At 64.6% G+C, this 227,473-nt stretch carries 209 protein-coding genes, 6 tRNA genes and 2 pseudogenes (2 of these 217 running past the window's edge); 100 read left to right on the top strand and 117 right to left on the bottom strand.

What is annotated here, in order from left to right:
- The 3 genes from IB273_RS22215 to IB273_RS22205 all read left to right on the top strand — a co-directional run.
- Positions 1-1,479, top strand: partial view of a DUF4041 domain-containing protein gene (locus IB273_RS22215; RefSeq protein ID WP_225610226.1) — the 3' portion only. Its footprint begins 234 nt before the window's first position; 1,479 of the gene's 1,713 nt are visible here — the last part of the coding sequence; its start codon lies beyond the left edge, outside the window; the stop codon is at positions 1,477-1,479.
- Between the two features lie 58 nt (positions 1,480-1,537).
- The gene (locus tag IB273_RS22210) at positions 1,538-2,065 is read left to right on the top strand and encodes a hypothetical protein (RefSeq protein WP_192225039.1); all 528 of its coding nucleotides are present in this window, start codon (positions 1,538-1,540) and stop codon (positions 2,063-2,065) included.
- A gap of 1,195 nt (positions 2,066-3,260) precedes the next feature.
- Positions 3,261-4,418 (top strand): hypothetical protein, encoded by a 1,158-nt coding sequence (locus IB273_RS22205; RefSeq protein ID WP_192225038.1) that lies wholly within the window; start codon positions 3,261-3,263, stop codon positions 4,416-4,418.
- A gap of 926 nt (positions 4,419-5,344) precedes the next feature.
- Here IB273_RS22205 and IB273_RS31505 read toward each other — a convergent pair.
- Positions 5,345-5,611 carry a DNA-binding protein gene (locus IB273_RS31505; protein ID WP_225610225.1) on the bottom strand — a complete coding sequence of 89 codons (267 nt, stop codon included), beginning with the start codon at positions 5,609-5,611 and terminating at the stop codon, positions 5,345-5,347.
- Between the two features lie 109 nt (positions 5,612-5,720).
- Between IB273_RS31505 and IB273_RS22200 the strand changes: the two genes are divergently transcribed.
- The 14 genes from IB273_RS22200 to IB273_RS22135 all read left to right on the top strand — a co-directional run bounded on the left by IB273_RS22200 (position 5,721) and on the right by IB273_RS22135 (position 14,247).
- The gene (locus tag IB273_RS22200; RefSeq protein WP_045217776.1) at positions 5,721-5,993 is read left to right on the top strand and encodes a hypothetical protein; all 273 of its coding nucleotides are present in this window, start codon (positions 5,721-5,723) and stop codon (positions 5,991-5,993) included.
- A 214-nt stretch (positions 5,994-6,207) separates the two neighbouring features.
- The gene (pflM, locus tag IB273_RS22195) at positions 6,208-6,543 is read left to right on the top strand and encodes a lysogeny maintenance protein PflM (RefSeq protein WP_192225037.1); all 336 of its coding nucleotides are present in this window, start codon (positions 6,208-6,210) and stop codon (positions 6,541-6,543) included.
- Positions 6,544-6,977: 434 nt separating this feature from the next.
- Positions 6,978-7,394 carry a DNA-binding protein gene (locus tag IB273_RS22190; protein ID WP_192225036.1) on the top strand — a complete coding sequence of 139 codons (417 nt, stop codon included), beginning with the start codon at positions 6,978-6,980 and terminating at the stop codon, positions 7,392-7,394.
- Between the two features lie 16 nt (positions 7,395-7,410).
- Positions 7,411-7,632, top strand: coding sequence for a hypothetical protein (locus tag IB273_RS22185; protein WP_151188330.1), 222 nt, complete (start codon positions 7,411-7,413; stop codon positions 7,630-7,632).
- A 1-nt stretch (position 7,633) separates the two neighbouring features.
- Positions 7,634-7,885 carry a hypothetical protein gene (locus IB273_RS22180; RefSeq protein ID WP_151188024.1) on the top strand — a complete coding sequence of 84 codons (252 nt, stop codon included), beginning with the start codon at positions 7,634-7,636 and terminating at the stop codon, positions 7,883-7,885.
- 12 nt (positions 7,886-7,897) lie between these two features.
- Positions 7,898-8,149 carry a major capsid protein gene (locus IB273_RS22175; RefSeq protein ID WP_192209854.1) on the top strand — a complete coding sequence of 84 codons (252 nt, stop codon included), beginning with the start codon at positions 7,898-7,900 and terminating at the stop codon, positions 8,147-8,149.
- A 145-nt stretch (positions 8,150-8,294) separates the two neighbouring features.
- Positions 8,295-8,951 carry a hypothetical protein gene (locus tag IB273_RS22170; protein ID WP_192225035.1) on the top strand — a complete coding sequence of 219 codons (657 nt, stop codon included), beginning with the start codon at positions 8,295-8,297 and terminating at the stop codon, positions 8,949-8,951.
- Positions 8,917-9,486: a permease gene (locus IB273_RS22165; RefSeq protein ID WP_192225034.1), complete on the top strand. Its 570-nt coding sequence runs from the start codon at positions 8,917-8,919 to the stop codon at positions 9,484-9,486. Before IB273_RS22170 ends, IB273_RS22165 begins: the two co-directional genes overlap by 35 nt.
- Before the next feature lie 4 nt (positions 9,487-9,490).
- Entirely contained in the window at positions 9,491-9,847 is a 357-nt protein-coding gene (locus IB273_RS22160) for a DUF2523 family protein (RefSeq protein WP_151188328.1), read from the top strand.
- A 7-nt stretch (positions 9,848-9,854) separates the two neighbouring features.
- The gene (locus tag IB273_RS22155; protein WP_192225033.1) at positions 9,855-11,138 is read left to right on the top strand and encodes a zonular occludens toxin domain-containing protein; all 1,284 of its coding nucleotides are present in this window, start codon (positions 9,855-9,857) and stop codon (positions 11,136-11,138) included.
- A 239-nt stretch (positions 11,139-11,377) separates the two neighbouring features.
- Entirely contained in the window at positions 11,378-12,670 is a 1,293-nt protein-coding gene (locus tag IB273_RS22150; RefSeq protein WP_192225032.1) for a hypothetical protein, read from the top strand.
- Positions 12,671-12,710: 40 nt separating this feature from the next.
- Positions 12,711-12,932 carry an AlpA family transcriptional regulator gene (locus tag IB273_RS22145; protein ID WP_192225031.1) on the top strand — a complete coding sequence of 74 codons (222 nt, stop codon included), beginning with the start codon at positions 12,711-12,713 and terminating at the stop codon, positions 12,930-12,932.
- Complete coding sequence (locus IB273_RS22140) at positions 12,929-13,141, top strand: hypothetical protein (protein ID WP_192225030.1); 213 nt, start codon at positions 12,929-12,931, stop codon at positions 13,139-13,141. Before IB273_RS22145 ends, IB273_RS22140 begins: the two co-directional genes overlap by 4 nt.
- A complete protein-coding gene (locus IB273_RS22135; protein WP_192225029.1) occupies positions 13,141-14,247 on the top strand; it encodes a tyrosine-type recombinase/integrase in 1,107 nt (368 codons plus the stop codon). Before IB273_RS22140 ends, IB273_RS22135 begins: the two co-directional genes overlap by 1 nt.
- 3 nt (positions 14,248-14,250) lie before the next feature.
- Here the strand turns inward: IB273_RS22135 and IB273_RS22130 are convergent, their stop codons facing one another.
- The 11 genes from IB273_RS22130 to IB273_RS22080 all read right to left on the bottom strand — a co-directional run bounded on the left by IB273_RS22130 (position 14,251) and on the right by IB273_RS22080 (position 23,357).
- Positions 14,251-14,739 (bottom strand): hypothetical protein, encoded by a 489-nt coding sequence (locus IB273_RS22130; protein ID WP_192225028.1) that lies wholly within the window; start codon positions 14,737-14,739, stop codon positions 14,251-14,253.
- Positions 14,740-14,843: 104 nt separating this feature from the next.
- Positions 14,844-14,920, bottom strand: a tRNA-Pro gene (locus tag IB273_RS22125).
- 85 nt (positions 14,921-15,005) lie between these two features.
- Positions 15,006-15,362 carry a MerR family transcriptional regulator gene (locus tag IB273_RS22120; protein WP_045217778.1) on the bottom strand — a complete coding sequence of 119 codons (357 nt, stop codon included), beginning with the start codon at positions 15,360-15,362 and terminating at the stop codon, positions 15,006-15,008.
- Positions 15,343-15,645: an integration host factor subunit alpha gene (gene ihfA / locus IB273_RS22115; protein ID WP_003090661.1), complete on the bottom strand. Its 303-nt coding sequence runs from the start codon at positions 15,643-15,645 to the stop codon at positions 15,343-15,345. The genes IB273_RS22120 and ihfA overlap by 20 nt, the downstream gene beginning before the upstream one ends.
- A 3-nt stretch (positions 15,646-15,648) precedes the next feature.
- The gene (gene pheT / locus IB273_RS22110; RefSeq protein ID WP_192225027.1) at positions 15,649-18,027 is read right to left on the bottom strand and encodes a phenylalanine--tRNA ligase subunit beta; all 2,379 of its coding nucleotides are present in this window, start codon (positions 18,025-18,027) and stop codon (positions 15,649-15,651) included.
- Positions 18,028-18,061: 34 nt separating this feature from the next.
- Positions 18,062-19,078: a phenylalanine--tRNA ligase subunit alpha gene (pheS, locus tag IB273_RS22105; protein WP_024763164.1), complete on the bottom strand. Its 1,017-nt coding sequence runs from the start codon at positions 19,076-19,078 to the stop codon at positions 18,062-18,064.
- A 97-nt stretch (positions 19,079-19,175) separates the two neighbouring features.
- Positions 19,176-19,532 (bottom strand): 50S ribosomal protein L20, encoded by a 357-nt coding sequence (gene rplT / locus IB273_RS22100; RefSeq protein WP_003099086.1) that lies wholly within the window; start codon positions 19,530-19,532, stop codon positions 19,176-19,178.
- A gap of 21 nt (positions 19,533-19,553) precedes the next feature.
- Positions 19,554-19,748, bottom strand: a complete 195-nt coding sequence (gene rpmI, locus IB273_RS22095; protein ID WP_017516491.1) for a 50S ribosomal protein L35 — start codon at positions 19,746-19,748, stop codon at positions 19,554-19,556.
- Between the two features lie 60 nt (positions 19,749-19,808).
- A complete protein-coding gene (gene infC, locus IB273_RS22090) occupies positions 19,809-20,360 on the bottom strand; it encodes a translation initiation factor IF-3 (protein WP_174824622.1) in 552 nt (183 codons plus the stop codon).
- The gene (gene thrS / locus IB273_RS22085; protein WP_192225026.1) at positions 20,360-22,282 is read right to left on the bottom strand and encodes a threonine--tRNA ligase; all 1,923 of its coding nucleotides are present in this window, start codon (positions 22,280-22,282) and stop codon (positions 20,360-20,362) included. Before thrS ends, infC begins: the two co-directional genes overlap by 1 nt.
- 241 nt (positions 22,283-22,523) lie before the next feature.
- Entirely contained in the window at positions 22,524-23,357 is an 834-nt protein-coding gene (locus tag IB273_RS22080) for an alpha/beta fold hydrolase (RefSeq protein WP_192225025.1), read from the bottom strand.
- Between the two features lie 254 nt (positions 23,358-23,611).
- Here IB273_RS22080 and IB273_RS22075 point away from each other — a divergent pair, with 254 nt between their 5' ends.
- Both IB273_RS22075 and IB273_RS22070 read left to right on the top strand, forming a co-directional pair.
- A complete protein-coding gene (locus IB273_RS22075; RefSeq protein WP_081518110.1) occupies positions 23,612-23,965 on the top strand; it encodes a histone-like nucleoid-structuring protein, MvaT/MvaU family in 354 nt (117 codons plus the stop codon).
- Positions 23,966-24,408: 443 nt separating this feature from the next.
- Entirely contained in the window at positions 24,409-24,633 is a 225-nt protein-coding gene (locus tag IB273_RS22070) for a hypothetical protein (RefSeq protein ID WP_045217792.1), read from the top strand.
- Positions 24,634-24,703: 70 nt separating this feature from the next.
- Here the strand turns inward: IB273_RS22070 and IB273_RS22065 are convergent, their stop codons facing one another.
- Complete coding sequence (locus tag IB273_RS22065) at positions 24,704-25,225, bottom strand: DUF4946 domain-containing protein (protein WP_192225024.1); 522 nt, start codon at positions 25,223-25,225, stop codon at positions 24,704-24,706.
- A gap of 741 nt (positions 25,226-25,966) precedes the next feature.
- Here IB273_RS22065 and IB273_RS22060 point away from each other — a divergent pair.
- Positions 25,967-26,281 carry a hypothetical protein gene (locus IB273_RS22060; RefSeq protein ID WP_081518109.1) on the top strand — a complete coding sequence of 105 codons (315 nt, stop codon included), beginning with the start codon at positions 25,967-25,969 and terminating at the stop codon, positions 26,279-26,281.
- Between the two features lie 286 nt (positions 26,282-26,567).
- Here IB273_RS22060 and IB273_RS22055 read toward each other — a convergent pair.
- A tRNA-Val gene (locus IB273_RS22055) sits at positions 26,568-26,644 on the bottom strand.
- A gap of 185 nt (positions 26,645-26,829) precedes the next feature.
- Between IB273_RS22055 and IB273_RS22050 the strand changes: the two genes are divergently transcribed.
- Positions 26,830-28,113, top strand: a complete 1,284-nt coding sequence (locus tag IB273_RS22050) for an NAD(P)/FAD-dependent oxidoreductase (RefSeq protein WP_192225023.1) — start codon at positions 26,830-26,832, stop codon at positions 28,111-28,113.
- A gap of 34 nt (positions 28,114-28,147) precedes the next feature.
- Here the strand turns inward: IB273_RS22050 and IB273_RS22045 are convergent, their stop codons facing one another.
- The 7 genes from IB273_RS22045 to moaA all read right to left on the bottom strand — a co-directional run bounded on the left by IB273_RS22045 (position 28,148) and on the right by moaA (position 33,432).
- The gene (locus tag IB273_RS22045; protein ID WP_081518108.1) at positions 28,148-29,107 is read right to left on the bottom strand and encodes a formate/nitrite transporter family protein; all 960 of its coding nucleotides are present in this window, start codon (positions 29,105-29,107) and stop codon (positions 28,148-28,150) included.
- Positions 29,108-29,180: 73 nt separating this feature from the next.
- Positions 29,181-30,125: a PA2778 family cysteine peptidase gene (locus IB273_RS22040; RefSeq protein WP_192225022.1), complete on the bottom strand. Its 945-nt coding sequence runs from the start codon at positions 30,123-30,125 to the stop codon at positions 29,181-29,183.
- A gap of 11 nt (positions 30,126-30,136) precedes the next feature.
- Positions 30,137-30,532, bottom strand: coding sequence for a PA2779 family protein (locus IB273_RS22035; RefSeq protein WP_192225021.1), 396 nt, complete (start codon positions 30,530-30,532; stop codon positions 30,137-30,139).
- A 131-nt stretch (positions 30,533-30,663) separates the two neighbouring features.
- Positions 30,664-31,149: a hypothetical protein gene (locus IB273_RS22030; protein WP_192225020.1), complete on the bottom strand. Its 486-nt coding sequence runs from the start codon at positions 31,147-31,149 to the stop codon at positions 30,664-30,666.
- Positions 31,146-31,481, bottom strand: a complete 336-nt coding sequence (locus IB273_RS22025) for a low molecular weight protein tyrosine phosphatase family protein (RefSeq protein ID WP_081518104.1) — start codon at positions 31,479-31,481, stop codon at positions 31,146-31,148. The genes IB273_RS22030 and IB273_RS22025 overlap by 4 nt, the downstream gene beginning before the upstream one ends.
- Positions 31,482-31,540: 59 nt before the next feature.
- On the bottom strand, positions 31,541-32,305 hold the full coding sequence (locus IB273_RS22020; protein ID WP_192225019.1) for a substrate-binding periplasmic protein: 765 nt from the start codon (positions 32,303-32,305) through the stop codon (positions 31,541-31,543).
- A gap of 131 nt (positions 32,306-32,436) precedes the next feature.
- Complete coding sequence (moaA, locus tag IB273_RS22015) at positions 32,437-33,432, bottom strand: GTP 3',8-cyclase MoaA (RefSeq protein ID WP_192225018.1); 996 nt, start codon at positions 33,430-33,432, stop codon at positions 32,437-32,439.
- Positions 33,433-33,642: 210 nt separating this feature from the next.
- Here moaA and IB273_RS22010 point away from each other — a divergent pair, with 210 nt between their 5' ends.
- The gene (locus IB273_RS22010) at positions 33,643-34,296 is read left to right on the top strand and encodes a TetR/AcrR family transcriptional regulator (protein ID WP_081518102.1); all 654 of its coding nucleotides are present in this window, start codon (positions 33,643-33,645) and stop codon (positions 34,294-34,296) included.
- 113 nt (positions 34,297-34,409) lie between these two features.
- Here IB273_RS22010 and IB273_RS22005 read toward each other — a convergent pair whose 3' ends face one another.
- On the bottom strand, positions 34,410-34,841 hold the full coding sequence (locus IB273_RS22005) for a GlcG/HbpS family heme-binding protein (protein WP_081518101.1): 432 nt from the start codon (positions 34,839-34,841) through the stop codon (positions 34,410-34,412).
- Positions 34,842-35,197: 356 nt separating this feature from the next.
- Here IB273_RS22005 and gcl point away from each other — a divergent pair, with 356 nt between their 5' ends.
- From gcl to IB273_RS21950, 11 genes are all read left to right on the top strand, one after another.
- Positions 35,198-36,973, top strand: a complete 1,776-nt coding sequence (gcl, locus tag IB273_RS22000; RefSeq protein WP_192225017.1) for a glyoxylate carboligase — start codon at positions 35,198-35,200, stop codon at positions 36,971-36,973.
- A gap of 132 nt (positions 36,974-37,105) precedes the next feature.
- Entirely contained in the window at positions 37,106-37,888 is a 783-nt protein-coding gene (gene hyi / locus IB273_RS21995; protein WP_081518099.1) for a hydroxypyruvate isomerase, read from the top strand.
- Between the two features lie 69 nt (positions 37,889-37,957).
- On the top strand, positions 37,958-38,848 hold the full coding sequence (locus IB273_RS21990) for a 2-hydroxy-3-oxopropionate reductase (RefSeq protein ID WP_024763150.1): 891 nt from the start codon (positions 37,958-37,960) through the stop codon (positions 38,846-38,848).
- A gap of 307 nt (positions 38,849-39,155) precedes the next feature.
- Positions 39,156-40,427, top strand: a complete 1,272-nt coding sequence (locus IB273_RS21985) for a glycerate kinase (RefSeq protein WP_151186445.1) — start codon at positions 39,156-39,158, stop codon at positions 40,425-40,427.
- Complete coding sequence (gene pyk, locus IB273_RS21980; RefSeq protein WP_151186444.1) at positions 40,424-41,854, top strand: pyruvate kinase; 1,431 nt, start codon at positions 40,424-40,426, stop codon at positions 41,852-41,854. Before IB273_RS21985 ends, pyk begins: the two co-directional genes overlap by 4 nt.
- A gap of 576 nt (positions 41,855-42,430) precedes the next feature.
- Positions 42,431-43,348: an urea transporter gene (locus IB273_RS21975; protein WP_192225016.1), complete on the top strand. Its 918-nt coding sequence runs from the start codon at positions 42,431-42,433 to the stop codon at positions 43,346-43,348.
- 33 nt (positions 43,349-43,381) lie between these two features.
- A complete protein-coding gene (gene dapF / locus IB273_RS21970) occupies positions 43,382-44,218 on the top strand; it encodes a diaminopimelate epimerase (RefSeq protein WP_192225015.1) in 837 nt (278 codons plus the stop codon).
- A 217-nt stretch (positions 44,219-44,435) separates the two neighbouring features.
- Positions 44,436-45,680, top strand: coding sequence for a serine/threonine transporter SstT (gene sstT / locus IB273_RS21965; protein WP_081518093.1), 1,245 nt, complete (start codon positions 44,436-44,438; stop codon positions 45,678-45,680).
- Positions 45,681-45,769: 89 nt separating this feature from the next.
- Entirely contained in the window at positions 45,770-46,621 is an 852-nt protein-coding gene (locus tag IB273_RS21960; protein WP_192225014.1) for an ion transporter, read from the top strand.
- A gap of 141 nt (positions 46,622-46,762) precedes the next feature.
- Complete coding sequence (locus tag IB273_RS21955) at positions 46,763-48,418, top strand: mucoidy inhibitor MuiA family protein (protein WP_225605996.1); 1,656 nt, start codon at positions 46,763-46,765, stop codon at positions 48,416-48,418.
- Positions 48,419-48,606: 188 nt separating this feature from the next.
- Positions 48,607-49,605 (top strand): sulfate ABC transporter substrate-binding protein, encoded by a 999-nt coding sequence (locus IB273_RS21950; protein ID WP_151186440.1) that lies wholly within the window; start codon positions 48,607-48,609, stop codon positions 49,603-49,605.
- A 164-nt stretch (positions 49,606-49,769) separates the two neighbouring features.
- On the opposite strand, the gene IB273_RS21945 is transcribed toward IB273_RS21950, so the two are convergent.
- On the bottom strand, positions 49,770-50,126 hold the full coding sequence (locus IB273_RS21945; RefSeq protein ID WP_081518089.1) for a DUF1937 family protein: 357 nt from the start codon (positions 50,124-50,126) through the stop codon (positions 49,770-49,772).
- Positions 50,127-50,193: 67 nt separating this feature from the next.
- Positions 50,194-51,426 (bottom strand): ethanolamine utilization protein EutH, encoded by a 1,233-nt coding sequence (gene eutH, locus IB273_RS21940; protein WP_192225013.1) that lies wholly within the window; start codon positions 51,424-51,426, stop codon positions 50,194-50,196.
- A 376-nt stretch (positions 51,427-51,802) separates the two neighbouring features.
- Here eutH and IB273_RS21935 point away from each other — a divergent pair, with 376 nt between their 5' ends.
- From IB273_RS21935 to IB273_RS21920, 4 genes are all read left to right on the top strand, one after another.
- Complete coding sequence (locus IB273_RS21935; protein WP_081518087.1) at positions 51,803-52,579, top strand: DeoR/GlpR family DNA-binding transcription regulator; 777 nt, start codon at positions 51,803-51,805, stop codon at positions 52,577-52,579.
- A 148-nt stretch (positions 52,580-52,727) separates the two neighbouring features.
- Positions 52,728-54,137 (top strand): NAD(P)/FAD-dependent oxidoreductase, encoded by a 1,410-nt coding sequence (locus tag IB273_RS21930; RefSeq protein ID WP_192225012.1) that lies wholly within the window; start codon positions 52,728-52,730, stop codon positions 54,135-54,137.
- Positions 54,124-55,356 carry an NAD(P)/FAD-dependent oxidoreductase gene (locus IB273_RS21925; protein WP_192225011.1) on the top strand — a complete coding sequence of 411 codons (1,233 nt, stop codon included), beginning with the start codon at positions 54,124-54,126 and terminating at the stop codon, positions 55,354-55,356. Before IB273_RS21930 ends, IB273_RS21925 begins: the two co-directional genes overlap by 14 nt.
- Before the next feature lie 22 nt (positions 55,357-55,378).
- The gene (locus IB273_RS21920) at positions 55,379-56,794 is read left to right on the top strand and encodes an FGGY-family carbohydrate kinase (RefSeq protein WP_151186438.1); all 1,416 of its coding nucleotides are present in this window, start codon (positions 55,379-55,381) and stop codon (positions 56,792-56,794) included.
- A gap of 253 nt (positions 56,795-57,047) precedes the next feature.
- Here IB273_RS21920 and IB273_RS21915 read toward each other — a convergent pair whose 3' ends face one another.
- Positions 57,048-58,145, bottom strand: a complete 1,098-nt coding sequence (locus IB273_RS21915; protein WP_151186437.1) for a P1 family peptidase — start codon at positions 58,143-58,145, stop codon at positions 57,048-57,050.
- Positions 58,146-58,165: 20 nt separating this feature from the next.
- Complete coding sequence (locus IB273_RS21910) at positions 58,166-59,530, bottom strand: APC family permease (protein WP_192225010.1); 1,365 nt, start codon at positions 59,528-59,530, stop codon at positions 58,166-58,168.
- A gap of 212 nt (positions 59,531-59,742) precedes the next feature.
- Between IB273_RS21910 and IB273_RS21905 the strand changes: the two genes are divergently transcribed.
- The 3 genes from IB273_RS21905 to IB273_RS21895 all read left to right on the top strand — a co-directional run bounded on the left by IB273_RS21905 (position 59,743) and on the right by IB273_RS21895 (position 62,835).
- On the top strand, positions 59,743-60,546 hold the full coding sequence (locus tag IB273_RS21905) for a helix-turn-helix transcriptional regulator (protein ID WP_192210361.1): 804 nt from the start codon (positions 59,743-59,745) through the stop codon (positions 60,544-60,546).
- 171 nt (positions 60,547-60,717) lie between these two features.
- On the top strand, positions 60,718-61,302 hold the full coding sequence (locus IB273_RS21900; RefSeq protein ID WP_081518080.1) for an HD domain-containing protein: 585 nt from the start codon (positions 60,718-60,720) through the stop codon (positions 61,300-61,302).
- Between the two features lie 141 nt (positions 61,303-61,443).
- The gene (locus IB273_RS21895) at positions 61,444-62,835 is read left to right on the top strand and encodes an adenylate/guanylate cyclase domain-containing protein (RefSeq protein WP_081518079.1); all 1,392 of its coding nucleotides are present in this window, start codon (positions 61,444-61,446) and stop codon (positions 62,833-62,835) included.
- A 463-nt stretch (positions 62,836-63,298) separates the two neighbouring features.
- Here the strand turns inward: IB273_RS21895 and IB273_RS21890 are convergent, their stop codons facing one another.
- A complete protein-coding gene (locus IB273_RS21890; RefSeq protein WP_081518078.1) occupies positions 63,299-64,600 on the bottom strand; it encodes a dicarboxylate/amino acid:cation symporter in 1,302 nt (433 codons plus the stop codon).
- Between the two features lie 365 nt (positions 64,601-64,965).
- Between IB273_RS21890 and IB273_RS21885 the strand changes: the two genes are divergently transcribed.
- Entirely contained in the window at positions 64,966-65,967 is a 1,002-nt protein-coding gene (locus IB273_RS21885; RefSeq protein ID WP_151186434.1) for an AraC family transcriptional regulator, read from the top strand.
- Between the two features lie 147 nt (positions 65,968-66,114).
- Here the strand turns inward: IB273_RS21885 and IB273_RS21880 are convergent, their stop codons facing one another.
- The 5 genes from IB273_RS21880 to IB273_RS21860 form a co-directional block, all read right to left on the bottom strand.
- On the bottom strand, positions 66,115-67,458 hold the full coding sequence (locus IB273_RS21880; protein ID WP_192225009.1) for an ATP-binding protein: 1,344 nt from the start codon (positions 67,456-67,458) through the stop codon (positions 66,115-66,117).
- Positions 67,455-68,132, bottom strand: a complete 678-nt coding sequence (locus tag IB273_RS21875; protein WP_151186432.1) for a response regulator — start codon at positions 68,130-68,132, stop codon at positions 67,455-67,457. The genes IB273_RS21880 and IB273_RS21875 overlap by 4 nt, the downstream gene beginning before the upstream one ends.
- A gap of 56 nt (positions 68,133-68,188) precedes the next feature.
- Positions 68,189-68,800 carry an outer membrane beta-barrel protein gene (locus IB273_RS21870; RefSeq protein ID WP_192225008.1) on the bottom strand — a complete coding sequence of 204 codons (612 nt, stop codon included), beginning with the start codon at positions 68,798-68,800 and terminating at the stop codon, positions 68,189-68,191.
- A gap of 183 nt (positions 68,801-68,983) precedes the next feature.
- Positions 68,984-70,192 carry a lytic murein transglycosylase gene (locus IB273_RS21865; RefSeq protein WP_192225007.1) on the bottom strand — a complete coding sequence of 403 codons (1,209 nt, stop codon included), beginning with the start codon at positions 70,190-70,192 and terminating at the stop codon, positions 68,984-68,986.
- A complete protein-coding gene (locus IB273_RS21860; RefSeq protein ID WP_081518072.1) occupies positions 70,189-70,860 on the bottom strand; it encodes a polysaccharide lyase family 7 protein in 672 nt (223 codons plus the stop codon). Before IB273_RS21860 ends, IB273_RS21865 begins: the two co-directional genes overlap by 4 nt.
- Before the next feature lie 195 nt (positions 70,861-71,055).
- Here IB273_RS21860 and IB273_RS21855 point away from each other — a divergent pair, with 195 nt between their 5' ends.
- The 3 genes from IB273_RS21855 to IB273_RS21845 all read left to right on the top strand — a co-directional run bounded on the left by IB273_RS21855 (position 71,056) and on the right by IB273_RS21845 (position 74,410).
- Complete coding sequence (locus IB273_RS21855) at positions 71,056-71,856, top strand: dienelactone hydrolase family protein (RefSeq protein WP_081518071.1); 801 nt, start codon at positions 71,056-71,058, stop codon at positions 71,854-71,856.
- 237 nt (positions 71,857-72,093) lie between these two features.
- Positions 72,094-72,816 (top strand): 4'-phosphopantetheinyl transferase family protein, encoded by a 723-nt coding sequence (locus IB273_RS21850; RefSeq protein WP_192225006.1) that lies wholly within the window; start codon positions 72,094-72,096, stop codon positions 72,814-72,816.
- A 220-nt stretch (positions 72,817-73,036) separates the two neighbouring features.
- Positions 73,037-74,410 (top strand): OprD family porin, encoded by a 1,374-nt coding sequence (locus IB273_RS21845; RefSeq protein ID WP_192210216.1) that lies wholly within the window; start codon positions 73,037-73,039, stop codon positions 74,408-74,410.
- 139 nt (positions 74,411-74,549) lie between these two features.
- On the opposite strand, the gene modC is transcribed toward IB273_RS21845, so the two are convergent.
- Genes modC through modA form a run of 3 tightly spaced genes read right to left on the bottom strand, consistent with a single transcriptional unit; the run spans position 74,550 to position 77,114 of the window.
- On the bottom strand, positions 74,550-75,653 hold the full coding sequence (gene modC / locus IB273_RS21840) for a molybdenum ABC transporter ATP-binding protein (RefSeq protein WP_151186428.1): 1,104 nt from the start codon (positions 75,651-75,653) through the stop codon (positions 74,550-74,552).
- Between the two features lie 7 nt (positions 75,654-75,660).
- Positions 75,661-76,347, bottom strand: a complete 687-nt coding sequence (gene modB / locus IB273_RS21835; protein WP_138212850.1) for a molybdate ABC transporter permease subunit — start codon at positions 76,345-76,347, stop codon at positions 75,661-75,663.
- An 11-nt stretch (positions 76,348-76,358) separates the two neighbouring features.
- A complete protein-coding gene (modA, locus tag IB273_RS21830; protein WP_192210214.1) occupies positions 76,359-77,114 on the bottom strand; it encodes a molybdate ABC transporter substrate-binding protein in 756 nt (251 codons plus the stop codon).
- A gap of 126 nt (positions 77,115-77,240) precedes the next feature.
- On the opposite strand from modA, the gene IB273_RS21825 reads away from it, so the two are divergent.
- Positions 77,241-77,669, top strand: coding sequence for a TOBE domain-containing protein (locus IB273_RS21825; RefSeq protein WP_081518066.1), 429 nt, complete (start codon positions 77,241-77,243; stop codon positions 77,667-77,669).
- Between the two features lie 218 nt (positions 77,670-77,887).
- Here the strand turns inward: IB273_RS21825 and IB273_RS21820 are convergent, their stop codons facing one another.
- The 3 genes from IB273_RS21820 to IB273_RS21810 are packed head-to-tail and all read right to left on the bottom strand — an operon-like array spanning position 77,888 to position 80,778.
- Positions 77,888-79,513, bottom strand: a complete 1,626-nt coding sequence (locus tag IB273_RS21820) for an ATP-binding protein (RefSeq protein ID WP_225610224.1) — start codon at positions 79,511-79,513, stop codon at positions 77,888-77,890.
- Positions 79,510-80,070, bottom strand: a complete 561-nt coding sequence (locus tag IB273_RS21815) for a GNAT family N-acetyltransferase (RefSeq protein ID WP_192225005.1) — start codon at positions 80,068-80,070, stop codon at positions 79,510-79,512. The genes IB273_RS21820 and IB273_RS21815 overlap by 4 nt, the downstream gene beginning before the upstream one ends.
- 3 nt (positions 80,071-80,073) lie before the next feature.
- Positions 80,074-80,778 (bottom strand): response regulator, encoded by a 705-nt coding sequence (locus IB273_RS21810; RefSeq protein WP_081518063.1) that lies wholly within the window; start codon positions 80,776-80,778, stop codon positions 80,074-80,076.
- 770 nt (positions 80,779-81,548) lie between these two features.
- Between IB273_RS21810 and IB273_RS21805 the strand changes: the two genes are divergently transcribed.
- From IB273_RS21805 to IB273_RS21790, 4 genes are all read left to right on the top strand, one after another.
- On the top strand, positions 81,549-84,437 hold the full coding sequence (locus tag IB273_RS21805) for a ribonucleoside-diphosphate reductase subunit alpha (RefSeq protein ID WP_081518062.1): 2,889 nt from the start codon (positions 81,549-81,551) through the stop codon (positions 84,435-84,437).
- 238 nt (positions 84,438-84,675) lie between these two features.
- Positions 84,676-85,923, top strand: a complete 1,248-nt coding sequence (locus IB273_RS21800; RefSeq protein WP_081518061.1) for a ribonucleotide-diphosphate reductase subunit beta — start codon at positions 84,676-84,678, stop codon at positions 85,921-85,923.
- A gap of 125 nt (positions 85,924-86,048) precedes the next feature.
- Positions 86,049-87,215 carry a hypothetical protein gene (locus tag IB273_RS21795; protein WP_192225004.1) on the top strand — a complete coding sequence of 389 codons (1,167 nt, stop codon included), beginning with the start codon at positions 86,049-86,051 and terminating at the stop codon, positions 87,213-87,215.
- Between the two features lie 435 nt (positions 87,216-87,650).
- Complete coding sequence (locus IB273_RS21790) at positions 87,651-88,118, top strand: Bro-N domain-containing protein (RefSeq protein ID WP_192225003.1); 468 nt, start codon at positions 87,651-87,653, stop codon at positions 88,116-88,118.
- A gap of 602 nt (positions 88,119-88,720) precedes the next feature.
- On the opposite strand, the gene IB273_RS21785 is transcribed toward IB273_RS21790, so the two are convergent.
- Positions 88,721-89,032 carry a hypothetical protein gene (locus IB273_RS21785; protein ID WP_192225002.1) on the bottom strand — a complete coding sequence of 104 codons (312 nt, stop codon included), beginning with the start codon at positions 89,030-89,032 and terminating at the stop codon, positions 88,721-88,723.
- A gap of 88 nt (positions 89,033-89,120) precedes the next feature.
- Complete coding sequence (gene ycaC / locus IB273_RS21780; RefSeq protein WP_192225001.1) at positions 89,121-89,750, bottom strand: isochorismate family cysteine hydrolase YcaC; 630 nt, start codon at positions 89,748-89,750, stop codon at positions 89,121-89,123.
- A 354-nt stretch (positions 89,751-90,104) separates the two neighbouring features.
- Here ycaC and IB273_RS21775 point away from each other — a divergent pair, with 354 nt between their 5' ends.
- Positions 90,105-90,326, top strand: coding sequence for a DUF1654 domain-containing protein (locus IB273_RS21775; RefSeq protein WP_024763117.1), 222 nt, complete (start codon positions 90,105-90,107; stop codon positions 90,324-90,326).
- Positions 90,327-90,381: 55 nt separating this feature from the next.
- On the opposite strand, the gene IB273_RS21770 is transcribed toward IB273_RS21775, so the two are convergent.
- The gene (locus IB273_RS21770; protein ID WP_081518058.1) at positions 90,382-90,705 is read right to left on the bottom strand and encodes a hypothetical protein; all 324 of its coding nucleotides are present in this window, start codon (positions 90,703-90,705) and stop codon (positions 90,382-90,384) included.
- Between the two features lie 157 nt (positions 90,706-90,862).
- Between IB273_RS21770 and IB273_RS21765 the strand changes: the two genes are divergently transcribed.
- The 4 genes from IB273_RS21765 (at position 90,863) to IB273_RS21750 (ending at position 93,831) form a co-directional block, all read left to right on the top strand.
- Positions 90,863-91,135 (top strand): hypothetical protein, encoded by a 273-nt coding sequence (locus tag IB273_RS21765; protein ID WP_192225000.1) that lies wholly within the window; start codon positions 90,863-90,865, stop codon positions 91,133-91,135.
- A gap of 82 nt (positions 91,136-91,217) precedes the next feature.
- Entirely contained in the window at positions 91,218-92,102 is an 885-nt protein-coding gene (locus tag IB273_RS21760; RefSeq protein WP_192224999.1) for a LysR family transcriptional regulator, read from the top strand.
- A gap of 187 nt (positions 92,103-92,289) precedes the next feature.
- The gene (locus tag IB273_RS21755; protein WP_151186420.1) at positions 92,290-93,126 is read left to right on the top strand and encodes a bifunctional allantoicase/(S)-ureidoglycine aminohydrolase; all 837 of its coding nucleotides are present in this window, start codon (positions 92,290-92,292) and stop codon (positions 93,124-93,126) included.
- A gap of 183 nt (positions 93,127-93,309) precedes the next feature.
- Complete coding sequence (locus IB273_RS21750) at positions 93,310-93,831, top strand: hypothetical protein (RefSeq protein ID WP_192224998.1); 522 nt, start codon at positions 93,310-93,312, stop codon at positions 93,829-93,831.
- Between the two features lie 4 nt (positions 93,832-93,835).
- On the opposite strand, the gene IB273_RS21745 is transcribed toward IB273_RS21750, so the two are convergent.
- Positions 93,836-94,684, bottom strand: coding sequence for a CAP domain-containing protein (locus IB273_RS21745; RefSeq protein ID WP_081518053.1), 849 nt, complete (start codon positions 94,682-94,684; stop codon positions 93,836-93,838).
- A 244-nt stretch (positions 94,685-94,928) separates the two neighbouring features.
- Between IB273_RS21745 and IB273_RS21740 the strand changes: the two genes are divergently transcribed.
- Positions 94,929-96,368, top strand: a complete 1,440-nt coding sequence (locus tag IB273_RS21740) for a diguanylate cyclase (protein WP_318652494.1) — start codon at positions 94,929-94,931, stop codon at positions 96,366-96,368.
- Positions 96,369-96,375: 7 nt separating this feature from the next.
- Here the strand turns inward: IB273_RS21740 and IB273_RS21735 are convergent.
- Positions 96,376-96,668, bottom strand: a pseudogene (locus tag IB273_RS21735) (putative quinol monooxygenase).
- Positions 96,669-96,832: 164 nt separating this feature from the next.
- On the opposite strand from IB273_RS21735, the gene IB273_RS21730 reads away from it, so the two are divergent.
- Together IB273_RS21730 and IB273_RS21725 are read left to right on the top strand one after the other, a co-directional pair.
- Positions 96,833-97,423 (top strand): NAD(P)H-dependent oxidoreductase, encoded by a 591-nt coding sequence (locus IB273_RS21730; RefSeq protein ID WP_192210195.1) that lies wholly within the window; start codon positions 96,833-96,835, stop codon positions 97,421-97,423.
- Positions 97,424-97,595: 172 nt separating this feature from the next.
- Positions 97,596-97,877, top strand: coding sequence for a peptidylprolyl isomerase (locus tag IB273_RS21725; protein WP_017516439.1), 282 nt, complete (start codon positions 97,596-97,598; stop codon positions 97,875-97,877).
- A gap of 70 nt (positions 97,878-97,947) precedes the next feature.
- Here the strand turns inward: IB273_RS21725 and IB273_RS21720 are convergent, their stop codons facing one another.
- Positions 97,948-98,580, bottom strand: coding sequence for a LysE family translocator (locus tag IB273_RS21720; RefSeq protein WP_192224997.1), 633 nt, complete (start codon positions 98,578-98,580; stop codon positions 97,948-97,950).
- 205 nt (positions 98,581-98,785) lie between these two features.
- The gene (locus IB273_RS21715; protein WP_218035506.1) at positions 98,786-99,445 is read right to left on the bottom strand and encodes a response regulator; all 660 of its coding nucleotides are present in this window, start codon (positions 99,443-99,445) and stop codon (positions 98,786-98,788) included.
- A 27-nt stretch (positions 99,446-99,472) separates the two neighbouring features.
- On the opposite strand from IB273_RS21715, the gene IB273_RS21710 reads away from it, so the two are divergent.
- The 4 genes and pseudogenes from IB273_RS21710 (at position 99,473) to IB273_RS21700 (ending at position 103,925) form a co-directional block, all read left to right on the top strand.
- Entirely contained in the window at positions 99,473-101,242 is a 1,770-nt protein-coding gene (locus IB273_RS21710; protein WP_081518049.1) for a hybrid sensor histidine kinase/response regulator, read from the top strand.
- 79 nt (positions 101,243-101,321) lie between these two features.
- A pseudogene (locus tag IB273_RS31990) lies at positions 101,322-102,155 on the top strand (PAS domain-containing protein); the annotation flags it as partial.
- Complete coding sequence (locus IB273_RS31985) at positions 102,135-102,695, top strand: methyl-accepting chemotaxis protein (RefSeq protein WP_412548093.1); 561 nt, start codon at positions 102,135-102,137, stop codon at positions 102,693-102,695. The pseudogene IB273_RS31990 and the gene IB273_RS31985, both read left to right, overlap by 21 nt.
- Positions 102,696-102,809: 114 nt before the next feature.
- Positions 102,810-103,925 carry a PilT/PilU family type 4a pilus ATPase gene (locus tag IB273_RS21700; RefSeq protein WP_081518047.1) on the top strand — a complete coding sequence of 372 codons (1,116 nt, stop codon included), beginning with the start codon at positions 102,810-102,812 and terminating at the stop codon, positions 103,923-103,925.
- A gap of 84 nt (positions 103,926-104,009) precedes the next feature.
- Here the strand turns inward: IB273_RS21700 and IB273_RS21695 are convergent, their stop codons facing one another.
- Positions 104,010-105,242, bottom strand: coding sequence for an SGNH/GDSL hydrolase family protein (locus IB273_RS21695; protein WP_192224996.1), 1,233 nt, complete (start codon positions 105,240-105,242; stop codon positions 104,010-104,012).
- Positions 105,243-105,347: 105 nt separating this feature from the next.
- On the opposite strand from IB273_RS21695, the gene IB273_RS21690 reads away from it, so the two are divergent.
- A complete protein-coding gene (locus IB273_RS21690) occupies positions 105,348-106,256 on the top strand; it encodes a LysR family transcriptional regulator (protein WP_192224995.1) in 909 nt (302 codons plus the stop codon).
- A gap of 88 nt (positions 106,257-106,344) precedes the next feature.
- Positions 106,345-106,896: a hypothetical protein gene (locus tag IB273_RS21685; RefSeq protein WP_192224994.1), complete on the top strand. Its 552-nt coding sequence runs from the start codon at positions 106,345-106,347 to the stop codon at positions 106,894-106,896.
- Here IB273_RS21685 and IB273_RS21680 read toward each other — a convergent pair.
- Positions 106,893-107,798: a YihY/virulence factor BrkB family protein gene (locus IB273_RS21680; RefSeq protein WP_192224993.1), complete on the bottom strand. Its 906-nt coding sequence runs from the start codon at positions 107,796-107,798 to the stop codon at positions 106,893-106,895. The two genes, IB273_RS21685 and IB273_RS21680, sit on opposite strands and share 4 nt — an antisense overlap.
- A gap of 156 nt (positions 107,799-107,954) precedes the next feature.
- Positions 107,955-108,389 carry a PGDYG domain-containing protein gene (locus IB273_RS21675; protein WP_192224992.1) on the bottom strand — a complete coding sequence of 145 codons (435 nt, stop codon included), beginning with the start codon at positions 108,387-108,389 and terminating at the stop codon, positions 107,955-107,957.
- 207 nt (positions 108,390-108,596) lie between these two features.
- Here IB273_RS21675 and IB273_RS21670 point away from each other — a divergent pair, with 207 nt between their 5' ends.
- The 3 genes from IB273_RS21670 (at position 108,597) to IB273_RS31655 (ending at position 109,447) form a co-directional block, all read left to right on the top strand.
- Positions 108,597-109,034: a hypothetical protein gene (locus tag IB273_RS21670; protein WP_081518042.1), complete on the top strand. Its 438-nt coding sequence runs from the start codon at positions 108,597-108,599 to the stop codon at positions 109,032-109,034.
- 21 nt (positions 109,035-109,055) lie between these two features.
- A complete protein-coding gene (locus IB273_RS21665; protein WP_081518041.1) occupies positions 109,056-109,244 on the top strand; it encodes a hypothetical protein in 189 nt (62 codons plus the stop codon).
- 74 nt (positions 109,245-109,318) lie between these two features.
- On the top strand, positions 109,319-109,447 hold the full coding sequence (locus IB273_RS31655; RefSeq protein WP_017516671.1) for a hypothetical protein: 129 nt from the start codon (positions 109,319-109,321) through the stop codon (positions 109,445-109,447).
- Positions 109,448-109,611: 164 nt separating this feature from the next.
- Here IB273_RS31655 and IB273_RS21660 read toward each other — a convergent pair whose 3' ends face one another.
- From IB273_RS21660 to edd, 10 genes are all read right to left on the bottom strand, one after another.
- Positions 109,612-110,448, bottom strand: coding sequence for a D-hexose-6-phosphate mutarotase (locus IB273_RS21660; protein ID WP_081518040.1), 837 nt, complete (start codon positions 110,446-110,448; stop codon positions 109,612-109,614).
- A 424-nt stretch (positions 110,449-110,872) separates the two neighbouring features.
- Positions 110,873-112,231, bottom strand: a complete 1,359-nt coding sequence (locus tag IB273_RS21655; protein ID WP_081518039.1) for a carbohydrate porin — start codon at positions 112,229-112,231, stop codon at positions 110,873-110,875.
- 52 nt (positions 112,232-112,283) lie between these two features.
- Complete coding sequence (locus IB273_RS21650) at positions 112,284-113,444, bottom strand: ABC transporter ATP-binding protein (RefSeq protein ID WP_192224991.1); 1,161 nt, start codon at positions 113,442-113,444, stop codon at positions 112,284-112,286.
- An 11-nt stretch (positions 113,445-113,455) separates the two neighbouring features.
- Positions 113,456-114,301: a carbohydrate ABC transporter permease gene (locus IB273_RS21645; protein WP_192224990.1), complete on the bottom strand. Its 846-nt coding sequence runs from the start codon at positions 114,299-114,301 to the stop codon at positions 113,456-113,458.
- Positions 114,294-115,220, bottom strand: a complete 927-nt coding sequence (locus IB273_RS21640) for a carbohydrate ABC transporter permease (protein WP_192224989.1) — start codon at positions 115,218-115,220, stop codon at positions 114,294-114,296. The genes IB273_RS21645 and IB273_RS21640 overlap by 8 nt, the downstream gene beginning before the upstream one ends.
- 102 nt (positions 115,221-115,322) lie before the next feature.
- Positions 115,323-116,585: an ABC transporter substrate-binding protein gene (locus IB273_RS21635; protein ID WP_192224988.1), complete on the bottom strand. Its 1,263-nt coding sequence runs from the start codon at positions 116,583-116,585 to the stop codon at positions 115,323-115,325.
- 164 nt (positions 116,586-116,749) lie between these two features.
- Positions 116,750-118,171 carry an ATP-binding protein gene (locus IB273_RS21630; protein WP_139791564.1) on the bottom strand — a complete coding sequence of 474 codons (1,422 nt, stop codon included), beginning with the start codon at positions 118,169-118,171 and terminating at the stop codon, positions 116,750-116,752.
- Between the two features lie 19 nt (positions 118,172-118,190).
- Entirely contained in the window at positions 118,191-118,925 is a 735-nt protein-coding gene (locus IB273_RS21625; RefSeq protein ID WP_081518033.1) for a response regulator, read from the bottom strand.
- Positions 118,926-118,972: 47 nt separating this feature from the next.
- The gene (locus IB273_RS21620) at positions 118,973-119,971 is read right to left on the bottom strand and encodes a glucokinase (protein WP_225610223.1); all 999 of its coding nucleotides are present in this window, start codon (positions 119,969-119,971) and stop codon (positions 118,973-118,975) included.
- Between the two features lie 116 nt (positions 119,972-120,087).
- Positions 120,088-121,914 carry a phosphogluconate dehydratase gene (gene edd, locus IB273_RS21615; RefSeq protein WP_081518031.1) on the bottom strand — a complete coding sequence of 609 codons (1,827 nt, stop codon included), beginning with the start codon at positions 121,912-121,914 and terminating at the stop codon, positions 120,088-120,090.
- A 128-nt stretch (positions 121,915-122,042) separates the two neighbouring features.
- On the opposite strand from edd, the gene gap reads away from it, so the two are divergent.
- The gene (gap, locus tag IB273_RS21610) at positions 122,043-123,047 is read left to right on the top strand and encodes a type I glyceraldehyde-3-phosphate dehydrogenase (protein WP_192224987.1); all 1,005 of its coding nucleotides are present in this window, start codon (positions 122,043-122,045) and stop codon (positions 123,045-123,047) included.
- 94 nt (positions 123,048-123,141) lie between these two features.
- On the opposite strand, the gene IB273_RS21605 is transcribed toward gap, so the two are convergent.
- The gene (locus IB273_RS21605) at positions 123,142-123,324 is read right to left on the bottom strand and encodes a DUF1289 domain-containing protein (RefSeq protein WP_081518029.1); all 183 of its coding nucleotides are present in this window, start codon (positions 123,322-123,324) and stop codon (positions 123,142-123,144) included.
- A gap of 176 nt (positions 123,325-123,500) precedes the next feature.
- Between IB273_RS21605 and IB273_RS21600 the strand changes: the two genes are divergently transcribed.
- On the top strand, positions 123,501-124,280 hold the full coding sequence (locus IB273_RS21600; protein ID WP_192224986.1) for a hypothetical protein: 780 nt from the start codon (positions 123,501-123,503) through the stop codon (positions 124,278-124,280).
- Positions 124,281-124,339: 59 nt separating this feature from the next.
- On the opposite strand, the gene bglX is transcribed toward IB273_RS21600, so the two are convergent.
- The 6 genes from bglX to IB273_RS21570 form a co-directional block, all read right to left on the bottom strand.
- Positions 124,340-126,637, bottom strand: coding sequence for a beta-glucosidase BglX (bglX, locus tag IB273_RS21595; protein WP_318652499.1), 2,298 nt, complete (start codon positions 126,635-126,637; stop codon positions 124,340-124,342).
- A 217-nt stretch (positions 126,638-126,854) separates the two neighbouring features.
- Positions 126,855-127,913, bottom strand: coding sequence for an SMC-Scp complex subunit ScpB (scpB, locus tag IB273_RS21590; protein WP_192224984.1), 1,059 nt, complete (start codon positions 127,911-127,913; stop codon positions 126,855-126,857).
- 83 nt (positions 127,914-127,996) lie between these two features.
- Complete coding sequence (locus IB273_RS21585; RefSeq protein ID WP_412548092.1) at positions 127,997-128,884, bottom strand: segregation and condensation protein A; 888 nt, start codon at positions 128,882-128,884, stop codon at positions 127,997-127,999.
- 498 nt (positions 128,885-129,382) lie between these two features.
- Positions 129,383-130,597: a tryptophan--tRNA ligase gene (locus tag IB273_RS21580; RefSeq protein ID WP_192224982.1), complete on the bottom strand. Its 1,215-nt coding sequence runs from the start codon at positions 130,595-130,597 to the stop codon at positions 129,383-129,385.
- 61 nt (positions 130,598-130,658) lie between these two features.
- Positions 130,659-131,288: an L-threonylcarbamoyladenylate synthase gene (locus IB273_RS21575; protein WP_081518024.1), complete on the bottom strand. Its 630-nt coding sequence runs from the start codon at positions 131,286-131,288 to the stop codon at positions 130,659-130,661.
- On the bottom strand, positions 131,285-132,160 hold the full coding sequence (locus IB273_RS21570) for a PHP domain-containing protein (RefSeq protein ID WP_192224981.1): 876 nt from the start codon (positions 132,158-132,160) through the stop codon (positions 131,285-131,287). The genes IB273_RS21575 and IB273_RS21570 overlap by 4 nt, the downstream gene beginning before the upstream one ends.
- 198 nt (positions 132,161-132,358) lie before the next feature.
- Between IB273_RS21570 and IB273_RS21565 the strand changes: the two genes are divergently transcribed.
- From IB273_RS21565 to IB273_RS21535, 7 genes are all read left to right on the top strand, one after another.
- Positions 132,359-132,952: a septation protein A gene (locus IB273_RS21565; RefSeq protein WP_192224980.1), complete on the top strand. Its 594-nt coding sequence runs from the start codon at positions 132,359-132,361 to the stop codon at positions 132,950-132,952.
- Position 132,953: 1 nt separating this feature from the next.
- Complete coding sequence (locus IB273_RS21560) at positions 132,954-133,253, top strand: YciI family protein (RefSeq protein WP_081518021.1); 300 nt, start codon at positions 132,954-132,956, stop codon at positions 133,251-133,253.
- A 107-nt stretch (positions 133,254-133,360) separates the two neighbouring features.
- The gene (locus tag IB273_RS21555; RefSeq protein WP_192224979.1) at positions 133,361-133,783 is read left to right on the top strand and encodes a translation initiation factor 2 (IF-2, GTPase); all 423 of its coding nucleotides are present in this window, start codon (positions 133,361-133,363) and stop codon (positions 133,781-133,783) included.
- Positions 133,784-133,796: 13 nt separating this feature from the next.
- Positions 133,797-134,474, top strand: a complete 678-nt coding sequence (locus tag IB273_RS21550) for a response regulator transcription factor (protein ID WP_045210141.1) — start codon at positions 133,797-133,799, stop codon at positions 134,472-134,474.
- 170 nt (positions 134,475-134,644) lie between these two features.
- Positions 134,645-135,100 (top strand): Spy/CpxP family protein refolding chaperone, encoded by a 456-nt coding sequence (locus tag IB273_RS21545; protein ID WP_192224978.1) that lies wholly within the window; start codon positions 134,645-134,647, stop codon positions 135,098-135,100.
- Between the two features lie 93 nt (positions 135,101-135,193).
- Complete coding sequence (locus IB273_RS21540; protein ID WP_192224977.1) at positions 135,194-136,531, top strand: sensor histidine kinase; 1,338 nt, start codon at positions 135,194-135,196, stop codon at positions 136,529-136,531.
- Positions 136,532-136,557: 26 nt separating this feature from the next.
- On the top strand, positions 136,558-137,037 hold the full coding sequence (locus IB273_RS21535) for a hypothetical protein (protein ID WP_192224976.1): 480 nt from the start codon (positions 136,558-136,560) through the stop codon (positions 137,035-137,037).
- On the opposite strand, the gene IB273_RS21530 is transcribed toward IB273_RS21535, so the two are convergent.
- Positions 137,018-137,578, bottom strand: coding sequence for a nitroreductase family protein (locus IB273_RS21530; protein ID WP_081518017.1), 561 nt, complete (start codon positions 137,576-137,578; stop codon positions 137,018-137,020). The two genes, IB273_RS21535 and IB273_RS21530, sit on opposite strands and share 20 nt — an antisense overlap.
- A gap of 179 nt (positions 137,579-137,757) precedes the next feature.
- Here IB273_RS21530 and IB273_RS21525 point away from each other — a divergent pair, with 179 nt between their 5' ends.
- Positions 137,758-139,212, top strand: coding sequence for a TrkH family potassium uptake protein (locus IB273_RS21525; RefSeq protein WP_081518016.1), 1,455 nt, complete (start codon positions 137,758-137,760; stop codon positions 139,210-139,212).
- Positions 139,213-139,380: 168 nt separating this feature from the next.
- Here IB273_RS21525 and IB273_RS21520 read toward each other — a convergent pair whose 3' ends face one another.
- Positions 139,381-140,379, bottom strand: coding sequence for an AraC family transcriptional regulator (locus IB273_RS21520; RefSeq protein WP_192210160.1), 999 nt, complete (start codon positions 140,377-140,379; stop codon positions 139,381-139,383).
- Positions 140,380-140,527: 148 nt separating this feature from the next.
- On the opposite strand from IB273_RS21520, the gene IB273_RS21515 reads away from it, so the two are divergent.
- Positions 140,528-140,845, top strand: a complete 318-nt coding sequence (locus IB273_RS21515) for an Mpo1-like protein (protein WP_081518014.1) — start codon at positions 140,528-140,530, stop codon at positions 140,843-140,845.
- A 12-nt stretch (positions 140,846-140,857) separates the two neighbouring features.
- Here IB273_RS21515 and IB273_RS31650 read toward each other — a convergent pair whose 3' ends face one another.
- Both IB273_RS31650 and IB273_RS21505 read right to left on the bottom strand, forming a co-directional pair.
- Complete coding sequence (locus IB273_RS31650) at positions 140,858-142,378, bottom strand: glycosyltransferase family 39 protein (protein ID WP_192224975.1); 1,521 nt, start codon at positions 142,376-142,378, stop codon at positions 140,858-140,860.
- 57 nt (positions 142,379-142,435) lie between these two features.
- On the bottom strand, positions 142,436-146,752 hold the full coding sequence (locus IB273_RS21505) for a DEAD/DEAH box helicase (protein WP_192224974.1): 4,317 nt from the start codon (positions 146,750-146,752) through the stop codon (positions 142,436-142,438).
- A 111-nt stretch (positions 146,753-146,863) separates the two neighbouring features.
- Between IB273_RS21505 and IB273_RS21500 the strand changes: the two genes are divergently transcribed.
- On the top strand, positions 146,864-147,232 hold the full coding sequence (locus IB273_RS21500) for a hypothetical protein (protein WP_192224973.1): 369 nt from the start codon (positions 146,864-146,866) through the stop codon (positions 147,230-147,232).
- Between the two features lie 238 nt (positions 147,233-147,470).
- Here IB273_RS21500 and IB273_RS21495 read toward each other — a convergent pair whose 3' ends face one another.
- On the bottom strand, positions 147,471-149,033 hold the full coding sequence (locus IB273_RS21495; RefSeq protein WP_081518010.1) for a sigma-54-dependent transcriptional regulator: 1,563 nt from the start codon (positions 149,031-149,033) through the stop codon (positions 147,471-147,473).
- A gap of 260 nt (positions 149,034-149,293) precedes the next feature.
- Between IB273_RS21495 and phhA the strand changes: the two genes are divergently transcribed.
- The 3 genes from phhA (at position 149,294) to IB273_RS21480 (ending at position 151,737) form a co-directional block, all read left to right on the top strand.
- Positions 149,294-150,082: a phenylalanine 4-monooxygenase gene (phhA, locus tag IB273_RS21490; protein ID WP_081518009.1), complete on the top strand. Its 789-nt coding sequence runs from the start codon at positions 149,294-149,296 to the stop codon at positions 150,080-150,082.
- Between the two features lie 105 nt (positions 150,083-150,187).
- Positions 150,188-150,544: a 4a-hydroxytetrahydrobiopterin dehydratase gene (locus IB273_RS21485; protein ID WP_081518008.1), complete on the top strand. Its 357-nt coding sequence runs from the start codon at positions 150,188-150,190 to the stop codon at positions 150,542-150,544.
- Positions 150,541-151,737, top strand: coding sequence for an amino acid aminotransferase (locus IB273_RS21480; protein ID WP_192224972.1), 1,197 nt, complete (start codon positions 150,541-150,543; stop codon positions 151,735-151,737). The genes IB273_RS21485 and IB273_RS21480 overlap by 4 nt, the downstream gene beginning before the upstream one ends.
- Positions 151,738-151,844: 107 nt before the next feature.
- On the opposite strand, the gene IB273_RS21475 is transcribed toward IB273_RS21480, so the two are convergent.
- The 6 genes from IB273_RS21475 to IB273_RS21450 all read right to left on the bottom strand — a co-directional run bounded on the left by IB273_RS21475 (position 151,845) and on the right by IB273_RS21450 (position 159,595).
- Complete coding sequence (locus tag IB273_RS21475; protein ID WP_081518006.1) at positions 151,845-152,867, bottom strand: transporter; 1,023 nt, start codon at positions 152,865-152,867, stop codon at positions 151,845-151,847.
- A 158-nt stretch (positions 152,868-153,025) separates the two neighbouring features.
- On the bottom strand, positions 153,026-154,156 hold the full coding sequence (locus IB273_RS21470) for a TIGR03364 family FAD-dependent oxidoreductase (RefSeq protein ID WP_192224971.1): 1,131 nt from the start codon (positions 154,154-154,156) through the stop codon (positions 153,026-153,028).
- A gap of 302 nt (positions 154,157-154,458) precedes the next feature.
- Positions 154,459-155,484, bottom strand: coding sequence for a putative 2-aminoethylphosphonate ABC transporter substrate-binding protein (locus IB273_RS21465; RefSeq protein ID WP_037012373.1), 1,026 nt, complete (start codon positions 155,482-155,484; stop codon positions 154,459-154,461).
- Between the two features lie 95 nt (positions 155,485-155,579).
- On the bottom strand, positions 155,580-157,295 hold the full coding sequence (locus IB273_RS21460) for a putative 2-aminoethylphosphonate ABC transporter permease subunit (protein WP_151186391.1): 1,716 nt from the start codon (positions 157,293-157,295) through the stop codon (positions 155,580-155,582).
- Position 157,296: 1 nt separating this feature from the next.
- A complete protein-coding gene (locus IB273_RS21455) occupies positions 157,297-158,352 on the bottom strand; it encodes a putative 2-aminoethylphosphonate ABC transporter ATP-binding protein (protein WP_192224970.1) in 1,056 nt (351 codons plus the stop codon).
- Between the two features lie 391 nt (positions 158,353-158,743).
- Positions 158,744-159,595 carry a LysR family transcriptional regulator gene (locus IB273_RS21450; protein ID WP_192224969.1) on the bottom strand — a complete coding sequence of 284 codons (852 nt, stop codon included), beginning with the start codon at positions 159,593-159,595 and terminating at the stop codon, positions 158,744-158,746.
- A 255-nt stretch (positions 159,596-159,850) separates the two neighbouring features.
- Between IB273_RS21450 and wecB the strand changes: the two genes are divergently transcribed.
- From wecB to IB273_RS21425, 5 genes are all read left to right on the top strand, one after another.
- Positions 159,851-161,005 (top strand): non-hydrolyzing UDP-N-acetylglucosamine 2-epimerase, encoded by a 1,155-nt coding sequence (wecB, locus tag IB273_RS21445; RefSeq protein WP_081518000.1) that lies wholly within the window; start codon positions 159,851-159,853, stop codon positions 161,003-161,005.
- Complete coding sequence (gene nrfB / locus IB273_RS21440) at positions 161,002-163,176, top strand: cyclic di-3',5'-guanylate-activated glycosyltransferase NrfB (RefSeq protein ID WP_192224968.1); 2,175 nt, start codon at positions 161,002-161,004, stop codon at positions 163,174-163,176. Before wecB ends, nrfB begins: the two co-directional genes overlap by 4 nt.
- Positions 163,173-166,358 carry an NfrA family protein gene (locus tag IB273_RS21435; RefSeq protein WP_192224967.1) on the top strand — a complete coding sequence of 1,062 codons (3,186 nt, stop codon included), beginning with the start codon at positions 163,173-163,175 and terminating at the stop codon, positions 166,356-166,358. The genes nrfB and IB273_RS21435 overlap by 4 nt, the downstream gene beginning before the upstream one ends.
- Entirely contained in the window at positions 166,358-167,233 is an 876-nt protein-coding gene (locus IB273_RS21430; RefSeq protein WP_192224966.1) for a DUF4434 family protein, read from the top strand. Before IB273_RS21435 ends, IB273_RS21430 begins: the two co-directional genes overlap by 1 nt.
- Before the next feature lie 96 nt (positions 167,234-167,329).
- On the top strand, positions 167,330-168,397 hold the full coding sequence (locus tag IB273_RS21425) for a sensor domain-containing diguanylate cyclase (RefSeq protein WP_192224965.1): 1,068 nt from the start codon (positions 167,330-167,332) through the stop codon (positions 168,395-168,397).
- Positions 168,398-168,450: 53 nt separating this feature from the next.
- Here IB273_RS21425 and IB273_RS21420 read toward each other — a convergent pair.
- Positions 168,451-168,527: transfer RNA gene (locus tag IB273_RS21420), tRNA-Arg, on the bottom strand.
- A 92-nt stretch (positions 168,528-168,619) separates the two neighbouring features.
- Between IB273_RS21420 and IB273_RS21415 the strand changes: the two genes are divergently transcribed.
- Positions 168,620-169,096: a GNAT family N-acetyltransferase gene (locus IB273_RS21415; protein ID WP_192210147.1), complete on the top strand. Its 477-nt coding sequence runs from the start codon at positions 168,620-168,622 to the stop codon at positions 169,094-169,096.
- A 2-nt stretch (positions 169,097-169,098) separates the two neighbouring features.
- Here IB273_RS21415 and phnN read toward each other — a convergent pair whose 3' ends face one another.
- A complete protein-coding gene (gene phnN / locus IB273_RS21410; RefSeq protein WP_192224964.1) occupies positions 169,099-169,662 on the bottom strand; it encodes a phosphonate metabolism protein/1,5-bisphosphokinase (PRPP-forming) PhnN in 564 nt (187 codons plus the stop codon).
- Between the two features lie 487 nt (positions 169,663-170,149).
- Here phnN and amrZ point away from each other — a divergent pair, with 487 nt between their 5' ends.
- A complete protein-coding gene (gene amrZ, locus IB273_RS21405) occupies positions 170,150-170,482 on the top strand; it encodes a transcriptional regulator AmrZ (protein ID WP_017517196.1) in 333 nt (110 codons plus the stop codon).
- 125 nt (positions 170,483-170,607) lie between these two features.
- On the opposite strand, the gene mgtE is transcribed toward amrZ, so the two are convergent.
- A complete protein-coding gene (gene mgtE, locus IB273_RS21400) occupies positions 170,608-172,050 on the bottom strand; it encodes a magnesium transporter (RefSeq protein ID WP_081517981.1) in 1,443 nt (480 codons plus the stop codon).
- Between the two features lie 322 nt (positions 172,051-172,372).
- Between mgtE and IB273_RS21395 the strand changes: the two genes are divergently transcribed.
- Positions 172,373-172,897 carry a DUF4124 domain-containing protein gene (locus tag IB273_RS21395; protein WP_192224963.1) on the top strand — a complete coding sequence of 175 codons (525 nt, stop codon included), beginning with the start codon at positions 172,373-172,375 and terminating at the stop codon, positions 172,895-172,897.
- 82 nt (positions 172,898-172,979) lie between these two features.
- On the opposite strand, the gene IB273_RS21390 is transcribed toward IB273_RS21395, so the two are convergent.
- The 14 genes from IB273_RS21390 to IB273_RS21325 all read right to left on the bottom strand — a co-directional run bounded on the left by IB273_RS21390 (position 172,980) and on the right by IB273_RS21325 (position 186,648).
- Positions 172,980-173,056 (bottom strand) — tRNA-Arg (locus IB273_RS21390).
- Between the two features lie 97 nt (positions 173,057-173,153).
- A tRNA-Arg gene (locus IB273_RS21385) sits at positions 173,154-173,230 on the bottom strand.
- 109 nt (positions 173,231-173,339) lie between these two features.
- Positions 173,340-173,430, bottom strand: a tRNA-Ser gene (locus IB273_RS21380).
- A 60-nt stretch (positions 173,431-173,490) separates the two neighbouring features.
- Positions 173,491-173,676 (bottom strand): carbon storage regulator CsrA, encoded by a 186-nt coding sequence (csrA, locus tag IB273_RS21375; protein WP_003085981.1) that lies wholly within the window; start codon positions 173,674-173,676, stop codon positions 173,491-173,493.
- A gap of 186 nt (positions 173,677-173,862) precedes the next feature.
- The gene (locus IB273_RS21370; RefSeq protein WP_081517979.1) at positions 173,863-175,098 is read right to left on the bottom strand and encodes an aspartate kinase; all 1,236 of its coding nucleotides are present in this window, start codon (positions 175,096-175,098) and stop codon (positions 173,863-173,865) included.
- A 101-nt stretch (positions 175,099-175,199) separates the two neighbouring features.
- Positions 175,200-177,824, bottom strand: a complete 2,625-nt coding sequence (alaS, locus tag IB273_RS21365; protein ID WP_192210141.1) for an alanine--tRNA ligase — start codon at positions 177,822-177,824, stop codon at positions 175,200-175,202.
- A gap of 121 nt (positions 177,825-177,945) precedes the next feature.
- Positions 177,946-178,950: a low-specificity L-threonine aldolase gene (gene ltaE, locus IB273_RS21360; protein ID WP_081517977.1), complete on the bottom strand. Its 1,005-nt coding sequence runs from the start codon at positions 178,948-178,950 to the stop codon at positions 177,946-177,948.
- Between the two features lie 92 nt (positions 178,951-179,042).
- Positions 179,043-180,035, bottom strand: a complete 993-nt coding sequence (gene astE / locus IB273_RS21355) for a succinylglutamate desuccinylase (protein WP_192224962.1) — start codon at positions 180,033-180,035, stop codon at positions 179,043-179,045.
- 50 nt (positions 180,036-180,085) lie between these two features.
- Positions 180,086-180,367 carry a GTPase gene (locus tag IB273_RS21350; protein ID WP_026078911.1) on the bottom strand — a complete coding sequence of 94 codons (282 nt, stop codon included), beginning with the start codon at positions 180,365-180,367 and terminating at the stop codon, positions 180,086-180,088.
- A 9-nt stretch (positions 180,368-180,376) separates the two neighbouring features.
- Entirely contained in the window at positions 180,377-181,723 is a 1,347-nt protein-coding gene (gene astB / locus IB273_RS21345; RefSeq protein ID WP_151186379.1) for an N-succinylarginine dihydrolase, read from the bottom strand.
- A complete protein-coding gene (gene astD, locus IB273_RS21340) occupies positions 181,723-183,189 on the bottom strand; it encodes a succinylglutamate-semialdehyde dehydrogenase (RefSeq protein ID WP_192224961.1) in 1,467 nt (488 codons plus the stop codon). The genes astB and astD overlap by 1 nt, the downstream gene beginning before the upstream one ends.
- Before the next feature lie 25 nt (positions 183,190-183,214).
- Positions 183,215-184,234: an arginine N-succinyltransferase gene (gene astA, locus IB273_RS21335; RefSeq protein ID WP_192224960.1), complete on the bottom strand. Its 1,020-nt coding sequence runs from the start codon at positions 184,232-184,234 to the stop codon at positions 183,215-183,217.
- A gap of 11 nt (positions 184,235-184,245) precedes the next feature.
- The gene (gene aruF, locus IB273_RS21330; RefSeq protein WP_081517972.1) at positions 184,246-185,262 is read right to left on the bottom strand and encodes an arginine/ornithine succinyltransferase subunit alpha; all 1,017 of its coding nucleotides are present in this window, start codon (positions 185,260-185,262) and stop codon (positions 184,246-184,248) included.
- 165 nt (positions 185,263-185,427) lie between these two features.
- A complete protein-coding gene (locus tag IB273_RS21325; protein ID WP_081517971.1) occupies positions 185,428-186,648 on the bottom strand; it encodes an aspartate aminotransferase family protein in 1,221 nt (406 codons plus the stop codon).
- A 388-nt stretch (positions 186,649-187,036) separates the two neighbouring features.
- Between IB273_RS21325 and IB273_RS21320 the strand changes: the two genes are divergently transcribed.
- Positions 187,037-187,264 carry a hypothetical protein gene (locus IB273_RS21320; RefSeq protein ID WP_151186377.1) on the top strand — a complete coding sequence of 76 codons (228 nt, stop codon included), beginning with the start codon at positions 187,037-187,039 and terminating at the stop codon, positions 187,262-187,264.
- 6 nt (positions 187,265-187,270) lie between these two features.
- Here the strand turns inward: IB273_RS21320 and argR are convergent, their stop codons facing one another.
- The 11 genes from argR to IB273_RS21265 all read right to left on the bottom strand — a co-directional run bounded on the left by argR (position 187,271) and on the right by IB273_RS21265 (position 199,490).
- Positions 187,271-188,254 carry a transcriptional regulator ArgR gene (gene argR, locus IB273_RS21315; RefSeq protein WP_081517970.1) on the bottom strand — a complete coding sequence of 328 codons (984 nt, stop codon included), beginning with the start codon at positions 188,252-188,254 and terminating at the stop codon, positions 187,271-187,273.
- A 34-nt stretch (positions 188,255-188,288) separates the two neighbouring features.
- Positions 188,289-189,053: an arginine/ornithine transport ATP-binding protein AotP gene (gene aotP, locus IB273_RS21310; protein ID WP_015476463.1), complete on the bottom strand. Its 765-nt coding sequence runs from the start codon at positions 189,051-189,053 to the stop codon at positions 188,289-188,291.
- A 17-nt stretch (positions 189,054-189,070) separates the two neighbouring features.
- Positions 189,071-190,183 (bottom strand): succinylglutamate desuccinylase/aspartoacylase family protein, encoded by a 1,113-nt coding sequence (locus IB273_RS21305; RefSeq protein ID WP_192224959.1) that lies wholly within the window; start codon positions 190,181-190,183, stop codon positions 189,071-189,073.
- A gap of 10 nt (positions 190,184-190,193) precedes the next feature.
- Entirely contained in the window at positions 190,194-190,892 is a 699-nt protein-coding gene (locus IB273_RS21300; RefSeq protein WP_081517968.1) for an ABC transporter permease, read from the bottom strand.
- A gap of 16 nt (positions 190,893-190,908) precedes the next feature.
- A complete protein-coding gene (locus tag IB273_RS21295; protein ID WP_081517967.1) occupies positions 190,909-191,598 on the bottom strand; it encodes an ABC transporter permease in 690 nt (229 codons plus the stop codon).
- Positions 191,599-191,738: 140 nt separating this feature from the next.
- Entirely contained in the window at positions 191,739-192,518 is a 780-nt protein-coding gene (locus tag IB273_RS21290) for an ABC transporter substrate-binding protein (protein ID WP_192224958.1), read from the bottom strand.
- 708 nt (positions 192,519-193,226) lie between these two features.
- Positions 193,227-195,182: an acetate--CoA ligase gene (gene acs, locus IB273_RS21285; protein WP_138215132.1), complete on the bottom strand. Its 1,956-nt coding sequence runs from the start codon at positions 195,180-195,182 to the stop codon at positions 193,227-193,229.
- Positions 195,183-195,344: 162 nt separating this feature from the next.
- Positions 195,345-196,625, bottom strand: a complete 1,281-nt coding sequence (gene dctM / locus IB273_RS21280) for a C4-dicarboxylate TRAP transporter large permease protein DctM (RefSeq protein WP_192224957.1) — start codon at positions 196,623-196,625, stop codon at positions 195,345-195,347.
- On the bottom strand, positions 196,622-197,260 hold the full coding sequence (locus IB273_RS21275) for a TRAP transporter small permease (protein WP_192224956.1): 639 nt from the start codon (positions 197,258-197,260) through the stop codon (positions 196,622-196,624). Before IB273_RS21275 ends, dctM begins: the two co-directional genes overlap by 4 nt.
- Positions 197,261-197,321: 61 nt before the next feature.
- Complete coding sequence (locus IB273_RS21270) at positions 197,322-198,338, bottom strand: TRAP transporter substrate-binding protein (RefSeq protein ID WP_151186373.1); 1,017 nt, start codon at positions 198,336-198,338, stop codon at positions 197,322-197,324.
- 204 nt (positions 198,339-198,542) lie between these two features.
- Positions 198,543-199,490 carry a LysR family transcriptional regulator gene (locus IB273_RS21265; RefSeq protein ID WP_192224955.1) on the bottom strand — a complete coding sequence of 316 codons (948 nt, stop codon included), beginning with the start codon at positions 199,488-199,490 and terminating at the stop codon, positions 198,543-198,545.
- Between the two features lie 363 nt (positions 199,491-199,853).
- On the opposite strand from IB273_RS21265, the gene IB273_RS21260 reads away from it, so the two are divergent.
- A complete protein-coding gene (locus tag IB273_RS21260) occupies positions 199,854-202,001 on the top strand; it encodes an FUSC family protein (RefSeq protein ID WP_192224954.1) in 2,148 nt (715 codons plus the stop codon).
- 475 nt (positions 202,002-202,476) lie between these two features.
- Complete coding sequence (locus IB273_RS21255) at positions 202,477-202,740, top strand: DUF2790 domain-containing protein (RefSeq protein WP_081517959.1); 264 nt, start codon at positions 202,477-202,479, stop codon at positions 202,738-202,740.
- Positions 202,741-202,798: 58 nt separating this feature from the next.
- Here IB273_RS21255 and IB273_RS21250 read toward each other — a convergent pair whose 3' ends face one another.
- Positions 202,799-204,121, bottom strand: a complete 1,323-nt coding sequence (locus IB273_RS21250) for a phospholipase (protein WP_192224953.1) — start codon at positions 204,119-204,121, stop codon at positions 202,799-202,801.
- A 237-nt stretch (positions 204,122-204,358) separates the two neighbouring features.
- Here IB273_RS21250 and IB273_RS21245 point away from each other — a divergent pair, with 237 nt between their 5' ends.
- Complete coding sequence (locus tag IB273_RS21245; RefSeq protein WP_081517957.1) at positions 204,359-206,023, top strand: MFS transporter; 1,665 nt, start codon at positions 204,359-204,361, stop codon at positions 206,021-206,023.
- A 59-nt stretch (positions 206,024-206,082) separates the two neighbouring features.
- On the opposite strand, the gene IB273_RS21240 is transcribed toward IB273_RS21245, so the two are convergent.
- The gene (locus IB273_RS21240) at positions 206,083-207,420 is read right to left on the bottom strand and encodes a DEAD/DEAH box helicase (RefSeq protein WP_192225058.1); all 1,338 of its coding nucleotides are present in this window, start codon (positions 207,418-207,420) and stop codon (positions 206,083-206,085) included.
- A gap of 171 nt (positions 207,421-207,591) precedes the next feature.
- On the opposite strand from IB273_RS21240, the gene IB273_RS21235 reads away from it, so the two are divergent.
- The 3 genes from IB273_RS21235 (at position 207,592) to IB273_RS21225 (ending at position 209,481) form a co-directional block, all read left to right on the top strand.
- Entirely contained in the window at positions 207,592-208,137 is a 546-nt protein-coding gene (locus IB273_RS21235; protein WP_192224952.1) for a dihydrofolate reductase family protein, read from the top strand.
- Positions 208,134-208,532, top strand: a complete 399-nt coding sequence (locus IB273_RS21230) for an NUDIX hydrolase (protein ID WP_081517954.1) — start codon at positions 208,134-208,136, stop codon at positions 208,530-208,532. Before IB273_RS21235 ends, IB273_RS21230 begins: the two co-directional genes overlap by 4 nt.
- A 343-nt stretch (positions 208,533-208,875) precedes the next feature.
- Positions 208,876-209,481 (top strand): C40 family peptidase, encoded by a 606-nt coding sequence (locus tag IB273_RS21225; RefSeq protein WP_081517953.1) that lies wholly within the window; start codon positions 208,876-208,878, stop codon positions 209,479-209,481.
- 56 nt (positions 209,482-209,537) lie between these two features.
- Here the strand turns inward: IB273_RS21225 and rarD are convergent, their stop codons facing one another.
- From rarD to mtnA, 11 genes are all read right to left on the bottom strand, one after another.
- A complete protein-coding gene (rarD, locus tag IB273_RS21220) occupies positions 209,538-210,434 on the bottom strand; it encodes an EamA family transporter RarD (RefSeq protein WP_192224951.1) in 897 nt (298 codons plus the stop codon).
- Positions 210,431-211,300 (bottom strand): carboxylate/amino acid/amine transporter, encoded by an 870-nt coding sequence (locus IB273_RS21215; protein WP_192224950.1) that lies wholly within the window; start codon positions 211,298-211,300, stop codon positions 210,431-210,433. The genes rarD and IB273_RS21215 overlap by 4 nt, the downstream gene beginning before the upstream one ends.
- A 140-nt stretch (positions 211,301-211,440) precedes the next feature.
- The gene (gene rpsA, locus IB273_RS21210; RefSeq protein WP_017517968.1) at positions 211,441-213,123 is read right to left on the bottom strand and encodes a 30S ribosomal protein S1; all 1,683 of its coding nucleotides are present in this window, start codon (positions 213,121-213,123) and stop codon (positions 211,441-211,443) included.
- Positions 213,124-213,519: 396 nt separating this feature from the next.
- A complete protein-coding gene (gene cmk / locus IB273_RS21205; RefSeq protein ID WP_192224949.1) occupies positions 213,520-214,209 on the bottom strand; it encodes a (d)CMP kinase in 690 nt (229 codons plus the stop codon).
- The gene (locus tag IB273_RS21200; RefSeq protein WP_192224948.1) at positions 214,209-216,434 is read right to left on the bottom strand and encodes a bifunctional prephenate dehydrogenase/3-phosphoshikimate 1-carboxyvinyltransferase; all 2,226 of its coding nucleotides are present in this window, start codon (positions 216,432-216,434) and stop codon (positions 214,209-214,211) included. The genes cmk and IB273_RS21200 overlap by 1 nt, the downstream gene beginning before the upstream one ends.
- Complete coding sequence (hisC, locus tag IB273_RS21195) at positions 216,427-217,539, bottom strand: histidinol-phosphate transaminase (RefSeq protein WP_081517948.1); 1,113 nt, start codon at positions 217,537-217,539, stop codon at positions 216,427-216,429. The genes IB273_RS21200 and hisC overlap by 8 nt, the downstream gene beginning before the upstream one ends.
- Positions 217,540-217,570: 31 nt before the next feature.
- Complete coding sequence (gene cysC / locus IB273_RS21190; RefSeq protein WP_353620472.1) at positions 217,571-218,086, bottom strand: adenylyl-sulfate kinase; 516 nt, start codon at positions 218,084-218,086, stop codon at positions 217,571-217,573.
- 79 nt (positions 218,087-218,165) lie between these two features.
- Positions 218,166-219,263 carry a prephenate dehydratase gene (pheA, locus tag IB273_RS21185; RefSeq protein WP_015478144.1) on the bottom strand — a complete coding sequence of 366 codons (1,098 nt, stop codon included), beginning with the start codon at positions 219,261-219,263 and terminating at the stop codon, positions 218,166-218,168.
- The gene (gene serC / locus IB273_RS21180; RefSeq protein ID WP_151186365.1) at positions 219,263-220,348 is read right to left on the bottom strand and encodes a 3-phosphoserine/phosphohydroxythreonine transaminase; all 1,086 of its coding nucleotides are present in this window, start codon (positions 220,346-220,348) and stop codon (positions 219,263-219,265) included. The genes pheA and serC overlap by 1 nt, the downstream gene beginning before the upstream one ends.
- A 14-nt stretch (positions 220,349-220,362) precedes the next feature.
- On the bottom strand, positions 220,363-223,143 hold the full coding sequence (gyrA, locus tag IB273_RS21175) for a DNA gyrase subunit A (protein WP_192224947.1): 2,781 nt from the start codon (positions 223,141-223,143) through the stop codon (positions 220,363-220,365).
- A gap of 233 nt (positions 223,144-223,376) precedes the next feature.
- Positions 223,377-224,453, bottom strand: a complete 1,077-nt coding sequence (gene mtnA, locus IB273_RS21170; protein ID WP_081517944.1) for an S-methyl-5-thioribose-1-phosphate isomerase — start codon at positions 224,451-224,453, stop codon at positions 223,377-223,379.
- Positions 224,454-224,604: 151 nt separating this feature from the next.
- On the opposite strand from mtnA, the gene IB273_RS21165 reads away from it, so the two are divergent.
- From IB273_RS21165 to IB273_RS21150, 4 genes are all read left to right on the top strand, one after another.
- The gene (locus tag IB273_RS21165; protein ID WP_192224946.1) at positions 224,605-225,930 is read left to right on the top strand and encodes a TRZ/ATZ family hydrolase; all 1,326 of its coding nucleotides are present in this window, start codon (positions 224,605-224,607) and stop codon (positions 225,928-225,930) included.
- A gap of 111 nt (positions 225,931-226,041) precedes the next feature.
- The gene (ubiG, locus tag IB273_RS21160; protein ID WP_081517942.1) at positions 226,042-226,740 is read left to right on the top strand and encodes a bifunctional 2-polyprenyl-6-hydroxyphenol methylase/3-demethylubiquinol 3-O-methyltransferase UbiG; all 699 of its coding nucleotides are present in this window, start codon (positions 226,042-226,044) and stop codon (positions 226,738-226,740) included.
- Positions 226,737-227,414, top strand: a complete 678-nt coding sequence (gene mupP / locus IB273_RS21155) for an N-acetylmuramic acid 6-phosphate phosphatase MupP (RefSeq protein ID WP_192224945.1) — start codon at positions 226,737-226,739, stop codon at positions 227,412-227,414. Before ubiG ends, mupP begins: the two co-directional genes overlap by 4 nt.
- Before the next feature lie 58 nt (positions 227,415-227,472).
- On the top strand, position 227,473 holds a 1-nt sliver of the coding sequence (locus tag IB273_RS21150) for a YciK family oxidoreductase (protein ID WP_138215154.1). 743 nt of this gene lie beyond the right edge of the window; only 1 of the gene's 744 nt is visible here; the start codon is cut by the window's right edge — 1 of its three bases falls inside, at position 227,473; its stop codon lies off the right edge, out of view.

Raw genomic sequence — 227,473 nt, 5'->3', positions numbered from 1 at the left:
CTATCCAAATACACGCATATCGTCGATACCGAAGCGGCGGCGAAAGCTATTCGGAACGAGGCAGAGGATGTCCTTCAGCGGGCCAAGGCGCATAGTGATGTGCTCCGTCAACGAGCAGAGGACTCCGCTAAGGCTACAGTCGAAGCCGCAAACCAATCAGCCAAACTAGCCCTAGATAGAGCCAATGAACGATCACGCAATGTGCTCGAGGAAAGTGAGCGCCGCATCATTGCTGCAGGGAAGGAAGCAGAGAAGATCATTGTTGCTGCTCAGCAGAAAGCTGACGAAATTGCTGGTGATGCCTACACCGCAATGAATCGCGCCAAGGAATTCGCAGTCACCGCGCAGGCAATGAAGAACATCATCGAGGGTTACGGCGACGCCTACATCGTTCCTACCTACAACCTATTAGACGATTTGGCAGAAGAGTTCAGCTTCACCGAAGCCGGGCAAAAATTAAAGGACGCCCGCGATACGAGCCGCATGATGGTCAAAGCAGGCCAGGCAGCAGCTTGCGATTACGTTGAGGCCAACCGCAAAGATACTGCAATTCGTTTCGTAATCGACGCATTCAATGGGAAAGTCGATTCGATTCTGTCCCGTAGTAAGTCCGATAATCATGGAAAGCTGGAACAGGAAATCCGGGATGCCTTCTCGTTGGTGAACCACAATGGTGGGGCCTTTCGGAACGCTCGAATCACCGATAGCTATCTAGCCGTTCGACTCGATGAGCTGAAGTGGGCGGCCATCGTTAAAGCACTTAAGGACGAAGAAAAAGAAGAACAGCGTCGCCTGCGAGAGCAGATCCGCGAAGAAGAAAAGGCTCGCCGCGAGTACGAGCGCGCAATCAAAGACGCGGCGAAGGAGGAGGACGCTCTTCGCAAAGCTATGGAGAAAGTCCAAAAGCAGGTTGAGGCTGCTAACGAAGCACAGCGAGCGGAATTCGAGGCCCGCCTTCAGGAGCTCGAGACCAAGCTGCGCGAGGCCGAAGAGAAGAACCAGCGCGCACTCTCCATGGCACAACAGACGCGGTCAGGGCACGTCTATGTGATCTCGAACATCGGCTCATTCGGACAGGAAGTCTTCAAGATTGGAATGACTCGTCGACTGGAGCCTCAGGACCGAATTCGGGAGCTGGGTGACGCAAGTGTACCGTTTGAATTCGATGTTCACGCCATGATCTTCAGCGAAGATGCCCCTGGCTTAGAGAAGAGCCTGCACCGCCATTTCCTTCGCCAGCAAATTAACAAGGTCAACCCGCGCAAGGAGTTCTTCCGCCTGGGCCTAGAGGAAATCCGAGGCGAGCTTGAAACTCTAGGAGTTGAGACACACTGGACCATGACAGCAAGGGCTCATGAGTATCGTGAGAGTCTCCGGATCGAGCAACAAATCCAAGAGAACCCTGAAGTCGAGCGTGAGTGGACGCGACACCAACTTGAGGTAGAAGCGGAGATTGAGGATGTAGAGGAGACTGCTTAGACAACTATCCTTAGCTTCTAGCCGTCATACCCACTTCCCGATGATATGAGGAAACTCAGTGGAACAGACCCTGCCTTCCCTCTGGCATATGCTGAGCTGGACACTAGAAAACACTGCTACTGCGGTCTACGGAGCATTCATACTCTGGGCACTGACAAAGCTCAGACGTCTTGTCGGATGGTTGATCAATCATGGACCGACTGAGTTCAAACGATGGCGGCGGCGAAAGATGAGGGCGTTTCTTCTCAAGTTTAGAGAGTACGAGTACGCCCCTGCCCTCCTCCACTTTGAGATCAATCGATCTGGCGTCTACATGAGCCTTTTCTGGGTTGCTGCACTTCTATGGCTACCCCTCAGCGTTATTATTCTTACATTGGTACCGGAGACCAGAGCTTGGCCAAACTTAACACTCCTGGCGTGTACACCACCGATTTACTTCTTTGAGGTGTTGTGGCTTCTGAAATCCATCGATGTGAATGAGGTACTCAAACGCAAGCGTCGTTTGGCAGAGCGCCAGATTAAAAAGAGCAAGGGGAAGGCAATTGCAAAATCCGCCCTATTGACCGTACTCCTACCTCAAGGTTAATAGCCCAGTACAGTGCCCTCCTCGTCACGGCTGATCTGACAAGGTCTACACCTACACAGCTTTATGAATCACATGATCCCCCTCGTGATACCGCAGAGCTTTGTAAACGGACCTTTGGGATGCGGCAAAACCTCATTTCAACCGGCTATTTCTGACAATTAGCCTTATGTAGTCCCCCTAGAGTCTTTACGGGTACTAACGTCTCGCGTTAACTTTGACATGGCCACATGCCATACAGATTCACGCAGGGAAGAACCATGGGACTGGATGATCGCGAATGGATGCGTCGCGAGAGTAGTGAGCGACAGCGCGAGGGGAGAGCCCGGAAACGACGCAGGGCCTTCCGCTGGAACGCTCTACACGTGTTTGGCGGCATGATACTGCTCACGGTGCTAGCGCTGGCTTGGCCCTCGCTCCGTTCTCTCGTAGATCGTCCATCTGCGTCCGTCCCTGGCGAAGGCAGTATTCCGATTGCCGAAAGCCCTCAGAATGTTCCTGCATCTCCTCCTGAAGTCGCCCACCGCCCAACCGCGCCAGAAGCCTCAAGTCGTCGCTCGCTACGCGATTGCCTGAACGGCGGTAATGCCATCGATGAAAACGTGATCCGTTGCCAGAACGGCGGCGAGCTGCCACGTGTCCCTACTCCGCAGGTAGCGTCGGAGCGCCAAGGCATGGTCTCTCAGGAATACCTAGCGCAGTTTCAGGCTGAGCGAGACCAGCGAATAGTTCGACAGAACAGTGCCCAAAATTACGCTCAGGAGCGTGATTCTCAGTGGATAAAGAGCTGGGGTGGTGGCAGCGGCTATTTGGCTGAGTGGGTTGTTGTTAACAACGTGATTGACGGCGGATCTGTCTGCCGGAACCAAGGTTGGGGCTCCGTTGAGTATCGGGAGTGCAGAAAAGGCGCAAAGGTGCATTTTCGAGAGCAGTGCCGTGCTTGGGCTGCACGTGCTGGTAGAGATCGTTCGGATTGGAGCAATCAGATGAAGGAACGGTACTGCACGGCCGAAAGCTCATTTAACTCGATGGGATAACTCTCGGTATGAATTGGCTGTTGGCATATCTTCAGATACACAAATTGAGCCTGCCCTTAGCCTAAAACTTCTGAGGAATTACCCCCATTCATATTGAAGCTGTAGGATTAGGTGCCGATAGACGTTCTATAATCCACGTTTGATTTAATTAGAGGCTAATTATGGCTAAAAGCATCAAAGCACACGGTCATGGACTGTTAAATTTTTTCGACATTACAGAAGATGGCCTTTACTCAGTGCAAAGCAAGTTATCGGGCGATGAAATTTTGTCAAAGAGCTCTGGCCTGGAGGTGGGGCATGTTCTTCCCCTTATTAAGGGCTGGGTTAATAGCAGATCCTTTAAAGCAACATGCCCCTGGCCGGAGGAGTCAGATGGCCCACATTCGCCTGAAATGTGCTACTGCAAAGAGATTTTTGAATGTCCAAATGGGGATTACATATTGGTTCTCTGGAAGAACGACCCATCTGACAGTGAAGGGTATCGAGGACTGATCCTCGATGATTCTGGGGCCCCGTCTACTTATCTTAATAACTCATCTACCAGTACAGGCGACAATGTCGTCTGGGGACATCCATGCTATTATTGGGTGATACCTGATAGAAAACTTGTTATTTCCATTAAGTTTTCTGATTCAAAATGTGATAATGGGCTATTTAAAAAGTGGGTGAAAAGCGTGGTACGGACCAGGCTGATGGTTCCAGGGTATAACTCTCGATCTGTGACAGACAATGCTGTGCGGATTAGGTTTAGCACACCATCCGCCCCGGAAGATTATAGCCTGCTGTATAGATTCGAAACATCTATTCGCGAGTTCGATACCAGCGTCGAATATTTAGAAAGGATCGCGGAGAGTACAAAAGAAATCACCGTAAGGGACTACGTAACAACATTCTCTCCTGATGGAGCTTCAGATGGAGGTTCTGGCCTGTTTGAAGCCGCCAATCTTGGAGTGCTAGAAACCATTACTAAAATTATTGAAATGTTTAGAAAGTCCGGTGGCTCTGATGACTCTCTTGGCAAGAGAAAAGTAGAACTTATGATTGAGGGAAAACCTTCGATTGAGATTGTGCAAGAGCTGCTTAAGCATAACGAAGCAGCTGATGAGGACGACGACTGGAGCGATGTCATCTTTAAAACTGAGGATGATAACAATGTGAGCTTTAAGAGTCATCGACTGGTGGAGCGCTTGGTTATGAGTCGCTCTGGCGATCCTTACACGGGCGAGGAGCTATATAGTGCATTGGAAGACCAACGAGCCAAGTACCTTGAACGCTTCAATTCGGCAGATGAAACGGGCGACTCGTTAAAAGCTTCTTAAACTTGAGGTGGGCGATGGCTCTCTATTTTGTATCATTATTACTCTCAATAATACCCGGGGCACTAGGGATCACGGTAGAGTTCAAATATTACGAACCTCTACTATCAGTGATGGTAGGGGTTTCTGGAGCAATATTTACAATCATGGGTATTTGGATTGCACACCTATACCCTGGATTGGTTGTTGCCTTGAAGGACCCTCAAGTTATTAATGCCGACTTTTCAGACGAGAAAAAAGATACGAAAAATCTAGGCGTTATAGTGGGAGTGATAATAATATCCGCATTCAATATGGCCACATCCGTCGCGCTACTGATTTTGGTTTCTATATATACGGGGCTTTCTTTTTCAGTGCAGAAAATTTTATTGTGGATATTTCAGACATCCATGCTGACGATATCTTTAACTCAGTTATTTGCAATTTTTAGTGTTATTTATGTATGCTCAAAATTTGTGTCCGAGGTTCGAAAGGCAAGTCAAGGCAGAGGACATGGAGCGGACAACTAAAGCTGCGCATAGCAAACCTATATAACTTGCCTACGTGATGTTTGGCTTTCACCAACTGCGGGCCTTTATCTTAAGGACTCTGCATCTGCTATTTGTACTACCTGTCAGAGCTACGCACTCTTTCATGGGCTTTCGCACGCCTTTATTTGTTTTCCCTTCGCGTTTGTCCTGCATCTTGGGATTGTCTCTTACGGCGCCCCTATCATCCCATTCGTACCTGCCATGAACTTGTTCTCAATGCGACTGGGTCTTCAGCCGATAGCTTCTGCTTTGGGTGACGTCTCAGTCGCTGAACTCTAGGCGCTTTCTGCGTAGGCAAACCCGCACAGCGTTAAAGGTACAATGGTGGATGCAACTGCTCTCATCCCTTTACGCCAATCCTTGAGATGAACCAGCGCTCTGCTACTTTCCTGGTGACAGCTATCCCGCGTTGGGATTGCTTAAGTTTTTATTTGCCTCGTCATAGGCGGGACTGGTCTGCCCACTCTCGGGAGCGATATTACCGGTCACTAGCCAAAGAGCATACTGGGGGAAAATCTGTATCACTGCCTCGATCTCTGCGTCAGTGATTCTGGCCTTCCCGTTTCTGACATTACCCCACCGATAGCGATCAATTCCGGTCTCCTTCTCGAACCAGACGCTTGTGCGCTCCTTATCGAACAAAGTTATAAGGCGGTCTTTTATCATGCAAAAATAATCTACTTAGTAGATTGTACTTAGTAACAATCTAGATGTATGGTTTCCCTACTTAGTATTTATTACTCAGTAAGCGTGATTTTTATTATAGGGCAAAACCATGGAAGAGTCTGGAATAGTGGGGTTCACCGTCACGGGTGCGATGGAAAAGGTCACGGACTTCCGTACCGCGCCGTTCTGCTCCCAGGCGGTATTCGCTCAGATGCTCGGCCTGGAGGACATCACCGAAGACGTGGTGCGCGGCTGGGTCGAAACCAAGACCGTGCCGACCGCCAAGATTGGCCGCCGTCGCGTCATCAACCTCCACAAAATCCGCCGTGACCTCGACCGGGGTAAGTCGATCTTCTGCCAAGGAGACTACGACGATGAGTAACCGCTATCTGGTTGAGATGTGCACCTTCCACGGTCCGACCCGCCAGCGCCGTTGGCACCGTGTTCATCAAGGCGCTTCCCGCGTGGACTGCCAGCAGTGGATTGATGAAGCCGTCTCCGGGTTCCCCTCCGATGCCGAAGCTCCTCGCTCCTGGAGCCTGACCCGTGAACGCGCCTTACAGGGCTACCGAGTGCGCGGGGTGAGGGCATGAGCCATGAACCTAATCCGTGCGTACTTGGGAAGACCGCATGCTTCGGACTGCGACTGCTCTGTCTGCTGGTCCAGTCGCGAACTGGCGAAGCCCGCTCACTCCCAATCCACACTCTGCACCGAGTGCCGCCCTACGCGGGTCTTCACGGTCGTTACTACGATGGCGCAGGTCGGGGGAGTGTGGCGCTCGATCCACTCGACGTACCGGGTGGAACCGGGCTCTATCTGCGCGAAACACATGCCCGCGCTCCGTCCGCCGAAGTACTGGCACGTTATCTACGACAGTGGCAGGCCGACGCCCTTCGTCCCCGTGCGCGAGCCATTCGAGCTGGAGGGCTGAGTCATGATCTCTAACCCGATCCCGCACCTGATCTTCTGGCTCGTCCTGCTGGCAGTTGGCGCTGTGGTTGGCCGCCACCACGCTCGCCACACCATCCCCGCATGGGCCAGTCAGGTCCAGGGCCGCCGCACCGGCTTGTCCGAACACGCTTTCCCGTTCGGACAAACGGAGCGCCGGGCGAAGCGCACCCTTGACCGTCCCCCACCCTGAATAGCCTCCGCTCGGGAGTGAGGGGCAGCACCACCGCCCCGCGCTCCTGAGCCCTCGGCGGCGAGAGCGGGATGACAAGGGCAGAGCCCTTTGTGTTGACCCCACTCACCGCCAGCACCACCGCAAAACCCAGGCACCACCACACCCGCTGAAAGACGGCCACCAACGCGCCCAATTTGCAGCAGCGGGCCAACTCATGCCCGAAAAAGGCAAAGGAGCTTCGGATGAACATGTTTGCAACCACCGGCGGCGTAGTCGAACTCTGGGTCACCAAGACCGACACCTACACCTCCACCAAGTCCGGCGAGATCTTCGCCAGCGTCCAGGCCATTTCCCCGATCCCGGAAACCGCTCGCGGCAACGCCAAGGGCTTCGAGATCAGCGAATACAACGTTGAACCGACCCTGCTGGACTCCATCGTCTTCGAAGGCGCCCCGGTGCTCTGCAAGTTCGCCAGCGTCGTCCGCCCGACCCAGGACCGTTTCGGCCGCACCACGAATACACAAGTGCTGACCGAACTGTTGGCTGTAGGCAAAGAGTCCAGTGCGCCGGCTCCGGCCGCACGCCCCGCTGCTCAGCCGCAAGCCCAGCGCCCGACTCAGCCCGCCGCTGAGAAGCCCTCCGACAACAGCAAGTCCTGACGGCGAGTGTAGGTAGATGAAAGCGCCGCTCCGTTTCGCCTTCGGCTGGGTTCTGTACGTGGCAATTCTCTGCGCCGTATCGCCTGCCGTGCGTGCGGTGCGCGAATTCCTCGAACCCTACCCGCTGGATTCCGTGATCGCTGTGGTCGCGGCTGCGTTCGCCTTCTTCGCCCTGTGGTGGTTCGTCCTGCGCTCCTTCTGGAGCTGGTGCGACCGCCCGCGCAAGGAGGCTCGCTGACATGTCAGGCGTGGTTGCCATTCAGGTCTGCACCAGCTGGGCGTCCACGGCGGACGGCCTCATGCGCTGCCAGCAGATCGAGTGGCAACAGGCCTATCTGATTCCGCCCGAGGCCGCTGGAGCAATTGAAATCCTGGTCAACGGCGGGTTCTCCCTGGAGGCCTTCAGCATCGGTGCTGCGGGCGTTCTCGGGGCATTCGTGACGGGGCTTTTAACTGGCTGGGTCGCGTCACTTCTTCGTAAAGCCAAGTAGAGAGGAAACACCATGAACGCCATGAAACAACAGATCGCCAAGTTCAACCCGGTCCGCTCGTTCCGCAACCTGTGCATCGCCGGCACCGTCACCGCCGTGACTTCGGTCCCGGCCTTCGCCGCCAGCGTGATCGACACCAGCGCGGTGGAACAGGCCATCACCGACGGCAAGTCCGACATGTCCAACATCGGCGGCTACATCGTCGGTGCCCTGGTCATCTTGGCCGTGGCCGGCCTGATCTACAGCATGCTGCGCAAGGCGTAAGTGCTCTGGTCGGTGTGGTTGGGGGCGTTCTTCGCCGGCGCCTTCATCACCGGGTACCGCTGCGGCGAATTCTTCTAACGCGCTGATCCAAAGCGGAAGCCCCTCCGGTTCGTCCGCAGGGGCTTTTTTGTTGCTTGGAGTTCACATGAGGCAGGCACTTCTACTGCTCGCGCTATTGGCCGGCTTCTCGTCGTCCGCCTTCGCCGAAGAGTACTACTGGTACATGGTGAACGGGGATCGATATCCCTCTCCGCAGGCGGCGTGTGATGGGTATGTCGCCAAGGGCTATCCCACTACCGGACTTCGTAACGCGGTGGCCGAAGCCTACGTGCTGCCGATGGATACCAAGATCTCCTTCCGCTGCCACTTCTACAACCAGCTTGGCGAAAACTATGGTCGCCTGCCGCTATCTCGGGGTGGTGATACCTGCTCCGGCAGCTACGACACCAACACCGGCATCTGCACGCGCCCCTCGGATGCCGAGTGCAAGACTCGCGGCAACTACACCAAGACGATTCAGTTCTCGTACACCGATGGCGGCGCAGTGCTTGAGCTCGATCCCGAAATCAAAGACGGATGTGTGTACGAGCCAGGAACACCCGATAGCTGTGACGACAATGTCTGCACCGTAGACATGATCCCGGTCGGCAACGACGACATGTCGGATAACCCGGACAACCCCGATCAGCAGCTGCAGGACTACCTCGACGAGCTGGCGAAGAAGTTCGAATGCAGCAAGACCGCCAACGGCACGGTCGGTTGTACCGGTGCCCAGACTACGCCCCCCCGATATCGATCCTGACGACAAGTGCCCGGACGGCTATTCGTGGTCGGGCAGCGCCTGCTTCCCCACGACCGGTGGCGGTAACGAAAACCCCGACAACCCTGGCGGCAATACCGGTGGCGGCGATGGCGGAAACAATGGTGGCGACGGCGGCAGCAACCCCGGCACGGGTAACGGTGACGGCGGCGGCTCCACGGGTGGTGGCACGGGCGGCGGTGATGGCGGCACCAACGGCGGCGACGGCCCCAAAGAGTCCCTGGCGCAGCCCAAGCAAGGTAACTGGGATGACGCCCTCAGCACCTGGGAAGCCAAGGTTGCGGAAGCCAAGAAAGAGTTCTCCGAGAAGATCAAAGAGAACGCCGATCAGCTGAAAGGGGTGTTCGATCTCAACCTCGGCGAGGGCGGCGGCAAGCTCCCCTGCGACACCTTCGTGGTCTGGAAAAAGACCGTCAGCCTCTGCTTCACCCCCTACGAAGAAAAACTCTCCTACCTGCGCTACGCGCTGATGTTCATGGCATCGGTGTTGGCGGCGTTCGTCATTCTGAAGGAGTGACCTCATGGAATGGCTATCCAGCTTTTTCGACCAGATCGTCCTGTTCCTCCAATGGATCTGGGAGTTCTTCACCCAAGGGATCTACGACTTCATCAAGGACGGATTCGTGGTCGCCACCCAGTGGGCGATGTACAGCGCGCTCCAGGGCTTCTTGTTCCTGCTCGATGTCAGCTACACCGTCGCCCGCGAGCTGATCGACAGCCTCGGCGTCTCCAACATGGTTCGTTCCATGTACGCCACGCTCCCTGGCCCGCTGGCGGCAGCGCTGCAATTTCTCGGCGTGCCGCAGGCCCTCAACATCATGTTCTCCGCCCTGGCTACGCGCTTCTGCATGCGCTTCGTGCCGTTCATAGGGAGGTGAGTGAATCATGTCGATCAAGATTCACCACGGCCCCAACGGTTCGTACAAAACCTCCGGCGCGATTCAAGACGATGCCGTCCCCGCGCTGAAGGAAGGCCGCGTCATCATCACCAACGTGCGCGGCTTCACCCTGGATCGGGCCTACACCGTGTTCCCCGATCTGCCCAACACCGCGCAGATCATCAACCTCGATCTTGAGTCCCTGGCCGACCTCGAAAAGATGCGCACGTGGTTTCAGTGGGCACCGCGGGGCGCCTTCCTGATCTTCGACGAAACCCAGCTGCTGTTCCCCAAATCCTGGCGCGAACGTGATCTGGAGAAGTTCGACTTCCCCGGCGGTCCCGAGGCGGCGCACGAAGCCGACCGGCCCATGGGATGGCTGGATGCCTGGACCCGGCACCGCCACTTCAACTGGGACATTGTCCTCACCACGCCCAACATCAGCTACATCCGCGACGACATCCGCATGACCTGCGAGATGGCCTACAAGCATTCCAACCTCGCGGTCATCGGCATCCCTGGCCGGTACAAGGAGGCCCAGCATGACGCCCAGCTCAACCGACCACCCGCTGACGGCACCATCGTCGAATACAAGCGAATCAAGCAGCAGACCTTCCGCCTCTACCAGTCCACCGCGACCGGAAAGACCCAGGACACCAAGGCAGGGAAAAGCCTGCTCCGGTCGCCTAAGTTGGTTCTTCTACTGGCACTGCTGGCCGGCACTATTGGCTTTGTCAGCTATATGGGACCTCTCAAGGTCGTCGGTGGCGGCGCTCAGCCGAAGCCTGATCCTGCCCATCCTGAGCAAAGCACTTCACCTCGTCCTCAAGGGAGCGCTGTACCTGCTCAAACGCCTGCTGCTGCGCATAGCGCTCTTCCTGCTGGTGCTGTTTTTGGCCAATCAGGTGTTCCGACTCTTCCACTAGCCGAGCATCCCTTCGCGGGCCGGCAGATCGCCGTGGCGGCCCGCGTGAAAGGACTGGTGAAGGGCATGCAGCGCGAGATGTACATGTTCGTCATCACCGACTCCGAAGGACGCCGGCTGATGCTCAATTCCTGGCAGATGGGCGAATCCGGCTACGGCGTGAAGGCCCGCTCGGAATGCGTGGCCGAGCTGTCCTACGGCGAGTACCACGAAACCATCGTGTGCGCCGGAGCCTTCCCCAGGCAAGCACAACCACCCGCAGCAACGCCCGTAGAACTCGTAGCCGCCCCAGCAGCGCCCCCAGGGCCAACGCTGACCATCGTCCCCGATTCCGAATACCCCGCACGCCCCTGGAGGACCCAATGACCCTGCACGGCCTAATCAACGCCCTTGGGCTGCTCGCACTCGCGTATGCGCTCGGCTTTCTCACCGCCTTGCAGGTGATGCAGCCGGTGGCGGCGTTTCCGTTTTGAGTCGGCGAGCCGCGCCGCCGGCCGGGAGCGCCAGGCACGAGCGGTAGGCCGAAGGCGCGGCCGACGACCCTGTAACACGTCGGATAGCTAACGAGTAAGCACCTCAATAAACCTCATTGAAGGTACGAAAGAATGAAAAAGGCAGTTCACCCCCTTCGCCTGATCCTCAAGGAGACCGGGGATTTTTATGAGTCGTCCGAAGGACGGATTTTCATGGACCCGAGCAACGGCAGATTTGCCGACCTGTCGGGTGTGCGCCTGCTGCGCTGTGGTGTCGATACCGTGCGGCAGTTGTACAACGGCATGATCCGCCCGGAAGTGATGGCGCTGTTCGATGAGCCGGAGGATCTCGTCAACTTCGCCGGCTACAAGTGGGCCAAGGGGCGCATCGGTCGCGACTCGGGCTACCAGTACCGTCTGCAGAACGCCGACATGGGCCTGATCCTGCTGATCAAGAACCACAACGTGAAGCTCGAAAACATCGGCCCGCACCTCAAGGTTGAAGTGTCGCCGCACGCCCTGGATGGTGCTGATCCGAAGATCCTGCAGGGCGTAATGGATGACCTGGCCGCTGGCGTCCTCTCGGCCTGCGAGGTGAACCAGTGCGCCGTCCATATTGCCCTCGACGTGCAGGGCTGGACCCCGCCCGTGGACTTCGTGGATCGCATGCACTGCCGGTCCCGGCGTGTACGCCAGATCAGCGGCATCGACCGCATTGAATACGACGGCAATGCCTCGGTCTATGGGCGTGGTGAGACCTTCATGTTCGGCTCGGCCAACGGCCTGCAGATGTGCCTCTACAACAAGACGCTGCAGGCGAGAGCGACCGACAAGCTCGACTATTGGGAATCGGTGTGGGCGTCCCTGAATGGAGATCCCTTCGGCGATGGCGAACCCGCCTTCAACCCGCTGGAAACCGTGTGGCGCATTGAGTTCCGCTACCACCACTCCATCGTCCAGCAGTTCTCCGAAGGCTCCACCATGTCCTCTGGCGAGGTGATCGGCTGCCGGACCTATGAGGGCCTGTGTCCGCACCTGCAAGGCCTCTGGCAGTACGCTTGCGACAACTACAAGCTGATTTCCCGGGAAGGGATCTTCGACGCCTTCTGGTCGCTGATCAGCCTAGATACCAAGGTCCAGGTGGAAGCCGATCCGCTCATCGAACGCACCGAGTACCGCCGCTACTACAAGACCGCTCAGGGCTTCTCCGGCAAGAACTGCGAGATGTTCCTGGGCCAGTTCGCCAGCCTCATCGCTCGGGAGCGCATCCCGCCAAAAAAAGCCTTAGAGGTCGGGCGTACTTTGCCCTTTTGGCACGTGATCGAGGATCACTACACCGCCAAGGGCTACAGCACTCGCGACCTCGAAAAGCACGTCATTGGACTCATAAATGATCGCTACATCAGACGCGGCTACGCCATTTGATGACATCAGCGGATCAAGTAGTAGCGATGGAGAAATAGAAATGGAATCGAACGCACGCCCTCGCAGAATTCTGCGCTTACCCGAAGTGATTCATCTTTGCGGCATCAAGCGCTCGACCATCTATCTCTGGATGAGCACGGGAGCGTTTCCCAAGGCCAAACAGATCGGCCCATCGATAGTGGGGTGGGACTCCCTGGAAATCGATCAGTGGATCTCCGCTCGACTCAATGGAGAGGACTGGAAGCCTGAGGGGGAAGCATGAGCAAAGAACTGATCAAGATTGCCGAGTTCCAGCGCCGCTATTGGGGAGCAAACGGCACACCACTCTGCAGTCAGACAATACGTAACCAGATCCGCAATGGTGATATTCCGGGCGTCAGGATCGGCAAGCTTTGGTATGTGGATTGGCGAGCTTTCAATAAGGGGACAAGCAACGAACTGGTCGCCATGGTGCTCAAGGACCACTGCTGATGTCACCGCGTCCTCGCAATAAGGCAAATAGATCCCTTCCGCAGAATCTCTACCTCGATAGTCGGCGTGGGACTTTCAGGTACAGGCGCCCTACTGATGGCGTCTGGTTTCAATTCGGAAAGGATCGGCTCAAGGCAATTGATGCTGCCAAACAACTGAATCTCACCTTCATGGAAGGTGCCGACCTGGTTGCGAAGGTTAAAGGCCTGGCTACAACCTTGTTCGTCGACTTTCTGGATTACTACCAGCGCGAAGTACTGCCGCCTCGCGAGTTGGCAAAAGCCACCCTGGAACTCTACGCAGTGAGATTCAGGCAGTTCCGAACAGCCTGGCCGTTTCAGGCCGTGGATGAAATAACGCTTCGAATGGCCGCTGAGCTACTCGATAGTTTGACGCCGAGGGCTGCCAACCAAGCGCGGGCACTCCTTATCGATATCTTCAACCATGCCGCCGCGAAAGGGTTGTGCCCGGATAATCCGGCAGCTGGGACTATTCCCAGGATTGAAAAGAAGCAGCGGAAGCGTCACACCGGAGATGGACTCAAGACGATCAGAGAACAGTCTCCGACCTGGCTGCAGAACGCGATTGATCTTGCGCTAATCACTGGTCAACGGCGATCAGATATCTTGTCGATGAAATTCGACGATATCCGGGACGGGTTTCTGTACGTCATCCAGCAGAAGACAGCGAAAGTATCGGATGCTGCCTGGATCCGTTTCCAAGTTACCCCCGAGCTGCAGGAGGTATTGGATCGTTGTAACGATGGCATCCCCTCCCCCTTCCTGATCCATCGGCGACCGGACCGGAAGCTGGGGCTTGCTGACCGAAAGGAGCATTGGACGAAGATCGATGAGCGTTATCTGTCCAGGGCATTCAAGGAAGCGCGGGACGCTGCAGCCTGCTATTCAGGATGGAAAGACGAAGAGATGCCGGGCTTCCATGAGATCAGGGCCCTGTCGCTGCACTTGTATAAGAAAGCCGGGAAAGACGGCCAGAAGATCGCTGGGCATGCCAGCGCGGAGATGACGAAGAACTATCAGCGGGACCATGCCGAAGTGGTCTGGTCAGATGCGACTCCTGATCTTGATATCAGTGAATTCCTCTAGTCACTATGCCGCTACGCTTGCACGAATCAGTGCGAAAACAGTCCAGATGCTAAGCAAGATCGGTATCCCACAGTCTGTGGCGATCCGAGCCCATACGACCCTCAAAGCCCGCTGGTAATACCAAGAAATTCTTGGCAACCCATCTCGGTCTGCATCCTCATCCTCTTGATCCTCAGGGTTCCAACGTCTCATCAGCCGATTGACTCCTACGTGATAGGCATCAATCTTTTTTCTGAGAACGAAATAGTCTGGGATGACGTAGGTAGCAAAAGCAAAGAAGAAATAGGCTACCAGCGCAATCAGGATGTATAGGAAAGCATCTTGCGCAGGAGCATCGAACTCAATCCCAAGAGCAGAAATCTTGGTAGGGACGATTTTCATATAGACCACGGACAGAGATACGACACAAGCAATGAGCAGATTTCGCCGCTCCTTCCTTGTTGGCTCATTCAGCCAGTCCGTCAAAAATGACTGGGGATCGACCTCATCCATGTGGCGTAGCTCCGTGCTTTTTGCGCACATATTGCGCCAGTTTTGCGCATATCAAAAATGAAAACGGCCCAAGCACTGTAAGTACTTGAGCCGCTTATCAAATTTGGTCGGGACGGAGTGATTCGAACACTCGACCCCTTGCACCCCATGCAAGTGCGCTACCAGGCTGCGCTACGCCCCGACGTTGCTTCCAAGTTCCCTCAGAAGCGGATCGCACTATACCCCAAGCATTTGCTTTGGAGAAGTGCTTTTTTCATTTTTTTCAGTTACTTGCGCAGCACATGCAGGACATCTTCCAATTCGGCGATCATCTGCCGGATCAGTTGTTTGTACTGGGTGGCGTCATCGCGGGCTTCGTCGCCGGTGAGGCGCTGACGGGCGCCACCGATGGTGAAGCCCTGATCGTAGAGCAGCGCACGGATCTGGCGAATCATGAGCACGTCCTGGCGCTGGTAGTAGCGCCGGTTGCCCCTTCGCTTGACCGGGTTGAGTTGCGGGAACTCCTGTTCCCAGTACCGCAGCACGTGCGGCTTCACCGCGCAAAGGTCGCTCACTTCACCGATGGTGAAATAGCGCTTGCCCGGGATGGGGGGCAACTCGTCGTTATGACTTGGTTCCAGCATAAGCTTCAACCCTGGCCTTCAGTTTCTGCCCTGGACGAAAGGTGACGACGCGCCGGGCTGTGATCGGGATTTCCTCTCCCGTCTTCGGGTTGCGTCCGGGACGCTGGCGCTTGTCGCGCAGATCGAAGTTGCCGAAACCCGACAACTTCACCTGTTCGTTATGCTCCAGCGCCTGGCGGATCTCTTCAAAGAAGAGCTCCACCAGTTCCTTGGCTTCCCGCTTATTCAGGCCCAGCTCTTCGTACAGACGTTCAGCAATTTCAGCTTTCGTCAGAGCCCCCATACGCTACTTCCTTAACGTGGCGTTGAACCTTTGTTCCAGCGAGGCGACGATATTCTGCGTAGTCGCGTTCACCTCGTCATCATTAAGAGTGCGTGATGGATGCTGCCAGGTCAAGCCAACGGCCAAGCTTTTTCTAAGCGGATCAATGCCTTTACCGTGGTAGACGTCAAAGAGCCTGAGGTCCGTCAGCCATTCGCCCGCCGTTTCACGGATATTTGCCAGGACGAATTCGGCCGGGGTATCCAGATCGACGATCAGCGCGAGGTCACGGCGCACTTCGGGGAAGCGCGACAGTTCGCTGAATTTCGGCAGGCGGCCCTTGGCGACTTCGGCCAGTACCAGCTCGAAGACGTAGACCGGGCGATCCAGGTCCAGCGCCTTGGCCAGTTCCGGGTGCAGGGCGCCCAGGTAGCCGACCAGCACGCCGTCGCGCTCGATCTTGGCGGTCTGGCCCGGGTGCAGCGCCGGGTGTTCCGCCGGGGAGAAGGTGAAGGCATCGATGGCGCCGGCATTACCCAGCAGCGCTTCGACGTCGGCTTTCACGTCGAAGAAGTCGACGTTCTCGCGGCCGTTGGCCCAGCCTTCCGGCTGACGGGCACCGCAGACGACACCGGCGAGCATGTTTTCCTGCACCAGCCCTTCCAGTTGGCCGACGAAGCGCAGGCCGCTTTCGAACAGGCGCACGCGGGTCTGCTGGCGGTTGAGGTTGTGCTGCAGGGACTTCACCAGCCCCGGCCAGAGCGAGGCGCGCATGGCGGCCATGTCGGCGGAGATCGGGTTGGCCAGCATCAGCGGCTCGACGCCAGGGTGGAACAGCTGGAACAGCTTGGGATCGATGAAGCTGTAGGTGATGGCTTCCTGGTAGTCGCGGGCGACCAGCAGGCGGCGCAGCGCCGGCAGTTCGGCCTGGGACTCGGACTTGGTGTTCGGCGCCAGGCGCGCTTGCGGGTAGCGAACCGGCAGACGGTTGTAGCCGTACAGGCGGCCCAGCTCTTCGATCAGGTCAACTTCGATGGAGACGTCGAAGCGATGGCTCGGCACACCCACGGTCCAGGCATCGGCACCGGCCTTCTGGACGTCGAACTCCAGGGCAGTGAGCAGACGCTCGATCTCGGCGTTTTCCAGGGTCATGCCCAGCATCTGGGTGACGCGCTCGGCACGCAGGGTGACCGGTGCGACCTTCGGCAGATCGGCTTCGCTGGCTTGCTCGACGATCGGGCCAGCTTCGCCGCCAACGATCTGCAGCAGCAGTTCTGTGGCGCGCTCCATGGCACGACGGGCCAACTGCGAATCCACGCCACGCTCGAAGCGGTGCGAGGCATCAGTGTGCAGGCCATAGGAACGGGCCTTGCCGGCCACGGCGATGTTGTCGAAGAAGGCGCTTTCGAGGAACAGGTCGCGGGTCTTGGCGCTGACGCCGCTGTGCTCGCCGCCCATCACGCCGGCAATGGCCAGGGCGCGTTCGTGGTCGGCGATCACCAGGGTATCGGCACGCAGGGTGACTTCCTGGCCATCGAGCAGAACGAGCTTTTCGCCCTCCTCCGCCATGCGCACGCGAATGCCGCCCTTGATCTCGTCGAGGTCGAAGGCGTGCATTGGCTGGCCCAGTTCGATCATCACGTAGTTGGTGATGTCGACGGCGGCATCGATGCTGCGGATGTCAGAACGGCGCAGGCGCTCGACCATCCAAAGGGGGGACGGCTTGCTCAGGTCGACGTTGCGGATAACGCGGCCGAGGTAGCGCGGGCAAGCCTTGGGCGCCAGCAGCTCGATGCTGCGAACCTCGTCGATGCGCGGGGCAACGGCATTGACCACCACCGACTTGACCTCGGCGCTGTACAGCGCGCCGACTTCGCGAGCGAGGCCGGTCAGGGACAGGCAGTCGCCGCGGTTCGGGGTCAGGCCGATCTCGATGGAGGCGTCGTCCAGTTCGAGGTAGTCGCGGATATTGGCGCCCACCGGCGCATCCACGGCGAGCTCCATCAGGCCGGAGTTTTCTTCGCTGATTTCCAGCTCTTTGGCCGAGCAGAGCATGCCGTTGGATTCAACGCCGCGCAGCTTGGCTTTCTTGATCTTGAAGTCGCCCGGCAGTTCGGCGCCGATCATGGCGAAGGGGATTTTCAGGCCTGGGCGCACGTTGGGCGCGCCGCAGACGACCTGGAAGGTCTCCGAACCGTTGCTGACCTGGCAGACGCGCAGCTTGTCGGCGTCCGGGTGCTGTTCGGTCGAAAGGACTTCGCCCACGACCACGCCGCTGAACTGGCCGGCGACCGGGATCACGGCGTCGACCTCGAGGCCCGCCATGGACAGACGAGCCACCAGCTCGTCACGGGATACCTGCGGATTTACCCAGCTCCGCAGCCACTGTTCACTGAATTTCATCCTGCTCTCCTGAATGCGTTGACGGTCGTGCGGGCTAGCGGAACTGGCCGAGGAACCGCAGATCGTTGTCGAAGAACAGGCGCAAGTCGTTCACGCCATAGCGCAGCATGGCCAGGCGCTCGATCCCCATGCCGAAGGCGAAGCCCTGGTATTTCTCGGGGTCGATGCCGGACATGCGCAGCACGTCGGGGTGGACCATGCCGCAACCCATGACTTCCAGCCAGCCGGTCTGCTTGCAGACGCGGCAACCCTTGCCGCTGCAGAGCACGCACTGGATGTCGACTTCCGCCGAAGGCTCGGTGAAGGGGAAGAAGGACGGACGGAAGCGGACTGAGAATTCCTTCTCGAAGAAGGCGCGGAGGAATTCCTCGATGGTGCCCTTGAGGTCGGCGAAGCTGACGTCTTCATCGACCAGCAGACCTTCGACCTGGTGGAACATGGGCGAGTGGGTCAGGTCGGAGTCGCAGCGGTAGACGCGGCCCGGGCAGACAATGCGAATCGGCGGCTTCTGGTTTTCCATGGTGCGGACCTGTACCGGCGAGGTATGGGTGCGCAGCAGCATGTTCGCATTGAAGTAGAAGGTGTCGTGCATGGCACGAGCCGGGTGGTGGCCCGGAATGTTGAGCGCTTCGAAGTTGTGGTAATCGTCTTCGACTTCCGGACCTTCGGCCACTTCATAGCCGATGCGGGTGAAGCACTGCTCGATGCGCTCTTTGGTGCGGGTGACCGGGTGCAGGCCGCCGGAGGACTGGCCACGGCCCGGCAGAGTCACGTCGATGCGCTCGGCAGCCAGCTTGGCGGCGAGGGCGGCGCCCTCAAGCTCAGCCTTGCGGGCGTTCAGCACATCCTGAACCTTTTCCTTGGCGACGTTGATCAGCGCACCGACCTTGGGGCGCTCTTCGGCCGGCAGGTCGCCCAGGGTCTTCATGACCTGGGTCAGCTCGCCTTTCTTGCCGAGGTAGTGAACCCGGATCTGCTCCAGGGCGTTGACGTCTTCGGTGTTCCGCACGGCGTCCAGGGCCTGCGAGACCAGCGCGTCCAGGTTTTCCATGTACCAACTCCAGATACAAAATAGGGGAAGAGCGGTAAGGCTCTTCCCCTATCGGTGACGTTACGTCCGGACCGAGATCCGGTAACTGTCGTGGGGCTTAAGCCAGGCTGGCCTTCGCTTTCTCGACAATCGCGGTAAACGCCGCTTTTTCGTTCACAGCCAGATCGGCCAGGACTTTACGGTCGATCTCGATGGCCGCCTTTTTCAGGCCAGCGATCAGACGGCTGTAGGACAGACCGTTCTGACGAGCACCAGCGTTGATACGGGCGATCCACAGGGCGCGGAACTGACGCTTGCGCTGACGACGGTCACGGTAGGCGTATTGGCCGGCCTTGATTACCGCCTGTTTGGCAACACGGAACACGCGCGAACGCGCGCCGTAGTAGCCTTTTGCGAGCTTCAGAATCTTTTTGTGACGACGACGGGCAATCACGCCACGCTTAACACGAGCCATTTATTTATCCTCTACCAGAAATCAACGCAGACGCAGGGAGCGCGCTACACGGCGAACGTCGGAAGCAGCGAGCATCGAAGTGCCGCGCAGCTGACGCTTACGCTTGGTGGTCATTTTGGTCAGGATGTGGCTCTTGAAAGCGTGCTTGTGCTTGATACCACCAGCAGTCACTTTGAAGCGCTTTTTGGCGCCACTCTTGGTTTTCATCTTTGGCATGTTTGGTACTCCGCATTCGTTAACAACTGATAACCATCAGGCCTGCCAGTGCCCGGGAGGTTATTTACGCTTCTTGGGAGCGATGACCATCATCAGCTGGCGTCCTTCCAGCTTAGGATGCTGTTCCACGGTGCCGACTTCGGCGAGGTCGGTTTCGACTCGCTTCAGCAGCTCCATGCCCAGCTCCTGGTGGGCCATCTCACGACCACGGAATCGAAGCGATACCTTGGCCTTGTCCCCTTCATTAAGGAAACGTACCAGGTTGCGTAGTTTTACCTGGTAATCCCCCTCTTCCGTCCCTGGACGAAACTTGATTTCTTTGATCTGTTGCTGGTGCTGGTTCTTCTTCGCAGCAGCGGCTTGCTTCTTCTTCTCGAAGAGGTGCTTGCCGTAGTCCATGATGCGGCAGACAGGGGGCACCGCATCAGCAGAAATTTCCACCAGGTCCAGCTTGGCTTCGTCAGCCAGACGGAGAGCCTCATCGAGGGAGACCACACCAATCTGCTGACCGTCAGCACCAATCAGGCGAACCTCACGGGCGGTGATGTTCTCGTTGATCGGCGGTTTCGGGACAGCCCGCTTATCCTGTCTCATTTCACGCTTAATAATGATTACTCCGAGTCTTGGCGACCACGCCGGGAAACCGCCTGAGCGAGCAGCTCAGCGAACTGGGCGACCGGCATCGAGCCGAGGTCTGCCCCTTCGCGCGTACGTACGGCGACGGCCTGCGATTCAACTTCTCTATCGCCGATAACCAGCAGATAGGGAACCTTGAGCAAAGTATGCTCGCGGATTTTAAAGCCAATTTTCTCGTTTCTCAAGTCAGACTTGGCACGGAATCCGCTTTGCTCGAGCTGACGCACCACTTCTTCAGCCCATTCGCCCTGCTTGTCAGTGATATTCATCACCACTGCCTGGGTCGGTGCGAGCCACGCCGGGAACAGGCCGGCATAGTGCTCGATGAGCATGCCGATGAAGCGCTCGAAGGAGCCGAGGATCGCGCGGTGCAGCATGACCGGGCGGGTACGGCTGTTATCTTCGGCGATATAGCTGGCATCCAGACGCTCCGGCAGGTTCGGGTCGTACTGCAGGGTGCCGCACTGCCAGTTACGGCCGAGGCAGTCCTTCAGGGTGAACTCGATCTTCGGACCGTAGAAAGCCCCCTCTCCCGGCTGGTATTCCCACTCCAGGCCGGATTCGTTCAGAGCGTCGGCCAGCGCACTTTCGGCGCGGTCCCACAATTCTTCGGAACCGACTCGCTTGGCCGGACGAGTGGACAGCTTCATGGAAACATCGGTGAAGCCGAAGTCCGAGTAGACCTGCAGGGTCAGCTTGATGAAGTCGGCCGCTTCCTTCTTCACCTGTTCTTCGGTGCAGAAGATGTGGGCGTCGTCCTGGGTGAAGCCACGCACGCGCATGATGCCGTGCAGCGCGCCGGACGGCTCGTTGCGGTGGCAGGCACCGAACTCGGCGAGACGCAGCGGCAGGTCGCGGTAGGATTTCAGGCCCTGATTGAATATCTGCACGTGACATGGGCAGTTCATCGGCTTGACCGCGAAGTCACGGCTTTCCGACGAAGTGGTGAACATGTTCTCGGCGTAGTTGGTCCAGTGGCCGGAGCGCTCCCAGAGGATGCGGTCAACAACCTGCGGGGTGCGGACTTCCACATAACCGTGGTCGCGCTGCACCTTGCGCATGTACTGCTCGAGCACCTGGTAAACGGTCCAGCCGTTCGGGTGCCAGAAGACCATGCCAGGAGCTTCTTCCTGGAGGTGGAAGAGGTCGAGCTGCTTGCCGATGCGACGGTGATCGCGCTTCTCGGCTTCCTCGATGCGCTGGATGTAGGCAGCCAGTTGCTTCTTGTCCGCCCAGGCGGTGCCGTAGACGCGCTGCAGTTGCTCGTTCTTCGAGTCGCCACGCCAGTAGGCACCGGAAATCTTGGTCAGCTTGAAGGCCTTCAGGAACCGGGTGTTCGGCACGTGCGGGCCGCGGCACATGTCCACGTACTCCTCGTGGAAGTACAGGCCCATGGCCTTCTCGCCCGGCATGTCGTCGATGAGGCGCAGCTTGTATTCCTCACCACGAGCCTTGAAGGTCTCGATGACTTCGGCACGCGGCGTCATCTTCTTGATGACGTCGTAGTCCTTCTCGATCAGCTCGGCCATGCGCTTTTCGATCGCAGCCATGTCTTCCGGCGTGAAGGGGCGCTCGAAGGCGATGTCGTAATAGAAGCCTTCGTCGATCACCGGGCCGATAACCATCTTGGCGGTCGGGTACAGCTGCTTGACCGCATGGCCCACCAGGTGAGCGCAGGAGTGGCGGATGATTTCCAGCCCGTCCTCGTCCTTCGGGGTAATGATCTGCAGGGTCGCGTCGCTGTCGATGATGTCGCAGGCATCGACCAGTCGGCCGTTGACCTTGCCGGCCAGGGTGGCTTTCGCCAGTCCCGCGCCAATGGATTGCGCCACCTCGGTCACGCTGACCGGATGATCGAAGGAACGCTGACTACCGTCGGGAAGAGTAATGATGGGCATGGCGCCTCCTCTCCTAGTGGTGACCCCTACGAAAGGCCACATGGGTTGGGATGTGCCAGTAAGCGTCGCCCGCCGGGTAAGCCTGCCTCACAGTGGCAGGCGCCTTGTCGGCACCCTGCGCATTCGCGCGCGGACGTAGATCACTGGAAGAAATCGAAAACCTGCCCGCAAACGATAGCGGGCAAGGCGTGGGATGTTACTGCAAGTTAAGGAAGCTGACGAGCGGCAAGCCTGACTTCGCTCAGTACTGCTCGACAAATTCCAGCACGCTGCGATTGAACGACGCAGGGCGGATCACATTCATGCCGTGGGACGCACCAGGAATCGTCACCGAGCGCGCATCCACCAGTGTCGATTGCAATGCCTGGATGATTCGCGGAAACGGCTCCGGACTTTTTGCCCCGCCGATCAGCAATACCGGCAACTGCAATTGCAGGATCTGCTCATGTTTTATAGGCACGGGATGATCGGCGACCTGCCCAACCAATGTCATGGCATTAGCTGTCGCCATTTCGCGGAATTGCCGGGAAGACCGCGACCAGACTCCCGCACCACTGACAGTATCGACGAAGAGTTGCAGCCCCTCTTCCACCGCCCCTGCTCGAATCATCTCCAGCGCCTGCTGACGAAACTGATTACGCGCCACGGGAGATACTGGCGCTTCGATATTTACCCCCGCAAAAACATCATCGGCAAAGTCCCCGCCGGGATCGGCGAGCGTCAACGAGAGCAATTTCTGCGGAGCCGCCAGCGCCACACGCAGACAGATATTGCCGCCCCGCGAATGCCCCAGCAGGTGAACCGGACCGGGCAACTGATCGAGCAACGCCAACAGATCATCGACATGCTGCTGCGTGGTAAAACCCGACCCCGCGCCATCCCACTGCTCGGGAAAATAGTGGCGCAGGCTGGGCACCACCACACGATAACGGGCAGACAACGCCTGAACCTGCCCCTGCCAGTAGCGGTAGTCACAGAGTGACCCATGCACAAGCAGCAGCGGCACGCCCTGCCCGGCAACCTGGCACGTCAGTTCATAATCATTGACCCGGTATTGCACTATCTCGTTATTCATCCAGCACTCGCACGCAACGCACCACAATAAAGCACACAGATTTCACAGGGGTTATAGATCGACGAAAAATACCGCCACACCCTTTAGCCTGGGCATTATCCCTCATTGATCAATTAATCGACCAACCCTTCATGCGCCCTTAACATTTAAAGCGTGCCTCCCAATCGCAACAATTCATATATTCAGTTGACGCGAACAATCACAAGAACACAGAATCGCGCCGTACTAATCACCCTGCATACGGGAGCACCCAGATGTCCAAACTTGCGGAATTCCGCGAAGCCGAGCGCAAACTCCAGGAACAACTCGCCCTGCTCGAGAAACTCAAGAGCGATGGCGGCCTGAAGAAAGAACTGGAGTTCAAGGATCAACTGCAAGCCTTGATGGACCAGTACGGCATGAACCTGCGCAACGTCATCAACATTCTCGACCCGCAGAATTCCACCGAGCCGGCTGCCGCACAACAGCCGCGCCGCACCCGCCAACTGAAGGTCTACAAGAACCCGCACAACGGCGAGACCATCGAGACCAAGGGCGGCAACCACAAGACCCTGAAAGCCTGGAAACAACAATACGGTGGCGACACCGTGGAATCCTGGCTGCAGTAATGCTGATGTTCTGCGGAGCGCTCCCGCTCCGCGGAATCTCTCCCTCGCTCGGCGACTTCTGACAGACGGTTGTATAAAAACTAGCCATCGTTAGAAGAAATCCTTATACTGGCCGACAGCGAGCACCAAACCCAAGGTCGCCCCTCCCAGCACTCCCTACCTGATCCAGGGCAGAAGCTGGGCTCTACAGGGCCACGGCCAGCGCATCCTCCGCATCGATTCCAGAGCACGCCAACCGCGCCAGGAACATTTGCCCGAGCGATCAGCGCCCCACGTCAGATCCTCTGCTTTCACCCAACATCGCAGCCTGACGCGAACAGACCCTCAAGTTTCCAATCGCTGCCATATTCCGGTCATACGTTTTCTGCATTCTCAGATCGCACCCGGAGCTTTTGACGATTTCGACGGTCATAGGACCGTTACCTATTTGGAAAGACAAGACAATGAAAACCTCCCTGCAAATCCAGGAGGCGATTCGCACCCTCTCGGCGGCTTTCGCCCCTCTGAACTGCGTCATCCAGGCCAAGCGCAAGCACGGCTTCAGCTTCACCCTGGTGAACGAGCATGGCATCGCCAAGCACACCGAACGCCTCTACCCTCAGCAGTACCAGGGCGAGGCACCGCTGAGCGCGGTGATTCAGCGAGTGCAAGCCACTATCGCTGCCTGAGCCTGAAAACGAAAAAAGCCCCGCATGAGCGGGGCTTTTGCTTTTCTGCCTCTCCTATAGAGGCAGCACCTCAATTCAGACTGATGCCCGCCTTCACCGCTTCGATCTCCGCCATCAGTGCCGCATAGCGCTCCGATGGTGCCGCATAGGTCAGCGAGTACGCCGCCCCATCACCCAATGCGACCTGAACGGTCTGCTTGAGCACCTCGGTGCCGTTCTGGCTGATGCCGCAATGCACTTCCAGCCCCGCGAGCCCACCCAGCTTTGCATCCAGAGGCTTGCTGCACGCTGCCTGGAACCCCTGGCGCATGAAGTCCTTCTGGAGCGCCTTGCGCATCTCGACGATAACATTCTCGACACTGACCTGGGCGGCAGAGCCAAGTCGACTGCGGGTAACCTCCATGACCAGGTCCTGGGAGCCATCCTCCGCCATGCGCACCCCACGCTGACGAACCACGGGCGCATCAGCTGCCGCATCCATTGGCGAGCGCGAAACTTCCCAACCCTGCGGCCAGATCACCTGCATTTCCGCCAACGCCGGTAGCGGCACCCACAACACGCTGAGCAACAACCAGGATCGCAGACCGCTCATCACCACCTCCGAGCACACCTCAACGGACACCATAGCAGGCTCCCCTGTCATTTCGCGGGCCAGCCGCCCTTCGGAGAACCAACGGAAGGGCGACCCTACCGAACCGCCCATCCAGCGCCAAGTGCCACTGACGACACCTGACGAGCCAACCACTGGAAGGACGCCAGGCCGGAGCTACAGTCCACAGTGCAGCCGAAGGACCGGCCAGCCCGCAATCCCCTGAGTTGCCGTCTTGAAGCCCCGCTCTCTCCAGGTGCGGGGCTTCTCGTTAGTGCCGCCGGCACAATCCCTTCCATCGCCGCCAGTCATGCACCGGCGCCGACACAATACTTACCTTGCCGATACCAAATTCTTCGAGACACCCGCGCCGCCTGCGGGTCTACTTTGCGCCGTTTTTCCTGCCTCATGGTGTCTCGATGTTGTCCAAGCTGACCAAAGCCGCCCTGCTCACCACCTTAGTATTGCTCTCCGGCTGCTGGCCGTTCTTCCCACCCTTCGGCGGCCCGGGCGGCGGCCCAGGAGGCGGAAGCAACCATGGAGGTGGCGGTCACGGCGGCGGCCCCGGCTTTGAAAACCACCGATAAGACGACGCCCGATGCACAGCATCGGGCGTTTTTTGTTTACGACCCGGGCAACCCCGCCCGATCAACACCCTAAAGATGAGCCCCACCGGACAAGCAGAAGACCGCAGCAGACTCCATACTGACAGGCAGAACCAAATTGCAGGCTCAGTGAGGCCAAATGAACAAGCTCACAGCGATGCTCCTGCTCATGACCCTCGCAAGCAGCGCTCAAGCGTCTGACTTCTGCACCGGCATCGGCTTGTTTGCACGCGCGGGAGCGCTGTACCGAAACGAGGGGAAAACCGAACAGCAGGCCATCGCAGCCATTCACGAGGGTAGCGCCAAGCTTGACGCTGATACGCAGGTGATCGTCAGGTACTTCGTGCGCTTCGGCTACCACGGCAACCAGACTCCCGATCAGGCGTCCGCCAACGCCGAACAGAAGTGCCGACAGTACGAAGCCTCCAGCGAACGCAGGAACGCCATGAACTAGGGCCGGCACCTTTAACCCTCGCCCCACACTCCTACTGCCGAAGAGCAGCACGGGCACACACACGAACTGCACGCGAATGAATTCAGGCTCTCTATATAAGGAAGGCTTGCCAAGCGAACAGACAGAAGCTCCGCCAAGCCGTACCAACCCAAATCAGAAGCAGCAGGCGCGCCAAGCCGAAGCAACGGAGCATGCAGGCGCTTCCCGACTCAGAAAAGAAACGCGCAAAACAAAAAGGGCGACCCTTTCGGATCGCCCTTTCTGAAATCGCCGAAGCGATTATGTTTGGTAGGCACAATTGGACTCGAACCAACGACCCCCACCATGTCAAGGTGGTGCTCTAACCAACTGAGCTATGTGCCTGTCGTGTGGGGCGCATTCTACGCGATCGTTTTAGAGCGTCAAGCACTTTCTCAGCTAAGCCACTGAAAAAGTGAATTTTTTTATGTTCGACCGTCCGTAAATTATTTTGCACGGGCACTAGCCGGTCTGATTCGACTCAGGTAGCATCCGCACATCTCGTAAAAAATAACAAACACAGGTGCATTATGCCGCACACCTCCTACCCCTCCTCCTATTACGCAGCTTCGGCCAACCCGGTCCCGGCCCGTCCTGAACTGCAAGGCGAGGTGGAAACCGATGTCTGCGTGATCGGCGCAGGCTACACCGGCCTGTCGACCGCCCTGTTCCTGCTGGAAAACGGTTTCAAGGTCACCGTACTGGAAGCCGCCAAGGTTGGCTTCGGTGCCTCGGGCCGCAACGGCGGTCAGATCGTCAACAGCTATAGCCGCGACATCGACGTCATCGAACGCACCGTCGGCGCCAAGCAGGCCAAACTGCTGGGCGACATGGCCTTCGAAGGCGGCCGCATCATTCGCGAGCGCATCGCCAAGTACAACATCCAGTGCGACCTGAAGGACGGCGGCGTGTTCGCTGCCCTCAGCGCCAAGCAGATGGGCCACCTGGAGTCGCAGAAGAAGCTGTGGGAGCGCTTCGGCCATACCCAGCTGGAACTGATGGACGCCAAGCGCATTCGTGAAGTCGTCGGCACCGACAGCTATGTCGGCGGCATGCTCGACATGAGCGGCGGCCACATCCACCCGCTGAACCTCGCCCTGGGCGAAGCCGCCGCCGTCGAGTCGCTCGGCGGCGTGATCCACGAGCAGTCCCCTGCCGTGAAGATTGACCGCGGCGCCAACCCGGTAGTGCACACCCCGAAGGGCCGCGTGAAGGCCAAGTTCATCGTGGTGGCCGGTAACGCCTACCTCGGCGGCCTGGTGCCGGAACTGGCTTCCAAGTCCATGCCGTGCGGTACCCAGGTGATCACCACCGAGCCGCTGAGCGCCGACCTGGCCAAGTCCCTGCTGCCGACCGACTACTGCGTCGAGGACTGCAACTACCTGCTCGACTACTACCGCCTGACCGGCGAAAACCGCCTGATCTTCGGCGGTGGCGTGGTCTACGGTGCACGCGACCCGTCGAACATCGAAGCGATCATTCGTCCGAAGATGCTCAAGGTGTTCCCGCAGCTGAAGGACGTGAAGATCGATTTCGCCTGGACCGGCAACTTCCTGCTGACCCTCTCGCGCCTGCCGCAGGTTGGTCGCATCGGCGACAATATCTACTACTCCCAGGGCTGCTCGGGCCACGGTGTGACCTACACCCACCTCGCGGGCAAGCTGCTGGCCGAAGTGCTGCGCGGCCAGGCCGAGCGTTTCGACGCCTTCGCCACCCTGCCGCACTACCCCTTCCCGGGCGGCCGCATGTTCCAGGTTCCGTTCTCCGCGATCGGCGCCTGGTACTACACCATGCGCGACAAGCTGGGCATCTGACGCCTCGCTTCTCACCGCACGAAAAAACGGCGCCTCAGGGCGCCGTTTTTCTTTTCGGGGACTTCTCCGGCGGCGACGTATCGCTGCGCACCTGGGCATGGCTCATCAAAGCGAAGATCAGGCTGCCACCGACGATATTGCCCACCAGCGTCGGCAAGGCGAAATCGACGACGAACGCCGCCAGCCCCACTTCGCCGGCAAACATCAGGTAACCCACCTCGCAGGTGCCGACCACGATGTGGCTGAAGCTGCCCAACGCCATCAGGTAGGTAACCAGGAAGATGATCCACACCTTGGCGTTTTCCGCCGCCGGCACCAGCCAGACCATGGTGGCGATCATCCAGCCGGAAACGATGCCCTTGGAGAACATCTGCCAGTGGTCGTTCTCCATCACCTCGCGGCCTATGTCGAGGAAGGCCTGGTCGGCCTTCGTGTCGAAGATCGGCAGATGCAGCATGCCGTAGGCGAACAGCAGCGCGCCGACGACATTGCCCGCCAAGACCACCGACCACAGCCGCAGCAACTGGCCGAACTTTTCCAGCGTTGGTTCGCTCATCACCGGCAGCACTGCCGTCAGGGTGTTCTCGGTGAACAGCTGCTGGCGCGCGAGAATGATCGCCAGGAAGCCCACCGGATAACCCAGGCTGGTGGTGATCACCGCCATGTCGTGATCCGGCAGCCGAGCACGGAACAACCCCATGGCCATCAGCGACAGGCCGATGGTCAGCCCGGCCGCCAGCGCCGACCACCAGAGCGCCGCAAGGGTGCGGTCCAGTTCATGATTGCCCTGCAGGCGGATGACTTCATGCAGCACCAGCGCGCGGGGCGGCTGGCTTTTCTCGACCTTGCGGCGCTCCTCGGCGGAGAGATCGTCGGCCGTGTCACTTCCGGCTTTCGAGCTGCGGGAAGGATTGCGAGGCGCCGCCTTCTTGGCAGTCGACGCGCTCTCCTTGGCACGCGCGCCGCCGCGTGCCGGTGGTTTTTCGCTGGCCATGCCAAGCACCTCGCTGGGACATTGCAGGTTTAGGCTGTGCCCTTCCCGCTTCGGTTCCAGAAACCTTCGCGCCTCAGTTCGCCGGGCAGGCCGGAACCGCCTGGCAACTGCCACCTGCCGCGGCCGTACTGCCGATCTTCTGCGAGAAGCGCGCATCGTCCGGCGCCAGGTACCGCGCACAACTCGCCGCTGCGCCAGCCTGCTGCGGACAACCACGCTCGCCCAATACGTTGGCCAGATTGAACCAGCCCGCCGCAAACCCCGGCTTCGCGCCGACGCTGTGGCGCAGCGCATCCTCGGCATCGCCGAGATTTCCGTCGCTGTAGCGCGCATTGGCCAGGGCGAACCAGCCGAGCGACTCCTGCGGCCAGGCCCTGGTCGCGGTGCGGTAGGCCTGCTCCGCCAATGCCGGCTGACCGGTTTCCTCCAGATCGTGGGCCGCCCTCAACCAGGCCGTCGGCTCCGCCGTCGCCGGTAGCCGATCCGCCGGCACGGTCAGCACAGCCCAGCGCTGGCTGCGCTTCCAGGTCACGTCGAAGGCGGTGAAGTCGATCACCAGGCGCTCGGTGATGCCCGAGCGGAGGATCAGTTCGTGCCGATTGCGATCGAAGCCGACCACCACCGCGAAGTGCCAGACAGGCAGCCAGTCCAGCCCCTGATTCTGCAGGATCAGCACCGGATTGCCCGCCGCCACTTCGGTCAGGATGTTCTCCAGGCGCGGCTTGAGCGGATAGACCAGCATGCCCTTCTCCCGCGCCGCCGCTACCAGCTCCACCTGCAAGCTGCCCTCGCGCCCGGGGATGAACACCCGATTCTTCAGTTCGCGAGGAGTCACCCGCACGCCGCGCTGGTTAAGCATGGTCGCCAGCGCGGCCGGGCCGCACTGGAACTCCTGCTGCGGGAAGAACTGCACATCACTCAGTTCCACTCGCTCCGGCAACGCCTCCACGCTGGCTGGCAACGTCGGCGACTGCGAGCAGCCGCCGAGTGCCACGGCCGCCGCAAACGCGACGGCCATGGCCCAGCGTCTCAACGCTGGCACCTCACAAAGGTGAAGATGTGGGTGATACAGAGCAGGTCGGTGATCACGAAGATCAGCAGGAACAACAGGATGATGCCGATGATGCCGCCAGCGGGGGCCTCGTCCAGTTGCTGGTTGAACTGCGCCAGCTCTTCATTGGACAGGCTCTTGATGCGCTGCTCGACCTTGCTGCGCTCGACGCCCATGGACTGCAGTTTTTTCTGCACGCCCTGGTCATCGAGCATTTTCAATAACTGTTCGCGGTCGACCTGTTGCTGCTGTGTCTGCAGCACTTCGCCGGTGCCAACCATGGCGGCCTGAGCCAACGGGACTTCCGCAACGACACCCAACTGCGCGAACACCAGGACTACTGCAAGGCTCTTTACCCGTCTTGTTATGGTCATTCTGGGTCACCTCATCATGGACTGCATGCACTGGGCAGGAGGTGCAGGCCGCTCGCACGCGAGACAACCGACCATGACGCTCCCGCCATATCGGCGGCAACCGCAGGGCCGCTATCTAGTGTGATGCCGGCTCAGGAAAAGAGTTCGAAGCGTATTTGGCGCCAGTCGGCGTCCAGATGCCCCAGGTAGATGCAGGCATGGCCACGGGGAAAGAGGATGTGCTCCGGGCCGATGCCCGGACCTTCGAGACGCAGCAGACGCCCCCAGGGATGGTGGCTGATGCGCCCGCGCACATCGTCGACCGCGCCGCTACGCCACCAGTGGATGGCGGCCTCGGCATCCTCGACGCCTTCGGGCTGCTCGATACGCACCGGCTCGTCGCGCCAACCGATCACCCGCTGCGGGTCGAATCCGACCTGCTGGGCCAGCGGCAGCGGCGTGATCCACTGTGCGCCGTCACGCTCCTCGAGCGACACGGCCAGCGGGCACCACTGCGGCTGCTCCAGCGCCCAGAGCAGATCGCCGTCGATGGCCAGCGAGGGTTCGGGCTGGGACTGGATGCGGAAACCGGGGCAGACCAGCGTGCCTTCGCGCAGGGGAATATGGAGCTCGCTCATGCACTCTCCTGCCGCAGGAGAGGTCCGACCTTGCGCTCCAGCAGGAGTACCAGCTCGGGCTGCAGATAGACGTAATCGTCAGGGATATCCAGGCACACCAGACGCTTGCCGCGCATCGCCACGGGGAAGCGGCGCAGCAGTGCCTGCCGATGGCGGCGCTCCATGACGAAGACCAGGTCGGCCCACTCCAGTTGCTCGGCGCTCAGCAGGACTTCCGCATCCGGCGCCAGCCCGGCGGAGTCGGTCTCGACCTCCGGCCAGCTGGCGAAGACGGTTTCGGCGGTGGGGCTGCGCAGACGGTTGCGGCTGCAGATGAACAAAGCGCGGCGCACTTCATCCTCCCTACGGCTGGCGCGCAAACGGCAGCGGCGATTCTAGGGAAGAAGGCGGCTCACGGCGACTTCTGTTTCGCTTTCTGGCGCTCGAGGAAATCCACTTTCCACTGCTCGACGCCCAGGTGCTCAGAATCCAGGCTCGCCTCGACGCCGTACTTGGCCTTGAGCACGGCCACCTCCCTGGAATGGTCGACGAGGAAGCGGTCGAAGCGCTCGATCAGCTCGCCCTGCTTCACCGTGGACAGGTGGAAGGCGCTGCGCGTGTGTGGCAGCGAAGGATCGAACACCAGCGCCCCCGGCTTCGCACGGATGTTGTCCAGGTAGAAAGTGGCGACCACCACGTTGAAGTAGACGCCATCGGCCTGCTTCTTCAGCGCGGCATGGATCATCTGCTTGAGGTCGGCGCTGGGCGTGAGGGCAATCTGCCCGGCCTGCACCGACTGCTCGTAGCCACGCGGCGTCCAGCCGTCGACCAGCGCCAGCCGCTTCAAGGCGCCAACGCCTTGCCCCAGCCGCTCCGGCGCCACCAGCACGCCGTCGACGTACTCGGTCACCGGCTGGCTGTAGCGCAGGGTTTTCCCGGCTTTCTGCTCGGGCGCCCAGTTCGGGTTGTCCGGGTACTTGAGATCGATCTGGCCCGACAGCAGCGCCGGCAGCAACTCATCCACCGGCAGCGGGCGATATTCCAGGGTGATGCCGCTGGTACTGGCGAACAGGTCCAGCACCTCGCGGGCGAAGCCCTGGTAACTGCCCTGCGCATCGGTGCTGTAATGGGGGGCGAACGCCAGATTCTCGACGCCGACGACGTAGGTCTGGGCCATGGCGGCACTTGAAACACCGCTGGAAAAAATGCTGGCGAGCGCGCAGCAGAATGCCTTGAGCTTCAAACGACTCTCCTTGTTGCCTGTTGTTTTTGTTCTGTCCGGCGGGCCGGGCGCCCGCCGTGGCGGACTCAGCCGCCGGTCATGCTCATGAAGCGCAGCACCTGCACCTGCTGGTCGGCTTCGAAGTGGTGGCGTTCGGGCTTGAGCTGCAGCGCCTGCATCAGCGCATCGCGCAGGCGCGCGCCATCGCCGGGGTGCTCGCGCAGCTGTTGGCGCAGGTCCAGCGCGCCCTCGTGACCCAGGCAGAGCACCAGCTTGCCTTCGGCGGTCACCCGCACCCGGTTGCAGTCGCCGCAGAAGTTGTGGCTGTGCGGGGAAATGAAGCCGATGCGGCTGGCGTATCCGTCGATGCGGTAGTAACGCGACGGGCCGCCACTGCGCTCCGGCGTCGGCAACAGTTGCCAGCGCTCGGCGAGCTGCGCACGGACTTCGTCGCTGCTGCACAGAGTCTGCTTGCGCTCGTGGCTGCTGACGCTGCCCAGCGGCATCTCCTCGATGAAGCTTATGTCGATACCCTTTTCCAGGGCGAAGGCCACCAGGTCGCAGACTTCGTCGTCGTTGCGGCCCTTCTGCACCACGGCATTGAGCTTGATGCGCTCGAAGCCGGCCTCGCGGGCGGCGTCGATTCCGTCGAGCACCTGCTCCAGCTTGTCGGAGCGGGTGAAGGCGGCGAAGCGTTCGCGGCGCAGCGAGTCGAGGCTGATATTCAGCCGACGCACGCCGGCCGCGCGCAGCTCTGCTGCACGCTCGCGCAGTTGCGAGCCGTTGGTGGTGATGGAGAGATCGTCCAGCTCCGAACGTGCGCCCAGTCTTGCCAGCAGACCGGTCAGGCCCTTGCGCACCAGCGGCTCGCCGCCGGTGATGCGGATGCGCTTCACGCCCAGGCCGATGAAGGCGTCGGCGACGGCTTCGAGTTCCTCCAGGCTCAATACCTGGTCGCGCGGCAGGAACTGCATGTCTTCGCTCATGCAGTAGGTGCAGCGGAAGTCGCAGCGGTCGGTGACCGACAGGCGCAGGTAGGTAATGCGTCGACCGAAGGGGTCGACCAACTGGGAATCGGACATGGGGGGTTCCGGATGGCAGGTGCCGAACGAAAGTGCGCTAGAAATACCTTAGAACGCCGTCGCTGTACACACAAAACCGACCCGCGAGTCAGGAAATTGCACGCAAGTACCCGCAACGGGGCCGAGTTGAGGGGCTCAAGAGCCCGGTGCTACCATGCCCGGCTCGGTGACAACAGCTATAACAGCAATAAAAGAAAAGAAGACCAGCCAATGACCAGCATCCGCGAGCGTAACCGTCGCCTCATCCTTCGCGCCGCCAGCGAAGAATTCGCCGAAAAGGGTTTCGCGGCGACCAAGACCAGCGACATCGCCGCTCGCGCCGGGCTGCCCAAGCCCAACGTCTACTACTACTTCCAGTCCAAGGAAAACCTCTACCGCTGCGTGCTGGAAAGCGTGGTGGAGCCGCTGCTGCAGGCCTCCGCGCCGTTCCGCGAGGATGACGAACCGAGCGAGGCGCTGCGCGCCTACATCCGTTCCAAGGTGAAGATTTCCCAGGAGCTGCCGCACGCCTCCAAGGTGTTCGCCAGCGAGCTGATGCACGGTGCGCCGCACCTGCCCAGGGAATACCTGGATGAGTTGAACGCCCAGGCACAGCGCAACATCGCCTGCCTGCAGAGCTGGATCGACCGCGGCCTGCTGGCGCCGGTGGACCCGCATCACCTGCTGTTCACCATCTGGGCGGCGACCCAGACCTACGCCGACTTCGACTGGCAGATCTCCATGGTCACCGGCAAGACCAGCCTCAGCGAGGCAGACTTCGAAGCGGCCACCGAGACTATCACCCGCCTGGTGCTGCGCGGCACCGCGCCGGACAATGGCGCCGAACACAAGCCGCAGGGGCGTTTGCGGCCGTTGTCGATCTGACGGTTATCAACCGCTGCAGCATGGGTATCGCTTCGCTCCACCCATCCTACGGATGCCCCGGAAACGCGTAGGAGCGAGGCGCGCGATGAACCGCGCGCGCTGCCCTTCTTCGATCAGCCCGCGTCAGCGACCAGGCCCAGCGCCTGCACGCCACGGATCGCGCATTGCTCGTCGATGTCCGAGACGTCACCGCTGATGCCGATGGCACCAATCACTTCATTGGCCGAATTGCGGATCAGCACGCCGCCGGGCGCGGGCACCACATTGCCTTGCGCCAGGGTGTTCACCGCCGCGATGAACGACGGCCGCTGCTGAGCGTCCGCCGCCAGCACGCGCGACGACTTGCCCAGCGCCACCGCGCCCCACGCCTTGCCGATGGCGATCTGCGGACGAAGCATGCTCGCGCCGTCCTCGCGCTGCAGGCTCAACAGGTGCCCGCCGGCATCCAGCACGGCGATGGTCAGCGGAGCGGTGGACAGCTCGCGGCTGGCGACCAGGGCGTGACGGGTGATGTCCAGTGCGGTTTCCAGACTCAGGGTGCTCATGAGGTTTTCCTCTTCAAGTTGATAAGGCGGTTCAAGGTCGACAAGCCGGGCCACGCCATGCGCAGAGGTGAATGCTGCGCACACGCGTATCAGAAATCTGTACGCAATCTAGTAGCCGAAGGTCTCAACCAAAGCAACTGAAAAGGACAATTCACATCTATTTTTGTATACATTTTTTCAAACGACAGTTTGACCCAGCGTTCAGCTTTTTCTCGAAATCCCCGGAATACAAGGCCCACAGCAAAAAATGACCACTCAGTCCCTCGTATACAACCCGTCTTGACCTTCGTCGAATTGCCTGCCTAGAATCGCCTCAACTTTTGTACACAATCAGTATAAGAACCGAGGAACAAAATATGGCCAGAATGAGAGCAATCGAGGCTGCCGTACTCGTCATGCGTCGCGAAGGCGTGGATACCGCCTTCGGCGTACCGGGCGCCGCCATCAACCCCATGTATGCGGCCATGAAGAAACTCGGTGGCATCGATCACGTCCTGGCCCGCCACGTGGAAGGCGCCTCGCACATGGCCGAGGGCTACACCCGCACCAACGCCGGCAACATCGGCGTGTGCATCGGCACCTCCGGCCCCGCCGGCACCGACATGGTCACCGGCCTGTACTCGGCTTCCGCCGACTCCATCCCGATCCTCTGCATCACCGGCCAGGCTCCCCGTGCGCGCATGCACAAGGAAGACTTCCAGGCCGTGGACATCACCAGCATCGTCAAACCGGTCACCAAGTGGGCAACCACCGTGCTGGAGCCGGGCCAGGTGCCCTATGCCTTCCAGAAGGCCTTCTTCGAAATGCGCAGCGGCCGTCCCGGCCCGGTGCTGATCGACCTGCCCTTCGACGTGCAGATGGCCGAGATCGAATTCGACATCGACGCCTACGAACCGCTGCCGGTGAACAAGCCCAAGGCCACTCGTGCCCAGGCCGAGAAAGCCCTGGCCCTGTTCAATGACGCCGAGCGTCCGCTGATCTGCGCCGGCGGCGGCATCATCAACGCCGACGCCTCCGACAAGCTGGTGGAATTCGCCGAGCTGACCGGCGTGCCGGTCGTCCCGACCCTGATGGGCTGGGGCACCATCCCCGACGACCACCCGCTGATGGCCGGTATGTGCGGCCTGCAGACTTCGCACCGCTACGGCAACACCACCGTCCTGGAATCGGACATGGTGCTGGGCATCGGCAACCGCTGGGCCAACCGTCACACCGGTTCGGTCGACGTCTATACCGCTGGCCGCAAGTTCGTCCATGTGGACATCGAACCGACCCAGATCGGCCGTGTATTCACCCCGGACTTAGGGATAGTTTCCGACGCCGGTTCCGCCCTCGACGTGTTCCTCGAAGTAGCCCGCGAGTGGAAAGCCGCCGGCAAGCTGAAGGACCGCAGCGCCTGGGTCGAAGCCTGCCGCGAACGCAAGCGCACGATGCAGCGCAAGACCCACTTCGACAACGTGCCGGTCAAGCCGCAGCGCGTCTACGAAGAGATGAACGAGTTCTTCGGCAAGGACACCTGCTACGTCAGCACCATCGGTCTGTCGCAGATCGCCGGCGCGCAGTTCCTGCACGTCTACAAGCCGCGCCACTGGATCAACTGCGGCCAGGCCGGCCCGCTGGGCTGGACCATTCCGGCAGCGCTGGGCGTGGTCAAGGCCGACCCGAGCCGTCAGGTCGTCGCGCTGTCGGGCGACTATGACTTCCAGTTCATGATCGAAGAACTGGCCGCCGGTGCGCAGTTCAACCTGCCGTACATCCACGTGCTGGTGAACAACTCCTACCTCGGCCTGATCCGTCAGGCGCAGCGCGGCTTCGAGATCGACTACTGCGTGCAGCTGGCCTTCGACAACGTCAACGCTCCGGAGCTCAACGGCTACGGTGTGGACCACGTCGCGGTGGTGGAAGGTCTGGGTTGCAAGGCGATCCGCGTATTCGACCCGAACCAGATCGGCGCCGCCTTCGCCCAGGCTCGCGAGCTGATGCAGCAGCACCGTGTACCGGTGGTGGTCGAGGTCATCCTGGAGCGCGTCACCAACATCTCCATGGGTACCGAGATCAACGCGGTCAACGAGTTCGAAGAGCTGGCCCTGAAAGGCGTTGATGCGCCGACCGCCATCTCGCTGCTGGACTGATAGATCCGAACGACTCCTCCCTTCGGGGAGGAGCAGGGGGTGGATATTTCCTGGCGGAGAGTCCCCCACCCCCTGCTCTCTTTCATCAGGAAGCCGAGCGCCACGCACCACCCGTTCAACAGGAGTGACCCCATGCCCCGTTTCTGCGCCAACCTGTCCATGCTGTTCACCGAGGTGGACTTCCTCGACCGCTTCGAAGCCGCCGCGCGCGCCGGTTTCAGCGGTGTCGAGTACCTCTTTCCGTATGACGTCGAGGCCGAGGTGATCAAGGCCCGCCTGGACGCCAACAAGCTCGAACAAGTGCTGTTCAACCTGCCGGCCGGCGACTGGTCGAAAGGCGAGCGCGGCATCGCCTGCCACCCGGACCGCGTCGAGGAATTCCGCGCCGGCGTCGACAAGGCCATCGCCTACGCCAAGGTGCTGGGCAACACCCAGGTCAACTGCCTGGCCGGCATCCGCCCGCAGGGCCACGACTGCGCGACCATCGAGAACACCTTCCTGAACAACCTGGAGTACGCGGCGGGCAAGCTCGAAGCCGCGGGCATCAAGCTGGTCATGGAAATGATCAACACCCTCGACATTCCCGGCTTCTACCTGCAGACCACCAAGCAGGCCCAGGACATCCGCGAGAAGGTCGGCAGCGCCAACCTGTTCCTGCAGTACGACATCTACCACATGCAGATCATGGAAGGTGACCTGGCGCGGACCATCGAGAAGAACCTCGCCTCGATCAACCACGTGCAGCTGGCCGACAACCCCGGCCGCCACGAGCCGGGCACCGGCGAGATCAACTACCGCTTCCTGTTCGATCACCTGGACCGCATCGGCTACCGCGGCTGGATCGGCTGCGAATACAAGCCCAAGACCACCACCGAAGCCGGCCTCGGCTGGCTCAAAAGCCACAACGTCATCTGATTCGCCGGCCGGCGCGGTGGGTACGCACTGCGCCAGCCAGCCTAACAAGAACAACCAGGAGAACTCCTCATGGCCAAAATCGGATTCATCGGCACCGGCATCATGGGCCTGCCCATGGCGCAGAACCTGCAGAAAGCCGGTCACCAGATCTTCGTTTCCACCCACCACGACGCAGCCCCGGCGGCCCTGGTCGAAGCCGGCGCCATCGGCCTGGCCAACCCCAAGGAAGTCGCCCAGGAAGCCGAGTTCATCATCGTGATGGTCCCGGACACCCCGCAGGTCGAAGACGTGCTGTTCCGCAAGGACGGCATCGCCGAAGGCGTGGGCCCGAACAAGGTGGTGATCGACATGAGCTCGATCTCCCCCACCGCCACCAAGACCTTCGCCGAGAAGATCAAGGCCACCGGCGCGCAGTACCTGGACGCCCCGGTCTCCGGCGGTGAAGTCGGCGCCAAGGCTGCTTCCCTGAGCATCATGGTCGGCGGCTGCCCGAACACCTTCGAACGCGCCCTGCCGCTGTTCCAGGCCATGGGCAAGAACATCACCCGCGTCGGCGGCAATGGCGATGGCCAGACTGCCAAGGTGGCCAACCAGATCATCGTCGCCCTGAACATCCAGGCTGTTGCCGAAGCCCTGCTGTTCGCTGCGAAGAATGGCGCCGACCCGGCCAAGGTACGTGAAGCGCTGATGGGCGGCTTCGCCTCCTCGCGCATTCTCGAAGTGCACGGCGACCGCATGGTCAAGGGCACCTTCGATCCGGGCTTCCGCATCAGCCTGCACCAGAAGGACCTCAACCTGGCCCTGGCCGGTGCTCGCGAACTGGGCCTGAACCTGCCCAACACCGCCAACGCCCAACAGGTGTTCAGCACCTGCGCGGCCATCGGCGGCAGCAACTGGGACCACTCCGGCCTGATCAAGGGCCTGGAGCACATGGCCAACTTCTCCATCCGCAAGGACTGAGAAAGGCATTCGTAGGATGGATGGAGCTTGCGATACCCATCATTCAGCGGTACCGGGATCGATGGGTATCGCTTCGCTCCACGCCATCTTACGAAGAGCAAGTTGTACGGCGGATAACGCCAGCAAGAGCAAAGTGACGGGCGAAGTTATGGGAGTGGCCTCGCCCGCCACGCTGCAAAGCGACTCGAACACCCGGCCGTAGGGAACACGGCCTCGCCGGCCGGGATGTTCGATTCCATCGCTGAGTCTTCTGCAAGACAGAAGCCTGAGCCATGGAACACCACAACAAGAATCATCGGAGCCTGTCATGAGCCTCGACCCACGCGCCTTCCTGCGCGAGCTGTTCGACACCGCCATTGCCGCCGCGCATCCGGCCCAGGTACTGGCGCAGCACCTGCCCACCGACAAGGGCGGCCGCACCATCGTCATCGGCGCCGGCAAGGCCGCCGGAGCCATGGCTGAAGTCGCCGAGAAGCACTGGAATGGTGACGTCCAGGGTCTGGTGGTGGCGCCTTATGGCTATGGCGCCGAGTGCCGCAGCATCGAGGTGGTGGAAGCCTCACACCCGGTGCCGGACGACGCCGGCGAACGCGTCGCCCGTCGCGTGCTGGAACTGATCAGCGGCCTGTCCGAGAACGACCGGGTGATCTTCCTGCTCTCCGGCGGCGGCTCCGCCCTGCTCGCCCTGCCGGCCGAAGGCATCAGCCTCGACGACAAGCGCAGCGTGAACAAGGCGCTGCTGAAATCCGGCGCCGCCATCAGCGAAATGAACTGCGTGCGCAAGCACCTCTCGGCCATCAAGGGCGGCCGCCTGGCCCGCGCCTGCTGGCCGGCCAGCGTGTACACCTATGCGATTTCCGACGTGCCCGGCGACGAGGCCACGGTGATTGCCTCCGGCCCGACCGTGGGCGACCCGACCACTTCCGCCGATGCCCTGGCCATCCTCAAGCGTTATGCCATCGACATCCCGGCGAACGTGCGCGCCTGGCTGGAAGACCCGCGTTCGGAGACCGTCAAACCCGGCGACGAATGCCTGTCGCGCAGCCACTTCAAGCTCATCGCCACGCCTCAGCACTCCATTGACGCGGTAGCTGCCAAGGCCGAAGCCGCCGGCATCCCGACGCTGATCCTCGGCGACCTGGAGGGCGAATCCCGCGAGGTCGCCAAGGTCCACGCCGGTATCGCCCGGCAGATCCGCAAGCATGGCCAGCCGCTGAAGGCGCCGTGCCTGATCCTTTCCGGTGGCGAGACCACCGTGACCGTGCGCGGCAACGGCCGTGGCGGACGCAATGCAGAGTTTCTCCTCAGCCTCACCGCCGACCTCAAGGGCGAACCGAACATCTGGGCCCTGGCGGGGGACACCGACGGCATCGACGGCATGGAAAGCAACGCCGGTGCCCTGATGAGCCCGTGCAGCTACAGCCGCGCCCTCAAGGCCGGCCTGAATCCGCTGCACGAACTCGACAACAACAACGGCTACGGCTTCTTCGCTGAACTGGGCGACCTGGTGATCACCCGGCCGACCCGCACCAACGTCAACGACTTCCGCGCCATCCTGGTCCTCGAGAACGACAAATGACTCCGGATAAAAAAGTAAAGATCCTCGCCACCCTGGGCCCGGCGATCAAAAGCCGCGACGACATCCGCGCCCTGGTGGAAGCCGGCGCCAACCTGTTCCGCCTGAACTTCAGCCACGGCGAATACGACGACCACGCCCAGCGTTTCGCCTGGGTGCGCGAAGTGGAAGCCGAACTGAACTACCCCATCGGCATCCTCATGGACCTGCAAGGGCCGAAGCTGCGCGTGGGTCGTTTCGCCGACGGTGCGGTCCAGCTGCAGAAGGGCCAGACCTTCACCCTCGACCTGAACGACGCACCGGGCGACGACAAGCGCGTCACCCTGCCCCACCCGGAAATCATCCAGGCGCTGGAGCCGGGCATGAGCCTGCTGCTGGACGACGGCAAGATTCGCCTGCAGGTACTCAACGCCCATAGCGACGCCATCGAGACCCGCGTGATGAACAGCGGCGAGCTGTCCGACCGCAAGGGCGTCAACGTCCCCGAAGCGGTGCTCAAGCTCAGCCCGCTGACCGCCAAGGACCGCCGCGACCTGACCTTCGGCCTGGAGCTGGGCGTGGACTGGGTCGCCCTGTCCTTCGTGCAGCGCCCCGAAGACATCGTGGAAGCCCGCGAGCTGATCGGCGACAAGGCCTTCCTCATGGCCAAGATCGAGAAGCCCTCGGCGGTGCAGTCCATCGAAGCCATCGCCAGGCTGTCCGACGCGATCATGGTTGCCCGTGGCGACCTGGGCGTGGAGATGCCGGCCGAGAGCGTGCCGGGCATCCAGAAGCGCATCATCCAGGTGTGCCGCCAGCTCGGCCGCCCGGTGGTGGTCGCGACCCAAATGCTCGAATCCATGCGTTTCTCCCCGGCGCCGACCCGCGCCGAGGTGACCGACGTCGCCAACGCCGTCAGCGAAGGCGCCGACTGCGTGATGCTCAGCGCCGAGAGCGCCTCGGGCCAGTACCCGCGTGAAGCGGTGGAGATGATGGCGAAGATCATTCGCCAGGTCGAAGCCGAGCCGGACTACCAGGCCACGCTGGAAATCAACCGCCCGGAACCGGACGCCACCGTCTCCGACGCCATCAGCTGCGCGATCCGCCGGATCAGCCGCATCCTGCCGGTGGCGGTGCTGGTGAACTACACCGAGTCCGGTGCCTCGACCCTGCGCGCTTCCCGCGAACGGCCTAAGGCACCGATCCTCAGCCTGACGCCGCAACTCAAGTCCGCCCGCCGCCTGACCGTGGCCTGGGGCGTCCACTCGGTGGTCAACGCGCAGCTCGCCCACGTCGACGAGATCTGCTCCACCGCCCTGGACATCGCCCTGGCCCAGCGCATGGCGCGCCGTGGCGACACCGTGGTGATCACCGCCGGCGTGCCCTTCGGCCAGCCGGGCAGCACCAACATGCTGCGGATCGAGACGGTGGCGCCGGCACTGGAAGTTTGATGCACGGCTGAAAGCCCCTCCCCCCAACCCTCTCCCGCAAGCGGGAGAGGGAGCTGATCGGAGTCGCCGGCCAGAGTGGCGCTCCTTGAAACCACGGTGCGGCCAGATGCTATCGGGCAGCACCGGACTGAAAGCCACGCCGAACGGCCCCCTCTCCCTCTGGGAGAGGGCTGGGGTGAGGGAAAGCAGGCTGACAGCAGAAACACCAAGTTCAGGAGCCACGCCCGCGAGCGTGCCTCCGCACCGAGTCACTCCCGGACGGACGGGGCCGGGAATACGGGGCCGCGTCCCCGTCCGTCCGGGATTGACCTTTGTACTGAGTGCTTGTGCACCAGCAACATGCGTACCGAATGCTTGTCGGTCCATGGCCCCCACGCAGCAACTCCCAATGCTGGCCATGGAATTTCGAGGTTGTCTGCGGTGATCCCGCCGGCAGCCTCTTTTCTTTTTCCAGACCCGTGGCGCGGCCCCGTATGGCGGCGTCACAAGATTCTCACGCAGCGCCCGCCGATGGGGCCTCGATGCCCCACACCCAACGAGGCGCTGCGGAGTCACTTCCAACTGCCCAGAACCAAGATGCCCCTGACCCTCTTCTCGCAGAAACGGCTCCTCCCCAACCGGCTGATCGGCTTCGGCCAGATCTACCTGCAGGCCGACGCCCGCTTCGGCCTGATCCTGCTGCTGACCATCGCCTGGTCCGCGCCGCAACTGCTGCCCGGTGCCCTGCTCGGCGCACTGCTCGGCCCGCTCACCGCGCGCTTCGTGCGCGAGCCGCAGGCGGACATCGACGCCGGCCTGCACGACTACAACCCGATCCTCATCGGCCTGCTGCTGCCCTTCCAGTTCCAGTGGTCGCTGGGGCTGGTGATGCTGACCGTTGCCGCCATCCTCACCAGCGTCGCCGTGCAGGCCGTGCTGCTGCGCCAGTCGCGCCGGCGCTTCGGCCTGCCGGCCTACACCTCGGCCTTCGTGCTGCTGGGCTGGGTCTCGGTGGCGCTGGGCAAGGCGCTCGGTTTCGCGCCGGCCAGCGGCGTCGCCTGCCTGTCCTGCGGCGCTGCCAATCCGCTGCTGGATTCGACCGCACTGGGCTTCGGCGAAGTGATCTTCCTCGGTGAACCACTGGCCGGCCTGACCATCGCCCTCGGCCTGCTGCTGGTGGAGCGTCGCGCCGCGTTCTGGGCACTCGCCGGCGCCGCCGGTGCGCTGGCCATGGCGCCGCTGTTCGACCTGCCGGCCGCCTCGGCGCAGGCCGGCCTGCTCGGCCTGAACGGCGCGCTGGCCGGTATCGCCCTGTCGCTGCGTTTCCGCAGCCCGCTGGCGCCGCTGTGCGGCATCGTCCTGGCGGTGCTGCTGCAACCCGGCTTCGCCCTCGTCGGCCTGCCCGCGTTCACCGCGCCGTTCATCCTCGCCTGCTGGCTGGTGATCCTCGGCCAGCGCGCGCTGGAAGCGCTGCTGCACGATCCGCGAAGGGAAAACAGCGGCCCGCGTGTATAGTCAGGAGCCTTCTTCCGGCGACGGATCGCACCGATGAACTTCGTGAAATACCAGGCCCTGGGCAACGACTACCTCGTCTATGCCAGCGACGCACCTTTTGCCCTGACCGCTGCGCAGATCGGCCGCGTCTGCGACCGCCACCACGGCATCGGCTCCGACGGCATCCTGGTGGCGAACCACAGCGACGCCGCCTTCGGCCTGCGCATCCTCAACCCCGACGGCTCCGAGGCGGAGAAAAGCGGCAACGGCCTGCGCATCTTCTCCCGCTACCTGTGGGACTGCGGGCTGGTCGCCGGGCAGGCGTTCGACATCGTCACCGCCGGCGGCACCGTCACCAGCCAGGTGTCCGACGAGGGCCGCACCGTGGAGGTGTCCATGGGCCGCGCCGAGTTCGCCTGCGCGAAGATCCCGGTGCAGATCGATGCTCCCGAGGCGCTGGACTTTGCGCTGGAAGTCAACGGCGTGGCGCTGAGGATCAACGCCGTCTCCATGGGCAACCCGCACTGCGTGGTGTTCGTCGAACAGACCAGCCGCGAGCTGGCCTGCCGCCTCGGCCCGCTGCTGGAAAACCACCCGCTGTTCCCCCGCCGCACCAACGTGCAGTTCGTCCAGTGGCTATCCCGCGATGCGCTGCGCGTGGAAATCTGGGAGCGCGGCGCCGGCTACACGCTGTCCTCGGGCACCAGCAGCTGCGCCGCCGCTGCGGTGGCGCGCCGGCTCGGCCTGTGTGACGGGCACATCGACCTGCACCTGGCCGGCGGCCTGCTGAAAATCCGCGTCGAAGACGACTTCCAGGTGACCATGCGCGGCGCCGTACAGCGGGTCGCCGGCATCGACCTGGACCCGGAAGCCTTCGCCGACCTCGGCTGACCCGCCGGCTGGTTCCTCGGGAATTGCCGACGCGACCGGCATGGATCAATGCCGGTCCGCTCGCGCCCGTCCAGACTGCGACCTGACACCTGCCGAAGCAAAGCCTGACCGATCAATCGACGGGTAACCGCGCATTTCCCGGCATCAGACGGCATAATCCGCGACCTTTCGCACCCGGCCCGCCGGGGCGATCCCACTTCCAGCAGCGAAAGACGTCATGACGCTTCCAACTCCCACCCTCCTGCAGCGCCTCAAGGGCACCAGCCTGGTCCTGCGGATCTTCATCGGCATGCTCTGCGGCATCGCCCTCGCCGTACTCTGGCCGCAGGGCGCGGCGGCGGTCAGCCTGCTCGGCAAGCTGTTCATTTCCGCCCTGAAGGCCGTGGCGCCAGTGCTCGTCCTGGTGCTGGTGATGGCCTCCATCGCCAACCACAAGCAAGGCCAGCGCACCCACATCCGGCCGATCCTGCTGCTGTACCTGATTGGCACCTTCTCGGCTGCCGTGGTCGCGGTGATCGCCAGCTTCACCTTCCCCTCGACCCTGGTGCTCAGCGCCCCCACCAGCGAACTGGCGCCGCCCGGCGGTATCGGCGAAGTCATGCGCTCGCTGCTGTTCAGTGTCACCACCAACCCGGTGAAGGCGCTGCTGGAGGCGGACTTCATCGCCATCCTGGCCTGGGCCATCGGTCTGGGCATCGCCCTGCGCCACGCGCGCCAGAGCACCCGCGACCTGCTCGATGACATGGCGGGCGGCGTGACCCTGATCGTCCGCGTGGTGATCGCCTTCGCCCCGCTGGGCATCTTCGGCCTGGTGGCCGGCACCATCGCCGAATCCGGCTTCGACGCACTGCTGGGCTACCTGCACCTGCTGGCCGTGCTGCTGGGCTGCATGCTGTTCGTGGCGCTGGTGGTCAACCCGCTGATCGTCTTCGCCAAGATCCGCCGCAACCCCTACCCGCTGGTCCTGCTGTGCCTGCGCGAGAGCGGCATCACCGCTTTCTTCACCCGCAGCTCGGCGGCCAACATCCCGGTCAACCTGCAACTCTGTGAACGCCTGGGCCTGCACGAGGACACCTACTCGGTGTCGATCCCGCTGGGCGCGACCATCAACATGGCCGGCGCGGCAATCACCATCAGCGTGCTGACCCTGGCGGCGGTGCATACCCTCGGCATCGCGGTCGACCTGCCCACCGCCATCCTGCTCAGCGTGGTCGCCTCGGTCTGCGCCTGTGGCGCCTCCGGCGTGGCCGGCGGCTCGCTGCTGCTGATCCCGCTGGCCTGCGGCCTGTTCGGCATCTCCAGCGAAGTGGCGATGCAGGTGGTGGCGGTCGGCTTCATCATCGGCATCCTCCAGGATTCGGCCGAGACCGCGCTGAACTCCTCCACCGACGTGCTGTTCACCGCCGCGGCGTGCATCGCCGAAGGCGACGTGGACGAGCCGCAGGAAGGCGAGCGCGCCTGAACCTGCTTTCCCGGATGTGAACCGGGGCGGCTGCGGCCGCCCCGGTGCTTCTCGGCTAAGGTGTCTGAATCCCTTCCGTGGATTCCCCCATGGCCGACTCACCCAGCTGGCGCCAGCGTCTCTACGTCGTCATCTTCCAGTCCGACACCATTGCCGGCCGGCGCTTCGACAGTGCGCTGCTGATAGTCATCCTCGCCAGCCTGCTGGTAGTGATCCTCGACAGCGTCGACGACATCAGCCACGCCTACGGCGGCCTGCTCAGCGACATCGAGTGGGTGATCAACGGCCTCTTCCTCATCGAATACCTGCTGCGCCTGTACTGCTCGCCCAAACCGCTGCGCTACGCGCTGAGCTTCTACGGGCTGGTCGACCTGCTGGCAGTGCTGCCGGGAGTGATCGCCATCTTCTATCCCGACGCGCAGTACCTGCTGGCGGTACGGGTGATCCGCGTGCTGCGCATCTTCCGCATCCTCAAGCTGCGCCAGTACCTGCGCCAGGCCGACTTCCTGCTCACCGCGCTGCGCGGCAGCCGGCAGAAGATCACGGTGTTCTTCGTCTCGGTGATGAGCCTGGTGACGGTGTTCGGCTCGCTCATGTACGTGGTCGAAGGCCCCGAGCACGGCTTCACCAGCATCCCGCGAGGTATCTACTGGGCCATCGTCACCCTCACCACCGTGGGCTTCGGCGACATCACGCCGAAGACGCCGCTGGGCCAGGCCATCGCCAGCTTGGTGATGCTCACCGGCTACTCGATCATCGCCGTACCCACCGGCATCTTCAGCGCCGAACTGCACAACGCCATGCGCCAGGAACGCCCAGCGGGCGCGCTGGACAAGCCTTGCCCCGCCTGCGCCAAGGCCAGCCACGAGGCCGAGGCGGCGTTCTGCTCGCGCTGTGGCAATCCGCTCTATCCGCGTATGGACGACGCCGCGCAGCGCTGATCCGCGCTGGATAGCCGTTCGTCGGTCATCCTCACCCACGCTCAACCCGTTCCGCACGCCCTCTTCGTCACACGCTGCATGGACGGACGCCGTGGTGGCGTTCCGCAGTGCCGGCCGCCTTCCAGGCCGCGAGGTGAGCACATGCCCTTTCGATTCCACCCACTGATCCTCGCCATGGCCGGCGCGCTGGCCAGCCCTTCGCTGCTGGCCGCACCGCAGGTGGCCGACAGCCGCATCAGCGCGGTCACCGTCTACACCGACCGCGCCATCGTCACCCGCACCGCCACCCTGCAGCTGCCCGCCGGCCAGCACGAGATCGCCCTGGAGCAACTGCCCCTGCGCATCGACGACAACAGCCTGCAGGCCTCGCTCAGCGCCAGCGCCGCCGCGACCCTGCTCGATGTCAGCAGCGCGCCGCAGGTGTCGCCGCCCTCCGCGGACAACCGCTTGCAACAACTGGACGCACAACTGCGCGACATCGAGCGGCAGGAGCGTGAGATCAGCGACCGAGGCAGCGTGCTGGAGAACCAGAAGCAGTTTCTCGCCGACATCCAGGCCAGCAGCACCAAGCCGGGCAAGAACCAGGCACTGCCGAGCATCGACGAACTGAAGAACCTGCTGCAGATGAGCGAGGGCAACCTCGGCCGCATCCTCGACGAGCAGCGCAAGCTCGACCAGCAGGGCGAGGAGTTGCAGCAGCGCAAGCAGGAGCTGGAGAACCAGCGCAGCCACCTGGCCGGCGACGGCACCCACTACAAGCGCGCGATCCTGCGCGTAGCGCTGGAGAAGCCCGCGCAGGTCCAGCTGCAGCTCAGCTACACGCTCTATGACGCCTCCTGGCGCCCGGCCTACGACGCCCGCCTGCGCGATGGCGAAGAGCAGATCGAGATGACCTACCAGGGCATCGTCCGGCAGAGCAGCGGCGAAGACTGGACCGACGTCGACCTTACCCTGTCCACCGCCCGCCCCAATCTGGGCAGCAGCGTACCGGCACTCTCGCCGTGGTTCGTCGATACCTTCGACCCGCGCACGGTGATGGCCGCCCGCCCCGCCCCGGCGCCAGCCGCGCCGATGATGGCGCTGGAGGCGAAGAAGGCCCAGCGCTTCGCCGCCGACGAGATGGCCGTTGCCGGTTCGCTGGAAGAGATGCCGGTGGCCGTCGCCGAAGTCAGTGGCGCCACCACCAGCGCCTCCTTCCATATCCCGACCCGTGCCACACTGAACAGCGACGGCAGCTCGCAGAAGGTCTCCATCGCCCAGTTCAAGCTGCCGGCGACCTTCCGCTACCTGGCCACGCCGTCGCTGCGCGAAGCCGCCTACCTGCAGGCCGACACCCGCAACGCCAGCGACTATCCGCTGCTGCCGGGCACACTCAACACCTACCTGGGCAACACCTTCGTCGCCAGCGGCCAGCTGCGCGCAGTGATGCCGGGCGAGACCTTCGAGCTGGCCCTGGGCGGCGACGAGGCGATGTCGATCAAGCGCAAGCTGGTCAACCGCTACACCGACTACACCGGCCTCACCGGCGGCCGCAAGCGCGTCACCTACGAGTTCCGCATCGACGCGCAGAACAACCACAAGACCGAGCAGCGCCTGCAGTTCAAGGACCAGTTGCCGGTCTCGCGCAACGAGCAGATCAAGGTGGCCCTGCTGGCGCCCGAAGACCAGTCCGCCACCCGCGAGGACGACGGCAAGCTGCTGTGGGACTGGCAACTGAAGCCGGGCGAGAAACGCAGCACCACCTTCAAGTTCAGCGTGGAGTATCCGAAGGAGCTGGAAGTCAGCGGGCTGGACTGACGTCCGTCGGGGCAGTCATTGCCCGGCAGGCCTGCTAGGCTGCCGGGCAAGCTTCCCCTTCGTTGGGTGCGGAATTCGCGGAACCGCGAATCGGGTCCCCGCATAAGCAAATAGCCTTTAAGTATTTAAGTGCCATATAACCTGTCGGCATAATCGACACCCAACAACACTGCCAAAAGGAACTGCTCGTGAAACGTCTGTTCAGCGCCTCGCTGCTGGCCGCCGGCCTCGCCCTGGCCTCCACCGCCCAAGCCGCCCAGCCCCTGCTCAACGTCTCCTACGACGTGATGCGCGACTTCTACAAGGACTACAACGCCGCCTTCCAGAAACACTGGCAGGCCGAGAAGGGCGAGAAGATCACCATCCAGATGTCCCACGGCGGTTCCAGCAAGCAGGCCCGTGCCGTGATCGACGGCCTGCCGGCCGACGTCATCACCATGAACCAGGCCACCGACATCGACGCCCTGGCCGACAACGGCGGCCTGGTGCCCAAGGACTGGGCGACCCGCCTGCCCAACGACAGCGCACCCTTCACCTCCGCCACCGTGTTCATCGTGCGCAAGGGCAACCCCAAGGGCCTGAAGGACTGGAACGACCTGGTGAAGCCGGGCGTGCAGGTCGTGGTGCCGAACCCGAAGACCTCGGGCAATGGCCGCTACACCTACCTCTCCGCCTGGGGCTACGCGCAGAAGCACGGCGCCGATGAAGCCAAGGCCAAGGAATTCGTCGCCCAGCTGTTCAAGAACGTCCCGGTGCTGGATACCGGCGGCCGCGCAGCGACCACCACCTTCATGCAGAACCAGATCGGCGACGTGCTGGTGACCTTCGAGAACGAAGCCGAGATGATCGCCCGCGAATTCGGCCGTGGTGGCTTCGAAGTGGTCTACCCGACCGTCTCCGCCGAAGCCGAGCCGCCGGTGACCGTGGTCGACAAGGTGGTCGACAAGAAAGGCACCCGCGCCGAGGCCGAGGCCTACCTGAAGTACCTGTGGTCCGACGAAGGCCAGACCATCGCCGCGAACAACTACCTGCGCCCGCGCAACCCGGAAGTGCTGGCCAAGTTCTCCGACCGCTTCCCGAAAGTGGACTTCTTCTCCGTGGTGAAGACCTTCGGCGACTGGCGCACCGTGCAGAAGACCCACTTCGCCGACGGCGGCGTGTTCGACCAGATCTACACTCCGAACTGATTCCACACCCGCGAAAATGTGAAAGCCGGAGCTGCCCAGCAGCTCCGGCTTTTTTATGGCTCGGCAATCCCCTGCAGGAACGCGCCGCTTTTTAGAAGGCATTTGGGGCGCGCCCGCGGGCGTGGCCCGCTCCTGCAAGAAGCCACTGGCTCGCTCGCGTCGGCTCAGTGAAACTCGTGCTTCACCTCGCTCCACAGACTGACCCGCAACCCACGTGCCTCGAAGAACTCGATCTCGCGGCGAATACCGGCGCTCTGGTCCCAACCCTCCAGGTCCAGCACCACCAATTCCTCCAGCGCTTCCATGAAGAACGCATCCACCGGCCCCCACATCTTGCCGATGGCCGCCCGGTCCAGTTCCGGCAGGCAGCGATTGATCGGGTGGGACATGGACACCTGGCTGTAGACCGCATGGCCTGACTTGACGATTTCGGCAGCTACCTGATTGCAGGCCGCGAAGCGTTGCTCGACCACTGCGGCGTCCGCATGGCTGTAGGGGCAGGCCAGGAATATCTTGCGCATGAATACCTCTTGCAGAGAAAAACGCCCCGGCCGGCATCACCGGCGCGGGGCTATGGGAAGGGTTGGATCAGGCGGTGCGCAGTGCGCCGTCCTGTTCCTCGGGCTGCGGGTCCTGCAGGGCAAAACGCTCAGCGGCAGGGACCGAGATCTTGATGGCGATGAAGACGGCGAACAGACCACCAAACAACTTGCCGAGCAGGATCGGCAGAATCAGCGTGGGCTGGAAGTTGGCGGTAAAGGCCAGGTGATCGCCGATGGTGGCCTGGGCGCAGACTCCCAGCGCCACGCACAGCACCTTGTCGCGCGCGTTCATGTACTTGAACAGGTGGTAGGTGGCGATGATGTTCGCCAGCACCATGACGAAGGCCGTGGCGCCGATGCGCGTCAGGTTCAGCTGACGGCCGAGCAGCTCCATGGGCTTCCTGCAGTAACGCTGGAACAGGTAGCAGATGGGGAAGGTACCGGCGAGCATGATGCCGATGTAGCCGGCGATCTCGATGGCGCGGATCAGTTCCTTCTCGTCGGCGAACATCGGGTCGAGCCCCCAGCTGCCGAAGACCTTGGCGAATACCCCGGTGAAGTGCTCGACGATGGACAGGGCCAGGGCGATCTTGATGAAGGCATCCATGATCTTGCCGAACACCAGGAACCCCGAAACCATCATGTTGGCGCGGTACTTCAGCCCCGCCGCCAGCAGGAAGCAGAAGACGAACAGCGGCGCCAGCAGCTTGAGCATGCCGATGAAGTCCAGCGCCAGATAATGCGTGGCCGGCGAAGAGGTGGAGACCAGCTCGCGGACCGGCAGCTCGCCCAGGGTGATCAGCAGCAGCGCCGCCAGCACCGCGAAGGGAATGCTGATCAGCCCGGCCATCGCTCCCAGCGCCAGGTACTTGTGATCCTTGCGCTCGAGCATCGTCAATCCGACCGGGATGAGATAGACGATGGTGGCGCCCGAGGTGTAGCCCACCAGCATCGCCGTGATCCACATGTCGCGATTGGCCGTCAGGGCATCAGCCAACTGATAACCGCCCATGTCGACCGCGATGATCGATAGCGCCGCAATGGATACGTCCGAGCCCATGGCGTGGAAGAACGGCCCCAGCACATGGGAAATCAGCTTCGACAGGTAAGGGATCGCCACCATGATCCCGGCCTGGGCCAGGAACACCGGGCCAATGGAGTGAATGCCATTGACGAATTCGCGCCCCAGCCCGCTGTCGGGCCGCAGTATCGATGCCAGCGCGCCGATGACGGCCCCCAGCATGATCAGATAGATCACGTAATTTCCGAACTCGGCCATCTGCCGTGCACTCCCCTCATCGAGTCTTGTAATGGACGCGTTCAGCGTCGCTGCTTGCCGACCAGTCAGGCGAATGGTCGTTCTGGCTGTGGTTGCTTCGAATGCTCTCTCGCACGCAGCGTGCCAACGCTTGGTTTTAATGTTGATTTGAGGTTTTAAACTGCCTAAATTAATGGAAAAACCACAGCCAGCGACTTCCGTGTCTGAGCAGGGAAAAGCCTTACAGAGCTGTGGGAGATTTTTTCCAAACGTACAGAAGACATGTCTTGCACACCCCACCTGGTGCAAAGCGCGGCTGGCCCGGCGCCCCAATGGTGTGCCTTGGTAACAGTCACGGCCCCAGTGGGTGGCAAGACAATGATCCGGAGAACGGCGCATGCGCCCCAATGAAAGACGGCAACAGATTCTCGAACTGCTCCGCCAACGCGAACGCGTGTCGGTGGATGAACTGGCGCACCTGCTCGCCACATCCCAGGAAACCATTCGCCGCGACCTCGCCGAACTCGCCGCCGGTGGCCACGTCACCAAGTTCCATGGCGGCGCCTCGCTGCCTCCCAGTGGCGAGCACGAGAACGCCTTCCAGACCCGACTGAACGAGCATGCCCAGGAAAAGCGCGCGGTGGCGCGCTACACGGCCGGCCTGTTCGCTCCCGGCGACAGCATCTTCGTCGATACCGGCACCACCACACTGCTGCTGGGGAGGGAACTGGCGCGGCTCAATCGCCTGACGGTCATCACCAACTCGCTGCTGATCGCCAACGAGGCGGCGGCGTCCGGCAATCGGGTGTTCATGATCGGCGGCGAATTCCGCAGCGAATCGCAGCAGAACGTCGGCGCCCTGGCGCTGGAGCAGATCAGCCGGTTCAACGCCGAGCACGCGGTGATCACCATCGGCGCCCTGGACTGTGACGGCGCCATGGACTTCTCCATCGAGGAGGCCGAAGTGGCGCGCGCCATGATTGCCCAGGTGCGTACCCTGACGGTGATTGCCGACTCCTCGAAAATGGGACGTCGCGCACTGTTCAAGGTGTTTCCCCTGAACCGGATCGACCGCCTGGTAGTGGACCGCTCGCCGACTGGCGCGCTGCTCGAAGCCTTGCAGGAAGCGGGTGTCGAGATCCACGTGCCGCCCGTTCGCAACCCGATCAGCTGAGCGGTGCCTGAGGCGAAGGGAATGATCGGCTGTTGACTGAGTTGAAATTAAAAGCCACATTAAAACAACATAATCTCAACACAATTCCGCTAATACGGTAACAAAACCTCCTAAAATGGGAGTGTTACCACAGGAAACAGTCAATAAAATGACCGATCATACCGCGAAGGCCGAAACGGCCTTCGACATCGCCGTCATAGGTGGCGGTGTAGTGGGCTGCGCCATGGCGCGCCGCTTCACCCTCGAGGGTGCGCGAGTGGTGCTGCTGGAGCGTGGCGCCGATATCCTCTCAGGGGCCAGCAAGGGCAACAGCGCGATCCTCCACACCGGCTTCGATGCGCCGCCGGGCAGCGTCGAACTGGCCTGCATGCAGGAGGGTTACCAAGAGTACCTGGAGATTCACCGCAAGATGAATCTGCCCCTGCTGGAAACCGGAGCCCTGGTGGTGGCCTGGAGCGAAGAAGACCTCGCCCGGCTCGACGGCATAGTCGCCCAGGCCCACGCCAATGGCGTCATGGACACGGTCAGGGTCGACGGCAGGGAACTGCTCACCTATGAACCCGCGCTGGCGCGCAGCGCGCTGGCTGCCGTGCGGGTTCCCGGCGAACACCTCATCGACCCCTGGTCCGCACCGCTGGCCTACCTGCGCCAAGCCGTGTTGCATGGCGCCGAGGTTCGCCTGGGCACGGAAATCCTCGGCGGCGAGTTCGATGGCGAGTGCTGGTCCCTGCGTTCGGCCGACAGCACGCTGAAGGCCCGCACCGTGATCAACTGCGCCGGCCTGTTCGGTGATGTACTCGAAGAGCGCCTGCTGGGCGAGGCAGCCTTCCGCATCCATCCCCGCAAGGGTCAGTTCGTGGTGTACGACAAGGCGGCCTCAAGCCTGATCAATCACATCATCCTGCCGGTGCCCAACGAGCGCACCAAAGGCATCGTGTTCACCCGCACCATCTTCGGCAACCTGCTGGTCGGGCCGACCGCCGAGGAGCAGGACGATCGCGTACACGCTGGCCTGGAAACGCCAACCCTGCAACACCTGATGGAGGCCGCCGAGCAGCGCATTCCCGGTCTCGTCGGCATGCCGGTCACCGCGACCTACGCCGGGCTGCGCCCCGCCAGCGACAAGAAGGAGTACCGCATTCGTGATCTGCCCGAGCGCCACTGGATCACCGTCGGCGGCATTCGCTCCACCGGCCTCACGGCGGCGCTGGGTATCGCCCGGCATGTCCATCGACTCTATGCCCAGCGGCAAACCCATGTACCGCCGGGCGACCTCCAGTGGCCGCAGCTGCCCAACCTCGCCGAACACCTGCCGCGCGACTGGCAGCGAGCCGGCTATGGGGAAATTGTCTGCCACTGCGAAATGGTCACCGAACGGGAGATCCGCGAGGCGCTCGACGCCCCGCTGCCTCCGGGAGACTTCGGCGGACTGAAACGGCGCACCCGTGCCTGCATGGGGCGTTGCCAGGGCTTCTACTGCGGCGCGCGGGTTGCCGAACTGAGCGCGGGCCGACTGGCCCTGCCACTTGCCACCGGGGCCTGCCATGAACCGCACTGAGACCACCGACGTCGCCATCATCGGCTCCGGCCCGGCGGGCCTGGCTGCCGCCATCGAACTCAAGCGCCTGGGTGTTGCCCGGGTCATGGTACTGGAGCGCGAGAGCGAAGCCGGCGGCATTCCACGCCACTGCGCTCATCCGCCCTTCGGTTTTCGCGAATATGGCCGGTTGCTGACCGGCCCCGCCTATGCCCGTTTCAATGCCGAGACCGCCCGAAATGCCGGAGTGGACATCCGCCTGCGCCACAGCGTCGTCAGCCTGGGGCTGCTGGGGCATCTGGAAGTCGCCACCCCGGAGGGCCCGCTGAAGGTGGAGGCCAGGCGCGTCCTGCTGGCCACCGGCGCGCGGGAGACGCCCCGCTCGGCACGCCTGGTCGGCGGTGACCGCCCCTTGGGCGTGATCAATACCGGCGCCCTGCAATCCTACCTCTACCTGCAAGGGCTCAAGCCTTTCGAACGCCCGCTGATCGTCGGCACCGAACTGGTCAGCCTGTCATCGGTCCTCAGCTGCCGGCGCGCCGGCATCCGTCCGGTGGCGATGATCGAGGAACGTGACCGCGCCACCGCACGCTGGCCGCTGGGCCTGTTCCCGAAACTCTGCGGCGTGCCGATGCACTTCGGCTGCGAGCTGCTGGACATCCAGGGAGCCGGCCGCGTGGAGTCCGCGCGGGTACGGCAGGCCGACGGCAGTATCCGCGAGATCGAATGCGATGGCGTGCTGCTGACCGGGCGCTTCACCCCGGAGTCCAGCCTGGTGCGCCTGAGCCACCTGCACCTGGACCCGGCCAGCGGCGGCCCGAGCATCGACCAGTTCGGGCGCTGCTCCGACACCAGCTACTTCGCCGCCGGCAACCTGCTGCGCCCTATCGAGACGGCTGGCTGGTCGTATCGCGAAGGCAAGCGGCTTGCCGGGCTGATTGCCGAAGATATCCAGCGGTCGCTACCGGCTCCCGGCGACTTCATTACCGTGAAGTGCTCGGCGCCCCTGAAGCTCTGCGTGCCGCAGCGCCTGGTACCCAGCGACAAGGTCGGCCTGCAGCAGTTGCAATTGCGCGTGGACCAGGCCGTCAGCGGCGAGCTGCAGGTCTGCCTGGATGGCCGCGAGATCTGGCGCCGCCGGACCTCCTGCCTGCCGGAGCGACGCCTGCTGATCCCGCTGGGCGAGCTTCCGCTGAGCGCGAGCGCCCAGCGCCTCGACATCGCCTTCCTGCCACGCTGAACATCGTCCAAGAGAGCACGCCATGCGCATTGCAGCACTCGACCAGGGAACCACCAGTACCCGCGTTCTGGTCACCGGCCAGGATGGCTCGGCCGACATTCATCTGGCCTTGCGGCATCGGCAGCACCACCCGCAGTCCGGCTGGGTCGAGCACGACCCGCTGGAGCTGCTGGCCAATCTGCAGAGCTGTCTGGAGGCTGCAGGCCCGATCGACGCCATCGGCCTGGCCAACCAGGGCGAAAGCTGCATGGCCTGGGATGCTCGCAGCGGTGAGCCGCTTTCGCCCCTGATCGTCTGGCAGGACAACCGCACCACCGGGCGCATCGAGGAGCTGCGCGCCCAGGGCGGCGAAGCACTGACGCTGGAGCGGGCAGGCCTGCCGCTGGACGCCTACTTCTCGGCCAGCAAGCTGGCCTGGATCATCGAGCATCTGCCCGCCGCGCGTGACGCGCTGGCGACAGGGCGACTGCGCCTGGGCACCAGCGATGCCTGGTTCCTCGACCGCCTGACCGGGGTTTACGCCACGGACGTCACCACTGCTTCACGCACCTCGCTGATGAATCTCTCCAGCGGGCAATGGGACCCGGACTTGTGCGCCCTGTTCGGCGTGCCGATCGAGGCGCTGCCGGAAATCCGCGATACCGTCGGGTACTTCGGCGACATCGGTGTGACGCCGGTGACCGCCTCGGTGGTCGACCAGCAAGCGTCCCTTTACGGGCATGGCTGCCGCCAGCCCGGCGATGCCAAGATCACCTTCGGCACCGGCGCCTTCGCTCTGACGCTCAGCGGCGACCGCATCATTCGTTCGCCGGAAAACGGCCTGCTCGCCACCATCGCCTGGCAGCTCGACGGCAAACCCGTCTATGCCATGGATGGCGGCGTGTACGACGCCAGCGCCGCCGTCGAGTGGGCCGGGCGGCTGGGGTTGTTCAGCGATGTCTCCGAGCTCGCCGGATTCGACCAGCCGGCAGCCATCAGTCGCGGGCTGGCGTTTGTCCCTGCGTTGTCCGGGCTCGCCTGTCCGCACTGGGACCGCAGCGCCGGAGCACTCTGGCTGGGCATGAACGCCGCCACCACCCGCGAGGACATGTGCCAGGCACTGCTGGAGGGCGTCGCCCTGCGCAGCGCGGAGGTGATCCGCTCGATGGATGGTTTCCTGACCGTCACCGACCGCCTCTCCATCGACGGCGGCCTGGCCCGGAGTCCCTACTTCGCACAGTTCCTCGCCGATATTCTGCAGCGCCACATCACCACGCAACGCTTCGACGAGCTCACCGCGTTCGGCTGTGCTGCGCTGGCGGCGCGCGGCCTGGGCGTTGAGCTGAAAGCTCCGCGCAACACCTGCACCGAGTTCCGCCCGAAGATCGACAAGGCGACCGCGGAGCAATGGCAGGCGCGCTTCAGCGATGCCATCGGCCGTAGCCGCGGTTGGCGCTGACGGCGCGAAAATGAAAGCCGGAGCTGCCCAGCAGCTCCGGCTTTTTTCATGGCACGGCATTCCCCTGCAGGAGCGCGCCATGCGCGCGATCGCGCCCCTGCATTTCTAATAAGCGGCCCGCTCCTACAGGGATGCTCGCCGCCAACTGTTTTTCGTAGGAGCGAGCTTGCTCGCGAACCCGCCCAGCTCTGGATCTGCCGGAAAATCCGTTCGCGAGCAAGCTCGCTCCTACACATCCTGCAAATACGTCACGTCATCCCTTCCAACCGACCTCGCGCAACGCTGCCAGCAGGCGCTCCCCACTCAACGCCGGCACCAGCACGCCGTCATCGGTGCGCATGTCCTTGCCGGCCAGCAGCACGTTGACGATGGCTTCCTCCACTGCCTCGGCGGCGGCGGAGAACAGCGGCGAGATGTGGTCGTTGTTGAGCATTTCCAGCGCCGTGGCGAAAGGCAGGTCCTTGCGCCCATAGTCTGCCGGCGGCAGGTCGCGGTTGCCGGTGGCGAAGGCCAGGAAGATGTCGCCGCTGGAGTCGTCGGTGCCGCCCCCCGTGCGGGCGATCCCCAGCGAAGCACGCTGCGCCAGGCGCTGGCACTGGTGCGGCAACAGCGGCGCGTCAGTGGCGAGGATCACCACGATGGAGCCCATGCCCGGCGTGCCCTGCTCGGCGAAGGGTGACGGCAGGTCACCCAGCTGGCGGCCGACCGGGTAACCATCCACCCGCAACTCGCGACGCTGGCCATGGTTGGCCTGTACCAGCGCGCCCACGGTCCAGCCGCCCTGCTCCATCGGCAGCTTGCGCGAGGAGGTGCCAATGCCGCCCTTGAACTCGTGGCAGATCATCCCCGTGCCGCCGCCCACCGGCCCCTCCCGCACCGGACCGGATTCAGCCGCGGCCAGCGCCTCGCGCACCTGTTCGGCGCCGATGTGCTGGCCCCAGATGTCGTTGAGCAGCCCGTCGTAGGTTTCCATCACCACCGGCATGCACCAGTAGATGGACGGGTCCGCCAGTTCGGCATGTTCGGCGGCGATCAGCGCATCGCGCACCGTGCCCACGCTGTGGGTGTTGGTGATGGCGATGGGCGTGGTCAGCAGCCCTGCCTCGCGAATCCACTCAAGCCCGGTGGCGTCGCCGTTGCCATTGAGCACATGGCAGCCGGCGAAGCAGGGTTGCTGACGCGCTGCGCCGTCACGGGGTTGCACTACCGTGACACCGGTGCGCACGGCCTTGCCGTCATGCTCGCCGATCAGGGTGCTGTGGCCGACGCGGATGCCGGGAACATCGGTGATAGCGTTGAACTCGCCGGGAGTACCCAGGCCGAGGGTGATGCCGAGTTGACGAGCGCGCATGCTGTCTCCTTGGAGGGGTATCAGAGCTTCTGGAAGGCCGGACTGAGCTTGCCGTAGGTGCTGTAGAGAATCACCGACACGGCCAGTATCCCGACAATGATCATGACGTCCCGCGAAGAGGCGTCCAGTAGCAGGTTGAGCAACAGGTAGCCGGCGCCGACCACCGCCAGCATCGCCGGCAGCGGCCACAGCGGCATGCGGTAAGGGTGTTCACGGTCGCGGCGCAGTACGCGGCTGAACAGCGCGCAGAGCGCCACCACCAGGTAGACCATCACCAGCAGCAGTACGGTGAAGGAGGTCAGCTCCTCCAGGTTCGAGCTGAAGCTCAGCGCCGCCGAGGGCACGCCGAGGAACAGCGTGGCGATCCACGGCGATTCCCAGCGCGGGTGGATGCGGGTGAAGGCGCGGTTCATCAATGGCGTCCACAGCTCGTCGCGGCCGCTGCTGAAGATCACCCGACCGACCTGGATGACGATGGCGACGATGGCGTTGAACACCGAGAGGAAGATGCCGGCGCTGACCAGCCGCGACAGCGTTGCATTGCCGTGGGCGGTGAGCAGGTAGCCGACCGGATCGGGGCTGGCGATCATGTCCTTCAGCGAAGGCGCGCCCAGCAGCAGCGCGGTCAGCGGGACGATCTCGATCGCCACCACCAGCACCAGCGACCAGATCACCGCGCGGTGCACGTTGCGCCCGCCGCACTTCATGTCCTCGGCCAGCAGTACCGCGCCGCCGAAGCCGTTGTAGGAGAACAGCGCGGTGCCCACGGCGCCGATCACCAGCGCCCAGGGCGCAGCGGCCAGTATCCCGCCGTCGATGTGCTGTGGCTGCACCAGCACGCTCACCGGCTGGCTGACGTGGCCGAAGCCGAGCACCACGATCACCAGCAGCGCCGCCACTTCGCAGAGCAGGAACACGCCGGTGATCCAGGCGTTCACGCGGATGTTGAGGATGCCCAGCACGTAGCTGGCGGCGACTATCACCAGGGCGACGGTCTGGGTGTCGAAGCTCGTCCCCAGGGCGTTGTTCAGGTAGGTCGCCGCGCCCGTCGCCAGTACCGGCGGGATGAACAGCAGCGAGACCAGCACGGTAAGGAAGGTGGCGTAGCCGGCGAGGCCACCGAACACGCGCTTGGCGTAGACATACTCGCCGCCAGCGGAGCTGTGCGCGCGGCCGAGTTCGGCATAGCACCAGGCGAACATCAGGGCCAGGAAGCCGGCGAAGACGAAGGCCAGGAAGGCGCCGCTGCCGGCCTGCTGGATGGCGAAGGGAGCGATGACGAAAACGGAGCTGGCGGGGGTGACCGCCGAGACGGTGATGGCGACTACGTCGAGCACGCCCAGGCTGGGCTTGAGCGCGCTCGCTGGCGCAGGGGAAGCGCTCATATCGTTGTTTCCTCGTGTTGTTATTGGTGGCTGAGGCAGGAACGAAAACCTTGTTGCGCCCTCTTGCTCGGGGCGTCAGGTGGCGCTGAGTCTGTGCGTGGCAGGCAAAGCGGCCAATCACCATTTGGGGTTACGCCCCCTTGACGGCGAACCGGTAAAAGGAGGAAACCGTGGGCCGAACCCACGCCGCCTCTTTCGGAGAAACGCCGCCGATGCACACCCTGTTCCGCGAGGTCGGCATGCACGCCAACCTCGGCCGCGCCATCGAGCAGATCGGCCAGCCGCGCTTCTGGAAGCAACTGGTCCTGCTGCTGCACCAGTGGTTGCCGTTCGACAACGCTCTGGCGATGTTCTACCCGGCCAGCGGCACCCCGGTGGCGCTGGAGGAGTACGACGCCGAGCCCACCGCCGGCCCGGCCGCCATGGCCATCTACCTCGACGGCCTGTTCCAGCTCGACCCGTTCTACCAGGCCTGCCGCGAGGGCGTGCCCAGCGGGCTGTACCGGCTGGAGGAAATCTCCCCGGACCAGTTCCGCCAGAGCGAGTACTTCCTCAGCTACTTCCACGACAACGTGCTGGAGGACGAGGTGCAGTTCATCCTCCAGCTTCCCGGCCAGGGCGCGCTGTCGCTGTCACTGGGTATGCGCCAGCTGTTCGATGGCGAGCAGACCGGTCTGCTGGCGATGCTCTGCCCCTGGGTGCTGGCACTGATGCAGCAGCACTGGCAACAGCGCAGCCAGCGCCTGCTGCCGGGCACAACCGACGGTGTGGCGGTGCAGGTGCGCGACGCCCTGAGCCACTTCGGTGCCGGCGTGCTTTCCGAGCGTGAGCTGGAGATCGCCCGGCTGATCCTGCGGGGTTACTCCTCCAAGGCCATGGCCGAGCGCCTGGCGATCTCGCCGGAGACCATCAAGGTCCACCGCCGCCACCTGTACAACAAGCTCGACATCTCCTCGCAGCCGGAGCTGTTCTCGCTGTTCCTGCAGTCGCTGGGGCACGACCCGCAGAATCCCTGAGCGTCGCTTCAGGCCAGAGCAGCCGCCATCCGCGCGGCTGATGCCAAGCCATTCGCGCCCACCGGGACACCCCGCTGGCGCTGCACGGACACTACCGCGTGCCCGTCAGGCTTCTAGACTGGACCCGTGCCATCCAGACACGCCACGACAATCACAAGAGAGCACAGCCTGATGAACGCACGCGCCAACTTCACCCACATGGAAGACGGCAGCGCCGAGGACTGGGCGATCATCGCCAAGGACTTCGGCCAGTACGCCGCGCTTCTGCCCGACCGGATCATGACCCACCTGCGCCTGCTCGACGGCGACTTCGGCGGCTTCCCGGTGGACCGCCTGACCCACTCGCTGCAGACCGCCACCCTGGCCCACCGCGACGGTCGCGACGAGGAGTACGTGGTCTGCGCCCTGCTCCACGATATCGGCGACACGCTCGGTTCGTTCAACCACGCCGACATCGCCGCGGCCATCCTCAAGCCGTTCGTCAGCGAGGCCAACCTGTGGATGATCGAGAAGCACGCGATCTTCCAGGGTTACTACTTCTTCCATCACCTGGGCCTGGACCGGCACCTGCGCGAGCAGTTCAAGGACCACCCGCAGTTCGAGCAGACCATCGAATTCTGCGCGCGCTACGACGCCGCCGCCTTCGATCCGGACGGCGAAGTGCTGCCCCTGGAGTTCTTCGAACCCATGCTGCGCCGGGTCTTCGCCCAGCCCCGCCGCTCGATCTACCAGAAGCCCGACGGCACGATGGCCTGAGGGTCCCGTGGTGACCGGCGGTCCGCGACGAAGAGTGGCGAACCGCCGCTGGCCCGGGGGCTGCGCATGGAATAAGATTCCTCCCAAAATCAGACGCGCAATTGGCCACGAGCCTACGCGCACCAGGGAAGTTTCTTGCGCATGAAGCCTAACGTTCTCGAGCGTTCCAGCAGTCCGCTCACCCCCGCCCCTCTGCGCGAATACCATTCCCGCGTGCTGGCGTATATCGCCGTCGCCGCGACCATCACCGCCGGCACCTTCGCCAGGTACTTCGGCTACGAGATCCTCTGGATGATCCCGTACGCCCTGCTCTACCCGCACCTCGCCCAGCAGGTCAGCCGCCGCTTCAAGCGTGACAACCCGCAACGCACCCGCCTGGTACTGCTGTTCATCGACGCCCTGCACGCCGGCATCGCCACCACGCTGCTGGGCTTCTCCGAAGTACCCAGCCTGATGCTGGTGCTGATCCTCGCCTTCTCCGCGCTGATCATCGGCGGCCTGCGTTCCCTGGGCCTGGCACTGCTGGTGGCGCTGAGCGCCGCGGTCCTCAGCGCCGCGCTGATCGCCCCGGCCTACAAGGGCCAGACGCCGAGCATCGTCGCGCTGGTCAGCGTGCTGTTCTCCACCCTGTACATCTGCATCACCGCCTTCTTCGTGCACCAGCAGGGCCTGCGCCTGGCCCAGGCCCGCTCGGACATCACCCTGGAGCAGGAAAAGGCCGCGCGCCTGGCCAGCAACCTGGCCAAGTACCTGTCGCCACAGGTGTGGGAATCGATCTTCAGCGGCAAGCGCACGGTGCGCCTGGAGACCCAGCGCAAGAAGCTCACGGTGTTCTTCTCCGACATCAAGGGCTTCACCGAGCTGTCCGAAGAGCTCGAAGCCGAAGCCCTTACCGACATGCTCAACAACTACCTCAACGAGATGTCGAAGATCGCCCTGAAGTACGGCGGCACCATCGACAAGTTCGTCGGCGACTGCGTGATGGTGTTCTTCGGCGACCCGGCCACCCAGGGCGCGAAGAAAGACGCCGTGGCCGCCGTGTCCATGGCCGTGGCCATGCGCAAGCACATGAAGGTCATGCGCCAGCAGTGGCGCGCCCAGGGCATCACCAAGCCGCTGGAAGTGCGCATGGGCCTGAACACCGGCTACTGCACCGTGGGTAACTTCGGCGCTGACACGCGCATGGACTACACCATCATCGGCCGCGAAGTGAACCTCGCCAGCCGCCTGGAAAGCGCCGCCGAAGCCGGCGAGATCCTCATCAGCCACGAGACCTACTCGCTGGTCAAGGACGTGCTGATGTGCCGCGACAAGGGCCAGATCGCCGTGAAGGGCTTCAGCAAGCCGGTGCAGATCTACCAGGTGGTCGACTTCCGCCGCGACCTGGGCTCCAACCCCAGCTTCGTCGAGCACGAGGTGCCGGGGTTCTCCATGTACCTGGACACCAACAACGTGCAGAACTACGACAAGGAACGAGTCATCCAGGCGCTGCAGCAGGCGGCGGAGAAGCTCAAGGACAAGATCATTCTTTGATCGTCCCGATTTCCTCGCCGGCAGCTCGAATTCGCAGAATTGTTCTCCCTTCGCTGACGCCTCCCCTAACGCGGACGGAGACCGCTCCTGCGCTCACCGGGTGCCATCTGCCGTCCGGCAAGGCTGACGCCTTGCGTCGCGGGCATGGCTCGCTCCTACACCACACCGGATAGCCCCACGCCAGCCCCCCCTGCAGGAGCGGGCCATGCCCGCGATCGGTCGCCTGGCGACGGCCATCCCAACCACAACTGCTGGGCCATGCGCGCCGCCGTGGCCTTGCTTGCGAACCCGCCCCACTCCGCAATTGCCGGGAAAGGCTTCGCGAGCAAGAGCTGGCGCCCCCTCGCTCCTACGAAGAGCCGCCGTCTTTCACCCGCCCATAAAAAAGCCCGCTCAATCGAGCGGGCTGGAAAGGCTCCGGCGCTTCACGTTCACCGGGCCGAATTGCTCGTTGAGGAACTCGTCAGGAGGGCTGAAGCTCCGCGGAGTTGCCCGGGCCGGCGGCCAGTTCGGTGGACAGGGTCTTCTCGTCCAGCTGCTTGCACCACTTGGCGACCACGATGGTGGCCACGCCGTTGCCGACCAGGTTGGTCAGGGCGCGGGCCTCGGACATGAAGCGGTCGATACCCAGGATCAGCGCCAGGCCGGCAACCGGCAGGTGGCCGACGGCGGACAGGGTGGCGGCCAGCACGATGAAGCCCGAACCGGTGACGCCGGCAGCGCCCTTGGAGGCGATCAGCAGCACGACCAGCAGGGTCAGCTGGTGGGTGATGTCCATCGGGGTATCGGTGGCCTGGGCGATGAACACCGCAGCCATGGTCAGGTAGATCGAGGTGCCGTCCAGGTTGAACGAGTAGCCAGTGGGGATCACCAGGCCGACGACGCTCTTGTCGGCGCCCAGCTTCTCCATCTTGGCGATCATGCGCGGCAGGGCCGATTCGGAGGACGAGGTGCCCAGCACGATCAGCAGTTCTTCGCGGATGTAGGAGATGAAGCGCAGGATGCTGAAGCCGTGGGCGCGGGCGATGCCACCCAGCACGATCAGCACGAACAGCAGGCAGGTGATGTAGAAGCACAGCATCAGCTGGCCCAGCTGCACCAGCGAGCCGAGGCCATAGGCGCCAATGGTGAAGGCCATGGCACCGAAGGCACCGATGGGAGCGACCTTCATGATCACGTTGATGATGTTGAACATCACGTGGGTGATGCGATCGATGAACTCGAACACCGGCTTGCCGTAGTCACCCAGGCGGTGCAGCGCGTAGCCGAACAGCACGGAGAAGAACAGCACCTGGAGGATGTCACCGTTGGCGAAGGCGCCGACCACGGTGCTGGGGATGACGTTCATGAAGAAGTCGATGGTGCTCTGCTTCTCGCCCGAAGCGATGAAGCCGGTGAGCGCCGCGTTCTTGTTCATTTCGGCGGTCAGCGTGGCGACGTCGGCGTGCATGCCGGCACCCGGCTGGACGACGTTGACCACGACCAGGCCGATGATCAGCGCGACGGTGGAAACGATTTCGAAGTACAGCAGCGCCATACCGCCCGTCTTGCCCACGGCCTTCATGCTCTGCATGCCGGCGATGCCGGTAACCACGGTGCAGAAGATGATCGGCGCGATGGCCATCTTGATCAGTTTGACGAAGCCATCGCCCAGCGGCTTCATCAGTTTGGCGGTGTCGGGGTAGAAGTGGCCGAGTGCGATACCGATGGCGATGGCGATCAGTACCTGCACGTACAGGCTTTTGTAGAAGGGTTGCTTGGTCATGGCAGCTCTGTCCTCACGGGCGAGTGCTCCCTGGGAGGAAACACAAGACCGAACGCGTTATCTCCCTGCAATGGGAGAATTTGTTTTCAGGGCATGCCAGAAGGCAGGCCTTGATCGCATATGGCAAGTGCTGTGCCAGACCTTTAAAAAATATGTAATCCCTTTAAATTCAATAGCTTCCGTAAAAAGTCGCGGCACGGAAGGCCTCAGAAATGGCGGAAACCCGCCTCCGTACTGGCGGGTTTCCCGCCCTCTGGCGGGTATCCGCCACGGCCTTCGTACCGTAGATTGTAGAACTCCGATCAGGTTCGATCGGGTTAACCGCGCGGCTGTTGGACGTGCGGCCAGAACAACAAGGACCGCTCATGCGTGAACGCACCATTGCCAGCCATTTCGTCCGCGCCGCCGTCCACGGGGCCCAGCGCAAGGGGCTGGATGTCCAAGTCCTGCTGCGTGACGCCGGTATCGCCCCGGCCATCCTCGACGAGCCCCGCGCACGCATCGATCCGTCGCAGTTCACCTGCCTGATGCAACGCCTGTGGGAAGTGCTCGACGACGAGTACATGGGCTTCGGCGCCATGCCCAGCAAGCGCGGCACCTTCGCCATGATGTGCAACGCGATCATCCACTGCCGCACGCTGGAAAAGGCTCTGGGACGCGGCGCGCTGTTCTACGGACTGTTTCCCGAGGCGCCACGGATCGAGCTGGTGCGCGACGGCGACCGCGCCCGCCTGACCCTGGATGAAACGCACCTGCGCGACCCGGACCACTTCCTCGCCGAGAGCCTGCTGCTCATCTGGCACCGCCTGGCCAGCTGGCTGATCGGCCAGCGCATCCGCCTGGAGGAAGCTACCTTCAGCTACCCGGCGCCCGAGCATCAGGCCGAGTACGACCTGCTGTTCCCCTGCCCTCGCCGCTTTTCCGCCGGCAGCACCAGCCTGCTCCTGCAGGCGCGCTACCTGGACATGCCGCTGCTGCAGGACGAGCGCACGCTCAAGCACTTCCTCAAGGATTCCCCCGCCGACCTGCTCGCCCGCCCCGATGGCGGCGACAGCCTGACCAGCCAGATCCGCCGCCTGCTCGGCCGCGACTGCCGCAGCTGGCCGGACCTGGAACAGGTCGCCGCGCAACTGCACATGAGCCCGCAGACCCTGCGCCGGCACCTGCGCGAGGAAGGGCCGAACTTCCAGGAGCTGAAGGACCAGTTGCGCCGCGACCTGGCGATCTACTACCTGGGGCGCGCTGAGCTCTCGATCCAGGACATCGCCGACCAGCTCGGTTTCTCCGAGCCTTCGGCGTTCCACCGGGCGTTCAAGAAATGGACGGGGTTGACGCCGGGGGCCTACCGGGCGCAGCAGGGGGAATAGCTCGGTTTCAACCTGTAGGAGCGCCTGCGCCCAGGCCGTAGGGCGCATAACCCGGAACGGGTTATCCGCCGATTGCTCTCGCGGCGGATAACGCTGGCGCGTTATGCGCCCTACGACCTAGAACGAAACTCCGGTTCGGGTTCCCGATTACCCCGGCAGGCGAATGCGGAAACACGCCCCGCCCAGCGCGGAATCCTCCAGCGCCAGCTCGCCGTCGTAGCTGTCGATGATGTCCTTCACCACCGCCGTGCCGATGCCCTGGCCGGGGTGCTGGGTGTCCAGGCGCTCGCCGCGCTTGAGGATACGTTCGCGCTGGCTGGCCGGCACGCCGGGGCCGTCGTCCTCGATGATCAGCTCGAACAGCCGGCCGTTCTTGCGTGCGCTGACCTTTACCGTGGTCAGGCACAGGCGGTAGGCGTTCTCCAGCAGGTTGCCGAGCATCTCCAGCAGGGCGCCCTTCTCCAGCGGCAGGGAAAAGCCCGGCGGAATCTCCCGCTCCAGCTTCACACGCTTGTCGCGGTAGACCTTGTCCAGCGCACCGCCGATGGTGTCCAGCAATGGGTCGAGTGCCGCGCGGTGGCGGATCAGACCGCTCTTGCGCATCGTTGCACGCTGCAACTGGTAGCCGATCTGCTGGCTCATGCGCTCGATCTGGGTCTGCAGCACCTGCACCTGCTCGCGGTTCTTCGGCTCGTCGGCGAGGGTTTCGCTGACGCCCTGCAGCACCGCCAGCGGCGTCTTCAGGCTGTGGGCAAGGTCGCCCAGGGAGTTGCGATAGCGCTCGCGCTGGGCTCGCTCGCTTTCCAGCAGGCGGTTCACCGAGTCGGTCAGGCGCAGCATCTCGGCGGGGTGATCGTCACTCAGGCGCTCGCGGTCGCCGGTCTCGATCTGGTCCAGTTCCGAACGCAGGCCGCGCATGGAGCGGAAGCCCCAGCCGAGGCCGAGCCACAACAGGCCCAGCAACAGCAGCAGCGCGCCACCCAGCCAGAGGTAGAGCTGGTCGCGGAAACCGCTGACCAGCTCGCGGAACTCGCTTTCCGGCTGCATGGTGACGATGCTGTAGGCCGCACGCTTGCCACCGAGCAGGTCGATCTCCACGTCGTAGACGAAGAACTCCTGGCCGGTGGCGTCGCGGATGCGGGTGAACTCGTCGATCAGGCCGTCGTACTTGGGCGAGTAACTGACGCTCTCGTCCTGGGCCGAGGTGGAGCGCCACACCAGCCTGCCGGACTGGTCGTAGATGAAGCCCAGCAACTTGGACTCGGGGAGGTTGAAGTCCTCCACCGGCAGGTGCTCGGGCATGCTCAGGACATTGCCCTCGATGCGCGCCGAGGACACCAGGGTCGCCACGTCCGCCGCCAGGCGCTGCTGGATGGCGTTCTCCAGGGCGATGCTGAACGCACGCTGGAGAGCCGGCAGCAGCGCCGCCATGAACAGCACGGCGAGAATCGCCGCACCGATCATCAGCCGCAGCCGTAGCGAGCGGATCATTTACACAGCTCGTTGAAGATATAGCCCTGGCCGCGCACGGTATCGATCGGCTTGAAGCCCGCGGCACTCTCCAGCTTGCGGCGCAGGCGGCCGACCAGCACTTCAATGACGTTCGGATCGCGCTCGTCGTCGTCCGGATAGAGCTGCTCGATCAGGCGCTCCTTGGCCACCACCTGCTGGTGATGGCGCATGAGGTATTCAAGGATGCGGTACTCGAAGGCCGTCAGCTGCAGCGACTCACCGTTGACCAGCGCCTGCTTGCGGTTGGTGTCCAGCACCAGCGGGCCGGCCTCGATGCTCGACTGGGCGAAGCCGCTGGAACGGCGCAGCAGCGCGTTCAGCCGGGCCTCCAGCTCTTCGAACTGGAAGGGCTTGACCACGTAGTCGTCGGCGCCGGCGGCCAGGCCTTCGACCTTGTCCTGCCAGTTGCCGCGAGCGGTGAGGATGAGAATGGGGAAGGTCTTGCCCTGGCTGCGGAATTCGCGGATCAGGTCCAGGCCGCTCATGCCCGGTAACCCGAGGTCGATCATCGCCAGGTCGTGATGGTATTCGCTGGCGCGGTACAGCGCCTCTTCGGCATTTGCGACGGCATCGACCACATGGCCTTGCTCGCCGAGCCGGGTATACAGGTGATGGCGCAACAGCGCCTCGTCTTCCACCACCAGCAGTTTCATGCGCGTGCTCCCTGAGTCAGGCAACCGGGCCACGCGGGGCCCGGTTGCGGTACCGGTCAGAACTTGTAGTTGGCACCCAGGTAGAACTGGGAGCTGCTGTGCAGGTCAAGGGATCCCACCTTGCCGCCGCCGTGCGGGCTCATCTCGGTACTCGCGTTGGTACGCAGGTAACGGTAGCCGCCTTCTACGGATGCGTTCTTGCCGAGTTCCTGGAGGATACCGGCTTGGGCGCCGATGGCGTAACCCACATCGCTGTCGCGGCTGTAGCCCTTGGAGTCCTGCTCCAGCTTGACCAGGCCGGCGGTGCCGCCGCCGAACAGCTTGGTGCCCTGGTCGCCCAGCGGCAGGAAGGCGTCGTAGCTGCCGAGCAGGTTCTGCTGGCGCAGCTTCAGGCCGTTCTCGGTGTCGGAGACGTTTTCATAGGTGACGTAGTAGCGACCCTGCTCCATCTGCTGGCCGGCGCGTACGCCCCAGGTGCCGCTGTTGTTGATCACGCTGTCGAATTTCGGGTTGCCGAGGTTGCGGTTCAGCGCGTCGGACTTCTGGATGTTGTTGCTGGTTTCACCCCAGGTCATACCGACGAAAGTATCGGCGGCATTGGCTGCGGTAGCGGCGACACTGGCACCGAGAATGGCGGTGGCGAGGGCGATTTTCTTCATGGCTTTCATGGGGATTCTCCCGTCAAGGATGTCTGTAATGTGTTGACGGGGAGTAGGTTACGAGGGGGGCACTGAACCGAACCTGTCGGACTGCTGAACCAATGCTGAACGACCTGGCTGTAGGAAATTTCGCTCCTACAGAAATGCAAAGCCCCGGCACAGGCCGGGGCTTTGCTGGAGCTGACGGGATGCTCAGCCGCCCTGCAACGCCTTGAGGATCTTCTGCCCCGCGCGACCGTCCGCTGGCGTCATACCGCGCTTGTTCTGCTCCTGCTGGATCGCCTTGCGCGTCACGTCGCCGATCATGCCGTCGGGCTGGCCGATGTCGTAGCCACGCTGGATCAGCAACTCCTGCAGCTCCTTGCGCTGCGCCCGGCTCAGGCCCGGATCATCGGTCGGCCAGGGCGTGCGCAGGCCCTGCTCGCCACGCAGGCGATCGGACAGCAAGGCAATGGCCAGCGCGTAGCTTTCCGCCGCGTTGTAGGAATAGATCGCGTCGTAGTTGCGCAGCACCAGGAAAGCCGGGCCGTTGGCGCCCGCCGGCAGCAGGATGGCGGCCTTGGAATCGATGCTCGGGATCAGCTTGCCGTCGACGCGCTTCACGCCACGGCTGGTCCAGTCGGACAGCGCACGGCGCTTGGTGCGCCCGGCCAGCGAGGCGTCGAAGCCCGCCGGCAGTTTCACTTCGTAGCCCCACGGCTGCCCTTCGCGCCAGCCGGCCTTGCGCAGGTAGTTGGCGGTGGACGCCAGGGCATCGGCGGTGCTGCCGACGAGGTCGCGATGACCGTCGCCGTCGAAGTCCTCGGCGATGCGCGCGTAGGTCGAGGGCATGAACTGCGTCTGGCCAAAGGCGCCCGCCCAGGAACCGGTGATGCCGCTGTCGCGGATATCGCCCTGCTGCAGCAGCTTGAGGGTGGCGATGAACTCACCCTGGAAGAACGACTGGCGCCGCCCGTAGCAGGACAGCGTCGACAGCGACACCAGCAGCGGGCGCTTGCCGGTGATGCGCCCGTAATCGCTCTCCACGCCCCACACCGCGACCACCGTGGCCGGGTCGACCTGATAGCGCGCCGCGACTTTGCGCAGCAGGTCGGCATGCTCGGCCATGCGCGCCTTGCCGTCGGCCACACGCTGGTCGTCCACCAGCCCGGCCAGGTAGTCCCAGATCGGCGTGGTGAACTCGGGCTGGGCGTCCAGCAGCGGCAGCACGCTCATGTCCGGCTGCAGGCCCTGGGTGAACTGCGCGAAGCTGGCGGCGCTGACGCCCTTGGCCTGGGCTGCGCCCTGCAGGCGGTTCAGGCAGGAGCCGAAATCGTCGCCCGGCGCTGCCTGCGCCAATGCCGCCGGGAGCAGCAGGGACAAGGCCAGGGACGCGCGGCGCGCGATGGAGGAAGTCTTCATTGGTGTCGAATGCTCAGATCGGTGAAGGTGGCGCGCCCGCCCTCGCTGGCGGGCCCGCGATTGTCCTGCAGGTAGAGCCCTGCCTTGAAGTACAGGCCCTGGTAGGCCCATTTCGTATCCAGTTGCTGGCTGACCTGGCCGCCCTCGACCTGCACGCTCAGCACCCCGCTACTGGACACGCCCAGCCGGTAGGTAAAGGTATCGCCCAGCGCAATGCCGTCATAGACGGTATAGGTGCGCGTGGTGATGTCGTCCGGCCGATCGCGAACCAGCGCCTGTACCCGCGCCTTGTCCAGGCGCTGCTGGTAGACCAGCTTGACCAGCGGCAGGGCCTCGGCGCTGCCGCTGCCGTTGCTGTGGATCTGCCCGATGACCATGCGCCGGCTGGAGGGCACGGATTCCACGCGCAGGGTGGCGACCATCAGGTTCTCCGCCAGAGGATAGCGCCAGGTCACCAGGCGGCCGTCGGGCTTGGTCTCGCGCAGTTCGGTACGGGGATATTCGCTGCCGCTGGTGTGGGCGCCGTTCACCGGCACCCAGAACTCCACGCCATCGGTGCTGCGGCGGAAATACGGGCTCTCGTAGTCACGGCCGAGTTTCGCCGTGGAAATGGTCGCGGCCGGGCCGCGTTGGGGAATGGTCAGATTCCAGGTGCTCAGGTCCAACATCGGCCTATCGCTTCGCGGGTCAGGACATGGGCGCAAGGGTAGACGAGGCTGTCGGACTTTTCATCCATATGGCTTCCCCATCTTCTGGCGGACAACCGCGCCCTTGAGCGGCCGCGTACAGGCTGCACAGGCGTTTTCCGCATCAGCGGCTATCGTCATGGTTTCCGCCATCCGCCATCGCCACGGAGAAACCTCATGCGCCTGCTCACTGCCTTGCTGCTGTTCGCCTTCGCGGCCAGCGCTTCAGCCGCGATCAAGACTCAGGAAATCCCCTACGAATCCACTGACGGCACGAAGATGATCGGTTACTTCGCCTACGACGACGCCAAGTCCGGCATCCGTCCCGGCGTCATCGTCGTCCACGAATTCTGGGGCCTGAACGACTACGCGAAAAGCCGCGCGCGGCAGCTCGCCGAACTGGGCTACAGCGCCCTGGCCATCGACATGTACGGCGAAGGCAAGCACACCGACCATCCCAACGATGCCAAGGCCTTCATGGCCGAGGCGCTGAAGAATGCCGACGCCGCCAAGGCGCGCTTCCAGGCCGGCCTGGAGCTGTTGAAGAAACAGCCGCAGACCGACCCGAGCAAGATTGCCGCCATCGGTTACTGCTTCGGCGGCAAGGTGGTACTGGACATGGCCCGCGCCGGCCTGCCGCTGGCCGGCGTGGCCAGCTTCCACGGCGTGCTGGCGACCCAGACGCCGGCGCAGCCGGGGCAGATCAAGGCGAAGATACTGGTCGAGCACGGCGGCGCCGACACCCTGGTACCGGCCGAGAGCGTTGCGGCATTCAAGACAGAAATGGACAACGCCAAGGCCGACTACAAGCTGGTGATCCAGCCTGGCGCCAAGCACAGCTTCACCAGCCCGGACGCCGACAAGCACAAGGGGCACGGCCTGGACGTGGGCTACGACAAGACCGCCGACCAGAAGTCCTGGGCGGACCTGCAGGCGTTCTTCAAGGAAATCTTCGACGTCAAACCGGACGCGTCATAAATCGCAGGCAATAAAAAACGGGAGCCCATTCGGGCTCCCGCACTCAATCAAGTGTCTAAGGTCAGAGCCCGCCTTGGCGGCACTCCAACAACAACCTCACCTGCGTCCCCTAGGGAACGCGGCGTGCAGTGTGACAAAGCTTGTCAGACGAATCCGTACGCCTTTGGTGAAGGTTTGCAAACGAATGTAAGTGCCGCGTGACTGGTGAGCCACGTTCTGGCGCGGCAGAATGCTCCCATGACTGCCCTCCCCGACTTCTGCACCCCCCTCGATGCCGACTGGCCCCTGCCCACCCCGCTGGCAGGCATTCAATTGCGCAGCACCCGCTTCGACCGCCAGCGCCTGCAGGCCGGGGACTTTTCCCTGAGCCAGGTCGAGGCGCCGGCCAACATCCAGCGCTCCGTCGCCAAGCGCCAGGCCGAGTACCTGGCGGGGCGCATCTGCGCCCGCGCGGCATTGCTGGCCGCAGGCTCGACGGCCTGGGTACCGGGCACCGACGAGGAACGTGCGCCGGTCTGGCCGACGGGCTTCTGCGGCTCGATCACCCACGGTGACGGCTGGGCGGCGGCCATTGTCGCCCGTGACAGTTGCTGGCGCGGGCTCGGCCTGGACGTGGAGAACCGCCTGGAAACCGCACGAGCGGAGCGACTGGCCGCTGAAATCCTCACGCCGGACGAACTGGCGCGCCTCGATCCGCAGCAGGCGGCGCTGCAGGTCACCCTGACCTTTTCCCTCAAGGAAAGCCTGTTCAAGGCGCTCTTCCCGCTGGTACGCAAGCGCTTCTACTTCGAGCACGCCGAGCTGCTGAGCTGGTCCGCCGGGGGCCATGCGCGCCTGCGCCTGCTCACCGACCTGTCGGAGGAATGGCACCACGGCAAGGAGATCGACGGGCAGTTCAGCCTGTTCGATGAACGCCTGCTGAGCCTGGTGGCCATTCCTTCGGTCAAGGGCAGCGCCTGACCGCCGCGACCGACAGACACATCTGAAAGTCTTGACTTAAAAGTCAGAATTTGGCGTCATGCACGCCATCCAGACGTCCCCGTACCTCTTTTGATCCTCAGATTTTGCCTTCAGAGGAATCGTCAGCAGGCCTATCGGTATATAGAATCTTATACAGCCAAACGGCAACGTCTGGTTCTTGGGGTCCCCACAAAAAGAAATGACCATCGGAGCAAACGTAATGACCAGAAACACCCTGGCGCTCGCCATTGCCGCCAGCTCGCTCGGCCTCATCGCGCAATCGGCACACGCCGGCGGCTTCATCGAAGACAGCAAGGCCAGCCTGACCCTGCGCAACTTCTACATCAACACCGACAACCGCAACGGCCCCGCCTCGCCCAGCAAGCAGGAAGAATGGGGCCAGGGCTTCATGCTCAACTATTCCTCGGGCTTCACCCAGGGCACCGTGGGCTTCGGCGTCGACGCCCTGGGCCTGCTCGGCGTGCGCCTGGACGGCGGCGGCAAGTCCGGCAAGGCCGGCGTGGATCGCCAGCCCGGCACCATCTTCCCGCTGGAGAGCGATGGCAGCGCCGTCGACGAATTCAGCAGCCTCGGCATGACTGCCAAGGCGAAGATCTCCAAGACCGAATTCCGCTACGGCACCCTGCAGCCCAAGCTGCCGGTGGTGGTCTACAACGACGCCCGCCTGCTGCCGATGACCTACGAAGGTGGCCAGGTCACCTCCACCGACATCGACAACCTGACCCTGACCGGCGGCCAGCTGACCCACACCAAGGGCCGCAACTCCACCGACTGGCGCAGCATGTCCATCGCCGGCGCCAACGGCAGCAGCGCCTCTTCGCGCGACAGCAACAAGTTCTACTTCGCCGGCGGCGACTACAAGGCCAGCAAGAACCTGACCCTGTCGTACTACTACGGCGAGCTGGACAACTTCTACAAGCAGAACTACCTCGGCCTCGTCCATAGCTTGGCTGTAGGAACGGGTACCCTGAAGTCCGACATCCGCGTCTTCATCAGCGATTCCGACGGCAAGAACGGCAGCGCTTCCGGCCGCGCCGACGGCTACGTCAGCAGCGGTTACTACGGCGGCAACAGCCTGAAGGGCGAAGTGGACAACAACGTCTACAGCGGCATGTTCACCTACTCCCTGGGCGGCCACAGCATCGGCGCCGGTTACCAGACCATGACCGGCGACAGCGACTTCCCCTACCTCAACCGCGGCGACGGCGAAGGCACCAGCACCTACCTGATCTCCGACGCCCAACTGCTGAAGTTCAACCGTGCCGGCGAGCGCACCTGGATCGGTCGCTACGCCTATGACTTCGCCGACCTCGGCATGCCCGGCCTGACCTTCAGCGTGCTCTACCTGAACGCCGACAACATCGACACCAAGCAAGGCGACAAGGGTGAGTGGGAACGCGATATCGCCTTGGGCTACGTGGTCCCGGAAGGCACTTTCAAGGGCCTGGGCCTGGCCTGGAAGAACGCCGCCATGCGCAGCGGCCTGCCGGCAACCAGCACCGCGGGCGTGCCGAGCCAGCGCGATCAGGACGAGAACCGCCTGATCGTCAGCTACACCATTCCGCTGCTGTAAGGCGTGGAGTGAAACGAAAAAGGGCGGCCACTGGCCGCCCTTTTTGTTTCTGATCTATCCGCAAAGCTGGACGTCAGGAGGCATCTGCAGGATGGCGTGGAGCGCAGCGATACCCATCCTACGAGAGGCAGGCGCAGTCTCAGGCCAGCAACGCCACCGATTTGATCTGCGCCCAAACTTCCTGCCCGGCGTGCAGGCCGAGCTGGTCGTGGGAGTAGCGGGTGATCCGCGCCAGCAGCGGCGTGCCGGCCACATCCAGCTTCACCAGCAGGTGCGCCGGGTTGTCCGTCGGCACTATCTCGACCACCGTCGCCGGCAGCACGTTGAGAATGCTGCTGTGGGCCGCCGGCTCCAGGCTCAGGCTGACGTCCCGCGCCTGCACCTTGATGCGCAGCGCCCTGCCCTTGTCCATCGGCGCGTGGGCCAGGCGGATGCGCTGCTCGCAGTGGGGCAGCGCCAGGGTCAGCAACCCGTAGTCGGCGTTGTGCCCCAGCACCTGGCCGTCGATTACCACACCGGCGTCTTCCAGATGGGAGATGGGCAGGTCGGTGCGCGCCAGGGTTTCCACCACCGGGCCACTGGCGATGGCCTTGCCCTGGTCCAGCAGCACCAGGTGATCGGCCAGCCGCGCCACTTCATCCGGCGAGTGGCTGACATAGAGAATCGGGATATCCAGCTCGTCGTGCAGGCGCTCCAGGTACGGCAGGATTTCCGCCTTGCGCTTGAGGTCCAGCGCCGCCAGCGGCTCGTCCATCAGCAGCAGGCGCGGGCTGGTCAGCAACGCGCGGGCCATGCCGACACGCTGGCGTTCGCCGCCGGAGAGGTGACCCGGCATGCGCTCCAGCAGATGGCCGATGCCCAGCAGCTCGGTGGCTTGCTCCAGCTCGACTCGGTGCTGGTCGCGCGGCACGCGCTTCATGCCGTAGGTGAGGTTGCGCTTCACCGACAGGTGCTCGAACAGGTTGGCGTCCTGGAACACATAGCCCAGTGCCCGTTTGTGCGGCGGCAGGAACACGCCGCTGGCGCTGTCCTGCCAGACCTCGCCGTTGACCACCAGCCGGCCGAGCGGCGCGCGCTCCAGGCCCGCCACGCAGCGCAGGCAGGTGGTCTTGCCGGAGCCGGAATGGCCGAACAGTGCAGTCACACCCTTGCCCGGCAGCTGCAGGTCGACGTCGAGGCTGAAGCCCGGATAGGCGATCTGGAAGCGGGCCTCGATGGCACGCGCGGAAAGCTCTTGCGACATGCCCACCTCAGGCCCAGGCCGACCGGCTGCGGCGACTCGCGTAGAGCGCCAGCAGGACGAAGAAGGAGAAGATCACCATGCCGCCGGCCAGCCAGTGCGCCTGGGCGTACTCCATGGCCTCGACGTGATCGAATATCTGCACCGACACCACGCGGGTCTTGCCCGGGATGTTGCCACCGATCATCAGCACCACCCCGAACTCGCCCACCGTGTGGGCAAAGCCGAGGATGCTGGCGGTGATGAAGCCCGGCCGCGCCAGCGGCAGGACCACGGAAAAGAAGGTATCCAGCGGGCTCGCGCGCAAGGTCGCGGCGGCCTCCAGCGGCTTGTTGCCGATGGCCTCGAAGGCGTTCTGCAACGGCTGCACCACGAAGGGCAGCGAATAGAACACCGAGCCCACCACAAGCCCGGCGAAGGTGAACGGCAGGCGCCCCAGCCCCAGGCTCTCGGTCGCCTGGCCGATGACGCCGTGAGGCCCCATGGTGATCAGCAGGTAGAAGCCGATCACCGTCGGCGGCAGCACCAGCGGCAGCGCCACCACCGCTCCCAGCGGACCTTTCAGCCAGGAGCGGGTGCGCGACAGCCACCAGGCGATCGGCGTGCCGATCAGCAGGAGGATCAAAGTGCTCAGGGCGGCCAGCTCGATGGTGAGCCGGATGGCCAGGAAATCCTCCTGCGTGAGGGGCATCGCTATTCCTTGAAGGCTTAGAGTTCGTAACCGTAGGACTTGATCACCGCAGCGGCCTTCGGCCCTTTCAGGTACTCGACCAGCGCCTTGGCGGCGGCACTGTCCTTGCCCTTGTTGAGGATCACCGCGTCCTGGCGGATCGGGTCATGCAGGTCGGCCGGGACGATCCAGGCGGAACCGCTGGTCACCTTGCCATCCTTGTAGATCTGCGACAACGCCACGAAGCCCAGCTCCGCGTTGCCGGTGGAGACGAACTGGAAGGCCTGGGTGATGTTCTGGCCTTCGACGATCTTGCCGGCGACCTTGTCCTTCAGGCCGAGCTTGTCGATCACCTGGGTCGCTGCCAGGCCGTAGGGCGCGGCCTTCGGGTTGGCGATGGACAGGTGCTTGTACTCATTCTTCTTCAGCACGTCGCCCTTGGCGTCGACGTAGCCGTCCTTCGCCGACCACAGCGCCAGGGTGCCCACGGCATAAGTGAAGCGCGAACCGGGGACGATTTCCTTCTCTTCCTCGAGTTTCTTCGGCGTGGTGTCGTCGGCGGCGAGGAAGACCTCGAACGGCGCGCCGTTCTTGATCTGGGTGTAGAACTGGCCGGTGGCACCGTAGGCGGCGACCAGCTTGTGGCCGGTGTCCTTCTCGAAGTCCTTGGCGATCGCCTGGATCGGCGCGGTGAAGTTGGCGGCGACGGCAACCTGCACTTCATCGGCCAGGGCCGAGTGCAGGGTGAAGCAGGAAGCGACCAGCAGGGAAAGACTTGCGAAGCGGTGTTTCATCGTGAGGCTCCAGTGGGTGTTGTTTTAAAACTTCGATCTGTCAGGACTGGTCTATAAACTCGGTTCAGCCCCGTGTTACGTCCGGCGATAAGTCGGCCATTCAAAACGTTCAAGGAGAGTCAGTTCATGAAGGTCAGTGCACGCAACGTGTTCAAGGGCAGCGTCAAGCAACTGCGCAACGGTGCGGTCAACGCGGAAGTCGTGGTTGCCCTGCCCGGCGGCAGCGAGCTGGTGGCGATCGTCACCGAGGAAAGCGTGAAGAGCCTGAGTCTTGCCCAGGGCAAGGAAGTCATCGCGCTGGTCAAGGCGCCCTGGGTGATGCTGATGACCGAGGCCGACGGCATCCGCCTGTCCGCGCGCAACTGCCTGGCCGGCACGGTGAAATCGGTCACCGACGGCGCGGTGAATGCCGAAGTCGTGCTGAGCCTGCCGGGCGGCACCGAAGTGGTGGCCGTGGTCACCCGCGATGCGGTCAGCGAGCTGGGCCTGGCGGCCGGCGTGAAGGCGACTGCAGTGATCAAAGCGTCCCATGTGATCCTCGGTGTTCCTGCCTGAAACCCTGTGCGGGCCTGTCGCTGACAGGTCCGCCTGCCGTGCCTGCAAGCGATCGTTATAGCAAAAATTACATAACGATACCGGTGACTCTGCAATACCCCCTAAGAGAGAGTGATCCCGGAAGGGCTATTTACCGTAGGGAAGGCATGCAGAGTGACGCGGCGACTGCCATCCACCCGTGATGGCACCGCAGCATTCTGCATTTTTTGACTTCAAGGTCAAATACTGTCTTCGACCTTCGGCGCCTGGCGGCGTGGCCACATCAGCGTGAAGCACGCGCCGCCCAGCACTTCGCTTTTGGCGATCTGCGCGCGGCCGCCGTGCCAGTGGATGATCCGCCGCACGATGGAGAGCCCCAGCCCATGCCCGCCGGTAACCCGCGCGCGGCTGTCGTCGGCGCGGAAGAACGGCTGGAACAGCCGGTGCCACTGCGCTTCCGGCACGCCGGGGCCGTCGTCCTCCACGTCCACCTGGCAGCGGTCCACGCTCACCCGGTAACTGATGCGCACCCGCCCTTCGGCGTAGCGCAGCGCGTTGGTCATCAGGTTCTGCAGCGCGCGATGCAGGTAGCGCGGCTCCGCCTCGATCCAGCTGCCCTGGTCGAACGGCACCAGCGCACCCGCCTCGCAGGTGACGGTGATTTCCCGGCGCAATGGAGCGATCTCCGACACCACCTGCTCCACCAGCGCACCCAGCTCTATACGCTGGTAGCTCAGCGCCGGCGAGCCCTGCTCCAGCCGCGCGTAGGTGAGCATCTCGTCCACCAGCTGGTCGAGGTCCTGGATGTCGCCATCCATGCCTTCCATGTACTTGCGTCGCGCCTTGTCGGTCTCGGCGGACTCGATCATCTCCAGCCCGAAGCGCAACCGCGCCACCGGCGTGCGCAGCTCGTGGGACACCGCGCGCACCAGCTCGCGCTGCACCGTCAGCAGCAGGTGCAACTGCTCGGCCATGTGGTTGAAGGCCCCGGCGAGGCGCCCCACCGAGTCCGCGCCGCGTACCTCCACGCGGGTATCCAGGCTGCCGCGGGCAATACGCGTGGCGGCGGATTCGAGGCCGCGCAGGCGCTGCTCCAGGCCGCTGATCAGCAGGTACAGGGTCAGGCCGATCAGGGTCAGCGCGACCACCACGATGATCGTCAGCAGCTGCGGCGGGTACGGGTTCATCTGGTAGATCGGCCCCAGTTCCAGCACCCAGGGGGTGTCGAGGATGCCGGAGAGCACGCGGATCGAATCGCCGCCCTTGCCCAGCGCCATCACCGTGTCGCCCTCCTCCACACGACGGCTCTGGTCGTCGTCCAGATCGACTTCCTTCAGGCGCAGCAGGTGCACCTCGAAGCCGAAACGCTTGTCGCGGACGATGCGCGCCAGGTGATAGGGCTGCTCGCTGGCCGGGTAGCGCTTGAGCTCGTCCATCAGCAGGTAGATGGTGGCGCGCGCCAGCTGCTCGCTGACCTGCTCCACCTCGCCGGCGAGGACCAGCCCTTCCGCTGCGCTCACCTGGGTCATCACCTTCACTTCATGGGGCGCACCGGCCTGCACCAGCACCTGGTCGTTCATCAGCCGCGCCCGGCTGCGCCCTTCCATGCCCAGCGCGTCCAGGCTGGTGAGCTTCAGCGGGATGCCCAGCAGGCGGCTCCACTGGCTCAGCGCACGCTTGCGGTCCACCTCGCTCATGGGCAGCAACTCATCCGCCATCAGGCGGAAGGTGCCGCGCGCCAGGTCCTCGCGGTAGCGCTCACCACGCACGTCGTTGACCAGGTGCAGCGTCAACACCGCCAGCGCTGCGACCGCCACCAGGGTCAGCAGCATGCCGCCGTAGATGCGCAGGAAGATGGATTTCATGGCCGGGACTCTGCCGCTGGCGCGAGCAACCCATAGTTGTCCAGGCTGAGGAACGCCCCGTCCTTCACCTCGCACTCACGGCGCCGGCCTTCCAGCGTGAACCCCTGGCGCAGCAGCAGGCGGCCGCTGGCAAGGTTCTCCGTTTCCACCTCGGCCTCAATGCGGTGCACGTTCATTTCGCGGAAGGCGTGGCGGAAGATCAGCGGCAGGCACTCGCCCATCACGCCCTGTCCCCAGTGCTCGGGCAGCAGCCAATAGCCCAGTTCCAGGCGCCGATGTTCCTGCTGCCAGTTGTTGAAGCCGCAGCCGCCGAGGATGTCCTCGGGCGCATCCGGCCGGCAGATCGCCCACCAGATGCCGCTGCTTTCCTTATAGATGCGCTCGAACCATTCCATCTGCTCGCGGGTGGCTTCCAGCGTCGCGTAGGAGACGCCGTAGTAGCGGATCACCTCGGGATGCGACAGCGCGCGGAACACCGCCGGTTGGTCAGCATCGGTGAAAGGCCGCAGGCGGAAGCGTTCGCCGTGCAGCTCGGGGAACGGTGGCACGGCGCTCACGGCTCAGAGTTCCCCGACGAACAGGTAGCCCTTGCTGCGCACCGTCTTGATCAGGCGCGGGTGCATCGGGTCGTCGCCGATCTTCGGGCGGATGCGCGAGATACGCACGTCGATGGAGCGGTCCTGGCCGTCGTACTCGATGCCGCGCAGGGAGTTGAAGATTTCCTCGCGGGAGAGGATGCGCCCGGCGTTGGCCGCCAGCAGCCAAAGCAGGTCGAACTCGGCGCTGGTCAGCTCGATGGTCTGCTCGTCCAGCCAGGCCTCGCGCATGGCGTTGTCGATCACCAGCTTGCCGAAGGTCAGGCGCTTGCCGCCCACCACAGGCGCGGCTTCGGCCGGCTCGCTGCGGCGCAGCAGGGCGCGGATGCGCGCCAGCAGCACGCGAGGGCGCACCGGCTTGCACACGTAGTCGTCGGCGCCCATCTCCAGGCCCTGCACCTGGTCCATGTCGTCGGTACGCGCGGTGAGCATCAGGATCGGCCCGTCATAGTCCGGGCGCAGGCGCTTGCAAATGGACAGCCCATCCTCACCCGGCAGCATCAGGTCGAGCACCACCAGGTCCGGCCGTTCGGCCAGCACCCGCTCCACCGCCTTGCCGCCATGGGACTCGATGGACACCGCCAGGCCGTTGCTCTCCAGGTAATCCTGGGTCAACTCGGCCAGTCGCTGGTCGTCCTCGACGATGAGAATGCGCGCTTCTTGTTCCACCTTGCCTCCTGATGCGCCATGAGCGAGCACGGGCCCCCTAACTATAGAGAGCCCGCAAAAGCGGCCGGCATTGTAGCCAGATTGCCAGCGCCGCCGCACGCCAACGGCGTAAACAGGCATTACGCAAAAAGGTCAAGGGCTGCTGCGCCAGAAACACTATATATTGTGGTAGTGTTCCTCCCCGTGCAGCGCCCCCTACGCGTGTGAAAAATCTGTCGCCAGGCACGACGAACGGTGAAAGGCAGACAGCATCAGGGATAGCGCGAGTTACCCCGCTTCACCCACATTCCATGCACATTTTATCCACAGCTTTTCCCCGTCTCCCCGCCTTGCAAACACCCCCTTAGCGCATTATCTTGTATCCCCGTTGCGGTATACCCCTACATCTTGGGGTTGCAGCAGCGAACCGGACACAAGAAGAAAGTCGAAATCCCGAGCCTGTTCCACGGCTCCTCCGGTTCCACCACAACGTATTCCAGACGTACTGATGTGCCAGGCGGGCCCACCCGCAAGGAGCGATTCATGTCGATGGAAATGCGGTACGGGTGTTGCAACGTAACGTTCAACACCACTAGGTATTGTGGTCCCGGCCCGTAAAGCCGGCACCCGAGATGGGCCAGGGAGGCGCTTCGGGTCATTCCCCCTGTTCCAGAAGAATTCCAGCTCGCGGCTGCAATCGCGGGCGACTGCTCTTTTTGCTCTTTTTATCTAGGAACGGCGCCCCGGCGTCAGCAACACACCAAATTACGAGAACGTGGAGACAACCACCCATGCAAATCGACACCACTCGCGAGAACCCGCAGGCCGCAGCGCCCACGGCGGCCGAATCCGCTCAGGATCTGGCTGCCACTGCGCCCGGCCAGCTGCGCGTGATCAAGCGCAACGGCACCGTAGTTCCCTACACCGATGACAAGATCACCGTAGCCATCACCAAGGCGTTCCTCGCCGTGGAAGGCGGCACCGCCGCCGCCTCGTCGCGCATCCATGAGACCGTGCGCCGCCTGACCGAACAGGTCACCGCGACCTTCAAGCGCCGCATGCCCTCCGGTGGCACCATCCACATCGAAGAAATCCAGGACCAGGTCGAACTGTCCCTGATGCGCGCCGGCGAGCAGAAAGTCGCCCGCGACTACGTGATCTACCGCGAAGCCCGTGCCAACGAGCGCAAGACCGCCGGCACCGCCAGCGACATCGCCCAGCCGCACCCGAGCATCCGCATCACCAAGGCCGACGGCAGCACCCAGCCGCTGGACATGGGCCGCCTGCAGACCATCATCCGCGAAGCCTGCGAAGGCCTGGCCGAAGTCGATGGCGCCCTGATCGAACGCGAAACCCTGAAGAACCTGTACGACGGCGTAGCCGAGAAGGACGTCAACACCGCCCTGGTGATGACTGCCCGTACCCTGGTCGAGCGCGAGCCGAACTACTCCTACGTCACCGCCCGTCTGCTGATGGACACCCTGCGCGCCGAAGCCCTGGGCTTCCTCGGCGTCGCCGAGAGCGCCACTCACCACGAGATGGCTGACCTCTACGCGCAGGCCCTGGTTGCCTATGTAGAGAAAGGCTCCGAGTTCGAGCTGATCGACAGCAAGCTCAAGGGCTACGACCTGGCCAAACTGGGCGCCGCGATCAACCACGAGCGCGACCAGCAGTTCACCTACCTCGGCCTGCAGACCCTGTACGACCGCTACTTCATCCACAAGGACGGCATCCGTTTCGAACTGCCGCAGGTCTTCTTCATGCGCGTGGCCATGGGCCTGGCCATCGAAGAGAAGGACCGTGAAGCTCGCGCCATCGAGTTCTACAACCTGCTCTCCTCGTTCGACTACATGTCGTCGACCCCGACCCTGTTCAACGCCGGCACCCTGCGTCCGCAGCTCTCCAGCTGCTACCTGACCACCGTTCCGGACGACCTGTCGGGCATCTACAACGCCATCCACGACAACGCCATGCTGTCCAAATTCGCAGGCGGCCTGGGCAACGACTGGACTCCGGTCCGCGCGCTGGGCTCCTACATCAAGGGCACCAACGGCAAGTCCCAGGGCGTGGTTCCGTTCCTCAAAGTGGTGAACGACACCGCCGTCGCCGTCAACCAGGGTGGCAAGCGCAAGGGCGCCGTCTGCGCCTACCTGGAAACCTGGCACCTGGACATCGAGGAATTCCTCGAGCTGCGCAAGAACACCGGTGACGACCGTCGCCGCACCCACGACATGAACACCGCGAACTGGATTCCGGACCTGTTCATGAAGCGCGTCTTCGACGACGGCAAGTGGACCCTGTTCTCCCCGTCCGAAGTTCCGGACCTGCACGATCTGACCGGCAAGGCCTTCGAAGAGCGCTACGAGTATTACGAAGCCCTGACCGAGTACAACAAGATCAAGGTGTTCAAGGTCGTCCAGGCCAAGGACCTGTGGCGCAAGATGCTCTCCATGCTCTTCGAGACCGGCCACCCGTGGCTGACCTTCAAGGACCCGTGCAACCTGCGCAGCCCGCAGCAGCACGTGGGCGTGGTCCACAGCTCGAACCTGTGCACCGAGATCACCCTGAACACCAACAAGGACGAGATCGCGGTCTGCAACCTGGGCTCGATCAACCTGGTCAACCACATCGTCGACGGCAAGCTGGACACCGCCAAGCTCGAGAAGACCGTGAAGACCGCCGTGCGCATGCTCGATAACGTTATCGACATCAACTACTACTCGGTCCCGCAGGCTCGCAACTCGAACCTCAAGCACCGCCCGGTAGGCCTCGGCATCATGGGCTTCCAGGACGCGCTGTACCTGCAGCACATCGCCTACGGCTCCGACGCTGCCATCGAGTTCGCCGACAAGTCCATGGAAGCGGTGAGCTACTTCGCCATCCAGGCTTCCTGTGACCTGGCCGACGAGCGTGGCGCCTACGAGACCTTCGACGGCTCCCTGTGGTCCAAGGGCATCCTGCCGCTGGACTCCCAGCAGATCCTCATCGAAGCCCGTGGCCAGAAGTACATCGACGTCGACCTGACCGAATCCCTCGACTGGGCTCCGGTACGTGCCCGCGTACAGAAAGGCATCCGTAACTCGAACATCATGGCCATTGCGCCGACCGCGACCATCGCCAACATCACCGGCGTATCACAGTCCATCGAGCCGACTTACCAGAACCTGTACGTGAAATCGAACCTCTCCGGCGAGTTCACCGTGATCAACCCCTACCTGGTTCGCGACCTGAAAGTGCGCGGCCTGTGGGACCCGGTCATGGTCAACGACCTGAAGTACTACGACGGCTCCGTGCAGCAGATCGAGCGCATCCCGCAAGACCTGAAGGACCTGTACGCCACCGCCTTCGAAGTCGAGACCAAGTGGATCGTCGACGCCGCCAGCCGCCGCCAGAAGTGGATCGACCAGGCCCAGTCGCTGAACCTCTACATCGCCGGCGCCTCGGGCAAGAAGCTCGACGTGACCTACCGCATGGCCTGGTTCCGTGGTCTGAAGACCACCTACTACCTCCGTGCCCTGGCCGCTACCAGCACCGAGAAGTCCACCATCAACACCGGCAAGCTCAACGCCGTGTCGGCCGGTGGCAACGAAGGCCTGCAAGCCGCCGCTGCCGAGCCGCAGCCGGCTCCGGTCCCGCAAGCCTGCTCCATCGACAATCCTGATTGCGAAGCCTGCCAATAAGGTGAGCGCGCCGCGAAAGCGGCGCTGACACCGAAACGGCAGACCGCACGGACTGTCCCCTCTCCCTCTGGGAGAGGGCTAGGGTGAGGGGCTCTTCCGGGCCCCTTTTCCCCACCGAACAACAGCCTCCTCCGCCGCGCACCGCGCAGGACGGAAGACGCACAAGCTCTTAGCGTGCACCACACGCCACCAGACATCAGGCCGCCCTAGAACGGCCATCCAGAACAGGAGAGGACCCATGCTGAGCTGGGACGAATTCGACAAAGAAGACGCCACCGAAGCCAAGGCCGCCCCGGCCGTCGCCCAGGCCGCCGCGCAGAACGCTGACAAACTCGACGCCGACGCCGCTGGCTCCGTCGAAGAAGCGCGCGCCGTATCCGCCGACGACTCCGACGCCGTCGCCCGCGCCAAGCAGGCCCTCGACGCCCTGGACATCCAGGAAGGCCTGGACGATCTCGAAGGCTCCGCCGCCCGCGTACAAGTCGGCGACAAGCAGATGATCAACGCCCGCGCCGACCTCAATCAGCTCGTACCCTTCAAGTACGACTGGGCCTGGCAGAAGTATCTGGATGGTTGCGCCAACCACTGGATGCCCCAGGAAGTGAACATGAACGCCGACATTGCTCTGTGGAAGAGCAAGGACGGCCTGTCCGAAGACGAGCGCCGCATCGTCATGCGCAACCTCGGCTTCTTCTCCACCGCCGACTCCCTGGTCGCCAACAACCTGGTGCTGGCCGTCTACCGCCTGATCACCAACCCCGAGTGCCGCCAGTACATCCTGCGCCAGGCCTTCGAAGAAGCGATCCACACCCACGCCTACCAGTACTGCATCGAGTCGCTGGGCATGGACGAGGGCGAAATCTTCAACATGTACCACGAGATTCCTTCGGTCGCTAAGAAAGCGTCCTGGGGCCTCAAGTACACCCGCTCGATCTCCGATCCGAAGTTCGAAACCGGCACCCCGGAGACCGACCGCCAGTTCCTGCGCAACCTGATCGCCTACTACTGCGTCCTGGAAGGCATCTTCTTCTACTGCGGCTTCACCCAGATCCTCTCCATGGGCCGCCGCAACAAGATGACCGGCACTGCCGAGCAGTTCCAGTACATCCTGCGCGACGAATCCATGCACCTGAACTTCGGCATCGACGTGATCAACCAGATCAAGATCGAAAACCCGCACCTGTGGGATGCCCAGATGAAGGACGAGGCCACCCAGATGATCCTCCAGGGCACCCAGCTGGAGATCGAATACGCTCGCGACACCATGCCGCGTGGCGTACTGGGCATGAACGCCGCGATGATGGAGGACTACCTCAAGTTCATCGCCAACCGTCGCCTGACCCAGATCGGCCTCAAAGAGGAATACCCGGGCACCAGCAACCCGTTCCCGTGGATGAGCGAAATCATGGACTTGAAGAAAGAGAAGAACTTCTTCGAGACCCGCGTGATCGAGTACCAGACCGGCGGCGCGCTGAGCTGGGACTGACGGAAGTAGTAGCACCACCGCAAGTCAAGACCATTAGAAACGCTGTAGACCGAAATGGATTTTTGGGGCAGTGATAGAAAGACAAAAAGCCCCGCCTTGTGCGGGGCTTTTTTCATGGTGAAAAGATGAATAAAAAAGAAAGCCTTATACAATACATACAAGCTCTACAAGAGCAACAAAAAACACAAGAAAGCAAGAATGGAATTACGTTATGGGGCATCGGAGCCGGCGTAATCTATATTGCCTGGCAAATAATAGGAAAAATCACTGACCTGCAAGAGAATGCAGAAACATCTGCACAATTTATTGAGTTACTTTCACCATTCTCCATTATTGCCGTATGCGCGATTATGCTAATACAGAACTACTCATCAAACTCGAGGAGCGCCCTCGACTACAGATTCTCTCCTGCCACTAGAAACATCAACATCACGCCCGGGCTAGCAATCGTATTTTCTCCCGCAATTTTCCTCTCTTTTCTATCCACTTATTTTTTTGAACCCTCAAGCACAGCTGGCTTTTCGAAACTTTGCGGCTACACGCTCTCGGTAATCATTGCCCTGCTTTTTACGGCTGAAATCAGCTTAGCCTCAAAGAAAGAAATGCCCGATGTATCATCTCTTTCCATCGCTCAAAGAAGTGCTGCTCACAAATTTCTCTCGACTCTTTTTATCGTCACCTTTGCTGCAGCTGGAATATTTGCAACCTACAAAATCGCACTGGGAATATCCACAAAAATATATGCTCAGTATCAAATTGAAGCCGCATTCAACATCTGTTTAATCCCGATCTGCCTATACATAGCGAGAGAGATCCACAATAACGGGAAAAAATCTCTTGACCTAAGCAAGCTTCAAAGAGACATATTCATACATGACATCACCACTGATGAAATTGAAAATCGCCTGAAAGAAGAATTCGTGGGACTTCAGTTTGACGAATGGCTAGAGTCCGAACTTGAGAAAATACAAAGAAAAATTGAAGACCTCTCAAAAGTCATCGACGGCTACGAAAATATCAAGGATTCAATATCGCAGATAGCTCAAAATCTAAAATACGAAAGAGATGGTCAGAAGAACGAATATAAAAAGAGGATACTGGACTCTTACAGCGACTACTTTAAGGCTTTTGGCACTCTGGACCGCTGGATAGATAGAGCGCTGAGAAGCCAAGTATCAAAGGACTCCTACCTCAAGGAAAGACTGAGCGAAATAAAGACATCAATAAACAACACTAGCAACACCAACAAAATAACCGTCAGTAAAATCCTTGAAGACTTAAGCTCTATATAAAATTATTCACAAAGTAAATTTTTTACAACTTTTATCATGAATTTAACTAACAGTATCCAAGGAGTGAAATGCAAGAAATTACTTTCTGCCCGTGTTGACCCGTCGTCACCAACCCCCTACCCTTCCGCCCGGCGCCTAAGAAACGCCTGTCACGTAGCGGCCAGACCGCTCCCGAAAGTTAAGCGGCTTTTTCGAGCACGCTGGATTCATTCGTCCTCGAAAAACTCTCTGCGACGTCGGGAGTGGGCTAATACAAGACCCGAAAGGGGAATACGTCCGGCCCTCTACGTGGGGTTTCTTAGCTCCCGGCACCCAGCCCTAAGAAAGCTGGCCACATCACGTAGAGGTAATGGAAATGCCTATCCCCCCCCAGCCTTCGCCCCGAAGGCGCTTCGCTGTACCCGCCCTCTTCTCCCTCCTTCCCGGAGGTGCGCCATGTCTGAAGAGTTCCTGATCCCCACCGAATTCATCCGCCACAAGCGCCTGCTGCGCGCCGTGCTGCTGGAAGACCAGTGCTGGTTCTGCGCCCACGACCTGGGCCGGCTGATCGGTGTTCCATGGCTGGCCGAGCGCGTGGAGCGCAACTTGGACGACGACCAGTTCCGCCGCGCCTGGGTGCGCGATGGCAGCGGCGATTACGTCGATGAGCTGCTGATCAGCGAGTCGGCGGTGTATGCGGCGTTGATTCACTACTTCCATCCGGAGAATCGCAGCGTGCGGCAGTGGTTGTCGCAGCATGTGATCCCGGCGTTGCGGGACCAGCATCGGCTGGATGCTGGCGAGCCGAGACGGGAGCTCCTGCGGGGGACGACGACGTTGTCGGTGTTGAAGTGGCAGGGCGTGACCTGGGTGCCCTACCAGAACTGGCCCGAGCTGAGCCTCGGGCCGGAGAGCACGACGTAGGATGGTGTGGAGCGGAGCGATACCCATCGCTCTGCTCTTCCGTTGACCTGCTGACTCCCCTGTAGGAGCGGGCCATGCCCGCGATCCGCCGACAGGGCCGGCGTCTGTTTCTTCGCCGGTGTTGGTCGGTTGCTTCGGAATGGGTGTTTCTGCGCCGCTTCGGCGTGCGCGCGGGCTTCTTGTTTCGCCCCCTCGGGCGACCTTCTTTGGCAAACGCCCCAAAGAAGGCAAAGGTCTTGCCCCTGACATCCGGCTTTCCGCTTCGCGAAAAGTACCCTCGGTTCTTCGGAGTTTCAGGGGGCCGCCGCGAAGGGCCATCCCTGGCCAGTCGCGGCTTCCGCGGCATCCATGCCGCTCTCCCCCTGAAACTCCGATCACCTTCGGCCTCCTGAAAGGGGCACTTCGGCGCGTGTGGATAGTTCTCTGGAAGACATTAAAAGAAAGTGCAGGAGCCAAAAGCTGTTCGCGAGCAAGCTCGCTCCTACGAAAAGCCCAACCTGCCAATCCCCGGCTCTGGCTTTGGCTCTGGCTCTGAAGGCTTCCAGAGAAATACCAGCGCACTCCGACCTGCCCCGTTCAGGAGGCCTCGTTGAATTGGAGTTTCAGGGGTTGAGCGACATGGATGTCGCGAGAGCGCTGTCGGGCCAGGGATGGCCCGTCAGCGCGTGCCCCTGAAACTTCAATTCAACGAGGGAATTTTTCGCCCCAAGCGAAAAACCGGATGTCCGGGGCAAGCCTTTTTGGTTCCTTTTGTGGCGTTTGACAAAAGGGACTCGCCCGAGGGGGCGAAACACGAAGCCCGAGCGCACACCGAAGCGGCGCTGGAATACCCAAGCCAACGCAGCAGCAGCAGCAACAGCCCTGCAACACCACAGCAAAAGAAAACGTCGGCCCTGCCGACGGATCGCGGGCATGGCCCGCTCCTACAGGGAGCACCATGCAAACTCGCAACGAATAAACCGGAGCCCCAAAGGAGGCTCCGGTTTTCATTTCAGCGGGCTATTACTTGCCAGCCGCAAACGCGTTGTAACTGGTCATCAGATTCCGGTAATCCGGGATGTGGTTGGAGCACAGCGCCGCCAGCCCTTCGACATCGTTGCGCCAATCGCGGTGCAGCTCACAGGCCACCCCGAACCAGGTCATCAGTTGCGCACCGGCGGCTTCCATCCGGCGCCAGGCGGCGTCGCGGGTCATCTCGTTGAAGGTGCCGGACGCATCCGCCACCACGAAGACGTCGAAACCTTCCGCCAGGGCCGACAGCGCCGGGAACGCCACGCAGACCTCGGTCACCACGCCGGCGATGATCAGCTGCTTCTTGCCAGTGGCCTTCACCGCTTTCACGAAGTCTTCGTTGTCCCAGGCGTTGATCTGACCGGGGCGAGCGATGTACGGCGCGTCCGGGAACTGTGCCTTCAGCTCGGGAACCAGCGGGCCGTTGGGGCCGGTTTCGAAGCTGGTGGTGAGGATGGTCGGCAGGTTGAAGAATTTGGCCATGTCGCCCAGCGCCAGCACGTTGTTCTTGAACTTGTCCGGATCGATATCACGGACCAGCGAGAGCAGACCGGCCTGGTGGTCGACCAGCAGTACGGCGGCGTTGTCTTTGTCCAGGCGGTTGTAGGTGGCGTTGGTCATGGTGAAATCCTCGATTTGCTTTCAGTGGGTGCCGGCTGGGCCGGGAAGGTTTGGACTCGTTTGCAGTGCGTCACTGCATGGAACAAAGATTAAATTCGACACCCTTGTTCCACCAGACGGCAAAATTCACTTCTAGCGTTCCATTTTCAGAACGATAGCAACAAGACACCCCGCAAACCCACAGCTCCCAGGGGCTGCCCCCTGAGCAAACGCCGACCATCACTCCAAGCACCGCCCCAGAGCTCCCGATTTAACGTCCTTCAGAAATCAGCCTACCAACGATCACCCAGGCCTTTACAAGAAATACTGTATTTACATACAGTATTTCCATCCACCCCGAACCGGAGGCCTCCCATGCACGCCGCAACCTACAACCAGCTGTCCGCCCGCGTGAACGCCCTGCTGGCAGACCCGACCACCCTGAAGAACCTCGGCATCACTCTGCGCCGCGAACCCAGCGACGACTCCGCCGCCTGGAGCCAACTGGTCACCGACCTGCGCCAGGCCCCGAACCTGACCCTGCTGCCCTTGCAGGACGGCGCGATCCGGCTGGCCTGGCACAGCTGGCTGGATTGATCGGCGACTAGGAAAGCGAATCAGGATGGACCACAAACACCCCATCCCAGGTGACTTACGGCGAACTGGTCCGCGCCGTATCGGCGATGGCGTTGCAGGTGGTGGGGTTGAGGCAGTAAGTGATGTAGGTCGCCTGCTTGTTACAGCCGCGCACGCCGATGGTGTATTCGGTGCGCTCCATGGCACGGCGCACCTGGGTGACCTTGCTCGACAACACGCTGCTGGTGACCGACTCGCAATTGAGCTCGAACTTCGCCCGTGATTCAGTGGCACTGATCGCGGCCTGCTGGTTCGAGGCAAGGAACTCTTCGTTACTCATGCAACCGGACAACGCGGCGACAGCAGCCAGCACCGGCAGGGACAGCGGTAGACGTTTCATGAAGACGCACTCCGTGTGATTCCCCCGGTAGGGTCAGCTTCTGGAGTCTAGATCGCGCTGAAGGAAACGTCTGACGTGCAGTCCGTCGGCTGATACGGCGCAACGCCACTACGCTTCTACGCTCACCTCTGAGGGTATTGCAGTGGAGCGACGCGTGATGAATCTCGACGACGATTTCGACCTCAGTGATTTCAATTTCGATGACCTGAACGGTGATGAGCTCAGCCTGGTTCCCATGGAACCCGCCGCAGCGCCCGTTGCGGCAATGCCGGCCAAGCCCAGGGCCAAGTTCCAGATCGACACCCGCCACACCGAGCGCCGTTGCAGCGCCGACCGACGACAAACCATCCGCTTCGAAGACGACCGCCGCAAGGGCGACCGGCGCGGTAGCAGCGTCAGCGATCCCTGGGCGAAGACAGTCGACTTCTGAGCGTCGGCGGCGCCAGGTGATTTGCCGGGGCTCGGGCTGAGCTGCTAGAAAGCGGTATCGCATTCAGATTTCCGATACCGCCATGAGCGACAGTGATAAACCGAATACCCGTCTCTTTGACCTCGATCTGCTCCGCGCCATCGTCACGGTGGCCGACTGCGGCAGTTTCACCACGGCCGCTACGCGCCTGCACTCGACCCAGTCCACCGTCAGCCAGAAGATTCGCCGGCTCGAGGAAATGGCCGGGCACCGGCTGCTCGAACGCGGCAACCGCGATGTGCTGCCCACCGATGCCGGCGACACGCTGCTGGGCTATGCCCGGCGCCTGCTGGCGTTGAATGACGAGATGCTCGAGGCGCTGTCCGGCGCCACGGTGGCGCTGACAGTGCGCATCGGCGTGCCGGACGACTTCGCCACCGGGCGCACCACCGAGCAACTGGCCGCGTTCAACCGCCGCTATCCGCAGGTGAAGCTGGAAGTCACCAGCGGGCTGAGCCGTGATCTGTCCGCCAGCTATGACCGTGGCGAGCTGGACCTGGTACTGCTCAAGCAGCGGCAGAACGCCCGCGAGGCGGTGGCCTGCTGGCCGGAGAAGACGCGCTGGGTGGATAGCGCGAAGAACGCCTGCATCGAGCTGGACCCGCTGCCCATCGTGACCTTCCCGCCGCGCGGGGTGTACCGCGACGAGATGATCACCGCGCTGGAATCCATTGGTCGGCGCTGGCACATCAGTTTCACCAGTTCGAGCCTCTCCGGCATCCAGTCGGCCATCGCCGACGGCATGGGCATCGGTCTGCTGCCGCAGCGCGCGGTGACCACGGAGCACGCCGTGCTGCCGAAGAATATCGGGCTACCCTCGGTGGACGTGTTCGAAGTGGCGATGCTCCACCGGCCGGCGGTGGACCCGATGGTGAAGGAGCTGGCGCGGGTGCTGTCGCGGGTTCTGGCGCAGGACACGAAAGGCTGAGCTCCACCACCATCGCATTCATAAATTGAATACAGCGGATTCCAACATTTAATTTGTGCATGAACACGCTGCTGGATATCGTGGTTTCCAGCGACGGCCAGCGCACCGACAGCGCGCCGCTCTGCACCAATTGCTCACCACGGCGCCGCACGCGCCGGGCAGCAAGACAACAATGAGGAATTACCCCATGGCCAAATCCACTTATTACGCGCCGCACGGCGGGCACCCGGCACAGACCGAGCTGCTCACCGACCGCGCCATGTTCACCGAAGCCTATGCCGTGATCCCCAAGGGCGTGATGCGTGACATCGTCACCAGCCACCTGCCCTTCTGGGACAACATGCGCATGTGGGTCATCGCCCGCCCGCTGTCGGGCTTCGCCGAGACCTTCGCGCAGTACATCGTCGAACTGGCGCCCCAGGGCGGCAGCGACAAGCCCGAGCAGGACATCAACGCCGAAGCGGTGCTGTTCATCGTCGAAGGCGAGCTGACCCTGACCCTGCAGGGTGAAGTGCACAAGATGCAGCCGGGCGGCTATGCGTTCATTCCGCCGGGCGCCGACTACAAGGTGCGCAACACCAGCGGCCAGCACACCCGCTTCCACTGGATCCGCAAGCACTACCAGAAAGTCGACGGCGTACCGCTGCCCGAGGCCTTCGTCACCAACGAGCAGGACATCGAGCCGAAGGTGATGCCGGACACCGAAGGCCGCTGGAGCACCACCCGCTTCGTCGATATGGCCGACATGCGCCATGACATGCACGTGAACATCGTGAACTTCGAGCCGGGCGGCGTGATTCCGTTCGCCGAGACCCACGTGATGGAACACGGCCTGTACGTGCTGGAAGGCAAGGCGGTGTACCGCCTGAACCAGGACTGGGTCGAAGTGGAAGCCGGCGACTTCATGTGGCTGCGCGCCTTCTGCCCGCAGGCCTGCTACTCCGGTGGCCCCGGTCGCTTCCGCTACCTGCTGTACAAGGATGTGAACCGTCACATGCGCCTGACCCTGAACCAGCCGCACTGAGTGGCAGGCTCAGCCGGGAGCTGACTCCGGTTTCCGCAGCGACACCCGAAAGACCGGCGCCCAGGCGCCGGTTTTTCTTTTGCGCGTAGCCCGCAGCGTGACCGGTCTCGCGTGGCAAGCATGGCCTGGTCTGCTAAAACGTCTGGCTGGGAAATGTTTTGCAGTCGCCGAGGAAACAGGTACATGGAAGTCCGGTTCTTGCCGCAGACCGAGTTCGACAACGTCCATTTCTACCGCGCCGCCACGCTGCTGATCCTGCTGGCGATGGCCGCCTTCACGCTGATCAAGATGTTCAGCGGCGTCGTTCCCCTGTTCTCCGCCCTGCCCCTCTGCCTGCTGCTGCTCGGCGGGCGCTTCGCCGTGGAGTGGCGGCGGGTGTCGAAGGCGGAACCGGCCTTCATCGACAAGGGCGAACTGGTGCTCTGCGGCCAGGAAAGCCACCGGAAGATCGCCCTGGAGAAGATCAGCTCGGTACGCAGCCGCCACAGCCTGTTCATGGTGCGGCGCTATCGCTCCTGGTCGGAGCACCTGGCGTTCGTGGAATTCACCCTGGACAGCGGCGAGCGCGTCTCCACCCTCGCCGAGAGCCGCGTGTTCGAACTTCCCGCGGCCTCGGGCACGCTGGCGGCGGTCGAGTCGGCCATCCTCGCGGCGAAGGTGAAGCGCCAGGGCGGCGAGGCCGACGCCGTCAGCGGCGGTCGATGACGGCTCAGGGCGAGCCAAACATGGCCGTCCAGTAGATGCCTGCGTCGCTCTTCGGGTCCGCCGCGTAGGCCGCGCCCAGTTCGCTGTACTGCGGGTTCATCAGGTTGGCGCAATGCCCGGGGCTGGCCAGCCAGCTGTCCACCACCTTCTGCGCGTTGCCCTGCCCGGCGGCGATGTTCTCGCCGATGCGCTGGCCGGCGTAGCCGTCCAGTTCCGCGCGGTCGCCCGGCGTGCTGCCGTCGCGGCCCTTGTGGTCGAAATAGTTGTTGTTGGCCATGTCGCGGCTGTGGGCTTCGGCGGTGCCGCCCAGAGTGGCGTTCCAGCTCAGCGCAGCGGCCGGGCCGAATGCCTGGCCGCCGCACTGGCGGCCCTTGCCGCGTGCCGCGTTGATCGCCTGCAACAGTTGCTGGCCTTCGGCTTCCCAGGTGCCCAGCTTGCCCTGCAGCAGCGGGCGGCCGAGCAGCACGCGCCAGTCATCACCCTCGCGGACGATGCCGACATCGACGAACTGCGGGTCCAGCAGCACCTGGCAGAAGCTTTCCTGCAGCGCCTTCATGGCCGCCGTCACGTCGCGCGGGCCGGTGAGGCTGAGCATGCGCACGCTGCTCATCGGGTAGCCGGCCTGGTTCAGCGCGGCCTTCCACTCCCCCGCAGAAGCGGGCAGCGCCAGGCGCGGGTCCGGCGACAGTGGCGGCAGCACCTGGGAGGCCTGGCCACCGCAGGACTGCACGTCGCCACGGTAGGCGTTGATAGCTTCGAGCAGTTGATCCTGGTCGGCCGCGCCGGCATTGGCGGCGGCCAGCAGGCCGAGCGACAACAACAGGCTACGCGGAAGGAACGACTGGCTGGGCATGGATGGCTCCGATGGTCGAAAAGGGCTCAATGATGCGTGATTTCTCGGCGTTTGGCTGCGGCCGGGACGTTCCGGTTCCCTTTGCGGAAAAAACCGGCAACGTTTGCCACCACCCCGCCGCAAAAGAAATCGTGACGCGCCTGACATAGGACAAGGGAGTCCGGGACTGCGATTGAAGGCCGCGCGCCAGCACGGACAATTCAGGTACCTGAATGAATCCTGAATCGCCCGGGAGGTGGGCATCGTGCTCAAACCGCTGCATGTCTTCGCCCTGACCTTCCTCCTGGCCGTGCTCGCCACGCTGCTGGCCGGCTGGCACATGCTGCAGATGAAGCAGGACGCGCTGATGTACGCCCGCGCCAGCGGCACCAACACCCTGCTGCTGGTGGAGCGTGAATTCCACCGCGACCTCGACGTCCACGCGCAGACGTTGCAGACCCTCGCCAATGTCATCACCGGCCCCAGCACACCGGCCATGACCCAGCAGGTGCTGCAGGAACTGGTACAGGGGCACGCGGCGGGCGCGCTGCAGTCCGGCACCCTGGTGGTGACCAACGCCAAGGGGCAGTTGCTGGTGGACCTCAACCATGCCGGCGAAACCCGCCGCGACCTGTCGGCCCGCGAGTACTTCACCGCGCAGCGCGCCAACCCGGGGCATCTCTACCTCAGCCACCCGTTCCTGCCGTCCTATCCCGGCTCGGGGCCGAGCATCGCGCTCAGCCGCGCCATCGTCGGCAAGGACGGTCAGTTCCAGGGCGTGGCCGTGGCGATCAAGGACCTGCATCACCTGGACGCCTTCGTCCACGGCCTCGACCTGGGCCAACGCGGCGTGGTCGCCATTCGCCTGCTCGACGGCACACCGCTGACGCAATGGCCGCCGCAGCACCCCATGCACGAGGACGAGAGCGGCACCTTCCATGACTTTGTCGCGTCCGGCCGCGCCGAAGCGATCGACGAGAGCATCGGCGGCGCCAGCGCCCACTGGCGCGGCTACCGGCGCATCGGCGATTACCCGGCGGTGGTCTCGGTGGAGTTGTGCCGCGAGGAAATCTTCCACACCTGGACCGGGCGCACCTGGATCACCGCGGGCCTGCTGCTGGCGATCAATGCCGCGACCATCTATTTCGCCTACCGCCTGACCCGCCACCTGAAGCGCCGCAATGCCAAGGAGAACAAGCTGCGCATCCAGGCCGACACCGACCCGCTGACCGGCCTGCACAACCGTCGCTGGTTCGATGAGAAGGCGCAGCACGAATGGCAGCGCCGCCGTGCCGGGGATGGCCACCTGGCGGTGCTGATGATGGATATCGACCAGTTCAAGGCCTACAACGACCACTACGGCCACCCGCGCGGCGACCTGGCGCTGATCAATGTCGCGCACCTGGTGCGCAAGGGCTGCCGCCGCGAGGAAGACGGCGCGGCGCGCTACGGCGGCGAGGAGTTCGTGATGATCCTCCCCGGCTGCGACAGCGCCGCCGCCGCCCAGGTCGCCGAATCGATCCGCCGCGACGTGGAGGAAACCGCGCTGCCCCACGAAAAGAGCCAGCGCGGCGTGGTGACTATCAGCATCGGTGTGGCCAGCACCTCGGACACACCGGCGGACAGCCTGCAGGCGCTGATCGATGCGGCGGACGCCAACCTCTACAAGGCCAAGGAAGCCGGGCGTAACCAGGTGGTGGCCTGAGCGCCGGTCAGCGCGGCTGCATGACCTCGACTTCCTGAATATCGAAATCGCGGCGCAGGTATTCCATGCGCCGCTCGTGGAACTCGCGCATGTGCGGTAGCGAGGAGTGGATGGCCAGGTGCTCGCGGCTCTGCCAGACCTCGAAGAAGGTGAACAGGGTCGGGTCTCTGGCGTCGCGCAGCATGTGGTACTGGATGCAGCCTTCCTCGGCGCGGCTGGGGATGAGGTAGGTACGGAACAGGTCCTCGAAGGCCTGGGATTTTTCCGGAAGGGTGTGGCCTGGAGGGTGAAGGCGTACATCGGATTGGCTCCTGGGGGGCGAAAAGATTGCCTAATCCTGACGCAAATCAATCCTCTTCATTCTTGATTCTCACGCACGGATCATTTGTCCGAGAACGGGTTTTTCCGTCCCGCTGCGCTCGATATTCTGCCGCCATCCAATTTCTCACCTCAGGGCCCACACCATGAAAAAGATCCTGCTGATCAATGGCGGCAAGCAGTTCGCCCACTCCGATGGCCGCTACAACGCGACCCTGCATGAAGCCGCCATCGCGCATCTGGACCACGCCGGTTTCGACGTGAAGGAAACCTTCATCGACGGCGGCTACGACATTCAGGAAGAAGTGCAGAAGATGCTCTGGGCCGACGTCATCGTGTACCAGATGCCCGGCTGGTGGATGGGCGCGCCCTGGACCGTCAAGCAGTACCTCGACGAGGTGTTCACCGCCGGCCACGGCAGCCTCTACGCCAACGACGGCCGCACCCGCTCCGACGCCTCGCAGAAGTACGGCAGCGGCGGCCTGCTGCAGGGCAAGCAGTACATGATCTCGGCCACCTGGAACGCGCCGCAGCAGGCCTTCGACGACCCGACCGATTTCTTCGAGGGCAAGGGCGTGGACGCGGTGTACTTCCCCTTCCACAAGGCCAACCAGTTCCTCGGCATGAGCCCGCTGCCGACCTTCCTCTGCGTGGACGTGATGAAGCGCCCGAACATCGAGAATGATGTGGTGCGTTATCAGCAGCACCTGAGCGAAGTGCTGGGCGGCAAGGCCTGATATCCCGAAGCGCGGGCGCCGGGCTTAACCTGTAGGAGCGCGCCACCCGCGCGATCGCGGGCATTGCCTGCTCCTGCAGGGGAACGCCGTACCGCTTGGCCAACAGCATTGGGTTCGAGCCTGGAATCGGCTAGGCTTCGCCCTTTCCTACTGCCTGTTCAGGAGTTATCCCATGGCCCGTGCATCCGCCCGTCACATCCTGGTTTCCAGCGAAGCCAAGTGCAATGAACTGAAAACCGCCATCGAAGGCGGCGCCGACTTCGCCCAGGTGGCGCGCGACAACTCCACCTGCCCGTCCGGCCGCAGCGGCGGCGACCTGGGCACCTTCCGCCCGGGCCAGATGGTTCGCGAGTTCGACCAGGTCGTGTTCAGCGCCCCGCTGAACGTCGTCCAGGGTCCGGTGAAGACCCAGTTCGGCTACCACCTGGTGGAAGTGACCAGCCGCGAGGACTGATCCACTTCGCCCGCGCCGCGCCCTTTTCCGGGGGCGGCGCCTGCTCTGCTTTGCGCTCCAGATCCCCGCGTCACACCGGCCCGCCCCGCGCCACCAGCATCACGCCCAGCCCTACCAGAATCGACCCGCACACCCGCGGCATCAGCCGTTGTCCGCGTCCCTTGCCCAGTGCGCCCAGCAACAGCGAGGCGAACAGCACGGCGAGCACGTCGGCGGTGGAAAACACCAGGTTGACGATCATCCCGAGGATGAAGAACTGCAGGCCCACCGGCAGGCTCGCGGTCGGGTCGACGAACTGCGGCAGGAAGGTCAGGAAGAAGAGCGCCGTCTTGGGGTTGAGCACCTCGACGATGATGCTGTCGCGCAGCACCTTCGGCCGTGCCTCACCTGCGCCCTGCTCGTTCCCGAGCAGGCGGCGCCGGCCGAAGATCATCGTGCCGCCAAGCCAGATCAGGTAGGCCGCGCCGGCCAGCTTCAGCGTGAGGTACAGGTTCGGCGCGTGGTGCAGCAGTGCGGCGAGGCCGGCGCTGGCGGCGAGGATGTGTGCGTAGCAACCCAGGTGAATGCCCAGCGCGGCGTGCAGGCCGGCGCGGCGGCCGTGAGCGAGGGTCTGCGAAGTCATGTAGAGGATGGCCGGGCCCGGCATGCAGGCGAAGGCCAGCGTCGCCACGGCGAACGAGGCCCAGTAGGCAGGCAGTGTCATGGTGTGATCCTTCCCTTGATCGGGTGTCGGCCGGCGCTAATCGAGGCGGCGTCTGGTCCGTGACGGGAAAGGTTAAGCAGCGCGGGCGGCCGGGCACATACGGCAGTTGCCGTATTTTTTCCCGGCGTGTGGGACGCTAGTCTCTGCCAGAAGATTCACCCACGGGACGCGCCGCATGCGCACGCAGGCAAGGCACAGGTTCGACTCAGGCGCTGGGCAGCCCCAGGCGCACGGCGAAGGCAGCCAGCTCCGCTGGGCTGTGCAAGTCGAGCTTGCGCATGAGGTTTTCGCGGTGCTTGCGCACGGTCAGCGGGCTGATGCTGAAGTGCTCGGCGATTTCCCGCGCGCTGTGCCCCTGGGCGGCGAGGATGAGAATCTGCCGCTCGCGCCTGGTCAGTTCCACGGCCGACAGCAGGCTGGAATCAACCGGGGCGCGCGCGTTCGGGCTGTCCAGCAGGACGCGCAGGCTGTGCGCCAGGAAGTGCCGGCCGCCGCGCAGGGCATCGATGGCTTCGAGCAGCTCGCCGGTATCATCGTTCTTGCTCAGGTAGCCATGTACGCCGGCGTCGAGCACCGAGCGCACCGTGGCCGTTTCCGTGTTGGCGGTGAGCACCAGTATCTTCAGCCGGGGGTGACGCTGGCGCAGTTCGTGGATGAACTGCAGCCGGTTGAGGCCGGGCATGTTCAGGTCGAGCAGGAGCAGGTCCGCGCCCTGTTCTTCCAGCAGGGCGTGCAGGCGCATGCCGTCCCCCGCCTCGCCCACCACCTGGATGCCGTCCTGGGTCGACAGCAGCAGGTGCAAGCCGTCCCTTACGATGCCGTGGTCATCGGCGATGACCACCCGCATTTCGCGCTTCCCGTCCATCTTTCGTCTCCCTGAGGCATTCCGGATATGCACAACAGCCTGCAGCAGCGCGATCTGGTCGATCTCTTGTTCCGCCAGTCCTACGCCGTGCTCTTTGCCAACCTGGTGATACCCCTGCCGGTGCTGTACATCTTCCGCAACGCCCTGTCGCCGACGACGATGGTCTTCTGGTTGGTCGCGCTCTACGCGCTCACGCTGGGGCGGATTGTCCTGGCACGCACGTACTTCCGGCAAGCCCCGGCGCGCACGCGGGAAGAAAAATGGTTGTGGAGCAATACGCTGCTGTCCTGGGCCAGCAGCCTGCTCTGGGGATGGCTGGGCTGGGCCGGCTTCGCCCATGGCGATCCGCAGCTGTTCGCCTTCACCTGCATCGTGCTCACGGGCCTGGTGTGCGGCGCGGTGCCCTCGCTGTCGGCCTTTCCGCCGGCCTACATCGGCTCGCTCACCGCCATGCTGCTGCCCATGCTGGTACGCTGCCTGAGCATTGCCGATGAACAGCACACCACCTACAGCTTCTTCATCGTCTGCCTGGCCGCGGTCAACCTGTACTACAGCCGGGTGACCTACCGCAGCCTGTGCGAGACAATCCGCCTGCGTCAGGAAAACTCCGAGCTGGTGCACGATCTGCGCGAGCAGCGCGACCGCGCCCGCGCTGCCGACCAGGCCAAGACGCGCTTCCTCGCCGCCGCCAGCCACGACCTGCGCCAGCCGATCCACGCCCTCGGGCTGTTCGTCGGGGCGCTCTCCGCCCTCGCCGAGCGCGGCCCCGTCGATGCCCGCCAGGCGCGCGATATCGCCTCGCGCCTGCGCGCCATGCTCGGCAACCTGAGCGACCTGCTCAACGGCCTGCTGGATATCTCGCGCCTGGACGCCGGCGTGGTGCCGGTGGCGCGCGAGCCGATCTCGCTGCACAAGCTGTTCGCCGACCTGCGCGAGGCATTCGCCGGCACCGCCAGCGAGCACAACCTGCGCTGGCGGGTCCAGGACAGCCGGCTGTGGGTGGACAGCGACCCGCTGCTGCTCAAGCGCATCCTCGACAACCTGCTGAGCAACGCCTTCCGCTATACGCCCAAGGGCAGTGTGCTGCTGGGCTGCCGGCGCCGCGGCGACGAGCTGGAGATCCAGGTGATCGACACCGGCGTCGGCATCCATGCCAGCCAGCAGGAGGTGATCTTCGACGAGTTCGTCCAGCTGCATAACGCCGAGCGCGACCGCAAGCAGGGGCTCGGCCTGGGCCTGGCCATCGTGCGCCACACCGCGCGGCTGCTCGGGCATCCGCTGGCGCTGACCTCCGAGGCCGGCCGGGGCACCTGCTTCAGCCTGCGCGTGCCAGTGGCCGAAGCGCCGTTGCAGGCTCCGCCCCTGCCGCTGCCGACGGCCGCCCGCGGGCCCGGCCTGGGCATCATGGTGGTGGAGGACGAAGTCGACGTGCTGCACGCGCTGTGCAGCCTGCTGGAGGTCTGGGGCCATCGCGTCTATCCCGGCACCAGCGCCCTGCTCGCCTGCCAGCGGCATATCGAGGCCAGCCACACTGGCCGCGCGCCCGTGGACCTGATCCTCAGCGACTACCGCCTGGGTGAGGGCCAGACCGGCGCCGACGCCGTCCGCCGCATCCGCAGCTACCTGTCGCGCGGGCAATTGGGAGAGGTGCCGGCGCTGATCATCACCGGCGACACCTCCCCCGAGCGCCTGCGCGAGGCCGCCGCCAGCGGCAGCCAGCTGTTGCACAAGCCGCTGGACACCGACCAGCTGCGCGCCGCCATCGCCAGCAGTCAGGATGTGACCAGTACCGCCTGAAAACTGGCGCCAGGCCTTGTGGCATGGGGGCTACGCCGATTCATCCGGGGCTAAAGTCGCGGCTGGATCGGCCGATGCAATGGGTGAAACGAATCGGCAGCAGCCTTCGTGCCTCACCACTAGAGAAAGCCCTCGCATGTTCAACTCGCGTCTGAAGCAGGAAATCGCCACCCTGCGTGAAGAACTCGCTTCCATCGAAGAGATCCGCGCCAGCCTCGACGAGGAAATGCTCGTGCTGTTCCTCGACCCCCGAGGGCGCATCGAGTCGGTGAATGCCAACTTCGAGAAGGAAATGCTCCACCGCGGCGAACAGCTCAAGGGCCGCCCGCTACTCGACCTGATTCCCGACCATGTACGCGGGCTGGACTTCCACCTGAAGGTGAAGCACGCCATCGAACGCGGCGAGCACCTGGCCGGAGTCATTCGCCTGCTGCGCGGCGACGGCGAGGAAGCCTGGCTGCGCTCGATCCTGCAGCCGGTGCACGACAGCGCCGGGAAGATTCAGCGCTTTTCGATCTACGCCAGCGACCTGACCCGCACCATCGAGAACTCCCGCGAGCACGAGAATCTGATCGAAGCGCTGCAACGTTCCACCGCGGTGATCGAATTCAACCTGCAGGGCGAAGTGCTCGCCGCCAACGACCGCTTCCTCAACGCCATGGGCTACAGCCTGACGCAGATCCAGGGCAAGCATCACCGGATGTTCTGCGAGCCGGCCGAATACAACTCGTCGAACTACGACGCCTTCTGGGCCAAGCTGCGCCGTGGCGAATTCGTCACCGGCCGTTTCAAGCGCCTCGACAGCCGCGGCCACGAAGTCTGGCTGGAGGCCTCGTACAACCCGATCATCGACGCCCACGACCGCCTCTACAAAGTGGTGAAGTTCGCCACCGTGATCACCGAACAGGTGCACCGCGAGAACGCCGTCGCGCAGGCGGCGACCATTGCCTTCGACACCTCGCAGACCACTGACGACAGCGCCACCAAGGGTGCGGCCGTGGTGCAACAGACCGTGGATGTGATGCGCGAGCTGGCGGATCGCATGCAGGAGGCCGCCCAGGGCATCGAGGCACTGGACCGCCAGTCCCAGGCCATCGGCGCGCTGGTGCAGAGCATCCGCAGCATCGCCGACCAGACCAACCTGCTGGCCCTCAACGCCGCCATCGAAGCCGCCCGCGCGGGCGACCAGGGACGCGGCTTCGCGGTGGTCGCCGACGAGGTGCGCCAGCTCGCCTCGCGCACCAGCGCTGCCACCGAGGAAATCACCCGCGTGGTGGAGCAGAACCAGCACCTGGCGGGTCAGGCCGTGGCCATGATCGACCGCGGCAAGCAGCAGGCCGAGCTGGGCCTGGAGCTGTCCGGGCAGGCCGGTACGGTGATCATCGAGATCCAGGACAGCGCCCAGCGCGTGGTCAACGCCGTCGGCCAGTTCGCCAACCAGCTGTCGACCTGAGGTGCTTCCCTGCGGCACGTCAACACGGCGTGTCGCAGCCTCCCCTAGGCTCCCGTCCGGCATTGCAGCTAGGCTCAATGCAGATGCGCACCCTCGCCATCGAAGGACGATCCCATGAGCGACACTCCCCTCCCCGACGTCATCCAGTACCTGCGCCTGCTGCCCGAGCGTGGCGGCTCGGACATGTTCTTCAGTGTCGGCGCGCCGCCGCACCTGAAGGCCGAAGGCCACAGCCAGCCGGCGGATGACCGCGTGCTGCAGAACGGCGAAGTGAAGACCCTGGCCTGGCAACTGATGTCGCCGGCGCAGGCCCAGGATTTCGAGCGCGACCTGGAGATGAACCTGGCGCTGAGCGTGCCGGACGTCGGGCGCTTCCGCGCGAACATCTACTACCAGCGTGGCGAAGTGGCCATGGTGGTACGCCTGATCAAGCAGGTGATCCCCGACGTCACCTCCCTCGGCCTGCCGTCGATCCTCGACAAGCTGGCCATGCAGGATCGCGGGCTGATCCTGGTGATCGGCGCGGCCGGCGCGGGCAAGTCGACGACCCTGGCGAGCATGCTGGACTTCCGCAACCGCCACCGTTCCGGGCACATCGTCTGCATCGAGGACCCCATCGAGTTCCTCCACACGCACAAGAAGTCGATCATCGACCAGCGCGAGGTGGGCCTGGACACCCACAGCTACGAAGACGCCCTGCGCAACGTGCTGCGTGAGGCACCGGACGTGATCATGCTCGGCGAGATCCGCGATGCCGCCACCATGCAGCACGCCCTGCACTACGCCGAGACCGGCCACCTGTGCGTCGCCACCCTGCACGGCACCAGTTGCCGCCACGCCATCGAGCGCATCACCCGCTTCTTCCCCGACGAGGCGCGCCCGCAGGTGCTGGCCGACCTGTCGCAGAACATCCTCGCGCTGGTCGGCCAGCGCCTGGTACCCGGCACCCACCAGCGCCGCGCCGTAGCTGTAGAGCTGGTGCTCGGCACGCCACACATCCGCGGCATCATCCAGCGCGATGAACTGCCCGAGCTCAAGGGCGCGGTGGAGCGCGCGCTGGAAAGCGGCATGCAGAGCTTCGACCAGAGCCTCTACAAATTGCTCGAGGAAGGCCGCGTGAGCGTGAGCGATGCGCTGAAGTTCGCCGACTCGCGCACCGACCTGGCGCTGAAGATCAAGCTGGAGCGCGGCATGGACGACGACAGCGTCGGGCCGGTGTTCGGCAGTTGAGTTGACCCGGCTCGCTCCTACAGGTGTGGTGCGTGGAACTTGCAGGAGCGGGCCATGCCCGCGATCAGCGCCCGCAGGGCGCTCCTACAGGATGCCCTTGAGCAACGCATCGATATCCACGCTCTGGGCCATCGCCCGGTTCCCCGCATCGTTGGGGTGCAGGTGGTCGCCGCTGTCGTAGGCCGGCAGCAGGCGCAGCGGATGGGCGGGATCGCGCAGGTGCGCATCCAGGTCCACCACCGCATCGAACTCGCCGCTCTCGCGAATCCACTGGTTAACCCGCTGGCGCAGCGCTTCCTTGTTGGCGGCGTGATAGTTCTCGATGGGCGACCCGCTGAGCGCACGCTCGAACGGCAGAAGGGTCGCGCCGATGAGACGCACACCACGCACATGGGCCTGGGCGATCAGCTGGCGGTAACCGGCGACCAGGTCCTCGTACTGCACCAGCGGGTTGTTCGGCGCGAAGGTACTGCCGGGCCAGGAGATGTCATTGATCCCCAGCGCCACGATGGCCGCCTTCACACCCGGCTTGCCCAGCACGTCGCGCTGGAAGCGCACCAGGGCGCTCTGCCCCATGCCGTCGGAGAGCAGGCGCGCGCCGGAGATGCCGGCATTGATCACACCCACGTCACGCGACGCCAGCCGCTGCGCCAGCAGGTCCGGCCAGCGCTGGTTGCCGTCCAGGCTGGCACCACGACCATCGGTGATCGAGTCGCCGAGCACCGCCACCACCGGGCGCACTTCGGAACTCTCCACCAGCACGTCGGCGAGGAACAACCGCGCCTCCATCTTGCCGTCCGCCGGCAGGCGCGCGGCGTCGAGCTGCTCGCCCGGGCCACCGTAGACGCGCTGCTTGCCGTCCCAGTGGAAGCTTTCGATGGCGGTGGTCTGCGGTAGATAGATCGACACGGCCAGTTCGCCCAGCGCCGGAACGGCGAGGTCCAGCGGATCACTCAGCAGCTCGGCGCCCGATGCGATGTACGCCGTGGGCTGACCGGCGAAGGTGAGGCGGCGGCTCGGGCCATCGAGCTGGCCGGCGGGCGCGGCGCGTGCGACGGCGACACCACCGATGGCCACCGGCTGGCTGCCATAGGCGTTGGACAGCGCGATGCGCACGCGCTGGCCACCCAGGCTGAGCTTCACGCTCTGCCGCAGTGTGTGGTTGCCGATCACCGACGGCACACCCAGCGGCAGCGGTACTTCCTTGCCCCAGGTGCGTTGCGGGCTGGCGCTCCAGGTCGCCTGCCAGTGTCCTTCTTCGGCCTGCGCCAGCGGCAGGGCCAGGGTGATCAGGGCGGCGAGCAGCAGTCGTTTCATGGCATTCCTCGAGATCGGTGATGGGATGACCACAGGCTCGGCCATTCCCAATCACGGCGGTAGACGGCATATTTGCAGACCCGTCATTCGATAAACGAATAGGACATGGATACTCTCAAGGCGTTGCACTGTTTCGTCCGCGCCGTGGAGCTGGGCAGCCTATCCGCCGTGGCCCGCGAGTCCGGCAGCAGCCAGCCGACGGTGAGCAAGACCATGGCAGCGCTGGAGCGGCAGGTCGGCGCGCAACTGCTGATCCGCAGCACCACCCGCGTGCAGCCCACCGAACAGGGCCGGCGCTTCTACGAGCATGCTCGGCAGACGCTGGAAAGCTACGCCGAGGGCGTCAGCGAGGCCCGTGGCGAGACCGAGCAGGTGCGCGGCCGCCTGCGGGTCAGCGCACCGGTGAGCCTGGGCGTGCTGCGCCTGAATGCGCTGCTGCTGGAGTTCATGCAGTTGCACCCGGAGGTCGAGGTGGAATTGCTGCTCAACGACCGCTTCGTCGACCTCGCCGAAGAAGGCATCGACCTCGCCCTGCGCCTGGGCGGCGAACTGCCGGACCAACTGATCGCCCGCCCGCTGGCGCGCTCGCCGCGTTATCTGGTGGCCGCCCCGGCATGGCTTGCGCGGCAGCCCGGGCTGCAGGCTCCCGACGACCTGCCGCTGGCCGACTACCTGCGCTTCGCCTGGCTCGACGCCGGGCAGAACCTGTTGCTGCGTCACGCCGACGGGCGCGAGCTGAACCTCGCCACACGCAGCCGCTACACGGTGAACAGCTCCCTGGCGATCCGCGAGAGCTACTGCCTGGGCGCCGGCTTCGGTCTGACGCCGGCCTGGCTGGTGGCCGACCTGCTGGCCGACGGCAGCCTGCAACGCCTCCTTCCGGAGTGGCGCGGGCCTACCCAGGAGGCCAGTCTGCTGTATCCTTCGCGGCTTTTTCTGCCGGCCCGGACCCGTGCGCTGATCGATTTCCTCATCGAGCGCCTGCCGCGCCTGCCTGGTTTCGAAGCTCTCTGACGGGCAGAGGCTATGCTTTTCGCCAATGAGCAGAACCGGCGCGCCCACCGACCGGTCGAACCCTGACATCCGCTCCCGAGGGACTTGCATGGGCAAGCAACACATACCTTACCTGCTGGCCGCCCTGGCCCTGCCGCTGCTGCTCGCCGGTTGCTCGACGAACGCCAGCAACTCCTGCGACGAGCCACTGAGCGGCGAGGCCTGCCGGCAGGAGCACCTGCTCTACCAGAACGACATGCTGCAGGCGAAGCTGCTGATCGCCAGCGGCGACCTGGCCAACTACGAGCTGGCCGAGGCGCTGCTCGCCCGTTCCATGGAAAAGGACGTGCGCGGCGAGGCGAGCTTCTACCTGGCGCTGCTGAAGATCAAGGAAGGCCCGCAGGTGGACGAGGTGCTGCCGCTGCTGGAGAAGGCCGCCGACGCCGGCCAGCCCTACGCCGTGGCGCTGCTCTACAAGATCTGGTCCGAGCCCTTCCTGGTCGAGCAGGCCGACCCGGCCAAGGCCCGGCAGTATCTTGAGGACTACGGCAACCTGGACGTCGCCAGGAGCGGCTACCCATCGTTCGAGAAGGCCACCGCACTGGTCAACTCGCTACTCAGCGAGCCACCCGCCGTCGCCGGCCAGCCGGCCCAGCCCTAGCCCTCATCGGGCGCCGGAGCGGCCTGCTCGAAGGTCTTCTCGCCCTCGTCCTTGCCGTGGGGCAGATGGTGCTCGATCACCGCATTGAGTTCCGCGCCCAGCAGCAGCACCGCCGACGAGATGTAGAAGTACAGCAGCAGCACGATGATCGCCCCGACGCTGCCGTACATGGCGTTGTAGTCAGCGAAGTTCTTCACGTAGTAGCCAAAGCCCAGCGAGGCGGAAATCCACAGCACCACGGCGAGCACCGAGCCGGGGGTGATGAAGCGGAATCTCTGCTGCACGTTGGGCGTGACGTAGTAGATGATCGCCACCGCCATCATCATCAGCAGCACGATCACCGGCCAGCGCAGGATGCTCCAGAGGATCACCACGAAGTCCTCCAGGCCCACCTTGGCGGCGATCCAGCCCATCACCTGGGGCCCGAGGATCATCAGCGCGGCGATCAGCATCAGCATCGCCACCAGGCCGAAGGTGTAGAACAGCGACAGCGGGATGCGCTTCCACGCCGGGCGTGCTTCGCGCACATCGTAGGCGGCGTTGAGCGCGATCATCAGCGAACGCACCGCCGCCGAGGACGACCACAGCGCCACCACAATACCGATGGACAGCAGCCCGCCCTGGCGCTGCTGCAACTGGTCGATGACCGGGTTGACCTGATCCAGCGCCTGCGCCGGCAGCACGTAGTCGGCCTGCTGGCGGAGGAAGTCGAAGAACTCCGGCAGGTGCAGGAAGCCCAGCAGCGCGATGAGGAACAGCAGGAAGGGAAACAGCGAGAACAGCCCCTGGTACGCCAGCGCGGCGGCATAGGTGGGCATCTCGTCGTCGAGGAACTCCTTCACCGTCAGGCTGATCAGCTTCCAGGGCCCCAGACTGAGCCCGCGCATGTCCATGAATCGCATCCCGCACCGTCCTCCCGATGAGCGTCCCGCTCGCCGGCGGGCTGCAGGGTGGACCTGCGCAACGCCGGCAAAGTTGCAACAAAAGCGCGACGCAGAGCGCCCGCCAGCACAGACCATAGCCGCTGGCGGGGCGTGGAAGCCAGTGCGGAGGCGGTTTCAGTCGGCCAGGCGATAGACCTTGGCGAAGCGCTCGGCCTTCACCACACCGTAGTCGCCGGGGGCGTATTGCATGACCCAGTCGCCAGCGGCACCGGTGAGGCGGTCGCCACCGGCCGAGCGCAGCAGGGTGAAGGGTTCGTCCATGCGCCGGGCCAGCACCGGGCTGGGGATGTTGCGGTAGGCACCCGGCTCGCCGTGGGTGAGCGCGGCTTCGGCGGGCCGGTACTTCGGATCGAAGCGCTCGCGGGAAACGACCCAGCGCTCGCCGGTCGCGCCGCTGATGATCGCGTCGCCGACTGCATAAAGGTTCGGGCCTTCGAGGCTCATCAATTCGCCGGCCACCGCAGCGAATTCGACGGTGACGGTTTCGTCCTTCACCACGCGCTGCGCGGCGGGATCGGTGCGGAGGTCGACCTGGGTCAGTTCGATCATGGCGGGACTGCGGACCTGCGGAAAAGGTGGAGGAAAGAACGGGGGCAAGCCTACTCGCAAAAGAATCGCCCTGCGAGAAGCCAGCCGCTGGTGGTGCTCTACACTCACTGACCATGCGTGCCGTCACGACACTCCCGGCCGAACCCAGCCCGCTTTCCGGCGGTCGCACCTACTGAGCCAACCCCATCAGCCGTACAGGAATCTCCCATGCCGTTTGCCCGTCTCGCCCTGCCCTTCCTGTTGCTCACCAGCCTTGCCGTCCACGCCGAAGACACTCCCGAAGAAGCGAAATTCCTCAAGGAATCGGCGGACTATTTCGACCAGGTGACCAAGTCCAACCTGCCACGCCAGGTAGACAAGGTGACCACCCTCAACAGCGTGCAGCTCGACCCGGCGAAGAAGATGCTGTATTACCGCTACGCCATCTCCAACCTGCGCCTGGACGCCATGGACCTGGGTGCCCGCGCCAAGTTCGAGAACGGGCTGAAGAAGCAGCTCGAAGGCACCACCTGCGAGCAGCCCGACCTGCTGCAGCGCTTCCGCGAGCACCACCTGAGCGTCACCCACGAGTACGCCGGCAGCGACGCCAAGCCGCTGGCCAGCATCACCATTGATCCGCAGACTCTGAGCTGCGCCAAGACCTGACGTTGCACCGAAGAACCGCCGATGAGCCGTGCCGACTACCACCAGGAAAACGCCCAGCGCGCCGAAGCCGAAGCCCGGCGCCTGCTGGCCGAACGCGACCAGCTCGGCGCCCGCTGGCTGCCCTGGGTGGCCGGCGAGCTGTACCGGCTGAGCCCGCCGCACTACGCCAACATGGTGCGCCGCGAGCTGGAGCGCCTGACCGCCGGCTGAACAGCCGCCTGCCACGGGACTATGCTGAAGCAGTCAGCTCTCGGCCCGAGGGCGTCCCGTTGGAGGACAGGCTCGTGAAAGGTCTCGACGCGAAGAAACAGGCGAAGAAGAAGCCGCTGAAAACCGCGCACGAAAAACGCATGGCCAAGCGGCAGAAGAAAACCGGCAAGTCGCTGCTGGGTACTCCGCAGCAACCGTCCTGAGGGCGCGCCCCTCGTCCTGCGGATGGCCTCGGTGAGGCTGTCCGCTCACCTCTCTTCCCAAGACTCTGCAGGAGCACACCATACGCGCGATCGCGGGCATGGCCCGCTCCTACAAGTGTGTTCCGACGCACCGCCCAGGTAAGAGTGCGCGAAACCAATCCGGGTCAGATCAATCCGGCCCGCAGATTCAGCAGCATCCGCTCGCCCTGGGCAAGAATCAGCCCGCCGGCGCGATAGCCGGCGGCGCCGATGCACAGGAAGCGCTCCGCTTCACCCGGCTCCACCTGTTCCACCGCCCGGCTGCCGGGGTGCCAGATGACACTGCCGGCGCTGGTGTTCTTGTCGATGCGCAGGCGCCGCTGCCAGCCGGCATCCTCCAGCACCAGGGAACCGGTGTTGTAGAGCACCTGCTTGACCGCGCCACGGGGAGCCCAGGTGTTGGGCAGGCCGCTGGCCTTGCCGTCCAGCTCCATCCCATGGACCACCGAGCGGCGCAACGAACCCACGCGCCAGTAAGGCTGCAGGGCGAAGCTGAAGAGACAGTCGCTGTCATCCTCGTGGTAGCTGGAGAGTTCGATGTCCAGGTCCTGGCCAAGGCGCGCTTCCAGGCGCACGTGCCAGTCCTCGATATCCAGCTGCCAGCTGACCACCACCTTGCTGTCGTCGGCCCAGGCATCGAGCATGCGCCACTCGCGCTGGCGCGCCCAGCCGTGCTGCGGCCAGTCGGCTTCCACCGGGTGGCTGCCGAACCAGGGCCAGCAGACCGGAATACCACCGCGGATCGGCGCCGTGCTCAGGCTCGGCCACTGGCTCGAACACCACAGCAGCGGGCGCGCGCCGCGCGGCTGGAAGTGCAGCAGTTGCGCGCCCTGGCGGCTGAACACCGCCTGGCACTGCGGGTGATCGATGAGCAGCAGGTCGCGACGCTGGAAGCGCACCCAGTCGAAGGGGCGCTTGCCCCGCATGGAATGAAAAAAGCGCTGCAGCGGATGCTCGAGCATTGTCCGGATGTCCTGATCCAATCCCTGCCCGGACATTCCGGGGCGTGAAGATCTCTGTAGTTTCACTACATCTTACAGAAAAGGCGGCGATTCTAACCGCAAAGCCTAGTCACGCGCAGCGCCCACGCCAATGAAAAAGGCCCCTTAACCACCTGGGATTCATATTTCTGTAGGAGCGAGCTTGCTCGCGAATCGCTTGGCCCCGAAGCCCTGCACCGTAGGGCGCATAACCTGGAACAGGTTATCCGCCGGCCCGCGCGGCGGATAACGCTGCCGCGTTATGCGCCCTACAAAAGCTGGCGCCCACCAGGGGCAGGCAGAGAATCTGCTACCAAAGGCCGTCCACTCAATCCGCACACAGACCCTTAGACGCTGGAAAAAAAGGCCCGTCGCAAGGACGGGCCAGGTTCGCACCAGGGAGCAATCAGAAACTGGACTGGATCTTCAGGCCGGCCACCACGGCGTTGTTGACCTCGTCCACGCCGCCCGGATGGCGGATGTACTGCAGGTTCGGCCGCACGGTGAGCCAATTGGTCACATGCACGCCGTAGTACAGCTCGGCGTTGTACTCGGTGTCCTGGATGGGCTGGTACAGCGGGTTGTCGTAGTCGTCGATGCCGTTGACCTGGTTCACCAGGCGCTGGCGATCCTGCACGTCGTCGTTGACGTGGATGCGCGCCACGCCGAAGCCGATGTCGTCCTTGGGCCGCGCGTCGAACGGGCCCTTGTAGACCACGCCGAGCTGCTGGTAGTTGTCGACGGTGTTGGTGGCCTTGTCGTGCACGGTGAAGTTGGCGAACAGGCTCAGGCCGCGCGAAGTGTCGCCGTCATGGGCGGTGACCTGCTGCTGCGCCACCACCCACCAGCCGTGCTTGCCGCTGTGGGTCTTGGCCGGCTCGCCGGTGAGCGCCTGCGGGTTGCCGTTGACGTCGTCGTACACGTCGTCGGCCTCGGCCGTGCTGTAGTAGTAGCCCAGGCGGTACTCGCCGGGCAGTTGCTGGGCGCCGACCTTGGGCATCCACACCAGCTCCACCGGCAGGATGGTGCCCTTGGTGCCGCTGCCGTTGAGCTTGAAGCCGTTGCCGGTTTCCAGGTTCGACGGGTTCTGGTTGTACGCGCCGACCTGGGCGTACCACTCGTCGTTGAAGTTCCACTTCACGCGGGCCGCCCACTGGCTGACCGGCCAGTTGTACCAGATGCCGCCGACCCAGTTGCCCACCTGCGAGCCGCAGAAGGCCAGGTTCTGGAAATCGCAGGGGAAGCTGTTGAAGTCCTCGCCCTCGCCGAAGCGGCCGACTTTCACGTCCAGCGCGCCGTCGAAGTACTGCTGCTTGATCCACATCTGCGTCAGGCGCCAGGTCTGGCCTCGGCCCCAGACTTCCTGCACGGAGCTGAACTGCCCGGCACGCGGGTCACTGATACGGTCGTTGGAGAGGTTGCGGCCGCTACGCTCGGTGACGGTCAGCTGGAACTCGGTGGCATCCCAGCCAAGGATCTTCTGCAGGTCCAGGTGGGTGCCGAGGGCGAACTGGTCGGAGTAGCGTGCCGTGGTGTGCTGGTCGTAGCCGCCGCCCAGGTTGCTGGCGGCCTCGCCGACGTAGTCGAGCTTGAAGTCGTAGCCCTTCTCCAGCAGCTCGGTGCGCTTGCCGCCCCAGTCACCCAGGCCCCACTTGGACTCGGATGAGAAGGCATCGGCGGCATGCGCGACGTTGCCCGCGCAACCCAGTGCGAGCAGGCAGCCCAGGGTTCGTGCTGCAGGCCGGTTCTTGTTGTTCTTGTGCATCTCCAGCGTCCTCGTTGTCTTGGTTTCTAGCGTAGTTACAGGCAAGGGTGTTTCAGGAATGCTTCTGGCGGGCCAGCGGCGTCACCTTGTTCGCGCCGTCGCCGCGCGGCTCGGCGCGCAGGCGCTCGCCGCTCTGCGCGTCGAACAGCAGCGCGCGGGAAGGATCGAAGCGCAGCTGCAGGGACGCGCCCGGCTGGGGCGCCTGGTCCGGCGCGAGGCGGCAGCAGACCTTGGCGCCATTGAGCGTGACGAAGGCCAGGGTGTCCGGGCCGGTGGGCTCGACCACCTCGACCTCGGCGCGCAGGTCGCTGGGACCGTTGGCGCCATCGCTGGCCAGCTGCACCTGTTCCGGGCGCACGCCGAGGATCAGCTCGCGGCCGTCGATCAGCCCGGCCTCCAGTTGCAGCGGCAGCTCGCAGCGGTCCTGGCCGCTGTCCAGCAGGCCGACCAGCCGGCCGCCCTGCTGCTGGACCTTGAGCGGGATGAAGTTCATCGGCGGCGAACCGATGAAGCTGGCGACGAACAGGTTCGCCGGGTCGTTGTAGATCTGCTGCGGTGTGCCGAATTGCTGGACGATGCCGTCCTTCATCACCGCCACCTTGTCACCCAGGGTCATGGCCTCGATCTGGTCATGGGTCACGTACACCGTGGTGGTCTTCAGGCGCTGGTGCATCAGCTTGATCTCGGTGCGCATCTCCACGCGCAGCTTGGCGTCGAGGTTCGACAGCGGTTCGTCGAACAGGTAGATCTTCGGCCGCCGCGCCAGCGCCCGGCCCATGGCCACGCGCTGCTGCTGGCCGCCGGAGAGCTGCGAGGGCTTGCGTTCGAGCAGGTGCTCGATCTGCAAGAGCTTGGCCACGCGAGCCACCTCGGCATCGATCTCGGTTTTCGGCAGCTTGCGGATCTTCAGGCCGAAAGCGATGTTCTCGCGCACGCTCATGGTCGGGTACAGCGCGTAGGACTGGAACACCATGGCGATGTCGCGATCCTTCGGGCTCATGCCGCTGATGTCCTGGCCGTCCACCAGGATGGCGCCGCCGGTGACGTTCTCCAGCCCGGCGATGCAGTTCATCAGGGTGGATTTGCCGCAGCCGGAAGGGCCGACCAGGATCAGGAACTCGCCCGACTCGATCGACAGGTTGATCGACTTCAGGGTGTCCGCCAGGCCTGCGCCGTAGGACTTGTGCAGGTTGTGCAGTTCAAGGGTGGACATCGGTGCTTACCTCAACCTTTGACGGCGCCGGCAGTGAGCCCGCGCACGAAGTACTTGCCGGCCAGTACGTAGACCACCAGCGTGGGCAGCGCCGCGATCATCGCGGCCGCCATGTCGACGTTGTATTCCTTCACGCCCGTGCTGATGTTCACCAGGTTGTTCAGAGCCACCGTGATCGGTTGTGCATCGCCACTGGCGAACACCACACCGAAGAGGAAATCATTCCAGATCTGGGTGAACTGCCAGATCAGGCAAACCATCACGATGGGGGTGGACATCGGCATCAGAATGCGCAGGAAAATGGTGAAGAACCCCGCGCCGTCCAGGCGCGCGGCCTTCACCAGCGCATCCGGGATCGCCACGAAGTAGTTGCGGAAGAACAGCGTGGTGAAGGCCAGGCCGTAGATGCAGTGCACCATCACCAGGCCCGTGGTGGTGTTGGCCAGGCCGAGCTTGCCGAGGGTGAAGGACATCGGCAGGAGGATCACCTGGAACGGCAGGAAGCAGCCGAACAGCAGCGCACCGAAGAACAGCTGCGAGCCACGGAAGCGCCACATCGACAGCACGTAGCCGTTCATGGCGCCGATGAAGGTGGAGATCAGCACGCCCGGCACGGTGATCTTCACCGAGTTCCAGAAGTAGTCGCCCACCGCGCCCCAGGCTTTCACCCAGCCAACCACGGTGAACACGTCCGGCAGTGCCAGCAGGTTGCTGTTCCGGATGTCCTCGGGCGACTTGAAGCTGGTCAGCAGCATCACCAGCAAAGGGATCACGTACAGCGCCACCGCGCCCCAGAGGGTCGCGTGCACCGCCAGGCGGCTCAGGCTGAACGACGGTTTCAGAGTCGAGTCATGCATGGCGCTTACCCCGCAGTTCGGAGTACAGGTACGGCACGACGATGGCCAGTACAGCGCCCAGCATCAGCATCGCGCTGGCCGCGCCCAGGCCCATCTGGCCGCGAGTGAAGGTGTGGGCGTACATGAACATCGCCGGCAGGTCGGAGGAGTAACCCGGGCCGCCGGCGGTCATCGCGGCGACCAGGTCGAAGCTCTTGATGGCGATGTGCGCGAGGATCATCAGTGCGCTGAAGAACACCGGGCGCAGGCTTGGCAGGACGATGCGCAGGTAGATGGTCGGCAGGCTCGCGCCGTCCACCTGGGCGGCGCGCACGATGGCCGGATCGACTCCGCGAAGGCCGGCGAGGAACAGCGCCATGACGAAGCCCGAGGCCTGCCACACGGCGGCGATCACCAGGCAGTAGACGACTCGCTCCGGGTCCACCAGCCAGTCGAAGCGAAAGCCGGTCCAGCCCCAGTCGCGCAGCAGCTTGTCCAGGCCCAGGCCGGGGTTGAGCAGCCACTTCCAGGCGGTGCCGGTGACGATCATGGACAGCGCCATGGGGTACAGGTACACCGTGCGGATAAAGCCTTCGCGACGGATGCGCTGGTCCAGCAGCACCGCGAGGAACACCCCGAGCACCAGGCAGACGCCGATGAACAGGCCGCCGAACAGCAGCAGGTTCTTGCTCGCCACCCACCAGCGGTCGTTGTCCCACAGGCGCAGGTACTGGGTCAGCCCGGCCCAGCTGTAGGCGGGCATGAAGCGTGAGTTGGTGAAGGACAGCAGCAGCGTCCAGCCGATGTAGCCGTAAACGCAGACCAGCACCACGAGCATGCTCGGGGCCAGCACCAGCTTCGGCAGCCAGGCCTGCAGGCCATCGAGCAGCGAAGCGCGGGGCGCGGCGGCGGGAGTGAAAGTCGGAGATCGGGTCGCCATCTGCTTTCTCGAGGATGAGTGAGCCCACCCGGGCTGCCATGGCGGCCCGGAGTCGTTCAGTTGGGGAGAGAGGCCGGCTCCGCGACGGAGCCGGCGAGCGCCTTACTGCGCGGCGGCCTGGATGGCGGCGCCCAGTTGCTGCGCGGCCTTCTGCGGGTCGGCGGCGGGGTCGTTGAAGAAGTTGGTGACCACGTCGAAGATCGCGCCCTGCACATAGCTGGAGGCGGCCATGCTGTGAGCCATGCTTGGCACCAGGTTGCCGCTGGCGGAGGCGGCCTTGAAGTCCTTCATCGACTGCTGGGCGCAGCTGTCGAAGGGCGTCATGTCGACGTCCAGGCGCACCGGGATCGAGCCCTTGTTCAGGCTGAAGTCCTTCTGGAAGGACGGGTCGAGCACCGCGCGCGCCAGGTCTTCCTGGGCCTTGCGGTTCTCCTCGTTGCTCAGCTTGAACATCACCAGGGAATCGATGTTGTAGTCGAAGGCATTCTGCGTGCCGGGGAACGGCAGGCACTGGTAGTCCTTGCCCGCCACCTTGCCGGCGGCGGTGAACTCGCTCTTGGCCCAGTCGCCCATGATCTGCATGCCGGCCTTGCCATTGATGACCATGCCGGTGGCGACGTTCCACTCGCGGCCGGCGGCGTCGGCGTCAACGTAGCCGTGCAGCTTCTTCAGCGCGGCGAAGACGTCGGCCATCGGCGCGCCGGTGAGGGTTTCCTTGTCCAGTTCGACGAAGGCCTTGCGATAGCCCTCCGGGCCCATCTTGCTGAGCACCAGGTTCTCGAACAGGGTGCCGTCCTGCCAGGGCTGGCTGCCGTGGGCCAGCGCCGTGAAGCCGGCGGCCTTGAGCTTGTCGGCGGCGGCGAAGAATTCATCGAGGGTGGTCGGCGGCGTGGCGCCGGCCTTCTTGAAGACTTCCGGGTTGATGTACAGCCAGTTCACCCGGTGCACGTTGACCGGCACGGCCACGTAGTCGCCCTTGTACTTCATGATCTGCGCCACCTGCGGCGGCAGCAGCTGGTCCCACTTGCCTTCGGCGGCGACGTCGTTGAGGTCGGCGAGCAGCCCCAGCTCGCCCCACTCCTGGATGTCCGGCCCCTTGATCTGCGCGGCGGCCGGGGGATTGCCGGAGACGGCGCGGGTCTTCAGCACGGTCATGGCCGCTTCACCACCGCCACCGGCGACGGCGAAGTCCTTCCAGGTGTGCCCCTTGGCTTCGACGAGTTTCTTCAGGGTTTCGGCAGCGCGCTTCTCACCGGGGGAGGTCCACCAGTGCAGCACTTCGACTTCACCGGCGTGGGCCAGCAGGGGGGAGAGACAGAAGGAGGACAGACAGATGGCGGCCGACAGGCGACGGATCGCATTCATGGGGAGCACCTTGTTCTTGTTATTGGAGGCAAGTCTTCGCTTGCGATGGTCCGAGTCTATCCAAGGCATTCCGTTCTCCGGGTAACGAAGCGATCTTTGATTGTCACCGGCCGGTGACATTGGGCGAATGTTCATGGCGAAAGATGACGGAAGCGCGAAGCGCCCTACTCCACTTCCAGCCGCGGCAGCCTCAACGTCACCCGCAGCCCACCCTCACGGCGGTTCTGCAAGGTGACTTCGCCGCCGTGGGTATGCGCGATGTTGCGCGCGATACCGAGGCCAAGGCCGTACCCCTGGCCGCGTTCGGACAACCGGAAGCGCGGTTCGAAGACTTTCTCCAGGCGTTGTTCCGGCACGCCGGGGCCCTGGTCGTCGACGTGCAGGACCACCGCGTCGGGATCATCCTCGATGCTCAGCTGGGCGCGGCCGCCGTACTTCAGGGCGTTGTCCAGCAGGTTGCCGATACAGCGCTTGAGCGCCAGCGGCTTGCCCGGATAAGGCTCGAGCGCCGCGCCCAGCACTTCGACGCGGCCGTCGGCGATGTAGGGGCCGGCGACGTACTGCAGCAACTGGTTGAGATCCACCGACTCGACGTTTTCGTGGATGTCGGTGTCCTTCACGCATTGCAGCGCGCCCTTCACCAGCAGTTCCAGTTCGTCGAGGTCGTGGCTGAACTTGTCCTGCGCCTGTTCATCCTCCAGCAGTTCCACGCGCAGGCGCAGGCGGGTGATCGGCGTGCGCAGGTCGTGGGAGATGCCGCTGAACAGCTGCGCGCGTTCGTTGACGTAGCGGTCGATGCGCTCGCGCATGGTGTTGAAGGCGCGGGAGACCTCCACCAGCTCGCTCGCGCCGCTCTCCTCCAGCGGCTGTTCCTCGCCGCCCAGCGCGATGTCGCGGGCGGCACGGGCCAGGCGCTTGAGCGGGCGGCTCTGCCAGTGCACCAGCAGGCCGGTGAACAGCAGCAGCAGGAGGCTGGTGAAGACGATGGAGATGACCTGCTGCGGCGGCAGGCCTTCGGGTTCCAGGGTGACGTAGGGCGCCGGCATCAGGCTGGCGATGTACAGCCACTCGCTTTCGCCGATGCGGATCTGCGTGACCAGCACCGGCGGGTTCACCGGTTCCAGGGTCAGCGCGTAGTGCGCCCAGGAACGCGGCAGTTCCTCCAGCTTCAGCTCGCCGTTGAACAGCCGCAAGTCGTCCGGGCTGACGAACTCGACCTGCAGCTCGACGTCCTTGCCCAGCTTCTGGTGCAGCACGTCCTGCACGATGTCGATCACCGCCTGCTTGTTGGTGGTGTCCGGCAGCGCGCGCAGGTTCAGCGGGCGTTCGTTGAGCGAGACGAAGAAGCGCGTACCGCCCATGCTGCGCAGCTGGTCGAGCACCAGCGGACGGTAACCGATGGGCAGCGAGCGAAAGTAGCTGACGCTGGCGGCCATGGAATAAGCCAGGCTGCGCGAGCTGGTGAGCAGGCCGTCACGCTGGCTGGTGCGCAGGTGGGATATCCAGAACAGGCTCGACAGGCCCTGGGCGATCAGCACCGCCAGCAGGGTGAGCAGCAGCATGCGGCCGAGCAGCGAGCGCGGCACCAGGGCCCAGCGGCGGCGTTCACTCATGGCCGGCGAGGTGCGGGCGAACCTGGGCGGCCAGCAGGTAGCCGCTGCCGCGCACGGTCTGGATCAGCCGCGCCGGTTTCTCGGTGTCACGCAGGCGCTGGCGCAGGCGCGACACGGCCATGTCGACGATGCGCTCCAGCGGCATCACTTCGCGGCCACGGGTGGCGCTGGCGATGGTATCGCGGTCGAGAATCTGCCGGGGGTTGTCGAGGAACAGCTTGAGCAGGGCGAAGTCGGCGCCGCTGAGGAAGTGCTCCTCGCCGTCCTCGTGGAACAGCCGGTGGCTGATGGTATCCAGCCGCCAGTCGTCGAAGGCGATGACCTCGCCGCCGCGCACCTGGGTGAACTGCGCACGGCGCAGCAGCGCCTTGATCCGCGCCAGCAGCTCGCGGGGGCTGAAGGGCTTGCCGAGGTAGTCGTCGGCGCCCAGCTCCAGACCCACCACGCGGTCGGCTTCGTCGGAACTAGCGGTGAGCATGATCACCGGCATGCAGGCGTGGCGCTGGTGTGAGCGAATCCAGCGGCACAGGCTGAAGCCGTCCTCGTCGGGCAGCATCACGTCGAGGATCGCCAGGGCGGCGTCCTCGTCGCACAGCGCGCGGCGGAAGCTCTCGCCATCGGCGACGCTGCGCACCTGGAAGCCGGCGCGGCTGAGGTAGGTTTCCAGCAGCTCGCGGATTTCCTGGTCGTCGTCCACCAGCAGGATGGATCGGGCAGGCTGGTTCACTTCGGGCGTCCTTTGTTCTTGTTGTTCTTCAGGGATGAAGCGGGGTGTCAGCCTTCGTTGCGCAGCGCCTGCTCCAGGGCCACGCCGGCGCCGAACAGGCCCGGATGATCCGCCGTCATGACCCACACCGGAACCTGGTCGAGGTACGGCCCGCTGGTCTTGCCACGGCTGCGGAAGGCCTCGGCGAAGCCGCTGTGCTGGAAGCGCTCGAGGAAGCGCGGGACGATGCCACCGGTGATGTACACGCCACCCAGCGCGCCGACCGTCAGCACGGCGTTGCCGGCGACGCGCGCCAGCCAGACGAAGAAGTGCTCCAGCACCGCGTCGGCATAGGCGTCGCCAGCCATGGCGCGCTCGCCGATCTCGGCGGCAGTCGCGCATTTCGGCTCCACGCCATCGAGCTGACAGCTCATGCGGTAGAGGTTTTCCAGGCCGCTGCCGGAGAGCACGCGCTCGGCCGAGACATGGCCGTACTTCTCGCGCAGCAGTTGCCAGAGGGCGAAGTCACGTTCGGAGGTCACCGGCAGGTCGACGTGGCCGCCTTCGCAGGGCAGCACTTCCCAGCCGCCACCCGGCAGCGGCATCAGGCTGCCGACACCCAGGCCGGTGCCTGGGCCGATAATCAGCTTGGCGCGGCCTTCCAGTGCCTTGCCGGGGCGCACCTGCACCAGATGTTCTTCGGAGAGACGCGAAGCCGCCCAGGCCATGGTGCTGAAGTCGTTCACCAGCAGCAGGTGACTCAGGCCCAGTTCGGCACGGAAGGCGTCGCGTTTGATCACCCAGTGGTTGTTGGTGAACTTGAAGTCGCCTGCGCCAACGGGGCCGGCGCAGGCCAGGCAGACGTTGTCGACGGCCGACAGCGGCTGGCCGACGCGCTGCAGGTAGTCGCGCACGGCATCTTCCGGGCGCGGGTAGTCGGCGCAGGCCAGGACCTGGATGGACTCGAGGACTTCACCGCGCCACAGGGCGAAGCGGGCGTTGGTGCCGCCGATGTCGCCGACCAGGGCGAAGCCGTTCGGGGCGAGCTGAGCGTTGTTGGAAATCATTGTGGGCTCGGGCCTGGAAGTGGGGGGAAAGATTCAGCGTAGGACAGCACCGGAGGCTCTCCCGCGCGGCGGACAGGCAGTCAACGCCGCGCAGAAGATTCCATCAGGTGAGCGTCTCAGCGCAAGCCGTCGAGCTCGGCGGTGAAGCTGCAGGCGCCCTGCTCGGCCGAACTGAAGGCATTGCGCATGAAGGCGAACAGCTCGCGGCCCATGCCCATGTTATCCAGCGCGGGGGTTTCCACGAGCGGACGGGCATCCCATTGCGCGGCATCCACCAGTACGCGCAGCTCGCCGGTAGTGCCGTCGACGCGCACCACATCGCCGTCGCGCAGTTTGGCCAGCGGGCCGCCGTTGAGCGCCTCCGGAGACACATGGATCGCCGCCGGCACCTTGCCGGAAGCGCCGGACATGCGCCCGTCGGTGACCAGCGCCACCTTGAAGCCACGGTCCTGCAGCACGCCAAGGAACGGCGTGAGCTTGTGCAGCTCCGGCATGCCATTGGCGCGCGGGCCCTGGAAACGCACCACGGCCACCAGGTCTCGCTCCAGCTCGCCGGCCTTGAAAGCGGCGGCCAGGCTCGACTGGTCATGGAAGATGCGCACCGGGGCTTCGACGATCTGGTGCTCCAGCGCCACGGCGGAGACCTTCATCACGCCGCGACCGAGGTTGCCTTCCATCAGGCGAAGGCCGCCTTCGGCCGAGAACGGCTTGTCGATGGGGCGCAGGATGTTCTCGTCCAAGCTCGCCGCCGGGCCTTCGCGCCAGACCAGCTTGCCGTCGTCGAGGAAAGGCTCCTGGATGTAGCGACGCAGGCCCTTGCCGACCACCGTCTGCACGTCTTCATGCAGCAGGCCGCCATCGAGCAGCTGACGGATCAGGAAGGACATGCCGCCCGCCGCCTGGAAGTGGTTGATGTCGGCCTGGCCGTTGGGATAGATGCGCGCCAGGGTCGGCACGATTTCGGAGAGGTCGGCCATGTCCTGCCAGGTCAGCTGGATGCCGGCGGCCTGGGCGATGGCCAGCAGGTGCAGGGTATGGTTGGTCGAGCCGCCAGTGGCCAGCAGCGCCACCACCGAGTTGACCATGGCCTTCTCGTCGACGATCTCCGCCATGGGCACGAACTGGCCGTTCTCCGGCGCCAGGCGCGCGGCCTGGCGCGCGGCTTCGCGGGTCAGCTCGTCGCGCAGCGGGGTGTTCGGGTTGACGAAGGAGGCGCCCGGCAGGTGCAGGCCCATCACTTCCACCAGCAACTGGTTGGTGTTGGCGGTGCCGTAGAAGGTGCAGGTGCCCGGCGCGTGGTAGGAGGCCATCTCCGAGGCCAGCAGCTCCTCGCGGGTGGCCTTGCCTTCGGCGAACAGCTGGCGCACCGCGGCCTTCTCCTTGTTGGAGATGCCGGTGGGCATGGGGCCGGCGGGCACGAACACCACCGGCAGGTGGCCGAAGCGCAGCGAGCCGATCAGCAGGCCGGGGACGATCTTGTCGCACACGCCCAGGCACAGCGCGGCGTCGAACATATTGTGCGACAGCGCGATGGCGGTGCCCATGGCGATCACGTCGCGGCTGGCCAGGGACAGTTCCATCCCCGGCTCGCCCTGGGTCACGCCGTCGCACATGGCGGGCACGCCGCCGGCGAACTGGCCGACCGAGCCGATCTGCCGCAGGGCGTCCTTGATCAGTTCCGGGAAGCGCTCCAGCGGCTGGTGCGCGGAAAGCATGTCGTTATAGGCGGAGACGATGGCGACGTTGGCCTGGTTCATCAGCCGCAGCGCCTGTTTGTCGGAATCACCACAAGCCGCGACGCCGTGGGCGAGGTTGCCGCAGGGCAGCGTGCCGCGGTGCGGACCCTTGGTGGCGGCTGCCTTGACCAGATCGAGGTAGCGCTGACGCGTGGCCGCGCTGCGGGCCTGGATGCGCTGGGTGACTTCAAGCACACGAGGGTGCATGGCAGCATTCTCCTACAGACTATCGGTTGTTGTTTTTACAACATTATCGTTGATTACTCGGTGTTTACTTTTCATCAACGTGGAAATTTAATTGTTTTTACCACAACAAAAGAAAAGAGACGACCTTCATGACTATACGCCTGGCAATCAACGGATTTGGCCGCATCGGTCGGAACGTACTCCGCGCGCTCTACTCGGGCCCCTACCGCCAGCACCTGCAAGTGGTGGCGATCAACGACCTGGGCGACGCCGCGATCAACGCCCACCTGTTCCAGTACGACAGCGTGCATGGGCGCTTCGCCGGCCACGTCGAGCACGACGCCGAAAGCCTCAGGGTAGAGGGCGACCGCATTGCCGTCACGGCGATCCGCCATCCGGCCGAGTTGCCGTGGAAGGCCCTGGGGGTGGATATCGTGCTGGAGTGCACCGGCCTTTTCACCTCCCGCGACAAGGCTGCGGCGCACCTGCAGGCCGGCGCGCGCCAGGTGCTGATCTCCGCGCCCGGCCAGGACGTGGACGCCACCGTGGTGTTCGGCGTCAACGAAGACATCCTGCGCGCGGAGCACCGCATAGTCTCCAACGCCTCCTGCACCACCAACTGCCTGGCACCGGTGGCCCAGGTGCTGCACCGCGAGCTGGGCATCGAACACGGGCTGATGACCACCATCCACGCCTATACCAACGACCAGAACCTTTCCGACGTCTACCACAGCGACCCGTACCGCGCGCGCTCGGCCACCCAGTCGATGATCCCGACCAGAACCGGCGCCGCCGAAGCCGTTGGCCTGGTGCTGCCGGAACTGGCGGGCAAGCTGACGGGCCTGGCGGTGCGGGTGCCGGTGATCAACGTGTCGCTAGTGGACCTCACGCTGCAGGTCGCCCGCGACACCAGCGCGCAGGAGGTCAACGCGCTGCTGGAGCGTGCCAGCGAAGGCTCGGCGATCCTCGGCTTCAACCGCCAGCCGCTGGTCTCGGTGGACTTCAACCACGACCCGCGCTCGGCCATCTTCGACGCCAGCCACACGCGGGTGAATGGCCGGCTGGTGAAGGTGATGGCCTGGTACGACAACGAATGGGGCTTCTCCAACCGCATGCTGGATACGGCGCGGGCGATGGCTGCGGCACGCGGCTGACATTCTGTAGGGCGCATAACGCGCCAGCGTTATCCGCCGTGGAGGATGCGGCGGATAACCCGTTCCGGGTTATTCGCCCTGCGTCTAACGCCTCTCAGCGGTATAGCCGCTTGCCCTGCGCCTCCAGCACCAGCAGACGCATGTCCGCCTCGGCCAGGATCGCCTCCTGGCCCAGGTGGTCGACACGCTTCCACGCCTTGATTTCCTCACGGCTGCGGCCGCAGCCCAGGCAAATGCCCTCTTCGAACTCGCAGACCTTGATGCACGGACTCTTCACGGACTTCCTCTCGATTCGATGGGTGAACGTCAGTGGGCCTGCACAATGGACACCCGCGCGGCGCCAAGGTCCAACTCGATTTCCCCATCGGCGCCATCGACGCGGGTTATCGAAGCAGCCAATCGAAGGCTGCGCGCCTTGCTAGAATCCGCCCTCCACGCACTCCGGCGTCCCCCATGCTCGCCCTCAAACTCACCCTGGTTCCGCTGTTCCTGCTGCTGGTGTCCCTCTCCGGGCGCTGGTGGGGGCCGACCGTGGCCGGTTGTCTCGCCGCCCTGCCCGCCATCGCCGGGCCGATCCTCTATCTGATCACCGTGGAGCACGGCCGTGACTTCGGCGCTCAGGCCGCGCTGCTGGCGCTGGCGGCGATCTTCGCCTCGGAAGCCTTCAACTTCGCCTATGCCTGGCTGTGCCGGCAGCACCCCTGGCCGCGGGCGCTGAGCGGCGCGATGCTCGCCTGGCTGGTAGCCGCCTGGGCCTTGACGCAACTCCCGGCCATGCCTGTCTGGGCCCTGATCGCCGCCGCACTGGGCGCGCTGACCAGCCAGTTGTTCATGCCCCGCGCCGAACTGCCGGGTACCGTCGCCGCCCTGGGCCGCTTCGAGCTGGGCCTGCGCATGCTCTCCGGCGCGCTGCTGACCCTGGCCGTCACCGCCCTCGCCGGCTGGGCCGGGCCGAGCTGGAGCGGTCTTCTGGCGGTATTCCCGCTGCTCTCCATCGTGCTCTGCGTATCGTCGCAGCGGCTGCACGGCGCGGGATTCGTCATCGCCCTGCTGCGTGGCATGGTCACCGGGCGCCCGGCCTTCGCCGCGTTCTGCCTGTGGCTGGCGCTGCGCCTGCCGGTCAACGACATCCTGCCGAGCTTCGCCGAGGCGGCGCTACTGGCCGTGCTGGTGCAAGGCGCGGTGCGCTGGCTGATCGGGCTCCGCTCCCGCAAGGCAGCCAAAGCTGCCTGAAAGCAAAACGCCACGGCTGGGTCAGCCGTGGCGTTCTAGTTTGCAGCAGCGAGTGACGCTTAGAGCAGCGTGAAGCTCTGCTCTTTCACGTTGTCCGAATCCAGGCCGACGTAGACCTTGAACTCGCCCGGCTCCGAGGCGTAGCGCAGCTGGCTGTCGTAGAAGCGCAGGTCTTCCTCGCGGATCGGGAACTGCACCACCTTCGACTCGCCCGGCTGCAGCAGGATCTTGCTGAAGCCCTTGAGCTCCTTGACCGGGCGGCTGATGGACGCGGCGACGTCGCGCAGGTAGAGCTGCACGGTGGTCTCGCCGGCAACTTTGCCGGTGTTCTTCACGGTCACGCTGGCGGTCAGCTGGTCACCCTTCTTCAGCTTGCTGCCCGACATCTTCACGTCCGAGACGCTGAAGTCGGTGTAGCTCAGGCCGTAGCCGAAGGGGTACAGCGGGCCGTTCTGCGAGTCGAAGTAGCGCGAGGTGTACTTGTTCGGGTGCTCGTGGTCGAACGGGCGGCCGGTGTTCAGGTGGTTGTAGTAGATCGGCACCTGGCCCACCGAGCGCGGGAAGGTCATGGTCAGCTTGCCCGACGGGTTGTAGTCGCCGAACAGCACGTCGGCGATGGCGTTGCCGCCCTCGGTGCCGCTGAACCAGGTTTCCAGCACGGCGTCGGCGTTGGCGCTTTCCCAGCGCAGGTCCATCGGCCGGCCGTTCATCAGCACCAGCACCAGCGGCTTGCCGGTGGCCTTGAGGGCCTTGAGCAGCTCGATCTGGCTCTGCGCGATGTGCAGGTTGGTCTTGCTCGACGCTTCGTGGGCCATGCCCTGGGATTCGCCGACCACGGCCACCACCACGTCAGCCTGCTTCGCCTTCTCGACGGCCTCGTCGATCATGGCTTTCGGGCTGCGCGAGTCGACCTTGACGTCTTCGCTGTACTCGTTGAGGTATTTGACGATCTCCGGATCGTCGGTGACGTTGGCGCCCTTGGCGTAGAGCAGAGCGGCATGGCCACGGGTGGCGGCGCCCATGCCCTCGAGCACGGTCACGGCCTGGAAGGCCTTGCCAGCGGCGGACCAGCTGCCCATCACGTCGCGCTTGCTGTCGGCCAGCGGGCCGATCAGGGCGATCACGCCGTCACGCTTGAGCGGCAGCACGCTGCCTTCGTTCTTCAGCAGGACCATGCCCTTGCGCGCGATCTCGCGAGCGTCGGCACGGTGCAGGCGGTCCTCGGCGTCGGTGTCGACCGGGTCCTTGCCCTGCAGGTAGCGGTACGGGTCGTGGAACAGGCCCATGTCCCACTTGGCGGCGAGCACGTCGCGGCAGGCACGGTCGATCTCGTCCTGGCTGATCAGCCCGGCCTTGAGCAGCTCGGGCATGTGCTTGCCATAGAGATCGTCGTTCATGTTCATTTCGACGCCGGCGTTGATCGCCGCCTGGGTGGCGTCACGCTCGGTGGCGGCCACGCCGTGCTTGATCAGCTCCAGCACCGCGCCGTGGTCGCTCAGGGTCAGGCCCTTGTAGCCCCACTGGCCACGCAGCAGGTCCTGCAGCAGCCACTTGTTGGCGGTGGCCGGCACGCCGTTGATGCTGTTCAGCGAGACCATCACCGCGCCGGCGCCAGCGTCGATGGCCGCGCGGTACGGCGGCAGGTAGTCCTGGAACATGCGCTGCGGACTCATGTCCACGGTGTTGTAGTCGCGGCCGCCTTCGCCGGCGCCATACAGGGCAAAGTGCTTGACCCCGGCCATGATGGTTTGCGGCTGGTTCAGGCCCTGGCCCTGGTAGCCCTTGACCACCGCGGCGGCGACCTTGCTGGTCAGCCAGGCGTCTTCGCCGAAGCCTTCGGAGACACGGCCCCAGCGCGGATCGCGGGCGATGTCGACGGTGGGCGAATAGGTCAGGTTGAGGCCGTCGGCGCTGGCCTCGATGGCCGCGACGCGGGCGCTGCGCTCGATGGATGCCATGTCCCAGCTCGCCGCCAGGCCCAGGCCGATGGGGAACACGGTGCGATGGCCGTGGACCACGTCATAGGCGAAGAACAGCGGGATCTTCAGCCGGCTTTTCATGGCCGCGTCCTGCAGGTCGCGGATGCCCGGACGGACCACGGTGTTGAACACCGCGCCGGTGGTGCCCTCGGCGATTTCCTTCAGCAGTACCGGCTTGGGATGGTCCGGCCCGACGCTGACCAGGCGCAGCTGGCCGATCTTCTCTTCCAGCGTCATGCGCTGCATCAGGCTGTCGATGAAGGCGTCCTTCGACTGCCCGGCCAGCGGCACGGCGGGTGCAGCGGCAGGTGCCTGGGCGGCGGAAAGCGAAGCGCTGCCAAGGCCCAGCAGGAGGCCGAGCCAGCAGATACGGCTGATTGGAGTTCTTTTCATATGGGTACTCAGCAGCCTGCGCGCAGCGCCAGGCCACTGTGGATTGTTGTCGAGAGACGTCGTCAGGGCGGTCGATCGGGCGGCATCCCCGGGTGTTGCCGCCAGCGCCTTGCGAACGCGGCACATAAGGTCGTCGCGCCGAGGGCGGAAGTCAATCACCGAACGGCTGGAAAGCCTCGGTCAGATGCGCCAAAGGCCGGGCTCAATGGTCGCGATTGCGCGCGTTGAACTCCATTTCCTCGAGCATGGCTTCGCGCAGGGCGCGCTCTTCGTCCCATTCGTCTGCCGCGGGCGCGGACGGCGCAGGGGCTGGCGGCGGCACGGGCGCTTCAGGCTCGGCTGCCGCTTCGGGCTGGCCTTGTGTTTCGGGCGGGACATCCGCTTGGGCTTCGTCCTGCGGCTCGACCTCCGGCAGCGCGTGCACGCCGCTGAAGTCGGCATCCACGCCGGTGTCTTCGTCGTCGCTCGGCGGACGGTCGATCAGATCGTCGAAGTCGGTCTTCAGGCCCTGTTCCATCTCGTCCAGCTCGGCGAGCAGGCTGCGGAAGCTGGTCTCCTCCTTCGGCTCCTCCGGCGGCGCGGGCTCCGGCTCCTCGCCGGCATCGCGCACGGCCTGGTCGGCCAGGGCCTGCAGCGACGGCGGCACGTAGTCCTCGTCGTATTCCTCGGGGCTCGGCAGGCTCGCTACTGGCGCCATGTCCTCGAGGATCGGCTGCGGCTCGGGCTCCATCAATTTCAGCTCGGCCAGCGGCGGCAGGTCTTCCAGGCTCTTGAGGTTGAAGTAGTCGAGGAAGGTGCGGGTGGTGGCGAGCATGGCCGGGCGGCCGGGGACTTCGCGGTAGCCAACGATGCGGATCCACTCGCGCTCCATCAGCGTCTTGACGATCTGGGTGTTCACCGCAACGCCACGGATTTCCTCGATCTCGCCCCGGGTGATGGGCTGGCGATAGGCGATCAGCGCCAGGGTCTCCAGCAGCGCACGGGAGTAGCGCTGCGGACGTTCCTCCCAGAGCCGGCCGACCCAGGAGGCGAACTTCTCGCGCACCTGCAGGCGGTAACCAGTGGCGACTTCCTTCAGCTCGAAGGCCCGCCGGGAACAGGACAGGCCCAGCACCGCCAGCGCATCGCGGAACTGCTGCGGCTCGGGGCGCTCCGCCTCTTCGAACAGCTCGCCGAGGCGCTCCAGCGACATGGGCTTGCCGGCAGCCAGGAGGATGCCTTCGAGCAGGGTCGCCAGTTCTTGCGGGTCGGAGAGATTCATCGGGGGCTCGGGTCAGGGTTGAAGGTTTCGCCGTTCAGGCGGGAAAGCTACTCAAAGCGCGGCGCCAGGGCAACGCTGGCGGATCAGAGCGGCTCGTCTTCCGGCTCGCTGTCCAGGGCCTGGTCGAGCGCCGACTCGCCTTCGGGGCCGTCGAAGTGGCCGTCCTCGAAGGTCAGCTCGGCCGGTGGCTCTTCGCGCGGTTCGAAAACGTCTTCGTCGCCCTCTTCCAGTACATCTTCCGGCACTTCCCCGAAGCGCGCGGCGCCTTCCTGCACTTCCGTGCGGGCGCGGACGTGGATGGGCGCGAAAGCTTCGTTCTGCACCAGTTCCACCAGCTGTTCCTTGACCAGCTCCAGCACCGCCATGAAGGTCACCACCACGCCGAGCTTGCCCTCCTCGACACGGAACAGGCTGATGAAGGGCACGAAGCCCTCGCCCTTCAGGCGTTCGAGGATTTCGGTCATGCGCTCGCGGGTGGAGAGCATCTCGCGGGTGACCTGGTGACTTTCGAACAGGTCGGCGCGGCGCAGCACCTCGGCCATGCACAGCATCAGTTCCTGCATGTCCACTTCCGGCAGCAGCCGGCGCGCCCGCGCATCCGGCGCGGCGACAGTGGGCACCACGTAGTCGCGGCCCAGGCGCGGCAGGTCGTCGAGGTCCTCGGCGGCCTTCTTGAAGCGTTCGTACTCCTGCAGGCGGCGAATCAGTTCGGCGCGCGGGTCTTCCTCTTCTTCCTCGGCCTCGGCCGAGCGCGGCAGCAGCATGCGCGACTTGATCTCGGCGAGCATGGCGGCCATCACCAGGTACTCGGCAGCCAGCTCCAGACGCACCGATTTCATCAGTTCGACGTAGCCCATGTACTGGCGGGTGATTTCCGCCACGGGGATGTCGAGGATGTTGATGTTCTGCTTGCGGATCAGGTAGAGCAGCAGGTCGAGCGGGCCTTCGAAGGCTTCGAGGAAGACCTCCAGGGCGTCCGGCGGGATGTACAGGTCCTGCGGCATCTCCGTCAGGGCCTCGCCGTAGACGAGCGCCAGCTGCACCGGCACCTGGTATTCAGGGGCGGCGGCGGGGGCTTCCGGCTCGGTCAGGTCACTCATCGGCCACTCGTCAGGCGCTGGGGTTCGAAGGCGGCATTATCCCTGCTTTTGCCGGCGGCGCGAGGGGCTTTTGGCGGATTTGCGGCCTGTGCGGTTTGCCTGCGCGTAGGAGCGGGCTCTGTCCGAGATGGGGTCTGCGCTTGGCTTCGGCGCGATGCGGGCCTATCACGGACAACGTCCGCCCCTACAAAGAGCGAAGGCCCCTCACCCTAACCCTAGCTGCGCGCCCCGCTCCTCAAGCGGGAGAGGGGACAGATCGGAGCCGGCTGAAGCCACGGAGTCAGCCGGCACGGACGGCCCCCTCTCCCTCTGGGAGAGGGCTGGGGTGAGGGAGTCGCGAGCACCAACTACCCGAAGAGCAATGGCGCGTCAGCGGTAGGACAGCCCCATCGCATGCCGCACTTCCACCAGCGTCTCCCGCGCGGCCTCGCGGGCGCGCTCGGCGCCTTCGGCGAGGATGCTGCGCACCAGCTCGGGGTTGTCCTCGTAGTCCAGCGCGCGCTCCTGGATCGGCGCCAGTTCGTGGAGGATCGACTCGATCACCGGCCGCTTGCAGTCCAGGCAGCCGATCCCGGCGCTGCGGCAACCTTCCTGCACCCACTGGCGGCAACTCTCGTCGGAGTAGATCAGGTGCCACTGCCATACCGGGCAGCGCTCCGGGTCGCCTGGATCGCGGCGGTGCACGCGCGCGGGGTCGGTGGGCATGCGCGCGATCTTTTCCTCGATCACCGCCGGGCTGTCGCGCAGGGCAATGGTGTTGTGGTGCGATTTGGACATCTTCTGCCCGTCCAGCCCTGGCATCTTCGGCGCGTGGCTGGTGAGGGTCTGCGGCTCGGGCAGCAGCACGCGGCTGGTGCCTTCGAGGTAGCCGAACAGCCGGTCGCGGTCGCCCAGGGTCAGGCTCTGCTGCTCCATGAGCAGCGCGCGGGCCGTCTCCAGCGCCTCGGCGTCGCCCTGTTCCTGCCAGGCACGGCGCAGGCTGCTGTAGAGCTTGCCGGTCTTCTTGCCCAGGCGGGCGATGGCGGTCTGGGCGCGGTCCTCGAAGTCCACCTCGCCGCCATAAAGATGGTTGAAGCGGCGGGCGATCTCGCGGGTGAATTCGACGTGGGCGAACTGATCCGAGCCTACCGGCACCAGGCCTGCGCGGTAGATCAGGATGTCCGCGGCCTGCAACAGCGGGTAGCCGAGGAAGCCGAAGGTGGAGAGGTCCTTGTGGACCAGCTTTTCCTGCAGTTCCTTGTAGGTCGGCACGCGCTCCAGCCAGGACAGCGGGCAGATCATCGACAGCAGCAGCTGCAGCTCGGCGTGCTCGGGCACCTGGGACTGGATGAACATAGTCGCGGCGCTGGGGCTGACGCCCACTGCCAGCCAGTCGATGGCCATGTCGCGCACGTGCTGGCGGATGCTGGCGGTCTCGTCGTACTCGGTGGTCAGGGCGTGCCAGTCGACGATGGAGAAGTAGCATTCGTACTCGTGCTGCAGTTTCACCCAGCTCTGCAGCACACCGTGGTAATGGCCCAGGTGCAGGCGCCCGGTGGGGCGCATGCCGGACAGCACACGGCGCAGGGATTCGACGCTGGTCAAGCGGTCAACCTCGCGGGTTCGGCGATGGGACGAGGGAGTATAGCCAGCACGCCGGGCGTGTTCAGGCGTTGACCATGAAGGGTTCCGGGTCGCCGCAGCCGACGCGCACGACCACCGGGTCTTCGTCGGTCAGGGCGATCACGGTGGAGGCCTCGCCGCCGCCGAAACCGCCGTCGATGATCAGGTCGACCAGGTGCTCCAGCGAATCGCGCATCTCGTACGGATCGTTCAGCGGCTCGCTCTCACCGGGCAGGATCAGGCTGACGCTCATCAGCGGCTCACCCAACTCCTCCAGCAGCGCGAGGGCGATCGGGCAGGCCGGCACGCGCAGGCCGATGGTGCGGCGCTTGGGATGCAGCAGCATGCGCGGCACTTCGCGGGTGGCGTTGAGGATGAAGGTGTAGGGGCCGGGCGTGTGCGCCTTGAGCAGGCGGAACAGGCCCGTGTCGACCTTGGCGTAGAGGCCCAGTTCGGACAGGTCGCGGCAGACCAGGGTGAAGTTGTGCTTGTCGTCGAGCCGGCGGATGTGGCGGATGCGCTCCACCGCGGACTTCTCGCCGATACGACAGCCCAGCGCGTAGGAGGAGTCGGTGGGATAGGCGATCACCCCACCCTGCCGGACGATCTCCACCGCCTGCTTGATCAGGCGCGCCTGGGGATTTTCCGGATGGATCTGAAAGAACTGGCTCATGGAGTCTCCTTGGTCCCGATGGCGTTCTCGGCGCTGGCGAAGCGCGGCCAGAGCGGCGCCAGGTCTTCGGGCACGCTCCGGTAAAGGCCCAGCTCCGACCAGTCGCTGGGGCCGTGGAAGTCGCTGCCGGCGGTGACCATCAGGCCGAATTCACGGGCGAGAATGCTCAGCACGCCGACCTGCTCGGCCGGCTGCGGGCCGTTGCAGACTTCCAGCGCATGCCCGCCGGCGGCGATGAAGTCGGCCACCAGCTTGCGCCGCTTGGTGCGGGTGAAATCGTACTGATAGGGGTGCGCCAGGCTGATCCAGGCGCCCGCCGAGCGCAGCGTGCCGACGGCATCGGCGAGGCTCGGCCAGTGCTGTTTGACGTCGCCCAGCTTGCCGGCGCCCAGCCACTTGCGGAAGGCCTCGGCGCGGTCCTTGACGTAGCCCTGGCGCAGCAGGAACTCGGCGAAATGCGGGCGTGCCGGGGCGTTCTCGCTGTCGCCCAGTTCGGCCTGAATCGCCCGCGCGCCCTCGAAGGCACCGGGCATGCCCTTGGCTTCCAGGCGCCGACCGATTTCCTCGGCGCGGGTCCAGCGGGCGCGGTGCAGGTCGTCCAGCGCCTGCACCAGCGGCTCGGCCGTCACATCGAAGCCGTAGCCGAGCACGTGGATGGTCGCCCCGCCCCAGGTGCAGGACACTTCGACGCCGTCCACCAGCTCCATGCCCAGCGCCTGCGCGGCGCGGCGCGCCTCGGGCAGGCCGTCGAGGGTATCGTGGTCGGTCAGCGCCAGTACGCGCACGCCGCGCCCATGGGCACGCTCGACCAGGGCCGTCGGGCTGAGCTGTCCGTCGGACGCGGTGCTGTGGCAGTGCAGATCGACTCGCATGGGGCTTCCAGGGAATGCAGGATGACTTTCAGTCGGGATAACTTTGCGTCGGGATAGCTTTCTGTATAGACGTTTCTGTGCCAACGCTCCCGCAGCAACGCATTGAAACCATGATCTGACGCAGCGTTGGGCGGATGGCTCTTTCAGTTCATCCGCAGGTTGGTATTATGCCGGCTCTACTGGGCTCTGGCTGCCGTAATGAAGCAATTCATCGATTTCATTCCCCTCATCCTCTTCTTCATCGTTTACAAGCTCGACCCGCGCAACGTCGAACTCGCCGGCCAGAGCTTCTCGGTCGGCGGGATCTACAGCGCCACGGCGGTGCTGATCGCCGCCTCCGTGGTGGTCTACGGCGCCCTGCTGATCAAGCAGCGCAAGCTGGACAAGGGCCAGTGGGTGACGCTCGCCGCCTGCCTGGTGTTCGGCGGCATGACCCTGGCCTTCCACAGCGAAACCTTCCTCAAGTGGAAGGCGCCGGTGGTGAACTGGCTGTTCGCCCTGGCTTTCGCCGGCAGTCACTTCATTGGCGGCCAGCCGCTGATCCAGCGCATCATGGGCCATGCGGTACACCTGACCGATACCCTCTGGGCGAAACTGAACGTCGCCTGGGTGCTGTTCTTCCTGATCTGCGGCTGTGTCCAGCTGTTCGTCGCCTTCACCTTCCAGGACTACTGGGTGGACTTCAAGGTGTTCGGCAGCCTGGGCATGACCCTGCTGTTCCTGATCGGCCAGGGCGTATTCCTGGCCCGCCACATGCACGATGAGCCTACCGGCGAAAAACCCAAGGACTGACATGCTCTACGCGATCATTGCCCGTGATATCACCGCTTCCCAAGAACGCCGCCTGGCCGCCCGTCCCGCGCACATCGCACGCCTGGAGCAGCTGAAGGAAGAAGGCCGCCTGGTGCTGGCCGGCCCGCACCCGGCCATCGACAGCAACGACCCGGGCGCCGCCGGCTTCACCGGCAGCCTGATCGTCGCCGAGTTCGACTCGCTGACCGCCGCCCAGACCTGGGCCGACGCCGATCCGTACCGCGCCGCCGGCGTCTACGCCGAAGTCGTGGTCAAGCCGTTCAAGAAAGTCCTGCCCTAACAGCGCGCGAGCGTTGCACCCCGAGGCACGGAGCGCCACGGGGCATCGCAGCCGGACTGCGCCGGGATGGCCATGGACGGCGGCACATCATCGAACAAGGAGTCCCGATGCGCCGTTTGCCCCTGCTCGCCTGCCTCGCCCTGCCGCTGCCCGCCCTCGCCGAAGAGCCCGTCACGGAGCAACCGGCGCAAGGCGCTGTCCAAGCAACAGCTCAACCGCCGGCCGCCAAATCTGAACTGGAGCAGCGCCTGGCCGACAGTGAACGGCAGCGCGCCGAACTGGCCGCGCAACTGGCCGCGCAACCGGCACAGCAGGATAACAGCCAGGATGAAGCCCGCATCGCCCGCCTCACCCAGGAAAACCAGCGCCTGAAGCTGCAACTGCGCGAGGCCCAGGCCAACCAGCCGCCGCGCCTGCTCAGCGAGCAGCAGACCTGGTACGTGGCCGGTGCCGGCACCGCCCTGCTGGCGTTCATCCTGGGCATGCTGAGCCGTGGCCGCCGCCGCTCGCGCCGCGAATGGATCAACTGAAAGAAGCCTCTTCATGAGTGAACTGCTGCTGATCGACGACGACGTCGAACTCTGCGAACTGCTGACCACCTGGCTGACCCAGGAAGGTTTCAGCATCCGCGCCGCCCACGATGGCGCGCAGGCCCGCGCCGCGCTGGGCAGCCGTGCGCCGGACGCGGTCGTGCTCGATGTCATGCTGCCCGACGGCAGCGGCCTGGAACTGCTCAAGTCGCTGCGCAGCGACCATCCGGACCTGCCGGTGCTGATGCTCTCCGCCCGCGGCGAGCCGCTGGACCGCATCCTCGGCCTGGAGCTGGGCGCCGACGACTACCTGGCCAAGCCCTGCGACCCCCGCGAGCTGACCGCCCGCCTGCGCGCCGTACTGCGCCGCAGCCACCCGGCACAACCCGCCGCGCAACTGGAACTGGGCGACCTGGCGCTGAACCTGTCGCGCGGCGTGGCCACCATCGGTGCCGAAGAAATCAGCCTGACCCTCTCCGAGAGCCGCATCCTCGAAGCCCTGCTGCGCCAGCCGGGCGAACCACTGGACAAGCAGGCGCTGGCGCAGCTCGCGCTGGGCCGCAAGCTGACCCTGTACGACCGCAGCCTGGACATGCACGTCAGCAACCTGCGCAAGAAGCTCGGCAGCCACCCCGACGGCCGCCCGCGCATCCTCGCCCTGCGCGGGCGCGGCTACTTCTACGCAGCCTGAAATCTCGCCCTGCGGAGGGCCCGGGCCGCTCTGGCCCGGGCTTCGTAAAGTTTCCAGCCGGGCTTCACGTAATCTTTACCGAAGCTTTACGTGGGACTGACCGCCCTTGACCTTGCCGACCCTAGACTGGGCTCATCCGGTAACGACCGGCCCCTGAAAGGAGAAACACCATGCGCAAGACCCTGACCGCCCTGCTGATCGCTGCCGCCCTGCCGACCGTCGCGCTGGCGGCCACTCCCGCGCCGACCGACGCTCCGCCGCCGGCCCCGTTCATGAAGGACCACGGCCCGGGCATGCACCGCGGCGAACACGGCGGTGCGTTCCACGAACTGAACCTGACCCAGGACCAGCGCCAGCAAGTCGGCAAGCTGATGGGCGACTCGATGAAGGATCGCCGCGCAATCACCGAGAAGTACTGGAACAAGCTGCCCGAGGCCGACCGCAAGGCCATGCAGGAAGAACTGAAGGCCAACCGTGACAAGGCCGACGCCGGCATCCGCGGCATCCTCACGCCCGAGCAGCAGAAGAAGTTCGACGAGATGAAGAAGCAGCGCGAACAGCGCAAGGCCGAATGGGCTGAATTCCAGACCTGGAAGGCCCAGAAGGACGGCGCCAAGACCAACTGATTCGCTCCAGCAAACGCAGGCGCCGGGTTCTACCCGGCGCCTTGCCGTGGAGCCCCCGACAACGGATAGACCATGCGGCTGAACAGGAAGACCATGCGTTCACTCTTCTGGCGGATCCTCGCCGCCTTCTGGCTCGCCCTGCTGCTGGTGGCCGGACTGTCGATCCTGCTGGGCCGCGCCCTGAACCAGGACACCTGGGTGATCGCCCGCTATCCCGGCCTGCATGACATCGCCAAGCAATGGACCCTGCTTTACGAGACGCAAGGCCCGGATGCCGCGCAGGAACTGCTGGAAAGCCGCCGCAAGCAATACGAACTCTCGGTGCAGGTGCTCGACGAGACTGGCCAGCGCCTGGTCAACGGTACCTACCTGCCGCGCCCGCCACGCCCGCGCGACAACAACTTCGACCGGGAAAACCTGCCGCGCTTCCCCTGGCGCCAGTTGAGCCAGGAATACACCAGCAGCCGTACCGACCAGACCTACCTGTTCATCTACCGCATTCCGCACCCGACACTGCAGGCCTGGCACCGCAGCAGCCTGCTCTGGCCGCTGAGTGCGCTGGGCATCGCGCTGGTTGTGCTGACCGTGTTCAGCCTGCTGCTGACGCTGTCCATCACCCGCCCGCTGAACCGCCTGCGCCGCGCTGTGCATGACCTCGGCCAGACCAGTTATCAGCAGGACAGCCTCGCCCGCCTCTCCCGCCGTGGCGACGAACTGGGGGTGCTGGCCCGTGACTTCAACCGCATGGGCGCCCGCCTGCAAGGGCTGATCGGCAGCCAACGCCAGCTCCTGCGCGATGTGTCCCACGAGCTGCGTTCACCGCTGGCGCGCCTGCGTATTGCCCTGGCCCTGGCCGAACGCGCCGAGCCCGACCAGCGCGCCGCCATGTGGCCGCGCCTGGAACAGGAATGCGACCGCCTGGAAGCGCTGATCAGCGAAATCCTCGCCCTCGCCCGCCTCGACGCCGAGCCCGGCCCGACCAGCCGCATCGACCTGCTGCCGCTGTTCGAGCGCCTGCGCAACGACGCGCAACTGCTTTACCCGCAGCAGAACATCCAGCTCGACGTTGCCCCGCAACTGGCCCTCGACGGCTGGCCGGACATGCTCGAGCGCGCCCTCGACAACCTGCTGCGCAACGGCCTGCGCTTCAACCCGACGGAGCAGCCGCTGGAAGTGCAGGCGCGGATCGATGACGAACGCCTGCACATCAGCATCCGTGACCACGGCCCCGGCGCCAGTGAGGAACACCTGGCGCAACTGGGCGAACCCTTCTTCCGCGCGCCCAACCAGAGCAGCCCCGGCCATGGCCTGGGTCTGGCCATCGCCCGCCGCGCCATCGAGCGCCACCACGGGCGGCTGCGCCTGAGCAACCATCCCGAGGGCGGTTTCCTGGCCAGCATCGACCTGCCGCTGCACCGTCAGATCGCCTGAACCGAGCGCATTATCGGAGAGCAACCATGAGCCTTCCCGCCTTCGCTGTCCCGACTCCCGCCCTGGAAAGGCCGCTGCCGCCGGCAGCCCTGCTGAGCCACGAGCCCTACGACGATCCGCAATACCTGGTGCTGGCGGTGGAACTGGCGCGCCTCGCCACGCAATGGCGCGCACGCTGGCCCGGCTTGCGCCTGAGCCTGCCGCAGAGCGGCACCTGGCCGCTGGAAAGCTGGCCGGATGCGCTGGGCGAAGCCCTGGATGCCTTGCTGGAAGGGGCGCTGGCGCGCCATCCACATGCTGCGCTGGAGCTGTCGCTCAGCTCAGCCCACGGTGAATTGCGTCTGGATCTGCAAGGCTACGACCCGCAGGCGCGAGCCTGGCTGCCGGAAGCCCTGCCCCCGGCGCGACGCCTGGCCGCCTGGCAGGGCGGGCACCTGCTCTGGCGCGCCCGCGGCGCTGGCTGGAAGGTGCGCCTGGAACTGCCGCTCAGCCCCGCCAGGCGCTGACGAACTCAGCCGGGTCCAGCGGTGCCGGCCGGCGCAGCTCGCCGATAGGCGTGCCGAGGTAGATGAAACCGACGATACGTTCGTTCTCGGCCAGCCCCAGGCCCTCGCGCACCAGCGGATCGAACGCCATGGCGCCAGTGCGCCACATCGCTCCCAATCCTTCGACGTAGGCCGCCTGGATGATGCCGTGGGCGGCGCAACCCGCCGCCAGCCACTGCTCGATCTCCGGCACCTTGGGGTGATCCTGCAGACGGGCCACGGCGACCACCAGCAGCGGCGCGCGCAGCGGCATGGCGCGAGCCTTGTCCAGCGCCTCGGGCTTGCCATCCGGCTCATTGGCCGCCACGGCACGGGCGAACAGCTCACCCAGCTCCTTGCGCGCCTCGCCTTCCACGGTGAGGAAGCGCCACGGGCGCAATTGCCCGTGATCCGGGGCGCGCAAGGCGCTGCGGAACAGGCGGTCCAGCTGCTCGGCAGACGGTGCCGGCTCGCTCAGGCGGGCATGGGACACACGGTTGAGCAACGCGTCGAGAGCCTCCATGGGCTGCCTCCAGTCAATCTCGAAAGCCGCCATTGTAGACGCAAAGGGTTCGCATTTGTCCGGGAAAGACGGCGCACTCCTTCTCCGCCCAACTTGTAAAGGGGAACGGTGTCACGCGGTTTACTCTCGGCAGGCGGCAGGTAAAATGGCCGATTCCTCCTGGATTCAGACCTCAGCGCATGGCCCTGCCGACACTACGCACCCTCGGATTCATCATCGGCATCTTCGTGATCACGCTGGCGGTCGCCATGCTGGTCCCCATGGCCACGCTGCTGTATTACGGCCGTGCCAACGAGCTGCACCCGTTCATCTGGTCGGCGATCATCACCTTCACCTGCGGGCTGGGCATGGTCATTCCCGGCCGCCCGGAGCAGGTACACATGCGCCCGCGGGACATGTACATGCTCACCGTGTCGAGCTGGGTGATCGTCTGCTTCTTCTCCTCCCTGCCGTTCATGTTCGCGCGGCACATCAGCTTCACCGACGCGATCTTCGAGAGCATGTCGGGCATCACTGCCACCGGGTCGACCGTGCTGTCGGGGCTGGACAAGATGTCCCCGGGCATCCTCATCTGGCGCTCGCTGCTGCACTGGCTGGGCGGCATCGGCTTCATCGCGATGGCGGTGGCGATCCTGCCGATGCTGCGCATCGGTGGCATGCGCCTGTTCCAGACCGAATCCTCGGACCGCTCCGACAAGGTCATGCCGCGCTCGCACATGGTGGCCAAGTACATAGTCGGGGTCTACGTGGCCATCACCATCGCCGGCACCCTGGCCTTCTGGTGGGCCGGCATGGGCCTGTTCGACTCGCTCAACCACGCGATGTCGGCGATCTCCACCGGCGGTTTCTCCACCTCCGACCAGTCCCTGGCCAAGTGGCACCAGCCGGCGGTGCACTGGGTCGCGGTGGCGGTGATGATCCTGGGCAGCATCCCCTTCGTGCTCTACGTCGCCACCCTGCGCGGCAACCGCAAGGCGTTGATCCGCGACCACCAGGTGCACGGTTTCCTCGGTCTGCTGGTATTCACCTGGCTGGTGATGGGCACCTGGTATTCGGTGAACTCGGGCCTGCCCTGGTTCGACGCCTTCCGCATCGTCGCGGTGAACGTGACCTCGGTGATGACCACCACCGGCTTCGCCCTGGGCGACTACGGTCTGTGGGGGCACTTCTCGATCATGCTGTTCTTCTACCTGGGCTTCATCGGCGGCTGCTCCGGCTCCACCGCCGGCGGCATCAAGATCTTCCGCTTCCAGGTGGCCTACACCCTGCTGCGCGCCAGCCTGTACCAGCTGATCCACCCGCGCGCGGTGATCAAGCAGAGCTACAACGGCCACCGCCTGGACGAAGAGATCGTGCGTTCGATCCTGACCTTCTCGTTCTTCTTCGGCGCCACCGTCGGCGGTCTGGCGCTGGGCCTGTCGTTCCTCGGCCTGGACTGGATGACCTCGCTCACCGGCGCGGCCAGCACGGTAGCCGGCGTCGGTCCGGGCATGGGCCCGATCATCGGCCCGTCGGGCAACTTCGCCTCACTGCCGGACGCGGCCAAGTGGCTGCTCTGCGGCGGCATGCTGCTCGGGCGCCTGGAGATCATCACCGTGCTGGTGCTGTTCACCCCGGCGTTCTGGCGCCACTGATCGCTCCAACAGCCGCTTAATGGGCCGAATGAACAGGCCGTAGGATGGCGTGGAGCGCAGCGATACCCATCGAATCCGCGCACCGACAGCATGGGTATCGCTGCGCTCCACCCATCCTACAAATCGATATACCGGGAACGCCGGCACACGGCGCTTCTACACAACGACTCACAAGTCCTCGCGGTACTCCCCCGGCGTCTTGCCGAACCAGCGACGGAAGGCGCGGAAGAAGTTGCTCGGCTCCGAGAACCCCAGCAGGTAGGCGATCTCCAGCAGCGTCATGCGCGGCGTGGCGAGGTACTGCTGGGCCAGTTCGCGGCGGGTGTCGTCGAGCAGTTGCTGGTAGCTGGTGCCCTCTTCCTGCAGGCGGCGCTGCAGGGTGCGCTCGGACAGGTTCAGCGCCTGGGCCACGCTTTCGCGCTTGGGCTCGCCCTGGGGTAGCAGGCGGCACAGCACCTGGCGGGTCTGGTGACTGAAGCGGCTGCTGACGAAGCGCGCCAGGTACTCCCCGGCGAAACGGTCATGCAGGCGCGCCAGCTCCTCGTTGGCAGTGGGCAGCGGCGCGCTCATGTCCTCGTGGGAGAACAGCATCGCGCAGTCGGCATGGCCAAAGCTCAGCGGCGCCTGGAACAGCTCGCGGTAGGGTTCAATGTCCGGCGGTGCCTCGCCCGCCAGGCGCACCTCCAGCGGCTTGATCGCCCGCCCGGTGATCCAGCGCAGCATGGCGATCAGGCTGGCCAGCGAGCACTCCGCACTCTGGCGCGGCACCGGCAGACGATCACCGTGGACCACGATGCGATACAGGCAGCCCTCGGGCAGGCGGCGGAAGGTCAGGTCGGCGCCCTCGGCGATGATCCGCTGGTAGCGCTCCAGGCGCTCGAAGCCCTCGCCCAGGTTGCGGCTGGACATCAGCGCATAACCCACCACGGGGAACGCCGGCGTGTGCACGCGGGCAATGTTCAGGCCGATGGCCGGGTTGCCGGACAGCTCCACGGCGCGGTTCCACAGGCGGCTCATGGCGTCCTGCGGGAAGCGCGCATCGGGGTCGTCGAGGGCGGCGAAGTCCAGCTGCAGTTCAGTGAACAGCGCGCGGCAGTCGAGGCCTTCCAGCTCCAGCGACTGGACGATCCCCCGCACCCAGCTCGACAGGGTTGTACGCTCAGGCATGCAATTTCTTCTGGTTATGGTGGTGATCCGCGCCGAACGGCCGGAGAAGCCGGCGGCACAGGGGGATACTAAACTGGCCCCCTATGTCATCCGCAAGTCTGAAGGCACCGGCCTACACTGGCGCCATCACAACAACAGGAGGTGCGCCATGAGCACCCAGACCGCCGATCGATTCCAGAGCTTCGCCGAGTTCTACCCGTACTACCTGCAGGAACACAGCAACGCCGTGTGCCGTCGCCTGCACTACGTGGGCAGCCTGCTGGTGCTGTCGATCCTCGCCTACGCCCTCGTCAGCGGGCACTGGCTGTGGTTGCTGGCCATGCCGCTGGCCGGTTACGGCTTCGCCTGGGTCGGCCACTTCGTGTTCGAGAAGAACCGCCCCGCCACCTTCAAGTACCCGCTGTGGTCGCTGATGGGCGACTGGGTGATGCTCAAGGACGCCTTCACCGGGCGCATCCGTTTCTGAGCCATTGAGCGGTCAGCGCGCGGCGTTACGCAGCGACGCGCGCTCGAACAGCAGCGCCTGCACTTCCCCGCCGGCATGCTGGGCGATGCGCCGCCAGTTGGCCGGCACGTCGGGAATCTCCTGGTCGTTGTAGCGACTCATCACCAGCCAGACACGGCCATCGCCTGGCGGCAGGTCGGCCAGGCGGTCGACGAAGCTGTGCTGGCGATCATCGATCAGCGAGCCGAAACCGTAGAGCCCCGGCCGCCCGGACGAACCTTCCGCAGCCGGCGCGGTGTACAGCAGCGGTTCGCTGCCGGTGCGGTTGTAGTAACGGAACGCCAGGTACCAGAGGATATCGTCCACCACCACCCGGTCGCCGGCGTGGTAGTGGGCATTGACGTAGGCGACCATGCCGTCGAACTGCTCGTCCGGGTCCGTCTCGTAGGCCCGCGCCAGCCCCAGGCCCTGCAGGCCGAGCAGAGTCGCCAGGGTCACCACTCCCAGTGCCCGCCGCGCCTCCAGCAGGCGGTCCAGCGCCAGCGCGAACAGCAGCGGCAGCCCCAGCGCGAAGGCCGTCAGGTAGCGCTCGACAAACACCGGCGAAACGAAGGACACGCCATACAGCCCCAGCAGCGGCAGACCGACGTAGAGCGAGAGCAACACGCCGGCGCGCTGGTGGCTGCGATCATGATGCAGCACCAGCAACATCGCCCCCACCACCAGCAACGGCACGCCCACCAGCAGGGGCCACGCCAGCTCGTTGCCATCGGACTGCGCGAGCCATTGCCAGAGCATCGACGGGACGGAACGGCCATCCACCGGCGGCGCCCAGCCCACGTCTCCGCCAGCGACCAGCACCGCCATGTGGCGAACCAGGTCCAGCAGGCCGGGCAACCAGGGCAGGAACAGCATGGCGATGGCCAGGTTGGCCAGCCACCAGTCGCGGCGACGCAGGGGAGCGTTCGGCAGCGACGCCAGCCAGGCCCAATGCACCAGCAGGCCGAACAGGCTGAAGTAATGGGTGTAGAACGCCGCCGCCATCAGCAGGACGTAAGCCAGCAGATGGCGCCGTTTGCCCTCCTCCAGCCAGTAGAGCAAGGCCAGTGTCGCCGCCAGCAGCCAGCAGCCGAGCAACGAATACATGCGCACTTCCTGGCTGTAGCGCACCGCCGTGGGCAGCAGCGCCAGCAACACGACAGCGAGCAAGGCCGCGCGGCGACTGGCGAGGCGCCACGCCAGCCAGCCGCCAAGGAACACCGCGAGCGTGCCGAACACCGCACTGAACAGGCGCAGCGACAGCACGCCCTCGCCCAGCAGTCCGGTCCACAGGTGCAGCAGATAGAAGTACAGCGGCGGATGCACGTCGTGGGCAGCGTGCTGCCAGAGTTGCAAAGGCGAATAGCGGGCGAGGAACAGGCTAGAGCTTTCGTCGCCCCAGATAGCCGAGCCGGTCAGCTCATACAGGCGCAGGCACAGCGCGAGGGTCAGCAACGGCAGGAACCACCACTGGCGCAACAGCTCAGGCAGGCTCGGGGACTCGCGGGAAGACATCACGGCCTCGCAGGGACAAACTTCCGTGCCGCTGAGTGTACGTCAGGCGCGCCCGGCTTACCGGCGGATCAGCAGCTCCCGCGCGCGGGCCTGGTCGTCTGGCGGCAGCTCCGCGAGCAGCTCCACCTCGCCGGCGATCAGCGCGCCCACCGGCACGCCATCGCGATAGAGCACGCGGTTGCCGCTCACGGCCGGCACCTTGCGCCCCGGCAGCAGGGTGCCAGCCAGGTTCAGCGGGTCGACCGCCGACACCACCACCCATTCGCCGCTCGCTTCACGGCGGCGCACTTCGCGCAGCAGGCCGACCGCTTCGGGCAGGGCGAACTGCTCGCCGGTCAGCCCGGCGACGAAGCGCCCGCCACGGATTTCTCCGCGCGCTTCCAGGCGGTGGTAGACCCGCAGCAGGTCGCGCCACGGCGGCAGCCAGTCGGCTTCGCGGTCGAGCAGGCGCCAACAGACCACGCCGTAGCGGCGCAGCAGGGTCATGGCGACATGCTCGAGCACCTCCGCCGGCAACCGCGTTCCTGGTTCCAGCGTGGCGCGGCGCAGCAGCGCCCAGCGCCCGGCATCGGCCATGCCGAACAGTGGCGTACGCGAACGACGCTGCGGGTGCCGCCGAGCCGCCGGCATCAGCAGGGCGCGCAGGCCGGCTAAGCTGTCGGCATTCACCCGCCCGGCCGCCACCAGTTCACCCAGCACGGTTTCCAGCTCGGTGCGCAGCAGGTGACTGTCGCTGGCCAGCTCCTCGAAGAAGGACGCGCCGTGCTCCTTGAGTACCTCCAGCACCTTGCTGGCCTTGGCGGACAGCTCGGCCTCCGTCTGCCCCGCGCTCAACGCGCTCCACTGCGCCATCTGCGCGCGGGGCAGCAGCACGATGGGCGTGCTCTTCAGCGGGCCGCCGCGCCCCTTCGCAGCGGCTCGGCCGGGCAGACGCGCCCAGACGATGCGACCGGCGCGGCACAGGTCGTCCAGCCAGTTGATGCCGTAGTCGGCCACGCGGCTGGGCAGGAGGTCGCTTTCCCAGGCGCTGGCAGCGGCCTGGAAGCCTTCCAGCTGGCTGAGTACGCCGGCCAGGGATTCAGCACCGCGCACCCTCGATCCAGCGGACACTCGCTGCCAGTCGAACAGGAAGCGCATGAAATCCGCCCGCGCCACCGGTTCGATCTCCCGGCGCAGGCGCTTGACCGTGTAACGGTGGATGCGCGCCAGCAGGTGGCGCTCGCACCATTCCTCCTCGCTCACGCCCGGCGTGAAGCGACCGCGCAGCACGTAGCCCTCGCGCTCCAGGCTGGCCAAGGCGAAGCCGGTATCGCCGGAGGAAATGCCCAGGTCATCCGCCAGCTCGCGCAGCAGGCGCGGGCCGAAGCAGGTCAGGCGCGCCCGCACCAGTTCGACCTGCGCTTCGTCCACCGCACAGGGCTCGCACAGCGCCGCAGGCAGATCGAGCGAAGGCTTCATCGCGACCTGCGGATGCAGCGCAAGCCACTGGCTGAGCCGTTCCGCCGCCACCCAGACTGCGCCCGCGAGCAGCTCCAGGCGCGTCGCCCTCCCCGCTTTGGCCAGTGACTTGAGCAGGAAAGGCCAGCCCTCATTGGCCTGCGCCTCGCTGTCGCGGATGCCACCCAGACCGGTCAATGCCTCGTGCATCTCGTCGGCGTCGCGGGCTTCGGGCCAGGCCTCGGCGCGTACCGCGTCGATGGCATCGGCATCCAGCGCACCGAGGTCGTCGGCGCTTTCCGGGTCGGTCCAGCGGCGGCTCTGCACGGCCTGGGTGCGGCGCTCTTCCAGCGGTGCGTCATCGAGGAAGGAATAAGGGCTGGCGGACAGCACCTCCGCCGCCAGCGGCGATGGTGCTGGCAGGTCACGCGCCAGCAGGGTCACCGCTCCGCGTTCCATGCGCCGCAGCAGGTCCAGCCAGCCTTCACAGTCCATCGCCTCGTGCAGGCAGTCGTCGAGGGTCTGAGCCACCAGCGGATGATCGGGGATCTCGCGCTCGCCGACGATGTTCTCCAGGCACGCGACCTGGTCGGGGAACACCGAGGCCAGCAGGTCCTCGCTGCGCATGCGCTGCAACTGCGGGGCGACTTTCCGCCCGCCGCTGTAGCGCGGCAAGGCCAGCGCGGTGGTGGCGTTCCAGCGCCAGCGCACACCGAACAGCGGTGCATCGAGCAGCGCCTGGATCAGCACATGTTCGCCGCTGTTGGAGTGCAGGTAGCGCCACACCTCGTCCAGCGGGAAGCTGTGACTGGTGGACAGCGAGAGGATGATCGCGTCTTCCGTGGCCGCAGCCTGCAGCTCGAAGTTGAAGGTGCGGCAGAAGCGCTTGCGCAAGGCCAGGCCCCAGGCGCGGTTGATACGGCTGCCGTAAGGCGAATGGATGACCAGTTGCATGCCGCCGGATTCATCGAAGAAGCGTTCGAGGATCAGCGTCTTCTGCGTCGGCAACGCGCCGAGGGCGTGGCGTGCGCGGGCCAGGTACTCCACCAGCTGCCGCGCCGCAGCGTCGTTCAGGCCGAGCAGCCCCTGCAGCCAGTCGATGGCCCGTGCCAGCGGTTCAGGGTCGTTCTCGCCCTGGGCGAGCAACTCGTCCAGCTGCCCGCGCAGGCGAGCGACACTGGTGGACAGCTCATCGGTGCGCCCTGGCGCCTCGCCGAGCCAGAAGGGGATGTTCGGCGGCTGGCCCTGGGCGTCTTCGACGCGCACGCGGCCCGGCTCCACGCGCAGGATGCGGTAGGAGATATTGCCCAGCTGGAACACATCGCCGGCCAGGCTCTCCACCGCGAAGTCCTCGTTCACCGTACCCACGCTGAGGCCCTGCGGCTCCAGCAGCACGGCGTAGTCGCCGGTGTCGGGAATGGTGCCACCGGAGGTCACGGCGGTGAGCTTGGCTCCGCGCCGGCCACGCAGGCGCTGGTGCACGGCATCACGGTGCAGGTAAGCGCCGCGCTGGCCGTTGCGGCTGGTGTAGCCCTCGGCGAGGGTACGCAGCATGGCGTCGAAGTGCTCGCGGCTGAGGTCGGCGTAAGGTTGTGCGGCAGTGAACAGTTCGAACAGCGCGTCCTCGCGCCATTCCTGGCAGGCCACTTCGGCGACTATCTGCTGGGCCAACACGTCCAGCGGAGCGTGGGGAATGCTCAGGGCATCCAGCTCGTTCTGCCGCACGCTGTCGAGCAACGCCACGCATTCGATCAGGTCATCCCGCGAAGTGGGGAACAGCCGCCCCTTGGGCGTGCCGCCAACGCTGTGGCCGGAGCGGCCGACCCGCTGCAGAAAGGCGGCGATGGAACGCGGCGAGCCGATCTGGCAGACCAGCTCGACGTCGCCGATATCGATGCCCAGCTCCAGCGACGCGGTGGCCACCAGCACCTTCAGTTGCCCGGCCTTGAGCCGCCGTTCGGCGCCCAGGCGAAGTTCCTTGGACAGGCTGCCGTGGTGCGCCGCGACCCAGCCGGCGCCGATGCGCTCGGCGAGGTGCCGGGTGATGCGCTCGGACAGCCGCCGGGTGTTGACGAACACCAGCGTGGTGCGGTGCTCGCTGGCCAGCTCGGCGAGGCGGTCGTAGACCTTGTCCCAGACATCGTGGGACATCACCGCCTCCAGCGGCGCTGCGGGCACTTCCAGGTTCAGGTCGCGCTCGCGGCTGTAGCCGATGTCGACGATGCGGCAGGTCTGGTGGCGCCCGACCAGGAAGCCCGCCACTGCCTCGATGGGCTTCTGCGTGGCGGACAGGCCAATGCGCACCAACGGCGCTTCGCACAAAGCCTGCAAACGCTCCAGTGACAGCGCCAGATGGCTGCCACGCTTGCTCGCGGCCAGCGCGTGGATTTCATCGACTATCACGCTGCGCGCGCCGGCGAGCATGGCGCGGCCGGAATCCGAGCCGAGCAGCACGTAGAGCGATTCGGGTGTGGTGACGAGGATGTGCGGCACCTGCCGGCGCATGGCCTCGCGCTCGCTGGAAGTGGTGTCGCCGGTGCGCACCGCCGTGCGGATATCCACCTCCGGCAGGCCCATTTCCAGCAGCGCCGAGCGGATGCCGGCCAGGGGCTCCTCGAGGTTGATGCGGATGTCGTTGGACAGCGCCTTGAGCGGCGAAACGTAGACCACCGAGGTGCGATCCGGCAGCGTACCGCCGTTCGCCAGCCCCTCGCGGACCAGTGCATCGATGGCCGAGAGAAAGGCCGTGAGCGTCTTCCCCGAACCGGTGGGCGCCGCCACCAGGGTCGATTCGCCTGCCTGGATTGCCGGCCACGCCTCGACCTGCGCCTGCGTCGGTGCCGCGAAGTGCGCACGGAACCAGCCGGCCACCACCGGGTGGAAGGCGGACAGCACATCGGCGCGCCTGGCGCGGGAGGAAGTTCGAGGAGCAGTCATGCAGACCAATATGGTGGTGCGCGAAGCCCGTCACAAGGACCACTGATCGCGCCTCGCAGCAGGTCGCGCCAGCCGTTACTCTTCACGCATCCACCCGGCGGAAGCACACCGATGAGCGAGCGTGATCGCGACTATTACTGGGAGCAGGTCAGGCAGCGGAACAAGCAGAAGCCGCCCGAAGACCCGAAACGCAACTGGCGGCTGCTGGTGAGGCCGCTGCTGTGGTTCCTCATCCCGCTGCTGCTCCTCGCCGCCGGTACTGCCCTGTGGCGCAACCCCACCAGCCATGCCTGGCTTCAGGAGCGCTGGGTGGTGCTGCAAAGCCGCCTGGGTATTTCCCCTGCCGGCCCACAGGCGACTCCAGCGGCCTCTCCCTACAGCGATAGCCCGCGCAGGCTGTCCGACTGCATCAAGCCGGGCAACGTGATCGACGACGAGGTGCGGGCCTGCGTGAAGGGGTATCGGCCGAAGACCTGGTGATTGGCTGGCGCCGGCCCTGCCGACGGATCGCGGGCATGGCCCGCTCCTGCAACGCGCGCTCCCCCGTTTACGTAGGGCGGATAACCCGGAACGGGTTATCCGCCGATGCCCCAGCGGCGGATGACGCTGGCGCGTTGTGCGCCCTACGAACTGCTCGGGAAGGAACGGGCCTTGTCCGCGAAATCCTGCACACCGGAACGTCCCCCACCCGCGACCGCGAGCAGGTCCCACGCCCTCATCAGGATTCGTCGTTCTGCCCCAGCCCATGCATTCGCAGCTTGTTGGCGATGGTGGTGTGCGACACCCCCAGCCGCTTGCCCAGCTGCCGGCTGCTCGGGTGCTCGCGGTAGAGCCGCTCCAGCACCGCCCGTTCGAACCGGCCGACGATGGCGTCGAGCCCGCCTTCCAGGGAGAAATCCCCCAGTGGGTGCGGCGCGCCGTAGTCCGGCAGGCGGATGTGCTCGGGGCGGATGGTGCCGCCTTCGCACAACGAAACCGCCTGGAACAGCGCGTTCTCCAGCTGCCGCACGTTGCCGGGCCAGTGGTAGCGACCGAGGCGATCCAGTGCCTGCGGCGACAGCCTGGGCAGCGAGCAGCCGATCTGCCGGCTGGCCTGGTCGAGGAAGTGCTCCACCAGCGGCTCCAGGCCGTCCAGGCATTCGCGCAGCGGCGGGATGTGCAGCGACAGCACGTTGAGGCGGTGGTAGAGGTCCTGGCGGAATTCGCCCTTGGTACACAGTTCGGACAAGTCGACCTGGGTCGCGCAGATTACCCGCACGTCCAGGTACACCTCCTCGTCGCTGCCGACGCGGCGGAAGCAGCCGTCCTGCAGGAAGCGCAGCAGTTTGGCCTGCAGGCGCGGGCTCATTTCGCCGACGCCGTCGAGGAACAGCGTGCCGCCGGCGGTCAGCTCCAGCAGGCCGAGCTTGCCTTCCGGGCGGGCGCCCTCGAAGGCACCGGGGCCGTAGCCGAACAGTTCGGTCTCGGCCATGGATTCGGGCAGGCCGGCGCAGTTCAGCGCCATGAACGGCGACTGTCCGCGCGGGCTGGCGAGGTGGCAGGCGCGGGCCAGCAGCTCCTTGCCGGTGCCGGTCTCGCCTTCGATCAGCAGTGGCGCGTCCAGCGGCGCCATGCGCCGCGCTTCGCGCACCACGGCGGCCATCACCCGCGAGCTCTGGAAGATGCTGTCGAAGCCGCGCAGCTCCAGGCGACGCACGTTGTAGATGCGCTCGCCGACGCGGTCGGCGCGGTGCAAGGTGAGCACAGCGCCAGCCAGTGCTTCGCTTTCGTCGTGCTCGGTCTGCAGCGGCGCGATGTCGGCGAGGAACACGTCGCCCTTCACTTTCACCCGCAGGCCGTTGATGCGCGCCTTGTTGGCCCGCACCAACTCGGGCAGGTCGAGGTCCTCGACGTAGCGCGACAGCGGGATGCCCGGCACTTCGTCGACGCGCACACCCAGCAGCTGAGCAGCGGCGCGGTTGCCCGCGACGATCTGCCCGGCCATGTCGATGGACAGCACCGGGAACTCCAGCGCCGCCAGCAGCGCGTTCAGCTCCAGGTGACGGCGTTCGCTGGGCATCAGGCCGACGCGCTTGACGCCGAACACGCCGGGCACCGCTTCAAGCTTGGGCTTGAGCGACTGGAACTGCAGGTTGATGAGGTTCGGGCAGAGCAGGTAGATGGCGTTGCCCTGCTCGCCACCGACTTCGCCGCGGTTGACGTTGATGCCGTAGTCGACCAGCAGGTTGAGGATGTCGCGCAGGATGCCGACGCGGTTCTGGCAGTGCACTTTGATGCGCATGGCGGGCCCGTGGTTGTCGTTGTGGTGGGCGCTCCGGCACGGGTATTCGCAAGGCGGCCGGAAATTACCGTCAAGAATATGTGACAGATCACCGCACCTTCAAGCCATGGCCGGATGCTGGCGCCGACGATCGTAATGTTTTCTTTACGGATTGACGGACCACCGACCTGCCAGGGTAGCGCCAAGGGGGCTGTTCGCCGGCACGCATCGCGCTATTTGTGAGTCATCACAAGAACAGGCAGCTCGACGCCGGAGGCTCCATGAAGACAACGCAGTACGTGGCCCGCCAACCTGACGAAGACGGTTTCATCCACTACCCGGAAACCGAACATCAGGTCTGGAATACCCTGATCACCCGCCAGCTGAAAGTGATCGAGGGCCGCGCTTGTCAGGAATACCTGGACGGCATCGAGCAGCTCGGCCTGCCCCATGAGCGCATCCCGCAGCTGGGCGAGGTCAACCAGGTGCTCCAGGCCGCCACCGGCTGGCGCGTGGCGCGGGTGCCGGCGCTGATCCCGTTCCAGACCTTCTTCGAGCTGCTGGCCAGCCAGCAATTCCCCGTTGCCACCTTCATCCGCACCCCGGAAGAGCTGGACTACCTGCAGGAGCCGGACATCTTCCACGAGATCTTCGGCCACTGCCCGCTGCTCACCAATCCCTGGTTCGCCGAATTCACCCACACCTACGGCAAGCTCGGCCTCGCCGCCAGCAAGGAAGAGCGCGTGTACCTCGCCCGCCTCTACTGGATGACCATCGAGTTCGGCCTGCTGGATACCTCGCAGGGCTTGCGCATCTACGGCGGCGGCATCCTCTCGTCGCCCAGGGAGACGGTCTACAGCCTCTCCGGCGAGCCCGAGCACCAAGCCTTCAGCCCGCTGGAATGCATGCGTACGCCGTACCGCATCGACATTCTGCAGCCCCTGTATTTCGTGCTCCCCGAACTCAAGCGGCTGTTCGAGCTGGCCCATGAGGACATCATGGCGCTGGTGCGCGAAGCCATGCGCCTGGGCCTGCACGCGCCGAAGTTTCCGCCGAAACAGGCCGCCTGATCCGCTGCAATCGATCCCATCTGTGCCTAGGATGAGACGTGCTCGCGAGCCTAAGATGGTTCGCGAGCGCACTCCTATGCCACCCCACGACAAGGAGAACCTTTCATGACCGCACTCACCCAAGCCCATTGCGAAGCCTGCCGCGCCGACGCCCCGAAGGTGTCCGACGAAGAACTGGCGGTGCTGATCAAGCAGATTCCGGACTGGAACATCGAGGTCCGTGACGATCACATGGAACTGGAGCGGGTCTTCCTGTTCAAGAACTTCAGGCACGCCCTGGCCTTCACCAACGCCGTAGGCGCCATCGCCGAGGAAGAAGGCCACCACCCCGACCTGCTGACCCAGTGGGGCAAGGTCACCGTCACCTGGTGGAGCCACGAGCTGAAGGGCCTGCACCGCAACGACTTCATCATGGCCGCGCGCACCGACGAGCTGGCCGCGACAGCAGAGGGACGCAAATGAACCATTTCGCCAAGGTCACCCGCGTACCGGGCGACCCGATCCTGGGCCTGCTCGAAGCCTACCGGGCGGACCCCAATCCCGCGCGGCTCGACCTTGGCGTGGGCGTCTACAAGGACGCCCAGGGCCTCACCCCGATCCCCCGCGCGGTGAAGCTCGCCGAACAGCGCCTGGTGGATAGCGAAACCACCAAGAGCTACGTCGGCAGCCACGGTGATGCCCTGTTCGCCGCGCGCCTGTGCGAGCTGGTGTTGGGCGTCACCTCGCCGCTACTGGCCGACTCCCGCGCCGACGCCACCCAGACACCCGGCGGCACCGGTGCCCTGCGTCTGGCGGCGGAGTTCATCGCGCACTGCCTGCCGGGCAAGAGCATCTGGCTGAGCGACCCGACCTGGCCGATCCATGAGACCCTGTTCGCCGCCGCTGGCGTGCCGATCAAGCACTACCCCTACGTTGGCGCAGACAACCGCCTCGACGCCGAAGCCATGTTCGCCATGCTGGAGAAAATCCCCCAGGGCGACGTGGTGCTGCTGCACGCCTGCTGCCACAACCCCACTGGTTTCGACCTGGATCACGGGCAATGGCAGCGCGTACTGGAGATCGTCCGTCGCCGCGAACTGCTGCCGCTGCTGGACTTCGCCTACCAGGGCCTGGGCGACGGCCTGGAAGAGGACGCCTACTCCGTGCGCCTGCTTGCCCAGAGCCTGCCGGAAGTGCTGATCACCAGTTCCTGCTCGAAGAACTTCGGCCTCTACCGCGACCGCGTCGGCGCGCTGATCGTCTGCGCCGAGAACGCCGACAAGCTCACCGACATCCGCAGCCAGCTGGCGCTGTTCGCCCGCAACCTGTGGTCCACCCCGCCGGCCCATGGCGCGGAAGTGGTCGCCACCATTCTCGGCGACCCGGAACTGAAGAACCTCTGGCTGGACGAACTGGACGGCATGCGCGGGCGCATCGCCGAGCTGCGTGTCGGCCTGGTGGAAGCCTTGCGCCCCCACGGGCTGGCGGATCGTTTCGCACACATCGCCATCCAGCGCGGCATGTTCTCCTACACCGGCCTGCAGGCCGACCAGGTGCGCATCCTGCGCGAGGAGCACAGCATTTACCTGGTGAGCAGCGGCCGCGCGAACATCGCCGGGCTCGACGGCGAGCGCCTCGACCACCTGGCGGCGGCCATCGCCCTCGTCTGCCGCTGACGACGAATTCTTCCCCCTCGACCGGCCTTTGCGCCGGTCTTTTTTTGCCCGGACGCCGGAATCACCGTGTAGGAGCGCGCATGGCGCGCCGCTACAGGGAAATCCCGTCAGTAATCGTCGCGCTTGCGGAACGCCCAGCGCCCGGCCAGACCGGTGAAGCTGGCCACCAGCACCACCAGGATCCAGAAACCTTCCGGGTCGCCGGAAAAGGGAATGCCACCGACGTTCATGCCGAAGAAGCCGGCGATGATGTTGATCGGCAGCGCCAGCACCGTGACCACGGTGAGGGTGAAAAGCGTGCGGTTGCTCTGCTCGTTGATCTTCGCGGCGATCTCTTCCTGCAGCAGCTTGATGCGTTCGCCCAGCGCGGTGAGGTCGTTGATCACCAGGGAGAACTCCTCGGTAGCCTCGCGCAATACGCGCACATCGTCCTCCGTCAGCCACATCGGTGGGCGGTTGAGCAGGCGCATCAGCGAGCCCGGCTCCAGCGCCAGCAGGCGCTGCAAACGCACCAGCACGCGGCGCATGGCACCCAGGTCGGCGCGGCTGGCGGAGAGGCGCGAGGACAGCAGCTGGTCCTCGATGCGGTCCACGCTGATGCTGGTCTCGCGAACGATGCGGGTGAGGATTTCACCCTGGTCGCGCAGCAGGTGGATCAGCAGCTCCAGTGGCGAGTTGAAGCTCTCGCCGTGCTTCACCGAAGAACGCAGCGTGTCCACCGAGCGCAGCGGCTGCGCACGGGCGGTGACCAGCAGGCGACCACGGGCGCAGACCCAGAGGGTGGCGACATCCGAGGACATGCGACTGCCGAAGTCGAATACCACGTCGTTGACCACCGCCAGCAGCGCACCGTCCACATGCTCGATGCGGGTGGAGCGCGAGCCTTCGCGCAGGGTCTCGAAGAAGTAGTCGGGCAGCTCCAGGTGCGACTTCATCCAGCGCTCGCAGGCCGCGTGCGCCAGGTTCAGGTGCAGCCAGAGGAACTCGTCCGCCGCTCGCGGCTCCTGCAGACGCTGCAGGGCGGTGGGCGAATCGATCTCGAGCCCTGGCTGACCGGGGCGAAAGCTGAAGCCATACAGCAGGCCGAACAGGTCGGAATCCTGATGGTTCTGGACGATGCTGTGGTTCATGGGACCCCGCTGAACCTGGGATATCTGACGTAGGGCGAATGACCGCTTGCGGTCATCCGCCATGGCGGATGAGGCGTTCCGCTTCATGCGCCCTACGAAAGCCGCGTCGCCCTTCCGGTGTTATCAGAACCGGGTGAACGGCAGATGACAGCCCCGTGTCAGCCGAACAGTGCGGCAACAGTGCGTTCACCCAGCGCCGGGCCGATGCTCATGCCCACGCCGGTGTGCATCAGCACGGCGCTGATGCCGTCGGCGGCCTGCAGCACCGAGAACGGTCCTGGCCCGCGCGAGCCGTAGACGCCCTGCCAGCGTTCGACAACCTCGACGCGCATGCCCAGCGTGTCCTCGGCCAGCTCCAGCATCAGCCGGTCGACGAATTCGGCGTTGAACGGCGCGGCGTCGCTGCCGTAGTGGTGGGAATCGCCGATGATCAGCTCGCCATGGGGCGTCGGGCTGACCAGCAAATGGATGCCCTGCTCTTCCAGCTCCGGCGTTTCGCGGCGGATCTGCTCGCGCACCGCTTCGGCCTCGGGCAGGTCGGAGAAGGCGCCGTAATGCACGCAGCTCAGGCCGGTGAGGATCGAATGGGAAAGACCGATGTCGACCTGCGGGCGGGCGCGCAGCATCTGCAGCCGGCATACCTGCGGCTCCAGCGGCGCGATGACCTCGGCCAGCAGCGTCTGGTAATCGTGGCCGGAGCAGACGATCACCTGCCCGGCGGTGAAGGTGCCCGCCGTGGTGCGCAGCACGCCGGTGTCGACGTCACGCACCAGGGTGGAGAAGTGGAACGCCACGCCGTGCTCGCGGCGCAGGTAGTCGATCAGGCTCGGCAGCGCCTCGCGGGAATACAGTTGCTGGTCGTCGAAACCCAGCAGTGCCGCGCGATGATGACGGAAGTGGCCCTGATAGAGGTCGTTCAGTTCGCTGCCGCGCAGCAGGCCCACGCGGTAGTCCAGTTCCCTGGCGCGACCGGCGCAGAAAGCTTCCAGCAGGTGTTCCTCGGCTTCGCTGCGGGCAAACAGCAGCGAGCCGTTGCGCCGCAGGGAGAACCCGGCGCCTTCCGCCCATTGCGCCCAGATCGGCCGGCTGGCACGGGCCAGTTCCGACATCACGCCCGGCGGCTGGCCGGTGACCAGCGCCTGGCCGAAGTTGCGCACGGAGGCGCCCAGGGGCGTGGCGGTGCGTTCGAAGACACGCACGGACAGGCCGCGGCGGGCGGCGGCGTAGGCATGGGAAAGGCCGAGGATGCCGGCGCCGACTATGGCGACGTCGCAGTGGGTCTGGGTCATGGGGATAAGTTCCTTGCGTATAAAACAAGCAGAAAAGCGCCTCTCCCAGCCCTGGCTACGCGCCCCGCTCCGAAGGGAGAGGGGACCCTCCTCTGCCGAGAAAAGTTACGAGTTCATCCTGGTGTTCTAGGTGCAACCTTCAGAGCGAATGCACTTTCAGTCGCGCGTTGTCCTGCCCTCTTGGGTTCCACGACTGCACCAACCTCGAACCAGCACACCGGACAGCCCCCTCTCCCCTCGGAGCGGGGCGCGTAGCCAGGGTTGGGGAGAGGGAGCCGCCAGTGCCGAATATCAGTCGAACCTTACTTCTGCGCGACCTTCTCCGACTTGCCGTCATAGCGCTTGCGCCACTCGGCGAGGATCTCGTCGCGGTTCTTCGAGGCCCAGGCGAAGTCGTTCTTGATCAGGCGCTGTTCGTAGTCGGCCGGCAGTTCGGTCTGCGGCTTGGCGATCCCGGGCTGGGCCAGCACGGCGAAGTTTTCCTTGTACAGCTCCATGGCCTTGGGGCTGGCGGAGAAGTCGGCGAGTTTCTTCGCGGCGGCTTCGTGCTGGGTGCCCTTGACGATGCCGGTGGCTTCGATTTCCCAGCCCAGGCCTTCCTTCGGCAGGACGATGTCCAGCGGCGCGCCCTGGCGCTTGAGCTGCACGGCCGGGTACTCGAAGGAGATGCCGATCGGGAACTCGCCGGCGGCGGCCAGCTTGCACGGCTTGGAGCCGGAGTGGACGTACTGGCCGATGTTCTCGTGCAGGGCATCCATGTAGGCCCAGCCCTGCTTCTCGCCGAAGGTCTGCAGCCAGGCGGAGACGTCGAGGAAGCCGGTGCCCGAGGAAGCCGGGTTCGGCATGACGATCTTGCCCTTGTACTCGGGCTTGGTCAGGTCCTGCCAGCTCACCGGCTTCTCCAGACCGAGCTTCTCGGCCTCGACGGTGTTGAAGCAGATGGTGGCGGCCCAGACGTCCATGCCGACCCACGCCGGCGGGTTGGCCGGGTCGCGGTAGTTCTTGCCGATGGCGTCCAGGTGCTTGGGTGCGTACTTCTCCAGCATGCCCTGCTGGTCGAGGATGGCCAGGCTGGAAGCCGCCAGGCCCCACACGGCGTCGGCCTGCGGGCGATCCTTTTCGGCCAGCAGCTTGGCGGTGACGATGCCGGTGGAGTCGCGCACCCACTTGATCTTGATGTCCGGGTTCTCGGCTTCGAAGGCCTGCTTGTAGGCGGTCAGCTGTTCCGGTTCCAGGGCGGTGTAGACGGTCAGCTCGGTGTCGGCGGCGTGGACCTGTGCAGCGAAACCGGCAACCACGGCGGCGGCGAGGGCAAGACGTTTGAACATGTGGAGCTCCTTGGCAGTGTTGGTCTCCCGCTCGGGGCGGGTTTGTCAGGGGTTGAGCCCGGCGCACAGGCGCCGGGCGACAGCGTCCAGCGGTGTTAAGGGTTCGCGCCCGTCCTCCAGGCCTGCGAGCGGCGCAGCAAGCCGCGCGAGGCGCCGGCCAGCAGCAGCGACACGGCCGCGGAAGTGAGCAGGATCAGGGTCGACATGGCAGCAGCGCCGCCGACGTTGCCGGAGTCGTCCATGTTCAGCACGGCGACGGCGGCGAGAATGGTGTCCGGGTTGTAGAGGAAGATCGCCGCCGAGACCGTGGTCATCGCCGAGACGAACAGGTAGCGGGTGATGTCCAGCAGCGCCGGCAGGCAGATCGGCACGGTGACGCGCAGGTAGTGGCGCCACAGCGGCATCTTCAGCGACAGCGCGGCAGCCTCGAACTCGCCGTCGAGCTGGCGCAGCGCGGCGGTGGCGGTCATCTGCGCGGTGGTCAGGTAGTGGGCAATGGTGCACACCACCAGCAGCGCCATGCTGCCGTAGAACACGTGCAGCGGGTTACCCGGCAGGTTGAAGAAGAACACGTAGCCCAGACCCAGCACGAGGCCCGGCACGGCCATCGGCACGAAGCACAGCATGCGCAGCAGTTGGCTCAGCCAGCGCTGCTCGCGGGTCTTCTCGATCAGGTAGGCACCGGTGAAGATCAGCGCGCTGCCGATTATCGCGGTGCACGCGGCCATGGTCAGGCTGTTGCGGTAGGCCAGCCAGCCGCCGCCGGCGGTGGTGTTGAAGTCGTAGTGGTTCAGCGACAGCGAGAGGTTATAGGGCCAGAACTTCACCAGCGAGGAATACACGGCCATGCCCAGCACGCCCAGCAGCACCGCGCTGATCAGCACGACGATGGCGAGGAAGGCACCGTCGCGGCGACGCGACGGCTTGGGATGGTAGACCTGCGCACGGCCGCTCATGGCGTCGCCCTGGCGACGGCGCAGCCAGGTGTCGACGGCGAAGCTGAGCAGTGCCGGCAGCAGCAGGATCATGCCGATCTGCGCGCCACGGCCGAACTGCTGCTGGCCGACCACTGCCTTGTAGGCTTCCAGCGCCAGCACCTGGTAGTCGCCGCCTACCACGACCGGCACGCCGAAGTCGGTGATGGTCAGGGTGAACACCAGGCAGAAGGCGGCGAACACACCCTGGCGCGAGGCCGGCCAGGTAATGCTGCGGAAGGCCTTCCAGGGCCCGGCGCCCATGCTCGAGGCGGCGTCGAACAGGCGCGCATCGGCCAGCGACAGCGCCGACAGCAGGATCATCAGCGCATGGGGGAAGGTGTAGATAGCCTCGCCGAGGACGATGCCCCAGAAGCCGTAGATGTTGTCCGGCAGCAGGTGGCGCAGCAGGCCCTGGTTGCCGAACAGGTAGATCAGCGCGATGCCCGGTAGCATCGACGGCGCCAGCAGCGGCAGCAGGGAAATCCCGCGCCACAGGCCCTTGGCCGGGATGAGCGTGCGTTGCAGCGCGTAGGCGAACAGATAGGCAGCCGGCACGACGATGCACGCCACGCTCAACGAAACCTTCAGACTGTTGCCCAGCAGCCAGTGGAAGTTGTCGCTGCGCAGCAGCTCGCCCATGGCTGCCAGGCCGCCGCCCTGCCCTGCTTCGCCGCTGAAGCCGCGCCAGAAGATGGCCAGCAGCGGCATCAGCACCGCGAGAGTGAGCAGGAGCAGCAGCAGGTACTTGCCGCCGCGGACGAACAGGCGATCACCCAGATCGCCGCGAATCTTGCCGGCGGACAGCGCCGGGCTGTGTTTCACCACGGCTTCCATCTCAGGCGAACACCTGCAGGCTGCGGGGCGGCAGCGACACCCAGATGTCCGGGGTGCCCAGGCGCGGCATGTCCTCGGGCGCCAGCTCGGCGAGCAGCGCGTGGCCCGGCAGCTGCTCGAGCTCGAAGCTCATGCGGCAGCGGTTGCCAAGGAAGGTGATCTCGCGGACCTGCGCGCGGAACAGGTTTTCCTGGTGCACGGCGGGGTTCACGCTGATCGCTTCCGGGCGGCAGAACAACCGGCCCGAGGCGCTCGGTGCCTGGCAGTGCAGGCGCAGATTGAGGCTGCCGACCCGCGCGTGACCGTCACTGCCGCGCTCGAAGGGCAGCCAGTTGCCCTGGCCGACGAACTCGGCGACGAAGGGCGTGCTCGGGCTGCTGTAGATCTCCTGCGCCGTGCCGTACTGCTCGATGCGCCCGTGGTTCATCACCGCGATGCGGTCGGCCATCAACATGGCCTCGTCCTGGTTGTGGGTGACCATCACGGTGGTGATGCCCAGGCTCTTCTGCAGCTGGCGCAGCTCGCCGCACAGGTGTTCGCGGACGCGGGCGTCCAGCGCCGACATCGGCTCGTCGAGCAGCAGCAGCGACGGGCTCGGCGCCAGCGCGCGAGCCATGGCGACGCGCTGCTGCTGGCCACCAGAGAGCTGGCCGGGGTACTTCTTCTCACTGCCGCTGAGGCCGACCAGCTCGAGCATCTCGGCGACGCGGCGGCGCGCTTCATCCTTCGAAGCGTTGGCCAGGCCATAGGAGATGTTCTGCTCGACCGTGAGGTTGGGAAACAGCGCGTAGGACTGGAACAGGATGCCGTAGTCCCGCGCCTGCGGCGGCAGGTTCGAGACATCGCGCAGGCCCAGGTGCAAGGTGCCCTCGTCCTGCTGCTCCAGCCCGGCAATGCAGCGCAGCAGGGTGGTCTTGCCGCAGCCGGAAGGGCCGAGCAGGCACACCAGCTCACCGGCCTTGACGTCCAGCGACACGCCGTCGAGAGCGACGAACTGACCGAAACGTTTGCGGATGTGGCGCACGCTGAGCGGCGTGCCGGCAACGGTGGGATGCATGGCGGTACCTCGTATTCTTGTGGTCCACGCCGCGTGAGCCGTGACGTGAAGGAACGAGGTCCATGCTAGGGAGCGATTGCGACGACACTATTGCTAAAGGGCCAAGTGCGCCGATAGATCCATAGGCAGATTTGGGTATGGGGGCGAAGATTTTTTGGAAGTGGCGGTGTTGAGCGGGCAAACGTAGGGCGCATAACCCGGAACGGGTTATCCGCCAATACCCATGTGGCGGATAACGCTGGCGCGTTATTCGCCCTACGAACTGCCACCTTGCCCGGCGCCCTGCCGTCCTAGCCGGTGAACACCATCCTACGTTCGTGCGTCGCTCTGACTTCGGTGGGGAGGGAAACTCTGATCGCGGGCATGGCCCGCTCCTACACAGGAATCGGTTCTACACCTGCGCCAACGCCAGAAACGCGCTCGGCAGGCGCGCCTGCCGCCGGTCCTTCAGGCAATACAGGTACTCGTCGATCAGGCTGGCGCCCTTGATCTCAAGCACGCACAACTGCGGGTTATCCGGCACTTCCTGGCGGGCGATGATGCTCACGCCCAGGTTGCGGATCACTGCCTCGCGGATCGATTCGCGGCTGCCGATCTCCAGCATCGAGGCGGGTGTCACCCCCGCCTGCTGCAACATCGCTTCGGTCAACTGGCGGGTGGTAGAACCCGCCTCGCGCATCAGCAGGCAATGGCTGCGCAAGTCGCCCAGGCTCACCGACTGCAGCGCCGCCAGCGGGTGGCTGCGGTGTACCGCCAGCACCAGCGGATCGCTGCCCAGCACCACGCGGGTCAGGCGCGCGTCGTCCACCTGCTGCGAGGAGGCCGCCAGGTCCACCCGGCATTCGATCAGCGATTCGAGCACCTGCTGGGAGTTGCCGATCTCCACCGACACTTCGATCTGCGGGAAGCGCTCGCGAAAGTTCTTGATCAGCCCGAGCACGTAATAAGGAGAGGTGGCGCCGATGCGCAGCGCGCCCTGCATCTGCCCGCAGTTGCGCAGGTAGAACTCGATGTCGGCTTCCTGCTGTAACAGCGTCTCGACCATCGGCAGCAGACGCGAGCCCTCGTCGCTCAGGGTCAGGCGACGGCCGCCGCGATAGAACAGCTCCACCGCATACTGGCTCTCCAGGTTGCGGATCTGCGTGGTCACGGTCGGCTGGCTGAGGCCGAGCTTCTTCGCCGCCTGGGTGATGCTGCCCAGCTTCGCTACCCGGTAGAACGCCTTCAATTCCGCGCTCAGCATCGACCGATCCGCCTTTTCGAAAAATTCATCAACAGTTTTTCTCGGCGCTGCCGGCAAACCGGCGCCAGCCCACTGACGACGCGGCCTGCAGCCAGGCGACAAAACACCCAAAAAGGTCAATGTACCTGACCTGTATCACTGGCAACACCAGTTGTCGCTGGACAGCCCGGACTTGAGCGACTTTCATTGCCCTTGGAAAAATCCCACACGGAAAACCGAAGGCGGCCCCACAAGGGTGCGCCCAAGGAGCAATTGATGAAGTACAAAGTCACCATGGTTTTCGGAACCCGTCCGGAAGCCATCAAGATGGCCCCCCTCGCCCGCGTCCTCCGCCGTACCCCGGAAATCGAGCTGCGCATCTGCTCCACCGGCCAGCATCGCGAGATGCTACAGCAAGTGCTGGACTCCTTCGAACTCGAGGTGGATGAAGACCTCGACGTCATGACCCAGGGCCAGACGCTGAACAGCCTGTCCCTGCAGATGATGGGCAAACTGGACGACAGCTACGACCGCCATCGTCCGGACATCGTGCTGGTCCACGGGGATACCACCACCAGTTTCATCGCCGCCCTGACCGCCTTCCACCGGCAGATCCCGGTGGGCCACGTCGAGGCCGGCCTGCGCACCGGCAACATCCACCAGCCCTGGCCGGAGGAAGCCAACCGCCGCCTCACCGCGGTGATCGCCGACCTGCACTTCCCGCCGACCAAGGCCTCGCGCGACAACCTGCTGCGCGAAGGGGTGAACATCGACCAGATCGAGGTCACCGGCAACACGGTGATCGACGCCCTGCTGTGGATGCGCGAGCACCTGCACGAGACCGGCTGGAAACCCGCCATCGACTCGCCCCTGGCCAAGTTCACCGGGGACCGCCGCCTGGTGCTGATCACCGGCCACCGCCGGGAGAACTTCGGCAAGGGCTTCGAGCGCATCTGCCAGGCCCTGGCCGAGCTGGCCCAGCGCTTCCCCGAGGTGGACTTCGTCTACCCGGTGCACCTCAACCCGCAGGTGCAGAAAGCCGTCTACGGCCTGCTCTCGGACAAGCCGAACATCCACCTGATCGCCCCGCAGGACTACCAGCACTTCGTCTGGCTGATGGACCGCGCATACATCATCCTCACCGACTCGGGCGGCATCCAGGAGGAAGCGCCGGCGCTGGGTAAACCACTGCTGGTGCTGCGCCGCGTCACCGAGCGCCCGGCCGTGCTGGAAGGCGGCACCGTGGTGCTGGTGGGGACCAACACCGGACGCATCGTCAGCGAAGCCAGCCATCTGCTGCGCGACGAGGAAGTCTACGAGCAGATGAGCCGGGTATTCAGCCCCTACGGCGACGGCCATGCCAGCGAGAAGATCGTCGCCCGGCTGCTGTCCTGGTTCGGTGAAACACGCACGACAAGCGAGTTCGAATGAGCCTCGAACTGGTCGATATCCTCACCTACGTTCTCTATGCCCTGAAGTACCTGGCGATCATCCTCGCCGCGCTGATGTTCCTGCTCGGCCTGGATGACCTGTTCATCGACCTGGTGTACTGGGGCCGGGTGCTGGTGCGCCGCTTCCGTATCTACAACCGCTTCGACCGGGCCGACGAGGAACGCCTCTTCGCCGCCCCGGAAAAGCCGCTGGCGATAATGGTGCCGGCCTGGAACGAGGTCGGCGTGGTGGGCGAGATGGCCCGCCTGGCGGCCTCCACCCTGGACTACGAGAACTACCAGATCTTCGTCGGCACCTACCCGAACGATCCGCAGACCCAGGCGGACGTCGATGCGGTGTGCCTGCACTACCCCAACGTGCACAAGGTGGTCTGCGCGCGCCCCGGCCCGACCAGCAAGGCCGACTGCCTGAACAACATCATCGACGCGATCCTGCGCTTCGAGGCCGACGCCCGCATCGAATTCTCCGGCTTCATCCTGCATGACGCCGAAGACGTCATCTCGCCGCTTGAACTGCGCCTGTTCAACTACCTGCTGCCGGCCAAGGACCTGATCCAGATCCCGGTCTACCCCTACGCCCCGGAATGGACCGGCTTCACCGCCGGCCACTACGTCGACGAGTTCGCCGAGAACCACGGCAAGGATGTGCCGGTGCGCGAGGCGCTGACCGGCCAGGTGCCCAGCGCCGGCGTCGGCACCTGCTTCAGCCGCCGCGCCATCGCCGCGCTGCTCGAAGACGGCGACGGCATCGCCTTCGATGTGCAGAGTCTCACCGAGGACTACGACATCGGCTTCCGCCTCAAGCAGAAGGGCATGAAGTGCATCTTCGCCCGCTACTCCATCACCGACCCGCAGCTGGCGCTCAAGAGCGACTGGGTGCCGGGCATGGACCGGCGCTTCTCCCAGGTCATCTGCGTGCGCGAACACTTCCCGCGCACCTGGCAGCACGCCATCCGGCAGAAGTCCCGGTGGATCACCGGGATCGTCTTCCAGGGCACGCGCAACCTGGGCTGGAGCAGCAAGGGCATGCTCAACTACTTCCTCTGGCGCGACCGCCGGGGGCTGATCGCCTACCTGCTGAGCTTCCTGGTCAACCTGCTGTTCCTGGTGCTGATCACCATGTGGCTGATCACCAGCCTGTCGCCCAACGCCTGGCGCTTCCCGTCGATCCTCGAAGGCAGCCAGTTGCTGGTGGTGCTGCTGTTCCTCAACGGCTTGATGCTGCTCAACCGGCTGTTCCAGCGCTTCTGGTTCGTCACTCGCTTCTACGGCATCTTCGAGGGGCTGCTGTCGGCGCCGCGGATGATGTGGAGCAACTTCGTCAACTTCTTCGCCAACCTGCGCGCACTCAAGCAGGTGATGGAGATGGGCGATTCGCGCCGGGTCGCCTGGGACAAGACCACCCATGAATTCCCCGCCCTCGCCGGCCCGCAGCGCACGCCGCTGGGCCAGCGCCTGGTCGCGCAGGGCCTGATCACCGAAGAACAGTTGCAATCAGCACTGACCAGCCCGGTCCGTCGCCGCCTGGGCCGCGAGCTGCTGCTGCGTGAGCTGATCACCAGCACCCAACTGGTCACCACCCTGGCCGAGGAACTGGGTGAGGAATGGGCGCCGCTCAACCCCTTCACCCTCGACGAGAAGCTGATCGAAGCCCTGCCGCGCAAGCTGGCGCTGCGCTATGCAGTGCTGCCGGTGGCCATCGACGGCAACACCCTGGTCCTGGCCAGCGAGCAGCAGATCAGCCAGGTTTCCCTCGGCGCCATCAGCCGCCAGCTCAAGCGCCCGGTGCGCGGTCGCCTGGCTCCCCAGGGTCGCGTCACCCTCGGCTTGCGCCACTGGTACGGCAGCCGTAACCAGACCGACGAAACCCGCGCCATCGTCGATGCGCTCCGTCAGCGCCAGGGCGACGAGTCGCTGATGGAACGCCTGTGCGGGCACGTGGTGATGTTCGGCACCCTGCTGCAGGTTCGTGGGATGGTCCCGCCGAGCCTGTTCAACCAGGCCCTGATCGATTTCGACCCGGAGCAGGACTCCCTCGGCGAACACCTGATCAAGCGCGGCATGATCACCCAGCAGGTGCTCGAGGAAGCCCTCAAGGAACAGGCCAGCGAACAGCACGAGGCCTATCGCATTGCCCGGGAGGCCGTGTGAAACCGCAACAACCCCTGCTTTACGGCCTGATCCTGGCGAGCTTCGCCGCCCCGCTGGCGCAGGCCGCCGATGACCAGCTCACGGAGTTCCAGCGCTTCCGCAGCTTCCCCTACCTCGACAAGGGCTACAAGGAAGCGAAGAAGAGCAACTGGGCGGAAGTCGAACGCCTGATGCGCCACCTGCTGGGCCGCGTGCCGAACAACACCGAGGCACGCTCCCTGCTGATCCAGTCCCTGGCCAAGCAGCGGCGTTTCGACGATGCCGAGAAGGAAGCCCAGGCACTGGCCGGCACCGATGCCGGCGCGCAGGCCCTGACCGAACTGCGCCTGGACCTGATCGAGAACGGCCCACCACCCGAAGCCCAGATCAATCAGTGGCTGGCCCACACCAGCAACGCCAACGAGCGCGTACGCCTGTGGCAAGCCTACAGCCTCAAGCTCGGCCAGACCCAGGGGGCCGCCAAGGCGCTGGACTGGCTCGGCAGCCTGCCACCGGGCAACGATGGCCGCGTGCTGCGCGAGGCCCGCGCCAACTGGGCCGAACAACTGCGCGACTGGGACACCACCATCGCCCAGCTGGCTCCGCTGGCCACCGCTCACCAGCTCTCCGCCGATGACTGGCGTCGCCTGGCCAACGCCTATGCCCAGCGCCTGGAAGAAAAGCCGCTGGAGCAGTTGATCCAGCAGGCCCCCGACGCCAACGCCGCGCGCCAGGCAAGACTGGCGATCATCGACCGTGCCATCGCCGTCGATCAGACCGAGGTGGCCAAGCGCTGGTTGCTCACCCTGCCGGAGCAGGACCGCAACGACCCGACACGCCAGGCGCAACTGCTGGAGGTCGCCCGCGACAGCGCCGACACCTCGCTGGTGACCAAGCTCAGTGACCAGCAGAATCGGCCGTGCCTGGAAACCACCGAATGGCTATCACGCCACGACCAGGCAGCGGCGCTGGCGAAGCTGCAGCAGTGCAAGCCGGCAGACGACCCGAAGACCTGGCTGGTGCTGGCCCAGCGCCTGGACGCCACCGACCTGCTGGAAAACACCCGGCTTCCCGAACCCTGGGACACCGCCCGGCGCGACCAACTGGTGGACTCCTGGCGGCGCCAGGGGCGCACCGATCTGGCGCTGGCCTGGCTCTCGCGCCAGCCACAGACACCCGACACCGTACGCCAGCGCGCCGAGCTGCTGCAGGCCCGTGGCCGCACCGGCGAAGCGGCGGCACTGTGGGAACAACGCTACCGCCAGACCGGCGACCTAAAGGCGCTGGATCAGGCCAGCTACCTCGCCCTCAACGCCGGGCGCACCGAACGCGCCAAGCAACTGCTGGAGAGCGCCTACGACCGCCGCGGGGGCAACCTGCCTCCTGCGCTGCTTCAGCGCCTGGCCGGCATTCACGCGCGCAGCGACACGCCTCTGGATGTCGCGCGCATCGAAGCCCTGCTGCCCAAGGCCGATCCGGTCTCGCGCGGCTACCTGCTCGGCCGCCTCGCCGAAGCCGGGCGCTGCGACGCCCTGCAACGCTACCTGAGCCCGGACTCCAACACCCCCGGCGAGCTACGCGCCCTCGGCCGCTGTTCCATGCCCGCGCGGCCCGGCGAGGCGGTGGTCTACTACCAGGCCGCGATCGCCCACGGCGACAAGCAAAGCCAGCTGCCACTGGCCTATGCGCTGGAAGCCGCCGGCGACCCGGCCGGCGCGCTGCGCATATTCAACGCCCTGCCCGCCAGCGAACTCAACGACAACGCCCGTCTCACCGCCAGCCGCGCCGCGTTGCTCACCAACGACAATGCCGGCGCCGAACGCTACTGGCAGCAGGCGAAGAAAGGCAGCGCGGACGACTGGGCACTGGGCGCCAACATTGCCGACGCCCGCGGCGATTACCCCGAAGCCCTTTCGCGGCACCGCGAGGCCCTGCAGCACCAGCCCAACGGCCAGCACTTCTACAACGCCGCCGGCAGTGCACAGAAGGCCGGGGACACGCAGCAGAGCAAACTCTGGCTGGCCGAGGCGGTACGCCGCGAACCGGACAATCCGCGCTTCCGCGCCGACTACGGCATGCGCCTGGCCGGCACCGACACCCCGGAAGAACGCCGCACCGCGATCCCCTACCTGGAGCGTGCCACCCGCGACTACCCCGAGGACTTCCGCCTGGGCGAAACCCTCGCCTGGCGCTATGACGAAGCCGAAGACAGCTTCGCCGCCCGCCGCGAGCTGCGCCGGGTGATCGATCTGGAACAGGACCCGGTCGCCGCCGATGACGAGTACGGCAGCCTGGAAGCCCGCCGCTTCCGCCAGCGCCGCGCGCACCAGGTCATGTCCCAGCGCGACAACCTGACCATCGCCAGCACCTGGTCGCCGGCCGGCGTCACCACGGTGCCGATCCTCAATGGCGACACTCAGACCGGCGACCGCCGCCGCGCGCAATCGCAGAACCTGCAGACCTTCATCTGGGACCACGCCCTGGGCGAGGAGCCGACCCGCAACGGCAGCACCCTCTCGGTCTATGGCCGGGCGATCGCCGGCAACGAAGGACGCAAGCAGTACACCCAGACCCTCGCCGCGGGCTTCGGCCTGCGCTACAAGCCCTTCGGCGACTACAACCTCAACCTCTACAGCGAGCTGTACAAGCAGAACACCGTGAACGACGACGGCGATTCCGACTACGCCTTCGACGGCATCCGCCTGCACGAGATCGGCACCCCCGAGAAGTTCGAGCGCTATGTGCGCCAGCGCGACAAGTACGGCCAGACCTCGACAGACTTCCTGCTGCGCGCCACCGCCTCCTTCCTCGACCAGGGCGAGTACCGCAACGACTGGCGAGTCGACGAGAGTGACTGGGACGAGCGCTTCCTCTACACCGACTTCGCCTGGTGGACCCACGCCGGCGATCACCAGTGGGTCTCGCGCTACCAGCAGGGCCACACCTGGAAGCTGCCGGTGGACTCGCCGCAGACGATCATGCCGTACGGCTTTGCCGAGTTCTCCGCGCAGGACCCGAGCAACGACTGGCGCCAGGACCTGCGCAGCGGCGTCGGCCTGCGCTGGCAGTACTGGTACGGCGAGGACCGCTACAACGCCTACCGCGCCCACGTCACCGTGCGCACCGAGTACCAACTGGGCATGGCGGGCAATCTCTACGAACAGGCCAACGGCTGGCTGGTGGGACTCGAGGTGAACTTCTGATGCGACGTCTGATTTTCGCCCTGGCCCTGCTGTGCTCCGCCGCCACGGCGCACGCCGATGACCGTTTGTTCTACCAGCCGCTGAATGTCGATGCTGCACTGAGCGACGCGCAGTGGCAGCAGATCTGGCGCGCCAGTGCGGCCCAGGGTGCGAAGACCCTGATCGTGCAGTGGACCGCCTATGGCGACTCCGACTTCGGCGGTGCCAACGGCTGGCTCGCACGCTCCCTGAAAAGCGCCCACGACAACGGCCTGCAACTGGTCCTCGGGCTGTACATGGACCCGGCCTACTACCAGCGCCAGAGCGAGCTGGACACGCCCGGCCTGGAGGCCTACTGGCAGCATCAGCTGGGCCGCTCCCTGGCGCAGCAACGGCAGGTGAGCGAGCAGTGGAAACTGCCCGTCGCCGCCTGGTACCTGCCGATGGAACTGGACGACTGGCACTTCCAGGCCGCCGAGCGCCGCCAGGCCCTGCAGCATCAGCTCAAGGACTTCGCCGGCCAGTTGAAGGCGTCGCTGCAGCTGAGCGCCTTCTCCGGCGGCAAGCTGGCACCGCAAGTGTATGGCGACTGGCTGGGGCAGATTGCCGGGCTCGGCGTGCAGGTCTGGTGGCAGGACGGCGCCGGCACCGGCGCGCTACCCGAGCGCGTGCGCCAGGCTTACGCCGCCGCCCTGCCCTGCCCGGTCGGCATCGTCCGCGAAGCCTTCCGCCAGACCAGTGCCGCCGGCCAGCCTTTCCATGCCGAACCTGCCGCGCCTTCCAGCGCGTCCACCGGCTGCCACGCCAGCGCCGTGTTCGAGGTGCGCTATCGGCCCTGGGGCAAGGCGCTGCTGGACAACCAGCGCGCGCATCCCAGCACCTCCGCAACGCCCTGAAACATCCCCCACCCGATGCCCGCCGCACGCTAGCGCGGTGGGCATCGGGTTCGGCTATTCTCGCGCGAGCGATCCCACACGCGCACAGGGCGGTTCATGTTCAAGACCATCGAGTCCGAGATACTCAAGCAAAGCGTCCCGGCCGGGATCAGGGCCGAATTCCTCCAGCACGATTTCGAGCGACTCCACGGGCTCAGCCTGCTGATCTTTGCCGTGAGCGCCGCCATGTGGCTGCTCTTCGACCTCATCGTCAGCTTCCAGGCCGGCCAGGGTTTCACCTACGTCTCGGTGCTCTTCCTCGGTGTGTTCTTCCTCATCACCGTGGTGGCCAGCTTCGTACGCAAGGCGGTGCACTTCTACTGGCTCAACCTGGCCTTCGTCATCACCTTCAGCCTCGGCGCACGCCTGGTGATCGACGGCTTGCCGGAGCCACTGCGCCCTGCCTGGCTGGTGATCGCGGCCGCCACGGTGCTCTACAGTGCCACCGCGATGCCGCTGAACAATCTCGCCTTCTATTCCGTGCTGGTAGTGACCTGGACCTTCCTCAACCCGTTGCTGGGCGATGTGCCGGCCCTGGACGCGCGGCGCAGCATGCTGGTCTGCTACCCGCTGTTCATAAGCGCGCTCTCGGTCTATATCTTCCACCACCTGAGCAAGGCCAAGCTGTACAACTACGCCATGGCCCGGCTGCTGCTGGACCAGGCCTACCTCGACGTGCTCACCGGCATCCCCAACCGACGCTCCTTCATGACCCGCGTCGGCCAGCGCCTGGGAGGCGACGGCGAGCAGCGCTACCTGGTGATGATCGACATCGATCACTTCAAGCGGGTCAACGACACCTACGGGCATGACATCGGCGACGAAGTGCTGACCCGCGTCGCGCGCGCCATCCAGCATGAAATGCAGGACTTCGAATTCGCCCGCCTGGGCGGCGAAGAGTTCGGCCTGTACCTGTGGGGGATCAGCGTGGAGGAGGCTCAGTCACGGGTCGAGCAGTTGCGCCGCGTGACCGCCGAGCTGCCCGGCACGCCCAGCGTCACCATCAGCTTGGGGCTGGCCCATCTCACCGCCGACGGCACCCTCAGCCAGGCGCTGATCAAGGCCGACCAGGCCCTGTACGACGCCAAGCACAACGGGCGCAACCGGGTGACCTATTCGCCCTGATGACCACCCCGGGCAGAAACGAAAAAGGCCCGCAGATGCGGGCCTTGGCGTACTGGTGTCCCGGAGAGGGGTCGAACCTCCAACCTTCCCCTTAGGAGGGGGACGCTCTATCCAATTGAGCTACCGGGACAATCGGGTCGGCATGTTAACCACCGACAAGCGATTTGTCATGCCGCCGCCACCGTCGCGGTCCATAATTTCGCCGTCAGCCGGAGAATCACCATGACCACAGACGACGGCGCCCTGCCCGATTCCCCTTTCGCTACCTTCGATGTGCGCGTCGCCACGGCCGATGATGCGGCGGCGCTTGCTCCGCTGCTGCAGCAACTGGGTGCGCGTGACCCACTGCCCGACACCGCTTTGCTCGCCCTCGCCCTGAGCGACCGGCAACCGTCACGAGTGACACTGATCGCCGAGCGCGACGGAGCCTTGCTCGGCACTTGCACGCTGCACCTGATCGAACACATCGCCCACGGTTTCGCCCGCTCGGCAATCCTCGAGGACATGGTGGTGGACAGCCGCGCACGCGGCCAGGGCATCGGCCAGGCACTGATCGGCCGGGCCGTGGAATGGGCGCGGGACTGGAAGTGCTACAAGCTGGCGCTCTCCAGCCACCAGGACCGGGAAATGGCGCACCGCTTCTATGCCGCGATGGGCTTCGCGCCCCACGGCGTCAGCCTGTCGCTGAGCCTGGACTGACCTCAGCTGGCCTGGGCATCCGGCGGGGCGAGCAGGTCCAGCAGGTGGCCCACCGTGACATCCAGGGACACCGAGTTGTCCAGTTCCACCAGCGGCCCGGGCAGGCCATCGGCGAAGTGCGCATTGCGCGCCAGGCGCTCCTCGATTTCCGCCAGCGTCTCCCGCCCACGCTGGAGCAGGCGCTGGCGCAGCACCTCGGAATCGACCTTCAGCAGCACTGCGATCAGTCGCGGATAGCGACGACGGGCCTCGGGCAGGTACTTGCGCGAGCCATTGACCAGCACGTCATGGCCGGCGGCAAGCCAGGTGTCTATCTCGCGGGGAATGCCGTAGTGCAAGCCATTGGCGCGCCAGCTCATGGCGAAGGCGCCGGAGCGCTCCAGCTCGGTGAATTCGTCGACGCTCACCGAATGCGCTTCTTCACCGCGTGCCTCTGCAGAACGGGTGATGACGCGCCGGACGATCCGGCAATCCATCGCGGCCAGCGGAACGCTGGCGGCCTGCAATACGCTGTCCTTGCCGGAACCCGAAGGGCCCATCAGGAAAATCAGTCTGCCTGGGGTCATGAAACTCTCGGTGCGCCGGCGGCTCGGCGCTACTTCAATTCTGATCCGCGGGGCGGATAATACTCCGAGCCTTGTGCGATATCAGTGAAATCCCGATATCGATGCCTGCCCTCCGCCACCGCTCCTGACTCTCCACCCAGCGCTGTGCCATCATGGCAATCCGCGACGAAGTGCCCTCATCAGGCTGCCCAACGGCAGGCAGGCGCACGGTACACATCGACTACGCTGACTGGAACGGGCACTTCGCCAGCTTTCCCTTCAATTCCCATCCAAAGAAGGGTCTGCCTAGGCGGTCTCATTTCGGACGATTGGTGCTGGCATTTAGCCTTCACCCGAGACACAATATGCCGAAGGTTTGACGTCAAGTTATTGGATATTTTTTCAAAAGCTTTGACGACGCGCTGAACGGCCACTGGAAATCGCTGTCAAAGGGCCTGAACGAACGCTGACCCATGGCATCGGCCTCCCTGACTTACAGGTTTAAAGTATGCGCCCATTGAAACAGGCAACCCCCACCTACTCCAGCCGTACCGCTGACAAGTTCGTCGTACGTCTGCCCGAAGGCATGCGTGAGCGTATCGCCGACGTCGCTCGCAGCCACCATCGCAGCATGAACTCCGAGATCATCGCGCGTCTCGAACAGAGTCTGCTGCAGGAAGGTGCGCTGCAGGACAACCTGGGCATCCGCCTGGACAGCCCGGAACTCAGCCTGCACGAACGCGAACTGCTGCAACGCTTCCGCCAACTGACCCATCGTCAGCAGAACGCACTGATCGCCCTGATCGCGCACGATGCCGAGATGGCACAGAACGACGCCTGATTCGTTCGCGACACCCGAAACAGCCGGCCTTGAGCCGGCTTTTTCATGCCCGCGATTTACCGGTGCCGCATAACCACAGGCACAAAAAAGCCGCCTCGCGGGCGGCCTTTTCGGCAGGGCTGGCGTTACATCAGGAACAGCGTGGCTAGCCCAAGGAAGATGAAGAAGCCGCCACTGTCGGTCATGGCGGTGATCATCACGCTGGAGCCCATGGCCGGGTCGCGACCCAGGCGCAGCAGCGTCATCGGGATCAACACACCCATCAGCGCGGCGAGCAGCAGGTTGAGCGTCATGGCGCCGGTCATGACCGCACCCAGCTCCCAGTTGCCGTACAGGTAGAAGGCGACCAGACCGATCACTCCACCCCATACCAGGCCGTTCACCAACGCCACGCCCAGCTCCTTGCGCAGCAGGCGGTTGGCACTGCTGGTCTGGATCTGATCCAGTGCCATGGCGCGGACAATCATGGTGATGGTCTGGTTGCCGGAGTTGCCACCGATGCCGGCCACGATGGGCATCAGCGCGGCCAGCGCCACCAGCTTCTCGATGGAGCCTTCGAACAGGCCGATCACCCGCGAGGCGATGAAGGCGGTGACCAGGTTGGTGGCCAGCCACGCCCAGCGGTTGCCGACCGACTTCCAGACCGAGGCGAAGATGTCTTCTTCCTCGCGCAGACCGGCCATGTTCAGGACTTCGCTTTCGCTTTCCTCACGGATCAGGTCGACCATCTCGTCGATGGTCAGACGGCCGATGAGCTTACCGTTCTTGTCCACCACAGGGGCGGAAATCAGGTCGTAACGTTCGAACGCCTGGGCGGCGTCATAGCCGTCCTCGTCGGGGGTGAAAGTCACCGGATCGGTGGCCATGACTTCAGCCACGTCCTTGTCCGGATCGTTCACCAGCAGGCGCTTGATCGGCAGCACGCCCTTGAGCACGCCGTCGTAGTCGACCACGAAGAGCTTGTCGGTATGGCCCGGCAGCTCCTTCAGTCGACGCAGGTAGCGCAGCACCACTTCCAGGCTGACGTCGTCGCGGATGGTGACCATCTCGAAGTCCATCAGCGCGCCGACCTGGTCTTCCTCGTAGGACAGCGCCGAACGCACACGCTCGCGTTGCTGCTGGTCGAGGCTTTCCATCAGCTCGTGGACCACATCGCGCGGCAGTTCCGGCGCGAGGTCCGCGAGTTCGTCGGCGTCCATGTCCCTGGCCGCAGCGAGGATCTCGTGATCGTCCATGTCGGCGATCAGGGTCTCTCGTACGGAGTCGGAGACTTCGAGGAGGATGTCGCCGTCGCGCTCGGCCTTGACCAGCTGCCAGACCGTCAGGCGGTCATCCAGCGGAAGGGATTCGAGAATGTGGGCGATGTCGGCCGGGTGCAGCTCTTCCAGCTTGCGCTGGAGTTCCGCCAGGTTCTGGCGGTGCACGAAGTTTTCGACGAGGTCTTGATGCTGGCCTTCCTGACGATGCGTCAGGTCTTCCACCAGCTTGTGCTTGTGCAGCAGGTCGACCACCTGGTTGAGGCGGTCCTGCAGGCTTTCCTGCGGCTTCTTGGCTTCTACTTCGGTCATAGCACGCTCCACCCCCAGTGGCAGAACGGGCCAGAGGGGATCAATACATCAGGTCGTGTGTACGCAATCGGGGTTCTGAGTAACTACTGGGTAAGTCCATGGTGGTGTCCCATGCGCCCATCGAGGGCAGATGCGGGAAATGATAACACTCCGGGGTGTATTAGGCGTTACAAAATGGCGGCCAGAACAAACGCTTGCGGGCGAAAGTTCACTAGCGAATCACTGCCCGGTTCGACGCCCGAAAGCTCCCACAGGACACCCGGCTCCGACTGACAATTTCCACTCCTAGGCTGCAGGCAGGCCCGCCATCACGGAGGAAACCATGCGCCTGTCCGCCCTGCTCTGCTCACTCCTGATTCCACTGGTTCCGACCAGCGAGGCGGCCTCGGTGTTCCGCTGCACGGCGGCCGACGGCAGCGTGCTGTTCAGTCAGTATGGCTGCCCCGCGGAAAGGCAGCAGGAAATCCAGGAAGCGAACAACCCCACGCCCGGCAGCGGCGAGCCGGTGCCGATGGCGATCCCGCAGGAGTCCGCCCCACAGAAGCCGCTGACGCGCAGTAAAGGCCAGGGCAAGGAAGCCGAGCGCGAGTCCGTCGTGGTCGTTGGTGAACAGCAGAACGGCTGCGGCAACCGCGTCACCGGTAGCGCACGACGCAAGGCGATCATCGAGGGGCGCGTGAGGACGGGAATGACGCGCGGCGACGTGGAGAGCGCCCTCGGGCGGCCGGACAGGACCAGCCAGCACAACGAGACGCTGCGCTATCACTACGAGGCGGACAAGAAGCACGGTGCACGCACCGTGACCTTCGATGAGGATGGTTGCGTGATGGGCAAGGCGAAGCGCTGATTACGCTGCCCATGTTTTTCGAATGGAAAGTTTTTTGAAGGCAAAGAAAAAGGGCCTGCATTACTGCAGGCCCTTTTGTATATGGCGCACTCAGGAGGATTCGAACCTCCGACCGCTCGGTTCGTAGCCGAGTACTCTATCCAGCTGAGCTATGAGTGCGTCGTTGGCAAAGTTTAACCAGATTCACCAACTGGTTGCAGCTAATGGCTTTTCAGCCCTTCGCCACTGAAGCCCCGCTTTCGCGTTGCCTCGTATATGGCGCACTCAGGAGGATTCGAACCTCCGACCGCTCGGTTCGTAGCCGAGTACTCTATCCAGCTGAGCTATGAGTGCGCTGATGAGGGCGCAAATTCTAGGGCGATTTTTCTGACCTGTCAACAAGATTTTTCAATCTTTTCAGTCACTTACGTAACCGGACAACTCATCGCACCAGAGGATGCAATGGCGGAGAGGGGGGGATTCGAACCCCCGACACCCTTTTGAGGTGTACTCCCTTAGCAGGGGAGCGCCTTCGGCCACTCGGCCACCTCTCCGCAACACGGGGCGCATGATATCCATGTTTTCCCCGTTTGCAAAGAAAAATTTTAGAAAAATTAATGGTTTGGTTCTTGGTCTTTCTCTTTCTGGATGCGCTGGTAGATTTCCTCACGGTGCACGGCAACTTCCTTCGGCGCATTCACACCGATACGCACCTGATTACCTTTGACGCCCAGTACAGTCACGGTGACGTCATCACCGACCATCAGGGTCTCTCCGACCCGGCGTGTCAGAATCAGCATTCCTTTCTCCTTACGTGTTACGGGATAAGCAGTCTGCAAAAAAAGAAATGGTGGCAGATTCGTATAGATCAAGTGCGCGAATCCTTCACCCAAGTATTGACCAGTCCTGCCGGAAAGAAAGTTCCTGTCAGACAGTCAAAAACGACAAAAGGCGCGGGGTAGCCGCGCCTTTCGGTATATCCCGCCTTACTCGCCCTGTCGGGCCGGGGCATCGAGTTCGAAAGCGGTGTGCAGGGCACGGACCGCCAACTCGAGGTATTTCTCTTCGATGACCACGGAAACCTTGATTTCCGAGGTGGAGATCATCTGGATGTTGATGGTCTCCTTGGCCAGGGCTTCGAACATGCGGCTGGCGACACCGGCGTGGGACCGCATGCCGACACCGACGATGGAAACCTTGGCGATGTTGGTGTCGCCAGTGGCTTCGCGCGCACCGATGGTGGTGGCGGTCTGCTTGAGGATTTCCAGGGCAGCCTGGTAGTCGTTGCGGTGCACGGTGAAGGTGAAGTCGGTGGTGTTATCGTGCGCGACGTTCTGCACGATCATGTCGACTTCTACATTGGCGGCACTGATCGGGCCGAGAATCTTGAAAGCAACGCCGGGGGTATCCGGTACGCCACGGATGGTCAGCTTGGCTTCGTCGCGGTTGAAGGCGATGCCGGAGATGATCGGCTGTTCCATGGATTCCTCTTCATCAAGGGTAATGAGGGTGCCCGGACCCTCCTGGAAGCTGTGCAGCACGCGCAGCGGGACGTTGTACTTGCCGGCGAATTCCACCGAGCGGATCTGCAGCACCTTGGAACCGAGGCTGGCCATTTCCAGCATCTCTTCGAAGGTGATCTTGTCCAGGCGACGCGCCTGCGGCACGACGCGCGGGTCGGTGGTGTAGACGCCATCGACATCGGTGTAGATCTGGCACTCGTCGGCCTTCAGTGCCGCCGCCAGAGCTACGCCGGTAGTGTCGGAACCGCCACGGCCGAGGGTGGTGATGTTGCCCTGCTCGTCCACACCCTGGAAGCCGGCGACCACGACTACGCGGCCTGCTTTCAGATCTGCGCGAATGTTCGCATCGTCGATGCTCAGGATACGCGCCTTGGTGTGGGAACTGTCGGTCAGGATACGGACCTGGTTACCGGTGTAGGAAACCGCCGGCACGCCGCGCTTCATCAGCGCCATGCTCAGCAGGGCGATGGTCACTTGCTCGCCGGTGGAGACCATCACATCCAGCTCGCGCGGAATGGGCTGGTCCATGATCTGTTTCGCCAGACCAATCAGGCGGTTGGTCTCGCCGCTCATGGCGGACACCACCACGACGATGTCGTCGCCCGCTTCACGGAATTTCTTCACCTTCTCGGCTACCTGCTCGATTCTCTCGACGGTGCCGACGGAGGTCCCTCCAAACTTCTGTACGATCAAAGCCATTTCAAAAGCCGCCTGATTCCTGAAGGGCGCCCATTAAACATGCATCACCGCATGCTGCCAAGGCCCGCCGGACGCGCTGCGGGCCCCGTATTTCAGGGCCTTTAGAGGCCCTGTTCGACAAATTTCACTGCCAGCGCCAGAGCTTCGTCCAGCTTGCCGGCATCGACGCCACCGCCCTGGGCCATGTCCGGGCGACCACCGCCCTTCCCGCCCACGGCCGCCGCGGCCTGCTTCATCAGATCGCCCGCTTTCAGCCTGGCGGTCAGGTCCTGGGTCACGCCGGCAACCAGCACGACCTTCTCTTCGAACACGCCGCCCAGCAGGATCACGCCGCTGCCCAGCTTGTTCTTCAGCTGGTCGACCAGCGCCAGCAGCGCCTTGCCGTCCAGGCCATCAAGGCGCGAGGACAGCACCTTCACGCCACCGACGTCCACGGCAGAGCCCGCCAGATCGTCGCCGGCAGCGCTGGCAGCCTTGGCCTTCAGCTGTTCCAGCTCTTTCTCCAGCTGACGGTTGCGCTCGATCAGGCCGGAGAGCTTGTCCAGCAGGTTGTCGCGGCTGCCCTTGACCAGGCCGGCCGCTTCCTTGAGCTGCTCTTCGGCGCCGTTGAGGTAGGCCAGTGCAGCACCGCCAGTGACTGCTTCGATACGGCGCACGCCGGAAGCCACACCGCCTTCGCTGGTGATCTTGAACAGGCCGATGTCACCGGTGCGGGACACGTGGGTGCCGCCGCACAGCTCGACGGAGAACTTGCCGCCCATGCTCAGCACGCGGACCTGATCACCGTACTTCTCGCCGAACAGCGCCATGGCGCCCTTGTTCTTGGCGGACTCGATGTCGGTCTCTTCGGTCTCGACCTCGGAGTTCTTGCGGATTTCGCTGTTGACGATGTCTTCCAGCTGCTTCAGTTGCTCGGGCTTGATCGCCTCGAAGTGGCTGAAGTCGAAACGCAGGCGCTGGCTGTCGACCAGCGAGCCCTTCTGCTGGACATGATCGCCCAGCACCTGGCGCAGCGCGGCGTGCAGCAGGTGGGTAGCGGAGTGGTTCAGCGCAGTGGCCTGGCGCACGCCAGGCGCGACCTCGGCCTTCACGGCAGCGCCAACGGTCAGGCTGCCCTGGGCAACCACACCGTGGTGCAGGTGAGCGCCGCCAGCCTTGGTGGTGTCGCGCACGTCGAAGCGCACGCCGGCAGCCTCAAGGAAACCGCTGTCGCCAACCTGGCCGCCCGATTCGGCGTAGAACGGAGTCTGGTCGAGGACGACCACGCCCTCCTCGCCTTCACCCAGCTGCTCGACGGCCTTGCCGTCCTTGAACAGGGCGATGATCTGGCCGGCGCCGGAAACGCCCTGGTAGCCGAGGAAGCGGGTGTCGCCATCCACTTTCACCAGGCTGTTGTAGTCCATGCCGAAGGCGCTGGCGGAGCGGGCACGCTCGCGCTGGGCCTCCATCTCGCGCTCGAAGCCTTCCTCGTCGAGGGTCAGGCTGCGCTCGCGGGCGATGTCGTTGGTCAGGTCCACCGGGAAGCCATAGGTGTCGTACAGCTTGAACACCACGTTGCCGGGGATGACGCTGCCCTTGAGCTCGGACAGGTCCTGCTCGAGTATCTTCAGGCCCTGCTCCAGGGTCTTGGCGAACTGCTCTTCCTCGGTCTTGAGCACGCGCTCGATGTGCGCCTGCTGCTGCTTGAGCTCGACGAAGGCTTCGCCCATCTCGCCGACGAGGGCGGAGACGATCTTGTGGAAGAAGGTGCCCTTGGCGCCCAGCTTGTTACCGTGGCGGCAGGCGCGACGGATGATGCGGCGCAGCACGTAGCCACGGCCTTCGTTGGACGGCAGCACGCCGTCGGCGATCAGGAAGCCGCAGGAACGGATGTGGTCGGCAACGACTTTCAGCGACGGTGCGTCGTCGTTGGCGCAGCCGATGGCGTCGGCCGAAGCCTTCAGCAGGCTCTGGAACAGGTCGATCTCGTAGTTCGAGTGGACGTGCTGCAGCACGGCGCTGATCCGCTCAAGGCCCATGCCGGTGTCCACGCTCGGCGCCGGCAGCGGGTGCATGACGCCGTCCGCGGTGCGGTTGAACTGCATGAAGACGTTGTTCCAGATCTCGATGTAGCGGTCGCCGTCTTCTTCCGGCGAGCCGGGCGGGCCGCCCCAGATGTCGGCGCCGTGGTCGAAGAATATCTCGGTGCACGGGCCGCACGGACCGGTGTCGCCCATCGCCCAGAAGTTGTCCGAAGCGTAGGGAGCGCCCTTGTTGTCGCCGATGCGGACCATGCGCTCGGCGGGAATGCCGACTTCCTGGGTCCAGATGTCGTACGCCTCGTCATCGCTGGCATAGACGGTGACCCAGAGCTTTTCCTTGGGCAGGTTCAGCCACTTGTCCGAGGTCAGGAATTCCCAGGCGTAGGTGATGGCGTCACGCTTGAAATAGTCGCCGAAGCTGAAGTTGCCCAGCATTTCGAAGAAGGTGTGGTGGCGCGCGGTGTAACCGACGTTTTCCAGGTCGTTGTGCTTGCCGCCGGCACGCACGCACTTCTGGCTGGTGGTGGCGCGGGTGTAGGCGCGCTTTTCCAGGCCCAGGAAGCAATCCTTGAACTGGTTCATGCCTGCGTTGGTGAACAGCAGGGTCGGGTCGTTCGCGGGGATCAGCGAACTGGACGCTACGCGGGTGTGCCCCTTCTCTTCGAAGAAGCGGAGGAAGGCTTCACGGATTTCAGCGCTTTTCATAGGTTCTTCCACGGAAAAATGCGGCCACGAATCGCCGGCAAAGGGCCGCATTATATCGGCCCCGCATCAAGGTTGTAGTGTCTTTGCGCGATAGTTAACCCCTATCGCGCAATAATTTCTGTCAGGAACGACGAAAGGCGGCAAAAGCTTCGACGATACGCGGGATATCGGCGTTTTTCACATCCAGGTGGGTGACCAGCCGCAGGCGCGCCGCCGGGCTGACGCGAATGCCGCGTTCGGCCAGGTGCTCGCCCAGCGCGCCGGCCTGCTCGCCGATGCCGACGTAGACCATGTTGGTCTGCACCGGCTCGATGGCGTAGCCCAGTTCAGCCAGGCCACGGCCCAGCGCTTCAGCGTTGGCGTGGTCCTCGGCCAGGCGCTCGACCTGATGGTCCAGCGCATACAGCGCCGCCGCCGCGAGGCCACCGGCCTGACGCATGCCGCCGCCGACCATCTTGCGCAGGCGACGCGCGCGGCCGATCAACTCGGCATCGCCGCAGAGCACCGACCCCACCGGCGCGCCAAGGCCCTTGGACAAGCAAACAGAGACGGAGTCGAAGTGGCGGGTGATCTCGCTGGCATCAACGCCCAGCTTCACTGCCGCGTTGTACAGGCGCGCGCCGTCCAGGTGCAGCGCCAGGCCACGGCGGCGGGTCATTTCCCGTGCAGCGGCCAGATAGGTCAGCGGCAGGACCTTGCCCTGCATGGTGTTTTCCAGCGCCAGCAGGCGGGTGCGGGCGAAGTGGAAATCGTCCTGCTTGATCGCCGCCTCGACCTTGGCCAGGTCCAGCGAGCCGTCGGCTTCGCCATCGATGGGTTGCGGCTGGATCGAGCCCAGGACCGCGGCACCGCCGGCTTCATATTTATAGGTGTGCGCCTGCTGGCCGACGATGTACTCGTCGCCCCGGCCGCAATGGGCCATCAGGCCGAGCAGGTTACTCATGGTGCCAGTGGGCACGAACAGCGCGGCGGCGAAACCCAGGCGCTCGGCCAGGGTCGCTTCCAGGCGGTTCACCGTCGGGTCTTCGCCGTAGACGTCATCGCCCAGCTCGGCCCGCGCCATCGCCTCGCGCATGCCGGCGGTGGGCAGGGTCACGGTGTCGCTGCGAAGGTCGATGATGGACATGGCAAGGCTCCTCGGGCATCAGGCTCAAAGGGCCGATGCTAAGCGCTCGCCAGAGGGGAAACAAGGCGCGCGATGGGCGCGCGCCGGGGAGATCAGAGCTCGGTGGGAATGACCAGGATGCCGGCGCGCAGGCCGTTCTTCACCCGCGGGTTGGGGAAGATGATCCGCGCGCCCTGCTCTTCCACGATCCAGCGGGTGCCGCCGATGTCCTCGGCGAGCAGGAAGCCGTGGTCCAGCTCGGTGAAATTGTCCACCGCGTCGTCCAGGTGCAGGCGGAAGTGGTCGCTGTGCTTGATCACTTCGCGGGAGACCGCGAACAGTTGCAGGCCGTCGAGCTGTGCGCCGTCCGCTTCCTGACCGCTGATCACGCGCTGCAGCATCGCTTCGAGGCGATCGAGGTTCACCGCCTGGTTCTGCCCGAACGGCCGCGCCTTGCCCAGTTCCAGGGTGAACGCCTCGGCGCCGAGCTGGCTGTAGGTGTAGGCGCTGAAGGTGATGCCCGGCTTGCTTTGCAGCAGCACCGCATCGATGCCGGCACTGCGCAGGCGCGCCAGCTCGTCGCGGGAGTGCTCGCGGCCGCTGGCCCAGGGGTAGAGCGCGAACTGCTCGATCTTCGAACCCCGGATGGCCGTGTGCAGGTCGTAGTGCAAGCGCGGGCGGCCCTCACGGGCGAAGAATGCGGCAGCCAGACGCTCCAGCTCCGACGCACGCAGGGCCTCGTTGCCGCTGCCCTCCTCGTGGCGACCGCAGAACAGGCGGTTGATGTCCTGTTCCAGGTAACGCTCGCCACGGCGCATGGCCTCGGGATTGCCGAGCAGGAACAGCACCCGCGACGCCGGCTTCAGCTCGCCACGGGCGATGCGGTGCACCAGTCGGTCGAGCAGTTCGATGGGGGCCGTCTCGTTGCCGTGGATACCTGCCGAGAGCAGCAGGTCGCGGCCATTGTCGCGCGCCACCGGCGGAGTGACTTCGAGGGCGCCTTCAGCCAGCCAGTGCAGACGGGTGCCGTCCGCGGTGAGCTGAATCTTTTCCGTCGGCTCACGGCCGGCGAGGGTCAGTTCGAGCAGTTTGCCCAGAGCTAGCATGCGGACGCCTCCATCATTCCCCGCGGCCGGAGCGGCCACGGACTCCGCGATCAGTGGTGATGGTCACATCCACAGTCTGGACCATGTTCGTGGACTTCGGCGGCTTCCAGCTCGAGGCTCAGGCCCAACTGGTTCACCGCCTGCGGGCGCACCACCAGCAGCGGGATCTCGGCGTCGTCCTCATGGGAGTCGGCGTAGATCGTAAGGCCGCCCTTGCCGTCGGCCTCCAGCCACAGCTCGCGCCCTTCCAGGCGGATGGCCAGGCGCGCGGTGTGGGTCTCGCGGCGCTCGCCCTTGTTGTCTTCGAGAATCAGCGGGAGGCTTTCGGTCATGTCAGTTACTCAAATCTGCTGGAAGGGATAAACCGAGCCCAGTTTAAGGATCTGGCTCAATTCATCCAACGCCGTCCGGCACTCGACGAGCAATTGCGGATCGGCCAGGTCGGTTTCGGCCAGGCGATCGCGGTAATGCTTGTCGACCCAGGTGACCAAGGTGTCGTGCAGGGTCGGGGTCATGATCACGCCCGGATTGACCGCAACCAGCTCGGCGTCGCTGAGCGCCACGCGCAGGCGCAGGCAGGCGGGTCCACCGCCGTTCTGCATGCTCTGCTTGAGGTCGAACACCTTCACCTCGCGGATCGGGCCGTCCTCGGCGGTCAGACGCGAGAGGTATTGCCACACGCGCTCGTTCTTGCGGCACTCCTCCGGGACGATCAGCAGCATGTTGCCGTCGGCACGGGTGAGCAGCTGGCTGTTGAACAGGTAGGACTTCACCGCGTCCTCGACGGTGACCTGGTCGCGCGGCACGCACACGGCGCGGAAGCGACCGCCACGGCGCCCCAGCTTGTCGTGCAGCTCGGCAAGCACGCGCTCGGTGTCGAGGAAGGCGTCTTCGTGGTGGAACAGCACTTCGCCGTTGCCGACCGCGATCACGTCGTTGTGGAACACGCCCTGGTCGATTACCGCCGGGTTCTGCTGGGCGTAGACCACGCCGTCATCGCTCAGGCCGTGCAGGCGGGCGACCGCCTGGCAGGCTTCCAGGGTCTGACGCGCCGGGTAGCGCTGCGGTGCCGGGAAGCGGCTGTCGAAGGCGCTGCGACCGAACACGAAGAACTCGACGCCGGCCTCGCCATAGGATTTGCAGAAACGCGTGTGGTTGGCCGCGCCCTCATCGCCGAACTGGGCGACCGCCGGCAGCGCGGCGTGGTGGGCGAAGTGCTGCTCGTCATTGAACATCGCCGCGAGGATACGGCTGGTCTGCGGATGCTCGATGGAGCGGTGGAACTTGCAGTTCAGGTTGGCGGCGGTGAAGTGCACGCGGCCATCGGCCGTGTCGGCACCGGGGCTGACGGTGGCGGCGTTGGCGGTCCACATGCAGGACGCCGAGCTGACGGCGGCGAGCAGCGGCATGGCCTCTTTCGCCGCCCTGGCGATCACTTCGGCGTCGCTGCCGGAGAAGCCCAGGGCGCGCAGCGAGGCAACCGCCGGACGCTCCTGCGGGGCGAAAACGCCCTGCTTGAAGCCCATCTCCATCAGCGCCTTCATCTTCGACAGGCCCTGCTTCGCCGCTTCGCGCGGGTTGGACGCGGCCTGGCTGTTGCTCTGCGAGGCGACGTTGCCGTAGGACAGGCCGCCGTAGTTGTGCGTCGGCCCGACCAGACCATCGAAGTTCATTTCATAGGCGGTCATCACAGGCTCACTCCCGGAGTCAGGGTTGCAGGCAGGCTCAGGCTGTCGCTTTCCAGCGAGGCGACCGGGTACGCGCAGTAGTCGGCTGCGTAGTAGGCGCTAGGGCGGTGGTTGCCGGAGGCGCCGATGCCGCCGAACGGCGCGCTGCTGGCGGCGCCGGTCAGTTGCTTGTTCCAGTTGACGATGCCGGCGCGGCTCTCGATGAGGAAGTCCTCGTAGCGCTCGCGGGAGTCCGACAGCAGGCCGGCGGCGAGACCGTACTGGGTGGCGTTGGCTTCACGCACGGCGGCGTCGAAATCGGCATAGCGGATCACTTGCAGCAGCGGGCCGAAGAACTCTTCGTCCGGGCGCTCGCTGACGGCGCTCACGTCGAGGATGCCGGGAGTCAGCAGCGCGGCGGTGGCCAGCGGCTGGGTCATCGCCAGCAGCGGCTTGGCGCCCTTGGCCAGCAGTTGTTCCTGGGCCTTGATCAGGTGCTGCGCGGCGGCCAGCGAGATCACCGAGCCCATGAAGGGCGCCGGCTGCTCGTCGAAGGCGCCGACCTTGATGGTCGCGGCCACGGCCACCAGGCGCTCGATCAGCGCGTCGCCCCAGGCGCCCTGCGGGACCAGCAGGCGACGGGCGCAGGTGCAGCGCTGGCCGGCGGAAATGAAGGCGGACTGGATGATGGTATAGACGGCAGCATCCACGTCCTTCACTTCGTCGACGATCAACGGGTTATTGCCGCCCATTTCCAGCGCCAGGATTTTCTGCGGGCGACCGCCGAACTGGCTGTGCAGCAGGTTGCCGGTGCGGCTGGAGCCGGTGAAGAACAGGCCATCGATGTCGTCATTGCCCGCCAGAGCCACGCCGGTATCGCGGGCGCCCTGCACCAGGTTGATCACACCAGAGGGAATGCCCGACTCGATCCAGGCCTGCAGGGTCAGCTCGGCGACCTTGGGAGTCAGCTCGCTGGGCTTGAACACCACGGCATTGCCGGCCAGCAGGGCCGGCACGATGTGGCCGTTGGGCAGGTGGCCGGGGAAGTTGTACGGGCCGAACACGGCGACCACGCCATGGGGCTTGTGGCGCAGCACGGCGGTGGCGTCGGCCAGCGGGCCGCTCTTCTCGCCGGTACGCTCACGGAAGGCCTGGACCGAGATGGCGACCTTGTTGACCATGCTGGTCACTTCGGTGGCAGCTTCCCACAACGGCTTGCCGGTTTCCTCGCCGATGGCACGGGCGAGCTCCTCGGAACGGCCCTTGAGGGCAGCGGCAAAGCGCTCCAGCACGGCGATGCGCTCTTCCACCGGGCGACGGGCCCAGGCCGGGAAGGCATTGCGCGCGGCGGCGACGGCGGCAGCGACTTGCGACTCGGAAGCGGCGCGGCCGGACCAGACCAAGTTCTGGCTGACCGGGCACAGCGATTCCAGAGGCTCGCCTTCGCCCGCCAGCCACTGGCCGGCAATGTAGTGGGTATTCATCATCAGGCTCCCCTGACGCCAAGCGGCGTCAGTTGCGTTTTCCGGAGAGGGGCACCGCGCGGACCGAGGCCCCGGCGGACAGGCGCAGGCGCTTGGCGGTCTGCGCATCGACCACCAGTGAGCCGGCGGCCACGCGCGCCGGGGCCGCGGTGATACGGCACTCCTCGCGCTTGCGGTTGTGGATCAGGTAAGGCTCGGCGGCGTCGCCCGGCGTGCCGATCGCCAGCACCAGGTTCTGGCTGTCGGCAATGGCGCGGACCTTCTCGGTCGGCGCCTCGATGGCCGGGCCGGCGTCGAAGATGTCGACGTAGCCCTGATAGCTGAAGCCCTCGGCCTTGAGCATGGCCAGCGCCGGCTCGGTATCGGAGTGCACGCGGCCGATCACCGAGCGTGCCTCTTCCGAGAGGAAGCAGGTGTAGAGCGGGAACTTGGGCATCAGTTCGGCGATGAAGGCCTTGTTGCCCACGCCGGTCAGGTAGTCGGCCTGGCTGAATTCCATCTTGAAGAAGTGCCGGCCCAGGCTTTCCCAGAACGGCGAACGCCCGGCGGCATCGGACATGCCGCGCATCTCGGCGATCACCTTGTCACCGAACAGTTCGCGGAACTCGGCGATGAACAGGAAGCGCGCCTTGGACAGCAGGCGACCGTTCAGGCCGGCGCGATGATCGGCATGCAGGAACAGCGAGCACAGTTCGGACTGCCCGGTGAGGTCGTTGGCCAGGAACAGCGTGGGAATCTCGCGGTGGATACCCAGCTCCTGGGAGGCGCTGACGGTGAGGCCGACACGGTAGTTGTACCAGGGCTCGCGCAGGCCGACTGCGCCGGCCACGGCGGAGATGCCGACGACCTTGCCTTCGTCGTTCTCCAGCACGAACAGGTAGTCGGCATCGGCGCGCTCGGCTTCGCCGCGGAAGGCCTTCTCGGCCCAGCTCACACGGTGCTGCAGGCGCTGCTCGTTGGCCGGCAGCGTGGTCAGGCCGGTGCCGGTGCTGCGCGCCAGGTCAAACAGAGCCGGCAGGTCGGCACTGGTTACGGGACGGACGATCATGCTCTCTCCCCTCAGATCGCAACCAGGCGCACGCTGGCGCCCTCGCCGATGCCCAGGGCATCGGCGGTTTCCTGATTCAGGGTGACGGGCTTGCCCGGCACCCAGTCGAGTTCGGCGACAATGGCGCGGAAATCCTGCAACTGGCCGTTGGTGACGAGGTAACCACGGTTACCCTTGCCGCCCTCGCCAATACGCACCGGCACCTGCCGGCTTTGCGCGATGGAGCGGATGTTCGAGGTGCGCGCATGCAGCGCCGGGCCGCCATCGAAGATGTCCACGTAGTTCTCGGACTCGAAGCCGTCGCGCATCAGGATGTCGAAGGTGATCTGCGCACGCGGATGCACCTGGCCCATCGCCTCCTGCGCCTCGTCTGGCAGCAGCGGCACATAGATCGGGTAGTGCGGCATCAGCTCGGCGAGGAAGGTGCGGCTCTTCAGCCCGGAAAGCTTCTCGGCCTCGGTGTAGTCGAGGTCGAAGAAGTTGCGACCGATGGCGTTCCAGAACGGCGACTGGCCCTGATCGTCGCTGTAGCCGACGATCTCCACGACCACCGCATCGGCGAAGCGCTCCGGATGACTGGCCATGAACAGCAGGCGGCCACGGGAGTTGAGCTCGGCGATCGGCGTGTTCACCAGGTCGCGCTCGACGTAGAAGCTGGTCAGCAGGCTGTTGCCGGTAAGGTCATGGCACAGCGAGAGGACGTGGATCTTGTTGTGGATCTTCAGCTCGCGGGAAGCGTGCACGAAGGTCTCGTTGCGGAAGCTGTAGAACGGCTCGGAGAAACCGGCCGAGGCGACAATGGCCGAGCAGCCGACGAGGCGGCCGGTCTCACTGTCCTCGAGCACGAAGAAGTAGCTCTCTTCACCGTTGAAGCTCACTTCGGCGGTAAACGAAGCCTCCGAGGCAAGTATCTTCTCGCGCAGGCGTTCCGCGTCGTCCGGCAGCGACGTGACGCCGACCGGGCTGTCCGCGGCGAGACGCTGCACTTGCTGCAGGTCGGCCACTTGGGCGGGGCGCATCACCAGCATGGCGTCACTCCTCTAACCAGACAAAAATTGTGATTCTTGGTTGATGAATCATGGGCGCGACACGGCCTGTGCCGCGCACATAGGGGCATTCGAAGAACCGGCCGGGACGATCCGACCGGTTGAGCGGCGAGGCGCGGGCCCCGCCGGTTCAGCGTAGCCGGGGGATCAGCCGCGGGTCAGCTTGGCGATGGCGCGCTCGAGGCGATCCAGGCCTTCGTCGATGTCCGCGTCCGGGATCACCAGGCTGGGGGCGAAGCGCACCACGTCCGGGCCGGCCTGCAGGACCATCACGCCTTCCTTCTCGGCAGCGTTGAGCACGTCCTTGGCCTTGCCCTTGAAGGCATCGTTGAGCACCGCGCCGATCAGCATGCCCATGCCGCGGACCTGGGTGAAGATGCCGTACTCGGCGGCGATCTTTTCCAGGCGGACCTTGAAGCGCTCATGCTTGGCCTTCACGCCTTCGAGCACTTCCGGGGTATTGATCACGTCGAAGGCCGCGCCGGCGACCGCGCACGCCAGCGGGTTGCCGCCGTAGGTGGTGCCGTGGGTGCCGACGACCAGGTGCTCGGCGATCTTCGCGGTGGTCAGCATGGCGCCGATCGGGAAGCCGCCACCCAGGCCCTTGGCGCTGGAGAGGATGTCCGGATTCACGCCGTAGTACTGGTGGGCGTAGAGGTAGCCGATACGACCGAAGCCGCTCTGCACTTCATCGAAGATCAGCAGCGCGTTGTTCTCGTCGCACAGCTTGCGCACGCCTTCCAGGTAGGCCTGGTCGGCCGGCAGCACGCCGCTCTCGCCCTGCACCGGTTCGATGATCACGGCGCAGGTCTTGTCGGAGATGGCCGCCTTCAGGGCTTCCAGGTCGTTGAACGGGATGTGGGTGATGCCTTCGACCTTCGGGCCGAAACCATCGGAGTACTTGGCCTGGCCACCGACATTGACGGTGAACAGGGTACGGCCGTGGAAGCTGTTGACCATCGAGATGATCTCGTACTTCTCGGGGCCGTAGACGTCGTGGGCGTAGCGGCGCGCCAGCTTCAGCGCGGCTTCGTTGGCCTCGGCGCCGGAGTTGGCGAAGAACACGCGCTCGGCGAAGGTGGCGTCGATCAGCTTCTTGGCCAGGCGCAGGGCCGGCTCGTTGGTGAAGACGTTGGAGACGTGCCAGATCTTGCCGGCCTGCTCGGTCAGCGCCTGCATCAGCGCCGGATGGGTGTGGCCCAGGGAGCTGACCGCGATGCCGCCAGCGAAGTCCACCAGCTCTCGGCCGCTCTGATCCCAGACTCGGGAACCCTCGCCACGCACCGGAATGAAGGCAGCCGGCGAATAGTTGGGAACCATGACCTGGTCGAAGTCGGAGCGTTGGACCTGAGCTTGCGGAGCGGACATCGGTGTTCTCCTGCCTGGTTGAGGCGGCTATCGATGAATGGATTGTAGGGACGAACAGCGGGCCGTCATTGCCGCCATGCGACAACTTGTTATAGCGCCAACCCGCGAATTGCCGAGGCTTACGGAAATGCGACAGAAAGCGTCGGGAAGGCGCAGTGTAAGGCCTGCGGCCTGCTGCGGGTACAAGGAGGCGTGGAATTTGTTCGCTGCGCGAACGGGGGAAAAAGGAATAAGGCAGGAAGGGGCTTTTATGCAGGAGCAAGGGGGCGCCTGGCCCTTGCTCGCCAACTGCGCAACAAGAAAGTATCAGGTAAACCTTGTAGGGCGGATAACCTGTTCCAGGTTATTCGCCCTACGCTCCCCGTGCCAGCCACCGAAGGATGGATACATGCTGATCAACGGAATCGAATACCGAATTCAATTCGCTTCGGACGTCAATCCACGAGATGGACTGGGGCTAGAGTGCTGGGCCGATAACGTGCCGATACTGGAGATTTTCCGGGACGACAGGAATCAGCGCTACGTCGTGAATCTGTTTCAGCAAGATGTTCCGCTGGAAATCCTCGAAGCACTCATACCTACGGCCAGGAAGGAGTTGGGCGATTTCATGCCGTAGGTTGCATCAGCCGCGCTCGGTGGCGACCGGCGCGGCTTCGGCGGCGCCCTGGCCGCGGCGCTGGTTGCGATCTTCGCGCGGGGTCACGCCAAAGAAGTTGCGGTAGGCGCTGGAGAAGTGCGGGCCGCTGGAGAAGCCGCAGGACAGGCCGATCTGGATGATCGACTTGCTGGTCTGCATGAGCATCTGCCGCGCGCGGTTCAGGCGCAGCTCCAGGTAGTACTGGCTGGGCACGCGGGTCAGGTACTGCTTGAAGATGCGCTCCAACTGGCGGCGCGAGACGCACACGTGCTGGGCGATCTCGTCGGTGGTCAGCGGCTCCTCGATGTTCGCCTCCATCAGCAGCACCGCCTGGGTGAGCTTCGGGTGACTGGAGCCCAGGCGGTTCTTCAGCGGGATGCGCTGGCGTTCGGAACCTTCGCGGATGCGCTCCACCACCAGCTCTTCGGAGACTGCGCCCGCCAGCTCCGCACCATGGTCGCGGGACAGCACGGCCAGCAGCAGATCGAGCACCGCCATGCCGCCGCAGGCACTGAGTCGATCACGGTCCCACTCGAACAGGTGGTTGGTGGCGATGACCTTGGGGTAACGCTCGGTGAAATCGTCGTGCCAGCGCCAGTGCACAGCGGCGCGGTAACCGTCGAGCAGACCCAGCTGCGCCAGCGGGTAAATACCGGCGGACAATGCTCCGATGCTCACACCGCTGCGCGACAGCTGCTTGAGTACGGCAGCCAGTGGCGCGGGGACCGTCTGCGGAATCTCGTCGGCGACCAGGAATATCCGCTGGCACTGCTCCAGCACACCGTTCCAGGCCTGCCCCGGCAAGCGCCAGCCATCGGCCTCGGCCACCGGCTCGGCGCTCATGAACACCGGCTCGTAGAGCGCTTCGGGATGCAGTCGGCGGGCGACCCGCAGGGCCTCCTCGGCCAGACCGAGGGTCAGCGCCCGCGTGTGCGGCCAGAGGAGGAATCCGATGCGTTGTGCGGTCATGCGATCAGGTCACCAGGCGACTGTAACGGACAGCTTACTTCAAGCTGCCGGAAAGGAACTGCTTGAGGCGTTCGGATTGCGGATTGGCCAGGACTTCCTTCGGGCAGCCCGCCTCTTCCACCAGGCCCTTGTGCAGGAACACCAACTGGTTGGAAACCTCGCGGGCGAAGCCCATCTCGTGGGTCACCACCACCATGGTGCGGCCTTCCTGGGCCAGGTCCTGCATCACGCGCAGGACTTCGCCGACCAGCTCGGGGTCGAGCGCCGAGGTCGGTTCGTCGAACAGCATGACTTCCGGCTCGACCGCCAGGGCACGGGCGATGGCCACGCGCTGCTGCTCACCGCCGGACATGTGGGCCGGGTAGGCATCCTTGCGGTGCGCCACGCCGACTTTCGCCAGGTAGTGCTCGGCCTTTTCCAGTGCCTCTTTCTTCGATACGCCCAGCACATGGACCGGCGCTTCGATGACGTTTTCCAGGGCGCTCATGTGCGACCACAGGTTGAAGTGCTGGAACACCATCGACAGGCGCGAGCGCATGCGCTGCAGCTGCTTGGCGTCGGCAGCCTTGAGCGCGCCGTCCTTGTTCGGCACGAGCTTGAGCTCTTCGCCGTTGAGCAGGATCTTGCCCGCATGGGGCTGTTCGAGCAGGTTGATGCACCGCAGGAAGGTGCTCTTGCCCGAGCCGGAGGAGCCGATGATGCTGATCACGTCGCCCGCTTTCGCCGCCAGGGAGACGCCCTTGAGCACCTCGTGGGTGCCGTAGCGCTTGTGCAGGTCCTGGATTTCCAGTTTGTACATGGTGTCGGTTCTCGAATTCAGTCGTTGATCAGCCGGCCCTTGCGGAACGGCTCACGCCCGGCCACCTTGGCCAGCCAAAGCCCCGGCTGGGCGTAGCGCCCACGCTCGATGGCGAACAGCACGCCGGAAGTCCCGGCGCGAACAATGCTGACCTGGTCGTTCAGTGGGTCGACCACCTCGAACAGTGCGTCGCCCATCTCCACCCACTCCCCCGCCTTGCGCAGGAAACTCACCACGCCAACGTGGGGTGCGTAGAGGTATTCGGTGCCTTCGAAGGGCATGCCCTCGCAGCATTCGGCCGGTGCCGCCGGCCAGTCGCCGGCGATCAGACCCTGCTCGGCTAGGAAGCCGAGGATGGCCTCGGCATTGGCCTGCCCCTGGTCGACGCGGGTATCGCCCACGCCGCCCAGTTCGACGGTGGTCGCCAGGCACGCGAGCGGAATTGCCGCCTGCGGGAAGGCCTGCGCCAGGCGCAGCCAGGGCAGCGAACAGGATTCGTCGAAGGAACTGCCGCCGGAATCTTCGGCAAGCAGAGCGACGCCGGCTTTCAGACGCGCTGCCAGGGACTTCCAGCGCGGCCAGTGCTGCGGGATCGCGTAGACGTGGATGGCGGCGTCGAAGTCGCAGTGCAGGTCGAGCACCACTTCGGCGTCGCAGGCGTGGCGCAGCAGGATGCGCTGCATGCCCTGCAGCTCGGACGAGGCCGGCGGCAGCGCGTCGAGGCCATCTCGCATGGCCTGGCGGATCAGCTCGACGTTGGCAGCTTCATCGGCGCCCAGTTGGTCGCCGACACGCTCGGCAACCAGAGCGCTCAGCTCGACGAAATCGCGGTTGAAGTTCTTCCCGCTGCCAAACTCGAAACGGCCCAGATGGCTGGCCTGCAGGGTCTGGCCCAGGCCGATGGGGTTGGCCACCGGCACCAGCTCGACGACGCAGTTCAGTTGCCCGCGCGACTCGAGGTCGGCCAAGCGCTGCTTGAGCTCCCAGGCGGTGCGCATGCCCGGCAGCTCGTCGGCGTGCAGACTGGACTGGATGTAGACCTTGCGCGGGCCCGTGCCGTAGCGGAAAACGCTCAGGCGGCGCTCGCTACCCAGGCTGCTCCACGGCAGCAGATGATCGATACGTTCCACGGTGTATTCCTCAGTGCTTGCGCGGCGCGAGATAGGCCAGCCAGCGGCGCTCGGCCAGCTTGAACAGGCGCACCAGGGTGAAGGTCATGATCAGGTAGAAGATGCCGGCGGTGATGAACGCCTCGAACGGCAGGTAGTACTGCGAGTACACGGTGCGCGCGGCGCCGGTGATGTCCACCAGGGTCACGATGGACGCAAGGCTCGTGGTCTGCAGCATCATGATCACTTCGTTGCTGTACTGCGGCAGCGCGCGGCGCAGGGCCGAGGGCAGCAGGATGCGGCGGTACAGCTTGAGCCGCGACATGCCCATGGCCTTGGCGGCTTCGATCTCGCCGTGCGGGGTGGCGCGGATGCTGCCGGCGAGGATCTCGGCGGTGTAGGCGCTGGTGTTGATGGCAAAGGCTGCGCAGGCGCAGAAGGTGGCGTTGGACAGCAGCGGCCACATCGCGCTCTCGCGTACCGCCTCGAACTGTGCCAGGCCGTAATAGATGAGGAACAGCTGCACCAGCATCGGGGTGCCGCGGATCACATAGGTGTAGAGCCAGGCCGGGAGGTTCACCGCCGGGTTCTTCGAGCAGCGCATCAGCGCCAGCGGCACTGCCGCCAGCAGGCCGAAGAACAGCGAGATCGCCAGCAGCTTGAGGGTCACCAGCAGACCGCTGAAGTAGAGCGGCAGGCTGTCCCAGATGACGGAGAAGTCGAAAATCATGATCAGGCTCCCGGTCTCAAAGCTCGGCGACTTTCACGCCGACCGAATAGCGGCGTTCGAGCATGCGCAGCAGCACCAGGGAAACACTGGTGACCACCAGGTACAGCGCCGCCACGGCGAGGAAATAGGTGAAGGGTTCGCGGGTGGCGTCCGAGGCCTGCTTGGCCTTGAACATCATGTCCTGCAGGCCGACCACGGAGATCAGCGCGGTGGCCTTGACCAGCACCAGCCAGTTGTTGGTGAAGCCGGGAATGGCCAGGCGGATCATCTGCGGCACCTGGATGCGGAAGAACACCTGAAGCGGGCTCATGCCGTAGGCGAAGCCGGCCTCGCCCTGCCCTTTCGGGATGGCCATGAAGGCGCCACGGAAGGTCTCTGACAGGTAAGCACCGAAGATGAAGCCCAGAGTGCCGACGCCGGAGGCGAAGGGGTTGAGGTCGATGTAGTCGTCATAGCCGACCATGGGCGCGATCCAGTTCACCGCAGCCTGGCCGCCGTAGAAGATCAGCAGGATCAGCACGAGGTCCGGTACGCCGCGGATCACGGTGGAATAGAGGTCGCCGCACCAGGCCAGCCACTTCACCGGCGACAGGCGGATGGCCGCGCCGAGCAGACCCAGCGCGATCGCCAGGGCCATCGACAGCAGGGACAGCTGAAGCGTCAGCCAGGCACCATCGACGATGGTGGCTCCGTAGCCATTGAGCATAATTTCGTACCTCGTGAAACCGGACGCCGCCCGCAACGACACGGACGCTCAGGGCGAGCGCGACTGCAGGCTCACCCCCAATAAAAAAGTGGCACAAACTTCAGGATCAGGCCTGGGTCTGTGCCACTTCTGGACGTGGATCAGTTCTCGCCGTAGACGTCGAACTTGAAGTACTTGTCCTGTACTTCCTTGTACTTGCCGTTGGCACGGATGCCGGCGATGGCCGCGTTGAATTTCTCGGTCAGGGCGGTATCGCCCTTGCGCACGGCGATGCCGGCACCACCACCGAAGTACTTCGGATCGTTGTATTCCGGACCTACGAAGGCGTAGCCCTTGCCGGCGTCGGTTTTCAGGAAGCCGTCGTCGAGGTTGACCGAGTCGGCCATGGTCGCGTCGATGCGGCCGGAGACCAGGTCCATGTTGGCTTCGTTCTGCGAGTTGTAACGCACGACTTCGATGCCAGCCGGGGCCAGGACGTCGGTGGCGTAGCGGTCATGGGTGGAGGCGCGCAGCACACCGACCTTCTTGCCCTTCAGGTCCGCCAGCGGATCGTTCAGGGTCACGCCTTCCTTCATCACGAAGCGCGCGGGGGTGTGGTAGTACTTGTTGGTGAAGTCCACGGACTTCTTGCGCTCGTCGGTGATGGTCATGGACGAGAGGATGGCGTCGATCTTGCGAACCTTCAGTGCCGGGATCAGGCCGTCGAACTCCTGCTCGACCCAGGTACATTTGACCTTCATCTCTTCGCACAGGGCGTTGCCGATATCCACGTCGAAACCGGCGAGCTTGCCGTCGGGAGTCTTGAAGGAGAAAGGCGGATAGCCGGCTTCGATGCCGATGCGGACCGGCTTGTCGTCAGCGTGGGCAACCAGGGAAAGCGCGGACAGGGCCAGCGCACCGAGAAGTGCAAACTTCTTCATCAGTAACTCCTTCGAGGGTAGGGCTTCGATTGGCAGGAGAAAGGGGTTGGCCCAGGCTGCCCGTGCAGAAGTGAAGGTTATTGTTCGTCTGCGCATTGCTGGCGCGATTCTTGTGAAAAGCGCGCCTACCGGGGTGAGCGGCATTCTAGCGACAGCCCCGGAGCGGTTATTTCTTCAATGCGACAAGTAATTATAGAAGCGCTGGAGACAGAGCCCCGGCGGCTTGACGGCGCGGATTTTACGTGATCTGAAAGCGAGTAGTAAAACCCAATTTACCTGCAGTAATTGGGCCATAAATACCAGGCCTCAGTCCCTGCGCGGGGTGCGCGATATTGACTCATTCCGCACGGACAGAAAAGACGCACCGAAGCTGTGCGAAATGTTTCCTGGCGCCTCATTTTGTCGCAGGGAAATGTTACCGGTGGGAGGGAAACACACTGCAGGAGCAGCCGCTCAAGTCTAAATCGGCACTGAAGGCAACCTGTGCGTAGGGCGCATAACCCGGAACGGGTTATCCGCCGATGCCACGACGGCGGATAACGCTGACGCGGTATGCACCCTACGGTCTGCCCGATCCATGCCGGAATTGATGGGTATCGCTGCGCTCCACGCCATCCTACGTTCGAGCTCCGCCAGGGCTTGCATCCGGTAAAGACGAAGAAATGAAAAACGCCCCGGCAAGCGGGGCGTTTTTCATCGGGCGGCGGATCAGGCCGCGCGCATGGCCTGGTGCGTGTCGATCAAGTGCTGCACCACACCCGGATCAGCCAGGGTGGAGATGTCACCCAGGGTGTCGTACTCGGCCGTGGCGATCTTGCGCAGGATGCGGCGCATGATCTTGCCCGAGCGGGTCTTCGGCAGGCCGGGCGCCCACTGGATCACATCCGGGGTGGCGATCGGGCCGATTTCCTTGCGCACCCAGGCACGCAGTTCCTGGCGCAGTTGCTCGTTGCTTTCCTCGCCGGCATTCAGGGTGACGTAGACATAGATGCCCTGCCCCTTGATGTCGTGCGGTACGCCAACCACCGCGGCCTCGGCCACTTTCGGGTGGGCAACCAGGGCGCTCTCGATCTCGGCGGTGCCCATGCGGTGACCGGAGACGTTGAGCACGTCATCCACGCGGCCGGTGATCCAGTAGTAGCCGTCTTCGTCGCGACGGGCGCCGTCGCCGGTGAAGTACATGCCCTTGAAGGTCTTGAAGTAGGTGTCCACGTAGCGGTCGTGGTCGCCGTACAGGGTGCGCGCCTGGCCCGGCCAGGAGTCCAGGATCACCAGGTTGCCCTCGGTGGCCCCTTCCAGGATGTTGCCCAGGTTGTCCACCAGCGCCGGCACCACGCCGAAGAACGGCTTGGCAGCGGAGCCCGGCTTAAGGCCGTGGGCGCCCGGCAGCGGGGTCATCAGGCAGGCGCCGGTTTCGGTCTGCCACCAGGTGTCGACGATAGGGCAGCGCGACTGGCCAACGGTCTCGTAGTACCACTGCCAGGCTTCCGGGTTGATCGGCTCGCCCACCGAACCCAGCAGGCGCAGGCTGGAGCCGTCGGCGCCTTCGACCGCGGCCTTGCCCTCGGCCATCATGGCGCGGATGGCGGTCGGGGCGGTGTAGAGGATGTTGACCTTGTGCTTGTCGACGATCTTCGCGACGCGGGAGATGTCCGGGTAGTTCGGCACGCCCTCGAACAGCACGGTGGTCGCGCCGTTGGCCAGCGGGCCATAGACGACGTAGGTGTGACCGGTGACCCAGCCGATGTCGGCGGTGCACCAGAAGACTTCACCCGGGCGGTAGTCGAACACCCGCTCATGGGTCAGCGAGGCGTAGACCAGGTAGCCGCCGGTGGTGTGCAGCACGCCCTTGGGCTTGCCGGTGGAGCCGGAGGTGTAGAGGATGAACAGCGGGTCCTCGGCGCCCATTTCCTTCGGTGCGCAGGTGGAGCCGGCGACCTTCATCAGGTCCTCGAACCACACGTCGCGGTGCTGGTTCCACTTGATGTCCGAACCGGTGCGCTTGCAGACGATGATCTTCTGCACGCTGTTGGTTTCCGGGTTGGTCAGGGCGTCGTCGACGTTGGCCTTGAGCGGGGTCTTCTTGCCACCGCGCAGACCTTCGTCGGCAGTGATCACCACCTTGGAACGGCAGTCGATGATGCGGCCGGCCAGGGCTTCGGGGGAGAAGCCGCCGAACACCACGGAATGGATCGCACCGATGCGGGCGCAGGCCAGCATGGCGACCACGGCTTCCGGGATCATCGGCATGTAGATGGTCACCACGTCGCCACGGTGCACGTCCTGGCCGCGCAGGGCGTTGGCGAACTTGCAGACCTGCTCGTGCAGCTCGCGGTAGGTGATTTCACGGTGCTCGGAAGGATCGTCGCCTTCCCAGATGATGGCGAGCTGGTCGCCCCGCTCGGCCAGGTGGCGGTCGAGGCAGTTGTAGGAGAGGTTCAGGGTGCCATCGGCGAACCACTTGATGTCCACGTGGTGATCGTCGAAGGAGGTCTGCTTGACCTTGGTGAACGGCTTGATCCAGTCAATGCGCTGGGCCTGTTCGCGCCAGAAGCCGTCGGGGTTGACCACCGACTGCTGGTACAGCTTCTTGTAGGTGGCCTCGTCGGTCAGAGTGGTCGCGGCCACTTCGGGACGCACGGGGTACACGGATGCCGCTGTCATGGCGTTTTACCTCGGTGAAGAGTGTTGTTTTTGTTGCCCTAAGTTGTAACGGCGACACCCTCTCCCGAACCATACGACCATGGTCTTACCAATCCTTAGTCTTAGTGATGAGCCCCATAAGCCGTTGTTTTGGCAACGGACTCATGGGGCCGCGACAACCTGTCACATGCCAAGGGCGTGGGGCAGCGCCAGCGAGATGTAAGGCACGTAGGTCACCAGCATCAGGAACAGCAGCAGGATCATCAGCCACGGCAGTGCCGCGCGGATGGTCGAGCCCAGCGGCAGGCCGGTGACCGCCGAGGTGACGAACAGGTTGAGCCCCACCGGCGGGTGCACCAGACCGATCTCCATGTTCACCACCATGACGATGCCGAGGTGGATCGGGTCGATCCCCAGGCGCATGGCGATGGGGAAGAAGATCGGCGCCAGGATCAGCACGATGGCCGAGGGCTCCATGAAGCTGCCGGCCACCAGCAGCACCACGTTGACCATCAGCAGGAAGCCGATCGGCGTCAGCCCCTCCTGCATCACCCACTCGGTGATCTGCTGGGGAATCTGCTCGGTGGTCAGCACGTGGGCGAAGAGCATGGCGTTGGCGATGATGAACATCAGCATGATGCTCAGCCGCCCGGAGTCCACCAGCACCTTGGGGCAGTCGCGCAGGCGCATGTCCTTGTAGACGAACAGCGCGACGAAGGCCGAGTAGACGGCCGCCACCGCCGCCGCCTCGGTAGGCGTGAACAGCCCGGAGTAGATGCCGCCGAGGATGATCACCAGCAGCAACAGGCCCCAGATCGCCCGGCGTGCGGCGGACAGCCATTCGCGCAGGCTGGCGCGCGGTTGCGCCGGCAGCTTCTTCACCCGCGCGACGATATAGATCACCACCATCAGGATCACGCCCAGCAGCAGGCCCGGCACCACGCCGGCGACGAACAGCTTGCCCACCGAGGTCTCGGTGGCGGCGGAATACACCACCATGACGATCGACGGCGGGATCAGGATGCCCAGGGTGCCGGCGTTGCAGATGATCCCGGCGCCGAACTCGCGCGGGTAGCCCGAACGCACCATGCCGGCCACGGCAATCGAGCCCACCGCCGCCACGGTCGCCGGCGAGGAACCCGACAGCGCGGCGAACAGCATGCAGGCCAGCACCGCCGCGATCGCCAGGCCGCCACGGATGTGGCCGACGCAGGCATTGGCGAAGTCGATCAGCCGGCGGGCCACGCCGCCGGTGGTCATGAAGGCGCCGGAAAGCAGGAAGAACGGGATCGCCAGCAGCGTGTAGGCCTCGGAGGTCTCGAACAGCTTGATCGCCAGCGAACGTACCGAGTCAGGGCTGAACAGCAGGATCGTCAACGCACCGGACAGGCCCAGGGAAATGGCGATGGGCACGCCGATGAACATGAAGACGAAGAGCAGGAGGAACAGGATCATCACGGTCATGGACGGCTCTCCGCGGCTTCTTCACCGGCCAGCTTCGAGGCTTCCGCGGCCTCGTCGGCGAGGCCCAGGCCGAGCTGGCGGCCGCGCAACAGGTTGACGAGGATTTCCAGGTAGCGCAGGACCACCAGGCCGAAGCCGATGGGCACGATCACCGCGATGTAGGCCTGGAGGATGCCGAAATGGTCGAGGTCTTCCGCACCGATGCCGGCGATGAACAAGGTCTTCACCCAGTCGAAACTGGCGACCATGAACAGCCCGGCGTAGCCCAGGCAGCAGAGGCAGGCGAGCACGCCGATGCAGCGCTGTACCGGGCGCGGCGCCAGCCGCACCAGCGCGTCCACGCCCAGGTGGCCGGCGGTGCGCACGCCATAGGCGATGCCGAAGAAGATCAGCCAGCCGAACAGCGCCTTGGTCAGCGCGTTGCTCCAGGACATGTCCTGGGCGACGCCGAGAATCGCATCGCCGATGGCGTAGAGCGGCCCCTGCAACGATGGCAGGCGGTCGCCCAGGTCATAGAACAGGGTGAAGACGTTGGTCATCACCACGTAGACGAAGGTCACCAGCGTCATGGCCGCCAGCAGGAAGGCGATGGCGCCTTCCTCGAAGTGGTTCCAGACGCGCACGAGTCGGTTCATCGAAAGTTCTCCACAACGGAACATCCGCACACAGCCCTGCCAGCCGGCGGGGCCGGGTGGATCAATGGGGACGGTTGGAGGCTTCGGCGGCCTGGAGGAAATCGGCGCCGACGTTGTCGCGGAATTTCTGCCACACCGGCTGCATCGCCTCGCGCCAGTCGGCGCGCTGCTGCGCGGTGAGCGGGTGGATCTCGCTGGTGCCGCTGGCGAGGATGCGCTGGCGGGCGTCGCGGTTCAGCCGCTCGGCTTCCTGGTTCACCTTCACGGTGACCTCGGCCATGATCCTTTCCAGCTCGGTGCGCAGGTCCGGCGGCAGGCCGTTCCAGAACTTCGCATTGGTGATCACCATGTAGTCCACCAGGCCGTGGTTGGACTCGGTGAAGTACTTCTGCACCTCGTTGACCTTCTGGCTCTCGTAGTTCGACCAGGTGTTCTCGGTGCCATTCACCACGCCGGTCTGCAGGCCCTGGTAGACCTCGGCGAAGGACATCTTGCGGGAGATCGCACGCAGCTCGCGGAACTGCTCGTTGAGCACGTCGGAGGCCTGCACGCGGAACTTCAGTCCGCGCGCATCGCCCGGCTCGAGCAGCAGGCGATTGGCCGACAGCTGCTTCATCCCGTTGTGCCAGTAGGCGAGGCCGAGGATGCCCTTGCCCTGCATGCTGGTCAGCAGGCTCTGGCCCTGCGGGCTGCGCTGGAAGTTGTCGACGGCGTCGATGTCGTCGAAGAGGAACGGCAGGTCGAAGATCTGCACCTTGCGGGTGTACTGCTCGAACTTGGCCAGTGACGGCGCGAGCATCTGCACGTCGCCCAGCAGCAGCGCTTCCATTTCCTTGCCGTCGCCGTACAGCGAGGAGTTCGGGTAGACCTCCACGCGCACCCGGCCGGGCAGGCGCTCCTCGGCCAGGCGCTTGAACATCAGCGCGCCCTGCCCCTTGGGCGTGTTCTCCGCGACCACGTGGGCGAACTTGATCACTATCGGCTCATTGGCAGCCGGCGGTTCATCGGCAGCCTGACTGGCAGAAGCGCAGGCCAACGCCAGGACGGCGAGCAACGCCCGCCCCATGGTTGTAAACATCGCGTCACCCTCAATTTGTTCTTGTGCTTGCGAGGTGAGCCTGGCGACAGGCTCGCAACGAGACTGACGCAAATAGTCGCGTTCGGAGAATTCGTCTTTTCCCAAAGCGGCGTTCGACACAGCGGAACGCAAGGTACGAAAAAACGCGCCCGGCAGATGCCGGGCGCGGTGAGGTTCAAAGGCTCAGGACAGCGGAATGGCGCGTCAGCCGGGCACTTGGGTGCGATGATCGAGCATCATCCGTTCGTGCTCCTCGAGCATGCCGGGCACGCAATCACGGAGGAACTCCACCCAGGTGCGGATCTTCGCGTCGAGGTACTGGCGCGACGGATACAGCGCATAGACGTTGAGGTGGAACAGGCTGTAGTCGGGCAGCACGCGCACCAGGCTGCCGTCCTTCAGGCCCTGCACAGCGGAGTACACCGGCAGCGCGCCGATACCCATGCCGGCACGTACCGCCTCGGTCATGGCGTCAGCGGTGTTGACCTGGAAATGCGTCTGGTTGATGCCGACCATTTCCTGGCCGTCGGGGCCGTCGAACAGCCACTTGTCCAGCGACATCACCGAGTTCACCAGGCGCAGGCAACGGTGATCGGTCAGCTCGCCGAGTTGCTTGGGCAGGCCATGGCGCGCCACATAGTCGGGCGACGCGCAGAGCACGCTGTAGGTCTTGCCGATGCGCTTGGAGACGAAGCCCGAATCAGGTAACTCCTGGGCGATGACCACGGAGATGTCGTAGCCCTCGTCGAGGATGTCGGTGATGCGGTTGGCCAGGGTCAGGTCGAAGGTGACCTCCGGGTAGATCTCGCAGTACTGCGAGATCGCACGGATCAGGTAGTGCTGACCGATACCGGTCATGGCATGCACCTTCACCTTGCCGTGGGGCCGGGCATGGGCGTCGCCCGCTTCGGCTTCGGCCTCCTCGATGTAGCCGAGGATCTGCTGGCAGCGCTGCAGGTAGCGCTGGCCGGCTTCGGTGAGGGCGATGCGGCGGGTGGTTCGGTGCAGCAGGCGGGTGCGCAGGTGTGCTTCGAGCTTGGCCACCGTCCGCGAGACGTAGGCGGTGGTGAGGTCCATGCGCTGGGCAGCGGCGGTGAAGCTGCCGGTCTCGGCGACACAGACAAAGGCACGCATGTTGTGCAGCAGGTCCATCATTTCTCCAAAAGAGCCTGTCCACGCCACGGCGGGCGGCCTCTGCAACGGCGCTCGGGCGAGCAACGCCTTGTTACAGACTCATGACAGGCGGCGAATTGTCGCATACCTGTCGCGACGGGATTATTGTCCTTTCAGGCAACAATAATTCATCCAACCGTCAGCTTATCCTGCCCCCCGGCGCACTTCTAGAATCGCCCTCCCCAACGCGGCCCGCCGCGACACCCCAGGATTCGCACCCGTGCTCCGCCTTTCGTGCAACGTGCTGCCACCCCTTCGCTCGGCCTCAGAACTACAGGGTTGTCCAAACCCGTCCGCCGCCTGCCAAGAAAAGCCCGACCACCGCCTGCCGAGATAAGCCCGATGAGCAGTCTGTCCGTGCGCCTGCCCAAGGCCGCCGCGGTGCGCTTCGCCCTGTCCGACTGGGCGCACACCGACGGCGTTACCTGGATGTTTATCCTCAAGGCGCTGATCACCGCCTTCACCGCGCTATGGCTGGCCTACCGCCTTGAGCTGCCGCAGCCCAACACCGTGCTGGTGAGCGCCTTCATCGTGCTGCAGCCGCAGAGCGGCCAGGTGCTGGCGAAGAGTTTCTACCGCATCCTCGGTACGCTGGCCGGGCTCACAGTGATGGTTACCTTCATTGCCCTGTTCGCCCAGGAGCGCGTGCTGTTCCTGCTCTGCGTGGCAATCTGGGTCGGCCTGTGCACTGCGGGCGCGGCGCGCTACCGGGATTTCCGCGCCTACGCCTGCCTGCTCGCCGGCTACACCGCGGTGATGATCGGCATCCCCGCCACCCTGCACCCCGAGGGCGCCTTCATGCAGGCGCTGTGGCGGGTGATCGAGATCACCCTGGGGATTCTCTGCACCGGCGTGGTCAGCGCCGTGGTCCTGCCGCAGACCAGCACCGCCGCCCTGCGCAACGCGCTGAACACCCGCTTCGGCGACTTCGCCGGCCTCGCCAGCGCGGGCCTCAACGGCACGCTGGAGCGCGAGCGCTTCGAGCAGGCCAGTGCGCGCATCGCCGCCGAAGTGGTGGGTCTGGAAAGCCTGCGCAACGTCACTGCCTTCGAAGACCCGCACATGCGTCTGCGCAGCGGCCGCCTGGCGCGGCTGAACAGCGAGTTCATGCAACTGACCACACGCTTCCATGCACTGCAGCGGTTGCTCGACCGCCTGCGCGAACGCCAGGCCAGCAACGTGCTGGAAGTGCTGATGCCGTGCCTGATCGATGTCAGCGAGCTGCTCGCCAGCTGGCACGGCCGGCCGCTAAGCGAAGCGGATGCCGAGCGCCTGAGCGTGCAACTCGAACTCTGCAAGCATCACCTCATGCCCCGCATCCGCGAAGCCCGCGCCAACCTCGGCCACACCTGCCCGCGGGAAGCCGACCAGCTGGATTTCGAGACGGCTGCCGAACTGCTCTACCGCTTCGCCGACGATATGCACAACTACGCCCAGACCCACGCCTCGCTCGCCGCGCACAAGCACGAACGTGAGCAGTGGAAGGAGCGCTTCACACCCAAGGCCAACGCCCTCGCCGCCGCCGTCGCAGGGTTCCGTTGTGCGCTGCTGGTGATAGTCGGCGGGGTATTCTGGATCGAGACCTCCTGGCTGAGCGGAGCCACCTTCGCGCTGACCTCGGTGCTGATCGCCGCGCTCTCCTCCGCCTCGCCGAATCCCAAGCGGCTATCGCTGCAACTGACCCTTGGCACGCTGCTCGGCGCCACGCTCGGCTTCATCCTGACCTTCCGCGTGCTGCCGCACATCGACGGCTTCCCGCTGCTGTGCTTCGTACTCTCGCCGGTATTCGCCCTGGGCGCCTTCCTGATCACCCGGCCCAAGTGGAGCGGCTACGGCGTGGGCCTGCTGGTGTGGTTCTGCATCGCCTCGCTGCCGGCCAACGTGGCGCGTTACGACGCCTACACCTTCATCAACGAATACCTGGCGATGCTGCTGTCGATGGGCATGGCCGTGGTCGCGGCCATCGTCATCCTGCCGCCGAACCGGCCGTGGCTGTGGGAGCGCCTGGAAGCCGAGCTGCGCCTGCGCGTAGTGCGGGTGATCAGCGATCCGCTGAGGGGTCTGTCGTCGAATTTCGAAAGTGGTACCCGCGACCTGCTGAACCAGGCCTATGGGTTATCCACAGGCCGTCCGGATGTGCAGCGCCGGCTGCTGCGCTGGACCTTCCAGGTGCAGGAGATCGGCCTGTCGATCATCGAGCTGCGCCGCGAACAGGAAGCCCTGCCGAAGGAGCCCTGGTACGCCGAGCGCATGCCCTGGCGCCGGGCGATCCGCGCGCTGGGCCGGGCGCTGATCCGGCTGTTCATCCAGCCCAGCGAGAGCAACCGCCAGCGCGCCCTGGCGGCAGTGGAACACGCCATCCATGCCACGCGCACCACGGATGATCGCCGCCCGCCGCACTTCGACTCATCGCCCCTGCGCCGGGTGTGCAGCTACCTGCACTTCATCCGCACTTCGCTGCTCGACCCGCAGTCGCCGCTGCGCGATTGAGGGCGCCCATGTTCGCGAGCAAGCTCGCTCCTACGAAGACCCCAAGCTGCATGCGGGACATATAGGAGCGAGCTTGCTCGCGAACTACACGGCACGCTGCGGCACTCCCCTGCAGGAGCGCGCCATGCGCGCGATCGCGGGCATGGCCCGCTCCTACAACAGCGTCATGTCTCGCTATCCCGCTCCCACGCATCCTGCAACTCCGCCGCGAATCCGCCAAACCTGCGACATCCTGCCGCAACACCACCCCTAAAACCCGCGTCACGCCTGGATTGTTGCCTCTGAGTACGAAGTCTTGTTGGCGCCTGGATATATGACTCAGGTCAGGCAAATCCTATTATTTCCGTGCTGTTACAGCGCGCGCCGCAACACCACCCAAGACCCATCATCATTCCCCAACGCTTCCCGATGCAGCCATGAGCTGAACGTCACGGACCCGTCACGTCCGGACTCCGGGAACAAGGCAGGTAAATTCATGAAAGCTGTAGTCATCCTGGCCATGCTGGGCTTCTCTTCGCTCGCCCTCGCCGAGCAGGTGAACGCCGCCGACCAGGCGCCAAGCGCGGCCGTGGAGCAGTACACCTACGACATGAAACTGGACGTCGCCCACGTCATCTCGACCACCGACGTATCCAACGAATGCGGCATCGTGCCGGCACGCATGACCTACGACGACTCCAACGGTCAGCGCCACACCGTCGAATACCAGGTGTGGGGCAACGGCTGCTCCGGCGGCTAAGCGATTTGCGCACTCCCGCCGCGGCCCACGCAGCCCCGGCGGGAATGCCAACCCCTCTTTACGGCTGCAGGGCCGCCTTCGCGATATTGCGACTGTGCGCGCCGAAGTGCCGGATCAATTGCAGAATCTGCTCATCCAACGCCTCATCGTGGCGGAACGGTTCCGGTGAGTTCCCCGCGCTGAAATCCCCCGCCGGCGCCTTCTCGTTTTCCAGCCAATGGCCGATCGCCGCATCGAACGCCGCCGCATGGGCATGGGACTCGCTCGCCACGACCTCGCGCAGGTACTGGGTCGAATACGGCGGATAAGTGCCATCCGTGCTGACATCCGCATAGGCCGCCAACAACGGCGACTGCCCACCCAGGCGCAGCGTCTCGCGCAGCCAGTCCACCTGATAACGCTCCACCCCCGTATGCCGGTCCGCCACGCGCTGGATCGCCGCCTGCTTGTCGGCATCGAAACCGGCGATGGACTTGCCCGCCGTCCACAGCATGCTGGTGGTGGTCTCGCCCGGCAGCGGCGTCGAGTGGTAGGGCTGGGTCATGTCCTGGATGTAGTGCATCGCCCAGCCGAGGAAACGGTAGCCCCAGTACGGATGGCCCTTGTCGAAGGCGAAGCGCGCCAGGCCGTAGAACTGGTAGGCACGCCACTCCGGCCAGTTGCGCTCCAGGTACGGTGCACCGGCGTAGATGACCGCGTCCTCGTGGTAGAAGCCCATGTGGAACGGCGCCTGGGAGCTGAACTCGTAACGCGGGTCGCCGAACGGCTGGGTGCCGAAACCGTAACGCTGGCCGGCCTCGCCGGGGTTGTCGCTGAACAGGTTGATGTCGTGGCCGAAGTCCGGCTCATCGGCAGCGCTGGCCAGCACGTCCAGCGCAGGAATCTTCTCTCCCGCCTGCAACTGCACGAAGCGCCACTGGTTCCAGCCCGACAGGTTGCGGAACACCAGCACGTCCGCCGGCTGCAGGGCCGCATGCTTCTGCAACAAATCGCTCGGCGGCTCGCCCCCCGGCGGCGGCTGCACGGCGGTGGCCAGCTTGATCTCGGGGTTCAAGCGCAGCGCCATGAGGAAGGCCTTGCGCAGGTCGTCGCGACCGTCCTCGGTCAGGCGCAGATCGTCCGGGCGCGGCGGGTACTGGCGGAAGTGCTCGCGCGCATAGGCCTCCTGCTCGTCCAGCAACTGCACCAGGCCGGCGCGCTGCTGGCTGACGAAGCTTTCCAGCGGCTCGACCTCGACGTCCGGCGCCTGGGCGAGCGCTGGCAGTTGTTGCAGGGCGATGTAGCTGCCCAGGGTGTGATTGGACCAGGCCCAGAGGCTTTGCGGCAGGGCCAGCAGGCCCGCCAGCAGGCAGGTGGGCAGACAGATGGAAAGTCGCTTCATCGGCTCTTCGCTCTTATTTGCCAGTGCAGTTATTTGCTAGTGCAATGCGGAAAATTCCGACGCAGCCTAACAATCCAGAGCCACTCCGGCACTGTCGAAGCTTGCCAGCGCGAGTCACCGATAACGCCATCGCTGACCATCATCAATGGCACGAACCGTCCCAGCCACTACACTTGCCCGGCATGGAAAGGCACCGGTTGCGCGCGCGTGCCGGCCACTCGAAATAAGGGCGTCCCCATGCTGCAGTCCGTTTCACCCAAGCAAGACCTTCCCCTCAAGCCCGATCCAGCCGAACCCCGCAGCGGCGTCCTCGCCCCCTTCAGCATCGCCGCGTTCCGCATCATCTGGATCTGCAACCTGTTCGCCAACCTGGGCACCTGGGCGCAATCGGTTGCCGCCGCCTGGGTGGTCACGGAGGCCCATGCCAGCCCGCTGATGGTGGCGATGATCCAGGTCGCCTCGGCGCTGCCGCTGGTGCTGTTGTCGATCATGTCCGGCGTGCTGGCCGACAACCACGACCGGCGCAAGATCATGCTGGTCGGCCTCACGGTAGAGCTTTCCGGCGCCGCCCTGGTAACCGTTCTGGCGTTCATGGGCTACCTCGACCCACTGATGCTGATCGTGTCGATCCTCTGGCTGTCGCTGGGCAGCTCGATCACCATCCCCGCGTGGCAGGCGGCAGTGAACGAACAGGTGCCGCCGCGCATGCTCGGCGATGCGGTGCTGCTCAACAGCGTCAACTACAACGTCGCCCGCGCCGTCGGCCCGGCCATCGGCGGCCTGCTGCTGTCGGCCACCGGGGCTTCCTGGGTATTCCTGTTCAACTGCCTCTGCTACGCCGCGCTGATCTGGGCGATCTGGCAATGGCGCCGCGACGTGCCCAAGCGCACGCTGCCGCCGGAGCACATCTTCGAAGGGGTGATCGCCGCGCTGCGCTTCACCCAGTACTCCAGCGTCACCCGCCTGGTGATGCTGCGTTCGGCGGTCTTCGGCCTGTCGGCCAGCGCCGTCTGGGCGCTGTTGCCGCTGCTGGCGCACCGCAACCCGGACGGCAGCGCCTCGGTGTACGGCTACATGCTCGGCGCCCTGGGTCTGGGCGCCATCGTCGCCAGCACCATGGTGAGCAAGGCGCGGCAGTGGCTGGGCAGCAGCCGGTTGATCAGCTTCGCCGCCGCTACGCTCGCCGTGGTCATGCTCATCCTCGGCTGGGTCGACAACCTCTGGGTGATCTTCCCCGCGCTGGTGCTGGGCGGCGCCTGCTGGATCGCGGCAGTGGCCACGTACAACTCCGCCGTGCAGATCCTCGTGCCCGACTGGGTCAAGGCCCGCGCCCTGGCGCTGTACCAGACCGCGATCTACGGCGGCCTGGCAGCAGGCTCCTTCCTCTGGGGGCATTTCGCCGAAACCATGGGCGTGCAGGGCGCGCTGATCGCCGCCGGCTGCCTGCTGCTGGTTTCGGTGGCGCTGCTCTACAACTCCCGGCTGCCGGAGCTCGATTCGACCAGCATTGCCCGCGCACCGGGCGGCGTGCCAGGACAGCCGACTTTCGTGTTCAACCCCGAGCGCGGCTCGGTGCTGGTCTCCATCGAGTATCGGATTCCCGCCGAGCGCACCCGTGACTTCGTCCGCTCCGCCAAACCCCTGCGTCGCCTGCGCCTGCGCAACGGCGCGGAGCGCTGGGCGCTGTACCGGGACGTCAGCAACCCTGAGGTCTGGCAGGAGCTGTTTCTGGTGGACAACTGGATCGGCCACCTGCGCATGCTCGATCGCCTGACCCTGGAGGACAAGACCATCATCGACAACGTCACCAGCCTGCACGTGGGCGACGCGCCGCCGGTGATCCGCCACGGGGTGAGCTACGAGTCGGGCAGCTATGAGCCGCCGCCGGAGACGCTGGGCTAGCGGCGCACAAACAAAAACGCCTCCCGGTCAGGGGAGGCGTTTGGGGTGACGCGAAAGACTTATTCCGCAGCAGGCTTCTTGCGCTTGAGCGGCGCCAGGCCGTCCTGGCTCACGACCTTGGACGGGCCAGCCTTGCGCTTGGCAGCGGGCTTCTTCTTCGCCGCCGCCTTGCCACCGGCCTTCTTCGCATCGTCCTTTTTCTTCTTGGTGCCAGCGGCCTTGCCGGAAGCCTTGACCTTCTTCGGCCCCTTGTAGGTGGCCTTCAGCTCATTGATGACACGCAGTTCGAAGCGCAGCTTGAGGTAGCGCTCGATGCTCGACATCAGGTTCCAGTCGCCATGGCCCACCAGCGAGATCGCCGCACCCGCGGCGCCTGCACGCCCGGTACGGCCGATGCGGTGCACGTACTCATCGCCGCGACGCGGGATGTCGAAGTTGATCACCAGGTCCAGGCCGTCGACGTCCAGACCGCGTGCGGCCACGTCGGTGGCGACGAGGATCTTCACCGCACCCTGCTTCAGGCGCTCGATGGCCAGCTTGCGATCCTTCTGGTCCTTCTCGCCGTGCAGCACGAAGACCTTGTGGCCAGCGGCGATCAGGCGGCCGGTCAGACGGTCGGCGGCAACACGGGTGTTGGTGAAGACGATGGCCTTCTCGTAGGTCTCGTTGGTCAGCAACCACTGCAGCAGCTGCTCCTTGTGGCCAACGTGGTCGGTCAGGATCACCTGCTGGCTGACGTCCTCGTTCAGCTCGCTGACGCGGTTGAGTTGCAGGACCTGAGGCTCGCGCAGGACCTTCTCGACCATCTCGTGCAGGCCGCTGCCGCTGGTGGCGGAGAACAGCAGGGTCTGGCGCTCGGTCGGGCACTGTGCGGCGAGCTTGAGCACGTCCTCGGAGAAGCCCATGTCGAGCATGCGGTCGGCTTCGTCGAGGATCAGCACTTCAACGTCGCCCAGCGGCAGGTTGCCGGCGTTGAACTGCTCGTTCAGGCGACCCGGGGTGCCGATGATGATCTCCGGGTTCTTGCGCAGACGCGCACCCTGCACCTTGAAGTCCTCGCCGCCGGTGATCAGGCAGGCCTTGATGTAGGTGAACTGGGCGAAGCGCTCGACTTCCTTGAGGGTCTGCTGGGCCAGCTCGCGGGTCGGCAGCAGGATCAGCGCGCGGGCCCCGCTCTTGGGCTTCTCCTCGGCGAGCAGGCGATGCAGCAGCGGCAGCAGGAAGGCGGCGGTCTTGCCGCTGCCGGTCTGCGCCGTCACCCGCAGGTCGCGTCCCTCCAGGGCCTTCGGAATGGCCGCGGCCTGGACCGGGGTCGGCTCGGTGAAGGACAACGAATCGAGCGCCTTGAGCAGGCGTTCGTGGAGGGCGAATTGGGAGAACAAGGCAGACCTCGATATCACGTAAAGACCAAATAGCTGCATAGCTTAATGTTTGCCGAGCCGGCGCGCTGGAATTATTGCCGATGGCCCCTGTGCGCGACCCGCCGCGTCAATAACCCGACAAACGTACCGGCGCCCCGCCTAAGGCGATGCCATGCTCTGATGGGCCTGACAAAAAGGAGAATACAGGTGCCATCGACTCTCATTTATTACGTGGCGGCCAGCCTCGACGGCTACATCGCTCGTCCCGACGGCAGCGTGGACTGGCTCGAAGGCTACGGCAGCGAAGCCGACGACCACGGCTACAACGCCTTCTATGCCGGCATCGACGGGCTGCTCATGGGTCGCGCCACCTACCTTTTCTGCCTGAAGCAGGACCAATGGCCCTACCCGGACAAGCCCGCGCTGGTCATGACCCGCTCCAACCATCTGCCCAAGGCCGCGCCGCAGGTGGAACTGGAGCACTACACACCAGTGGACGCGCTCGCCTCACTGGAGGCGCGCGGCTGCGAGCGCATCTGGCTGGTGGGCGGCGGCAGCCTGGCGGGCAATTTCCTCGCCGCAGGCTTGCTGGACGAAGTGATCGTCAGCATCATTCCGCACCTGCTCGGCGCTGGCATTCCCCTGTTCAGCATCGGCCTCGAGCAACGCCTGCAGCTGCTGGAGCAGCGCAGCTTCCCCAGCGGCATCGTGCAGATGCGCTATCAAGTTCTGAAGGAAACGCCCTCGCCATGACCATTCATATCGCCGCCGCCTGCCTGCTGGATGAAGCCGGACGCCTGCTGCTGGTACGCAAGCGTGGCACCCAGGCCTTCATGCTGCCTGGCGGCAAGCACGAGCCCGGCGAGACTTCAGTCCAGGCGCTGCTGCGCGAACTGGGCGAAGAGCTCGACCTGCACCTGGCGGCCTCCGCACTGACGCCGCTCGGCCACTTCCAGGCCAATGCCGCCAACGAGCCGGACATGCGCGTGGACGCGCAGGTCTACCTCGCCGCCCTGCCCCACCCAGTCCAGCCCGCCGCCGAGCTGGAAGAGCTCGCCTGGCTGGACCCAGCCGGCGACTACCCGCACAACCTCGCCCCGCTGCTGCGCGAGCAGGTGCTTCCCGCTCTGCTTGCCCATCTGGGCTGATTCGTTCAGCTCAAATACCTGCATTTCGTCGGGTTTTTCCTTAAGAAGCCTTAAGCGACTGGCTTCTGGCTAGTACCCCGCCAGTTTTCTGCCGCCAGGCGGAAAGCCCCGTTTTATAGGGCTTCCGGCTATAAGGTCAGGCCATGACTGATGCGTCGGAGCACATGTCACGCAGCGCCCTGCAAGTCACAAGGGAAAAGTCAGAATCGACAGACGGTACGAACTGTCATGAAAAGTCGTTCAGAATGCGTGGAATTTTTGAGCGGACCAAAGGAAACCACGCCGACAACAATGGCGATCCAGCGGAGTCTGGGCGATATCAACCAGCAAGAAGACATGCCGAATGCGAAGTACCCTTTTGACATGCCTTTCCATAGGCTTGGCGACCTTTTTGGCCGCTACCGAGGCTACCGCCTCCTACAAGATCACGCGCACCTATCAACCCGCCCCGGTTGATCTCCGTGTCCCGGTCCAGGGCAGCGCCCTGCTGACCTTCAACGCCAAGCCGGTCAAACAGACCAAGAGCGAGGCGCACCAGGTTACCCAGCGTGCCTACAGCATGATCGGTACGCCTTACCGCTGGGGCGGCACGTCGCCCAAGCGCGGCTTCGATTGCAGCGGCCTGGTGAACTACGTGTTCCAGAACGTCGACGAAGTCGACCTGCCGCGTACCGCGCAGCAGATGTTCAGCATGCGCGGCAACTCCAAAGTGGCGCGTGATGATCTGCAGCCCGGCGACCTGGTGTTCTTCCGCATCCACAACCGCCGCAATGTCGACCATGTCGGCATCTACGTCGGCGACAACCAGTTCGTCCACGCGCCGCGTCGCGGCCAGAAGGTCCGCGTTTCCGACCTCGGTGGCGACTACTGGAAGAAGCACTACACCGCTGCCCGCCGCATCCTGCCGGAAACCCTGGCCAAGGCTGACGTCGGCGGTCGCTTCGACTGACGCCGAGCGCTCTCCCCTTGCGGTAGAGCGCTCGCTCCTCATCTCTCTCCCTGCGCTTACAGGCCGCGACGCGCCTGTCGGCGCAGCAGTCGCGCGCTATCCCAACCGGTCAGCAGCACGGCGATCCAGATCGGCCCGTAGGTCCAGATCTGCGCCGGGTTGAACGCCTCGCCCAGGAACAGCACGGCAATGGCAAACAGCAGCACCGGCTCGACGTAGCTCAGAATCCCGAACAGCCCCATGGGCAGCAGCCGGCTGGCGGCCATCATCGCGCCGAACGCCAGCGCGCTGATCAGTCCCAGCAGCGGCAGCAGCGCCCACAGGCGCGGCACCTCCTCCAGCACCTTGCCGCTATCGGTTATCCACAGGGCCGCCAGGGCGAACGGCAGCAGCACGATCATCTCGAAGACGAAGCCCGACAGCGAATCCACCGCCATCTTGCGGCGCAGCATGAAGTACGGCGGATAGCCCAGCGCAGTGATCAGGGTGAACCAGGAGAATGCGCGGGTCAGCCAGAGTTCGTGCAGCACGCCCGCCAGCGCGAAGGCAACGGCGATGGCCTGCAGCGTGGTCAGGCGTTCGCCGTAGAACACCCGACCGCACAGCACCATGGTCAGCGGCAGCAGGAAATAGCCCAGCGACAGCTCCAGCGTACGCCCGACCATGGGCGCCCAGATGAACACACCCCACTGGATCAGCATCATCGCCGCCGTCAGCGGGAAGCACGCCAGCAGCCACGGTTCACGCAGCAGGCGCCGGCCTGAGTCGCGCAGCACGCCACCCTGGCGGGTGAACAGCACCAGCAGCAGGACCATGGGAATCGACCAGACGACCCGGTGCGCAATCACCTGGATGCTGGTCAGCGGCTCCAGCGAGTGGATGTAACCCGGCAGGGTCACGAACAGCACGGAAGACGCCAGGGACAGCGCTACGCCACGTCCGGATATGTTCATGCGAAGCGCTCCTTCTGACGACGCAGACCGAAACGGTTGACGCCCAGCGACGCGACGATCACCACACCACCCAGCGCCAGGCGCGGCAGGTCGGCGGCTTCGTTCCAGATCAGCAGGTTGATCAGCAGCCCCACCGGTACGTGCAGGTTGTTCATCACCGCGAGCGTACCGGCATCCACCAGCGTGCCGCCCTTGTTCCACCAGAACTGCCCCAGCGCGGTGGCCAGCAGGCCCATCCACACCAGCACGCCCCATTGCAGGTCGGTGGTTGGCAACTTCTGTGGGTTGCCGAAGAGCAGCCAGCCCGGCAGCGCAATCAGCAGCGCGCCAACGAAGAAGTAACCGAAGCGGCGGTATTGCGGGATATCCGAGGGATAGCGCTGCACCAGGTGCTTGTAGAACACCTGCCCCGCGGCAAAAGTCGCGTTGGCCAGTTGCAGCAGCAGGAAGCCCTGGATGTAGTCGCCGCTGACGCCGTCGTAGCGAATGATCCCGGCACCGAACACCGCCACGGCGGCTGCCAGCAGCGCCCAGGCGTTGAAGCGGCGGTTCAGTGTGTCATCGATCAGCGCCACGTGCAGCGGGGTCAGCACAGTGAACAGCAATACTTCCGGCACCGTCAGCACGCGGAAGCTCTGGTACAGGCAGACGTAGGTAATGCCGAACTGCAGCGCGCCCACCAGCATCACCCCGGCGATGAAGCGCGGTTCGACGCCGCGCCAGCGGGTCAGCGGCAGGAACACCAGGCCGGCCAGCACCACGCGGGTCAGCACGGCAAAATAGCTGTCGACCTGCCCGGCAAGGTACTCGCCGATCAGGCTGAAGGAGAACGCCCAGAGGACGGTGACAAATAGCAGGTAAGGCATGGAAAAGGCGACCGGAACGGGGCAGGCAACATAGCGCCAGTCTCAACGTAGAGAAAGCACTGCGCGCCCGCGCCCAAGGAAAGGCAGAAACGAAAAAGGGCGACCGAAGTCGCCCTTTTCCTTGGATGGTGAATCAGGGATTAGCCCTGGTTCTCCATCTGAGCACGGATCAGATCACCGATGGTGGTCGGACCAGTGTTTTCTACGTCTTGCTTGGTGCGCAGTTCTTTCATCGCATCCTTCTCGTCATCAACGTCTTTCGACTTGATGGAGAGGGAGATGACGCGGCTCTTACGGTCGATGCTGATGATCTTGGCTTCGACTTCTTCGCCTTCTTTCAGAACGTTGCGAGCGTCTTCAACGCGGTCACGGCTGATTTCGGAGGCTTTCAGAACGCCTTCGATTTCGCCGCCCAGGCTGATGACAGCGCCTTTGGCATCGACTTCTTTCACGGTGCCGCGAACGATGGTGCCTTTCTCGTTGAGCGAGGCGTAGTTGGAGAACGGATCGTCTTCCAGCTGCTTGATGCCCAGGGAGATGCGCTCACGCTCCGGATCAACGGAGAGGATGACGGTTTCCAGCTCGTCGCCCTTCTTGAAGCGGCGAACGGCTTCTTCGCCAACTTCGTTCCAGGAGATATCGGACAGGTGAACCAGACCGTCGATGCCGCCTTCCAGGCCGATGAAGATACCGAAATCGGTGATCGACTTGATGGTGCCGGAGATCTTGTCGCCCTTGTTGAAGCGGCCAGAGAAGTCTTCCCACGGGTTGGACTTGCACTGCTTGATGCCCAGGGAGATACGACGACGCTCTTCGTCGATGTCCAGAACCTGAACTTCCACTTCGTCGCCAACCTGAACGACTTTCGACGGGTGGATGTTCTTGTTGGTCCAGTCCATTTCGGAGACGTGTACCAGGCCTTCCACGCCCTCTTCCAGCTCGGCGAAGCAGCCGTAGTCGGTGAGGTTGGTGACGCGCGCGGTAACGCGGGTGCCTTCCGGGTAACGGGCTTTGATGGCAACCCATGGGTCTTCGCCCAGTTGCTTCAGGCCCAGGGATACGCGGTTGCGCTCGCGGTCGAACTTCAGAACCTTGACATCGATCTCGTCGCCAACGTTGACGATTTCCGACGGATGCTTGATACGCTTCCAGGCCATGTCGGTGATGTGCAGCAGACCATCGACGCCGCCCAGGTCAACGAACGCACCGTAGTCGGTGAGGTTCTTGACGATACCTTTGACCTGCTGGCCTTCCTGCAGCGATTCCAGCAGAGCTTCGCGCTCGGCGCTGTTTTCGGCTTCCAGGACGCTGCGACGGGAAACGACAACGTTGTTGCGCTTCTGGTCCAGCTTGATGACCTTGAACTCGAGCTCTTTGCCTTCCAGGTGAGTGGTGTCACGCACCGGACGCACGTCGACCAGCGAACCCGGCAGGAACGCACGGATGCCGTTGACGTCGACGGTGAAGCCACCCTTGACCTTGCCGTTGATGACGCCTTTGACCACTTCGTCGGCAGAGAAAGCAGCTTCCAGAACGATCCAGCTCTCGGCACGCTTGGCTTTTTCGCGGGACAGCTTGGTTTCACCAAAGCCATCTTCTACCGCGTCCAGCGCAACGTGGACTTCGTCACCCACATTGATGGTCAGCTCGCCCTGTTCGTTGTAGAACTGCTCGACCGGGATGACGCCCTCGGATTTCAGACCGGCATGGACGGTGACCCAGTCACCATCGATGTCGACCACGATGCCGGTGATGATTGCACCCGGCTGCATGTCGAGGGATTTCAGACTTTCTTCAAAGAGTTCTGCGAAGCTTTCGCTCATGTCTATACCTGTAGTCAAAGGCTTGTAAGCCCGATTCCGCGCCACCAGCAGACACGGTCAAGTGATGAAAAAGAAGCCAGCGGGATCAAGACTGGTATCCCGCCGGCCCCCTGTTGCACCCGCCGAAACGGATGCTCCACATTCAGATTTTAAGGGAACGTTTCGCTCGATATGGGCGAAACCCTCCCGATATAAGGTCTGGAATGGTAGCAACGGATCCCGATTGCGTCAATCGGCGCTCCCGGTTTCCAACGCTCTTCGCGGCTCCAGCCTCACCTCTTCATTTTCGCCCAGCCTCGGGAATTGGGAGAACCGCCCGTCAGATCCCTCCTGCGGACGTCCTTACCCGAAAAGAAAAATCCCCGGCATGGCCGGGGATTTTCGTTTCCCGATCGACTAGTCGGCCAGACCCAGCCGCGATACCTCGGCGAGGATGCTCTCCACCACCTCGTCGATACTCATCGAGGTGGAGTCCACCAGGATGGCGCCTTCGGCAGGCTTGAGCGGGGCGACGGCACGCTGGCTGTCGCGCTCGTCACGGGCGCTGATTTCCTCGGCCAGTTGCGCCTGGTCGCTGTCGATGCCCTTGCCCTTGAGTTGCAGGTAGCGGCGACGGGCGCGTTCCTCGGCGGAAGCGGTGAGGAAAATCTTCAGCGGAGCGTTGGGGAAGACCACGGTGCCCATGTCGCGACCATCGGCCACCAGCCCTGGCGCTTCGAGGAAAGCACGCTGGCGTTGCAGCAGCGCATCGCGGACCGCCGGCAGCGCGGCAACCTGCGAGGCGCCGGCGCCGACCTGCTCGGTACGGATCACGTCGGTGACGTCTTCGCCTTCGAGGATGATGTGCTGGCCCTGCCCGCCCTTGGCGTGGGTGAACTGCACGTCCAGGTGCGCGGCGAGGACCTTGAGGGCTTCCTCATTGGTCAGGTCGATGCCGTGGTTACCGGCGGCGAACGCCAGCAGGCGATACAGTGCACCGGAGTCCAGCAGGTTCCAGCCCAGACGCTTGGCCAGCAGACCAGCGACGGTGCCCTTGCCCGAGCCGCTGGGGCCGTCGATGGCGAGGACCGGCCATTCGCCGTTCATCAGTTCTTCTCCTCGGCGACACGGATGCCTGCACCGGACGCCAGCCCGAGGAAGTTCGGGAAGGAGGTCGCGACGTTGGCACAGTCGTGGATGCGGATCGGCGCGCCGGCGCGCAGGGAGGCCACGCTGAAGGACATGGCGATGCGATGGTCGCCGTGGCTCCAGACTTCGCCGCCGCCGTAGCTGCCGCCGTCGATGATGATGCCGTCCGGGGTCGGCTCGCACTTCACGCCCAGGGCCAGCAGGCCGTCGGCCATGACCTGGATGCGGTCGGACTCCTTCACCCGCAGCTCTTCCGCGCCGCGCAGCACGGTTCGGCCTTCCGCGTTGGCGGCGGCAACGAAGAGTACCGGGAATTCGTCGATAGCCAGCGGCACCAGGTCTTCGGGGATATCGATGCCTTTAAGCTGCGCCGAACGCACGCGGATGTCGGCAACCGGCTCGCCGCCCACTTCACGCTGGTTTTCCAGGGTGATGTCGGCGCCCATGAGCTTGAGGATGTCGATGACGCCGGTGCGGGTCGGGTTGATGCCGACGTGCTCCAGGGTCAGGTCGGAACCTTCGGCGATGCTCGCGGCGACCAGGAAGAAGGCCGCCGAGGAAATATCGGCCGGCACTTCGATGGAGGTGGCGCTGAGCTTGTGGCCGGACTCGACGCGGGCGGTGGCGCCTTCGACGTCGACCGGGTAGCCGAAGCCGCGCAGCATGCGCTCGGTATGGTCGCGGGTCGGGGCCGGCTCGGTGGTGGAGGTTTCGCCAGCGGCATAGAGGCCGGCGAGCAGCAGGCAGGACTTCACCTGGGCGCTGGCCATCGGCATGTCGTAGTGCATGCCGGTGAGTTTCTGGCCGCCACGGATGGTCAGCGGCGGACGGCCTTCGGGGCCGGTCTCGATCACCGCCCCCATTTCACGCAGCGGTTTGGCGACGCGGTTCATCGGGCGCTTGGACAGCGAGGCATCACCGGTCAGGGTGGTGTCGAACGGCTGGGCGGCGAGCAGGCCACTGAGCAGACGCATCGAGGTGCCGGAGTTGCCCAGGTAGATCGGGCCAGGCGGAGTCTTCAGGCCGTGCAGGCCAACGCCGTGAACGGTCACGCGGCCGTGGTGCGGGCCTTCGATGACCACGCCCATGTCGCGGAACGCCTGGATGGTGGCGAGGGCATCTTCACCCTCGAGGAAGCCTTGCACCTCGGTCGTGCCTTCGGCGAGGGAGCCGAGCATGATCGAGCGGTGGGAAATGGACTTGTCGCCCGGTACGCGAACACGTCCGGAAAGGCGGCCACCCGGCTGGGCCAGGAAAATCAGGTCATTGTTGTGCATGGCGTCCACATAGGCCCGACGGGCCAGGATTTTGCTGAAATGCTCGCGGGCAACGCGGGCGCGGGTAAAGACGCCCATCAGTTGTTGCCCGTCCCCTTTGTCGACGGCCTCGCACAGATCATCGAGGTCGTCACGGAATACGTCGAGGATGCGCAGCACCGCCTCGCGGTTGGCGAGGAAGATGTCGTGCCACATCACCGGGTCGCTGCCGGCAATCCGCGTGAAGTCGCGGAAGCCGCCAGCGGCGTAGCGGAAGATTTCCAGATTCTCGCTGCGTTTGGCCAGCGAGTCGACCAGCGTGAAAGCCAGCAGGTGCGGCAGGTGGCTGGTGGCAGCGAGGACTTCGTCGTGGTGCTCGACGGCCATCTGCTCGACATCCGCACCCAGCTCGCGCCAGAGGCTCTCGACGCACTGGATCGCGTCCGCGTCGGCATTATCCAGTGGAGTGAGGATGACTTTATGACGGCGGAACAGTTTCGCGTTGGCCGCCTCCACCCCGCTCTGCTCGGAACCGGCGATGGGATGGCCAGGGACGAAGCGCGCCGGCATGCCACCGAACACTGCTTTCGCGGCGCGCACCACGTTGCCCTTGGCGCTGCCGACGTCGGTAAGAATCGCGTTGCCGATGTCGAGGCCCGCGAGTTCGCCGAGGACCTTCTCCATGGCCAGGATCGGCACGGCGAGCTGGATCACGTCGGCGTCGCGGCAACCGACGGCAAGGCTTTCCTCGCAGCGATCAACCACGCCCAGCTCCACCGCCAGGCGACGGGTCTGCGGGTCACGGTCGACACCGACCACTTCCTCGAACAGGCCTTTCTCGCGGATACCCTTGGCGAAGGAGCCACCGATCAGGCCGAGCCCCACCACCACCAGGCGGCGCAGCTTGTGCGACTGGACATCAGGCACGGGCGAGCACCTTGGCCAGCGCGTCAAGGAAGCGGGCGTTCTCGGTCGGCAGGCCGATGGAGATGCGCAGGTGCTGCGGCATGCCGTAGCCGCCCACCGGACGGACGATCACGCCCTCGGCGAGCAGGGCCTGGTAGACCGGGCCCGCATCGCGCTTGAGGTCCACGGCGATGAAGTTGCCCTTGGAGGGGATCCATTGCAGGTCCAGCGCGCGCAGGCCGCTTTCCAGCTGAGCCATGCCTTCGTCGTTGATGCGCTTGCCTTCGGCCAGGTACTGCGCATCATCCAGCGCGGCGCAGGCGGCGGCCAGGGCCAGGCTGTTGACGTTGAACGGCTGGCGCACGCGGTTGAGCACGTCGGCGACCTGCGCCGAGGAGATCGCGTAGCCGACGCGCAACGACGCCAGGCCGTAGGCCTTGGAGAAGGTGCGCGAGACCAGCAGGTTCGGGTAGCGGGCCAGGTACTTCAGGCCGTCCGGCAGCTCTTCGCCTTCGGCATATTCGATGTAGGCCTCGTCGAGCACCACCAGGACGCTTTCCGGAACCTGCGACAGGAAGCGCTCCAGCGCGTCCGGGCCGAACCAGGTACCGGTGGGGTTGTTCGGGTTGGCGATGAAGACCACGCGGGTGTTGGCGTCGATGGCCGCCAGCATGGCTTCCAGGTCATGGCCCCAATCTTTCGCCGGCACGACCTTGCCCTGGGCACCGACGGCCTGGGTGGAGATCGGGTAGACGGCGAAGGCGTACTGGCTGAACACGGCGTTCAGGCCGGGCGCGAGGTAAGCGCGGGCCACCAGGTCGAGGATGTCGTTGGAGCCGTTGCCCAGGGTGACCTGCGCAGTCTCTACGCCGCAGCGAGCGGCGAGGCGGGACTTCAGCTCGAAGCCGTTACCGTCGGGATAGCGGGTCAGTTCGGCGAGTTCGGCACGGATGGCCTCGAGAACCTTCGGGCTCGGGCCCAGCGGATTCTCGTTGCTGGCCAGCTTGACGATGCCGGCGGGGTCGAGCTTCAGCTCGCGGGCCAGTTCATCGACCGGCTTGCCGGGGACGTAGGGGGAAAGCTTCTGCACGCCCGGTTGGGCCAGGGCAAGGAAATCACAGCTCATGAACATCTCTCTCGACTGGGACCGCGCAGATTTACCCGATGTAACCGGCGGCAGCCATGTAATCGCAGATACGGTGGACAGATTCCTCTACCGACAGCACGGAGGTATCGATGCTCACTTCGGCGGCCAGCGGCGCCTCAAACGGAGCATCGATGCCGGTGAACCCCTTGAGTTCACCGGCTCGCGCCTTGCGGTAGAGCCCTTTGGGATCCCGCTCCTCACACACTTCCAGCGGCGTGGAGACATGAACCTCGATAAAGCGCTCCGGCAACAGCTGGCGGACTCGATCACGGTCCGCACGGAACGGTGAGATGAATGCAGCGATGGTGATAAGCCCGGCATCCACCATCAGCGCACCCACCTCGCCAACCCGGCGAATATTTTCGCTGCGGTCTTCGGCACTGAACCCCAGATCCCGATTCAGCCCCTGACGGAGGATGTCGCCATCCAGCAGGTAGGTATGCCGCCCGGCGGCGTGCAGTCGCTGTTCGAGAGCTTCGGCCAGCGTCGACTTGCCGGAGCCGCTCAGCCCTGTCAGCCATACCATGCCAGGGCGCTGGGCCATCAGCCTTGCGCGCCCCGTACAGTCGACCATTGGCGACCGCCGACGGGCGTTTCGCTCCATGTCAAAGCACGGCCTTGGGGTACGAGCCCAGCACCTTCAGGGCAACGGCTTCGCTGTTAATCTTCTCCAGCACATCCTTGATCAGCGGATCCTTGTGGTGGCCGACGAAGTCGATGAAGAACACGTAGGTCCACTTGCCGCTGCGCGACGGGCGGGTCTCGATGCGGGTCAGGTCGATGCCGTTGTTGTGGAACGGCACCAGCAGCTCGTGCAGCGCGCCCGGCTTGTTGCGCATGGAGACGATGATGGAGGTCTTGTCGTCGCCGGTGGGCGGCACTTCCTGGTTGCCGATCATGAGGAAGCGCGTGGAGTTGTCCGGGCGGTCCTCGATCTTCTCGTGCAGCTTGTCCAGGCCATACAGGCTGGCGGCCATGTCGCCGGCAATCGCGGCGCTGTTCCACTCGCTCTTTACCCGCTTGGCAGCGTCGGCGTTGCTGGAAACCGCCACGCGCTCGACGTTCGGGTAGTGCGCGTCCAGCCACTTGCGGCACTGGGCCAGGGACTGGGCGTGGGAGTAAATGCGGGTGATGTTGCTGGTCTTGGTGTTCTCGCCCACCAGCAGGTGGTGGTGGATGCGCAGCTCCACCTCGCCGCAGATCACCATGTCGTGCTCGAGGAAGCTGTCGAGGGTGTGGTTGACCGCACCCTCGGTGGAGTTTTCCACCGGCACCACGCCGAAGTTCACCGCACCGGCGGCGACTTCGCGGAACACTTCGTCAATAGCCGCCATCGGCGTGCTGATCACCGCATGGCCGAAGTGCTTGAGCGCCGCGGCCTGGGTGAAGGTGCCTTCCGGGCCGAGGTAGGCCACTTTCAGCGGCTGTTCCAGGGCCAGGCAGGAGGACATGATCTCGCGGAACAGACGAGCGACTTCCTCGTTGTCCAGCGGGCCCTTGTTCAGCTCCATGATGTGCTTGAGCACCCACGCCTCGCGCTCGGGCCGGTAGAACACCGGCTTCTCGCCTTCGGGCAGGGCGGCCATCTTCACGCGCGCCACATCGGTGGCGCAGCGGGCGCGTTCGCTGATCAGCTCGAGGATCTTCTCGTCGAGGCTGTCGATGCGTACGCGCAAAGCCTTGAGCTGGTCAGCGTCGCTCATCAGCCGTGCTCCTTCTCGAACTCGGCCATGTAGCCAACCAGGGCTTCGATGGCGTCCAGGCCCAGGGCGTTATAGATGGAGGCACGCATGCCGCCCACCGAACGGTGGCCCTTCAGGTTGAGCAGGCCGCGCGCATCGGCGCCTTCGAGGAAGGCCTTGTCGAGCTTCTCGTCGGCCAGGCGGAATGGCACGTTCATCCAGGAGCGGGCGCTGGGCTGGATCGGGTTGGTGTAGAAGTCGCTGTTGTCGATGAAGCCGTACAGCATGTCCTTCTTGGCGCGGTTGCGCTGCTCCATGGCATCGACGCCGCCCTGCTCCTTCAGCCACTCGAAGACCAGGCCGGAGAGGTACCAGGAGTAGGTAGCCGGGGTGTTGTACATGGAGCCGTTATCGGCGGCAACCTTGTAGTTGAGCATGGTCGGGCAGATGCTGCGGGCGCGGCCCAGCAGGTCTTCGCGAACGATGACGACGACCAGGCCGCTTGGTCCGATGTTCTTCTGCGCGCCGGCGTAGATCAGGCCGAACTTCGACACGTCGGTCGGACGGGAGAGGATGTCCGAGGACATGTCCACCACCAGCGGGACGTCACCGACTTCCGGAATCCAGTCGAATTCCAGGCCGCCGATGGTCTCGTTGGACGCGTAGTGCAGGTAGGCGGCGTCCTTGGACAGGTTCCACTCGTTCTGCCCGGGAATGGCGAAGTAGTCGTACTTGGACGCACTGGCAACCACGTTGACGTTGCCGTAGCGGCGAGCCTCTTCGATGGCCTTCTTCGACCAGATGCCGGTTTCCACGTAGTCCGCCACGCCGTCTTCGGGCAGCAGGTTCAGCGGGATCTCGGCGAACTGCTGGCTGGCGCCGCCCTGCAGGAACAGCACCTTGTAGTTCGACGGCACGCCCATCAGGTCGCGCAGGTCCTGTTCGGCCTTCTCGGCGATGGCCACGTAGTCGTCGCTACGGTGGCTCATCTCCATGACCGACAGGCCCTTGCCCTGCCAATCCAGCAGTTCGGCGCGGGCGCGCTCCAGCACCTCGGTGGGAAGCGCCGCAGGACCGGCGCAGAAGTTAAAGGCTCGCTTGCTCACATCCACTCTCGCTATCAGTCTTCGCTGGCCTGCGGGGCTTCTTCAGCCGCAGCTTCGCCTGCTTCTGGGTTCTCTTCCGACACTTCGCCCTCGACGATCTCGCCGTCGATGACGTCGTCTTCGTCTTCCACCACCGTCGGCTCCTGCACCCGCTCCAGACCCACGACGGTCTCGTCGGCGGCCAGCTTGATGAGGATCACGCCCTGGGTGTTACGGCCAGCGCCGCGGACTTCGTCAACACGGGTACGCACCAGGGTGCCCTGGTCGGAAATCAGCATGATCTCCTCGCCGTCCAGCACCTGTACGGCGCCCACCAGGTTACCGTTACGCTCGTTGATCACCATGGCGATCACGCCCTGGCCACCACGACCGCGACGCGGGTAGTCGGCCAGCGGGGTGCGCTTGCCGTAGCCACGCTCGGAGGCGCTGAGGATCTGCGCTTCGCGGCACTCGGGGATCAGCATGGAGATGATGCGCTGGCCTTCGGCCAGGCGCATGCCGCGCACGCCACGGGCGTTACGGCCCATGATGCGCACCTTGCTTTCCTTGAAGCGGATGACCTTGCCGGCGTCGGAGAACATCATCACGTCCTTCGAGCCGTCGGTGATGGCGGCGGCGATCAGCGAGTCACCCTCTTCCAGCTTCAGGGCGATCAGGCCGTTGGAGCGCGGCTTGGTGAACTGGATCAGCGGGGTCTTCTTCACGGTGCCTTTCATGGTGGCCATGAAGATGTACGCGCCAGTCGGCTCGTCCTGGCTGAAGTCGGCGTCGTCGCCCTCTTCGGCCTCTTCGGCTTCCACCACTTCGGCGACCTGCTCGGCAACCACGTCGTCGTCATCGTTGTCGTCGCCGGCGAACTGGGCGCGCACGGCTTCCAGGTCGATCTGCAGCATCGCGGTGATGCGCTCGCCTTCGTCCAGCGGCAGCAGGTTCACCAGCGGACGGCCACGGGCGGTACGCGAGGCTTCCGGAATCTCGAAGGTGCGCAGCCAGTAGACCTTGCCCTTGCTGGAGAACAGCAGCAGGGTGGCGTGGCTGTTGGCGACCAGCAGGTGCTCGATGTAGTCCTCGTCCTTCACGCCACTGGCGGACTTGCCCTTGCCACCGCGACGCTGGGCCTCGTAGGCGGCCAGCGGCTGGGACTTGGCGTAGCCGCCGTGGGAGATGGTCACCACGCGCTCTTCTTCGGTGATCAGGTCGGCGATGGTCAGGTCCATCTGCGAGGCGACGATCTCGGTGCGACGGGCGTCGCCGAACTCGGCCTTGACCTTCTCCAGTTCCTCGCGGATGACTTCCATCAGGCGCTCGGGGCTGGTCAGGATGCGGATCAGCTCGCCGATCAGGGTGAGGATTTCCTGGTACTCGGACAGGAGCTTCTCGTGCTCCAGGCCGGTCAGGCGGTGCAGGCGCAATTCCAGGATGGCCTGGGCCTGTTCCGGCGACAGGAAGTACTTGCCGTCACGCAGGCCGTACTGCGGGTCCAGGTCTTCCGGACGGCAGGCATCGGCGCCGGCGCGCTCGACCATCGCTTCCACGGCGCTGGATTCCCAGCCAGTGGCGATCAGGCGCTCCTTGGCCTCGGCCGGGGTCGGCGAGGTCTTGATCAGTTCGATCACCGGGTCGATGTTCGACAGGGCAACGGCCTGACCTTCGAGGATGTGGCCACGCTCGCGCGCCTTACGCAGCTCGTAGACGGTCCGGCGGGTCACCACTTCACGGCGGTGACGGATGAACACCTCGAGCATGTCCTTGAGGTTCATCGTGCGCGGCTGGCCATCGACCAGGGCCACCACGTTGATACCGAAGACGCTCTGCAGCTGGGTCTGGGCGTAGAGGTTGTTCAGCACGACCTCGCCCACTTCGCCGCGACGCAGCTCGATGACCACGCGCATGCCGTCCTTGTCGGACTCGTCGCGCAGCTCGGTGATGCCTTCGATCTTCTTCTCTTTCACCAGCTCGGCGATCTTCTCGATCAGACGGGCCTTGTTCAGCTGGTAGGGCAGCTCGGTGATGATGATCTGCTGGCGGTTGCCGCCCTTCTCCATGTCCTCGATGGTGGCGCGGGCACGGATATAGACGCGGCCACGACCGGTGCGATAGGCCTCGATGATGCCCGCACGGCCGTTGATGATGCCCGCAGTCGGGAAGTCCGGGCCGGGGATGTACTGCATCAGGTCATCGATGGACAGCTCGGGGTTGTCCATCAGCGCCAGACAGCCGTCGATCACCTCGGTGAGGTTGTGCGGCGGAATGTTGGTCGCCATGCCCACGGCGATACCGCTGGAGCCGTTGACCAGCAGGTTCGGGATCTTGGTCGGCATGACCGCCGGGATCTGCTCGGTGCCGTCGTAGTTGGGCACCCAGTCGACGGTTTCCTTGTCCAGGTCCGCCAGCAGCTCATGGGCGAGCTTGGACATGCGCACTTCGGTGTATCGCATGGCTGCGGCGTTGTCGCCGTCCACCGAACCGAAGTTGCCCTGGCCGTCGACCAGCATGTAGCGCAGCGAGAACGGCTGGGCCATGCGGACGATGGTGTCGTACACCGCGGTGTCGCCGTGCGGGTGGTACTTACCGATCACGTCGCCGACCACACGGGCGGACTTCTTGTAGGGCTTGTTCCAGTCGTTGCCCAGTTCGCTCATGGCGTACAGGACGCGGCGATGCACGGGCTTCAAGCCGTCGCGCGCATCGGGCAGGGCACGACCGACGATCACGCTCATGGCGTAATCGAGGTAGGACTGTCGGAGTTCGTCTTCGATGTTGACCGGGAGGATTTCTTTGGCCAGTTCGCCCATGAGAAGCCTGGTTCCTTTTTCAAATGGGACTCCGCCAAGCCCGTCCTGAGCCCGGCGGAGCGCGGTGCGCCATCAAAGCGCCACCGACTCTCTACAAATCAACGACTTGGCCGTTGATCCGCGATGCTGTGGGGGCCGAAAAAATGCCCCATCAAGAACCGTCGGAGCTTACCACAAGCCAGGGTCAAACCCTACCCTCGGCCAAGCCCCTCGATGAATTGCCGCAGGCCCCGTCAGTGCAGGCGCTTGCGGCTCATCAGCTGGGCCATCCGCTCGGTGTCCGGACGTTCGACGACGCCGCGCTCGGTCACAATGGCGTCGATCAGGTCGGCCGGGGTCACATCGAACACCGGATTGAAGGCTTCGACGTCAGCCGCGACACGTTTGCCGCCGATTTCCAGGAGTTCGCGACCGTCACGCTCCTCGATAGGGATGTCCTCGCCGCTTTCCAGGCCCATGTCGATGGTCGAACTGGGCGCCACCACCATGAAACGCACGCCGTGGTGCATGGCGGTGACAGCCAGCTGATAGGTGCCGATCTTGTTGGCGACGTCGCCGTTGGCGGTGATGCGGTCGGCGCCGACGATGACCCAGGTGATGCTTTCGGTCTTCATCAGGTGCGCGGCGGCCGCGTCCACGTTCAGGGTGACCGGCACGCCTTCGTTGGCCAGTTCCCAGGCAGTCAGGCGAGCGCCCTGCAGCCAGGGGCGGGTCTCGTCGGCGTAGACACGCTCGATCAGCCCTTCCAGGTGCGCCGCGCGCAGCACGCCCAGTGCGGTGCCGAAGCCGCCGGTGGCCAGGGCGCCGGTGTTGCAGTGGGTGAGGATCTTCTGCGGGCCGCCATGGTGCTTGCGGATCAGGTCCACGCCCAGTTGAGCCATGGTCAGGTTCGCCTCGCGGTCGCTCTCGTGGATCGCCACGGCCTCGGCTTCCAGCAGCGGCAGCGGGTCCTCGCCCGGCTTCAGGCGCTCCAGGCGGTCGCGCATGCGGTTCAGCGCCCAGAACAGGTTGACCGCGGTCGGACGCGACTCGGCCAGCACCGTGAAATCATCTTCCAGCGCCGCGCGCCAGTCGCCACCAGCGGCCACACGGGCACGCAGGCCCAGCACCAGGCCATAGGCAGCGGCGATGCCAATCGCCGGCGCGCCGCGCACGACCATCTGGCGAATGGCGTCGGCTACGCCTTCGGCGGTCTCGTACGACAGCCAGGTTTCCTCCAGCGGCAGCAGGCGCTGGTCCAGCAGACGGAGTGTGCCCTTGCGCCAATCAATGGCCGTGACCCGTTCGGCCGCCAACAGTCGCTCACGCATGGAACACCTCTTCATTTCAATGGAATCGCGGGCCGCTCCGGCGCCACGGGAATCACCCGGAAACACCGGGAAACGGCCGAGTATACCGAGCCTGAAGCCCTGGTGCTCGGCTATACTCGGCGCCTTTATCCACGCGCCCAGGATGCGCTTCATGCCGACCGAAAAAGTCCCGCTCGACCTGCTGCTCTTCCCCACCTGGATCGTCCCCGTCGAGCCCGCTGGCGTCGTCCTGCGCGATCACGGCCTGGGCATCCGCGACGGCCGCATCGCCCTGCTCGCCCCGCGCACCGAAGCGCTGCGCCATCCGGCCACGGAAACCCGCGAGCTGCCGGGCATGCTGCTCTCCCCCGGCCTGATCAACGCCCACGGCCACGCGGCGATGAGCCTGTTCCGCGGCCTGGCGGACGACCTGGCGCTGATGACCTGGCTGCAGGAGCACATCTGGCCGGCGGAAGCCAAGTGGGTCAGCGAGGACTTCGTCCGCGACGGCACCGAGCTGGCCATCGCCGAGCAGCTCAAGGGCGGCATCACCTGCTTCTCGGACATGTACTTCTTTCCGCAGGTCGCCTGCGAGGTGGTGCACAAGGCCGGCGTGCGCGCGCAGATCAGCGTGCCGGTGCTGGACTTCCCGATCCCCGGCGCCCGCGATGCCGACGAGGCGATCCGCCAGGGCCTGGCGCTGCGCGACGACCTCAAGCACCACCCGCGCATCAAGGTCGCCTTCGGCCCGCACGCGCCCTACACGGTCAGCGACGACAAGCTGGAAAACATCCTGATGCTCGCCGAGGAGCTCGACGCCGGCATCCACATGCACGTCCACGAGACGGCCTTCGAGGTCCAGCAGGCAGTGGAGAAGCACGGCGAACGGCCGCTGGCCCGCCTGCACCGTCTCGGCCTGCTCGGCCCGCGCTTCCAGGCGGTACACATGACCCAGGTGAACGACGAGGACCTGGTCATGCTGGTGGAAACCAACAGCTCGGTGGTGCATTGCCCGGAATCCAACCTCAAGCTGGCCAGCGGCTTCTGCCCGGTGGAGCGGTTGTGGCAGGCCGGCGTCAACATCGCCATCGGCACCGACGGCGCCGCCAGCAACAATGACCTCGACCTGCTCGGCGAAACCCGCACCGCCGCGCTGCTGGCCAAGGCCGTGGCCGGCCAGGCCACCGCGCTGGACGCCCACCGTGCGCTGCGCATGGCCACCCTGAACGGCGCCCGCGCGCTGGGCATGGAACAGGAAACCGGCAGTCTGGAGCTGGGCAAGTCCGCCGACCTCACTGCCTTCGACCTCTCGGGACTGGCCCAGCAGCCGGTGTACGAGCCGGTCTCGCAGGTCATCTACGCCAGCGGCCGCGACTGCGTGCGGCATGTCTGGGTCGGCGGCAAGCAACTGCTGGACAACGGCAAGCTCACCCGCCTGGACGAAGAACGCCTGATCGCCGTCGCCGGCGAGTGGGGCCGCAGGATCGCCGGCGCCTGAGCCCCGACGCCCCTGGCGCTGCGACAATCTGTCATGCCGCGCCCCATCCAGTGAACGAAGCTGGCATCATAGTCAGCCTTCGTTTCCAGCTTTTTGATCAATAGGGACACCATGAGCAACGTCGACCACGCCGAGATCGCCAAATTCGAGGCCCTCGCCCACCGCTGGTGGGACCGCGAAAGCGAGTTCAAGCCCCTGCACGACATCAACCCGCTGCGGGTCAACTGGATCGACGAGCGCGTCAGCCTCGCCGGCAAGAAGGTGCTCGACGTCGGCTGCGGCGGCGGCATCCTCAGCGAAGCCATGGCCCAGCGCGGCGCCACCGTCACCGGCATCGACATGGGCGAAGCGCCCCTGGCGGTCGCCCAGTTGCACCAGCTGGAATCCGGCGTGCCGGTGGAATACCGCCGCATCACCGCCGAAGACCTGGCCGAAGAGATGCCCGAGCAGTTCGACGTGGTGACCTGCCTGGAGATGCTCGAGCACGTGCCGGACCCGGCCTCGGTCATCCGCGCCTGCTACCGGATGGTCAAGCCCGGCGGCCAGGTGTTCTTCTCCACCATCAACCGCAACCCGAAGGCCTACCTGTTCGCCATCGTCGGTGCGGAGTACGTGATGCGCCTGCTGCCGCGCGGCACCCACGACTTCAAGAAGTTCATCCGCCCCTCCGAGCTGGGCGCCTGGTCGCGTGACGCGGGCCTGGCGGTCAAGGACATCATCGGCCTGACCTACAACCCGCTGACCAAGCACTACAAGCTGGCGGGCGACGTCGACGTCAACTACATGATCCAGACCCTGCGCGAGGAGTGAGTCGCATGCTCAGAGCGGTTCTCTTCGACATGGACGGCACGCTGCTGGACACCGCGCCGGACTTCATCGCCGTGTGCCAGGCGATGCTTGCCGCCCATGGCCGTGCGCCAATCGATGACCAGCGCATCCAAGACGTGGTTTCCGGCGGCGCCCGCGCCATGGTTGCCGCGACCTTCGACATGGACCCGGAAGCCCCCGGCTTCGAGGCCCTGCGCCAGGAGTTCCTCGACCGCTACCAGGAGCATTGCGCCGTCTTCACCCGCCCGTACGACGGCATGGCCGAACTGCTGGAGAGCATCGAGCAGTCGCGCCTGATCTGGGGTGTGGTGACCAACAAGCCGGTGCGTTTCGCCGCGCCGATCATGGAGCAGCTCGGCCTGGCCGAGCGCTCCGCCGTCCTGGTCTGCCCGGACCACGTGACCAGGAGCAAGCCGGACCCGGAAATGCTCCTGCTGGCCTGCAGCCAGCTGAAGGTCGACCCGTCCGAAGTGCTGTTCATCGGTGACGACCTGCGCGATATCGAGTCGGGCCGCGCCGCCGGGACCAAGACCGCGGCCGTGCGCTACGGCTATATCCACCCGGACGACAACCCCGCGCACTGGGGCGCCGACGTCATCGTCGACGCACCCCGCGACCTGCTCGCCGTCCTCGCCCGCGCTCTCTGCTCCTGCTGAGCCCCATCCCCGCGAGCCCGTTGTCCGTCGCGCTGACGGGCTCCGCCAAGGAGAAACCA

The organism is Pseudomonas sp. PDM19 (genome assembly GCF_014852215.1).
Classification (GTDB): domain Bacteria; phylum Pseudomonadota; class Gammaproteobacteria; order Pseudomonadales; family Pseudomonadaceae; genus Pseudomonas.
The sequence above is the reverse complement of the archived record's forward strand: the minus strand, read 5'-3'. Positions and strand labels throughout refer to the sequence as shown.

Excerpts from the sequence above, each read along its gene's own strand:
- IB273_RS22205 (WP_192225038.1), top strand. The coding sequence starts at position 3,261 with ATGGCTAAAAGCATCAAAGCACACGGTCATGGACTGTTAAATTTTTTC.
- IB273_RS31505 (WP_225610225.1), bottom strand. The coding sequence starts at position 5,611 with ATGATAAAAGACCGCCTTATAACTTTGTTCGATAAGGAGCGCACAAGC.
- IB273_RS22200 (WP_045217776.1), top strand. The coding sequence starts at position 5,721 with ATGGAAGAGTCTGGAATAGTGGGGTTCACCGTCACGGGTGCGATGGAA.
- pflM (WP_192225037.1), top strand. The coding sequence starts at position 6,208 with ATGAACCTAATCCGTGCGTACTTGGGAAGACCGCATGCTTCGGACTGC.
- IB273_RS22190 (WP_192225036.1), top strand. The coding sequence starts at position 6,978 with ATGAACATGTTTGCAACCACCGGCGGCGTAGTCGAACTCTGGGTCACC.
- IB273_RS22185 (WP_151188330.1), top strand. The coding sequence starts at position 7,411 with ATGAAAGCGCCGCTCCGTTTCGCCTTCGGCTGGGTTCTGTACGTGGCA.
- IB273_RS22180 (WP_151188024.1), top strand. The coding sequence starts at position 7,634 with ATGTCAGGCGTGGTTGCCATTCAGGTCTGCACCAGCTGGGCGTCCACG.
- IB273_RS22175 (WP_192209854.1), top strand. The coding sequence starts at position 7,898 with ATGAACGCCATGAAACAACAGATCGCCAAGTTCAACCCGGTCCGCTCG.
- IB273_RS22170 (WP_192225035.1), top strand. The coding sequence starts at position 8,295 with ATGAGGCAGGCACTTCTACTGCTCGCGCTATTGGCCGGCTTCTCGTCG.
- IB273_RS22160 (WP_151188328.1), top strand. The coding sequence starts at position 9,491 with ATGGAATGGCTATCCAGCTTTTTCGACCAGATCGTCCTGTTCCTCCAA.
- IB273_RS22155 (WP_192225033.1), top strand. The coding sequence starts at position 9,855 with ATGTCGATCAAGATTCACCACGGCCCCAACGGTTCGTACAAAACCTCC.
- IB273_RS22150 (WP_192225032.1), top strand. The coding sequence starts at position 11,378 with ATGAAAAAGGCAGTTCACCCCCTTCGCCTGATCCTCAAGGAGACCGGG.
- IB273_RS22145 (WP_192225031.1), top strand. The coding sequence starts at position 12,711 with ATGGAATCGAACGCACGCCCTCGCAGAATTCTGCGCTTACCCGAAGTG.
- IB273_RS22140 (WP_192225030.1), top strand. The coding sequence starts at position 12,929 with ATGAGCAAAGAACTGATCAAGATTGCCGAGTTCCAGCGCCGCTATTGG.
- IB273_RS22135 (WP_192225029.1), top strand. The coding sequence starts at position 13,141 with ATGTCACCGCGTCCTCGCAATAAGGCAAATAGATCCCTTCCGCAGAAT.
- IB273_RS22130 (WP_192225028.1), bottom strand. The coding sequence starts at position 14,739 with ATGGATGAGGTCGATCCCCAGTCATTTTTGACGGACTGGCTGAATGAG.
- IB273_RS22120 (WP_045217778.1), bottom strand. The coding sequence starts at position 15,362 with ATGCTGGAACCAAGTCATAACGACGAGTTGCCCCCCATCCCGGGCAAG.
- ihfA (WP_003090661.1), bottom strand. The coding sequence starts at position 15,645 with ATGGGGGCTCTGACGAAAGCTGAAATTGCTGAACGTCTGTACGAAGAG.
- pheT (WP_192225027.1), bottom strand. The coding sequence starts at position 18,027 with ATGAAATTCAGTGAACAGTGGCTGCGGAGCTGGGTAAATCCGCAGGTA.
- pheS (WP_024763164.1), bottom strand. The coding sequence starts at position 19,078 with ATGGAAAACCTGGACGCGCTGGTCTCGCAGGCCCTGGACGCCGTGCGG.
- rplT (WP_003099086.1), bottom strand. The coding sequence starts at position 19,532 with ATGGCTCGTGTTAAGCGTGGCGTGATTGCCCGTCGTCGTCACAAAAAG.
- rpmI (WP_017516491.1), bottom strand. The coding sequence starts at position 19,748 with ATGCCAAAGATGAAAACCAAGAGTGGCGCCAAAAAGCGCTTCAAAGTG.
- thrS (WP_192225026.1), bottom strand. The coding sequence starts at position 22,282 with ATGCCCATCATTACTCTTCCCGACGGTAGTCAGCGTTCCTTCGATCAT.
- IB273_RS22080 (WP_192225025.1), bottom strand. The coding sequence starts at position 23,357 with ATGAATAACGAGATAGTGCAATACCGGGTCAATGATTATGAACTGACG.
- IB273_RS22075 (WP_081518110.1), top strand. The coding sequence starts at position 23,612 with ATGTCCAAACTTGCGGAATTCCGCGAAGCCGAGCGCAAACTCCAGGAA.
- IB273_RS22070 (WP_045217792.1), top strand. The coding sequence starts at position 24,409 with ATGAAAACCTCCCTGCAAATCCAGGAGGCGATTCGCACCCTCTCGGCG.
- IB273_RS22065 (WP_192225024.1), bottom strand. The coding sequence starts at position 25,225 with ATGAGCGGTCTGCGATCCTGGTTGTTGCTCAGCGTGTTGTGGGTGCCG.
- IB273_RS22060 (WP_081518109.1), top strand. The coding sequence starts at position 25,967 with ATGAACAAGCTCACAGCGATGCTCCTGCTCATGACCCTCGCAAGCAGC.
- IB273_RS22050 (WP_192225023.1), top strand. The coding sequence starts at position 26,830 with ATGCCGCACACCTCCTACCCCTCCTCCTATTACGCAGCTTCGGCCAAC.
- IB273_RS22045 (WP_081518108.1), bottom strand. The coding sequence starts at position 29,107 with ATGGCCAGCGAAAAACCACCGGCACGCGGCGGCGCGCGTGCCAAGGAG.
- IB273_RS22040 (WP_192225022.1), bottom strand. The coding sequence starts at position 30,125 with ATGGCCGTCGCGTTTGCGGCGGCCGTGGCACTCGGCGGCTGCTCGCAG.
- IB273_RS22035 (WP_192225021.1), bottom strand. The coding sequence starts at position 30,532 with ATGACCATAACAAGACGGGTAAAGAGCCTTGCAGTAGTCCTGGTGTTC.
- IB273_RS22030 (WP_192225020.1), bottom strand. The coding sequence starts at position 31,149 with ATGAGCGAGCTCCATATTCCCCTGCGCGAAGGCACGCTGGTCTGCCCC.
- IB273_RS22020 (WP_192225019.1), bottom strand. The coding sequence starts at position 32,305 with ATGGCCCAGACCTACGTCGTCGGCGTCGAGAATCTGGCGTTCGCCCCC.
- moaA (WP_192225018.1), bottom strand. The coding sequence starts at position 33,432 with ATGTCCGATTCCCAGTTGGTCGACCCCTTCGGTCGACGCATTACCTAC.
- IB273_RS22010 (WP_081518102.1), top strand. The coding sequence starts at position 33,643 with ATGACCAGCATCCGCGAGCGTAACCGTCGCCTCATCCTTCGCGCCGCC.
- IB273_RS22005 (WP_081518101.1), bottom strand. The coding sequence starts at position 34,841 with ATGAGCACCCTGAGTCTGGAAACCGCACTGGACATCACCCGTCACGCC.
- gcl (WP_192225017.1), top strand. The coding sequence starts at position 35,198 with ATGGCCAGAATGAGAGCAATCGAGGCTGCCGTACTCGTCATGCGTCGC.
- hyi (WP_081518099.1), top strand. The coding sequence starts at position 37,106 with ATGCCCCGTTTCTGCGCCAACCTGTCCATGCTGTTCACCGAGGTGGAC.
- IB273_RS21990 (WP_024763150.1), top strand. The coding sequence starts at position 37,958 with ATGGCCAAAATCGGATTCATCGGCACCGGCATCATGGGCCTGCCCATG.
- IB273_RS21985 (WP_151186445.1), top strand. The coding sequence starts at position 39,156 with ATGAGCCTCGACCCACGCGCCTTCCTGCGCGAGCTGTTCGACACCGCC.
- pyk (WP_151186444.1), top strand. The coding sequence starts at position 40,424 with ATGACTCCGGATAAAAAAGTAAAGATCCTCGCCACCCTGGGCCCGGCG.
- IB273_RS21975 (WP_192225016.1), top strand. The coding sequence starts at position 42,431 with ATGCCCCTGACCCTCTTCTCGCAGAAACGGCTCCTCCCCAACCGGCTG.
- dapF (WP_192225015.1), top strand. The coding sequence starts at position 43,382 with ATGAACTTCGTGAAATACCAGGCCCTGGGCAACGACTACCTCGTCTAT.
- sstT (WP_081518093.1), top strand. The coding sequence starts at position 44,436 with ATGACGCTTCCAACTCCCACCCTCCTGCAGCGCCTCAAGGGCACCAGC.
- IB273_RS21960 (WP_192225014.1), top strand. The coding sequence starts at position 45,770 with ATGGCCGACTCACCCAGCTGGCGCCAGCGTCTCTACGTCGTCATCTTC.
- IB273_RS21955 (WP_225605996.1), top strand. The coding sequence starts at position 46,763 with ATGCCCTTTCGATTCCACCCACTGATCCTCGCCATGGCCGGCGCGCTG.
- IB273_RS21945 (WP_081518089.1), bottom strand. The coding sequence starts at position 50,126 with ATGCGCAAGATATTCCTGGCCTGCCCCTACAGCCATGCGGACGCCGCA.
- eutH (WP_192225013.1), bottom strand. The coding sequence starts at position 51,426 with ATGGCCGAGTTCGGAAATTACGTGATCTATCTGATCATGCTGGGGGCC.
- IB273_RS21935 (WP_081518087.1), top strand. The coding sequence starts at position 51,803 with ATGCGCCCCAATGAAAGACGGCAACAGATTCTCGAACTGCTCCGCCAA.
- IB273_RS21930 (WP_192225012.1), top strand. The coding sequence starts at position 52,728 with ATGACCGATCATACCGCGAAGGCCGAAACGGCCTTCGACATCGCCGTC.
- IB273_RS21925 (WP_192225011.1), top strand. The coding sequence starts at position 54,124 with ATGAACCGCACTGAGACCACCGACGTCGCCATCATCGGCTCCGGCCCG.
- IB273_RS21920 (WP_151186438.1), top strand. The coding sequence starts at position 55,379 with ATGCGCATTGCAGCACTCGACCAGGGAACCACCAGTACCCGCGTTCTG.
- IB273_RS21915 (WP_151186437.1), bottom strand. The coding sequence starts at position 58,145 with ATGCGCGCTCGTCAACTCGGCATCACCCTCGGCCTGGGTACTCCCGGC.
- IB273_RS21910 (WP_192225010.1), bottom strand. The coding sequence starts at position 59,530 with ATGAGCGCTTCCCCTGCGCCAGCGAGCGCGCTCAAGCCCAGCCTGGGC.
- IB273_RS21905 (WP_192210361.1), top strand. The coding sequence starts at position 59,743 with ATGCACACCCTGTTCCGCGAGGTCGGCATGCACGCCAACCTCGGCCGC.
- IB273_RS21900 (WP_081518080.1), top strand. The coding sequence starts at position 60,718 with ATGAACGCACGCGCCAACTTCACCCACATGGAAGACGGCAGCGCCGAG.
- IB273_RS21895 (WP_081518079.1), top strand. The coding sequence starts at position 61,444 with ATGAAGCCTAACGTTCTCGAGCGTTCCAGCAGTCCGCTCACCCCCGCC.
- IB273_RS21890 (WP_081518078.1), bottom strand. The coding sequence starts at position 64,600 with ATGACCAAGCAACCCTTCTACAAAAGCCTGTACGTGCAGGTACTGATC.
- IB273_RS21885 (WP_151186434.1), top strand. The coding sequence starts at position 64,966 with ATGCGTGAACGCACCATTGCCAGCCATTTCGTCCGCGCCGCCGTCCAC.
- IB273_RS21880 (WP_192225009.1), bottom strand. The coding sequence starts at position 67,458 with ATGATCCGCTCGCTACGGCTGCGGCTGATGATCGGTGCGGCGATTCTC.
- IB273_RS21875 (WP_151186432.1), bottom strand. The coding sequence starts at position 68,132 with ATGAAACTGCTGGTGGTGGAAGACGAGGCGCTGTTGCGCCATCACCTG.
- IB273_RS21870 (WP_192225008.1), bottom strand. The coding sequence starts at position 68,800 with ATGAAAGCCATGAAGAAAATCGCCCTCGCCACCGCCATTCTCGGTGCC.
- IB273_RS21865 (WP_192225007.1), bottom strand. The coding sequence starts at position 70,192 with ATGAAGACTTCCTCCATCGCGCGCCGCGCGTCCCTGGCCTTGTCCCTG.
- IB273_RS21860 (WP_081518072.1), bottom strand. The coding sequence starts at position 70,860 with ATGTTGGACCTGAGCACCTGGAATCTGACCATTCCCCAACGCGGCCCG.
- IB273_RS21855 (WP_081518071.1), top strand. The coding sequence starts at position 71,056 with ATGCGCCTGCTCACTGCCTTGCTGCTGTTCGCCTTCGCGGCCAGCGCT.
- IB273_RS21850 (WP_192225006.1), top strand. The coding sequence starts at position 72,094 with ATGACTGCCCTCCCCGACTTCTGCACCCCCCTCGATGCCGACTGGCCC.
- IB273_RS21845 (WP_192210216.1), top strand. The coding sequence starts at position 73,037 with ATGACCAGAAACACCCTGGCGCTCGCCATTGCCGCCAGCTCGCTCGGC.
- modC (WP_151186428.1), bottom strand. The coding sequence starts at position 75,653 with ATGTCGCAAGAGCTTTCCGCGCGTGCCATCGAGGCCCGCTTCCAGATC.
- modA (WP_192210214.1), bottom strand. The coding sequence starts at position 77,114 with ATGAAACACCGCTTCGCAAGTCTTTCCCTGCTGGTCGCTTCCTGCTTC.
- IB273_RS21825 (WP_081518066.1), top strand. The coding sequence starts at position 77,241 with ATGAAGGTCAGTGCACGCAACGTGTTCAAGGGCAGCGTCAAGCAACTG.
- IB273_RS21820 (WP_225610224.1), bottom strand. The coding sequence starts at position 79,513 with ATGAAATCCATCTTCCTGCGCATCTACGGCGGCATGCTGCTGACCCTG.
- IB273_RS21805 (WP_081518062.1), top strand. The coding sequence starts at position 81,549 with ATGCAAATCGACACCACTCGCGAGAACCCGCAGGCCGCAGCGCCCACG.
- IB273_RS21800 (WP_081518061.1), top strand. The coding sequence starts at position 84,676 with ATGCTGAGCTGGGACGAATTCGACAAAGAAGACGCCACCGAAGCCAAG.
- IB273_RS21795 (WP_192225004.1), top strand. The coding sequence starts at position 86,049 with ATGAATAAAAAAGAAAGCCTTATACAATACATACAAGCTCTACAAGAG.
- IB273_RS21790 (WP_192225003.1), top strand. The coding sequence starts at position 87,651 with ATGTCTGAAGAGTTCCTGATCCCCACCGAATTCATCCGCCACAAGCGC.
- IB273_RS21785 (WP_192225002.1), bottom strand. The coding sequence starts at position 89,032 with ATGCCCGCGATCCGTCGGCAGGGCCGACGTTTTCTTTTGCTGTGGTGT.
- ycaC (WP_192225001.1), bottom strand. The coding sequence starts at position 89,750 with ATGACCAACGCCACCTACAACCGCCTGGACAAAGACAACGCCGCCGTA.
- IB273_RS21775 (WP_024763117.1), top strand. The coding sequence starts at position 90,105 with ATGCACGCCGCAACCTACAACCAGCTGTCCGCCCGCGTGAACGCCCTG.
- IB273_RS21770 (WP_081518058.1), bottom strand. The coding sequence starts at position 90,705 with ATGAAACGTCTACCGCTGTCCCTGCCGGTGCTGGCTGCTGTCGCCGCG.
- IB273_RS21765 (WP_192225000.1), top strand. The coding sequence starts at position 90,863 with ATGAATCTCGACGACGATTTCGACCTCAGTGATTTCAATTTCGATGAC.
- IB273_RS21760 (WP_192224999.1), top strand. The coding sequence starts at position 91,218 with ATGAGCGACAGTGATAAACCGAATACCCGTCTCTTTGACCTCGATCTG.
- IB273_RS21755 (WP_151186420.1), top strand. The coding sequence starts at position 92,290 with ATGGCCAAATCCACTTATTACGCGCCGCACGGCGGGCACCCGGCACAG.
- IB273_RS21750 (WP_192224998.1), top strand. The coding sequence starts at position 93,310 with ATGGAAGTCCGGTTCTTGCCGCAGACCGAGTTCGACAACGTCCATTTC.
- IB273_RS21745 (WP_081518053.1), bottom strand. The coding sequence starts at position 94,684 with ATGCCCAGCCAGTCGTTCCTTCCGCGTAGCCTGTTGTTGTCGCTCGGC.
- IB273_RS21730 (WP_192210195.1), top strand. The coding sequence starts at position 96,833 with ATGAAAAAGATCCTGCTGATCAATGGCGGCAAGCAGTTCGCCCACTCC.
- IB273_RS21725 (WP_017516439.1), top strand. The coding sequence starts at position 97,596 with ATGGCCCGTGCATCCGCCCGTCACATCCTGGTTTCCAGCGAAGCCAAG.
- IB273_RS21720 (WP_192224997.1), bottom strand. The coding sequence starts at position 98,580 with ATGACACTGCCTGCCTACTGGGCCTCGTTCGCCGTGGCGACGCTGGCC.
- IB273_RS21715 (WP_218035506.1), bottom strand. The coding sequence starts at position 99,445 with ATGGACGGGAAGCGCGAAATGCGGGTGGTCATCGCCGATGACCACGGC.
- IB273_RS21710 (WP_081518049.1), top strand. The coding sequence starts at position 99,473 with ATGCACAACAGCCTGCAGCAGCGCGATCTGGTCGATCTCTTGTTCCGC.
- IB273_RS21700 (WP_081518047.1), top strand. The coding sequence starts at position 102,810 with ATGAGCGACACTCCCCTCCCCGACGTCATCCAGTACCTGCGCCTGCTG.
- IB273_RS21695 (WP_192224996.1), bottom strand. The coding sequence starts at position 105,242 with ATGAAACGACTGCTGCTCGCCGCCCTGATCACCCTGGCCCTGCCGCTG.
- IB273_RS21690 (WP_192224995.1), top strand. The coding sequence starts at position 105,348 with ATGGATACTCTCAAGGCGTTGCACTGTTTCGTCCGCGCCGTGGAGCTG.
- IB273_RS21685 (WP_192224994.1), top strand. The coding sequence starts at position 106,345 with ATGGGCAAGCAACACATACCTTACCTGCTGGCCGCCCTGGCCCTGCCG.
- IB273_RS21680 (WP_192224993.1), bottom strand. The coding sequence starts at position 107,798 with ATGCGATTCATGGACATGCGCGGGCTCAGTCTGGGGCCCTGGAAGCTG.
- IB273_RS21675 (WP_192224992.1), bottom strand. The coding sequence starts at position 108,389 with ATGATCGAACTGACCCAGGTCGACCTCCGCACCGATCCCGCCGCGCAG.
- IB273_RS21670 (WP_081518042.1), top strand. The coding sequence starts at position 108,597 with ATGCCGTTTGCCCGTCTCGCCCTGCCCTTCCTGTTGCTCACCAGCCTT.
- IB273_RS21665 (WP_081518041.1), top strand. The coding sequence starts at position 109,056 with ATGAGCCGTGCCGACTACCACCAGGAAAACGCCCAGCGCGCCGAAGCC.
- IB273_RS21660 (WP_081518040.1), bottom strand. The coding sequence starts at position 110,448 with ATGCTCGAGCATCCGCTGCAGCGCTTTTTTCATTCCATGCGGGGCAAG.
- IB273_RS21655 (WP_081518039.1), bottom strand. The coding sequence starts at position 112,231 with ATGCACAAGAACAACAAGAACCGGCCTGCAGCACGAACCCTGGGCTGC.
- IB273_RS21650 (WP_192224991.1), bottom strand. The coding sequence starts at position 113,444 with ATGTCCACCCTTGAACTGCACAACCTGCACAAGTCCTACGGCGCAGGC.
- IB273_RS21645 (WP_192224990.1), bottom strand. The coding sequence starts at position 114,301 with ATGCATGACTCGACTCTGAAACCGTCGTTCAGCCTGAGCCGCCTGGCG.
- IB273_RS21640 (WP_192224989.1), bottom strand. The coding sequence starts at position 115,220 with ATGGCGACCCGATCTCCGACTTTCACTCCCGCCGCCGCGCCCCGCGCT.
- IB273_RS21635 (WP_192224988.1), bottom strand. The coding sequence starts at position 116,585 with ATGAATGCGATCCGTCGCCTGTCGGCCGCCATCTGTCTGTCCTCCTTC.
- IB273_RS21620 (WP_225610223.1), bottom strand. The coding sequence starts at position 119,971 with ATGATTTCCAACAACGCTCAGCTCGCCCCGAACGGCTTCGCCCTGGTC.
- edd (WP_081518031.1), bottom strand. The coding sequence starts at position 121,914 with ATGCACCCTCGTGTGCTTGAAGTCACCCAGCGCATCCAGGCCCGCAGC.
- gap (WP_192224987.1), top strand. The coding sequence starts at position 122,043 with ATGACTATACGCCTGGCAATCAACGGATTTGGCCGCATCGGTCGGAAC.
- IB273_RS21600 (WP_192224986.1), top strand. The coding sequence starts at position 123,501 with ATGCTCGCCCTCAAACTCACCCTGGTTCCGCTGTTCCTGCTGCTGGTG.
- scpB (WP_192224984.1), bottom strand. The coding sequence starts at position 127,913 with ATGAATCTCTCCGACCCGCAAGAACTGGCGACCCTGCTCGAAGGCATC.
- IB273_RS21575 (WP_081518024.1), bottom strand. The coding sequence starts at position 131,288 with ATGAGCCAGTTCTTTCAGATCCATCCGGAAAATCCCCAGGCGCGCCTG.
- IB273_RS21570 (WP_192224981.1), bottom strand. The coding sequence starts at position 132,160 with ATGCGAGTCGATCTGCACTGCCACAGCACCGCGTCCGACGGACAGCTC.
- IB273_RS21565 (WP_192224980.1), top strand. The coding sequence starts at position 132,359 with ATGAAGCAATTCATCGATTTCATTCCCCTCATCCTCTTCTTCATCGTT.
- IB273_RS21560 (WP_081518021.1), top strand. The coding sequence starts at position 132,954 with ATGCTCTACGCGATCATTGCCCGTGATATCACCGCTTCCCAAGAACGC.
- IB273_RS21555 (WP_192224979.1), top strand. The coding sequence starts at position 133,361 with ATGCGCCGTTTGCCCCTGCTCGCCTGCCTCGCCCTGCCGCTGCCCGCC.
- IB273_RS21550 (WP_045210141.1), top strand. The coding sequence starts at position 133,797 with ATGAGTGAACTGCTGCTGATCGACGACGACGTCGAACTCTGCGAACTG.
- IB273_RS21545 (WP_192224978.1), top strand. The coding sequence starts at position 134,645 with ATGCGCAAGACCCTGACCGCCCTGCTGATCGCTGCCGCCCTGCCGACC.
- IB273_RS21540 (WP_192224977.1), top strand. The coding sequence starts at position 135,194 with ATGCGTTCACTCTTCTGGCGGATCCTCGCCGCCTTCTGGCTCGCCCTG.
- IB273_RS21535 (WP_192224976.1), top strand. The coding sequence starts at position 136,558 with ATGAGCCTTCCCGCCTTCGCTGTCCCGACTCCCGCCCTGGAAAGGCCG.
- IB273_RS21530 (WP_081518017.1), bottom strand. The coding sequence starts at position 137,578 with ATGGAGGCTCTCGACGCGTTGCTCAACCGTGTGTCCCATGCCCGCCTG.
- IB273_RS21525 (WP_081518016.1), top strand. The coding sequence starts at position 137,758 with ATGGCCCTGCCGACACTACGCACCCTCGGATTCATCATCGGCATCTTC.
- IB273_RS21520 (WP_192210160.1), bottom strand. The coding sequence starts at position 140,379 with ATGCCTGAGCGTACAACCCTGTCGAGCTGGGTGCGGGGGATCGTCCAG.
- IB273_RS21515 (WP_081518014.1), top strand. The coding sequence starts at position 140,528 with ATGAGCACCCAGACCGCCGATCGATTCCAGAGCTTCGCCGAGTTCTAC.
- IB273_RS31650 (WP_192224975.1), bottom strand. The coding sequence starts at position 142,378 with ATGTCTTCCCGCGAGTCCCCGAGCCTGCCTGAGCTGTTGCGCCAGTGG.
- IB273_RS21505 (WP_192224974.1), bottom strand. The coding sequence starts at position 146,752 with ATGACTGCTCCTCGAACTTCCTCCCGCGCCAGGCGCGCCGATGTGCTG.
- IB273_RS21500 (WP_192224973.1), top strand. The coding sequence starts at position 146,864 with ATGAGCGAGCGTGATCGCGACTATTACTGGGAGCAGGTCAGGCAGCGG.
- IB273_RS21495 (WP_081518010.1), bottom strand. The coding sequence starts at position 149,033 with ATGCGCATCAAAGTGCACTGCCAGAACCGCGTCGGCATCCTGCGCGAC.
- phhA (WP_081518009.1), top strand. The coding sequence starts at position 149,294 with ATGAAGACAACGCAGTACGTGGCCCGCCAACCTGACGAAGACGGTTTC.
- IB273_RS21485 (WP_081518008.1), top strand. The coding sequence starts at position 150,188 with ATGACCGCACTCACCCAAGCCCATTGCGAAGCCTGCCGCGCCGACGCC.
- IB273_RS21480 (WP_192224972.1), top strand. The coding sequence starts at position 150,541 with ATGAACCATTTCGCCAAGGTCACCCGCGTACCGGGCGACCCGATCCTG.
- IB273_RS21475 (WP_081518006.1), bottom strand. The coding sequence starts at position 152,867 with ATGAACCACAGCATCGTCCAGAACCATCAGGATTCCGACCTGTTCGGC.
- IB273_RS21470 (WP_192224971.1), bottom strand. The coding sequence starts at position 154,156 with ATGACCCAGACCCACTGCGACGTCGCCATAGTCGGCGCCGGCATCCTC.
- IB273_RS21465 (WP_037012373.1), bottom strand. The coding sequence starts at position 155,484 with ATGTTCAAACGTCTTGCCCTCGCCGCCGCCGTGGTTGCCGGTTTCGCT.
- IB273_RS21460 (WP_151186391.1), bottom strand. The coding sequence starts at position 157,295 with ATGGAAGCCGTGGTGAAACACAGCCCGGCGCTGTCCGCCGGCAAGATT.
- IB273_RS21455 (WP_192224970.1), bottom strand. The coding sequence starts at position 158,352 with ATGCATCCCACCGTTGCCGGCACGCCGCTCAGCGTGCGCCACATCCGC.
- IB273_RS21450 (WP_192224969.1), bottom strand. The coding sequence starts at position 159,595 with ATGCTGAGCGCGGAATTGAAGGCGTTCTACCGGGTAGCGAAGCTGGGC.
- wecB (WP_081518000.1), top strand. The coding sequence starts at position 159,851 with ATGAAGTACAAAGTCACCATGGTTTTCGGAACCCGTCCGGAAGCCATC.
- nrfB (WP_192224968.1), top strand. The coding sequence starts at position 161,002 with ATGAGCCTCGAACTGGTCGATATCCTCACCTACGTTCTCTATGCCCTG.
- IB273_RS21430 (WP_192224966.1), top strand. The coding sequence starts at position 166,358 with ATGCGACGTCTGATTTTCGCCCTGGCCCTGCTGTGCTCCGCCGCCACG.
- IB273_RS21425 (WP_192224965.1), top strand. The coding sequence starts at position 167,330 with ATGTTCAAGACCATCGAGTCCGAGATACTCAAGCAAAGCGTCCCGGCC.
- IB273_RS21415 (WP_192210147.1), top strand. The coding sequence starts at position 168,620 with ATGACCACAGACGACGGCGCCCTGCCCGATTCCCCTTTCGCTACCTTC.
- phnN (WP_192224964.1), bottom strand. The coding sequence starts at position 169,662 with ATGACCCCAGGCAGACTGATTTTCCTGATGGGCCCTTCGGGTTCCGGC.
- amrZ (WP_017517196.1), top strand. The coding sequence starts at position 170,150 with ATGCGCCCATTGAAACAGGCAACCCCCACCTACTCCAGCCGTACCGCT.
- mgtE (WP_081517981.1), bottom strand. The coding sequence starts at position 172,050 with ATGACCGAAGTAGAAGCCAAGAAGCCGCAGGAAAGCCTGCAGGACCGC.
- IB273_RS21395 (WP_192224963.1), top strand. The coding sequence starts at position 172,373 with ATGCGCCTGTCCGCCCTGCTCTGCTCACTCCTGATTCCACTGGTTCCG.
- csrA (WP_003085981.1), bottom strand. The coding sequence starts at position 173,676 with ATGCTGATTCTGACACGCCGGGTCGGAGAGACCCTGATGGTCGGTGAT.
- IB273_RS21370 (WP_081517979.1), bottom strand. The coding sequence starts at position 175,098 with ATGGCTTTGATCGTACAGAAGTTTGGAGGGACCTCCGTCGGCACCGTC.
- alaS (WP_192210141.1), bottom strand. The coding sequence starts at position 177,824 with ATGAAAAGCGCTGAAATCCGTGAAGCCTTCCTCCGCTTCTTCGAAGAG.
- ltaE (WP_081517977.1), bottom strand. The coding sequence starts at position 178,950 with ATGTCCATCATCGACCTTCGCAGCGACACCGTGACCCTGCCCACCGCC.
- astE (WP_192224962.1), bottom strand. The coding sequence starts at position 180,035 with ATGCTAGCTCTGGGCAAACTGCTCGAACTGACCCTCGCCGGCCGTGAG.
- IB273_RS21350 (WP_026078911.1), bottom strand. The coding sequence starts at position 180,367 with ATGACCGAAAGCCTCCCGCTGATTCTCGAAGACAACAAGGGCGAGCGC.
- astB (WP_151186379.1), bottom strand. The coding sequence starts at position 181,723 with ATGACCGCCTATGAAATGAACTTCGATGGTCTGGTCGGGCCGACGCAC.
- astD (WP_192224961.1), bottom strand. The coding sequence starts at position 183,189 with ATGATGAATACCCACTACATTGCCGGCCAGTGGCTGGCGGGCGAAGGC.
- astA (WP_192224960.1), bottom strand. The coding sequence starts at position 184,234 with ATGATCGTCCGTCCCGTAACCAGTGCCGACCTGCCGGCTCTGTTTGAC.
- aruF (WP_081517972.1), bottom strand. The coding sequence starts at position 185,262 with ATGCTGGTGATGCGCCCCGCCCAAGTGGCCGACCTGCAGCAAGTGCAG.
- IB273_RS21325 (WP_081517971.1), bottom strand. The coding sequence starts at position 186,648 with ATGTCCGCTCCGCAAGCTCAGGTCCAACGCTCCGACTTCGACCAGGTC.
- IB273_RS21320 (WP_151186377.1), top strand. The coding sequence starts at position 187,037 with ATGCTGATCAACGGAATCGAATACCGAATTCAATTCGCTTCGGACGTC.
- argR (WP_081517970.1), bottom strand. The coding sequence starts at position 188,254 with ATGACCGCACAACGCATCGGATTCCTCCTCTGGCCGCACACGCGGGCG.
- aotP (WP_015476463.1), bottom strand. The coding sequence starts at position 189,053 with ATGTACAAACTGGAAATCCAGGACCTGCACAAGCGCTACGGCACCCAC.
- IB273_RS21300 (WP_081517968.1), bottom strand. The coding sequence starts at position 190,892 with ATGATTTTCGACTTCTCCGTCATCTGGGACAGCCTGCCGCTCTACTTC.
- IB273_RS21295 (WP_081517967.1), bottom strand. The coding sequence starts at position 191,598 with ATGCTCAATGGCTACGGAGCCACCATCGTCGATGGTGCCTGGCTGACG.
- IB273_RS21290 (WP_192224958.1), bottom strand. The coding sequence starts at position 192,518 with ATGAAGAAGTTTGCACTTCTCGGTGCGCTGGCCCTGTCCGCGCTTTCC.
- acs (WP_138215132.1), bottom strand. The coding sequence starts at position 195,182 with ATGACAGCGGCATCCGTGTACCCCGTGCGTCCCGAAGTGGCCGCGACC.
- dctM (WP_192224957.1), bottom strand. The coding sequence starts at position 196,625 with ATGACCGTGATGATCCTGTTCCTCCTGCTCTTCGTCTTCATGTTCATC.
- IB273_RS21275 (WP_192224956.1), bottom strand. The coding sequence starts at position 197,260 with ATGAACCGACTCGTGCGCGTCTGGAACCACTTCGAGGAAGGCGCCATC.
- IB273_RS21270 (WP_151186373.1), bottom strand. The coding sequence starts at position 198,338 with ATGTTTACAACCATGGGGCGGGCGTTGCTCGCCGTCCTGGCGTTGGCC.
- IB273_RS21265 (WP_192224955.1), bottom strand. The coding sequence starts at position 199,490 with ATGGACCTGCTGCACAACATGCGTGCCTTTGTCTGTGTCGCCGAGACC.
- IB273_RS21260 (WP_192224954.1), top strand. The coding sequence starts at position 199,854 with ATGAGCAGTCTGTCCGTGCGCCTGCCCAAGGCCGCCGCGGTGCGCTTC.
- IB273_RS21255 (WP_081517959.1), top strand. The coding sequence starts at position 202,477 with ATGAAAGCTGTAGTCATCCTGGCCATGCTGGGCTTCTCTTCGCTCGCC.
- IB273_RS21250 (WP_192224953.1), bottom strand. The coding sequence starts at position 204,121 with ATGAAGCGACTTTCCATCTGTCTGCCCACCTGCCTGCTGGCGGGCCTG.
- IB273_RS21245 (WP_081517957.1), top strand. The coding sequence starts at position 204,359 with ATGCTGCAGTCCGTTTCACCCAAGCAAGACCTTCCCCTCAAGCCCGAT.
- IB273_RS21230 (WP_081517954.1), top strand. The coding sequence starts at position 208,134 with ATGACCATTCATATCGCCGCCGCCTGCCTGCTGGATGAAGCCGGACGC.
- IB273_RS21225 (WP_081517953.1), top strand. The coding sequence starts at position 208,876 with ATGCGAAGTACCCTTTTGACATGCCTTTCCATAGGCTTGGCGACCTTT.
- rarD (WP_192224951.1), bottom strand. The coding sequence starts at position 210,434 with ATGAACATATCCGGACGTGGCGTAGCGCTGTCCCTGGCGTCTTCCGTG.
- IB273_RS21215 (WP_192224950.1), bottom strand. The coding sequence starts at position 211,300 with ATGCCTTACCTGCTATTTGTCACCGTCCTCTGGGCGTTCTCCTTCAGC.
- rpsA (WP_017517968.1), bottom strand. The coding sequence starts at position 213,123 with ATGAGCGAAAGCTTCGCAGAACTCTTTGAAGAAAGTCTGAAATCCCTC.
- cmk (WP_192224949.1), bottom strand. The coding sequence starts at position 214,209 with ATGAACGGCGAATGGCCGGTCCTCGCCATCGACGGCCCCAGCGGCTCG.
- hisC (WP_081517948.1), bottom strand. The coding sequence starts at position 217,539 with ATGAGCTGTGATTTCCTTGCCCTGGCCCAACCGGGCGTGCAGAAGCTT.
- cysC (WP_353620472.1), bottom strand. The coding sequence starts at position 218,086 with ATGGTATGGCTGACAGGGCTGAGCGGCTCCGGCAAGTCGACGCTGGCC.
- pheA (WP_015478144.1), bottom strand. The coding sequence starts at position 219,263 with ATGAGCGACGCTGACCAGCTCAAGGCTTTGCGCGTACGCATCGACAGC.
- gyrA (WP_192224947.1), bottom strand. The coding sequence starts at position 223,143 with ATGGGCGAACTGGCCAAAGAAATCCTCCCGGTCAACATCGAAGACGAA.
- mtnA (WP_081517944.1), bottom strand. The coding sequence starts at position 224,453 with ATGCGTGAGCGACTGTTGGCGGCCGAACGGGTCACGGCCATTGATTGG.
- IB273_RS21165 (WP_192224946.1), top strand. The coding sequence starts at position 224,605 with ATGCCGACCGAAAAAGTCCCGCTCGACCTGCTGCTCTTCCCCACCTGG.
- ubiG (WP_081517942.1), top strand. The coding sequence starts at position 226,042 with ATGAGCAACGTCGACCACGCCGAGATCGCCAAATTCGAGGCCCTCGCC.